This is a genomic window from Paenibacillus lutimineralis (assembly GCF_003991425.1).
GTDB lineage: Bacteria > Bacillota > Bacilli > Paenibacillales > Paenibacillaceae > Fontibacillus > Fontibacillus lutimineralis.
Window position 1 is genome coordinate 3,517,719 of sequence record NZ_CP034346.1, and the last position, 230,686, is coordinate 3,748,404.

At 47.2% G+C, this 230,686-nt stretch carries 208 protein-coding genes, 1 tRNA gene, 10 pseudogenes and 4 riboswitches (2 of these 223 only partly in view); of the genes and pseudogenes, 58 read left to right on the forward strand and 161 right to left on the reverse strand.

Annotated features, from left to right (window positions below; genetic code table 11):
* From EI981_RS15465 to EI981_RS15490, 6 genes are all read right to left on the reverse strand, one after another.
* A protein-coding gene (locus EI981_RS15465) for an extracellular solute-binding protein (RefSeq protein ID WP_126999603.1) crosses the window boundary here: on the reverse strand, nt 1–961 show its 5' portion. Its footprint begins 410 nt before the window's first position; the window shows 961 of its 1,371 coding nt (coding positions 1–961); it begins with the start codon at nt 959–961; the stop codon falls past the left edge of the window.
* Between the two features lie 189 nt (nt 962–1,150).
* Nucleotides 1,151–2,374, reverse strand: coding sequence for an MFS transporter (locus tag EI981_RS15470; protein ID WP_227011449.1), 1,224 nt, complete (start codon nt 2,372–2,374; stop codon nt 1,151–1,153).
* Between the two features lie 23 nt (nt 2,375–2,397).
* Nucleotides 2,398–4,194, reverse strand: coding sequence for an ABC transporter ATP-binding protein (locus tag EI981_RS15475; RefSeq protein WP_126999605.1), 1,797 nt, complete (start codon nt 4,192–4,194; stop codon nt 2,398–2,400).
* A gap of 104 nt (nt 4,195–4,298) precedes the next feature.
* The gene (locus EI981_RS15480) at nt 4,299–4,853 is read right to left on the reverse strand and encodes a MarR family winged helix-turn-helix transcriptional regulator (protein ID WP_126999607.1); all 555 of its coding nucleotides are present in this window, start codon (nt 4,851–4,853) and stop codon (nt 4,299–4,301) included.
* A gap of 214 nt (nt 4,854–5,067) precedes the next feature.
* Nucleotides 5,068–6,792, reverse strand: coding sequence for an assimilatory sulfite reductase (NADPH) hemoprotein subunit (gene cysI / locus EI981_RS15485; RefSeq protein ID WP_126999609.1), 1,725 nt, complete (start codon nt 6,790–6,792; stop codon nt 5,068–5,070).
* A gap of 48 nt (nt 6,793–6,840) precedes the next feature.
* Complete coding sequence (locus EI981_RS15490; protein ID WP_126999611.1) at nt 6,841–8,742, reverse strand: assimilatory sulfite reductase (NADPH) flavoprotein subunit; 1,902 nt, start codon at nt 8,740–8,742, stop codon at nt 6,841–6,843.
* A 322-nt stretch (nt 8,743–9,064) separates the two neighbouring features.
* Between EI981_RS15490 and EI981_RS15495 the strand changes: the two genes are divergently transcribed.
* The gene (locus EI981_RS15495) at nt 9,065–10,294 is read left to right on the forward strand and encodes an aminopeptidase (protein ID WP_126999613.1); all 1,230 of its coding nucleotides are present in this window, start codon (nt 9,065–9,067) and stop codon (nt 10,292–10,294) included.
* Nucleotides 10,295–10,899: 605 nt separating this feature from the next.
* Here EI981_RS15495 and EI981_RS15500 read toward each other — a convergent pair.
* The 3 genes from EI981_RS15500 to EI981_RS15510 all read right to left on the reverse strand — a co-directional run bounded on the left by EI981_RS15500 (nt 10,900) and on the right by EI981_RS15510 (nt 12,971).
* Nucleotides 10,900–11,637 (reverse strand): SDR family oxidoreductase, encoded by a 738-nt coding sequence (locus EI981_RS15500; protein WP_126999615.1) that lies wholly within the window; start codon nt 11,635–11,637, stop codon nt 10,900–10,902.
* A gap of 316 nt (nt 11,638–11,953) precedes the next feature.
* Nucleotides 11,954–12,859 carry a heme o synthase gene (cyoE, locus tag EI981_RS15505; RefSeq protein WP_227011450.1) on the reverse strand — a complete coding sequence of 302 codons (906 nt, stop codon included), beginning with the start codon at nt 12,857–12,859 and terminating at the stop codon, nt 11,954–11,956.
* Nucleotides 12,860–12,897: 38 nt separating this feature from the next.
* Nucleotides 12,898–12,971: transfer RNA gene (locus tag EI981_RS15510), tRNA-Cys, on the reverse strand.
* Nucleotides 12,972–13,376: 405 nt separating this feature from the next.
* On the opposite strand from EI981_RS15510, the gene EI981_RS15515 reads away from it, so the two are divergent.
* Nucleotides 13,377–14,096: an SDR family NAD(P)-dependent oxidoreductase gene (locus EI981_RS15515; protein WP_126999619.1), complete on the forward strand. Its 720-nt coding sequence runs from the start codon at nt 13,377–13,379 to the stop codon at nt 14,094–14,096.
* Between the two features lie 170 nt (nt 14,097–14,266).
* Here the strand turns inward: EI981_RS15515 and EI981_RS15520 are convergent, their stop codons facing one another.
* From EI981_RS15520 to EI981_RS15545, 6 genes and pseudogenes are all read right to left on the reverse strand, one after another.
* Nucleotides 14,267–14,659: a RidA family protein gene (locus EI981_RS15520; RefSeq protein ID WP_126999621.1), complete on the reverse strand. Its 393-nt coding sequence runs from the start codon at nt 14,657–14,659 to the stop codon at nt 14,267–14,269.
* A gap of 83 nt (nt 14,660–14,742) precedes the next feature.
* Nucleotides 14,743–15,753 carry a GTP 3',8-cyclase MoaA gene (gene moaA / locus EI981_RS15525; protein WP_126999623.1) on the reverse strand — a complete coding sequence of 337 codons (1,011 nt, stop codon included), beginning with the start codon at nt 15,751–15,753 and terminating at the stop codon, nt 14,743–14,745.
* A gap of 48 nt (nt 15,754–15,801) precedes the next feature.
* Nucleotides 15,802–16,296 carry a molybdenum cofactor biosynthesis protein MoaE gene (locus tag EI981_RS15530; protein WP_126999625.1) on the reverse strand — a complete coding sequence of 165 codons (495 nt, stop codon included), beginning with the start codon at nt 16,294–16,296 and terminating at the stop codon, nt 15,802–15,804.
* 142 nt (nt 16,297–16,438) lie between these two features.
* A complete protein-coding gene (locus tag EI981_RS15535; protein WP_126999627.1) occupies nt 16,439–16,669 on the reverse strand; it encodes a MoaD/ThiS family protein in 231 nt (76 codons plus the stop codon).
* Nucleotides 16,670–16,681: 12 nt separating this feature from the next.
* Nucleotides 16,682–17,564: pseudogene (locus EI981_RS15540) on the reverse strand (ThiF family adenylyltransferase).
* A gap of 148 nt (nt 17,565–17,712) precedes the next feature.
* Nucleotides 17,713–18,339, reverse strand: a complete 627-nt coding sequence (locus tag EI981_RS15545; RefSeq protein ID WP_126999629.1) for an HAD family hydrolase — start codon at nt 18,337–18,339, stop codon at nt 17,713–17,715.
* 123 nt (nt 18,340–18,462) lie between these two features.
* Here EI981_RS15545 and EI981_RS15550 point away from each other — a divergent pair, with 123 nt between their 5' ends.
* Nucleotides 18,463–19,356 (forward strand): LysR family transcriptional regulator, encoded by an 894-nt coding sequence (locus EI981_RS15550; RefSeq protein WP_126999631.1) that lies wholly within the window; start codon nt 18,463–18,465, stop codon nt 19,354–19,356.
* A 59-nt stretch (nt 19,357–19,415) separates the two neighbouring features.
* Here the strand turns inward: EI981_RS15550 and EI981_RS15555 are convergent, their stop codons facing one another.
* The 9 genes from EI981_RS15555 to EI981_RS15595 form a co-directional block, all read right to left on the reverse strand.
* Nucleotides 19,416–19,601, reverse strand: coding sequence for a thioredoxin domain-containing protein (locus tag EI981_RS15555; protein WP_227011451.1), 186 nt, complete (start codon nt 19,599–19,601; stop codon nt 19,416–19,418).
* A complete protein-coding gene (locus tag EI981_RS15560) occupies nt 19,567–20,334 on the reverse strand; it encodes a type 1 glutamine amidotransferase (protein WP_126999633.1) in 768 nt (255 codons plus the stop codon). Before EI981_RS15560 ends, EI981_RS15555 begins: the two co-directional genes overlap by 35 nt.
* Before the next feature lies 1 nt (nt 20,335).
* Nucleotides 20,336–21,565, reverse strand: a complete 1,230-nt coding sequence (locus EI981_RS15565) for a cysteine desulfurase (protein ID WP_418789005.1) — start codon at nt 21,563–21,565, stop codon at nt 20,336–20,338.
* Nucleotides 21,546–22,877, reverse strand: a complete 1,332-nt coding sequence (gene hemL, locus EI981_RS15570) for a glutamate-1-semialdehyde 2,1-aminomutase (protein WP_126999637.1) — start codon at nt 22,875–22,877, stop codon at nt 21,546–21,548. Before hemL ends, EI981_RS15565 begins: the two co-directional genes overlap by 20 nt.
* 22 nt (nt 22,878–22,899) lie before the next feature.
* Nucleotides 22,900–24,369 carry an aminotransferase class I/II-fold pyridoxal phosphate-dependent enzyme gene (locus EI981_RS15575; RefSeq protein WP_126999639.1) on the reverse strand — a complete coding sequence of 490 codons (1,470 nt, stop codon included), beginning with the start codon at nt 24,367–24,369 and terminating at the stop codon, nt 22,900–22,902.
* 171 nt (nt 24,370–24,540) lie between these two features.
* Nucleotides 24,541–25,155 carry a MarR family winged helix-turn-helix transcriptional regulator gene (locus EI981_RS15580; RefSeq protein WP_126999641.1) on the reverse strand — a complete coding sequence of 205 codons (615 nt, stop codon included), beginning with the start codon at nt 25,153–25,155 and terminating at the stop codon, nt 24,541–24,543.
* A 166-nt stretch (nt 25,156–25,321) separates the two neighbouring features.
* Nucleotides 25,322–25,558 (reverse strand): thioredoxin family protein, encoded by a 237-nt coding sequence (locus EI981_RS15585; protein WP_126999643.1) that lies wholly within the window; start codon nt 25,556–25,558, stop codon nt 25,322–25,324.
* Nucleotides 25,559–25,676: 118 nt separating this feature from the next.
* Nucleotides 25,677–26,762: a 3-phosphoserine/phosphohydroxythreonine transaminase gene (gene serC, locus EI981_RS15590; protein WP_126999645.1), complete on the reverse strand. Its 1,086-nt coding sequence runs from the start codon at nt 26,760–26,762 to the stop codon at nt 25,677–25,679.
* A gap of 6 nt (nt 26,763–26,768) precedes the next feature.
* Nucleotides 26,769–28,016 carry a serine hydroxymethyltransferase gene (locus EI981_RS15595; protein WP_126999647.1) on the reverse strand — a complete coding sequence of 416 codons (1,248 nt, stop codon included), beginning with the start codon at nt 28,014–28,016 and terminating at the stop codon, nt 26,769–26,771.
* A gap of 141 nt (nt 28,017–28,157) precedes the next feature.
* On the opposite strand from EI981_RS15595, the gene pdxR (EI981_RS15600) reads away from it, so the two are divergent.
* Nucleotides 28,158–29,594, forward strand: coding sequence for a MocR-like pyridoxine biosynthesis transcription factor PdxR (pdxR, locus tag EI981_RS15600; RefSeq protein ID WP_126999649.1), 1,437 nt, complete (start codon nt 28,158–28,160; stop codon nt 29,592–29,594).
* Between the two features lie 16 nt (nt 29,595–29,610).
* On the opposite strand, the gene EI981_RS15605 is transcribed toward pdxR (EI981_RS15600), so the two are convergent.
* The 10 genes from EI981_RS15605 to EI981_RS15650 all read right to left on the reverse strand — a co-directional run bounded on the left by EI981_RS15605 (nt 29,611) and on the right by EI981_RS15650 (nt 40,879).
* Entirely contained in the window at nt 29,611–30,828 is a 1,218-nt protein-coding gene (locus EI981_RS15605; protein ID WP_227011452.1) for an acetylornithine transaminase, read from the reverse strand.
* A 2-nt stretch (nt 30,829–30,830) separates the two neighbouring features.
* A complete protein-coding gene (gene pdxS, locus EI981_RS15610; protein ID WP_127004729.1) occupies nt 30,831–31,712 on the reverse strand; it encodes a pyridoxal 5'-phosphate synthase lyase subunit PdxS in 882 nt (293 codons plus the stop codon).
* A 26-nt stretch (nt 31,713–31,738) separates the two neighbouring features.
* On the reverse strand, nt 31,739–32,965 hold the full coding sequence (locus EI981_RS15615) for a benzoate/H(+) symporter BenE family transporter (protein WP_193556376.1): 1,227 nt from the start codon (nt 32,963–32,965) through the stop codon (nt 31,739–31,741).
* Nucleotides 32,966–32,983: 18 nt separating this feature from the next.
* On the reverse strand, nt 32,984–33,727 hold the full coding sequence (locus EI981_RS15620; RefSeq protein WP_126999651.1) for a YggS family pyridoxal phosphate-dependent enzyme: 744 nt from the start codon (nt 33,725–33,727) through the stop codon (nt 32,984–32,986).
* Nucleotides 33,724–35,346, reverse strand: a complete 1,623-nt coding sequence (gene serA, locus EI981_RS15625; RefSeq protein WP_126999653.1) for a phosphoglycerate dehydrogenase — start codon at nt 35,344–35,346, stop codon at nt 33,724–33,726. Before serA ends, EI981_RS15620 begins: the two co-directional genes overlap by 4 nt.
* A 241-nt stretch (nt 35,347–35,587) precedes the next feature.
* Nucleotides 35,588–36,775: a MalY/PatB family protein gene (locus EI981_RS15630; protein ID WP_126999655.1), complete on the reverse strand. Its 1,188-nt coding sequence runs from the start codon at nt 36,773–36,775 to the stop codon at nt 35,588–35,590.
* Nucleotides 36,772–37,953, reverse strand: a complete 1,182-nt coding sequence (locus EI981_RS15635) for a PLP-dependent transferase (protein WP_269467558.1) — start codon at nt 37,951–37,953, stop codon at nt 36,772–36,774. The genes EI981_RS15630 and EI981_RS15635 overlap by 4 nt, the downstream gene beginning before the upstream one ends.
* Nucleotides 37,954–37,998: 45 nt before the next feature.
* Entirely contained in the window at nt 37,999–38,703 is a 705-nt protein-coding gene (locus EI981_RS15640) for a YggS family pyridoxal phosphate-dependent enzyme (protein WP_126999659.1), read from the reverse strand.
* Nucleotides 38,704–38,767: 64 nt separating this feature from the next.
* Nucleotides 38,768–40,081, reverse strand: coding sequence for a glutamate-1-semialdehyde 2,1-aminomutase (locus EI981_RS15645; protein ID WP_127004733.1), 1,314 nt, complete (start codon nt 40,079–40,081; stop codon nt 38,768–38,770).
* Nucleotides 40,082–40,195: 114 nt separating this feature from the next.
* Nucleotides 40,196–40,879 (reverse strand): MOSC domain-containing protein, encoded by a 684-nt coding sequence (locus tag EI981_RS15650; RefSeq protein ID WP_126999661.1) that lies wholly within the window; start codon nt 40,877–40,879, stop codon nt 40,196–40,198.
* 235 nt (nt 40,880–41,114) lie between these two features.
* Between EI981_RS15650 and pdxR (EI981_RS15655) the strand changes: the two genes are divergently transcribed.
* Nucleotides 41,115–42,533 (forward strand): MocR-like pyridoxine biosynthesis transcription factor PdxR, encoded by a 1,419-nt coding sequence (pdxR, locus tag EI981_RS15655; RefSeq protein WP_126999663.1) that lies wholly within the window; start codon nt 41,115–41,117, stop codon nt 42,531–42,533.
* A 41-nt stretch (nt 42,534–42,574) separates the two neighbouring features.
* Here pdxR (EI981_RS15655) and EI981_RS15660 read toward each other — a convergent pair whose 3' ends face one another.
* From EI981_RS15660 to EI981_RS15690, 7 genes are all read right to left on the reverse strand, one after another.
* Nucleotides 42,575–43,159 carry a peroxiredoxin gene (locus EI981_RS15660; protein ID WP_227011453.1) on the reverse strand — a complete coding sequence of 195 codons (585 nt, stop codon included), beginning with the start codon at nt 43,157–43,159 and terminating at the stop codon, nt 42,575–42,577.
* Nucleotides 43,160–43,247: 88 nt separating this feature from the next.
* On the reverse strand, nt 43,248–44,345 hold the full coding sequence (gene hisC, locus EI981_RS15665; RefSeq protein ID WP_126999667.1) for a histidinol-phosphate transaminase: 1,098 nt from the start codon (nt 44,343–44,345) through the stop codon (nt 43,248–43,250).
* A 7-nt stretch (nt 44,346–44,352) separates the two neighbouring features.
* Entirely contained in the window at nt 44,353–44,946 is a 594-nt protein-coding gene (gene pdxT, locus EI981_RS15670) for a pyridoxal 5'-phosphate synthase glutaminase subunit PdxT (protein WP_126999669.1), read from the reverse strand.
* A gap of 342 nt (nt 44,947–45,288) precedes the next feature.
* Nucleotides 45,289–46,998: a proline--tRNA ligase gene (locus EI981_RS15675; RefSeq protein WP_126999671.1), complete on the reverse strand. Its 1,710-nt coding sequence runs from the start codon at nt 46,996–46,998 to the stop codon at nt 45,289–45,291.
* A 478-nt stretch (nt 46,999–47,476) separates the two neighbouring features.
* Nucleotides 47,477–48,862: a protoporphyrinogen oxidase gene (gene hemG, locus EI981_RS15680; protein ID WP_126999673.1), complete on the reverse strand. Its 1,386-nt coding sequence runs from the start codon at nt 48,860–48,862 to the stop codon at nt 47,477–47,479.
* Nucleotides 48,863–48,940: 78 nt separating this feature from the next.
* A complete protein-coding gene (locus tag EI981_RS15685) occupies nt 48,941–49,705 on the reverse strand; it encodes a MerR family transcriptional regulator (protein WP_126999675.1) in 765 nt (254 codons plus the stop codon).
* 163 nt (nt 49,706–49,868) lie between these two features.
* Nucleotides 49,869–50,966: a hypothetical protein gene (locus EI981_RS15690; protein WP_227011454.1), complete on the reverse strand. Its 1,098-nt coding sequence runs from the start codon at nt 50,964–50,966 to the stop codon at nt 49,869–49,871.
* Nucleotides 50,967–51,138: 172 nt separating this feature from the next.
* Here EI981_RS15690 and EI981_RS15695 point away from each other — a divergent pair, with 172 nt between their 5' ends.
* Both EI981_RS15695 and EI981_RS15700 read left to right on the forward strand, forming a co-directional pair.
* Nucleotides 51,139–51,477 (forward strand): helix-turn-helix domain-containing protein, encoded by a 339-nt coding sequence (locus EI981_RS15695; protein ID WP_126999679.1) that lies wholly within the window; start codon nt 51,139–51,141, stop codon nt 51,475–51,477.
* A 92-nt stretch (nt 51,478–51,569) separates the two neighbouring features.
* Nucleotides 51,570–54,884 (forward strand): DEAD/DEAH box helicase, encoded by a 3,315-nt coding sequence (locus EI981_RS15700; protein WP_126999681.1) that lies wholly within the window; start codon nt 51,570–51,572, stop codon nt 54,882–54,884.
* Nucleotides 54,885–55,342: 458 nt separating this feature from the next.
* Here the strand turns inward: EI981_RS15700 and EI981_RS29680 are convergent, their stop codons facing one another.
* Together EI981_RS29680 and EI981_RS15705 are read right to left on the reverse strand one after the other, a co-directional pair.
* A complete protein-coding gene (locus tag EI981_RS29680; protein WP_237172668.1) occupies nt 55,343–55,651 on the reverse strand; it encodes a discoidin domain-containing protein in 309 nt (102 codons plus the stop codon).
* 93 nt (nt 55,652–55,744) lie between these two features.
* Nucleotides 55,745–56,911: pseudogene (locus EI981_RS15705) on the reverse strand (glycosyl hydrolase family 8); the annotation flags it as partial.
* A 382-nt stretch (nt 56,912–57,293) separates the two neighbouring features.
* On the opposite strand from EI981_RS15705, the gene EI981_RS29265 reads away from it, so the two are divergent.
* Nucleotides 57,294–57,470, forward strand: coding sequence for a hypothetical protein (locus tag EI981_RS29265; RefSeq protein WP_193556377.1), 177 nt, complete (start codon nt 57,294–57,296; stop codon nt 57,468–57,470).
* 75 nt (nt 57,471–57,545) lie between these two features.
* On the opposite strand, the gene EI981_RS15710 is transcribed toward EI981_RS29265, so the two are convergent.
* The 4 genes from EI981_RS15710 to EI981_RS15725 form a co-directional block, all read right to left on the reverse strand.
* Nucleotides 57,546–59,360 (reverse strand): CBM96 family carbohydrate-binding protein, encoded by a 1,815-nt coding sequence (locus EI981_RS15710; protein WP_126999685.1) that lies wholly within the window; start codon nt 59,358–59,360, stop codon nt 57,546–57,548.
* A 269-nt stretch (nt 59,361–59,629) separates the two neighbouring features.
* Nucleotides 59,630–60,166, reverse strand: a complete 537-nt coding sequence (locus tag EI981_RS15715; protein WP_126999687.1) for a superoxide dismutase family protein — start codon at nt 60,164–60,166, stop codon at nt 59,630–59,632.
* Nucleotides 60,167–60,277: 111 nt separating this feature from the next.
* Nucleotides 60,278–61,363 carry a Gfo/Idh/MocA family protein gene (locus tag EI981_RS15720; RefSeq protein ID WP_126999689.1) on the reverse strand — a complete coding sequence of 362 codons (1,086 nt, stop codon included), beginning with the start codon at nt 61,361–61,363 and terminating at the stop codon, nt 60,278–60,280.
* Between the two features lie 149 nt (nt 61,364–61,512).
* On the reverse strand, nt 61,513–62,259 hold the full coding sequence (locus tag EI981_RS15725) for a sugar phosphate isomerase/epimerase family protein (RefSeq protein WP_162616191.1): 747 nt from the start codon (nt 62,257–62,259) through the stop codon (nt 61,513–61,515).
* Between the two features lie 158 nt (nt 62,260–62,417).
* Here EI981_RS15725 and EI981_RS15730 point away from each other — a divergent pair, with 158 nt between their 5' ends.
* Nucleotides 62,418–63,308, forward strand: a complete 891-nt coding sequence (locus EI981_RS15730) for a helix-turn-helix transcriptional regulator (protein ID WP_162616192.1) — start codon at nt 62,418–62,420, stop codon at nt 63,306–63,308.
* A gap of 350 nt (nt 63,309–63,658) precedes the next feature.
* Here the strand turns inward: EI981_RS15730 and EI981_RS15735 are convergent, their stop codons facing one another.
* From EI981_RS15735 to EI981_RS15765, 7 genes are all read right to left on the reverse strand, one after another.
* Entirely contained in the window at nt 63,659–64,276 is a 618-nt protein-coding gene (locus EI981_RS15735) for a pyroglutamyl-peptidase I (protein WP_126999695.1), read from the reverse strand.
* Nucleotides 64,277–64,879: 603 nt separating this feature from the next.
* On the reverse strand, nt 64,880–66,418 hold the full coding sequence (locus EI981_RS15740) for an MDR family MFS transporter (RefSeq protein ID WP_126999697.1): 1,539 nt from the start codon (nt 66,416–66,418) through the stop codon (nt 64,880–64,882).
* A gap of 104 nt (nt 66,419–66,522) precedes the next feature.
* Nucleotides 66,523–67,458, reverse strand: coding sequence for a helix-turn-helix transcriptional regulator (locus EI981_RS15745; protein ID WP_126999699.1), 936 nt, complete (start codon nt 67,456–67,458; stop codon nt 66,523–66,525).
* Between the two features lie 29 nt (nt 67,459–67,487).
* Nucleotides 67,488–69,698, reverse strand: a complete 2,211-nt coding sequence (locus EI981_RS15750; RefSeq protein ID WP_126999701.1) for a DEAD/DEAH box helicase — start codon at nt 69,696–69,698, stop codon at nt 67,488–67,490.
* A complete protein-coding gene (locus EI981_RS15755; RefSeq protein WP_126999703.1) occupies nt 69,695–71,038 on the reverse strand; it encodes an ATP-binding protein in 1,344 nt (447 codons plus the stop codon). Before EI981_RS15755 ends, EI981_RS15750 begins: the two co-directional genes overlap by 4 nt.
* Nucleotides 71,035–72,561: a TerB N-terminal domain-containing protein gene (locus EI981_RS15760; RefSeq protein WP_162616193.1), complete on the reverse strand. Its 1,527-nt coding sequence runs from the start codon at nt 72,559–72,561 to the stop codon at nt 71,035–71,037. The genes EI981_RS15755 and EI981_RS15760 overlap by 4 nt, the downstream gene beginning before the upstream one ends.
* 172 nt (nt 72,562–72,733) lie before the next feature.
* Nucleotides 72,734–74,182, reverse strand: a complete 1,449-nt coding sequence (locus tag EI981_RS15765) for a serine hydrolase domain-containing protein (protein ID WP_126999707.1) — start codon at nt 74,180–74,182, stop codon at nt 72,734–72,736.
* A 268-nt stretch (nt 74,183–74,450) separates the two neighbouring features.
* Between EI981_RS15765 and EI981_RS15770 the strand changes: the two genes are divergently transcribed.
* Nucleotides 74,451–75,611 (forward strand): MFS transporter, encoded by a 1,161-nt coding sequence (locus EI981_RS15770; protein ID WP_126999709.1) that lies wholly within the window; start codon nt 74,451–74,453, stop codon nt 75,609–75,611.
* 100 nt (nt 75,612–75,711) lie between these two features.
* On the opposite strand, the gene EI981_RS15775 is transcribed toward EI981_RS15770, so the two are convergent.
* The 3 genes from EI981_RS15775 to EI981_RS15785 form a co-directional block, all read right to left on the reverse strand.
* Complete coding sequence (locus tag EI981_RS15775) at nt 75,712–76,152, reverse strand: Hsp20/alpha crystallin family protein (protein ID WP_126999711.1); 441 nt, start codon at nt 76,150–76,152, stop codon at nt 75,712–75,714.
* A 113-nt stretch (nt 76,153–76,265) separates the two neighbouring features.
* Nucleotides 76,266–77,318, reverse strand: a complete 1,053-nt coding sequence (locus EI981_RS15780) for an ABC transporter permease (RefSeq protein ID WP_126999713.1) — start codon at nt 77,316–77,318, stop codon at nt 76,266–76,268.
* Nucleotides 77,315–78,040, reverse strand: a complete 726-nt coding sequence (locus EI981_RS15785; protein ID WP_126999715.1) for an ABC transporter ATP-binding protein — start codon at nt 78,038–78,040, stop codon at nt 77,315–77,317. The genes EI981_RS15780 and EI981_RS15785 overlap by 4 nt, the downstream gene beginning before the upstream one ends.
* A 154-nt stretch (nt 78,041–78,194) precedes the next feature.
* Between EI981_RS15785 and EI981_RS15790 the strand changes: the two genes are divergently transcribed.
* Genes EI981_RS15790 through EI981_RS15800 form a run of 3 tightly spaced genes read left to right on the forward strand, consistent with a single transcriptional unit; the run spans nt 78,195 to nt 79,997 of the window.
* A complete protein-coding gene (locus EI981_RS15790; protein WP_193556497.1) occupies nt 78,195–78,830 on the forward strand; it encodes a TetR/AcrR family transcriptional regulator in 636 nt (211 codons plus the stop codon).
* Nucleotides 78,831–78,836: 6 nt separating this feature from the next.
* Nucleotides 78,837–79,439, forward strand: a complete 603-nt coding sequence (locus EI981_RS15795; RefSeq protein WP_126999719.1) for a class I SAM-dependent methyltransferase — start codon at nt 78,837–78,839, stop codon at nt 79,437–79,439.
* Nucleotides 79,440–79,475: 36 nt separating this feature from the next.
* On the forward strand, nt 79,476–79,997 hold the full coding sequence (locus tag EI981_RS15800; protein ID WP_126999721.1) for a GNAT family N-acetyltransferase: 522 nt from the start codon (nt 79,476–79,478) through the stop codon (nt 79,995–79,997).
* Between the two features lie 158 nt (nt 79,998–80,155).
* Here the strand turns inward: EI981_RS15800 and EI981_RS15805 are convergent, their stop codons facing one another.
* The 9 genes and pseudogenes from EI981_RS15805 to EI981_RS30265 all read right to left on the reverse strand — a co-directional run bounded on the left by EI981_RS15805 (nt 80,156) and on the right by EI981_RS30265 (nt 87,430).
* Nucleotides 80,156–81,100 (reverse strand): alpha/beta hydrolase, encoded by a 945-nt coding sequence (locus EI981_RS15805; protein WP_126999723.1) that lies wholly within the window; start codon nt 81,098–81,100, stop codon nt 80,156–80,158.
* 103 nt (nt 81,101–81,203) lie between these two features.
* Nucleotides 81,204–82,427: an MFS transporter gene (locus EI981_RS15810; RefSeq protein ID WP_126999725.1), complete on the reverse strand. Its 1,224-nt coding sequence runs from the start codon at nt 82,425–82,427 to the stop codon at nt 81,204–81,206.
* Between the two features lie 21 nt (nt 82,428–82,448).
* Nucleotides 82,449–82,904 carry a MarR family winged helix-turn-helix transcriptional regulator gene (locus tag EI981_RS15815; protein WP_126999727.1) on the reverse strand — a complete coding sequence of 152 codons (456 nt, stop codon included), beginning with the start codon at nt 82,902–82,904 and terminating at the stop codon, nt 82,449–82,451.
* 152 nt (nt 82,905–83,056) lie between these two features.
* Nucleotides 83,057–83,392, reverse strand: coding sequence for an ArsR/SmtB family transcription factor (locus EI981_RS15820; protein WP_127004735.1), 336 nt, complete (start codon nt 83,390–83,392; stop codon nt 83,057–83,059).
* Between the two features lie 2 nt (nt 83,393–83,394).
* A complete protein-coding gene (locus tag EI981_RS15825; RefSeq protein WP_126999729.1) occupies nt 83,395–83,820 on the reverse strand; it encodes an SRPBCC family protein in 426 nt (141 codons plus the stop codon).
* 139 nt (nt 83,821–83,959) lie between these two features.
* Nucleotides 83,960–84,943 carry an aldo/keto reductase gene (locus EI981_RS15830; protein WP_126999731.1) on the reverse strand — a complete coding sequence of 328 codons (984 nt, stop codon included), beginning with the start codon at nt 84,941–84,943 and terminating at the stop codon, nt 83,960–83,962.
* Between the two features lie 594 nt (nt 84,944–85,537).
* Nucleotides 85,538–85,699: a hypothetical protein gene (locus EI981_RS29050; RefSeq protein WP_162616194.1), complete on the reverse strand. Its 162-nt coding sequence runs from the start codon at nt 85,697–85,699 to the stop codon at nt 85,538–85,540.
* A 224-nt stretch (nt 85,700–85,923) separates the two neighbouring features.
* Nucleotides 85,924–86,684: pseudogene (locus EI981_RS15835) on the reverse strand (DUF2935 domain-containing protein).
* Between the two features lie 404 nt (nt 86,685–87,088).
* Nucleotides 87,089–87,430 (reverse strand): alpha/beta fold hydrolase, encoded by a 342-nt coding sequence (locus EI981_RS30265; RefSeq protein ID WP_127004737.1) that lies wholly within the window; start codon nt 87,428–87,430, stop codon nt 87,089–87,091.
* A 408-nt stretch (nt 87,431–87,838) separates the two neighbouring features.
* On the opposite strand from EI981_RS30265, the pseudogene EI981_RS15845 reads away from it, so the two are divergent.
* Both EI981_RS15845 and EI981_RS15850 read left to right on the forward strand, forming a co-directional pair.
* Nucleotides 87,839–87,991: pseudogene (locus tag EI981_RS15845) on the forward strand (IS1595 family transposase); the annotation flags it as partial.
* 161 nt (nt 87,992–88,152) lie between these two features.
* Entirely contained in the window at nt 88,153–88,728 is a 576-nt protein-coding gene (locus EI981_RS15850; protein ID WP_126999733.1) for a dihydrofolate reductase family protein, read from the forward strand.
* Nucleotides 88,729–88,898: 170 nt separating this feature from the next.
* On the opposite strand, the gene EI981_RS29685 is transcribed toward EI981_RS15850, so the two are convergent.
* The 7 genes from EI981_RS29685 to EI981_RS15880 all read right to left on the reverse strand — a co-directional run bounded on the left by EI981_RS29685 (nt 88,899) and on the right by EI981_RS15880 (nt 93,358).
* Nucleotides 88,899–89,096: a hypothetical protein gene (locus tag EI981_RS29685; protein WP_227011455.1), complete on the reverse strand. Its 198-nt coding sequence runs from the start codon at nt 89,094–89,096 to the stop codon at nt 88,899–88,901.
* Nucleotides 89,097–89,154: 58 nt separating this feature from the next.
* Complete coding sequence (locus EI981_RS29690; RefSeq protein ID WP_227011456.1) at nt 89,155–89,379, reverse strand: hypothetical protein; 225 nt, start codon at nt 89,377–89,379, stop codon at nt 89,155–89,157.
* A gap of 321 nt (nt 89,380–89,700) precedes the next feature.
* Complete coding sequence (locus tag EI981_RS15860) at nt 89,701–90,609, reverse strand: DUF4261 domain-containing protein (protein WP_126999735.1); 909 nt, start codon at nt 90,607–90,609, stop codon at nt 89,701–89,703.
* A gap of 58 nt (nt 90,610–90,667) precedes the next feature.
* The gene (locus EI981_RS15865) at nt 90,668–91,168 is read right to left on the reverse strand and encodes a hypothetical protein (RefSeq protein ID WP_126999737.1); all 501 of its coding nucleotides are present in this window, start codon (nt 91,166–91,168) and stop codon (nt 90,668–90,670) included.
* A gap of 150 nt (nt 91,169–91,318) precedes the next feature.
* Nucleotides 91,319–91,870, reverse strand: coding sequence for a GNAT family N-acetyltransferase (locus EI981_RS15870; protein WP_127004739.1), 552 nt, complete (start codon nt 91,868–91,870; stop codon nt 91,319–91,321).
* Nucleotides 91,871–91,901: 31 nt separating this feature from the next.
* Nucleotides 91,902–92,531 (reverse strand): TetR/AcrR family transcriptional regulator, encoded by a 630-nt coding sequence (locus EI981_RS15875; RefSeq protein ID WP_126999739.1) that lies wholly within the window; start codon nt 92,529–92,531, stop codon nt 91,902–91,904.
* A gap of 167 nt (nt 92,532–92,698) precedes the next feature.
* The gene (locus EI981_RS15880) at nt 92,699–93,358 is read right to left on the reverse strand and encodes an ankyrin repeat domain-containing protein (RefSeq protein ID WP_127004741.1); all 660 of its coding nucleotides are present in this window, start codon (nt 93,356–93,358) and stop codon (nt 92,699–92,701) included.
* A gap of 367 nt (nt 93,359–93,725) precedes the next feature.
* Between EI981_RS15880 and cdaS the strand changes: the two genes are divergently transcribed.
* Nucleotides 93,726–94,343 carry a sporulation-specific diadenylate cyclase CdaS gene (gene cdaS, locus EI981_RS15885; protein ID WP_127004743.1) on the forward strand — a complete coding sequence of 206 codons (618 nt, stop codon included), beginning with the start codon at nt 93,726–93,728 and terminating at the stop codon, nt 94,341–94,343.
* Between the two features lie 124 nt (nt 94,344–94,467).
* On the opposite strand, the gene EI981_RS15890 is transcribed toward cdaS, so the two are convergent.
* Together EI981_RS15890 and EI981_RS15895 are read right to left on the reverse strand one after the other, a co-directional pair.
* The gene (locus tag EI981_RS15890; protein WP_227011457.1) at nt 94,468–94,755 is read right to left on the reverse strand and encodes a hypothetical protein; all 288 of its coding nucleotides are present in this window, start codon (nt 94,753–94,755) and stop codon (nt 94,468–94,470) included.
* A 307-nt stretch (nt 94,756–95,062) separates the two neighbouring features.
* A complete protein-coding gene (locus tag EI981_RS15895) occupies nt 95,063–95,599 on the reverse strand; it encodes a DNA topology modulation protein (protein ID WP_126999741.1) in 537 nt (178 codons plus the stop codon).
* Between the two features lie 239 nt (nt 95,600–95,838).
* On the opposite strand from EI981_RS15895, the gene EI981_RS15900 reads away from it, so the two are divergent.
* Nucleotides 95,839–96,597, forward strand: a complete 759-nt coding sequence (locus EI981_RS15900) for a class I SAM-dependent methyltransferase (protein ID WP_126999743.1) — start codon at nt 95,839–95,841, stop codon at nt 96,595–96,597.
* 37 nt (nt 96,598–96,634) lie between these two features.
* On the opposite strand, the gene EI981_RS15905 is transcribed toward EI981_RS15900, so the two are convergent.
* From EI981_RS15905 to EI981_RS15930, 5 genes are all read right to left on the reverse strand, one after another.
* Nucleotides 96,635–97,051: a VOC family protein gene (locus tag EI981_RS15905; RefSeq protein ID WP_126999745.1), complete on the reverse strand. Its 417-nt coding sequence runs from the start codon at nt 97,049–97,051 to the stop codon at nt 96,635–96,637.
* 63 nt (nt 97,052–97,114) lie between these two features.
* Nucleotides 97,115–97,636, reverse strand: coding sequence for a GNAT family N-acetyltransferase (locus EI981_RS15910; RefSeq protein ID WP_126999747.1), 522 nt, complete (start codon nt 97,634–97,636; stop codon nt 97,115–97,117).
* Nucleotides 97,633–97,950, reverse strand: coding sequence for a YobA family protein (locus EI981_RS15915; protein WP_126999749.1), 318 nt, complete (start codon nt 97,948–97,950; stop codon nt 97,633–97,635). The genes EI981_RS15910 and EI981_RS15915 overlap by 4 nt, the downstream gene beginning before the upstream one ends.
* A 10-nt stretch (nt 97,951–97,960) precedes the next feature.
* Nucleotides 97,961–98,509 carry a GNAT family N-acetyltransferase gene (locus EI981_RS15920; RefSeq protein ID WP_227011458.1) on the reverse strand — a complete coding sequence of 183 codons (549 nt, stop codon included), beginning with the start codon at nt 98,507–98,509 and terminating at the stop codon, nt 97,961–97,963.
* Nucleotides 98,510–98,983: 474 nt separating this feature from the next.
* Nucleotides 98,984–99,775: a class I SAM-dependent methyltransferase gene (locus tag EI981_RS15930; RefSeq protein ID WP_227011459.1), complete on the reverse strand. Its 792-nt coding sequence runs from the start codon at nt 99,773–99,775 to the stop codon at nt 98,984–98,986.
* A 314-nt stretch (nt 99,776–100,089) separates the two neighbouring features.
* On the opposite strand from EI981_RS15930, the gene EI981_RS15935 reads away from it, so the two are divergent.
* From EI981_RS15935 to EI981_RS15945, 3 genes are read left to right on the forward strand one after another with little or no spacing between them, the layout of a single operon-like run.
* Nucleotides 100,090–100,653: a PadR family transcriptional regulator gene (locus tag EI981_RS15935; RefSeq protein ID WP_126999753.1), complete on the forward strand. Its 564-nt coding sequence runs from the start codon at nt 100,090–100,092 to the stop codon at nt 100,651–100,653.
* The gene (locus EI981_RS15940; RefSeq protein ID WP_126999755.1) at nt 100,650–101,378 is read left to right on the forward strand and encodes an ABC transporter ATP-binding protein; all 729 of its coding nucleotides are present in this window, start codon (nt 100,650–100,652) and stop codon (nt 101,376–101,378) included. The genes EI981_RS15935 and EI981_RS15940 overlap by 4 nt, the downstream gene beginning before the upstream one ends.
* Entirely contained in the window at nt 101,369–102,118 is a 750-nt protein-coding gene (locus EI981_RS15945; protein ID WP_126999757.1) for an ABC transporter permease, read from the forward strand. The genes EI981_RS15940 and EI981_RS15945 overlap by 10 nt, the downstream gene beginning before the upstream one ends.
* Nucleotides 102,119–102,285: 167 nt before the next feature.
* Here EI981_RS15945 and EI981_RS15950 read toward each other — a convergent pair whose 3' ends face one another.
* From EI981_RS15950 to EI981_RS15975, 6 genes are all read right to left on the reverse strand, one after another.
* Nucleotides 102,286–102,702, reverse strand: coding sequence for a PaaI family thioesterase (locus EI981_RS15950; RefSeq protein WP_227011460.1), 417 nt, complete (start codon nt 102,700–102,702; stop codon nt 102,286–102,288).
* Nucleotides 102,703–102,740: 38 nt separating this feature from the next.
* On the reverse strand, nt 102,741–104,426 hold the full coding sequence (locus EI981_RS15955; RefSeq protein ID WP_126999759.1) for a long-chain-fatty-acid--CoA ligase: 1,686 nt from the start codon (nt 104,424–104,426) through the stop codon (nt 102,741–102,743).
* A 27-nt stretch (nt 104,427–104,453) separates the two neighbouring features.
* Complete coding sequence (locus tag EI981_RS15960; RefSeq protein WP_126999761.1) at nt 104,454–106,238, reverse strand: acyl-CoA dehydrogenase family protein; 1,785 nt, start codon at nt 106,236–106,238, stop codon at nt 104,454–104,456.
* 440 nt (nt 106,239–106,678) lie between these two features.
* Complete coding sequence (locus tag EI981_RS15965; protein ID WP_126999763.1) at nt 106,679–107,860, reverse strand: acetyl-CoA C-acyltransferase; 1,182 nt, start codon at nt 107,858–107,860, stop codon at nt 106,679–106,681.
* An 18-nt stretch (nt 107,861–107,878) separates the two neighbouring features.
* Nucleotides 107,879–110,278, reverse strand: coding sequence for a 3-hydroxyacyl-CoA dehydrogenase/enoyl-CoA hydratase family protein (locus tag EI981_RS15970; RefSeq protein ID WP_126999765.1), 2,400 nt, complete (start codon nt 110,276–110,278; stop codon nt 107,879–107,881).
* Nucleotides 110,279–110,364: 86 nt separating this feature from the next.
* Complete coding sequence (locus EI981_RS15975; RefSeq protein WP_193556498.1) at nt 110,365–112,533, reverse strand: (Fe-S)-binding protein; 2,169 nt, start codon at nt 112,531–112,533, stop codon at nt 110,365–110,367.
* Between the two features lie 175 nt (nt 112,534–112,708).
* Here EI981_RS15975 and EI981_RS15980 point away from each other — a divergent pair, with 175 nt between their 5' ends.
* The 3 genes from EI981_RS15980 (at nt 112,709) to EI981_RS15990 (ending at nt 115,162) form a co-directional block, all read left to right on the forward strand.
* On the forward strand, nt 112,709–113,290 hold the full coding sequence (locus tag EI981_RS15980; protein WP_126999769.1) for a fatty acid metabolism transcriptional regulator FadR: 582 nt from the start codon (nt 112,709–112,711) through the stop codon (nt 113,288–113,290).
* 104 nt (nt 113,291–113,394) lie between these two features.
* The gene (locus tag EI981_RS15985) at nt 113,395–114,162 is read left to right on the forward strand and encodes an electron transfer flavoprotein subunit beta/FixA family protein (protein WP_126999771.1); all 768 of its coding nucleotides are present in this window, start codon (nt 113,395–113,397) and stop codon (nt 114,160–114,162) included.
* Between the two features lie 22 nt (nt 114,163–114,184).
* Nucleotides 114,185–115,162, forward strand: coding sequence for an electron transfer flavoprotein subunit alpha/FixB family protein (locus tag EI981_RS15990; protein WP_126999773.1), 978 nt, complete (start codon nt 114,185–114,187; stop codon nt 115,160–115,162).
* A gap of 88 nt (nt 115,163–115,250) precedes the next feature.
* Here EI981_RS15990 and ptsG read toward each other — a convergent pair whose 3' ends face one another.
* Both ptsG and EI981_RS16000 read right to left on the reverse strand, forming a co-directional pair.
* A complete protein-coding gene (ptsG, locus tag EI981_RS15995) occupies nt 115,251–117,311 on the reverse strand; it encodes a glucose-specific PTS transporter subunit IIBC (RefSeq protein ID WP_126999775.1) in 2,061 nt (686 codons plus the stop codon).
* Nucleotides 117,312–117,484: 173 nt separating this feature from the next.
* Complete coding sequence (locus EI981_RS16000; protein WP_193556378.1) at nt 117,485–118,081, reverse strand: nitroreductase family protein; 597 nt, start codon at nt 118,079–118,081, stop codon at nt 117,485–117,487.
* A gap of 342 nt (nt 118,082–118,423) precedes the next feature.
* Between EI981_RS16000 and EI981_RS16005 the strand changes: the two genes are divergently transcribed.
* The gene (locus EI981_RS16005; protein WP_162616195.1) at nt 118,424–119,581 is read left to right on the forward strand and encodes a DUF4062 domain-containing protein; all 1,158 of its coding nucleotides are present in this window, start codon (nt 118,424–118,426) and stop codon (nt 119,579–119,581) included.
* The gene (locus EI981_RS16010; protein ID WP_126999782.1) at nt 119,574–119,765 is read left to right on the forward strand and encodes a hypothetical protein; all 192 of its coding nucleotides are present in this window, start codon (nt 119,574–119,576) and stop codon (nt 119,763–119,765) included. Before EI981_RS16005 ends, EI981_RS16010 begins: the two co-directional genes overlap by 8 nt.
* A gap of 79 nt (nt 119,766–119,844) precedes the next feature.
* Here the strand turns inward: EI981_RS16010 and EI981_RS16015 are convergent, their stop codons facing one another.
* Nucleotides 119,845–120,432, reverse strand: coding sequence for a TetR/AcrR family transcriptional regulator (locus tag EI981_RS16015; protein WP_162616196.1), 588 nt, complete (start codon nt 120,430–120,432; stop codon nt 119,845–119,847).
* Between the two features lie 208 nt (nt 120,433–120,640).
* On the opposite strand from EI981_RS16015, the gene EI981_RS16020 reads away from it, so the two are divergent.
* The 3 genes from EI981_RS16020 to EI981_RS16030 are packed head-to-tail and all read left to right on the forward strand — an operon-like array spanning nt 120,641 to nt 122,924.
* On the forward strand, nt 120,641–121,495 hold the full coding sequence (locus EI981_RS16020) for an ABC transporter ATP-binding protein (RefSeq protein WP_126999786.1): 855 nt from the start codon (nt 120,641–120,643) through the stop codon (nt 121,493–121,495).
* Entirely contained in the window at nt 121,492–122,199 is a 708-nt protein-coding gene (locus EI981_RS16025) for a fluoroquinolone export ABC transporter permease subunit (RefSeq protein ID WP_126999788.1), read from the forward strand. Before EI981_RS16020 ends, EI981_RS16025 begins: the two co-directional genes overlap by 4 nt.
* A complete protein-coding gene (locus EI981_RS16030; RefSeq protein WP_126999790.1) occupies nt 122,196–122,924 on the forward strand; it encodes a hypothetical protein in 729 nt (242 codons plus the stop codon). Before EI981_RS16025 ends, EI981_RS16030 begins: the two co-directional genes overlap by 4 nt.
* Nucleotides 122,925–123,017: 93 nt before the next feature.
* Here the strand turns inward: EI981_RS16030 and EI981_RS16035 are convergent, their stop codons facing one another.
* The gene (locus tag EI981_RS16035) at nt 123,018–123,332 is read right to left on the reverse strand and encodes a DMT family transporter (RefSeq protein WP_126999792.1); all 315 of its coding nucleotides are present in this window, start codon (nt 123,330–123,332) and stop codon (nt 123,018–123,020) included.
* Nucleotides 123,333–123,334: 2 nt separating this feature from the next.
* Nucleotides 123,335–123,673, reverse strand: a complete 339-nt coding sequence (locus EI981_RS16040) for a DMT family transporter (protein ID WP_126999794.1) — start codon at nt 123,671–123,673, stop codon at nt 123,335–123,337.
* Between the two features lie 125 nt (nt 123,674–123,798).
* Nucleotides 123,799–123,906: riboswitch (guanidine-I (ykkC/yxkD leader) on the reverse strand.
* A gap of 180 nt (nt 123,907–124,086) precedes the next feature.
* Between EI981_RS16040 and namA the strand changes: the two genes are divergently transcribed.
* The 4 genes from namA to EI981_RS16060 all read left to right on the forward strand — a co-directional run bounded on the left by namA (nt 124,087) and on the right by EI981_RS16060 (nt 127,469).
* Nucleotides 124,087–125,100, forward strand: a complete 1,014-nt coding sequence (namA, locus tag EI981_RS16045; protein ID WP_126999796.1) for an NADPH dehydrogenase NamA — start codon at nt 124,087–124,089, stop codon at nt 125,098–125,100.
* An 11-nt stretch (nt 125,101–125,111) separates the two neighbouring features.
* Nucleotides 125,112–125,816 carry a futalosine hydrolase gene (locus EI981_RS16050; protein WP_126999798.1) on the forward strand — a complete coding sequence of 235 codons (705 nt, stop codon included), beginning with the start codon at nt 125,112–125,114 and terminating at the stop codon, nt 125,814–125,816.
* The gene (locus EI981_RS16055; RefSeq protein WP_126999800.1) at nt 125,813–126,655 is read left to right on the forward strand and encodes a 1,4-dihydroxy-6-naphtoate synthase; all 843 of its coding nucleotides are present in this window, start codon (nt 125,813–125,815) and stop codon (nt 126,653–126,655) included. Before EI981_RS16050 ends, EI981_RS16055 begins: the two co-directional genes overlap by 4 nt.
* Nucleotides 126,656–126,818: 163 nt before the next feature.
* On the forward strand, nt 126,819–127,469 hold the full coding sequence (locus tag EI981_RS16060; RefSeq protein ID WP_126999802.1) for a type 1 glutamine amidotransferase family protein: 651 nt from the start codon (nt 126,819–126,821) through the stop codon (nt 127,467–127,469).
* Nucleotides 127,470–127,539: 70 nt separating this feature from the next.
* On the opposite strand, the gene EI981_RS16065 is transcribed toward EI981_RS16060, so the two are convergent.
* From EI981_RS16065 to EI981_RS16085, 5 genes are all read right to left on the reverse strand, one after another.
* Entirely contained in the window at nt 127,540–127,806 is a 267-nt protein-coding gene (locus EI981_RS16065) for a zinc ribbon domain-containing protein (protein WP_126999804.1), read from the reverse strand.
* Nucleotides 127,807–127,839: 33 nt separating this feature from the next.
* Nucleotides 127,840–128,316: a DinB family protein gene (locus EI981_RS16070; RefSeq protein ID WP_126999805.1), complete on the reverse strand. Its 477-nt coding sequence runs from the start codon at nt 128,314–128,316 to the stop codon at nt 127,840–127,842.
* An 89-nt stretch (nt 128,317–128,405) separates the two neighbouring features.
* Nucleotides 128,406–129,317: a helix-turn-helix transcriptional regulator gene (locus EI981_RS16075; protein WP_126999807.1), complete on the reverse strand. Its 912-nt coding sequence runs from the start codon at nt 129,315–129,317 to the stop codon at nt 128,406–128,408.
* Nucleotides 129,318–129,362: 45 nt separating this feature from the next.
* On the reverse strand, nt 129,363–130,241 hold the full coding sequence (locus EI981_RS16080; protein ID WP_126999809.1) for a radical SAM/SPASM domain-containing protein: 879 nt from the start codon (nt 130,239–130,241) through the stop codon (nt 129,363–129,365).
* Nucleotides 130,242–130,465: 224 nt separating this feature from the next.
* Nucleotides 130,466–131,308 carry a DUF4183 domain-containing protein gene (locus EI981_RS16085; RefSeq protein ID WP_227011461.1) on the reverse strand — a complete coding sequence of 281 codons (843 nt, stop codon included), beginning with the start codon at nt 131,306–131,308 and terminating at the stop codon, nt 130,466–130,468.
* Nucleotides 131,309–131,515: 207 nt separating this feature from the next.
* Between EI981_RS16085 and EI981_RS16090 the strand changes: the two genes are divergently transcribed.
* On the forward strand, nt 131,516–131,935 hold the full coding sequence (locus EI981_RS16090; protein WP_126999811.1) for a DUF4183 domain-containing protein: 420 nt from the start codon (nt 131,516–131,518) through the stop codon (nt 131,933–131,935).
* 73 nt (nt 131,936–132,008) lie between these two features.
* Here EI981_RS16090 and EI981_RS16095 read toward each other — a convergent pair.
* Nucleotides 132,009–133,344, reverse strand: a pseudogene (locus EI981_RS16095) (voltage-gated chloride channel family protein).
* Between the two features lie 106 nt (nt 133,345–133,450).
* Nucleotides 133,451–133,511, reverse strand: a riboswitch (Fluoride riboswitch).
* A gap of 159 nt (nt 133,512–133,670) precedes the next feature.
* Between EI981_RS16095 and EI981_RS16100 the strand changes: the two are divergent.
* Nucleotides 133,671–134,759, forward strand: a complete 1,089-nt coding sequence (locus EI981_RS16100) for a chymotrypsin family serine protease (protein WP_126999813.1) — start codon at nt 133,671–133,673, stop codon at nt 134,757–134,759.
* A 108-nt stretch (nt 134,760–134,867) separates the two neighbouring features.
* Here the strand turns inward: EI981_RS16100 and rpoD are convergent.
* The 6 genes and pseudogenes from rpoD to EI981_RS16130 all read right to left on the reverse strand — a co-directional run.
* Nucleotides 134,868–135,725, reverse strand: a pseudogene (gene rpoD, locus EI981_RS16105) (RNA polymerase sigma factor RpoD); the annotation flags it as partial.
* 272 nt (nt 135,726–135,997) lie between these two features.
* Nucleotides 135,998–138,307: a histidine kinase gene (locus EI981_RS16110; RefSeq protein WP_127004755.1), complete on the reverse strand. Its 2,310-nt coding sequence runs from the start codon at nt 138,305–138,307 to the stop codon at nt 135,998–136,000.
* Nucleotides 138,308–138,366: 59 nt separating this feature from the next.
* Nucleotides 138,367–138,993 carry a potassium-transporting ATPase subunit KdpC gene (gene kdpC / locus EI981_RS16115; RefSeq protein ID WP_126999815.1) on the reverse strand — a complete coding sequence of 209 codons (627 nt, stop codon included), beginning with the start codon at nt 138,991–138,993 and terminating at the stop codon, nt 138,367–138,369.
* A 30-nt stretch (nt 138,994–139,023) separates the two neighbouring features.
* On the reverse strand, nt 139,024–141,054 hold the full coding sequence (kdpB, locus tag EI981_RS16120; protein ID WP_126999817.1) for a potassium-transporting ATPase subunit KdpB: 2,031 nt from the start codon (nt 141,052–141,054) through the stop codon (nt 139,024–139,026).
* A 20-nt stretch (nt 141,055–141,074) separates the two neighbouring features.
* Complete coding sequence (kdpA, locus tag EI981_RS16125; protein WP_126999819.1) at nt 141,075–142,754, reverse strand: potassium-transporting ATPase subunit KdpA; 1,680 nt, start codon at nt 142,752–142,754, stop codon at nt 141,075–141,077.
* A 50-nt stretch (nt 142,755–142,804) separates the two neighbouring features.
* Nucleotides 142,805–143,212 (reverse strand): hypothetical protein, encoded by a 408-nt coding sequence (locus tag EI981_RS16130; protein ID WP_126999821.1) that lies wholly within the window; start codon nt 143,210–143,212, stop codon nt 142,805–142,807.
* Between the two features lie 116 nt (nt 143,213–143,328).
* Nucleotides 143,329–143,526, reverse strand: a riboswitch (cyclic di-AMP (ydaO/yuaA leader).
* A gap of 104 nt (nt 143,527–143,630) precedes the next feature.
* A riboswitch (cyclic di-AMP (ydaO/yuaA leader) is annotated at nt 143,631–143,870 on the reverse strand.
* 286 nt (nt 143,871–144,156) lie between these two features.
* Here EI981_RS16130 and EI981_RS16135 point away from each other — a divergent pair.
* The 3 genes from EI981_RS16135 to EI981_RS16145 all read left to right on the forward strand — a co-directional run bounded on the left by EI981_RS16135 (nt 144,157) and on the right by EI981_RS16145 (nt 146,996).
* Nucleotides 144,157–144,972 carry a MerR family transcriptional regulator gene (locus EI981_RS16135; RefSeq protein WP_126999823.1) on the forward strand — a complete coding sequence of 272 codons (816 nt, stop codon included), beginning with the start codon at nt 144,157–144,159 and terminating at the stop codon, nt 144,970–144,972.
* Between the two features lie 32 nt (nt 144,973–145,004).
* Complete coding sequence (locus tag EI981_RS16140) at nt 145,005–146,207, forward strand: MFS transporter (RefSeq protein ID WP_126999825.1); 1,203 nt, start codon at nt 145,005–145,007, stop codon at nt 146,205–146,207.
* Between the two features lie 90 nt (nt 146,208–146,297).
* Entirely contained in the window at nt 146,298–146,996 is a 699-nt protein-coding gene (locus tag EI981_RS16145) for a metal-dependent hydrolase (protein ID WP_126999827.1), read from the forward strand.
* Nucleotides 146,997–147,324: 328 nt separating this feature from the next.
* Here the strand turns inward: EI981_RS16145 and EI981_RS16150 are convergent, their stop codons facing one another.
* The 10 genes from EI981_RS16150 to EI981_RS16195 form a co-directional block, all read right to left on the reverse strand.
* On the reverse strand, nt 147,325–148,548 hold the full coding sequence (locus EI981_RS16150; RefSeq protein ID WP_126999829.1) for an MFS transporter: 1,224 nt from the start codon (nt 148,546–148,548) through the stop codon (nt 147,325–147,327).
* Between the two features lie 57 nt (nt 148,549–148,605).
* Complete coding sequence (locus EI981_RS16155) at nt 148,606–149,214, reverse strand: TVP38/TMEM64 family protein (protein WP_126999831.1); 609 nt, start codon at nt 149,212–149,214, stop codon at nt 148,606–148,608.
* Between the two features lie 78 nt (nt 149,215–149,292).
* Complete coding sequence (locus EI981_RS16160; protein WP_126999833.1) at nt 149,293–149,799, reverse strand: GNAT family N-acetyltransferase; 507 nt, start codon at nt 149,797–149,799, stop codon at nt 149,293–149,295.
* Between the two features lie 37 nt (nt 149,800–149,836).
* Entirely contained in the window at nt 149,837–150,313 is a 477-nt protein-coding gene (locus EI981_RS16165) for a DinB family protein (RefSeq protein ID WP_162616197.1), read from the reverse strand.
* Nucleotides 150,314–150,336: 23 nt separating this feature from the next.
* On the reverse strand, nt 150,337–150,636 hold the full coding sequence (locus EI981_RS16170) for an antibiotic biosynthesis monooxygenase family protein (protein WP_126999837.1): 300 nt from the start codon (nt 150,634–150,636) through the stop codon (nt 150,337–150,339).
* 242 nt (nt 150,637–150,878) lie between these two features.
* Nucleotides 150,879–151,676 (reverse strand): ABC transporter ATP-binding protein, encoded by a 798-nt coding sequence (locus EI981_RS16175; RefSeq protein WP_126999839.1) that lies wholly within the window; start codon nt 151,674–151,676, stop codon nt 150,879–150,881.
* Nucleotides 151,676–152,590 (reverse strand): ABC transporter permease, encoded by a 915-nt coding sequence (locus EI981_RS16180; RefSeq protein WP_126999841.1) that lies wholly within the window; start codon nt 152,588–152,590, stop codon nt 151,676–151,678. Before EI981_RS16180 ends, EI981_RS16175 begins: the two co-directional genes overlap by 1 nt.
* 29 nt (nt 152,591–152,619) lie before the next feature.
* Nucleotides 152,620–153,615, reverse strand: a complete 996-nt coding sequence (locus tag EI981_RS16185; protein WP_126999843.1) for an ABC transporter substrate-binding protein — start codon at nt 153,613–153,615, stop codon at nt 152,620–152,622.
* Nucleotides 153,616–153,916: 301 nt separating this feature from the next.
* Entirely contained in the window at nt 153,917–154,423 is a 507-nt protein-coding gene (locus tag EI981_RS16190) for a metallophosphoesterase family protein (RefSeq protein WP_127004757.1), read from the reverse strand.
* Between the two features lie 2 nt (nt 154,424–154,425).
* A complete protein-coding gene (locus EI981_RS16195; protein WP_126999845.1) occupies nt 154,426–155,355 on the reverse strand; it encodes a DUF7916 family protein in 930 nt (309 codons plus the stop codon).
* Nucleotides 155,356–155,597: 242 nt separating this feature from the next.
* Between EI981_RS16195 and EI981_RS16200 the strand changes: the two genes are divergently transcribed.
* Both EI981_RS16200 and EI981_RS16205 read left to right on the forward strand, forming a co-directional pair.
* On the forward strand, nt 155,598–156,836 hold the full coding sequence (locus tag EI981_RS16200) for a multidrug effflux MFS transporter (RefSeq protein ID WP_126999847.1): 1,239 nt from the start codon (nt 155,598–155,600) through the stop codon (nt 156,834–156,836).
* Nucleotides 156,837–156,895: 59 nt separating this feature from the next.
* Entirely contained in the window at nt 156,896–157,228 is a 333-nt protein-coding gene (locus EI981_RS16205; protein ID WP_126999849.1) for a hypothetical protein, read from the forward strand.
* 109 nt (nt 157,229–157,337) lie between these two features.
* On the opposite strand, the gene EI981_RS16210 is transcribed toward EI981_RS16205, so the two are convergent.
* The 10 genes from EI981_RS16210 to EI981_RS16255 all read right to left on the reverse strand — a co-directional run bounded on the left by EI981_RS16210 (nt 157,338) and on the right by EI981_RS16255 (nt 171,047).
* Nucleotides 157,338–160,118, reverse strand: coding sequence for an endo-beta-N-acetylglucosaminidase (locus EI981_RS16210; RefSeq protein WP_126999851.1), 2,781 nt, complete (start codon nt 160,116–160,118; stop codon nt 157,338–157,340).
* Between the two features lie 107 nt (nt 160,119–160,225).
* Nucleotides 160,226–161,743 (reverse strand): ABC transporter substrate-binding protein, encoded by a 1,518-nt coding sequence (locus EI981_RS16215; RefSeq protein ID WP_126999853.1) that lies wholly within the window; start codon nt 161,741–161,743, stop codon nt 160,226–160,228.
* A gap of 137 nt (nt 161,744–161,880) precedes the next feature.
* Nucleotides 161,881–162,837 carry a carbohydrate ABC transporter permease gene (locus tag EI981_RS16220; protein WP_126999854.1) on the reverse strand — a complete coding sequence of 319 codons (957 nt, stop codon included), beginning with the start codon at nt 162,835–162,837 and terminating at the stop codon, nt 161,881–161,883.
* A gap of 18 nt (nt 162,838–162,855) precedes the next feature.
* Nucleotides 162,856–163,785, reverse strand: coding sequence for an ABC transporter permease (locus tag EI981_RS16225; RefSeq protein ID WP_126999856.1), 930 nt, complete (start codon nt 163,783–163,785; stop codon nt 162,856–162,858).
* 222 nt (nt 163,786–164,007) lie between these two features.
* Nucleotides 164,008–165,558 carry a response regulator transcription factor gene (locus EI981_RS16230; RefSeq protein ID WP_126999858.1) on the reverse strand — a complete coding sequence of 517 codons (1,551 nt, stop codon included), beginning with the start codon at nt 165,556–165,558 and terminating at the stop codon, nt 164,008–164,010.
* Nucleotides 165,558–167,411 carry a cache domain-containing sensor histidine kinase gene (locus EI981_RS16235; RefSeq protein ID WP_227011462.1) on the reverse strand — a complete coding sequence of 618 codons (1,854 nt, stop codon included), beginning with the start codon at nt 167,409–167,411 and terminating at the stop codon, nt 165,558–165,560. Before EI981_RS16235 ends, EI981_RS16230 begins: the two co-directional genes overlap by 1 nt.
* A gap of 178 nt (nt 167,412–167,589) precedes the next feature.
* On the reverse strand, nt 167,590–168,519 hold the full coding sequence (locus tag EI981_RS16240) for a hypothetical protein (RefSeq protein ID WP_126999860.1): 930 nt from the start codon (nt 168,517–168,519) through the stop codon (nt 167,590–167,592).
* Nucleotides 168,520–168,565: 46 nt separating this feature from the next.
* On the reverse strand, nt 168,566–169,138 hold the full coding sequence (locus EI981_RS16245) for a hypothetical protein (protein WP_126999862.1): 573 nt from the start codon (nt 169,136–169,138) through the stop codon (nt 168,566–168,568).
* Entirely contained in the window at nt 169,135–170,106 is a 972-nt protein-coding gene (locus tag EI981_RS16250) for a hypothetical protein (RefSeq protein ID WP_126999864.1), read from the reverse strand. Before EI981_RS16250 ends, EI981_RS16245 begins: the two co-directional genes overlap by 4 nt.
* 29 nt (nt 170,107–170,135) lie before the next feature.
* Nucleotides 170,136–171,047: a Gfo/Idh/MocA family protein gene (locus EI981_RS16255; RefSeq protein WP_126999866.1), complete on the reverse strand. Its 912-nt coding sequence runs from the start codon at nt 171,045–171,047 to the stop codon at nt 170,136–170,138.
* A 204-nt stretch (nt 171,048–171,251) separates the two neighbouring features.
* On the opposite strand from EI981_RS16255, the gene fabV reads away from it, so the two are divergent.
* Nucleotides 171,252–172,442, forward strand: a complete 1,191-nt coding sequence (gene fabV, locus EI981_RS16260) for an enoyl-ACP reductase FabV (protein WP_126999868.1) — start codon at nt 171,252–171,254, stop codon at nt 172,440–172,442.
* A gap of 248 nt (nt 172,443–172,690) precedes the next feature.
* Nucleotides 172,691–174,196, forward strand: a complete 1,506-nt coding sequence (locus EI981_RS16265; RefSeq protein ID WP_126999870.1) for a DEAD/DEAH box helicase — start codon at nt 172,691–172,693, stop codon at nt 174,194–174,196.
* A gap of 177 nt (nt 174,197–174,373) precedes the next feature.
* On the opposite strand, the gene EI981_RS16270 is transcribed toward EI981_RS16265, so the two are convergent.
* Complete coding sequence (locus EI981_RS16270) at nt 174,374–176,170, reverse strand: flavocytochrome c (protein ID WP_126999873.1); 1,797 nt, start codon at nt 176,168–176,170, stop codon at nt 174,374–174,376.
* A 242-nt stretch (nt 176,171–176,412) separates the two neighbouring features.
* Between EI981_RS16270 and EI981_RS16275 the strand changes: the two genes are divergently transcribed.
* Entirely contained in the window at nt 176,413–177,117 is a 705-nt protein-coding gene (locus EI981_RS16275; RefSeq protein WP_126999875.1) for a DUF6199 family natural product biosynthesis protein, read from the forward strand.
* 8 nt (nt 177,118–177,125) lie between these two features.
* Here the strand turns inward: EI981_RS16275 and EI981_RS16280 are convergent, their stop codons facing one another.
* Nucleotides 177,126–177,824: a YjjG family noncanonical pyrimidine nucleotidase gene (locus EI981_RS16280; protein WP_126999877.1), complete on the reverse strand. Its 699-nt coding sequence runs from the start codon at nt 177,822–177,824 to the stop codon at nt 177,126–177,128.
* A gap of 187 nt (nt 177,825–178,011) precedes the next feature.
* Here EI981_RS16280 and EI981_RS16285 point away from each other — a divergent pair, with 187 nt between their 5' ends.
* On the forward strand, nt 178,012–178,839 hold the full coding sequence (locus EI981_RS16285; protein ID WP_126999878.1) for a CAP domain-containing protein: 828 nt from the start codon (nt 178,012–178,014) through the stop codon (nt 178,837–178,839).
* A 335-nt stretch (nt 178,840–179,174) separates the two neighbouring features.
* On the opposite strand, the gene EI981_RS16290 is transcribed toward EI981_RS16285, so the two are convergent.
* The 6 genes and pseudogenes from EI981_RS16290 to EI981_RS16310 form a co-directional block, all read right to left on the reverse strand.
* Nucleotides 179,175–179,936: a sensor histidine kinase gene (locus EI981_RS16290; protein ID WP_237172625.1), complete on the reverse strand. Its 762-nt coding sequence runs from the start codon at nt 179,934–179,936 to the stop codon at nt 179,175–179,177.
* A gap of 39 nt (nt 179,937–179,975) precedes the next feature.
* Nucleotides 179,976–180,023, reverse strand: a pseudogene (locus EI981_RS30270) (hypothetical protein); the annotation flags it as partial.
* A 208-nt stretch (nt 180,024–180,231) separates the two neighbouring features.
* On the reverse strand, nt 180,232–180,930 hold the full coding sequence (locus EI981_RS16295; RefSeq protein WP_418789019.1) for a response regulator: 699 nt from the start codon (nt 180,928–180,930) through the stop codon (nt 180,232–180,234).
* A 90-nt stretch (nt 180,931–181,020) separates the two neighbouring features.
* Nucleotides 181,021–181,680 carry a phosphatase PAP2 family protein gene (locus EI981_RS16300; RefSeq protein WP_127004761.1) on the reverse strand — a complete coding sequence of 220 codons (660 nt, stop codon included), beginning with the start codon at nt 181,678–181,680 and terminating at the stop codon, nt 181,021–181,023.
* Complete coding sequence (locus tag EI981_RS16305) at nt 181,680–182,261, reverse strand: class I SAM-dependent methyltransferase (protein ID WP_418789070.1); 582 nt, start codon at nt 182,259–182,261, stop codon at nt 181,680–181,682. Before EI981_RS16305 ends, EI981_RS16300 begins: the two co-directional genes overlap by 1 nt.
* 200 nt (nt 182,262–182,461) lie before the next feature.
* A complete protein-coding gene (locus EI981_RS16310; protein ID WP_227011463.1) occupies nt 182,462–187,687 on the reverse strand; it encodes a glycosyl hydrolase family 8 in 5,226 nt (1,741 codons plus the stop codon).
* A 457-nt stretch (nt 187,688–188,144) separates the two neighbouring features.
* On the opposite strand from EI981_RS16310, the gene EI981_RS16315 reads away from it, so the two are divergent.
* Nucleotides 188,145–188,996 (forward strand): AraC family transcriptional regulator, encoded by an 852-nt coding sequence (locus EI981_RS16315; RefSeq protein ID WP_162616199.1) that lies wholly within the window; start codon nt 188,145–188,147, stop codon nt 188,994–188,996.
* Between the two features lie 79 nt (nt 188,997–189,075).
* Here EI981_RS16315 and EI981_RS16320 read toward each other — a convergent pair whose 3' ends face one another.
* From EI981_RS16320 to EI981_RS16340, 5 genes are all read right to left on the reverse strand, one after another.
* Nucleotides 189,076–190,497 (reverse strand): erythromycin esterase family protein, encoded by a 1,422-nt coding sequence (locus EI981_RS16320; RefSeq protein WP_227011464.1) that lies wholly within the window; start codon nt 190,495–190,497, stop codon nt 189,076–189,078.
* Between the two features lie 218 nt (nt 190,498–190,715).
* Nucleotides 190,716–190,910, reverse strand: coding sequence for a helix-turn-helix transcriptional regulator (locus EI981_RS16325; RefSeq protein ID WP_068780989.1), 195 nt, complete (start codon nt 190,908–190,910; stop codon nt 190,716–190,718).
* Nucleotides 190,911–190,930: 20 nt separating this feature from the next.
* On the reverse strand, nt 190,931–191,452 hold the full coding sequence (locus tag EI981_RS16330) for a DUF6773 family protein (RefSeq protein WP_126999890.1): 522 nt from the start codon (nt 191,450–191,452) through the stop codon (nt 190,931–190,933).
* A gap of 689 nt (nt 191,453–192,141) precedes the next feature.
* Entirely contained in the window at nt 192,142–192,699 is a 558-nt protein-coding gene (locus tag EI981_RS16335) for a chromate transporter (protein ID WP_126999892.1), read from the reverse strand.
* A complete protein-coding gene (locus EI981_RS16340) occupies nt 192,699–193,265 on the reverse strand; it encodes a chromate transporter (protein ID WP_126999894.1) in 567 nt (188 codons plus the stop codon). Before EI981_RS16340 ends, EI981_RS16335 begins: the two co-directional genes overlap by 1 nt.
* A gap of 106 nt (nt 193,266–193,371) precedes the next feature.
* Between EI981_RS16340 and EI981_RS16345 the strand changes: the two genes are divergently transcribed.
* Complete coding sequence (locus EI981_RS16345; protein WP_227011465.1) at nt 193,372–194,268, forward strand: LysR family transcriptional regulator; 897 nt, start codon at nt 193,372–193,374, stop codon at nt 194,266–194,268.
* A 152-nt stretch (nt 194,269–194,420) separates the two neighbouring features.
* On the opposite strand, the gene EI981_RS16350 is transcribed toward EI981_RS16345, so the two are convergent.
* The 3 genes from EI981_RS16350 to EI981_RS16360 form a co-directional block, all read right to left on the reverse strand.
* Nucleotides 194,421–195,392 (reverse strand): iron-hydroxamate ABC transporter substrate-binding protein, encoded by a 972-nt coding sequence (locus EI981_RS16350; protein WP_126999896.1) that lies wholly within the window; start codon nt 195,390–195,392, stop codon nt 194,421–194,423.
* A gap of 141 nt (nt 195,393–195,533) precedes the next feature.
* Nucleotides 195,534–197,192 (reverse strand): AraC family transcriptional regulator, encoded by a 1,659-nt coding sequence (locus EI981_RS16355; protein ID WP_126999898.1) that lies wholly within the window; start codon nt 197,190–197,192, stop codon nt 195,534–195,536.
* A 53-nt stretch (nt 197,193–197,245) separates the two neighbouring features.
* The gene (locus EI981_RS16360) at nt 197,246–197,602 is read right to left on the reverse strand and encodes a winged helix-turn-helix transcriptional regulator (RefSeq protein ID WP_068780984.1); all 357 of its coding nucleotides are present in this window, start codon (nt 197,600–197,602) and stop codon (nt 197,246–197,248) included.
* Nucleotides 197,603–197,766: 164 nt separating this feature from the next.
* On the opposite strand from EI981_RS16360, the gene EI981_RS16365 reads away from it, so the two are divergent.
* Nucleotides 197,767–198,705 (forward strand): aldo/keto reductase family protein, encoded by a 939-nt coding sequence (locus EI981_RS16365; protein WP_126999900.1) that lies wholly within the window; start codon nt 197,767–197,769, stop codon nt 198,703–198,705.
* Between the two features lie 24 nt (nt 198,706–198,729).
* Nucleotides 198,730–199,016: pseudogene (locus EI981_RS16370) on the forward strand (NAD-dependent epimerase/dehydratase family protein); the annotation flags it as partial.
* 102 nt (nt 199,017–199,118) lie between these two features.
* Here the strand turns inward: EI981_RS16370 and EI981_RS16375 are convergent.
* From EI981_RS16375 to EI981_RS16405, 7 genes are read right to left on the reverse strand one after another with little or no spacing between them, the layout of a single operon-like run.
* Complete coding sequence (locus EI981_RS16375; protein ID WP_126999902.1) at nt 199,119–199,544, reverse strand: GNAT family N-acetyltransferase; 426 nt, start codon at nt 199,542–199,544, stop codon at nt 199,119–199,121.
* A 14-nt stretch (nt 199,545–199,558) separates the two neighbouring features.
* Nucleotides 199,559–200,317, reverse strand: a complete 759-nt coding sequence (locus EI981_RS16380) for an amino acid ABC transporter ATP-binding protein (protein ID WP_126999904.1) — start codon at nt 200,315–200,317, stop codon at nt 199,559–199,561.
* Nucleotides 200,310–201,050, reverse strand: coding sequence for an amino acid ABC transporter permease (locus EI981_RS16385; RefSeq protein ID WP_126999906.1), 741 nt, complete (start codon nt 201,048–201,050; stop codon nt 200,310–200,312). The genes EI981_RS16380 and EI981_RS16385 overlap by 8 nt, the downstream gene beginning before the upstream one ends.
* A gap of 14 nt (nt 201,051–201,064) precedes the next feature.
* Nucleotides 201,065–201,922 carry a transporter substrate-binding domain-containing protein gene (locus EI981_RS16390; protein WP_126999908.1) on the reverse strand — a complete coding sequence of 286 codons (858 nt, stop codon included), beginning with the start codon at nt 201,920–201,922 and terminating at the stop codon, nt 201,065–201,067.
* Nucleotides 201,923–201,943: 21 nt separating this feature from the next.
* Complete coding sequence (locus EI981_RS16395; RefSeq protein WP_126999910.1) at nt 201,944–202,951, reverse strand: glutathione S-transferase C-terminal domain-containing protein; 1,008 nt, start codon at nt 202,949–202,951, stop codon at nt 201,944–201,946.
* 33 nt (nt 202,952–202,984) lie between these two features.
* Entirely contained in the window at nt 202,985–203,962 is a 978-nt protein-coding gene (locus EI981_RS16400; protein WP_193556379.1) for a glutathione S-transferase family protein, read from the reverse strand.
* Between the two features lie 15 nt (nt 203,963–203,977).
* On the reverse strand, nt 203,978–204,412 hold the full coding sequence (locus EI981_RS16405; RefSeq protein ID WP_126999914.1) for a GNAT family N-acetyltransferase: 435 nt from the start codon (nt 204,410–204,412) through the stop codon (nt 203,978–203,980).
* 469 nt (nt 204,413–204,881) lie between these two features.
* On the opposite strand from EI981_RS16405, the gene EI981_RS16410 reads away from it, so the two are divergent.
* Nucleotides 204,882–205,475: a restriction endonuclease gene (locus tag EI981_RS16410; RefSeq protein WP_126999916.1), complete on the forward strand. Its 594-nt coding sequence runs from the start codon at nt 204,882–204,884 to the stop codon at nt 205,473–205,475.
* Between the two features lie 237 nt (nt 205,476–205,712).
* Nucleotides 205,713–206,721: pseudogene (locus EI981_RS16420) on the forward strand (IS3 family transposase); the annotation flags it as partial.
* Here the strand turns inward: EI981_RS16420 and ptsP are convergent.
* The 9 genes from ptsP to EI981_RS16465 form a co-directional block, all read right to left on the reverse strand.
* Nucleotides 206,715–208,478, reverse strand: a complete 1,764-nt coding sequence (gene ptsP, locus EI981_RS16425) for a phosphoenolpyruvate--protein phosphotransferase (RefSeq protein WP_126999922.1) — start codon at nt 208,476–208,478, stop codon at nt 206,715–206,717. The pseudogene EI981_RS16420 and the gene ptsP overlap by 7 nt on opposite strands.
* Complete coding sequence (locus EI981_RS16430) at nt 208,478–208,747, reverse strand: HPr family phosphocarrier protein (RefSeq protein WP_126999924.1); 270 nt, start codon at nt 208,745–208,747, stop codon at nt 208,478–208,480. Before EI981_RS16430 ends, ptsP begins: the two co-directional genes overlap by 1 nt.
* Before the next feature lie 210 nt (nt 208,748–208,957).
* The gene (locus tag EI981_RS16435; protein ID WP_127004767.1) at nt 208,958–209,692 is read right to left on the reverse strand and encodes an SIS domain-containing protein; all 735 of its coding nucleotides are present in this window, start codon (nt 209,690–209,692) and stop codon (nt 208,958–208,960) included.
* A gap of 66 nt (nt 209,693–209,758) precedes the next feature.
* Nucleotides 209,759–210,487, reverse strand: coding sequence for a creatininase family protein (locus tag EI981_RS16440; RefSeq protein WP_127004769.1), 729 nt, complete (start codon nt 210,485–210,487; stop codon nt 209,759–209,761).
* Nucleotides 210,488–210,501: 14 nt separating this feature from the next.
* The gene (locus EI981_RS16445; protein WP_126999926.1) at nt 210,502–211,494 is read right to left on the reverse strand and encodes a phosphotriesterase family protein; all 993 of its coding nucleotides are present in this window, start codon (nt 211,492–211,494) and stop codon (nt 210,502–210,504) included.
* A gap of 161 nt (nt 211,495–211,655) precedes the next feature.
* Complete coding sequence (locus EI981_RS16450; RefSeq protein WP_126999928.1) at nt 211,656–212,951, reverse strand: PTS ascorbate transporter subunit IIC; 1,296 nt, start codon at nt 212,949–212,951, stop codon at nt 211,656–211,658.
* A gap of 23 nt (nt 212,952–212,974) precedes the next feature.
* Complete coding sequence (locus EI981_RS16455) at nt 212,975–213,238, reverse strand: PTS sugar transporter subunit IIB (protein ID WP_126999930.1); 264 nt, start codon at nt 213,236–213,238, stop codon at nt 212,975–212,977.
* Nucleotides 213,235–213,678 (reverse strand): PTS sugar transporter subunit IIA, encoded by a 444-nt coding sequence (locus tag EI981_RS16460; RefSeq protein ID WP_126999932.1) that lies wholly within the window; start codon nt 213,676–213,678, stop codon nt 213,235–213,237. The genes EI981_RS16455 and EI981_RS16460 overlap by 4 nt, the downstream gene beginning before the upstream one ends.
* Before the next feature lie 25 nt (nt 213,679–213,703).
* Nucleotides 213,704–215,800, reverse strand: coding sequence for a BglG family transcription antiterminator (locus EI981_RS16465; RefSeq protein WP_126999934.1), 2,097 nt, complete (start codon nt 215,798–215,800; stop codon nt 213,704–213,706).
* 232 nt (nt 215,801–216,032) lie between these two features.
* Between EI981_RS16465 and EI981_RS16470 the strand changes: the two are divergent.
* From EI981_RS16470 to EI981_RS16490, 5 genes and pseudogenes are all read left to right on the forward strand, one after another.
* A pseudogene (locus tag EI981_RS16470) lies at nt 216,033–216,632 on the forward strand (IS1595 family transposase); the annotation flags it as partial.
* A gap of 140 nt (nt 216,633–216,772) precedes the next feature.
* Nucleotides 216,773–217,282 (forward strand): MepB family protein, encoded by a 510-nt coding sequence (locus EI981_RS16475; protein WP_126999936.1) that lies wholly within the window; start codon nt 216,773–216,775, stop codon nt 217,280–217,282.
* Between the two features lie 543 nt (nt 217,283–217,825).
* Nucleotides 217,826–218,422: a YjgB family protein gene (locus tag EI981_RS16480; RefSeq protein ID WP_126999938.1), complete on the forward strand. Its 597-nt coding sequence runs from the start codon at nt 217,826–217,828 to the stop codon at nt 218,420–218,422.
* A gap of 101 nt (nt 218,423–218,523) precedes the next feature.
* The gene (locus EI981_RS16485; protein WP_126999940.1) at nt 218,524–219,411 is read left to right on the forward strand and encodes a fructose bisphosphate aldolase; all 888 of its coding nucleotides are present in this window, start codon (nt 218,524–218,526) and stop codon (nt 219,409–219,411) included.
* A 280-nt stretch (nt 219,412–219,691) separates the two neighbouring features.
* Nucleotides 219,692–220,720 (forward strand): aromatic acid exporter family protein, encoded by a 1,029-nt coding sequence (locus tag EI981_RS16490; RefSeq protein ID WP_126999942.1) that lies wholly within the window; start codon nt 219,692–219,694, stop codon nt 220,718–220,720.
* On the opposite strand, the gene EI981_RS16495 is transcribed toward EI981_RS16490, so the two are convergent.
* From EI981_RS16495 to EI981_RS16520, 6 genes are all read right to left on the reverse strand, one after another.
* Nucleotides 220,678–221,319, reverse strand: coding sequence for a nucleotidyltransferase family protein (locus tag EI981_RS16495; RefSeq protein WP_126999944.1), 642 nt, complete (start codon nt 221,317–221,319; stop codon nt 220,678–220,680). The genes EI981_RS16490 and EI981_RS16495 overlap by 43 nt on opposite strands.
* Complete coding sequence (locus EI981_RS16500; protein ID WP_227011466.1) at nt 221,309–222,334, reverse strand: XdhC family protein; 1,026 nt, start codon at nt 222,332–222,334, stop codon at nt 221,309–221,311. The genes EI981_RS16495 and EI981_RS16500 overlap by 11 nt, the downstream gene beginning before the upstream one ends.
* 29 nt (nt 222,335–222,363) lie before the next feature.
* Nucleotides 222,364–222,861 (reverse strand): (2Fe-2S)-binding protein, encoded by a 498-nt coding sequence (locus EI981_RS16505; RefSeq protein ID WP_126999948.1) that lies wholly within the window; start codon nt 222,859–222,861, stop codon nt 222,364–222,366.
* A 3-nt stretch (nt 222,862–222,864) separates the two neighbouring features.
* Nucleotides 222,865–223,695 carry an FAD binding domain-containing protein gene (locus tag EI981_RS16510; protein ID WP_126999950.1) on the reverse strand — a complete coding sequence of 277 codons (831 nt, stop codon included), beginning with the start codon at nt 223,693–223,695 and terminating at the stop codon, nt 222,865–222,867.
* Nucleotides 223,682–226,012, reverse strand: a complete 2,331-nt coding sequence (locus tag EI981_RS16515; protein ID WP_126999952.1) for a xanthine dehydrogenase family protein molybdopterin-binding subunit — start codon at nt 226,010–226,012, stop codon at nt 223,682–223,684. The genes EI981_RS16510 and EI981_RS16515 overlap by 14 nt, the downstream gene beginning before the upstream one ends.
* 183 nt (nt 226,013–226,195) lie before the next feature.
* The gene (locus tag EI981_RS16520) at nt 226,196–227,431 is read right to left on the reverse strand and encodes an RICIN domain-containing protein (protein WP_126999954.1); all 1,236 of its coding nucleotides are present in this window, start codon (nt 227,429–227,431) and stop codon (nt 226,196–226,198) included.
* Nucleotides 227,432–227,775: 344 nt separating this feature from the next.
* Between EI981_RS16520 and EI981_RS16525 the strand changes: the two genes are divergently transcribed.
* The 4 genes from EI981_RS16525 to EI981_RS16540 all read left to right on the forward strand — a co-directional run.
* Complete coding sequence (locus EI981_RS16525; protein ID WP_126999956.1) at nt 227,776–228,966, forward strand: MFS transporter; 1,191 nt, start codon at nt 227,776–227,778, stop codon at nt 228,964–228,966.
* Entirely contained in the window at nt 228,963–229,511 is a 549-nt protein-coding gene (locus tag EI981_RS16530) for a TetR/AcrR family transcriptional regulator (RefSeq protein WP_126999958.1), read from the forward strand. Before EI981_RS16525 ends, EI981_RS16530 begins: the two co-directional genes overlap by 4 nt.
* 120 nt (nt 229,512–229,631) lie before the next feature.
* Nucleotides 229,632–230,327, forward strand: a complete 696-nt coding sequence (locus EI981_RS16535; RefSeq protein ID WP_227011467.1) for a DUF421 domain-containing protein — start codon at nt 229,632–229,634, stop codon at nt 230,325–230,327.
* A gap of 148 nt (nt 230,328–230,475) precedes the next feature.
* Nucleotides 230,476–230,686 carry the 5' end (the start) of a polysaccharide deacetylase family protein gene (locus tag EI981_RS16540; protein ID WP_162616200.1) on the forward strand. It continues 674 nt past the right edge of the window, so the window shows 211 of its 885 coding nt (coding positions 1–211); it begins with the start codon at nt 230,476–230,478; the stop codon falls past the right edge of the window.

Genomic DNA, 230,686 nt, shown 5'->3' on the forward strand with positions numbered 1-230,686 from the left:
CACCGACATTCTGATTCTCGTTAGCTGTCGATTCTTCAATCCCCCCCGTAGCCCAGCTGCCCATGAAATACATCGCGGCTTTGCCTGTCTTGAACAAGTTCTCGCCTGCGTTATAGTCGAATGAAGTTGCTCCTTCCTGGAAAGCTCCGGCCTGCACCAGATCTTCAAAGGCATTAACCGCTTCGGTGAACGCCGGATCTTCAAAAGTCTTCTTGCCATCAATCACATCCTGGAGGAAGCCCGGGCCGCCATTCGTGCGGAGCAGAATGTTCATAAACAGGAAGGAACCGGTCCAGGAATCCTTCTCCCCGATCGCCATCGGCTGAATGCCCTTCGCCTTAAGCTGCTTCACCACACCGACCATTTCCTCGAAGGTAGTAGGAACCTTGACTCCGCCTTCTTCGAACATCTTCTTGTTGTAATAGACAATTGCGATATTATTACCGTCCGGAAGCGCATAGAGATTGTTGTCGAAGGTGTAATAATCCAGGATGCCTTCCTGGAATGTTCCCTTCAGTCCATTCTTCTCTACCATCTCGTTGAGCGGTGCAAACAAGCCTGCATCAACAAATGGCTTCATTTGTGCAGCCGGGTTAACGATGGTTATGTCCGGCACTTCCTTGGAAGCTGCCTGAGTCTTCAGCTTCACCTTCTGCTGGTCAGTATTCAGCGAATCCAGCTCGATTTTGACATTTGGATGTTCGGCTTCATAGTTGGCAACAACCGTACGAATCATTTTGTATTTAGGATCGGTCGGGTCCGGATAAATGTTCTGGAAAGTAATCTTGACCTCTTTCTTGCTCGTATCTTCTTTGGTACCGGAGTTCGTCTGACTGTTCGTACTGCCTTCGTTCTTCCTGCCGTTACTGCTAGCGCTTCCATTACTACCGCTGCCGCAAGCAGCTAGGCCCAAAGTCAGTGCACTGGCAAGCAGTGCCATCATCAGTGGCTTGAACTTCATCCCGTAAATCCCCCTTAGCAAATATTTAATTTCTAGCTTCATTATGTTGTAAGCAGGATCATCTCACAATGCGTGATCTTAAGGAGTCATGTTTGTAAAATTAAGATCTTTCCAAAAAAACCGGGTCATCCCGCCTAAGCTGGAGATTCCCCGGTTTTCACATCATCTATTTGAACGGCTTTGAGATGATTACAACCCTAAATCTAAGGGGACCACCGCCTGTTTCACTTCATCGGCCTCCTCCCGATTAATAAGCATAGCGGCCAACAAACCCACGCACAGTATGCAAGCTAGCAGAATAAATGTAATCAGGTAGCTGCCGCTCTTCATGGAATAGAGTGAAATCATCGGACCAAAGCTGGTGCCAGTAAATAAAATGAACGTATAGCCGGATACAGCTATTCCGCGCATCTTCCCTCCCAATTGGCCCACGAGCGAAACAAGTGAAGGTACGGCAATGGCGATGCCTGATACAAAGATGATACTCATGATAACCAACAGCGGCAGATGAGAGATCATCCCCATAGAAGCCAAGCCGATGATTGCCAGCAACAACCCGGCCCGAAGCGTGACGCGTATACCAAGCCGTTTGGATATTCTGCCTGCGAAGGGAGACACAAGCATGCCCAAAATGCCAATCATCCGCACATATAGGATTTCTTGCTTGCTCAGTTCAAAGGGAGCTTGACTTAAATAATTGCCGAGTACCGTATACATGCTTACAAATGACATAAGCAGCACAAATGCCACCAAATAGCACAGCACCAGCTGTTTCTGGACAAATACTTTGCCGATTTGCTTCATAGGTTCCCAGATATTAGCATGAGCTTGCTGGATGCCTCCTTTTGGAAGCAAGAAGAACACCACAACTGCGGTTAATGCGTACACCATTGCAAGGGTATAAAAGACAGCGTTCCATCCGTATTGCTCACTGATCACACTGCTGATCACTTGCCCCACGATTCCTGCTGCCAGGAATCCCGTACTGATAAACCCGATTGTAGTAACCCGTTTTTCCGCAGGATACATTTCTACCGCATAGGCAAGTGAAACCGGGGAGAACGTTGCAGCCGCTGCTCCTTGCAGTCCCCTTAGAACTAAGATCCACACAAATTGATGAACGAATCCAAGCATTAAAGAGATCATCGTCAGAAAAAGCAGTCCCACGAAAATAACGGGTTTCCGTCCGTACTTATCCGATAGAGCGCCATAGATTAAGCACCCGAGGGCAAATCCAATCGAAAAGGTGCTTCCCGCAGCCGCTGCTTGTGTCGCCGGAATACTGAAAAGCTGCGCGAACACGGAAATAAGCGGAATGGTGACATATAAGCTGGACATGACTACGAGTCCGGACCAGCATAGAATGACGGTCATAAGTGAATAGTTTCTTGCTATATTAGTTTGGTTATTCATTGCACACCTCTATTTTAATATAATTAATAAATAGATTTCGCCGGAAATTGCATATCATACAGCGCCTTATATCTTCCCTTTTGCCGCAGCAGTGTCTCATGATTCCCCAGCTCCATGATCTGTCCGTGCTCCAGGACGACGATCTGATCTGCACTTTGAATCGTCGAAAGCCGATGGGCAATAACCAGACAGGTACGCCCTGGCAGAAGTAAGGACAGCGCGCGCTGAATATGCTGTTCCGACTCCGTATCAAGGGCTGCCGTAGCTTCATCCAGAATGAGGATGCGTGGATTGGTCAAGAAGGCTCTAGCAATGGACAGCCTTTGCTTTTGCCCGCCTGAGAGCTTGACCCCCCTTTCCCCAATCGAAGTCTCATACCCTTGCGGAAATGCAGTAATAAATTCATGGGCATTCGCAGCGACTGCTGCCGCCTGAATTTCCTCAGCTGTTGCTTCCGGCTTGCCGTAGGCAATATTTTCACGAATCGTGCCGTTCAATAGGATGACTTCCTGCGACACAATACCCATCTGCTGACGTAGTGACTTCATCGTCACATCCGTTAATGGATGTCCGTCAATATAGATATCGCCTCGCTGAACGTCGTACAGACGGGCAATTAGATAAGCAATCGTTGATTTGCCTGAGCCGGATGAGCCAACAAGAGCCGTCGTCTGATTGCGCCGCAGCCGCAAGTGAAAATTCTCTAGAATAGGTCTTCCCTCTTCATAAGCAAACCCCACATCATCGAACACAATATCCCCTTGAACAGGAGGGAGTACTATCGCGTCTTCCTTATCACAAACCCTTGGGACGACCTCCAGCACTTCTTGAATCCGCTCAAAGGCCGCTGCAGATTGCTGCAGCTTGGTAATTAATCGGCTGAAGGAACGAATTGGTGCTTGCAGCAGGCGCAAGTAGGCCAAGTATGCGATAATCTCACCCACCGTCATACGGTTGTGCATGATCTGCCAGGATCCGAACAGGAGCACCACGGCCATACCTATCAGGTTAAGCCAATTGATAATAGGCGCGAAGATCGCTGACAATCGGGACGCCGATACCGTTGCTGTCCGGTGCTGCTCACTCCATTTCGCGAATTCCACGGCTTCCTTATCCTCACTTGCAAACGACTTGACCATGCGAATGCCTGACAACGTATCTTGAAGCGAATTATTTAATTCCGCGGATATTTGCCGGACTGTTCGATAAGCTCTTTTAATGCGCAGGCTGAAGAATCGTGATGTGACGAATAGAAAAGGCAAAGTAATCAGGGTCAGAAGCGCCAGCTTCCAATCGGTATAAAATAAGTAGCCGACAATCGCCATAAAAGTAATCATGTCCGCGAGGATAGATAGGCTGTCTGCTGAAACCAGCTCTTGCAGTTGATTGACATCGCCCGTCAACCTTGCCATTAGGTCGCCTGTGCGATTTCGGTCGAAAAACGTCAAATCTAAACTTAAGGTATGCTTATACAACTTGTTCCGCAGCTGGAAGATTGCCTTCTGACTGACAAGCGTCATCACGTAACTGCTGCCGAAATTAAACGCCCCTAGCAGCAAGCCCGCCAACACAATAAGTCCTCCCGTTTCCAACAAGGCGTAAAATCTTTTAGCAGGTATAATCCGATCAATAATGTGCTTGGTTAGCTGAGGAATCATAAATTCGAGCACGGAGATGGCGATAACAGAGATCGCGCCGAGCATTAGCAGGCCCCACTGTGACCTGGTGTGCATGAACATCTCCTTTACCATCGTGCGCAGCGTAACCAATTGAGGCGCACGTCCCTTCATTTGAGGCGTAGAACCTTGTGTTTGTCTCATGTTCAATCACGTACTTTCATTTCAAAATCAACATAAATAGTGGATGAAGATAAACTGGATAGTTTTTCATGTAATTAGATTATCTAACTATATGTTCAAAAAAATTATCTTCCTGCCCCTAGCCGATTTTCGATGTTTTTATTTAACTTAGCCAGGACGCTTCTCAACACCTCCTGCTCTTCTTTATTTAATTCTTCTACCATAGATGCGCAGGTCGACCAGAAGGTAGGCAATACTCGTTGCAGCAGCGATCTGCCTTCCGGGCTGATACGAACATGGGTCATGCGGCCGTCCTTGGCATAGGGCTCGCGGATAATCCAATTCCTCTGCTCCAGCCAGATCAGCAATGACGTCACCGAGGAACGGCGTATGCCGAGCCGATCTGCAATCGACGATGGTGTAACCAGCTCTTTATCCGCGTGAAGCGATAATAACACTAGTAGATCCAGTTTGCTCTCTGTTATGTCAAAAGGAGATAGGCCTTCATCCACTAAGTCCAGGACGTTATCCCCCAGCCACAGCATGATCAATCCCAAATGGGCTGCGTTCTGATCCGTCTCGGATGAGGCAGTACGCTCCATAAGCTTCAAATACGGCTCTATTCCCAGTTTAGGCAAATGCTGCTCTGTTGTGTATTCTTTGGCCGGCTTTCTACTCATCTTGCACACCTCCTTGCCCATATAGTTAGATTATCTAATTACATGTAATATAACCTACTTTTTTTATCTTGACAAGTCAGATCAATCGCATTTTCGGATGGTCTTCACTCCGTCAGCCTGGAATCCATCCTCCAGGTCGTTTGGTACATACCTTCCCCGTACGACGAACAGCAGCCCCGGCTTGAAGCCAGAGCTGCTGCCTTACTGTAATATTCTATGTGTGAAAATCAAGCCCAGAGCGGACTTCCTTGACGTAGCCACTGCGGATAACGAAGTCGCCGAAGTGCTCCCCTGTCCGTCTGTCGGCCGCAAAGTGCTTAATGATCGGTGAGAGTGAATCAAGAATTTCCGCTTCGCCGATATTTTCCTGGAACAGCTTGCTTAAGCGGTCACCGGCGAAGCCGCCGCCCAAATACATATTGTATTTGCCAGGCGCTTTGCCGATGAAGGCAATCTCGGCCAATGCCGGTCTGGCACAGCCGTTCGGGCATCCGGTCATGCGGATAACGATATCCTCCTCCGCCAGCCCCACTTCCTGCAGCATCGGCTCGATCTTATCGAGCAAGGAAGGCAGGTAGCGTTCTGATTCGGCCATCGCCAAACCGCAAGTGGGAAAAGCGACACAAGCCATCGAATTTCTGCGCAGGGCTGTGTAATTAGCCCCATCGGATAATCCGTGCTGCTGAATGAGCTCGTTGATTTTTTTCTTCTTGTGGCTCGTTACACTGCCGATCACTAAGTTCTGGTTCGCGGTCAAGCGAAAATCACCCTGATGGATCTTGGCAATCTCCTTAAGACCGGTCTTAAGCAAGTAACCTTCCTCATCCTTAATACGTCCATTCTGAATGAATAATGTATAATGCCATTTGCCATCGCTGCCCTTCACCCAGCCATAACGGTCGCCGTTATGCTCAAAATGGTACGGACGCGCGTCCTCCAACGTCCACCCAAGACGCTTCGTTAGCTCGTCGATGAACCAATCGATACCGCGGTCATCGATCGTGTATTTGAAGCGGGCATGCTTGCGCACCGCACGATCGCCATAATCGCGTTGAATCGTTACCGTCTTCTCCGCCAGATCAACAACCTGCTCCGGACGGCAGAAGCCAATCAACTGCCCCACCTGCGGATAAGTATTAGTATCTCCGTGGGTCATGCCCATGCCTCCGCCAACCGTTACATTGAAGCCCTGCAGCTTGCCATCCTCTACGATCGCGATGAGGCCAAGATCTTGTGAATAGACATCAACATCATTCGAAGGCGGAACAGCGACCCCGATCTTGAATTTCCGTGGCAAATATACCGAGCCATAAATGGGTTCCTGTTCTTGCTCCTTGCTCGGAGTACTCTCCACCTTCTCCCCGTCCAGCCAGATCTCATGGTAGGCAAGCGTTCTTGGCTCAAGATGCTTGCTCAGCTCGCTGGCCCAGGCATAGACCTGCTCATGAATCTCCGACTGATAAGGATTTGGATTGCACATAACGTTCCGGTTTACGTCTCCACAAGCCGCAATCGTCGTCAATAAGGAATCATTGACTTCTTTAATCGTCTGCTTCAAATTCCATTTCAATAGTCCATGCAACTGGAAGGATTGCCGCGTCGTTAAGCGGATCGTGCCATTTCCGTAGCGATCGGACAAGGAATCCATCATCAGCCATTGGTCCGATGTGACAACACCGCCCGCGGCGCGGACGCGAAGCATAAATTGATACGCGGGTTCCAGCTTCTGCTTATTGCGCTCATTGCGCAGGTCACGGTCATCCTGCATATAGCTGCCGTGAAACTTCATTAATCGATTATCGTCCTCTGGGATGGACGCGGTAATGCGATCCTCCAGCGTCTCCTGCAGATTGCCGCGCAGATAATTACTGCTGCGCTTAATATCCTCCACATCACTATGCGGCGCACTGTTCGGCGATAGTAAGTTATTGTCTGACATCCGCCATTCTCCTTTCACAAGCCTTAGAGGTAGTCAATTATGCCTCTCTTAATACACATCTCTTAAGTAACGCTTCTCCTGCTGCATTCCGGCCAAATATTGTGCAGCTTGCTCTGAATTCAAGGCTCCCTCACGTTCAATGATTTGAAGCAGAGTCGTCTGAACGTCATGGGCCATTCTTTTCTCGTCCCCACAGACGTATACGACGGCTCCTTCTTCCAGCCAAGCGAACAGCTCACGGCTGTGCTCCAGCATACGATGCTGCACGTACACCTTCTCGGCTGTATCCCGAGAGAAGGCTACATCCATCCTGGTGAGGACTCCGTCCTTCAACCAGCGCTGCCATTCAATTTGATAGAGGAAATCGGTTATGAAATGCTGATCCCCATAGAAAAGCCATGATTTGCCAGTTGCTCCCGCCTCCTCCCGTTCTCCAAGGAACGCTCTGAACGGAGCTACGCCGGTGCCTGGACCGATCATAATAATCGGCGTATCCGGATTGTCCGGAAGTCGGAACTGATCATTCTGCTGAATATATACCGGTAGGTGCTCGCCTACCTCTGCGCGCTGTGCCAGCTGTGTTGAGCAAACGCCATATCTTTCCCTGCCATAGCTCTCATAGTTCACCGTACGTACGGTAATATGAACCTCCTCCGGATATGCCGTTGGACTGCTGGAGATCGAATACTGGCGGGGGGGTATTTTTCGTAAAATAGATGTAATTTCCTGTGCCGTATGTCCCTTAAGCGAGAAATCTTGTATCAGATCCAGCAAGTCGCGCCTGTTCAGATACGATTTCAGCTCCGCCTCATGCCCTACCTGTATTAGCTGTTGCAGTTGAGCGTGCCCTGTTAAGGCCGCGGCTTGGGTTAACAATGGCTTGGTTAACACCGTAATTTCATAATGGGTCAACAGAGCATCGCGAAGCGACTTCTGCTCGCCGTTCTTGTTGAACGTCACTAGTTGCTCACCTGACCAGCCCATCGCTTCCAGAATATCCTGAACGAGCTGTGGATGATTCTCTGGGTAAATAGCCAAGCAATCGCCTGGTTGATACTGCAAACCTGAGCCTTCCAACGATAACTCAATATGCCGTGTCTCGCGTTCTGATCCGCGTCCGTTGAGGTTTAGATTTTCGAGGATTTCCGCCTTAAAAGGGTTCGTACGAGAGTATGCAGAGGAATCTCCGTCGGCTAGACCTCCCGTAACCTGAGACGAGTTGACCTGAATAGTACCCGCTGCTACCGCATGCCCCACATTTAGCGCAGCCAGAACTTGATTCGTCCACTCCGTCGCTGTCTCATCATAGTCGACATCGCAATCCGCACGTTCGACGATTCGCTTGCCGCCAAGCTCCTCTAGTCTTTGATCGAAATCCTTTCCTGTCTGACAGAAAAATTCATAGGACGTATCGCCAAGCGCCAATACAGAAAACTCCAACCCCTCCAGCTTCGGAGCTCGTTTGCTGTGCAGGAACTCGTAGAATGAGATCGCCGCATCCGGCGGCTCGCCTTCCCCATGCGTGCTGACGAGAAGCACTAGTCTCTCGATCTTCTTCAACTGGTTCGGCTTCAAATCTCCCATCGAGACCGTCGTCACCTTGAGGCCTTCTCCCTCCAGTCTACGTGACAGTTGCTGTGCCAGCCCTTTTGCATTGCCGGTCTGACTGCCGTATAACACCGTCACTTCTTTGGATACTGGTGCCCCTAGCTGCACTGCTGAAGAAAGCTCGCTTGCCGCAGGTATCGCAGAATCCGCCGTACTCACAGTCACTGTCTGACCAGCTGCCGTTGAAGCTATTGGAGCCGCTTCACCCGCGGCAGTTCCCAACAGCGCCGTGAGATAACCGCTCAGCCACAACCGCTGTGAATCGTTCAGGCCCGGTAATAAGCGATTTAGTAGGTCAACCTGTTCTTCATTAAAAGGACTATTCGTAACTTGTAAGACCAATAACTTCACCCCATCCAACGTACATACTTTAGGAAGTTGTTCAAAAAGTCCGCTTTTGATAAGAAAACCGATCTTTTTGAACACACATTTTAAATACCAAGTATTTAGATATGAATTATATAAACTGAAATTAACATAGCATGGATACGAGGTCAATTAGAATGATCTTATGGTATTTATCAATAATATTGATAAAGCGAGTCGAAACCCTCTCTTATATAATCTCATACTCAGAAGATTGCGTTATAATAGAGATCGGGCCTTTAAATGGGCGAGGTATACAATTGCACTTAAGGCAAGCAAGTTTAAGGAGGAATAAGCAGTGGATAACTTCAATCAATTATTAGAAAAATACGCTGAACTGGTAGTAAGAGTAGGCGTTAATATTCAGCCGGGTCAGCTTCTGATCGTACAAGCCCCGATAGAGACGGTAGATTTGACGCGTCTAATCGTCGGCAAAGCCTATGAAGCCGGAGCTAAGCTAGTTCAGGTGGAATGGATCGACGAGATGATCTCGCGGATTAGATATGAGAAAGCGCCGGAGGATTCGTTCAGCTTCTATCCCAAGTGGGAAGCCGACAAGATGGAGCAATTTGCGGAAGCGGGCGGTGCGCTACTATACATTAAAGTTCCTGACCCTGAACTGCTTCGTGGCGTAGATAGCTTGCGGGTGTCTACCGCGGTGAAAGCAGCGGCCATTGCTCGTGAGAAATTCAACACCTACACTCACAACAATATCATCAGTTGGTCGCTGATCAAAGCTCCTACGCTCGCCTGGGCCAATAAAGTATTCGCTGATCTTCCGCAAGACAATCGCATCGATGCGATGTGGGAAGCAGTCTTCGCCATGAACCGGGTCGGCGGTGATGATCCTGTGCTGGCTTGGCAGGAGCATATCAAACAGCTCAAAGAGCGCCAGGAGTTCATGAACAACAAGCGCTACCGCAGCCTGCATTACCGTGCTCCGGGCACTGATCTACGTGTACAGCTGCCTGAAGGCTATCAATGGCTTGGCGGCGGTGACTTGAATGCTTCTGGTACGTATTTTGTCGCCAATATGCCAACCGAGGAGATCTATACGATGCCGCATCGTGCAGGCGTTGACGGTACAGTGCGTAGCACGCTTCCACTCAATTTGAACGGTCAACTGATCGAAGGGATCGAGCTTACATTTGAGAACGGAAAAGTGACCCGCTTCGATGCCAAATCCGGCCGTGAGCATCTGGCCAAACTGCTGGAGACCGACGAAGGTGCCACCCATCTTGGTGAAGTCGCGCTCGTTCCGCATGATTCTCCGATCTCGCGGATGAACCGGGTTTTCTATAACACCGGAGTCGATGAGAATGCGTCCTGCCACTTCGCGCTTGGCAGCGCCTATCCGGTCAATATTGAGGGAGGAACCAAGCTGAGCAAGGAACAGTTGCTAGAACGGGGGGCTAACGTAAGCCTGACTCATGTTGACTTCATGGTTGGTTGCGCAGAGCTGGACATTGATGGCGAGCTTCCTGACGGCACGATTGAACCGGTATTCCGCAAAGGGAACTGGGCGTAAGCATCTTTCGCTTCCATATAGAATTCGTTCTTACTAAAACAGTTCTCACCACAAAATTATGGTGAGAACTGTTTAATCAGAGATCGAATATAACCCTCCTGTGAAAGTCCCGATTTTTTCGCGCTCGCTTGGAGTCATGTGTTTCATCATTGTTCACCCATACCTGAATGCGAATCGCTCGTCTTCTCATCAAGTTCACTTCCCTCTTCAGAGGAAATAGCGAATGAAACGCTAAATAGTTACTGGCGTTTCTGAAAGATACCGATCTTTGTTGAAACCTATATTCTTGATAAAACAGCGTGTTGTTGAGGTAGGGGTATTAAGGGCTTGCCCCTAACAAATCGAATTTAAGAGACCAAATTCAGTGCTTGCTGCAACACGAGACATTCGTCTCGCGTCGCCCTGAAAGGCACCTGCCGGGAAAAAGAGGGGGGGCTACGGGCAAATAAAAAGACGCCGTGCGAACAGCGTCTTCGTGGAACCATCATTTGGTTATGTAGCCACAGCACCTATCTCAATTATCCTTTGACGACCATCGCGGCATGCATCCAGGCTCACCATCGCTAGACAGAATTAACGAACTACATATCAACACCCCTAACTCCTCACCACGGAATCTCACCATGTGCATTGAAAAACTTGCCCGTTGGACCATCATTCGAAAGGGTGGCAAGCTTCACTACAATATCTGCGGCTTCACTCGCTGTACGCTGGCCTCTCCCTTGATTCAAATCTGTTGAGGCAAACCCTGGGCATGCTGCATTTACCTTGACGTTCGTATTCTTAAACTCATGAGCCAAATGAACCGTGAGTTGATTTAATGCTGTTTTGGAGACGTTATACGCCAGTGGCTTATGCGCATAATGAAGAAAACGCGGATTGCTGTTCAACGTGAGCGACCCCATCGCACTGGATACATTGACAATGCGTCCTGCAGGGGATTCCAGCATTAAGGGCAATACAGCCTGGGTTACAGCCATTGCACCAAAGAAATTGGTGTCAAGCGTCTCTCTCATATCTGTCATATTCAATTCTAAGAACTGGTGTCGGTGCGGATCGGTCGAAGCGACAGCCGCATTGTTAATCAGTACATCCAGCTTTCCATACTGTTCCTTAATCCTTTTCCATACTTGATTGATCATGACAGATTGGGTCACATCCAATTGGATAAACAGAGCCCTCAATCCCTCTTGCTGCAAGCGATATTCTGCTTCTCTTCCACGTTCTTCGTCTCGTGCCCCCACCAATACCATATATCCCAATTGCCCTAATTGCCTGGCTGTTTGGAAACCAATTCCCTTATTCGCTCCTGTAATCAGCGCTACCTTCAGATTGATAGACATCCCATGTCCCTTCCTAACTATATTCACCCATATGATCTATCCGTGTTCCGTTTCGTTCATAGTATACTCCAATATGGATTTTGTCGTCATGTCCAATACAGTGGACGAGAGTGGATGTAAGGGACTGCAAACCTAGCGACTGATTCCCAAATCAATCTCACAGAAATCACTGGAGATGCTAAAATGAATCTACATATTATGTCTAACGTAAAGCAACACTTATGCCAATCCTATGATGATAAATCCAATCAATGCGAAGACCACTCTGTAAACTTCCCTTCGATTACGACGTTCTCACGCGAAGCAAGTATCCTCATTAAAGTAGAGCAATCTCAATCATCATCATCAACAAAGAAAATGTCAGGAAATAAAGAGAGAGACGAAAGTTATTTGAAGCCCATCTCGCTTCATTTTTTGTAATCAACCCATGTAAGCATGAGATCAACCATATCATTAACAGCGCACCAGAAACGATCAGATATCCTACACCAACGTAATGATGATCAAATAACAAATAATTAACGAAAAACAAGCTTACAACATAAGGTAGCATCTGTATTTTTGTGCGATATATACCTTTTATAACGGGAAGTAATGGATAACCTGCCGCCTGATAATCTTCTTTTTTTAAAATCCCAAGTGACCAAAAGTGTGGTGGTTGCCATAAAAAAAGAAACAAAAATAAAAGCCATGCGCCGAGTTCCAACTTATTTGAAAAACTGCAGTAGCCGATCATTGGCGGCATAGATCCAGAAATACCTCCGATTGAAGTACTCCAGGTTGATGTCGGTTTTAGCCAAGCCGTGTAGATCACTACGTAAACAAATAGGCCAATGAAACCCAAAACTGCGCTTAGTGGATTGACAAGGATATACAAAGCGGTCAGTCCAACGAACCCTGCTACAATCCCAACGATCAATACGTTCCGAGGCTTCAACCGCCCGCTCGGTAACGGACGAACACGAGTCCTTTCCATTTTTAAGTCTCGTGCACGATCCAAAAAGTTATTTAACATCGAAGCAGTTGCAACAACTAACGTTGTTCCAAACAGCATGAATATCAAAGTTAAGTCGCCAAATTTCCATCTTGAAGCAAGACAGTAACCAGCAAATGCACAAAATAAATTAGAAACCAAAATTCCTGGTTTTATAACAGAAATCCAATCTCTCCAAGGGTGTATATCTATTAACGACTGTCCTGAAGCTCCACTGTTGTTCTGCACTTTGTTCCACCTCATATCTTCCAGAAGAGAATGATTTTTGGAGGAGGTATCTGGATTCGAACCAGAAGTCAGGGTTTTGCAGACCCTTGCCTTACCTTTTGGCTATACCTCCATAGTAGAAGATAAAGTGATTATCTTTGATAATTAAATCTTAGTCGCTTCCTTTCATAGGATCAATTCTAATTATAGGATGATAACGATTAGTTTTTCCTATGATAATGAGTGTTTCTCAATCACAAATGATTGTGCAGACTGAAACTTCAGCAGTAGAAAAGGCTGAAATTTCAGTCTATATGTCTTTTTTCAAGTCTTGTTACGAATCATTCAAGGCCTACAATGCGGAGTTGGTCATCAGGTCGATTCAATCTGTATTTCGCGACAGTGTATTCTGTTTGCTTGACTCCCACATTGCTTTTGCAAAGTCGATTTGAGCCCCGTTCGCGCATATCTTACGGGCAGGATAGTTCCAAAGGTGTGGTATAATAATTGAATCAAAAAATGAAAGGAAACAACGTTTATGAAGAATTTTATTATCATTGGCGCGAGCAAAGGATTAGGTGATGCCTTTGTCAAAAGTTTGCCAGAAATTGGTGATAATGTATGGATAGTTTCTAGGAGTTGTCCTACTAGTTTGAACCTTAACGATGGAGTCAATAAATATTGGATAGAAGCTGATTTATCGAAATCTGATGCATACAATTTGATTGCGAATGCGATAAATGAACACATCATAGACGTATTAATATATAATGCAGGGATATGGGAGAGCAACGGATTTAGAGAAGACTATGATTTTGAAAAAGATGACCCAGATGAAATTTCAAGAATTATAAATGTGAATGTAATTTCCGCAATTACATGTATACAAAAGATTATACCGAATTTAAAAAAGTCGGCTAACGCAAAAATCGTTTTAATTGGTTCTACGGCAGGTCTTGAGAATAATGATTTTACACAAGTTTCATTTGTAGCGTCTAAGTTTGCTTTGCGCGGTATTGCCAATTCCATAAGGGAACATGTAAAAAAGTTTGGAATTGGTGTAACTTGTATAAACCCAGGTGAAATTGCTACCCAAATTCCTTTGGATGATGGAATCGAAAAAGTCCTGTCAGCCTACAATTATACACAAATCCCCCTTCAAGATATCGTTTCATTAGTTAAATGCGTCATAAGTCTTTCCAAAGCTTCTTGTGTAAAAGAAATAAATATTCCAACAATGTTTGATACAAGTGCATAGTTAACTATGTCTAATTAAGCTAACGGGTAACGTTAGTTCAACAAATTAGCTTTTACCACTACTGATCCAAAAAATGAAGCAGCGGCGGACCAAGACTTGATTAATAAAGTCTTAGACTGCCGCTGTTATCATTCAAAACGTGCCCGTTAGCACAATAAGAACTCACAAAGTTATTCACCGCTTACAACAGCCTCTGCTTCTATCTCCACTAAAAGTCTTGGGTCAATAAGTGCTCTAACTTCAACCATTGTGGCAACAGGTTGAATATCTTTGAAAAACTCTCCATGAGCTTTCCCAATCTCTTCCCATTTGGATATGTCAGTTACAAACATTCTTGTTCTCACAACATCTGTTAAATTCGCTCCAACTTGATGAAGTGCTTCTTCTATAGTTTTTAAAATGGTTTTCGTTTGTTCGTAGGCACTTCCTGCTCCAATAACTTCACCATCTTTCATAGCAGTTGTACCTGCTACTTCAACACGATGCCCTACACGAATGGCTCTGCAATATCCAACAACTGGCTCCCAGGGGGACCCAGTAAAAACTCTTGTTCTTTCGGTCATTTTAGAATCTCCTATGCTCATGCGGAATAACGATACTTTTATTCTTTTTCAATGTCGCTCAAGATGAATCATATTGCTAACTCCTATCCTCCGATTTGAGACATTCTGCGAGCCGTGGGTGTATGTGAAATGTCTTGTTCATCTTGCAGAAATTTGGACATTTCATGATTTTCAGGCTTTGTACCGAGCGCATCGAGGAAAAGCTGCCGGATCGCCGCATCATCGCCGATCACGCTTCGTACTTGGAACTGCTCTGTCCAAGCAAGGCAAGGCTTGATATAACCGTCTGCTGTGAGGCGCAGACGATTGCACGTCTGGCAGAAATGCTCGCTTACCGGATGAATCAAGCCAAAGCTGCCTACAGCACCGTGCAGACGATAATTTTCCGAAGGACCATTCCCCCGGATGGTCGTCTCAGCCTCGTACTGCCATTGCTGCTCCGCACACACTTCCTCGACACGATTGAGCGGCAGGTACAAGTTCTTCCACTGTGAATCACTGTGGCCGATTGGCATATATTCGATAAATCGGACATGAATATCGCGGTACTGTGTTAACGTGATAAAATCCGCGATTTCGTCGTCGTTAATTCCTTTCATCAGCACAACGTTCAATTTGATCGGGCTTAAGCCAGCCTTCACGCAGGCATCAATGCTATCGAGCACTTTCCGAACGTCACCGCCGCGCGTAATCGATTTGAACCGATCCGGCCGCAGGGAATCCATACTAATGTTCACGCGTGTAAGTCCAGCTTCCTTCAATCGGGCGGCGCGCGGCGCGAGAAAGATGCCATTCGTCGTTAGCGCAATATCTTCGATGCCTGGGATGCTGGATATCATCGCCACAAGCTTCTCCAACTCTTTGCGAACAAGCGGCTCTCCGCCGGTGAGGCGGATCTTGCGTATGCCCATCTCCGCGACGACGCGTACGACATCGACAATCTCTTCGTAGGTAAGGATATTGTCCGTCGGTTCAAATTCCATGCCTTCCTCAGGCATGCAGTAGATACAGCGCAAATTACAGCGATCCGTCACTGAAATGCGCAAATAATTATGTTGACGTCCGAATGGATCGACTAAGCGAGACATTGTCATCGTTACACACTCCTTACAGATGGAGGATCGGCTCTCCTCACACCTTAGTTATTTATCGCTGTTTACATCTTCTGACGGTATGTCGCTGAGCAGCGGTCGTCCGTCAGGATAGGTCTGTTGGTTCAACTGATCCCCAATCCATTCGGATCCGTCTTCGCCATATTCTTTCTTCCAGATCGGTACGATCTGTTTAATCCGTTCAATGACATATTCATTCGCTTCGTAGGCTGCTTTGCGATGCGGCGAGGAGACGGCGATGACAACAGCGATATCGGAGATTTCAATACGGCCTACACGATGGGTCACCGCAACGACGGTATCCGTCCAACGTTCGCGCGCCTCCTGTCCAATTCGCTCCAATTGCTTCGCTGCCATGGACGGGTAAGCTTCATATTCAAGATATAAGGTGCGTTTGCCATAGGTAATTTCACGGACCGTGCCTAGGAATAACGTAATCGCACCTGCTTCCCGACGCATTACTTTCTCCGACACGACTCCCGGCTTGATTGGTTGATCGGTTATAACATATAGTGAGCCGCTCATACGGGCCTTCCTTCCTCTCCTATTTTGATTACAAGTGCTGACGCTGATAATCGCCGCTCTTCCTACCTTTCTTTTTCCAAATAGGTCAGTCCCAGCACAAAATGCGTCAGTTTCTCAAGATTCATCGTGATCGCTCCCCTCTCTATCCACCGCTGACTGGAGGCAGAAGGACCACTGTATCATGAGGCTCAATCCTATGTGTCTCATCTACGAATTGTTCGTTCACCGCGATCATCACATGATCTAGACGCAAATTAGGATAACGCTGCTTGAATTCTTCTAAGAATGCATCGACAGTCATCGGACCGAGATCGAGCTCCAAACTGGATGCGCCTAACTGTTCACTCACATGGGCAAAACATAATATTTTCAAAAGATCACCTTCCTATATGACATAGCGATGATATAACTTCTTGGCTACCAGCGGTTCGGAAGTGCCATGAACCAGCGCGCGACCATCCTGGAAAATAACGAGGCGATATTCCCCGTCTTGAATTTGCAGCAGATGAGGATTTGCCTTTACGTCCGCATGCAACTGCTCCACATGCCAAGCGACCGCTTGCAGATCGAGCGGCTCTTGGCGCGGATACCGTACCCAAACGGAGGTTCGACCGCACAGCACTTCAGCTTGGATCGCCGACTCGTGCTTCAAATACGGATAGCTTGGATCGTTCCCACACGTAGGGCATGCATGGCGCTTTGCCGATCCATTGAGTCGTATCGCTTGATGCGTATTCGACCACAGATCGAAGACCGTAAACCGATTCGACATCTGATCTCGGTTCCTAGACAGCCACTTGAGCGCTTCGGCCGACTGCATCGATACAACCATCTGTACCGTTGGCGCAATAATGCCTTCCCGATCGCATGATGTGGAGCCAATCGGCATCCGTTCCATCAAGCAATGCAGGCAAGGCGTCGTACCTGGAATAAAGCTGCATACGGCGCCATAACTGCCAGAGCAGGCCCCATAAATCCAAGGAATCTGGTAGCGATAAGCAACATCGTTCAATATATACCGAATCGCAAAATGATCCGTCGCGTCAAGGATCAAATCCACTTTGTTACTCTTCAACATTACTCCACTCTACATAGTCGCGATCGATAATCGTGATCGTGCCAACACCCGAGCGAGCGAGCGTTTACGCATTACCGGAGCCGAGCGCGCCCGCACCTACGATCAACACATGCGCATCCCCCAAGGCCTGTTGGCCAGCAGCACCAATCGACCGGAAATTCTGCTGTCTGCTATACCGATCCTGAGACATCGCTGCTCCCCCCTTCTGTTCATTGATCAAAGCCGCACTGACAACCGCAAAACCGTCCATCCCAGAACGGCGAAAATACAATATTGGCTGTGGTGCGTGAAGTACCACTGCCAATGTTTTGCCGATACTATGCATGAGCGGTAATGAATCATTCAAGACCTACAATGCGGAGTAGATCATCAGGTCGATTCAATCTGTATTTCGCGACAGTGCGTTCTGGTTGCTTGGCTCCCCACATCGCTATGGCGAAACCGATTTGAGCCCCGTTCGCGCATTGCTGATCATATACGGTATCTCCGACATAAAGCGTTGTTGTCGGGTCGATTCTGGTTTGCTCTACATATTTGATTAACGGATCAGGCTCAGGCTTATGCTTGGACGTATCATCTGCACAAATAATGTGCGAGAAGTACTCACTAATACCGTGCGGCATAAAGTCGAATTTGAATTCCTCGCGTGTTTTAGACGTAACAACACCCGTATGGATGCCTTTTCCGGCCAACTTTTTAAGCATATCTTCAATCCCGGGATAGAGGGTCATCAGATGAGTATTCCTTTTTACATAAAGCGTCAGCTTTGCAGCAGCATGCTTTACATCCGGAACCCCCAAGGAGTTCATACTATTCTCACTAGTCATCCCCAATACAGGAATCAATTCTTCACTGGGGTACTCCATGTTCTTTTCTTCTCTTAAAACCTGCTGCAAGGCTAGAATGATCGCTTGGTCCGAATTAAGAAGAGTCCCATCCACGTCAAATATAACGGCATGAATCATATTAAAAACCTCCTTTTTTCTTTCACAATTCCCGCTAAAAACCCATTAGTAATTCAATATCATTTATCGTATAATAATAGGAAATTCCTATCATCATAAAGCAACACATAAGGAGGAAGTCCAGTGGAACTGAAGCAATTGGAATACTTCATGACGTTAAGTCAAGAACTGCATTTTACCCGTGCTGCCGAAAAACTAGGTATTACCCAGCCCTCGCTTAGCCAGCAGATTCGTTTGCTGGAGCATGAGGTCGGCATGCCTCTCTTTGATCGTGTCGGTAAAAAAACAATGCTTACCCAAGCAGGCAAAGAATTACAACATCACGGCTACAATGTGTTTCATGAACTCTCACAAGCGCGTGCAGTAATCAGTGAACTGCAAGGCTTAAAGCGAGGTACATTGAAAATTGGCGCGCTCTTGACCGTTGTCAATTACTTGCTGCCTCCTACGGTGATGGGATTCCATAACAGTTACCCCAATGTAGAGCTTTCTGTGCTTGGGCTGCGAACCGGTGATATCTATAACGGACTGCTGCAAAATGAGCTTGATCTGGGAATTGTTTTCTTGCCAATGGAGCATGAAGATCTTGAAACCATCCCGCTTTATAAGGAAAGTCTTGCCCTTGCGGTAGCTGTAGATCATCCCATCGCCCAAGCAGCGTTTGTGACGCTTGATATTTTAAAGGAAACGCCCTCTGTTCTATTGCCGAATACTTATTTCTTACGGCAAGTCATTAATGAACAGTGCCGATCACTGGCATTCACGCCCCAACCCGTGCTAGAAATGACAACAATGGAATCGATCATAACAATGGTTGGCAAAGGGGTCGGTGTTACTATCTTGCCAAAAGGTTATTTGGATTATATTGACAATCCACATATTTGCACGATTCCGCTTAAAAATCCGGTACTCACTACGCAAATTGGTGTCGTATATCGTAAAAATAAACATTTATGTGCAGCCAGTCGTGTATTTATGGAACAATTAGTTTCAACTGTTAAAAGCAGAAACTTTTAAGCAATTCTACTTCCTGTAACGTAACAGACGTTAAGTGTTTCGCGATGAAAGCCACGCCATCACATCCGAGGCATTCCGCTCTGGTTGAAACCCTGGATAAAACCGGGGAGCGCATCCCATCCTTCCAGAGCGCCGCCGATTGCGGGACTAGTACGCGGATACGCGTAGACAACGGTTAAGCCGCCTTCAGCAAGATCAACAGTAGAACCATCAGTTGCAGCCAGACCGATACTGGGGAGATACATAGCTTTTATAAACCAACTCATTCCCCTTATTAAGAGTCCGATAGTTCAGTTCCAATGTATCGAGCAAATGTGCCAAAATGGTATTTGAATGCGCTAGCAGAGACATCTGATCCATCATTTGATCTGGATGTTGGACATATCTACCTGGTTCGATTTCATCACTACAATATTCAATCAGCTTTTTGATGCTGTCATTGCTGCTCTCCAGATGAAATTGCAGCCCAATCACATGACCTCTATACTCGAATGCCTGATTAGCGCAACCAAGACTGATTGCAGCCGTCTTGACTTCATCAGGTAATTCAAACGTATCTCCATGCCAATGAAAAGGAACATACTCCTTCGGGAATTGTTTGAAAAATACAGAATTCTGAGACTCTTCAGTCATTTTTACAGGATGCCAGCCCATTTCCTTATAGTGATTTCTGTATACTTTTCCGCCAAGCGCTTCAGCAATCAGTTGCGCGCCCAAGCATATGCCGAGTACCATCTTCCGCTGCCGGATCGTTTCTTTAATAAACGCCTTTTCGCGGACAAGCCATGGAAACATCTCCTCATCGTACACCCCCATCGGGCCGCCCAAAATGACGAGCATATCGAACTCCGACTGAAGTGGAAAATGCGTGCTTTCGTACAATAAAGTGCCCGTTAACTTATAGCCTTTGTCCCTAGCCCAATCCGATATTCGTTCAGGCGATTCGAATGGAACATGCTGCAAGTAATGAATTCTCATCTTATTCCACTTCCCTAAAGTATTCTTTCGTTTTGTTCAGTGCAAAAAGAAATTGCTCTACATCCTCTTCCGTATTATATAAATAAAAGCTGGCACGAGCCGTAGCACTGGCTCTAAAATGTCTCATCAACGGTTGACAGCAATGATGCCCGGCACGAATCGCTACGCCGTACGAGTCCAAAACCGTAGCCAGATCATGCGGATGGATCTTGCCCAAATTAAACGTCACCAGTCCAAACCGACCTTCCTCCGGACCATACATCGTTAAATGTTCGATTTGCTTCATTCGTTCTACCGCATAGCTGGTCAATAGCTTGTCATGCGCTTCGATGACATCCAAACCGATTTGCTCAAGAAAATCGATGGCCGCGCCTAAGCCAATTGCGCCTGCGATGATCGGGGTACCCCCTTCGAACTTCCACGGCAGCTCTTTCCAAGATGCATCATGCAGGCCTACATAATCGATCATTTCTCCGCCGAATTCGATCGGCTCCATTTGCTCGAGATACGCCTTTTTTCCATACAACACGCCAATACCAGTCGGCCCGCACATTTTATGTCCCGAGAAGGCATAAAAGTCACAATCCAGCTCTTGCACATCCACCTTGATATGGGGAATGCTCTGCGCTCCGTCTACCATGACGACCGCCCCATGCTTATGGGCGATTGCCGCGATTTGCTTCACTGGATTGGCAACACCCAATACATTGGAAATATGTGAAACAGATACGAGTTTCGTGCGATCTGTGATCGTTTTCTCTGCTTCTTCGATCGAAAATGTCCCATCGGCTTGCAGCGGTATATATTTCAATACTGCCCCCGTCGCCTTTGCTGCTTGCTGCCAAGGAAGAAGATTGCTGTGGTGTTCCATAGCGGAGACAACAATCTCATCGCCCTCTTTACATATCGCTCGTGCATAGCTGCTGGCCACAAGGTTAATAGATGAAGTTGTCCCGCGCGTAAAAATAATTTCCTCAACCCGTTCTGCATGGATAAAACGGGCAACTTTCGCCCGCGCACCTTCATAAGCCTCCGTTGCGCGCGAGCCTAACGTATGAACACCCCGATGGACGTTCGCGTTATCTCGTTCATAAAATTGTTTCAAGGTCTCTATCACCTGAATCGGTTTTTGAGTCGATGCCGCGCTATCCAAATAGACGAGCGGATGACCATTAATTTTTTGACCCAATATAGGGAAAAGTTTTCTTAGGTTAGAAGTATCCAAAACCATCACCCCTATTGCTGATTTTAATCAATGCCTGATAATGAACGCTGATCGTCCTTTCGATATCCTCGTCGGAATGAGCAGCTGACACAAAATTCACTTCATAAGGCGTTGGAGCCGTTAAAATGCCAAGATCCAACATGGCTGCATAATACGCCTTAAATAACTGCATATTCGAACGTTTGGCTGAATCGTAGTCAAAAACCTCCTGCTCCGCAAAAAAAGCCGAGAACATAGAGCCGACCCTGTTTGTTTTTAGCGGTATGCCTGTCAGTTCGGCATTTTGTGTAAAACCTTCTGCCAATCTGGCCGCTTTTCTATCCAACTCCTCATAAAATCCTGGCTCTTCAAGCAATTGCAAGGTTCTATACCCGGCTGCCATGGCGAGCGGATTGCCTGATAATGTGCCCGCCTGATAGATGGATCCAACAGGAGCAACCTGTTCCATAATCTCACGTTTACCGCCGTAAGCGCCGACGGGCAACCCGCCTCCAATGATCTTGCCAAGACAGGTAAGATCCGGATCGATTCCATACAGCCCTTGCGCCCCATGAAAACTTACGCGATATCCTGTCATTACTTCATCAAAAATAAGCAAGCTGCCATACTGCTTCGTAACCTCGCGCAGCCCGTGGAGAAATCCGGGAGCTGGCGGGATGACCCCCATGTTGCCCGCAACAGGCTCGACGATAACAGCAGCAATTTGTTCTCCATATTGTTCAAATAGGAAGCGGACGCTGTCCATGCTATTATAGGGCGCTGTAAGCGTATGGGCAGCAACACTATCGGGTACTCCCGGACTATCCGGCAATCCCAGGGTAGCGACGCCCGAGCCTGACTTGATCAATAGCGCATCGGCATGTCCATGGTACCCGCCTTGAAATTTTACGATTTTTTGCCGCTTTGTATACCCTCTTGCCAATCGCAATGCGCTCATCGAAGCTTCCGTACCGGAATTCACCATACGCACCATTTCAATGGACGGTATACTTTTGCATATCCATTCAGCCATTTTGATTTCAATCTCCGTCGACAAGCCAAAGCTGGTTCCGCGAGACGCTGCTTCCTTGATCGCCTCTACCACTTCAGGATGAGCATGACCAAGGATCAAAGGCCCCCACGATCCTATATAATCTATAAATTCGTTGCCGTCGATATCGAATACGCGCGCCCCTTGACCTCTTGCTGCAAAAACAGGCGTTAAATCGACCGATGAAAATGCGCGAACAGGACTATTGACCCCACCAGGTATCACTTTTTTGGCTTGTTCGAATGCCGCTATGGAACAGGAATCCTTTCTTTTTGCGCTGAGATTCATAGAATAGATGCCCCCCTTTTAACTAAATCGCTCTGGCTTCGATAACTACCTTGATGTTTTTTACAGTTAAATCTTGTGGTCCTCTTACAGGCAAACCGACTTCCAGATGCTCACGAATGTATTGGATATGTTGTTCCGCGATGACTTCCCCAGGCAGTAAAATAGGAATACCCGGGGGATACACATAAACGGACTCTGCCATAATGCGCCCGGCAGATTGCTCAAAAGGAATAAGTTCGACCTCCCCATAAAAGGCATCTCTCGGCGTCAAAGCAAGCAGCGGAATTTCGGGTAATTTGACATCAATGGCTCCAGCTTCCGCTTTTGGGTTTTGATGAGCTTTGGCAAGTTCAGCTAAACCATCCAGCAAGCAAGCTACCGTTTCTGTCGAATCACCTGGTGTGATTAAGCAAAGAATGTTGTACAAATCGCTCAGTTCTACTTCAATATTGAAATGCTTACGCAGCCATTCTTCTGCTGCATATCCGGTAATGCCTAACTTTCGGACATGTACGGTAAGCTTCGTAGGATCGAAGTCAAAGGCCGCATCCGTCCACAGAATCTCCCTGCCAAACGAAGCCAGACCGGGAATTTGGTTGATTTGGCCTCTGGCGTATTCTGCCAGTTGAATCGCTTTTGCTGCCATTTCCGAGCCGTTCATAGCAAGATGTTTCCGTGCTGCGTCTAGGGAAGCCAAAAGAATATAGGAAGTGGATGTTGTTGTCAGCATGCTAAAGATGGTTTGTACTTTTTCACGCTGAATGAGCCCTTTTTTGATATGGAGCAACGAGCTTTGTGTCAACGATCCGCCAAGCTTATGCATGCTTGTTGCAGCCATATCTGCTCCAGCCTGCATGGCAGATAACGGAAGCATGTTATGAAAGTGAAGCAATGCCCCGTGCGCCTCGTCGACAAGTACTGGTATGCCGTAATCATGAGCTAAATCAACAATGGCTTTCAGATCGGTGCATACACCGAAATAGGTTGGATTGATTACCAGCACCGCTTTGGCGTCCGTATGCCTTTCAATCGCTTTCTTCACTGAACGAATAGAGATGCCATGGTCGATCCCCCATCGTTTGTCTCTTTCAGGAGTGACAAATACAGGCTTGGCTCCGGCAAAAATGATTGCAGATAAAATCGACTTATGCAGGTTGCGCGGCACAATAATTTTATCGCCCGGCCCACACACAGACATGATCATCGTTATAATCGCACTGCTCGTTCCTTGCACCGAAAATAATGTATAATCTGCGTCAAAGGCATGAGCAGCCATACGCTGTGCTTCGTCGATCACGCCAGTAGGCTGATGCAAATCATCCAATGGCGCAATATTAATCAAATCGATAGACAAGGCATTTTCACCCAGAAATGTTTTAAACCCGTATTCCATCCCTTCTCCTTTTTTATGGCCTGGTATATGAAAAGGAATCGGGTTTCGACTCGCATGTTCTATCAAAGCAGTAAACAACGGTGTACGACGATGATCCATCCTATTGTTCAATTCCTTTCGAAACGAGATATCAAAATCAATATCATTAATCATAAATTGAGCCGGATCATTGTTCAATCCAATTAATTATATAATAACGATAGGATTTACCTATGATAAAGAAGAAGGAAATCAAGCCAGATGCAAGGATGGCGTTCATCCACTGCCATTCTAGACTTTGAATGAGGAAGTATGTTCGGGGCATTCTTGGAGTGAGGCTTCGTGGGTAAGATACTTTTGGATCATCTTGCAATAATGAGGCGCTGCTATATCGCCGGTATTCGGGAGAAAATGAATGCAACCTAGACAGGGTTCCGATACAATGAGATGCCCCTCCTTTTGCAAGGTAGAAATAATAGAGCCAAGCCCTATCTCGAAATGCGCCAGCAACTCCTCCGGAATAGGCTGGAGCGCATCATCTAGCAGATGTCCCCAATTGTCAAGCTTGTTAACGATCTCCCTTCCCTTTGAAGTTAAAGAGAGCAAGGTCACTCGACGATCTTCGGCTTTTTGCGATTTATTGATCAGTTCTCTTCTCACTAATCCATTGAGTATTTTCACAGCCGTTACATGAGTCGTACCGATCGTATTGGCGAAGTTGCCTACCGTGGCCACATCGCTTCGTGTGTAAGCTGCGAACAGCAGTGCCTGGATTTGTACAGAGGATAATCCCAGGGTATCGCTTTCGGCCTGTGTCACTTTTTTGATCGCCTGGGACATTCGGAACAAGGCCATGCCGATGCGCGCTGAGCGATTATCCTTTCGATGCTGAGGGTCAAATATCATTGCTTGTCGTACCTTCCATATTCATTTTACTTACCTCCGACGGTGCCCCGTAACTGCGGGATAGTTGTCTCTTATATATTACATGCAAAATAAGTCGAATAAAAGCAGATTCAATGAAATGTGTTGACAAAAAAAGGCCCCGCTAGGGGCACCTTTTTTGTGATGTTTAACCTTTTACGTCCTCGAGACTTGCGCCGAAATTGATATGATAGACATTTCCGCCAATCACCAAGGCTGGAACGGATTTAACACCCGCCTTCTCCGCTTCTTCGATCCGGTTTCGCGCTGTACCGAGATGCACAATTTCCGTAGTAATCTTTGATTCGTCAAGATAATTAACCACCACTTGCGCCGCATCTACACAAACGGGACAACCTGCATGATAAAAAACTGCTTGTGCCATTGACATTCGCTCCTTTAACTTTTATGTAGCTTTGCTACTTATTATAAGTATAAAAAAGGATACGAGCATGATCAATCTCAAATTGCTTATCGTTATCATAGGTAAATGTAATGGTTATTCAGCCGTTCCTCTTTTGGAACTCAGTCAGAAAATCCGCCAGCGCTTTGCAATGCTCATAAGGTACCGCATTATAAATGGAAGCTCGGAAATGCCCCGCGTCTCGATGGCCTTTTAATCCCATGAACCCTTCTTGCTCCAGTTCAACCAGCAACTTATTCTCCATCTCTGGACTGGATGCACGAAAGGTAACGTTCATCATCGATCTGCTGTCCTTATAAGCCAATCCTTTATAAAATCCGCCGCTATTGTCGAGCACATGATAAAGCAGCTCCGCTTTCTGCTGGTTGCGGACAGCCATACCTTGTACGCCGCCCTGATTCACAATCCACCGGAGCATAAGGTTCACCATATACACAGAAAAAACGGGCGGTGTACTGTAGAGCGAATGATGGTTGACATGTGTACGATAACTTAATATACCGGGAATCGTTTCCGGAACGCGCTCCAGCAAAGAGCGGCGGACAATGACGATCGTAACGCCTGCAGGTCCCAAATTTTTCTGAGCGCCTGCATATATCAATGAAAATCGGGATGCTTCAATGGGTCGGGACAAAATATCGCTAGACATATCCACGATTAAGGGAACATGTCCGGTATCAGGGAAGCTGCGGCATTGGATGCCGTCAATCGTTTCGTTGGATGTGAGATGGACATACGCCATCTCCTTCGGAATATTCAAGTTGCTTAGATCAGGCATCTGTTTGTAGCTTTGTTTCTCTCCGCTTGCCAACACGAGGGTCTGCCCTATTTTCTGCGCTTCTTGCCACGCTTTTCCCGACCATGTCCCACAGTGTACATACCCCGCTATTTTTCCTTCTGTTAAAAAGTTGATCGGTACCATCGAAAATTGCAGGCTTGCCCCTCCGTAAAGAAATAAAACCTCATAATCTGAAGAGAGCCCCATCATCTCTTTAATCAACTGTTGCGCTTCATAGTGAATGCCTTCGTAAGCTTTGCTTCGATGGGAAATTTCCAGAATGGATGCGCCAATCCCTTGATAATTTCGCAATTCTTCTTGTGCTTCCTGCAATACTTCTGCCGGCAACGCTCCCGGACCGGCATTAAAATTATAGGTATTAGCCATAGCTCATCACTCCTGTAGACCTTCATATAAAGGGAATTGCAACGTGATTTCCTGCACAATTCTTCGTATTTGCTCCTTGATGTCAGAACGCTCTGGATTTTTAAGTGCAAGTCCAATAAGCCGAGCAATTTCTTTCATTTCTTGGGGTCCCAGTCCTCTTGTTGTCATAGCTGGAGTCCCGAAGCGAATGCCGCTCGTCACAAGCGGGCTTGCCGTATCATGAGGAATCGCGTTTTTATTCGCTGTAATCCCCACTTCATCGAGTATGCTTTCAGCTTCTTTCCCGGTTAATCCTATCGGGCGCAGGTCGAGCAAAATAATATGGTTGTCCGTCCCTTCCGATACAACAGTTAACCCTTCATTTAATAATGCCTCAGCCAATACTTTGGCGTTAATCAGCACTTTTTCGATATAAGATTTGAATTCGGGTTGCAACGCTTCGCCGAACGCAACCGCTTTTGCCGCAATGGCATGCATAAGAGGACCGCCTTGCACTGCAGGAAAGATCGCTTTATCAATCGCTTGTGCCCACGGCTTGCGGCACATGATGATGCCGCCTCTTGGACCTCGCAGCGTTTTATGCGTTGTCGTCGTAACAAAGTGCGCGTGCGGAATAGGACTAGGATGCAATCCTGCCGCGACAATTCCCGCAATATGCGCCATATCTACAAAGAAAAGCGCTCCTACTTCGGCTGCGATTTGAGCAAACGGCTCAAAATCGATCGTTCGCGGATAGGCGCTGGCGCCAGCAACGATCATACGCGGGCGGTGCTTATGCGCAAGTTTTCGCACCAACTCAAAGTCAATGCGAGCCGATTTTTCGTCCACGCCATAAGGCAGAAAATTGTAGAATCTTCCGGAAAAATTAACCTGGCTCCCATGTGTAAGATGGCCGCCATGAGATAGATCCATGCCTAAAATTGTAGCCCCAGGTTCAACTGAAGCAAAATAAACCGCCATATTTGCCTGAGCGCCGGAGTGAGGCTGCACATTGACATGATCGGCGTCGAAAAGTTTTTTTGCACGTTGAATAGCTATATCCTCGACCCTATCCACATATTCGCAACCGCCATAGTATCTTCTTCCCGGGTATCCTTCGGCATACTTATTGGTCAATACCGACCCCGTTGCTTCCATAATCGCTCGGCTTACAAAATTCTCCGAAGCAATCAGCTCTATTTTATTCTGTTGCCGAGTAGCCTCTTGCCAAATGGCGTTCGCAATTGTTTTGTCCTGTTGTTCCAATAATTTCATAGACATCTTCCTTTCCACCAACGCGTTGCAATAGCAACGATTTTCATGATAGTATATCAATCAATGGATTATAAATAACTATCCATAAACCATTCATCTGAACAATCCATAATTTCAAAATAAATGTTGGAGGTGAATCCGATGCTCAAAGTGAACCGAGATGACGAACGTCCCATTTGGCAGCAGTTGCTTGACCAAGCGATCCATAATATTACGACCGGAAAATGGCCGCCTGGTGAATTATTGCTCCCATCCCGCGAGCTTGCGCAACTGATTGGGGTTTCCCGTTCAACCATCCAAATTGTGTATGAGGAGCTATTCAGTCGCGGATACACCGTAACCTCTCGCCGCGGCGGAACAAGAGTTAGCGAATGGACATATAAGCCCCACTCTGTAGACGAAGTTCCAGCCCAAGGACCTGTTCTGCCAGAATTGCCGCTATTAAACAACGCCATCGGCCATTTGCATAGCTGGTTCGGAAATAAAGAACATGACAGAGATGAGATCGATTTCAGTCCCCATGAACCGTATTTAGATGAGCACTTTCTAAATAATTGGCGGCAATCCTTTTTACAGGCTTCCACAGAAACAGACCTGGACAGTTGGGCCTACGGCGACGCCTATGGATTCCTGCCGCTGCGAGAACAGATTCAAAGATATTTGTCGCTTGAACGAGGCGTTCATGTGGAGGTCGATCAAATTCTGCTGACCTCAGGCGCACAACATAGCCTTGATTTAATCGCCCAAGTCCTGTTGCATGAAGGAGCCATCGTTTCGGTCGAAGATCCCGGCTTCCCTGCTGCCTGGATGGCGATGAAGTACCGGCGAATGCAAGTTGTATCTGTCCCGGTCGACGAGCATGGGCTATGTGTAGACGGCATTCACCCTGAATCCAGACTTGTGTATGTTACGCCATCGCATCAATGTGCGGTTGGCGTGATTATGTCGGAACCTCGCAGGCAGCAATTGCTGCATTTGGCTGCGGAGCAGCAGTTTTGGATCGTTGAGGATGATTATGACAGCGAATTTCGCTATCGCGGCGACCCGCTTCCCACTTTGCTCAGTCAGCGGCCTCAGAACACGTTATATATGTTGAGTTTTTCCAAAATCATCGCTCCCGGTATTCGGATGTCGGCCCTCGTTGGTCCCAAAGAGGCCATTCGTCAGCTCGCTCGCGTCCATGAACTAACCTATCGTCATCTTCCGATTATGGAGCAATTAACGCTCGCCCATTTTATCGAACACGGTCACTTCATGCGCCATATGAGAAAAGTGCGGAATATATACCGGCGCAGACACGCAGCCATGACGAAAGCCCTCATTTCGACAGGTTTGAGCGAACACTTCACGCTAAGCGGCGCAGAAACAGGGCTGCATATGCTGCTTGAAGCTGAGCCATCGTTTGACGAGGCTGCCGTGACGAACCTGGCGCTGGAAAGAGGAATCCGTATCTATCCGCTCAGCCAGTATGGTTTGGAAAGCACGCGACAAGGCTGGGTGCTGGGTTTCGCTAAAGTTGATGAAGCGACCATTAAAGAAGGGATTGAACGCCTGGCAGAGATCCTTTTAAACAAGTAGCTCTGCCAGCGTTTGATTATAGGGCAGCTCCGTCTGCGCTGCCATCCCGTTCTTCCAACACATTGCTCAGAATGCCGATCGCTTGATCGATCTCATCGCAGGTTACGTATAAGCTCGGCATAAAACGGATGACGTGAGTTCCCCCCGGTAAAACAAGCAGTCCGTTCTGATGCAGTTTCTGAATGATCGGCGCAACAGGTTCTGTAAATTCAATGCCTATCAGCAGTCCTAGCCCTCGAACGGCACGAACGATAGAATAAGCTTCCAAATTTTTTTTTAGTTTGGATAGGGCATATATCCCCATATACTTTGCCCGTTCGCAAACTTCGTCCTCCACTAGCATTTGAATGGTCGCCAGCCCTGCTGCCATGGGAAGAGGTGAACCGCCAAACGTGGAAGCATGACTGCCGGCCGAAAAGGCCTCTCTTAGCTTCTCCTTCCCCATCATCGCCCCGATCGGCAAACCGCTGGCCAATCCCTTCGCTAGTGTAATGATATCCGGCTCGATGCCATACTGCTCATAAGCAAACAGGCTCCCCGTTCTCCCGATTCCGGTTTGCACTTCATCGACGATCAGGAGAATTCCTTCCTCTTCACATAGCTTAGCCAGCTCAAATACGAATTTGGGTTCGGCAAGATGAACGCCGCTCTCCCCCTGCACCAACTCCAGCATAATAGCCGCTGTTTTGGGCGTAATGCTATTTCTTACACTCTCAATATCATTAAAGCGTGCATGCACAAACCCTTCCGGCAACGGTAGGTAACCATCCTTGACCTTCTCTTGTCCGGTAGCTGTCAAAGTAGCCATTGTGCGGCCATGGAACGATTGTTCAAACGTAATAATCTCGTAGCGGTTATTTCCCAGCACACGCTGGTGATACCGGCGAGCGCATTTGATCGCCGCTTCGTTTGCTTCAGCGCCGCTATTGCAGAAAAACACAAGATCCGCACAGCTGATGGTCACAAGCTTCTCGGCAAGCTCTTCTTGAATCGGGATATGAAACAAATTGGACACATGCCATAATTGATCCATTTGCTCTTGAATCCGCGTTTTTACCCGCTCCGGGACGTGACCCAAATTACAAACCGCAAGTCCCGCCATAAAGTCCAAATACGATTTCCCTTCATCATCCCATAAGGTTGTCCGATGCCCTCTCACCAGTGTGAGCGGGAACTTATTATAGGTAGGAAATAAATAACTTTTTTTCAGGTTAACCACCGCTTTCTCATACACTGTTACTTACCGCGTTCCTGCATCCGTTCATGCTCCTGCAAACTGGATATTTCAATTCCTTTCATTGGCGTCCCCAAGTTTTTCGATACACTAGCGATCAACGTATAATCTTCATAGTGTGTCGTGGCTTCAACAATCGCGCGCGCAAACTTCTCAGGGCTATCCGACTTAAAAATACCTGATCCTACAAAGACGCCGTCAGCGCCCAGATGCATCATTAGCGCTGCATCGGCTGGTGTAGCCACCCCACCTGCGGCAAAGTTGACTACCGGCAGCTTGCCGGATTCGTGAACCTGCAGCAGCAAGTCATACGATACGCCGTGCAGTTTCGCTTCGTGGTACAATTCGTCTTTAGACAAACCCTGCACTTTGCGAATTTGACCGTTGATCAAGCGCATGTGACGTACCGCTTCCACTATGTTACCTGTCCCTGGTTCGCCCTTCGTGCGAAGCATGGCGGATCCTTCCTGAATGCGGCGCAGCGCTTCGCCAAGGTCTTTAGCACCACATACAAACGGAACGGTGAATTCATTCTTGCTAATATGGAAAACTTCGTCTGCAGGCGTCAGCACTTCACTCTCGTCGATATAGTCTACGCCTAACGATTCGAGCACTTTGGCTTCTACATAATGGCCGATGCGGGCTTTGGCCATCACCGGTATCGATACAACCTTCATTACCTCTTCCACAATGGTCGGATCAGCCATGCGGGCTACTCCGCCAGCTGCGCGAATATCGGAAGGCACGCGCTCCAGCGCCATAACGGCTGTCGCTCCGGCCGCTTCTGCAATCTTGGCTTGCTCGGCATTCATCACGTCCATGATGACGCCGCCTTTTTGCATTTCCGCCATCCCTCTTTTTACCCGCTCTGTACCTGTGTTCATGTTCGTATTCATGTTCACGCCTCCTGTTATTTTTGTTCGGCTCGTTGTACATCACTGAGCCGGTATTGCTTCTTACGAAACTTCCCATGAATCAATAAATGTGCAGCCAACCCCGCGACAAGTCCCCAAAATGCGCCGCCGACGCCAAGCAAGGTCACATTTGCAGCTGTTGCTAAAAACGTAATCAATGCGGTCTCACGTCCCTTTGGCTCCGTTAAAGCATTAGCGAGACTGCCGCCAATGGTACCCAGCAATGCCAATCCTGCTAATGTAGCGATGAAGGTTGCAGGAAGAATTAAAAACAGCGCAGCCAACGTCACGCCAAAAATACCGACAATCGTGTAGAAAATGCCGCAAGCAATGCCTGCAATATAACGCTTTGACGCATCCTCATGCGCGTCTTTTCCTGTGCAAATCGCTGCTGTAATGGCTGCCACATTAAAAGCATGCGAGCCAAACGGCGCTGTAAGGAGTGAGCCCAAACCCGTTACGGTCAAAATCGGATTCGCGCTTGTCTTGAACCCGTCATTGCGTAATACGAGCATACCGGGCATGTATTGTCCTGTTAAAGTAATCATAAACAGCGGCAAGGCAACACCCAATAAAGCCTGTAATGAAAACTCCGGAGCGACAAATACTGGTGATGCAATGGCCAATTGGATGTTGCTGAAATCTGCTTTTCCCGTCAGGATCAAATAAAGCAGTCCGATAACCAAAATACCCACAATAGCGTAACGGGAAGTAAACCGTTTTAGCACGACATAAGCAACAAACAGCACAACGACAAGCAGCGGATCCACTTTCGCTCCGCCAAAGGCTGAAATGCCAAACTGCAGTAAAATACCTGCCAATAGCCCAGAAGCGATGCCCGGCGGAATAAGCCGGACGAAACGTTCAAACATGCCTGATAAACCTAAAACAACAAAGCCTGCCGCAGAGATCATATAGGCGCCAACGGCTTCCGAATACGGGGTTACTGCTAAAGCCGATACGAGAAATGCCACGCCTGGCGTTGACCAGGCTGTAATGATCGGTTCCCGGTAGCGATAGCTTAGCCAGATCCCAGTTATACCCACGCCAATGGAGATCGACCAAATCCAGGAAGCGGTCATTTCGGGACTTAATCCCGCGACTTTTGCCGCCTGAAACACGAGAATAAATGTTCCGCCGTAGTTGACGATAACAGAGATTAAAGCTGCGATTGTCGGTGATATAAAGTCGCGGCCACGCCGCGCGGTTATTGATGTGTTCATATTATTTCTCACCCCCTTTTACTCGTCCTGACGTGCATTTTCGTCCCAGTAATAGCTGTCCGGCAAATAACGCTCTCCGAATACTTTTGTCCCTACGCGAATGATTGTCGCTCCTTCCTCAATGGCTACCTTGAAATCACCGGACATGCCCATCGAGAGTACGTCCATTTCTACACGGGGGAAGCTTTTTTCCTTAATTTGGGCTTGTATGGATTTCAAAAGCCGGAAGCAATCCCGGGTCTCCTCGTTTGTCGCATTCAGTTTGCCAATCGTCATCAGACCTTTTATATTTAAAGTTTCAAACTGGGACAGTTGTTCTACCAACTCTAGTGCTGTTTCAGGAGAAGCCCCGAATTTACTTTCCTCGTAGGACGTATTGATTTGCACCAAAATATCCATCGTCTTGTTCTCTTTGATGAGCTGCTGGTACAGGGCCTGCCCCAATTTCAAACGGTCCACAGAATGAATGAGCGTCACATATTTGACGACATCCTTTACTTTATTGGTCTGCAAATGCCCAATAAAATGCCACTCCACCCGATTATATTGCTGCATAAGCGGGAATTTGTCCCGAAGCTCCTGGGCTTTGTTTTCCCCAAACAGAACCTCCCCCGCCTGCATCGCCATTTGCAATTTTTCAAGCGTTACCGTTTTGGTCGCTAGCAATAATTTCACGTCCTCGGTTTTACGCCCCGATGCTTGGCAAGCTAATTCCATCTGCTGTCTTACGCTTTTGAGATTCTCTTCAACTAAATTGCTCATGGCTGCGCCCCTCCTTCTTCACCACGCTCGTCAAAAGAAATTTCCCGCACGCGCTTGATTTCCGGTATCGCGAGTAAGGACTCCATTACGTTCCTTGATGCTTTTTTATCGATTTTTAAAATCATGACTGCCGAACCGCCAATTTCGTTTCTCCCCACTTGCATCGTGGCAATATTTATGCCGCTATCTCCAAGTAATGTTCCCACCCGTCCAATGGTGCCGGGCATATCCTGCTGTGAAATCAATAAAACATATCCTTCAAATGGAAGCACAACCGGGTAGGGACCAATTCGGACAAGACGTCCGCCAACGCCGGGCAGTAATGTCCCTGTCACCCATCTCTCCTCGATGGTCGTCTTTAGTCGAAGGGTAATCTCGCAGGACGCGCTCTCGGTGAACAACGATTTTCGTACCGTAAGGTGAATGTCACGCAGCTTCGCCAAGTGAATGGCATTGACGATATTGACCTGTTCCGTACTGAGATGGTGAGATAGTATCCCTTTGAGCACATAAGGGATGAGCGGCGATGTGTCCAAATCCGCAAGTTCGCCTGCGCATTCTACCGTGACTTCTCGGATGGCGCCATCTGTCATCTGGACAAGCGATCTCCCCAATTGTTCACACAAGGTGAACCAGGGCTGTAATTGATTGAGCAGGTCGGATGGAACGGTCGGCATATTGACTGCATTTTTAAACGGTTCTTCTCGCAGGATATGAATCACTTGTTCAGAAACATCAACAGCGACATTCTCTTGCGCTTCCAAAGTGGACGCGCCCAAGTGCGGGGTAACGATGATTTTGGGATGCCTTAGGAATGGGTGATCCGGCGCCGGAGGCTCGTGTTCAAATACATCGAAGGCGGCGCCTGCCACAATCCCTTCATCGAGCGCTTCAACAAGCGCCGACTCGTCAATAATTCCCCCGCGCGCGCAGTTGATAATCCGCATTCCCCGTTTCATGACATCGAATTGCTGCCTCGCAATCATATGATGCGTTTCATCCGTCAGCGGCGTATGCACCGTTATAAAATCAGCTGTCCGTATGATGGTATCTACGGTCGCCAGCTTGATCCCCAGTTTTTCCGCCCTTTCCTCCGATAGAAAAGGATCGTAGCCAATAAGGGTCATGCCAAACGCCGCTGCGAGTTTAGCTACTTCGATCCCGATACGGCCCAGTCCAAGCACGCCAAGCGTCTTGTTTCGCAATTCAACGCCAAGGAATGATTTTCGATCCCACTGCCCAGCAACGGTTTTGGTATAGGCTTGCGGAATATGCCGGGCGAGTGACATCATCATCGCAAAGGTATGCTCGCACGTCGTGACCGTATTGCCGTCGGGTGCATTGACCACGACAATCCCTCGGCTTGTCGCAGCATCCAGATCAATGTTGTCCACCCCAACTCCTGCCCGACCTATGACTTGCAAGCGAACGCCTGCCTCTATGATGCGCTTAGTCACTTTCGTTTGAGAACGGACGAGCAGCGCATCATAGGAATGAATGACAGAAATGAGCTCCTCTTCGCTCAGCCCCGTTATTTTGGCGACCTCCACATCTTCAGCACGCGTCAACTGCTGCAATCCAAAATCACTTATTGGATCTGACACCAGAACTTTAAACATGATCTTCCCTCCCTCTCTATGCGAACACTGTACGATAGTGAATGCGGGCTTGTAGTCTGTATACCCACGTGTTTGAGTAACACAACGTCAGTTTATCAAAGTATGGTTTGTTTCTATATATCCAAAAACGATGTATTTGAGCAATCCATAAAACCCTGTGGATTCTCAAGTCCCATCATCCCAGTCTTGAAGGTAGAAAAAAAAACACAAGAATCACCAGGATTCCTGTGGTCTATTTTTATTATGAACGGGTTGCGTTCTCCTCCTGAATCGCTCCGGCAAACTTATCCAGCGCCTTCAGCAGCAAAGCGCGCGGACATGCCAGATTCACGCGCAAGTAACCGGCTCCTTGTTCGCCGAATACGGAGCCTTCGGTGAAGGCGACGCCCGCCTTGTCGAACATGAGCTGCTTCAGCTCCGCAGGCTTGTCCGAGATCGCCGTACAGTCCAGCCATACCGTATATGTTCCTTCCGGCGACATCGCCTTTATCTGCGGTAAATGCTCCTTCACGTAGGCGAGCAACGCATTGCGATTGCCCTCCAAATAGACGAGCAACTGGTCCAGCCATTCGTCGCCGTGCGCATAGCTTGCTTCGGTCGCAGTTAATCCAAAGTACGACTCTATATGGATGTACAGCGTTTTGAGCGCCGTATTGTATTTATCCCGGATATCCTTGCTCGGTATGACAACAGCCGCCGCTTGTAAGCCCGCCAAGTTGAACGTTTTGCTCGGCGCGATGCAGGTAATGGAGTGCTGCGCGCATACCTCGGACAAGGAGGCATATGGTACGTGCTTATGCCCGGAGAAGACGAGATCTTGATGAATTTCGTCCGCGACGACAAGCAATCCGTGCTTTGTGCAAATTTTCGCCACCCGCTCCAATTCCTCGCGCGTCCACACGCGTCCGCCCGGATTGTGCGGCGTACACAGCAGCAGCACTTTCGCCCCGGCTGCGGCCTGCTTTTCAAGCAGCTCGAAATTCATCTCGTATCGGCCGTCCCGAATGATTAGCGGATTGTTCACGACCTCCCGCCCATTCATTCGAATGACATTGTAGAACGGATAATAAACCGGCGATTGCAAAATAATGCCGTCTCCCGGCTGCGTGAACGTCTGCACCGCCAGACTCAGGGCAGGCATGACTCCTGGGCTGGATGAAAGCCAATCTTGCTCGATTCGCCACCCATGGCGTCGCGACAGCCATCCGACAATCGCATCGTAATAGCTTTGCGATCGCATCGTATACCCGTAAATGCCATGCTCCGCTCGATGTTTAATTGCCTCTACGACTTCCTTCGGGGGTTCGAAGTCCATGTCCGCCACCCACAAAGGCAAAATATCGGAGCGCCCGAACAGCTTCTCGGATTGATCCCACTTGTAAGAGGCTGTCCCCGTCCGGTCGATGCGTTTGTCGAAATCGTATTTCATGCGTTTTCCTCCAATCCGTTTTTCCTGCTGATTTCCTGTTCCGCAGCCTCGATCGCTTGCCGCAGATCCTCCAAAATATCGTCCGCATGCTCGAGTCCGACGGAAAACCGCAGCAGCCGGTCATCCACGCCGACCGCGCGGCGAATTTCTTCCGGAATGTCTGCGTGCGTCTGCACCGCCGGGTATGTCATAAGGGATTCTGTGCCTCCCATGCTTTCCGCAAAAGCGATCAGTTTAATGTGGCGCAGGATCGGCTCGATCGTACGGGCATCCTTCATTCTGAAGGAGAAAATGCCCGTATTGCCGGACGACTGGGCCTTCTGAATCTCATATCCGGGGTGATCTGGCAGCGCCGGATAATAAACCTCTTCCACGGAAGGATGATCCTTAAGCCATTTTGCGACCTTCGTTGCGTTCGCCTGATGACGCTCCATCCGCAGCGCCAGCGTCTTCATGCCGCGTATCAGCAGCCAAGAGTCCTGGGGAGCGAGCACTGCGCCGATCGATTTGTGCAGGAACGCCACATCAGCGGACAGCTTCTCGCCCTTCGTCACGATGAGACCCGCTAGTACGTCGTTATGGCCGCCCAAATATTTGGTTGCGCTGTGAACGACGATATCCGTTCCAAGCTCGATTGGCCGCTGGAAAAACGGTGTCAGCAGCGTATTGTCCACAATCGTGAGCAGACCGCTGCGCTTCGCCCATGCCGCAACCTTGGCAATATCCGTAATTACCATCAATGGGTTGGTGGGCGTCTCGAGCAGCACCGCCTTCGTATTCGGCTTGCGGTGCGATTCAAGCGCATCCAGATCTTTCATATAGACATAGGTCGCCGTCACGCCGAATCTGGACATCACCTGCTCCAGCAGACGGTAGGTTCCCCCGAACAAATCGAGCGACACGAGCAAATGATCTCCGGTACTGAACAAGGAGAAGACGATCTGCAGCGCGGCCATGCCCGAGCTTGTTGCGAAGCCCGCATCCCCGCTTTCCAGATCTGCCGCCGCCGCTTCCAGCACGGCGCGCGTCGGGCTTTTCGAGCGGGAGTAATCGAAGCCTGTGCTCTGCCCAAGGCGGGGATGCCGAAATGCGGTGGACGGATAGATCGGGAAGCTTACCGCTCCGGTCTGAGGATCGTTCTGCGATCCAATTTGAGCCAAGCGACTCTCAATTTTCATCATGACTCATGTGCCTCCTAACGATGAAATCCAATCCTCATCATGTCAAGCTTCCTTCCCCTGAATCGATTCCTTTCCAACTAATACCGATCCAAGCCTTAACCAGGTAGCCCCTTCTTCGATCGCAACTTCGAAATCATTGGACATTCCCATGGAAAGATGTTCCACAGGATAGAAAAAAATATCTCTTGCATTAAGTTCATCGCGTAATCGTTTCAATTCTCTAAAAACCGGTCTAGTCGCTTCAGCATCGAGCTCGTATGGAGCCATCGTCATCAGCCCCACGACTCGAATCTGTTTCATCCGCGCAACTTCCTGCGCAAATGAAAAGAAAGCTTCCGGAGAAAGTCCTTGTTTACTTTCCTCTCCCGAAACGTTAACCTGAATAAAACAATTTACGACGACATTCAAATCAGCAGCCTTCTTCTCTATTTCTTTCATCAAAGATAAGCGGTCTAATGAATGTATATACTCGAATTTACCGATAACATCTTTTACTTTATTGGTTTGCAAATGACCGATAAAATGCCACGTTCCTCGTGGATGAAAGGCCTCCCATTTAGATTGAGCTTCTTGCGTACGGCTTTCGCCGACATGGCCTATACCAGACAACAATACTTGCTCCACGGTTTCCATCGTCGTATATTTCGTCACAGCTATGATCTGGATCTCCTCTTCGCTTCTGCCGCATCGCCCGCAAGCTTCGCGGATGCGATGTTCGACCGTGAACAGACGATCTTGTAGATTCATTGGATCACTCCTCGTATCTTAAGTTCAGATTGCAAAGCCAAAAGCGGCGATCGTACTGTCGTCACTATTTTTTGCCCATTTCGCGAAAGGAGGCTTCGGCCGCCTCAAGCGTGTCGTCGATATCCTGTTCCGTATGGGCCGTCGTCAGAAACCAAGCTTCGTATTTCGACGGTGCCAGATTGACGTTGCGATCGAGCATATGCCGAAAAAAAGCGGCAAATGCTTCGCCGTCCGTATCCTGCGCCTCATCATAATTGGTGACTGGATGATCGCAAAAATGGGTGGACAGCGAGCCGCGAATGCGATTGATCGTCAACGGCACGTCATAGCGATATGCCGAAGCCTGCAATCCTTCCGCGAGCTTAGCCGAAAGGCGATCCATTTCCTCATAAACGCCTTCGCCCTGCAGAACCTCCAGGCAAGCTATGCCGGCTGCTATTGAAGCCGGGTTGCCGGCCATCGTACCCGCTTGGTAAGCGGGGCCGAGCGGTGCGACCTGCTCCATAATTTCCTTACTGCCGCCGTAAGCGCCGATCGGCAGCCCGCCGCCGATGATTTTACCGATCGCGATCAGGTCCGGTTTAATAGCCTCGTGATTGGCAATGTCGGCAAACGTTTGAGTGGAGCCGTAATGGAAGCGGAAAGCGGCGATGATTTCGTCGTAGATGACGAGCGAACCGTTATCATGCGCCATTCGGCAAAGCCCTTCGAGGAAGCCAGGTTTCGGCATAACCATACCGAAATTTCCGACGATCGGCTCGACTATAACGGCAGCGACATTTTCGCCACATGTATCCAGCGCTTTACGCAATCCGTCCAAATCGTTGAACGGAACGGTAATGACTTCCTGCGCGATGCTGAACGGCACACCTGCACTATCCGGCATCCCCAGTGTGGAAGGCCCAGATCCCGCCGCAACGAGCACAAGATCCGAATGGCCGTGGTAGCAGCCAGCAAATTTGATGATTTTACTCCTGCCCGTATAAGCGCGTGCGATGCGGATCGTCGTCATGACCGATTCGGTGCCGGAATTGACGAAACGGACCTTTTCCATGGAAGGGATGGCTTCTTTGAGCATACATGCCATTTTTATTTCGAGCTCGGTAGGTGTGCCGTATAGCAAGCCGTTCTCAGCGACGCGCGTGATCGCCGCTGTGATGTGAGGGTGGGCATGTCCAGTAATGATCGGGCCAAAGGCCGCCAAATAATCGATGTAGCGGTTGCCGTCTTCATCCCAGAAGTAAGCGCCTCTGGCCCTCTTCATAAATACGGGTGCTCCGCCGCCCACCGCCTTAAATGAACGAGACGGGCTGTTGACGCCGCCGACGATATGCTGAAGTGCTTCCCGGTAAAGCTGTTCAGAACGAATACGATTCATTATGGATTCAATTCCTTTCTTCATTGCAGAATACGCGCCATTAGCGACGTGAATAAACGAAGTTTCATGGATGGGTGTTTGGCCAGGGACAGACGACATTGCAGATTCATTGCCTTACGTGTTGCCTGTAAGTCTTTCTCGAGAATCCGTCTCGGTTCCCGCCAAACGTTTTAGAAACGTATTTCTCCAATTCAAGGACAATTCTTCCACTTCGAGGATTTGTCTGATGCCCTCGATATTATCCTTCTCTCGGTGCATAATCCGATTGGCAAATGAAACTGTAATTTCCTTAGGATGACGATGAAGAAGCGATAGTCCGTCGTCTTTAGAGACAACCCCCTCTGCCAGGACGCGGAAGTAAAATCCTGTGTAGCCCGTTTGTTGTACCTTCAAGAGCATATCCGGTACACCGTGCCTAATCGTCAACTTGTAACAAGGCTGTCTCGGCTGACTAACTTGAACGATTGCTTTACCAAGCTCAAAAACGTCCCCAATGCAGACATCGGTTTCCAACAAGCCTCTTATCGTTAAATTTTCCCCTAAGGCGCCATACTCTAACGGTATTTTCAGCTCATTTTCCCAAAATGGGTAGTGCTCGTAAGGATAGGCGCATACAGCCTTCTCCCTGCCTCCATGATGAACGAGATCCCCCTGCCCATCCCCTTCAAAGTTTAGATAAGATAAATACAAAGCTTCGGATATAGCCGTTTTGAATATCCCCGTAGAAACGTCTTTCTTCTGAAACTGGACCTGTGTGGGCATGCCCACATTTAATGAAAGAATTTCAATAGATGCCATTCGAATCACCCCGCTCTAAGATTTTGATCAACAAGTTTGTCAAAGCGACTATAAACCACGTTCCTCGGCTCTTTTGAACATCGACTTTCCTCTATGCGAAAACTGTACGGCATTGCATAGAAGAAGAATACTATGCTAGTATATCAATAAATGGATTGGTTATATCCATCCAAAACTTGCGTTTTTGAACAATCCAAAATCACTAAAGCACTTCAACATATAAGGGGGGATCAAATTGCTGAAAGTAAACCGAGACGATAAAAGACCACTGTGGCAGCAATTGCTCGATCAGGCCATCGATCATATTAACAATGGAGTCTGGAAGCCAGGGCAGCTCTTGACGCCCACTCGAGAGCTCGCTCAGCAGTTGGGAGTGTCCCGCTCCACCATCCAAATTGTGTATGATGAACTGCTAACCCGTGGTTATACGGTAACATCAGGACGCGGGGGGACACGCGTTAATGATTGGATTCAGATCAATGACAAATACGCTCCCTCGCTTGATCCGCCACAGCTTCCTGAACTGCCTTTGCTGGTCGAACAGTCGCAACACTGGTTTAGAAGTAAGGATAACCAGGGATCGGTCATCGATTTTAGTCCCTATCAACCTTTTGTAGATACGCAATTGTTAAAAGCGTGGCGCAAATCGTATTTGAATGCCTCTTCCCAATTCAATGTTTCTTCCTGGTTCTACGGGGATGCTTATGGCTTTGAGCCGTTACGCCGACAGATCCAACGTTATTTATCACTAGAACGTGGGATTCATGTTCAAACGAATCAAATCTTGCTAACATCCGGAGCTCAGCATAGTATTGATCTCATCGCACAAACACTTTTGACCAAGGGTGATACGATAACCGTCGAAGACCCTGGATATCCCGTTGCTTGGATGACGATGAAATACCGGCAAATGAAGGTTGCTCCAGTTCCTGTTGATGAGCACGGTCTTGTAGTAGAGAAGGTACCCTCTGAAGCAAAGCTCATCCTTGTGACCCCTGCTCATCAGTGTGCCGTAGGTGTAATGTTATCAGAACCACGCAGGCAACAGCTTTTGCATAGAGCCGCTCAGCAACGTGCATGGATTGTCGAGGATGATTACGACAGTGAATTCCGGTACCGCGGAGACCCGATGCTCACTTTATTTAGCCAACTTCCACAAAATTGTCTCTATTTAATGAGCTTCTCAAAATTGACTATGCCGGGCATTCGCATATCCGCTATTATCGGACCTGCCGAAGCCATTGCACAGCTGGCTCGCGTGCAAGCATTCACCTATCGCCATCTCCCGATCATGGAACAAGTGTCACTGGCACATTTCATCGAGCACGGGTATTTTATGCGCCATATGCGACGAGCCAGAAATATCTATCGACGCCGTCATGAAATCATGCAGAAGGCGATTATGGCCAGTGGTCTCGGAAACAAGTTCACGTTGCGAGGGATTGAAACCGGCTTGCATGTACTGCTGGAAGCGGATGAATCGTTTGACGAGGATACGATGACCCTCCGAGCGCTTCAGGGCGGAGTACGGGTACACCAACTTCATTCCTATTGCTTGGAGAGTAGACGCAAAGGGTGGGTATTAGGCTTTGCCAAGGTAGACGAAAGGCTTATCGTGGAAGGCATATATCGACTTGCTGAAACGGTCTTGTAGCATTTTCTGGGATACACACATCATTCTTTGATGTAACAGGTTTAGGTTCTTCTCGATGAAAGCCACGCCATTACATCCGAGGCATTTCGCTCCGGTGGAGACACTGGATAGAACACATGCTCAATCCTTCCATTATCGATAATCAAGGTTAGCCTTTTGATGAGTGTCATTCCTCTCACTTCGAAAAGTGGAAGTTCCAGAGCACGAGAAAGAGAGAGTGAACTGTCTGACAACAGAGGGAACGGCAGATGAAGCCGCTCGGCGGCTTCTTTTTGGTAGTCCGTGGATTGAGTCGAAAGACCGAACAGCCGCTCGACGCCCACACCCTTCAGCTCGGCAAAATGATCGCGAAATGCGCATGATTGCGAAGTGCAGCCGCGTGCGCCGGGGATTGCATCCCATCCTTCCAGAGCACCGCCGACTGCGGGGCTTGTACGCGGATACACGTAGACAACGGTTAATCCGCCTTCTGCAAGGTCAACAGTAGTGCCGTCAGTTGCAGCCAGACCGATGCTGGGGATCTGCAAGCCACGAAGATGCGCGACCTTCCCGTCATCTTCCGGCAGGGCAAGATGCCCCGGTCCAAATTCTTTTTCAGCCATCGCAGCTTCTCTTCCCTTCTCCATCTGTCCTTATTTCTTACGTTTAATCATAAAACCGTTCTCTATTTCCGTTTCCTTCCTGCTATGGACAAACTCTACTTTCAGTCATTCTCTATCGTTGAGCAACAATAGCCATTACTTCTCGCAGCGCTCTTAAAAACTTATCGTTCTGTTCAGCTCTTCCAACTGTTACTCTGATGTGGGTTGGAAAACCCAGCGCATGACCTCCCCGTATGATAACGCCTCTCTTAAGCAACTCATCAAACATGGTTTTGGACGGGCGTTGTACATCAACCAAGATAAAGTTGCCGTGCGGTTCGAAATAACGTAATCCCATATTGTCAAATTCTGAACAGAGTTGAATGATCCCTTCCCGATTGTGCATACGGCATCTCTCGACGAATGCCTGATCTTCCAGCGAAGCAAAGGCTGCTGCCTGTGCGAATCGACTCGTATTAAACGGTTCCCTGACCTGATTGATTGTACGGATCACATCAGGGTGTCCGATCCCGTATCCAATTCGCATGGAGGCTAGCCCATATATTTTCGAAAATGTCCGAAGAAGAACAAGATTAGGATAGTCCTTCAACAGACGAAGCCCGTCCGGATAATCTTTATGCGTGACATAATCGGAATAGGCTTCGTCCACCACGACGAGCACATGCGGCGGAATCAGGCGCAGAAAGCGCTCCAATTCAGAATGACTAACGATCGTTCCCGTCGGATTATTGGGATTGCAAATCCAGACAATTTTGGTTCCCTCACTCATTCTTGACAGTATGCCATAGAGATCATGTTTTCCTTCCTTATGCGGGACCTCAATGCAGACTGCGTTTTCTATCTCTGAATTATGTTTGTATTGAGGAAAAGTGTTCATCGACATGATCGTTTCATCCCCGGCAACCAAGTAGGCTCGAGCCAGCATCAGAATCACCTCATCCGACCCTGCGCCCATAATAATCTGATTGAGCTGAACATCGAGCATCTCAGCCAGCTTGAGCCGCAATGCACCAGCTTCGTCGTCCGGATAGTAATGGATGTTTTCTATTTCTGCACGGATTGCCTCAATCGCACTTGGCGAGCAACCAAATGGATTTTCATTAGAGGCTAGCTTGATCACCTCCGTCAAACCCAATTCACGCTTCACTTCTTCAATTGGTTTCCCCGGCTGGTATACAGGCAAATGTAGAACATTCGTTTTCGGTTTCATCCGTCTCTCACCCTTTCACGCTACTTCTTGATTCAAGAACCATTTGTAAAAAATAGGAGTGTAATGAAGTATCATCAGTCAACTCGGGGTGAAAGGAGGTCGCGAGTAAAAGCCCTTGTCTTGCTGCTACAATTCGGTCATGATAGGTTGCTAAAACCTCGATACCAATACCTACCTTTTGGATTAGAGGAGCTCGAATAAATACGGCCCGGACAGGTTGAGGGATACCTTTTATCGATAAAACAGTTTCGAAGCTTTCTTTCTGCCGTCCGAAGGCATTGCGGGATACTCTCATATTCATGAGAGAAAGATGAGCTTCCTCACCACTATCTATTTCATTGGCAAGTACAATCAGACCTGCGCAAGTTCCAAATATAGGTTTTCCAGACATAGCAAACGATCGGATCTCCTCGATTAACCCATATTTCCTCATCATTTTCCCTATTGTTGTGCTTTCACCTCCAGGAATAATGATGCCATCTATACCGGTTAATTGTTCTTTTCGTTTGATGGCAATGCCAACTGCACCAACTTCATGAATCATGTTCATATGCTCTTTCACTGCCCCTTGCAGTGCTAAAACGCCTATTTTCGTTTCCATAATTGCCCTCGTTCCTGCATGCTATTTATTTGCTTAAAATTTGGAAATTTCGACACAAGATCGTAAATTGAGTATAATATCGAATTTATGATAAGACTATTCCGTTAATATTATAAAAACAATAGGTTTTTCCTATGATTCAAGCAAGCCTATCCTTACGATAGGCATATCATAATTGATGCGGCTTGAAACCCTGATTCCTGTTATAAGCTGATTGAAGCATATAAACTGCGTTGATACATCTATTGTTATCTCAGCAGTTTTTACCGAAATAAGTGCATTCCTGCAACTGTTTCAGTCCGTGCAGGAACAACACGTGGTTAACAACCTCCTAGTAGGGTTCTAACCCTTAACCTTTTTCTTAACCTGATTAACGACCTCGTCAATGGAGACAAGCTCACTCTGCCCATTCTTACGAACGGTCAACTCGACTTCCCCCTGCTCAGCGTTCTTGCCTACTGTAATCCGCAGCGGAATGCCAATCAGCTCTGAATCCTTGAATTTAACGCCTGCACTCTCATTCCTGTCATCATACAATACCTCAATCCCTTGTTGTGCAAGCTCCGCATATAGTCTGTCTGCAGCTTGAGTCTGCTGTTCATTCTTGCTGGATATCAGAATCAGATGGACTTGAAATGGAGCCACCGACATGGGCCAGATCATTCCTCGGTCATCATGACGTTGTTCAGCGATAGCAGAGAGAAGTCGCGATACTCCAATACCGTAGCAGCCCATGATCATAGGTTCCTTTTTGCCGGCACTGTTCAAATAATGAGCCTGCAGCTTCTCACTGTATTTCGTGCCAAGCTTAAAAATATGACCCATCTCTATCCCGCGTGAGAACTTCAACCGCCCCTGCTGGCAATTCAGGCAATGATCTCCCTCTACAACGTTTCGGAAGTCGCCAACTTGCTCTAGCTTGAAATCCCGTCCAGGGCGCACATGAATTTCGTGAACATCGGCTTCATTGCCCCCTGCTATACCTTCACTCATACTAGCAACCTCTTGATCCACAAGCACAGGGATATGGATTCCGCAAGGGCCGATAGAACCGGCAGGCGCCAGCCCAAGCTCATGTAAGGCACCCGGATCGACAATCTCGAGACTCTCGGTGTTCAAATATTTCATCACTTTCAGTTCATTAACCTGGTGATCGCCTCTGACTAATACAGCGACAATTTGTTGATCCGCCTTATAAATAAGTGTCTTGATGATTTGCTGAGCTTCCACTTGCAAGCCGTCAATGAGTTCGTCAATGGTACGGATTCCTGGAGTTTGGATTTTCTCGCGCGGTAGCACTTCGGACGAAGGCACAACGGGTTCAGCTCCATCCCTACCAACGGCAGCTTCTATATTTGCTGCATAATCACAGCAAGTACAGGATGCAATCGTATCCTCGCCAATATCGGCCAAAGCCATAAATTCATGGGTCTCCCCTTCGCCGCCAATCGCTCCAGCATCTGCCTCCACCGCTCTGTAATTTAGCTCTATACGCTCAAAAATACGCTCATAAGCCCCGTACATTTTCCGATATGAACGATCTAATCCCTCCCAATCTGTGTCAAAGGAATAAGCATCCTTCATCACAAATTCCCGTCCGCGCAGCAATCCAAATCTCGGACGACGTTCATCTCTAAATTTCGTCTGAATCTGGTACAGCGTAACCGGAAGCTTCCGATATGAATTAATCTCATCCCGCACCAAAGCCGTAATAACTTCCTCATGCGTAGGTCCCAGAACGAACTCCCGTTCATTGCGGTCAGATAGACGCATCAACTCAGGACCATACACACTATGCCGTCCTGACTCCTTCCAGAGATCAGCAGGCTGGAGTGCTGGCATCAGTATTTCCTGGGCTCCGGTCAGTTCCATCTCCTCACGAATAATCTGCTCAATCTTGCGTAATACTCGCCGGCCTAGCGGCAGATATGTATAGATTCCAGCCGCCAATTGCCGGATAAAGCCACCTCTCAGCAACAATTCATGACTCGCCACTTCCGCTTCCGCAGGCGATTCTCGTAACGTGTTCAATAGTAAAGTGCTCTGTCGCATTGTAACAACCTCCTTGTTATAAAAAGCAAAAAGACACATTCGTTAGGGACGAATGTGTCGTGTTACCACCCTATTTCGACAATGACGCTTAGATGATAGTTCAAAAAGTCCGCTTTTGATCACGAAGTAATTCAAGAAGTAAATTCGGCATCGAATCTTGAATTCACCCGGGCCTTCCGGTGCTCACGTACCCACTATGTACGCTTCGCTCCTCAGTCCCTAGCTTCATCCAACCTTCTCGGTGCTGAAAACCGGATTTTTGAACTTATCGCTCATCTGTATCATTGTCCTCTTCTTCGGATAACGGCCGAACCCCGGTAACGGTTATCCCGTTACAGCTCGCAAGTCGGGAAGTACTCCTTCGACGGAAGAATCCTCTCAGCCTGTGGGATTCTCTCTCTGCACCGCGAACTTTGGAACACTTGTCTTGGTCATTGCTTTTTTGAAACTTTATCATGTACTGGTGGGATAGTCAATACTATAGCAGTTCAGCCACTCGAGCTGCGGTTGCTTCACCGTTGGCGATGCAATCCGGGATACCTACGCCGTAATAAGAGCAACCCGCCAGGAACATCCCGGGATACTGCTGCGCAACTTTACGCTCCAACGATTGGACGACCTCATGATGCCGTAAATGATAGTTGGGCATAGAATCCATCCACCGCGTAATTGCATAGGTTGTCGGCTGTGGCAGCTGACCGATGCTCTGCTGCAGATCGGACATCGCTTCCTGCAGCATCTCCTCCTCAGATAAGCCTTGCAGACGCTCATAGTGTGGGCCAGAGCTTTTATAGAATAAGCGAACCAGCAGCTGATGATTTGTCGATGTGTGGGTCCATTTGCGACTGGTCCATGTAGATGCCTGGCATTTCATGCCGCTGCTATCGGCAACGATGAAGCCCGTTCCATTCTCAGGAAGCAATTCATCGCTTACTTCAAAGCCCATATATACACTGATCAGGGAACTGCCGATCAATTCTGCGAAGTCTTCGTTCAGACTCTCGTTGGCAAGCATCAACTGAGCCGCTTGATGCGGCACACTCAGAACAACACTATCCGCCACCAAGCTGCGACCATCCTTCAAATCCAGCGTGTACTGCTCTCCGTCTCGTATTACACGGCTCACTTTGCAGCCTTTCATCCACTCGATATCTGGCAGCGCCTGCTCCATCCGCTCAATGATCGCTGAAGTGCCACCTGCAAAGGAAAGAAACTTCTTCTCCCCTTGCGATTTGAAGGTCTGGCGATTCTCAGCAAGTCCCTTCATAATACTGCCGTATTGATTCTTGTAATCCAACAGATAAGGCAGCGTGGAAGCAATCGTTAATTCATTCAGCTTGCCGGAATATACACCTGATAGTACCGGAGCGATCTGCTTCTCGACTAACTCCTTGCCAAGAAAAGCTTCCAGGAACAGGCCTATCGAATCGTTCTTCGTGAACGTCTCATTCGTCGTATAGAAGTCCTTGAGCGCCTCCACCTTGCCTTCTGCCGAGACCAGCTCGCTCTCCGCCAGAGCCTGGAGACTGAGCGGGATGCCAAATACCGCCTCCTCGGGTATTAACTTCAGCTTACCTTCAGTATGCAGATAGGATTTACCCGTAGCGTTATAGACAACTTCTTCTCGCAGTCCCAGTTCATCGATCAGCGGATCTACATTTCGTTTGCGGGCAACAAGCGAGTCGGCCCCGACCTCCATAATGAAGCCATCCCGCTTCACCGTATGGATCTTCCCACCCAATCGTTCATCCGCTTCAATCAGTACAATCTCCGCAGCAAGCTTTCGTTCTTGAATGATTTTGTGCAAATAATAAGCCGTGGACAATCCTGTAATTCCTCCACCAATTACCGCAACCTTCTTCAATCTATTCCACCTCGATCAAGGGTTATAATTCACTCTCCCCATCATAACCTACTTGTCTCGAAGCGGACAATATTCCTACTACAAAGTTCCATTAATATACACATGAATGGCGTCGCGCAGGAATTGGGCCAACCCAGTCTGATGCTTGTCATAATAGTCACGGAATCGTTCGTCATCGACATACATTTGCGCTATGCCGGCATGGGCTTCTTTATTGTAGGCGTCCCAGTAAAAGGTCAGCCACTCTTTGTGAAGTTCGGCAGCGTGCTGAGCCTTCTCCCCCGCCGGATCACCTGTCTTGTACGCCTCCAGCAAAGCCGCGATCACTTCATCGGCAAGTGCCGTCACTCGTTCATATTGCCCAGCAGTCATATTTTGCAGCTTCCCGTTCGCTTTATCGATCGTATCAGCGCCGTACTTCTCTCGTATCTCGTCCCCATATTGCCGCTCATTCTCAGCGATTAACTGTTCTTTGAATCCGGTGAATTTCTCTTGATCCGTCATCGTTATTCTCCCTTCCGCTTCGGATATCGTATGATCTACATTCGCAATCAGCAAGTCTAGCTGCCGCTTGCGGTCAAGGAGCTGTCTGCGATGCTGCTTCAGCGCTGCAATCCGGTCAAAGGACGGGTCTGTAATCACCTGTTTGATATGATCCAACGGTAATCCGAGCTCGCGAAAAAATAAAATTTGCTGCAACTGGTTAACCTCGGCTGCCCCATAGATCCGATATCCCGATGAGTTGATTCTTGCCGGCTTAAGAATGCCAATCTCATCATAATAGCGTAATGTCCTTGTACTGATTCCAGCTAGCTGACTCAGCTTTTGAATGGTGTATTCCATCTGTTTCCCTCCTGACAAGTTCACTCTACACCTTTACGTAACGTGAAGGTCAACATCTATTTTGTAATTCCTATTTTATAAAAAGTTCTGTAAGTGCTTGTACCAACAGTCAGACTCTCAGCATGGAGAGGGTTGTGATCAACGAAGGACCTATTTGAATGGTCTATAAGAGCATTTGCTTCCAGGGGAAGCGTATCTTAACCTCCTTGGACCGCTCTTCACAGCACTTCATAATATCCGCGCTAATGTTATCCGGAATATGATGGATATGCTTCTCGTACAGTATGAGACAGGCCAGTAGCTGGTGCTGATTCTTGAGGTATAAGTTCAGCTTAATACTGCGAAGCAATTGCGTCGCACCCTGTGTACACTCGCCTCCGTTCAGCCAATATACCGCACATTGATAATACATTCTACTATACCGATCGCGATCTCTAATCTGATTCTCACCGCTCAGCATAAATGCCGGGGAAGAATCCGCAAATCGGTATAGCATGTCCTTTAAGCAGGGATCGAAGGAGAATTCGTATTTATTAGCCGCAACTAACGAGGCTGTTAAGCCATCTACTCTCAGTACCGGATATTCATTCATCAAGTCGACAAGCTGCGGGAGCCGGTCCAATTGACCGTTCTTAAGCTCTAGCCCCAGTAGTCTCCCCTTAGCCAACAATGAGAAGCGCTCCGCCTCCAGTTTGTCATCTGGCAGAGCATCATGAATCTGCGGCAGAGCGAAGCAGCGTTCGAGACATTCCCTTGCTTCAGCGTATGCCTCTTCAGACTCGTACGCTTCAGACATCATCAGCAGACCTTGTCCATAGTAATTCGCTATGGAGCGTCTAAAAGGCAGCCTGCGCCGGAACCAGTTCCCGTTCTGCTTCTTGAACAATGATTCAGCCCGCGTTAGCATTTCAGCGACATATTGCCGAACCTCATCCCAGCGATCAAGCACAGCATAGTTTCGTGCAAGCAAGTAGAGCCCTTCCAAGCCATACTCATCGCGCAGACGATGACGAAAAGGAATGAACCGCAGCATTTCCCCCGTATTGCCGGGCTGAGTCTCGCAAGTCATGTAAAATATCCGGAAATAGCTCATGATGACCTCATCCGTCACCGCTCTATCGTCACTCATGCTTATTATTTTCTCATATAATTCGGTTGCAGGTTGCCACATGCCACAAGCGAACAACGACTCCGCCTTCTCAAATAGCTCTTTATGCGGCACAGATCGTTCCTGACCTGGCGAGACTCTGTGATTAGTCACCATGGGATGATCTCCTTCGAATAGCCAAACATAAATACAATAATTTGGGAGAATATAAATATATAAAGGTTAATTACCTATATATTACTATTGTTAACTTATAAGTTCAATTAAACTTCATATGCATGTTATAGATCAACTAAGGTTGCTACAATTCATGTAGGTGATGAACATGAGCTTCGATTATTCCCTGATCGGCAGACGCATTAAGCATGCCCGAGAAGAACAAGGAATTACGCAAGAAATGCTGGCTGAGAAACTGGACGTCTCCAACGCATATATAAGCAAGATTGAGCGTGGTAAGACCCCTATTAATCTGGACAGGCTATCTCAATTATGCGTAGTGCTTGAGGAATCGCCAGAGTATATTCTGAGCGGTACTAATAAGCTATCCAATGACTATCTGCGTAATGAAATTATAGAAATGCTGGAAGATTGTCCACCGGAGAAGATCAAATTAATCATGCAAGTCATTAAACCGATTGTTGAATTCAAATCGCCAAAAGGCTGACACCCGAACCGTGGTGCCGGCCTTGCTTTATTTTATAGGGGAACTTGTTTATCATTAATGTGATAGATAGTGTAAGAGGATGATGTAAAGCGATGCGACATTTATTAACTCAGACTGCGATACATATGTTCTGTGGCAAAGCGGCCTATGAGGCAGGACAGACTTATTATGAGGCTGGCAAGGTTACCTACACGCTTCAGAACACGGACCAACAAATTTATGAGGCCAATGTATCGGGAACGGATGAATATGAAGTGAATTTGGCGATCTATCCGGACGGTGCATTAACCGCTGATTGTACTTGCCCGGCTTTTGCCGCGAGCGGCAATTACTGCCCGCATATCGCAGCTGTGATGATAGGCGCCTATAAAATACAGAACCATACCGAACAATCGTCTGGCCGCCATGATCTGGCACCGAAACAGATGGGTACTAATTTAGCTGCTCCGTTGAAACGGGATATGCGGCAAGCACCACATCGCAGCACGGCCCAGGATACGCGGCTGATGCGCGATATTATGGGGCTGTTCGGCAAGAGCAAGACCCGCCTGACACGGACTGGATCGTATTTCGATGCCAGAGAGCGTCTGGAGGCTGAATTTATACTGAGGTTGGATTCGTACGGATATGAGAAGCAAATATTCTCGATAGAGATGAAGCTGGGGACGAAGCGTCTATATATTGTAAAAAATATTAAGCAACTCCTGGAGCAAATCAATCTTGGCGGTAAATATACATTTACGCCCAATTTCACCTATGATCCGCAGCTCCACAACTTCCCCGCTGAGGTGTCCGCGATTATACAGAAGCTGATAGACATTCAACGGAACGAGCATTTATTACATGAGATGGCTGATCATTATCATCTTCGTTCCGGATATCCCGAAGAGCGCGGCCTTGTCATACCGCCCTACGCTTGGAATGATCTGCTGGCGCTGCTTCGCTCCTGCCCTTCCGTCAAGCTGGAGGCGGGTGGCATATTGTACAAAGGATTCTTCGAATCAGACAGACCTTTGCCTATCCAATATGCGATCAGGCATTCTGATGAAGATGATTCCTATTCTTTTGAGGTCGAAGGTCTGGATGAGATTACAATTCTCGACTCTTATAATATGGCGCTAATCTATAACGAGCTGATAACACTTGATCCGCAGCAATGCCTACAACTCCATGAACTTAAGAAGTTGTTACGGGTCTACCGCAAAGCTAGGGTCGGCGTGAGTGCGGAGCAGATGTCTCTGTTCATCGAGAAAGCCCTGCCAGGGCTGATGAAGCTTGGTGAAGTGAAGATCGATGATTCCATCACAGATCGGATTGTACGGAAGCCTTTGCAGGCCAGATTGTATCTGGACCGTTTGAAGAACCGCCTGCTGGCGGGGTTGGAATTCCAATATGGAGATGTTGTCATTAACCCGCTTGAGGATCAGGATCTACAGCGGGGAACCGATCTCATCCTTATTCGTGACGAAGACCAGGAGCGGCGAATCCTTGAGCTGATGGATGAGAGTTCTTTTGTGCGAACGGAGAGTGGCTTCTTCCTGGATGATGAAAATGCGGAGTTTGATTTTCTCTACTATACTGTGCCGAGGTTGGAACAGTTCGTTGATATCTTTGCCACAACGGCCGTTAAGGTAAGGATTGAGCGTCCAACTATTCCGCCGAGAATCTCCGCTATTTGGGACGAGCGTACAGATTGGCTTGAATTCAAATTCGAATTGAATGGCATTTCCGATAATGAAATCCGCGAGCTAATCGAGGCGATCGAGGTCAGGCGTAAATACTACAAGCTGCCAAGTGGTTCCCTAATGCCGTTGTCGGACGAGAAATTCAAGCATATGATTCAGTTCGTCCAGGATTCGGGCAAGTTCCAGTTCAACGAAAATGGTGATGGATTCCGAGTGCCGTTGGCCAGTTCATTCCATCTCCTGGATGAGCAGCGTTATCGGGAGCTATTAAAACCAGAGAAGTCGCTGCGCCGTCTTCTGTCGAACCTGAAGAATCCCGACAATCTGGAGTTTGCGCTGCCGCCAAACCTTGCTCCTGTACTGCGTGATTACCAGGTCTTTGGGTATCAGTGGCTGAAGACGCTCGCTACGTATCGCTTCGGCGGTATTCTTGCCGATGATATGGGGCTGGGCAAGACGCTGCAGAGCATCGCCTTCCTCGTCTCGGTACTGCCGGAAATCCGTGAGCATAAGCTGCCAGCGATTATTGTGGCCCCTGCTTCTCTCGTCTACAACTGGCGGAATGAACTGCGAAAATTCGCTCCAGAGATACAGAGTATGATCATTGATGGCAGTAAGAACGAGCGGGTTCGTCAGCTGCAGGAGCAAGATGGATTCGATATTATTATTACCTCTTATCCACTGCTGCGCAGGGATATTGAACAGTATACCGAACAGGCTTATCATACCTTGATTCTGGATGAGGCGCAGAACTTCAAGAATCATACGACACAAACGGCTCATGCCGTCAAGGCGCTGCAAGCTAAGCATAAATTCGCACTAACCGGAACGCCCATCGAAAATTCGCTTGAGGAGCTCTGGTCTATCTTCGACGCGGTCTCCCCTGCCCTGTTCCGGGATCGACAGACCTTTAATGATCTGTCGCGGGAGAGCATCGCTAATCGAATTAAGCCATTCCTGCTGCGCCGACTGAAGACAGATGTCCTAAGTGAACTTCCAGCGAAGATTGAATCGGTGCAAGCTTCGGAACTGTTGCCTGATCAGAAGAAGCTGTATGCAGCTTATCTCGCTCAGCTTCAGCAAGAGACTCTGAAGCATCTTAACGAAGACAGCTTCCAGCAGAATAAGATCCGCATTCTGGCCGGGCTCACTCGGCTGCGTCAATTATGCTGTCATCCTTCCTTATTTATTGAGGATTATGAGGGCAGGTCGGCCAAGTTCGATCAGCTCTTTGAGATTATTGACGAATGCCTTAGCTCTGGGAAGCGAATGCTGATCTTCTCGCAATTTACACAGATGCTCGGTCTAATCGGACGTGAACTTGGATATAGCAGTATTCCTTATTTCTATCTGGACGGACAAACTCCTTCCTCCGAACGGATTGATCTATGTGACAGGTTCAATGAAGGAGAGAAAGACATCTTCTTGATCTCTCTGAAAGCTGGTGGTACTGGACTTAACCTAACGGGGGCAGATACTGTCATTCTGTATGACCTATGGTGGAATCCAGCTGTTGAGCAGCAAGCTGCAGACCGGGCCCATCGTATCGGGCAGACCAAGGTGGTACAAATTATTCGTCTCTTAACTGAAGGAACCGTTGAGGAGAAAATGTATGAATTGCAGCAGAAGAAGAAGGATCTGATCGACGAGATCATTCAGCCAGGACAACAATCAATATCCAGTATGTCTGAGCAAGAGATCCGCGAGATATTGATGATTTGAAGATGATTGTAGAAGAGCAGGTCTGGTTTGAATAGAAGCCAGGCCTGCTCTTTTTTGTGTAGAGTGTTGCTAATGGCAAAGGGATCAATAGTTTAGTTAACATAACTATTATTATGGTAACATAAATCGATCATATACGTCATCATTATGATTCATTTCGAGTGAAATCGACATTAATTTCATTATATTAATCATAACTTTTTTATTATTTAATAACATTAATGAAATATATTATGTATCCATATCTATCTTATATTTTGTGCTGTAAGGATCAGGGGAAGCCTGTCTTTGAGGCCTCCCCCTTTGTTGATAATTAACGATCACATACTGTGCTATAACTTTTAATTATTTTTAATTAATATGATTAATTAATGCGAATCCACTATTGTTTTATACCTAGTCGAATATAGTTTACATAACTAATAATATGTTAATCTATTGCTACACAAGCCTACGTTTCAGTTCGGTGGGTAGACTTCAAACTCATACAGTGAATAACCGTAAGGGGTTCCCCGCTCGGTACCAAACATTTTTACATATCTAGCCGACACATTGTTCAGAGGTATTTCCTGCACTCCCCCGCTGCCATTCGTCTCGGTATATGCGTCCGTCCAGTTCGAACCGTCGTTGGAGACTTGAATTTTAAATTTGACCGCATACGCCTCTTCCCAATGCAGTCTCACACTACCGAGCGCCTTAACAGTACCTAGATCAACGTAGATCCACTGCGGGTCGCTGCCTTCACTGCTGGCCCATCTGGATTGCAAGTTGCCGTCAATGGCCCGGTCCGCTTCAAAGCTGATACCCTCAATGGAGCTAGCTACTGCTGCTGCGTTCAGAGCCAGATTAGGCAGAGCTGGTTGATCGGCTGAGCCGGGCTTCCACCAGTTGCCGGAGATGTACAGCATATTAAGGAGATTATAGCTGTCGCTGAAGTAATCCTCCTTCTTATTCTTCATCCAGTCCCAGCCAGCGTTGACCCAGGCTTGGTTACCGCTATCGGCTGTCGCTGCAGAGATGAAAGGAGACACAAATACCGCCGTTGCATAATCCCCGACCTCTGTCCCATTCAGCTTGTAGCCATTTTTTATTTTCGAAGGAGTATTGTTTGTCTTGCCTTTTATCCAGCCTGTCAGCTTGTCCGAGATCGCCTTACTGCGCGGGTCCCCATACATCGCATAATCCATGACGATTCTGAGCGGAACGCGGCTGGCGTTATAATAATAAATATTTGTCTCTTTGAATTCATCGAGATACCATTCGGGTGCAGGTTTGGGCGGGTTGTTGACGACAAAGTCTGAGATCAAACCTGTTGTAGGAGAGTAGGCATTGCTGAAATCATTATATACAGAATAAAGGTTATCGATCAGTTGGATCCATACCGGATCCTGAGTCACATCATAGAAGGCCCTTAGATGACTGAGCATCCAGTCAGAAGGCCTTGTATTGAGCGCATTCTTCGCATCCCAGTCGCCCAGGTTCAGCCGGTTGTTCGACGTTACATTACTGGCCTTAATACCATTCGTAATCATTTGCTTCGCTTCTTGCAAGTAATTGATCGAACCGTCCGATCCCCATTGCTCATGAGCGAGAATCAAGGAATAAGCGATATCGAGATCTCCATCGGTCGCAGAGCTATAATGTCCTTGGGCATTCTTGTTATCGGCAACGACCCAGCCCATTAGGTTAGGGTTATTAGAGCTCTTATAAGCTCGGGCTGTCTTGAACAATCCATTATAGATTGTCTGCGCATTCGGATCATGTCCGGCCATAAGCACGGTAATGACCATTCCATACCCTTGTCCCTCTGAAGAACCCAAGGCTGCGAAGCCACCCGGATTCCCGGTAATTTCACCTTTGACATAATATCCGCCAGATAGTGAGCTAAGGTCATTCTTCAAGTACTTCCCTTTCCAATAATCATAATACTGGGTGACCGATTGATTCATCGCATTCTGGGTGACATGGTTCGGCTTGATAATGCCAGGGTAACTCACCTGCTGTGGAAAAGGCTTTTTCTCCCCCGCTGCATAGGTGCTCTGTGATGGCGCGATTGATCCTGCACCAGCCAATAAGACGGCAATGACCAGACTGACAAGTGCCTTGTACCTTTTACTCCGTTTTGGACTGGACCCTGTTGTTGAATCAGTTGTTGCTGAAAATTGTGCGTAAACATTGAGCTCTGTTCGGGTGTTAACCCTCGTCCTTGTCTGAAACATCGCAATTCCTCCTTTAAGTGTGTGTGATTCATGTGCCGCTTGTGCCGAATGAACTACAACATGGGAAGATGTGTTATGTCTAAATCAAGGATGTCTCATGCTTGTATAATATTACATTTATTGAAAATAATAAACTAGATTCGAATTCACAAATATCTATGCATGATGCATGTACAGGAGGAACCAGCCTATGACAAGCCACAATCAAGATCATTCCCAGGATGAAGCGAAGCTTCGGAATGAAATGGACCCTTCCGGCGACTCATTACAGGAGAAGCAGAAAATGAAGCAAGGCGTCGATATTGAGCCTGAAGCTGATGAATGGGTCGCAAAACCAGCTGCATTTACCGATACGGATAAGGAATAATCAACAGCTTGACATGAAATCCGCTGCAGCGAAGAAGCTGGGCGGATTTTATCGTTTCTGGTCGCCATCCATAGATCATTTATTGACGTTGTTGTTATACAGGTTGCCGCCGCCAATCCGCACATCATCATGGGCTGTCGTCCCCGTTGCCGCACTGGTGGCATACACGACATAACCAACTGAATCATCCAGATTGATCGTGTTATGTTCAAAAGAATTATTCATCCCGGTCGGATACGCCGTTCCATGAGTTCGAACCTGGAATGCATCTTTGATGTTGGAATTACCGTTGCGATAGCCCTGATTATAGCGAATGATCGTATTCACGCCTTTGACATCAATGAAGCTGTCCGCACTATTCTCTCCACTGATGCCCGTACCATTAAAGGTGCAATACTCAATAATCGTTCCACTTGCCCCTTCTTTGATGTCAATATGTTCCGCTGTGATCCCGCCATCAAACACCGTATGGCTGATCACGTTGTCGTACACCAGATGCTCATAATTGGAGCTGGAATCCGATCCGACATAAGCACCTTCCCCATACCCCGGCTGATATTTGCCCGTATCATAGATCGTGGAATACTCTAATCTGTTATACGAACTGCCATCGCGAAAATGAACACCCTCATCACCGATCTGATGTATCTTAAGGCTATGAAGCAGATTATAGTTGCCATGATCAATGACGATCCCCTTTTGTGCTGTATCGATTTCAATGTTGCGGATTTGCCAATAATCTCCGGTTAAATGGATGCCGTAAGACCCGTCATTCACGCTTACCCCTTTCAGCACAGCTGGCTTGTCCGGGTCACAGCTCGTTAGCAGGATCGGTGCAGCTTCAGTGCCATTTTGACCGGAATAGAACAATCCTTGTCCTCCGGGGTCTCCACTTGTCGCCTTTACTCCCGTATAAGTACCTGGAGCAATCGCAATAATATCGCCGGGGATTGCCGTCCGCATTGCATTCTGAATAGCGACGCTGCTGTTCAGCGCGTTACTACAGATCGGAGTCGAGCCGGAATCAGCCAGCGTTCTAACCATCACCGTGCTACTGGGTGCTGAACGGTTACCTGCACTGTCTCTAGCTATAATGTAGTAGCTGTACATCGTATCCGGACCCAACCCGTTATCCAGGAAAAAGACACCCGCTGTCTCCCCTGCCAGACTCCCATTGCGAAATACTTCATACCCCGCAACTCCGCCGTTAGCCTCGGCCGGACTCCAGCTTAATTGGATCTGCGTTCCTGAAGTCGCAATACCAGTGACATTAGTTGGTGCTGTAGGAGGCTGCTCATTACCACCAGGATGAGTGCTGTTGCCGCTAATGACAAGCTCCGGTCCATTCACGCCCTTTTCCCTGCTGTTCAGTGTTGTGTACTTGCCAGCGTTTTCTTGAAGCATGAAGGAGACAATGCCGTCTCCGGCCGCTTCTGCCGCTACATAGTTGGTCACATCTATTTCATAATAGGCTGCTGTCGTATTCATCGGAACACTGCCAGCTAAGCTTCCCTGGACCGGCTTATTGTTCCAGGTGATCGTCGATTCATTCCAGTTATCCGCAGTCTGATAGGCGGATAGAACCGTATTGTATGATGAGCTTCCGTAAATTCTGAGCTTCGCGCTCGTAACATTTGAAATTCCGGAGAGATTAAATTTTATGAAGGCTTGGCGAGAGCTCGCCGTATCATCCTTAACGTACAAAGATGTGGAGGTTCCATAATTGGAGGAGGAGTTGCCTTGATGCACATAAGAGTCACTGATCGGACTTAGTGTCACAGACGAGGCCATTACCATAGTCTCTGTAAAAGATAAGCCGAGAAGCAGTGCCAGAAGGCATAATCCCAACTTATAGAACAACAATTTTATATTGCGGATACTGCTAGACATACGAATCACTCCTTTTTATTTTCGGTTGATTCTTATGTTTGCGGGTCCACGCTCCGTCAGCTGAAGAACATCTATCCTCCCTTCTAATGAGCTACTGCTGCCAATTAGGCACCTGGTTGTCCCTTCAAGTATAAAACAATCAGAACGGAACATATATGAGCATTTTTACCTATTATTGGAATAAATGCGACTATCAAATCTTCTTGCATGCATTAAAAAAAGCAGCCAAACCGTAAGTTTAGCTGCTTAGTAGGAAGGTGCTCAAAATACTAACGAATTACCGAGCATGCAATCCGTGCTCCAGAATTACCGGACGGATCGGTAACGTAGTCATCAGCTTTTTCATGAATCATCAGTGAAGTGCCACCTGGCTTCAGCAGAGAATTCGGGGCACCCTTCTTGAGTGTCACCGTCTTGCTCTCCAGATCGGTATTTACCGTCCCGTCGGCTTTAACCGTAATGTTAAGCAGATCGCCCGCATGGAATCCTTTCGGATTTTTGAATCCATGCTGCTTACCTTGCGGGTTGAAATGAGCCCCAGCCGTCTTAAAGTCTGGAGGATCGCATTTTCCCGTCTCATGGAAATGGATGCCGTGTTCCCCCGGTGGGAGATTCTTAGCTTCAATATGGATATGGACTGCGTCTGCTTTTTGCGTCAACACGGCTGTGCCAATCTCAGCTCCCTTGGAATCGATGATCACCGTCTTGATTTGCAGTTCCTCTGATTTGGCCCAAGCTGGATTCATAGGTGCAGCTCCGAACATTAGAGAACCAAGGATGCTCAGGCAGATGACTTGTTTTTTCATTGTGCGGATTCTTCCTCCTGTAGATGTTTTCGCTTCTTCCACAGGATGTCCCATTTGGAAGAAAAAGATAACTCCTCGACAAGCACCTCGTTCCTTATTTGCCAACGACGATTAGAAATCCGGTATGTCGATCACGACTTCGCGTCCTGTCTGTGACGAGCGCAAAATTCCGTCCAGAATGGCCTGGTTGCGAACAATTTGTTCTCCCGGAATCGGAGCCGGCCCACCCTCGCGAAGTGCACGCACAAAATCTCTGATTTTCTCAGCGAAGACATCTATCTCATGTTCAATCAAAGGAATAACGCTCTCTGTGTGATGCCTCTGAATATCATGGAACAGTGATACCGCGCCAACATGGCCATCCCATACGCCTCCCCAAGGTCCCTGGCTCTTAGGCAGTACCTTAAGACCTGCGTCCGTGCCAAGGAACATCGTCGCTCCAAGCGAATCCATATGCATAGCCCAAGAGGTCTTGAAATTAAGCACGATATCATTCTCAAAGCGGATCATCGCCACCCCGAAATCCTCGACATCAAATCGATCTGCCTCTGGATGATATTTCGGATTGGTGCCAAAGTGATTCGACGTATAAGCCGACACCGTCAGTGGCTTAGGATATCCTAATGTGTTCAAGGCGAAATCGAGCGAATAGCAGCCGATATCGGCCATCGCGCCCGCACCCGAAATCTCCTGGCGAATGAAGGTTCCTCCCGGCATGCCACGGCGGCGCCCTCCACCGGTCTCTACGTAATATACTTTGCCAAGCTGTCCGCTCTGCACAAGCTCTTTGATGAGACCCATGTTCGGATCATATCGTGGTTGAAAACCGATATTGAGCATTTTGTCAGCTTCTTTCGAAGCTTGAACCATACCCACTGCTTCCTCCAGTGTCACCGACATCGGCTTCTCGACCATGACATGCTTACCAGCATGCAGCGCATCCAGTGTCGTCTTGTAATGTGCGGCATTAGGCGTACAGATACTTACCCCATCCAAGTCCAGCTCCAGCAGCTTACGATGGTCGTCGAATCCTACAGCCTGCTGCAGGCCCCAATTTTCAATAAAATGATCAGCCCGTCCCGGAAAAATATCAGCCACACCTACAATTTCGACATCCTCGATATCTTTGTAGGTACGTGCATGTACTCCCGCGATTCCTCCACTACCTATGATTCCAATTTTGATCGTTCTACCCATGTAGTATTCTCCTCCTACATTCTCTCTTTAAAATATTATATTTCACAATTTTAAGTAATAGTCGCAGCGTATAGCCTCTCGCCGTCCACTGAACCCAACGTTAATCCGTTGGGTCCAATCTAATCAGCGATGATACAGAATAGGATTATTTATAATATTTGTCGCAGATAGCGAAGACTAGCTTCTATTGATTCCAGTTGTGGAATCTCGTATTCCTCCTGTTCGACGGTGTACCATTCGATCCCGAAATGCTTGCCGGCCGCCGTGATTGTCTCGAAATCGAGAATACCCGTGCCGATCTCCGTATTGCGCTGATCCTGCTTGCTCTTCATGTCCTTGATATGGAGAATTCGGCAGCGGTCTGCGAAGGATTCTATCCAGTTCGCAGCGCGGAACCCGGCATATTCTGCCCAGTATGTATCCAGTTCGAAGAACATATGCTCAGGCGAGGTATGTTGGGCCAGCAGCTCCAGGCCTGTCAACCCGTCATGCCTCTGGAATTCAATGCCATGATTGTGATAGCCGAAGCGAATCCCTTGCTCTTTGCAGCGCTCCCCAATCCGATCAAACATCTCCGCGGCCCGCTTATAACTATCCGCATTCTCATGCAGCTCCTCAGGAAGACCAGGACAGATGATATAAGGGCTACCGATGGTTAACGAGTAATCCATCATCTCTTCTAGTCTCTCGGTAAGATCAGGTATACCGATATGACTTCCAGCCGCCCGTAGTCCGAATTCGTTCAGCGACTTCTTAAGCTGCTCCGCTGAAGTGCCGAAATATCCGGCAAACTCAACGCCGTCGTAGCCAATCTCCGCTACTTTTTTTAGGGTACCAAGAAAATCCTCGCTTGTTAGTTCTTTAATGGAATAGAGTTGCAACGCAATATTTTCCATATATAATGCCTCCTTCCAAATCATTGGGTAAAGTAAAGATACCAAAATCATAGAAGAAGTAATACAATGAAGCTACTTAAAAATATCAAATATTTGTTCTTGATGATTCAAAGGTCTGTTTTTGAATACGGAGCAACTCAGTTCGAGGTGATGAGATGATGAACGAGCCTTATTTTGAATCCAACCGAACCCAGGACGGGTCGATCCACTATCCCTATGAGAGTATGATCCACTATGGCAGAGAGCCGCGCTGCATTGTGCCGTCACACTGGCATCTGTATATTGAAATTTTATATTTGCTGTCCGGGACTGCCAAGGTTTATTCGGGAGGCGAAGCATATGTCCTAAGTGAGGGCGACCTAATCCTGATTCATTCCCATGAGACACATTCGATATATTCTCTGGATCAAGAGCTCTCCTATATCGTCGTCAAGTTTGATCCAGAGATCCTATACTCGACTTCCCGGACTTTTTTAGAATCTAAATATATTCTGCCGTTCACCTTGGCTGAGTCTAGCAGTCAGCGTGTTTTCACAGCTTCTGAGATTAGAGATACGCCGATCCCGGACATGATCTGGGAGATTTACAATGAATTCAGCGCCAAGAGCTTTGGCTTTGAGCTTGCCGTACGTACGCTGATTTGCCGCGTCTTCCTGTGGTTTCTACGACAGCCCCGTCAACAGCAGCATTGGAACTGGGAAGTGGTTCATTCCTTGAATGATAGCGACTACCAGATGCTACAGAAGGTGTTCGAATATATCGACTATAACTATAAGAATGATATAAATGCGCAAACCGCAGCCCGTCTGTGCAATATGAGCTACAGCTATTTCTCCCGAAGGTTCAAGGCGATCATGGGCAAGACTTTCACCAACTATCTGAGCTATATCCGCATTACTGAGGCAGAGAAGCTCCTGCTGACGACAGATCAGAGCATGACCGAGATCGCACTGGAGGTCGGCTTCTCAAGCTCAAGCTACTTCATACAGCAGTTCAGACAATACAAGGATATCTCTCCTTACCAATTCCGCAAAAAAGGAAAAGCCTGATACTAGGTAGTATCAGGCTTCATAATATTGATCACCACAAGCAAAGCAGAGTTGGTCGTAGAACCGCATCGTCGAGTCCTATTGAAACTGGGTATCGTTATTTAGCTATAATTGCGTTGCTTCACATTCTAACGAAACTAGGTATCGTTATTTGGTCCGAATTGCCATGTTCAGGCCTTATTTCGGTCAAATAGCGATCTGTAGTTTCGTTAGATTTTTTTACGCCTCAATTATGCTCGAATAGCGTGTCCCAGTTTCGTTAGCGCAGGTTACGTTTCATTTGACGGACGGCAGACACTAAATTTCTGACTTTAATCAGATTCGCCAAGTAGCGCAACGCTGTTAAAGTCTCATTGCAGCAGCGTATGTATCATCACTTTCAAGCCCTTTAGCATCGTCGCTTGCGACAAGGAAGGCATGCTTGGCTTGAGGGCGGCCATCTCTTCCGAAGCCGGAAAATGTACAAATCCGCCAACCATCGGCAACTGGTGAACACGGATGTAATCAAGCAGAGCGTACATCGTGTTGTTGCAAATAAACGTTCCTGCTGAATAAGAGATCGCAGCCGGAATGCCCTGCTCCCTCATGCTGTCCACCATCTTGCGCACGGGCAGCAGACTGAACAAACCGTCGGGGCCGTCCAGGCTGATCCTCTCATCATAGGGACGGCTCCCGTTATTGTCGGCTACGCTGGATTCCTTAGGTACTTCTTTCAAGTTAATGGCGATCTGTTCTGGCGTAATCGAGGTTCGCCCCGATGCCAGCCCACAACAGATGACCGCATCTGGCTGCAGCGCCCGCACTGCCTCAAGCAGCTTGACCGCACATTCATCAAAGACAACCGGAAGCAGCAAGGTGTGGATCTTAGCCCCAGTAATCTGCTCCTTCCCAATGTCTGCAAGCAGCCTCTCCGTCGGATTTATGGAATCATCGCCAAAAGCTTCAAATGCCGTGATCAATATGTTCATGTTCTAATTCCTCCTCCCCATAATTCGTAGCATTTCGTTGACCGTCGCCATACGACGGCCAACATGCTTGTGAGCACGATTCAACTCTAACTTTACTAGTATGAAATCACGCTCTCCTTATGTCACTTCGAACTTCAAAGCTTCTCTCTATTTTAGGCATATGCCACAGCAACTCGCAACAAGTCAGAATAATAGGGACAACTGTAAACCATACACTTATTTCTCCGAATTATTAGCCCCTTATAAGGGCATTTATACTCATAAAAAAACTCATTTCGGATTGCTCCCTCGCTTAAGAGTTATATAAGGTGAAATTGTGTGATAGCCCAACTCAGCGGTTTTTTTGTCGTTACAGTCTGCAGAGTATAAGTGCTTATATGCAACTATATTAGCTCTTCATGCCATGTATAGAGGAAATAGCTGCTTTTATGCATCTATTCGGATGAATTTCCTCTCGATAGCGACTTAAGCAAACAAATAATTGTATATACGCAGCTATTTACTACTTAAAAGAGCATTTTACGAGAATAGTTGTATTTCTACAGTTATTTGTGAAGTGCAGGTATGGAACTGTCTGAGCACTAGATTCAAAGTGTTTACAGCCTACCCCCGTTCCGCATGAGGTGCGAATTCTTCGACAACGGCTTCAGCATCTAGCTTGGACCTCCCCATAAGCAGGGATGCCGCACAAGCCAGAAGAACAGGGATCATTGCCCACACAAAGGTATGCGTAATGGAAGAGGACAAAGCCTCGGAGATAGAGCGAAGGGCCTCCGCTGGTATCCGTGATCTATTCTGTTCTGATAGAAGCATATGCAGATCATCCATTCGCAAAGATTTCGAAAGTGCGCCATCTCCACTGAAAATCTGATTCATCTGCTGCGAGAAGGTATGATTTTGAATCATCCCGAACATCGTAATGCCTAGGGTCATACCGAGCGAACGCAGGAAATTGAAGGTTGAACTGGCTGTTCCACGCTGCCGATAAGTTAGTCCATGAATACAAGCATTGCTGAGCACCGAGAACGAAGCTCCGATCCCAAGCCCCACCAAGATCATGTACAGCGTTAGCTCCAACCGAGTAGACTCCGGACTTAGCGTTGTTAGTAAAAATACGCCGCATAGCAACAGAAGTAGCGTGCTAAACATGATCGACCGATACGAAAAGCGGATCATTAATTGACCGCCCACTGTAGCCGTCAATACTGAACCAACCATCATCGGCAAGAGCACCATGCCGGAATTCGTCGCCGTGCCTCCCATGACGCCTTGGACATAAATCGGTATATACACCGATGCTGTGATAAAGGCAGCCCCACTAAAAAATCCGCACACTACACTAGATGTGTAGATCCGATTTTTAAATAAAGCAAACGTAATAATCGGCTCTTTCGCCTTCGTCTCACAATATAGAAATACAGTTGTAAGTAGTAAAAAGCCACCGAGCAGGCTTAATATCTCAATAGAATCCCAGGCCAACTGTTTTCCGCCCAATTCAAGTGCGAACATTAGACATACAACTGCCCCAAGCAGAGTAATAGCTCCTGTCCAGTCAATCGGCTGCTTGGAATGCTCATGCGATTCCTTGTAGAACATCATGACCATGAGCAACGCGGCCAGACCTAACGGCAAATTGATGTAGAAAATCCACTGCCAAGCAATATAGTCGGTAATGTAGGCGCCGAGCAGCGGACCAAAAATACTGGAAATCCCGAATACCGCTCCAAAGAGACCGCCCAGCTTGCCGCGCTTCTCCAACGGAACTGTATCAAACATGATCGTAAACGCAATCGGAATCAGCGCTCCTCCGCCGATACCTTGAATGGCCCGGTATATAGCCAACTGTGTAATGGATTGAGCCGTACCACACAGCGCTGAACCGATCATGAACAGGATGATCCCGAGCATAAAAAATCTTTTTCTCCCGTACATGTCCGACAGCTTGCCAAAAATCGGCATACCCGCCATTTCCGCGACCATGTAGGCGGAGGTCACCCAGACGAACTTGTCCATCCCCCCGATCTCGCCAACGATATTCCCCATCGCTGTCGCTACAATTGAATTGTCCATCGACGCCATCAGGATACCTAGCAGCAATGCTGCGATTACTAACGTCATCCGACCTTCTTGATGATGCTTCATTGAACTGACCACTCCATTTCTTATTTCTCTCACTCTCAGACCTTGGTTTGGTTCTCTGAGGTTCTACGCTGTTATCATAAAAAAAGAAGTATGACAACAGATTGTCATACTTCTCGATAGTTATCGATCATTTTTTGCAAGGTGGTCTGGACTGCGTCTCTTACTTCTAGCGGCTCCAACACAATGACTCCATCACCAAAGCTAAGCAAAATCGGCAATAGCCATTTCGTCAGATCTCTGTTCCTCTGCTCGAACAAAAGTTCCAGAGAACCGTCTTCATTGAAATGTTTATCCGCTCCCATAAAGAAATCAAGCGCCCGCGCCATGCATGCCGGCGTGAATCGGAGCCTGACATCAAGCGCATCTTGTTCTACACCTGCAAAGGGCGGATGGCTGCGTAGCCCGCGAGGATTCGCCGGTTTCGGCGCATGCTTGCGAGCTTGGAAATGCTCCCCGCTAACGACCAGTGACAAGATCCGCGGCAGCTTGAATTCTCGATATCCGTTCCGTATTCTACAGAAAGCATATAGATACCACGAATCATAGACATACCCCAGATGCAAAGGCTCAACCGTCCGCTTGATCCGCTCCCCCTTGGCGCTCACATACTCAAATTGAATGACCCGTTGTTCGTGAATGGCCTCCCTGATCTCGCGCAAAGTCTCGTTATAAGGTCTCCAGCTGCCAATATCCACCGACAGGCTAGGTTTGCCCGTCTGATAGACCGACTGCAGCTTGTGAATCGTCTCCTCAGCTTTATCATCCTCGAAAATAGCAGACATGCTACGCAGCAGCGTCACGATAGAATTCACGTCATGGGTACCAAGCAAACTGCGGTCCATCTTATACTCTTCCATAATGCCGTAACCGCCGTTAACGCCTTGATAGGATATCACCGGGATGCCCGCTGCACAGAGCGTCTCAATATCTCGATAAATGGTCCGCTGGGACACATTATACTTCTCTGCGAGTGCCGAAGCTGATACAATCTCATGATTCAGCAGCATATAGACCATGGAAATAAGCCTTTCCAGTTTCATATCCTATCTCCTTATTACGAATTTCACTTCTAGCCTTCCCGGTTGTGATGAAGCTTAAGTCCAGTCCTTAGCCCTTCAACATCCAGCCCATCAACAGCAAAAGCTTGACGCACCAACTCCGGTGCGATGAACTCGTCATATTTGCCCAAATAAGGCGCTTCATCAGGTCCAAGCAACATGGACGGATCTGTGCAAGAACCGCATTCGAGCATAATCTGATCCAATAGCGCCTGGCTGTCCGCTTTGCCAGCCACCACGAAATAATACGGCTCCATCGGCACGATGGAACGAAGCGACAGGCGCTGGGAGAGATTATTTTTGAGCAGCCGCTCCAGCGTGCGGAACTGTTTGCTACCAACCCACGGCAAAATGAACAACGAGTCGCCGCCAGCCGGAATGACCGCCGATCTCAGCAGTCCGCTCTCCTTCGCTAGACGACGAGCCCGTTCGAGCCGGTTGACGGCCTGCGGAGATAGATACGGATAAATCGTGCTATCCGCCAACACCTCACGCATTTTCCTTAGGACCAACGTATGAATGTCTCCGCCAGCCCCTAGCCACAACGTATCGACTTTGCCTAAAGCCTCTTTTACGTATACCGCCTTATGCTTGGTATCCACCTCGGTGACCTTCCACAGCTTGCCTGCCAATGAGAAGCAGTAACCAGGCGGCGGCACGGTCGTAATCGAACCAATTTCCTCTGTTCCGTTATATACGGCATGTTCTTCATCATCCTTGAACACGGCGTAGAAACGGAAGTTGTTCACGATCTTCTCACCCGTAAGGCCGATAATCAAAGTTTGCTGCTCGGTCCACTGAATGTGATCCGTCTGCAGCAAGTAATTCAGGAACACTTTGTACGTATCCGGGGAAATCCGACGAAAAGATGGCAGCGATAGCACATCGGATGCCAGCTCGGCAGGCGTCGCTTCGCCTCTACTCTTCAATATACTCATCGTCTGATGGTATAGAAGGCCGATCGGCATTTGCCGAATATCGAGCGGCTCCACCCAGCGGTCGCGGACGTACAGCTCGATGACAGCAATCGCCCGCAGCAGCATCCAGGGCATACGCGCCGGCAGCATCGCATCTTCGTCCTCTTCCTCTGGACAGACGAACAGCATCTCGGAGGCCGCATCTCCGCGCCTCCCAGATCGGCCTAGCCGCTGCACGAAGCTGGAGGCGCTATAAGGTGCGCCTAGTTGAACGACCCGTTCCAGCTCTCCCAAATCGATTCCCAGCTCCAGCGTCACGGTTGCAGCGGCAACAGCCGGGCCAGGCTTATCCTTCAGCGCGGCCTCCGCTTCTTCGCGCAGCATCGCAGAGATGCTGCCATGATGCACGTAGAACACATCCGGCTGATGGCGGTGCGCCGCAACTCTGCGAAGCTCCAGTGTCGTCAATTCCGCATCGGAACGGCTATTGGTGAATACTAACGCCTTCTTCAAATGTGTACTGTCATAGATGAAGTTGTAATAGGCCTTGCGGGCATTCTGCAAATGCTCGGCCTGCTCCTCGTCCCGCGCATCCGGGAACGAGAAATGCTCGACCCGCAGCCGCAGCTTGCGTCCACCAGGCACGGAGACAGCGTCAACCGGCTGCTTGCTTCCCGCACCAAGCCAGGCCTTCGCTGCTTCATAGTCACTTAGCGTTGCGGACAAGCCAACACGTCTTGGTGAGCAGCCCGCCATTCTCTCAATCCGTGTGATCTGGCTCAACACCTGGATGCCCCGATCCACGCCCATAAAGGCATGGACCTCGTCGATAATGATATATCTGAGATCATGGAACAAAGCGGGAATCGCATTGGGCCGATTCATCAGCAGCCCTTCCAGCGATTCCGGCGTGATCTGCAGTACACCCGAGGGGTTACGCATCAGCTTGCTCTTCTCTGTCTGCGAGACATCGCCATGCCAATGCCAGGCGGGAATATTGCCATCCCGAAGCAGCTCTTTGATCCGTTCGAACTGGTCATTGATTAGCGCCTTTAAAGGACCAATATACAAAATACCTACAGATGCGGATGGACGCTCATACAGCTCGGTCAAGGCCGGAAAAAAAGCCGCTTCCGTCTTCCCCGACGCCGTTCCCGCGGCAATCAGCATATGGTGTGACGTATCCATGCAAATTTTAAGCGCTTCAACCTGAGCCGGACGAAGCGTCTCCCATCTTTTTCGGTAAATAAATTCCTGAATAAATGGCGCCAAACGATAAAATAGCTGATTCTCCCCGCCGCTCATAATTCAAACTCCGCCAGAAAATCATCCAATTCGTCCTTCTGCTCCCCAGCACCCGCCGTATGTTCCGTCCTTCGCTCACCAAGCAGTTGGCTGAACGAAGCCTCTGGATTCTGATGCAAGGTATGCAGTAAATCCATGAAATCACGTACGACTTCACGCGGTGTTAGCAGCTCGTCCGCTCCCATTCTACCGACAGCCATCTTCATAAATTGAATTAAATCCGCATCTGTCAAGGTTGGAGTATAACCAAAATGCAAACCATGAATTTGCCGCAGCTTCTGCAGCAGAATCAAAATCTCTTCATGCGAGAGCATCTCCAACTTGAGAATTGGGCCAGTGTAGTTGCGGTAGCCAGCCCCCGCAAAGCGGCCTTCCACCAGACGGGAGCGCAGAGCCTCATAGCTGAATAGACCGCGCCGTTCATCCTCGACAAACTGAGGCGTACCGCCCAGAAAAATGCCAAGATGCTCTGCTTTGCCCTGCATCGTATCGTTAAACATGGTCAATAGCTTTTCATAGTTGCTCGAGCGAGCGATGCTGTTCGAAATTTTATATAAATTAACGCCCTCGTCGATAAATAGCAGCAGTCCTTGATATCCAATCGCCGCCACAAATTCCGACCACAGCTTGATATAGTCATACCAGTTGTCATCATCAATAATGGCACTCACATCCAGCTCTTTCCGCGCTTCGGTCTTGGTCGGGAACTCGCCGCGCAGCCAACGCAGCGCTGCCTGCTTCTGCCCGTCCTCCCCGAGCTTATGCCCGTTCCAATAGGCTGCCAATACGCGGGCGAAGTCAAAGCCGTGCACCAGGTTCTGCATTTGCGCCGTAACTGTGAAAATCCGCTGCTCCACGGCCTCGGTTAATGCCGAATCACCGGGGCGCAAGCCTTCGTCTTTCATGGCCTCCTGCTGAATCGTCGTAATCCACTTCTGCAGGACGGCCTCCAGCGCTCCACCGTCCGGTCGCGTACGCGTCGACAGATGCGTCATTAGTTCGCGGTAGGTGGCCAAGCCTTGCCCTTTCGTACCGACCAGACGGCGTTCGGGCGACAGATCGGCGTCAGCCGTCACGAAGTCGCGGTCGAGCGCATAATTGCGGATGGTTTGCAGTAGGAAGCTCTTACCGCTGCCATAACGCCCGGTGATCAATCTCATGGCTGCTCCGCCAGCGCCGATGTTGTCCATGTCGCGCAAAATAGCCTCGACCTCAGCCTTCCGCCCCACCGCGATATGCTCTAAGCCGATTCTCGGTACTACACCCGCAGTCAATGAATTAATCAGCGCGGTTGTCAGCCGCCTCGGTATTTTGATATCGGTCGTTTTTGATTCCGTCATTCCACTCCACCTCGTCCATTTCGCCCTAATAATGCAAAATAATCTATATAATCTTCGGCGATAGAATCACCCTCCACCACCAAATCTCCAATCGTCTCCATCGCTAGCTCGTTGATTTCATCGAGCAGCAGCGCTGGCATGGTTCCATATTTTTCGGCAATGTCGTTTAGCCGGCCGCTTGTTTCTTGTAACGCATATAAGGCTTCGAGATGGGCCTGTCTAAGCTGTCCCACAAACAGCAGCCAATCTTCATCCAAGCCGGAAGTATTCCAGACGATCTCCTGATCCGAGTCTGTATAGGATGGATCATCTTGCTCATCCACCTGTTCCTGCTCTAGCACTTCTTCCGCTTCTGACTCCATATCCTGCGCTACATCCTCCACTACCAGTTCATCCTCGACGGTCAGCATGCTTCGCACTTCTTCACTATCCTTCTGCAGCGTGGCTAGTCGTTCGGGATCAATAGAGATCACAGGACTGGTAGACTTGATTGCTTCTATATATTCCTTCTCCAGGAAACGCTCGATCAGCATCTGCGTCTCCTTCATGAGAGAAATACCTCGCAGACGCCCTTTGAAGTGCTGAAGCTCCCGCAGTTTATTTTCCGTACAACGGATCAATTGGGTGATGTAATAACGAAGCGGCGGGCATTTCCGCAATTGGAAAATACGAAGCGGCAGTGTGCGCCCATATAACTCTGCATCATAGACGGCATTGCGGAATAAATAACGCTCGATCGTCTTTCCATTACCTTTATAGAAGGTATCGATCAGATTTTTACCGGTTGTCTTCCGCATATAGGAATCAACCAGTGCGACCACCTTTGGCATATAATTCTCCATAAGTGCACGTCCTCCACTTATGTAAAACTTACTGCGCTGCAAGTCATAATCCGAGAAAGTTAATATGTGCTCCAACCGCAGCTTGGAAGGCTCATTCTCCAAAATTCTCTTTAATTCCAGATCGTACAGCTCCCCGGATTTCGCAATAGAGGATCGCATGACAATATCCATTAGTGGCAGGTTCAGCTTATGCAGCAGCACAAAATCACAGACCCATTCCGCTATATAGTTATTCAGCTTCGGATACATCGCTTGGTAAGCGCCCCATAATTCCATAAGCAGATTATAGCCTTGTTCCGGCTCCTTCCAGCCAACGCCCTGAATCAGTTCATATAGATAGACAAAAATATAGGAGAGGTCGGTAAATGGATACCGTCCCTGCCTTAACTCGCTGCGCCAGTAAAAATACCAGCTCTGCTGATCTTCATCCATCTGCTCGAAGGTAGGCCAATAGCTCATGAACGGAAGATAGAGCGACGGCTCTCCTTCCCGCTGCTCCCATTCCTTAGCTTGCTTCACGAATCTACGTTCTCTCGTAAGCTCTTGCACAGACAGAGAGGACCCTTGAACAGGTTGATCCTTCCGCTCAGGTATGATCATCTCCTGCAACGAGCCGCTCTGCTCTTGTGCTTCACTTATATCTATTTCTGCAAAGTTCAACGATTTGTTATATGAATTCATGGAACTCCCATCACCATTCATACCAATTTTGTCCTCGTCTCAAAACTCTCTGATATGATCATAACATTTTTATTGACGCTAGAACACACGTTCTATGAACTAGTATTAAAATTTTCTGGAAAATTAAAGCCCGCCAGAAGCTTATCAGCTTCCAAACGGGCTTACCACTTATTTATTCATCTACTGTTCTTCCATGCACCGTAATAACCTTATCCCAGCCGACATTATATCTCGAATGAATAGTTATGGCATCATCGACAAAATGAACCTCTAGTGTGACACAGAAAGGAGTCTCAATCGCCTGCAGCGTTAATACAAGCTCGTAATAAGATTTCCAAGTGAAGCTTCCAGCGATGCGAGTATCTTTACCCTCTATAGTTATCGTCGATTCAGTTAGCCAATGCTCCCGTCCCAATGTGAGGCTATCTTCACTTTCCAGCTTAAGATTCAGTCGTGCGGAATCTTTATCGAATTCGATACGCAGGTCCTTCAATGGGAACGGAGCTTGCTCCATCTGATCCTGTTCGATTTCGTATCTTTTTCCACTGACTTGAGCTTCCAGCATCGATTCGCTTCTGAGCTGTGGAACCTCAAGTTGCAACTTGGCAAGATATTCGCTCAGCGCGACCGAGCTCTCATCTGCCGCAACTGGATCAGGCAGGAAGCCTGGCAATAGATGATCCCAGACGCTGTTCAATATGACCTGCATGTCACCTGTCCCTGACGTGATAGCAATAACAGCATCCTGCTCTGGTATGACTATACAGAACTGTCCAAAGGCACCATCTCCGCGATAGATCCCATGACGGCAACGCCAGAATTGATACCCGTAGCCTTGCGCCCAGTCACTGTCACCGCCGTCGCCATTGGAGATTTGCTTACTGGTCGCCTCATTGATCCACTCCTCATCAATGATCCGTACACCGTTCCAGAGCCCCTTCTGCAAATATAATTGGCCGAACTTAGCGATATCTTCCGTCGTAACGTTCAGTCCATAACCACCCGTATTTATCCCGCGTGGGCAAATATCCCATGTCGGATCCTGAATCCCAAGCGGTTCGAACAACCGAGGGGTTAAGTAATCAATCAGACTTTGTCCCGATGCCTTCAGCAGAATTGCAGACAGCATATATGTAGCCCCGGTATTATACAGAAAATGAGTCCCCGGCTCATGCGGTACAGGCAGTTCAAGAAAAGCTCTGACCCAATTGCCATCCTCTGCTGCAATCAGAGCATCCATCGTATCTTGATCATGTCCTGTCCCCATCATTAGCAGATGGCGGATTTGCATCGCGGCGAGATGTTCAGAAACGTCCCCCGGCAGATCATCAGGGAAAAATGAAACAACCGCGTCATCCAATGTTATGATGCCTTCGTGAACAGCCATACCTATCGCCGTGGAGGTGAAGCTTTTACTTAATGAGAATAACATATGAGGCAGCTCTGGCGTATAGGGGCCCCACCAGCCTTCAGCGGCCACCTGGCCATGCCGCAGCAGCATGAAGCTGTGCAGTTCGCTCTTATGCAACCTCACATCATCCAGAAAAGCAATGATTTGCTGTGCCACTATTCCCACTTGTTCCGGCGTAGTCCTCGGTAATGATCTCTTCGTCATTTGCATCCGTTCGTCTCTCCTCTTGGGTGTGATTAGCCTAACCCATCAAATGTATGAACCTCATATAATACAGCCAATCATTACCATTATACCTTCTCTTCCTAATCTATCCTATTACAATTCACATCGTGTATTGGCTCCCGGTTCAGGAAAACTTCTATTGAACAGATGCTGCCTGTATAATAAACTGAGCTTAATATCATCGGCCCGAGATTTGATACTCGAAGACTGGGCATAGATATCAAACAGACCTCAAAAGGATAGGATAAAACTTATGAAATCTGCTTACACCGTGAAATCATTTAATTTTCTCTTCTTTGCTCTATTGTCCATGTTCATACCGTTCCTGCCTCTCTATTTCAGCGACCGAGGGCTGAGCGAGACGCAGATCGGCACCATTATCGGCATCGGCGGCTTCATCACCCTGATTGCCCAACCGCTATGGGGCATGATCAGCGACCGATTGCGCACCATCCGTAAAGTCCTGTTGCTGCTTGTAATCTGCTGTACGGTAACTGGCTATTCCCTATACAGTACAGATAACTACCCTCTGATCCTGTTATTCGTCATGCTGACCTATTTCTTTCTGATGCCGATCGATCCGCTGACGGAGAGCTTGAATTTCCGTGTAGCCGAATCCGAAGGAATAAGCTACGGTTCATTACGAACATATGGTGCATTAGGCTATGCGGTGATGTCGCTCGCTGCAGGATTCCTGATGACAGAATACGGTTCACGTAGTCTGGGCATCACCTTCGCAGCGCTTGGACTCATCAGCCTGGTTGTTGCCTTCTTGATGCCGGATGCTCCGGTGTCGGGCAAGCCGCTAACGATCAAAAGCCTGAAAAATTTTCTGAGCAACAAGGAGACGCTACTCTTCCTTATTCTCGTGTTTATAAGCTCCATCCCAGCTAGGATGAATGACACCTATCTGGGGCTGTACATTAAAGATCTAGGCGGAAAACCCGACCTGCTTGGACTGGCATGGTTCCTGGCGGCGGGAAGCGAAATTCTGGTATTCTCGTTAAGCTTCTGGTGGCTGCGCAAGAATAAGGAACTGGCCCTCATCGCTTTTGCCGGGGCGTTCTATTTCATTCGCTTCTTCATCTCCGCCTGGATCAAGGACCCGAACTGGCTCGCGTATATTCAGCTTCTGCAGATATTCACGTTCCCTATATTCTACACCGCCGCGATTCAATATCTATACAGAATCGTGCCTGTAGAGTGGAGGGCAACAGGCCAGACCGTACTGGCACTGCTCTTCTTTGGTGTATCCGGCATTATTGCCTCCTTCGCGGGTGGGGCGCTATACCAAGCTCTTGGCGGTCATACGATGTACCTGACGATTTCCGCGCTGTCGCTAATCGGAATGCTGTTCGGTCTCGTACTCTACCGCAAATACGGCCGAAATAAATCTGAAGAAGCATCTTCATAAACAATAAAGCTACAAAAAAGAGACTAAAAAGACGGGTACTCCCGGTGCATCCGGCAAGTACCCGTCTTTTTATGCTTTACAGTCCTTTCGATAACATCGCCTAATGGAACTCTACATCGACCTTTTTCCGATGATCGCCATCAATCTTGTGCATCCGCACTTCCAATACTCCGTTCTTGTAGGTGGCTTTGACATTCTCAGGGGCTACATTAGCCGGCAGTGTAACCAGACGGTGGAACCGTCCGGAATAACGTTCTCGCCGATGCATATGCTCCTCCTTGACTTCATTCGTCTTGTTCACAGACCCGCTAATGGATAGAACATTCCGATCCACTTCAATCATTACATCTTCTTTCTTCTCCAATCCGGGAATGTCGCAAGCGGCAATGACTTCATCGTCTTTCTCGTAGACATCCACATTCATCTGGCCAAAATGCTGTGGCATCCCCTTCATAGATGGGAAATCGTGGGTGAAGAATTGATCCATCTCGCGGCGTATGTTATCCAAATGGCGGAACGGTTCATATGGCACTAATGGCATCAGATATTTCCTCCTTGGTCTAATTCGGCATTTTCGCCATTATTGTTGCCGAAGTCCCGTAAAATATCCACAAATAGACACCAGTGATTTGAACTCCACTTGGCTGATAAAGGCTAGAGTTTGCGGTATTTTTTCAAAGCTATAATATTTAAAACAATAAACAGAGCCGCGAACAGCACCAGTACCGCTAAATCCACTGCAATGTCTGCGAACCCCAAACCTTTGTACATCACACTCTTCAGGGCGTCAGCTCCGTAATACAGTGGCATAATTCTAGCGAGCACCTGTACCCAGGCATCCATATGCTCCAACGGAAAAATACCAGCAAAGAAGATCTGCGGAATGATGACGAGCGGGATGAACTGTACCATTTGGAACTCCGAGGCAGCGAAGGTGGACAACAGAATTCCCAGCGACAATGCTACAAAGGCCAGCAGCAGGTTGGTCAACAGTACATACCAGATCGATCCGGCCATATTCATGCCAAGAACCATCGTTGAGTATAGAACGACAATCACCGTTTGGGCAAAAGCGAAGATCCCGTAACCTGCCAAATAGCCGGTAATTACTTCTCCCCTTCGTACTGGAGTAGACATTAATCGCTCCAAAGTTCCTGTCGTTCGTTCCCGCAGGAGGCCGATCCCAGAAATCAAGAACACGAAGAAGAAGACAAAAAATCCAATCAGAATGGGACTTAGTGTATCAAAAAAGGTCGTATCTGCGCTGCCGTATACATACTCTATGGTGAGTTCCGGCTTAGCTGCTGGAGCTCCTCCGCCTTGCTGAGCCGCTGCGGTAAGAGCTTCAGTCACCTGGCCGATCTTCATTTGTAACGCTTTAGATTGGGATGGATCGCTATTTCCGAGAATAAGATGAATCCGTCCATTTTGAATTTCAAGGATCGCATCCAGCTTATCTCGGACTAAGGTATCCCGATCCGCTGTATCATAGGTCGTTATCTCAAGTCCCTGCTGCTCCAGAACCGTAGTCCATTGTGAAGGAAGACCGACCGCGCCAATGCTTGCATCAGCGGCATTACCCGTGTGATTGAATAAATAATGCATTAGCGACAGGACGAGCAGTGGTGCCAAGAACAGCAAGGCCAACGTCCGCTTATCCCGCAGCATCTGTTCGCAAATTCTTCTGATCAGCGCCTTGATTCTCATACTGTACCGCCCCCTGCTCGCAAGAATACTTCCTCTAAGTTTGCCACATCATACTGCTGCTTGAGTTGCTCTGGCGTACCGTTAGCCAGTATGGTTCCTTCGCGGACCATCGCCAGCTGATCACACTTATCCGCTTCATCCATCACATGTGTCGTCACAATGATCGTCTTGTGTTCAGAAGTCTTCAGGCGGACAAGCTCCTTCCAGATCGACTGCCTCAGCTCCGGATCAATACCAACCGTTGGTTCATCCAGGATCAGCACGGAAGGATCATGCAGTAATGCAATCGCCAACGATAATCTGCGTTTCATTCCTCCGGAATAGACGGCCACTTTGCTCCCTAATTCATCCGTGAGACCCACCAGATCCGCTGCATAGGCGATTCGCTGCTTCTGTTCAGCCCGAGTCATTTTGAACATAGAGGCAAAGAACCTCAGATTCTCCTCCGCTGTAAGTTCACCATATAAAGCATCCGATTGTGCCATATAACCGATCTGCTGAAGCATTGAGAGACTAGGCATGCTCGTCTCCAGCACTCGAACTTCTCCTTCATCCGGTAGTTCCATACCGACCATCATTTTAACAAGCGTCGTCTTGCCTGCGCCTGAAGGGCCGATCAGCCCGTATATTTGCCCCTTTTCCATCTGAAGATCCACTTTGTTCAGCACGGTCTTTGAGCCGAAGCTCTTGCTGACCTGCTGTACTTTGACGGTAGCCTCCATCTTTTCCGCCTCCCAAATAAATGAACACTGCGTTGATTATCTTCTGCGATTTAATTATAATCAATGCATATTTCAACTACAATAAACAGAATTACCGGAAGTGATCATTATCCGGCAGCTTTAGAATAAATGTTGATTGGAACTGGAGGAATGAATCATGGAATCATCAAGAGACCGACGGGTTCTCCGTACAAAAGCCATCATTCGCTCAGCATTCACTGATCTAATCGAAGAAAAAGGCTTCGATGCGCTGACAGTTAAGGATATTACAACAAGGGCGGAGATTAATCGTGGGACCTTCTATCTGCATTACCGCGATAAATATGATCTTCTGGAGCAAAGCGAGCAAGAACTGATCCAGGGCCTGATCGGGATCCTAAGCACGATGAAGCCTGTCGTTCTGAATGATCTAGTAGATATCGAGCAAATTCTGCCGCAAATTGTGAGAGTATTTGAGTATTTGGGCGAACATGCCGACTTCCTGAAGACGATTCTCGGTCCCAAGGGAGACCCTTCCTTTCATGCACTGCTTAGAAAAATGATGTCCGAGCATTTATTTGAGAAAAATGTGGTTCCGTTCATCCGTAAAGAAAATGCGCTGGTACCGACGAATTATCTGGTCTCTTATATTGCCTCGGCACACTTCGGCATTATTCAGGAATGGTTGATGCAAGGGCGCCAGGAGTCGCCGCAGGAAATCGCATCAATTATGTTCAAGCTGTCCGCTCGCGGCCCTCTATATGCAGCAGGTGTGATCAAAGATTCCAAGCAAGTTACTGATCGGAGGTAAGTCGCGATGAATAAGCAGAAGCTGATCCGAAAATTTGATAAACAGTCGGCATTATATGAGGAAAATACGCGTAAACGGATGCTAAAAGAGTGGCGGCAGCATCTTATTGAGGGTATCTATGGAGACGTGCTGGAGATCGCCGTCGGTACAGGGGCTAACTTTCCGTATTATGATATGACTAGCGTTCGTCTAACCGCGGCGGACTTCAGCCCAATGATGCTTAAGCGTGCAGCCGGAATCGCAGATGAGCTGCAAATGCAGGTTAATTTTATCGAGAGCGATATAGAAAAATTGCAGCTTCCTGGGCAATCCTTCGATGGCATTGTATCTACCCTCTCCTTATGCGGCTATGACGATCCGGTACAGGTTCTCCGCAATATTAAGCGATGGTGCCGGCCTGGCGGGCAGATCCGCCTGATGGAACATGGGCTTGGAAGCAATATCTTGTTGCAATCGGCCCAGCACGTTGTCAATCCAATCGCCCGCAAAATATCCGGCTGCCACTGGAACCGTGACATCGTTCAGATGGTCAAAGATTCTAGCCTACAAATCGAACGAATGGAGCGGCATTGGGGCGGTATGATTCATCTGATTTGGGCGCGAACTTGATGAAGCTATTAATGAATGTAAGGGAGACGAGCTAACTTGGAAATCACAACAGAAAGATTAATAATTAGACCTTTTAAGAGTACTGATTTACAGGATGTATTTGCTATTTATAATAATGATGATACATGTAAGTTCCTATTACATAATAAGTGGACTCATGAAGATATGCATAAAAGATTTAATAAGAAGCTAGCAAACAATGTACTCACTAAAGAATCAATATTAAGCTTGGCAGTTATATACAAGACTAAAGTAGTGGGTGATCTATCCGTATGGTACACAGATATGAAAGACACTGTTGAGATTGGTTATAGTTTTTCAAATGGAGTAGCTGGGAGAGGTTTGGCTACAGAAGCAGTAAGTAGTTTGGTATTTAAATTATTTGATGAATTTAATGTACATCGTATACAAGCTAATCTTGATGCACGTAATACAGCTTCACAAAAATTGTGTGAACGAATAGGCATGAGAAAGGAAGCCCATTTTATACAAGATTTTTGGAATAAAAATGAATGGACAGATAGTATTGTATATGGTATGTTACCCTCCGATTTGTAGTAATGGACTTAGTGATTTTATTATGCTAACGGGTGCGTTAGTTGAATAACAAAGGGCATAACATATTAGGTATATCTAATATGTTATGCCCTTTAATTTACTAACCTTTTTTTAATTTAGGTATTGATAAGCTTACAGACCTGAGCCTTTTGATTATTTTACTTTACAAAACGCCCGATAAAGCGGGCCACTACCATCTCATATTGCTCCTGATTCACGCGGTATGCTTCGGCATGTCCCGCTCCCGGAACGATGTACAGCTCTTTCTCCACCGGACTGTTCTCATAAACGGTATGTACCATCTCGGTTGGAACAAACATGTCATTATCGCCATGAATGAACAGCGTTGGGGTCTGCGAATTCCTTACTTGCTTCAAGGCTGACGCCTCTCCGAAGAAGTATCCGGCCCGCAGCTTCGTTAACAGACTTGTGGCGTGCAGTATTGGAAATGCTGGCAGATGATACATCCGCTTCAATTGGAAAGATAGCTCGTCCTTCACCGACGTATAACCGCAATCCTCCACAACCGCCTTCACATTAGCGGGCAGCTTCTCCCCGCTCGTCATCATCACTGTAGCTCCGCCCATCGATACACCATGCAAGACGATCTGAGTATCCGCTCCATTTACGTCGATAGCACGCTGAATCCATTTCAGATAATCCTTGCGCTCCGGCCAGCCAAAGCCGATATAATGGCCTCCGCTCTGCCCATGCGCTCTGCCATCCGGAAGCAGGATATTATAACCTAGCCGCTCATAGTACAGCTTAGCGAAGCCGCTCATCTCCATAGCACTGCCAGAATAGCCATGCGCGATGATCGCCGTCTTGCCTGAATGCTCGCGGGCTGCCAAATAATAAGCATGTAGGTGAATCCCGTCGTTCGAATCCATTTCCCAGACCTCAAAGCTCTGATTCTTCCACCATTCCCGGTCCTCATTCAGGAACTCGTTGGCGGCTTCTGATAGAACACTCGGCTGCAAGTCCGGACTATCGTTCATGAATTCCTTCGTCGTCCGCGCAATTGCAACACGATAGAAATAGAAGCTTGTGATAGTAAATAGGATCAATAATAGTACAATTATGGCTATAATTACGATAGTCATCCTGTCTTTGAATCGCTCCCTAATTTAAGTAATACGACGAATATGGTCTTCATCGTGGCAACTTAAATATAACAAAGATTATGGGGAGCATTCAATGTTAGCCTCAGCCTTCTAAGTTCGCCGACCGCACGCGCTTCTTCGATCTTAGCCCAAACTGAACCATGCAGTACAACAATAGGAACAAGATCATAAATCCGGCTGAATAGCGGTACATTACGGAATAGTTGCTAAATGAAGCGATAAGACCCAGGATAATGGAGCCAATGGCGACCCCAAAATCCGTTGAATTATAGAACATACTGTTGGCCGTTCCATATTGCTCCGGTGTAGAGGTGCGGATCATCCAAGCCTGAAGCGTCGGTTGAATCGCGCCGAAGCCGAGTCCGTATAACAGCGCGGATACGATCAATAGCGGCAATGACCTTGTATAGGAGAGTACCGTCATACTAGCGACGACAAAAATCGCTGCCGGAATAAGAACTGCCGCATGTCCTCTACGGTCAAAGAGCCGACCTGATATCGGGCGAACAATGACGATGGTAATTACGTTGAACAAGAAGAACAAACCGACCTGTTCCAGATGAATAAACTGACCGAACAATGCGATGAATCCAAGCAGACCGCTATAGGTAATGCATAGAATTGCATTCAGTAGAGCGGGGAACCACATTTTATGATTGAACTTCGGTTTGACTTGCTTGCCACTGGACTGCTTGGCGGCCTTATTCTGACCGTGAACGTGAACAGACGGTTTTGATACTGCACGGGAGAACAGTAAAATGGGCAGGATCAAGACGACGGTAAGTGTAGCTACGATCGTTAACTTACTAAATCCGTATGTTCTCATAACGTTCAATCCTACTATCGGCCCGAATGACATAGCTAAACTGCTCGATAAGCCAAAATACCCGATGCCCTCTCCCATTCGACTGACCGGGATGATCTGCGATGCTAGGGTTGGTAATATCGTACTAGATATTCCGAAGCCCAGACCAAAGCCTACGCGCATCGTTAGCAAGCCACCAAAACTTTCAGCTAGCGAGTAAATGCCGGTCGTTATCGTTGCGATAATGAGCCCAACGTAGAGCAGCTTATCGCGCGGCACACTTTTGATGAGCCCAGCCGTCAGAAACCTCGCAATAATCGCTGATGCAGCAAATACGCTGGTCACCAGACTAACCTGAAAATCTCCAGCATGAAATTCATTTTTTACGTATGCCGGAAAAGTAGACAACAACATCTGCAAGTTCAAAAACATCAAAAAAGAACAAATCGTTAACGAAATAAAGGATTTCGTCCACAATCGTTCCTGATCTTCCAGTAACATGATCTCTCCCACTTTCTCTATTTAAAAATCCTTGTTAACTCCACTGAAGTGATGATCAATACGATCAAGAAGCCCCATCATTAGCTCATACTCCTGTTCAGTTACACATTCCAGAAGTTCACTTCTCATTTCCTGTTCATAGCCTTTACCCGCTTCAATGATTGGCTTAGCCTTCTCTGTGCTGAACACCAGATAGGAACGTCGATCTTGCTTGCCCTTTTGCTTGTAAACAAGCCCCTTGCTCTCCAGTTGATCCAGAATACGTGTCGTCGTAGGATGATCCTTGCTCGTCCGTTCAGCAATCTCCTTCTGTATCAGCCCTTCAGCACTATCAATCTCGAGCAATACCGACCACTGCTCTGGAGTGATATCGAATGGCTTCAAGCGATGCTGCAAGTACATCGATAATTTGCGATAAGTCACGCCCATCGTGAAACCTAAGGTAGGAATAATTTCCCGCTCGGCTTTTGTTGGCATTCCGTTCACCTCATATCAGTTCATATAATTGTCATAACAACTATATGATAAGCAACTATTCTTTGTCAATGGAAGTTATTTTCAGGAAAATAATTCAAAAAACCCGTCGCTTCACAAAAAGCGACGGGCTTAAACTCTCGATATCGGTCTCATTATTGTTCGTCACTCGAGTCCGATTCTACATAATATTTCAATTGGGACAGCTTGTTATCCCAGAAGCGGTCGAAGTACGATAGCCAACGCTTCAACTCGAATAATGGGTCTGTATTCAAGCGATAGCGAGTCTCTCGGCCGACCTTCCGTTCCTGAACCAGCCCCGCATCTGCTAAAACATGCAGATGCTTGGAGACTGCGGTACGGCTCATCGCAAAGTGCCTGGTCAGTTCTTTCAAGGGCAGCTCTTGATCCCCCAAGATGCTAAGTAATTCGCGGCGAGTCGGATCAGCGACGGCCTGAAAGACATCCTGCTTATTCCTGGCCGCTTCCATCATTAATCCTCAAGATGCGTCTTCAGCTTGATAACCAGACCGCTCCAGCCACCATCCATATTGCCACGAATCACGGTATGTGGCTGTCCAAATTCTGTCAACTGGTCCGCACTCCAGCCACTATGAATCACCGTCACTTCCGTCTGCTCTTCTCTGTCAGACAATTCAAAGGTCAGTGTCCAATCCTTGCCCCAATTGAAGGACAGACGATTCGGCTCCTCTACTAAAGTCACTTTGCAAGGAGAAAGTCCGAACGGTCCTGCGTTCAATTGGAACTCATGCCCTACGACCGCTTCAAGATCATTAGGCATGAACCAGGCAGACAGCCCGTCTGCTGTAGAAACGGCACTCCATACTTTGCTGATCGGGGCATTTACCAAAACGGAATGGCGAATATCCGGCAATTTCTGATCCATATTGTTGTCCATATAAAGTGTATAACTCCTTTCAAATTAGGAAACTGTTTGGTTTCTAATTAGCATTATACGAAACCAATAGGTTTCGTGTCAAATTCCAAAAAAAGGCCACATCCTTCATCAGTAGGATACGGCCTTATCAAACAATTTATTAATAAACTCCGCGGATATGCTCCGCTACTTCGTTCTCGTAATACTTACGCAGACGTTCCAGTTCCTCCGGGCTGAATGACGGTACATTCAAAGCGCCCAAATTATCTTCAACCTGCTTCACGTTCTTGAAGCCAGGAATCACGCAGCTGACTTCTTGGTGATCCAGAATCCAACGCATAGAAGCGCGGGCCATGTCCCCCCGTCCTTCAGCGATCCAGGACAAGCCATTCGCAAGCTCTACCCCTTTGGCGAACGGTAAGCCAGCGAAGGTCTCGCCAACGTTAAAAGCCTCGCCATTCGCGTTGAAATTGCGATGGTCATTCGAGCTGAATGTCGTGTCTACCTTGAATTTTCCAGTCAATAATCCGCTTGCGAGCGGAAGGCGTACAAGCAGTCCTACACCCGCTTTATAGGCTGCCGGGAACAATTCCTCTGCCGGTTTTTGACGGAACAGGTTAAAGATGACCTGCAACGCAGACACTCCGGGAACGTCTACACAGAACAGTCCTTCTTCAACCGTCTCCACACTAACACCGTAATGACGGATTTTGCCTTCAGCTTTAAGCTTATCCAATACTTCGAAGACTTGTCCATCTTTAAGAATCGCAAACGGAGGGCAGTGAATTTGATACAGATCAATCCGCTCCCGCTGCAGCCGCTTCAGACTATTCTCACAAAAGCTACGGATCGATACCTCTGAATAGGTGTTCAGGTCATGAATATCGCCAGCACGGCAAAATTTCGTCGCAATATGAATCTCATCTTCTTTGCCCTTCGTCGCTTTGGCAAGCAGTTCTTCGGCATGTCCACCCCCGTATACGTCTGCAGTATCGAAGAAGTTGACTCCTTGCTCCATCGCCGTCTCCAAACCGCGGAGAGCGTCCGAATCATCAGAACTACCCCAGTCTCCTCCGATTCCCCAGGTTCCGAAGCTTACTTCACTGACTTTCAAATCGGTATTGCCCAACTGCCGGTATTTCATCGGTAACCCCTCCCCTGATCTATCGATATCAGAGAGCTTGTCCGTGAACGCGCTCCCACACAGTAATCATATCCAGTGTATATCATAGGTATAGCCTTTGGCTATCGTTGTTGTTCATTTTTATTGAGTTCTTCCTATTAAATAGAAATATGAAATAAAAAATAATCATCTATGATCGCGCATAGCCGCCGAAAATGTGATTTTTTTGTTATGATCTAATCGTATCAAAATGCAGACATAATATCATCTATTCTAATCCACTGCCAACCCCTGGAGCAGTGGCAAGCTTAATCTCTCGCCGATAATTCTGGAAAGTTGTGATAAAACCACTGATCTCGATATCTTCGTATTCACCAAATAACTTTTACGTAACACACTTATGTCCATGAAACGATTCAGACAAAATTCTCTGGATCTGCTCCATTTCCATGATCATCGAGAATGGGGCGCATCTTCCTCTTTACCTCATTAGGAAGGATTTCCCTGCAACTTAACCACCTATTGGTGACTATATGTAGCCCAATTTATTTAGGTCAAGTGTCACTAATCATTCGTAGACATAATATGAATTAGCCAAAAGACGAAAGGAGAAAATCAATGAATCAAGAAAAGTACAGCATTCAAAGGGATACTGATCCCCAATTTTTTCCACATCACGGCCATGAACATATGATGCATCCCCATTTTCATACCTTTGGTCATCATCAACATGTTCAACACCACGTCCACCATCACCACCATTACCATTATCATCATATGATGAGAGATCAAGATACTCCTCAAAGATAGTATTAAAAAAGGATAACTAAAATTTAAGGCGAGAAGAGTTACGCCCGGTTTAACGCTGCATTCATGCAGCCGTGCGTATCATCCCGCCTTTTTCGTTACATCCTATCACTGGAAAACCACAATTCTCAATGCGTCTTACTCCTGCCTAATTGAAATAATACATAAGATGTAAAGGTTTTGTCTCCCTTATATTAATGCATGATTTCTTTCTTATTAACCTTCATGCCAGACAATGACCGATCAAACATGTCAAGAATAAATAAGAATCGTTCGGCTTCACGAAATACGTGATCTGCTAATAAAGGGTGAATGATGCTTTTGATTCGACACTCCTCAATTAAGTCTCGTGCAGTCTTTTTAAAATCGCGCAATGATTTGACTGAAACGCGGTTTTCATCAACAAATTGACTTAGTAATGGATGGGTTTGCGATTGTGGGCGCATGGAACTTAAGTCAATAGCTTGATACATCAGTGTATCAAAATCTTGGCTAAACTCCCTTGCTTGTTCCACTAATTTTCGCTCGGATGGATCAAGTAAATGACCTATAAATTTTGCATGGTCAGCCATGATTTTTAGAAAAAAAACATTTTCATCGATAATCGCATCAGGTAATGGTTCAAGTGTTCCGTTATTGAGTCCTCTAGCCGATTTTTAAAGTATCTTGCTTCTCGGCTAATATGATCTACTAGCAGAGGGAAATTTGTTCCCCCAGGAAGTTGACACCGTAGTATAAGCCCAAGTACCTTTCTCTTAAATGCCCAGATGTGTACAGCGGCATTGTGGACTTCTGAATTAAACTGTCTAATTGTTTGGGGATCAGTATCTGCTTGAAAAGAATATGATCTTCTTTCAATATCTTCAAAGATTGCATTAAATTGATTAGCTTCATTAATTAACTGTGTGTCTTCACACCTAAATCCTAGTCGAAGAAAAAAGGAATGTTCTTTCATAATGCGTGACCAAAAACGTATTTCGTCTAATGATCTGACCACAAAAGGATCCGACAAATCATATCCCACCTTTCAGCACACTAAATAAGACAACTATCAATAGTGGCTTGATATCAGAGTATATGGGGATAACATGTTTCAACATGCTATGTGGAAAATAAAATCAAGATATCTCAAATAAATTCCATCTGAGGTAGGAAAATCATCCCTCTAAAGCTTTGTAATAAACAGAAAAAACGAGAAGAGTTACGCCCCGGTCATTTACCGCATTCTTGCAGCCGTGCGTGTCATTCTCGCCTTTTTCTATGCTTACATACTATCACGGGAAAACCTTCATGTGGTGCTCAAGTTAGAGTCAATTTACGCTCAGGTTGTACTCAATTTACTAGATCGGATACAGGTTATTAGCATACGGGAAAGATAGTTAAAAAACAGGGTATCCGGAAAAATGATCTGATCAGTTTTTGAGGATTATGTTGAAGATTAATATAATTTTTTGTTCCTTGCCACATCATTTTCAAAGGATAAGAATTACCGTTTATGGAGGGTGAAACTAAAATAAGAGCTTTGACTAGATGAGGATAAGTGAGAGTAAAGTCTGTAGCAACGCTGCCACCCATGGAAGAACCCACTAAAGTAACGTTTTGAAGTTTCAAGGAATCAATCAACGCTTTTAAATCATTTACATTGGAGAAGGGAGAGTTTGGTGTGCTGGAAAGACCATATCCCCGTAGATCATATCGAATTAATTTATACTGCGCAGAAAATGAGTCAACTCCTCTATTAGCAGTCGAACATTCGTATTTTCTATACTTATTAGCTTCTTCATTTCATCACCCTACTTTATGATTCCACAGTAATATTTCATAGTCAATTTATGATACCTTAATCAAATGTCTAGATTAGGAATCAGCTCATTCGTTAGTAGCTAATAAATACAGTTAAACCGAGCAATTGAATTACGACATATAGGGCTTGGCGAAAGTTTGAATGATTAAACAAACGAGGAACTTTAGCAGAATAAAAACAACGCGGCAGCCTAACGGAGAACGTTATTTTAATAAAAGCTTTGTTAATCTTAATGTTGATATTTGTTAATTACGAACGAATGTTCTATGATAAAGCTAACAATTCGGTGCGGAGATGATTTGTCTATGGATTTAAAGGAGCTAAAAAAGCTTGCTGATACATTAGACGATAGTGATGAGCAGGAACTAATCTTCTTTTTGCAATCCCGAACCAAGGGTGTGTCGGCTCCCGTTCGAGCAATTGACGAAATCCAAGAGCAGAAGCACAAAGATGGGCTTGGTTCCGTTATATAGACAACAAGGAATATGAGAATACCTCATCGAATAAGAAAAATATGTTGGTCAAATTGTGCTTAGCAATCCATAAGAAACAACCCAAGCTGAGATGTCCTATAATATAGTTAATGTAGATATCCCTCATGAACAAAGGAGAACTTAAAATGAGAAAACTCGTTCTATTTTTACACGCTTCGCTTGACGGTTTTGTTGAAGGGCCAAACGGTGAAATGGACATTGGCTGGGTTTCCTACGATGCTGATTTGGAGAAACACGCGGAAGAAATTCTGAGTACTACCGACACTGTCATTTGGGGACGTGGGACTTATCAGATGATGCACAGTTACTGGCCATCTGTGCCTTCGAACCCATCAGCTTCGCAGCATGAACGGAATCATGCCGAGTGGATCGAAAAGACAGCCAAAATCGTTTTTTCCACGACGCTGGAGAAAGTCGAATGGAACAATTCCAGACTGGTGAAAGAAGATGTCGAGGAAGAGATCAAGAACCTCAAGCAGCAGCCAGGCAAGGATATGGTCATCCTCGGCAGTCCTAGGCTCGCACACCACCTTATGCAGCTTGATTTAATTGATGAGTATAAAATTACGGTTTCTCCCGTTCTGATCGGTAGGGGATTGCCGTTATTCCAAGGTCTCAAGGAGAAGATCAATCTTAAACTAATCGAAAACAAGACCTTTGATTCTGGAGCTATAGGTCTCGTTTACCAGACGGTAAGATGACCTTGTCACTTATAGGTGATTACGCTAACGGGAGACGATAGCTCAATTAACCGCCTTTTCACAAAGGCGGTTTTCTTATGGTCACAAATCAACATTAGAATTTAACATAGCCTTAATAAAAAAGCGGCAGTCTAAGACTATATTTACCATCTTAGTTTGCCGTTTTTTACTTAAAACTCCGCATCATTCTGCTTAAAGAACCCCATCAATTTTAACGTATTTGCCATGCTCTCGGTGCCATCAGCTATCTTCCGGCGAATAGTGCTGTCACTTAGACCATGCCGATAAAACAGCAGCGTTTCCTTGTAAGAGTAACGCTGCATGTACCTGTAATCGACAGCCTTCCTTTCATCATCGTCTTGAATCAAGCTGAATGCCCCTCCGGAGCTGCTGAGTGTAGAATTGGTACCGCTGATATACCCAGTGCTACTTTTCGATCATAATCGTTGCATTTGCCGTCTTATCCGCATGAAGGTCTTCCTGGTCGATGCGGCGTGCCACTTCTCCATCAATGGCCACCTGCTTCAATTCCCGTTCATATCCTTCAAAATCCTGCATAAGCATAGTCATTTCTTTATATTTGCCGAGCAGGAATTTAGTTCGCTGGATCTCCTGCTCAGATGCCTCGGAAAAAGCTCCCCCTGTTCCCATGCCACCGCCATTCCCCTCATTCCCCTTTATGCTATAATGTCAAGAGAAATGGTTGTTGATGAGCATTTCGGAGACCGTCTGAAAGTCGAATATGACATAGAATAGGCTAAGGAGTAAGATTGCTTATGAACATGGGTGTTTGGGTTGCTATCGCTGTTGCACTTGCTGTTGCTTTGGCTTTTTAAGAAGGAAGAAATGAAGGAAATCCAGAGCCAAAAAAGACCATCCGCACAGACCCCCGAGCCCGGCCAGGTTATAGGGGTCTTTCCGTTTCTATCTCTCCTATTTATATAAAAAAACGTTTTCATTCAAGCCAAATAATTATTCTTCTTGGCTGCCCTGTCTACCGGCATAATAAGGCTCTCCTGGATCAAGATCGATCACGACACGGCGAGGTTCTACCAGTGAGTATTGATGCTCACACCGCCAACGCATATCTTCGCTAATCCCAATCGTCTCTCCGTCCTTAATGATATCGCCCTGATTATATAGATAGTAAGCGATATTTCCCAGTTGCTCAGCAACCTCATTTGGTTCCAGATCAAAATAATGACATTGCACGTCGGGAATCCCCAGCGCTGCCAGCCCCACCGAATCCATGAGTCCCTCTGCTCTTCCGCTACCGGTTCCTTCCACATTATAGAACCGGATATTTAACGCGCCATATAGTAAATTGCCTTGCTCTACAGCAGACAGGTATTCGTTAGGCTCAAGCAGCTTATCGCTCTCACGGAAGTATATCGCGTCACAAGGGCAGGCCTCCAGAACCGCACGAAGCGCACCGCTAAACAGCTGCAGCCGTGATTGAGGCTCTAACCCTGCAGCCATCATGTCTACCAATAACAAAGTATGATTGCATTGCTCCAAGGTTTCAGCGGCTTCCTGCCAATGCCAGGACTGCTGCAGCGCTGTGTTGTAATCCTCGGCCGGGCGATGTTCGATATTCATCAAGCTGGTCTGAGCCGGCAGTTCTCCTTCCGTATATTGAACCATATAGTTCAGATGAAAAAAATGTAGCAGCGTTCCCTCATATTCCTCATTAGCCTCCCACACGGCAAGCTCCTCGGCCGCGGATTCTTCCGCTTCCGGCATGCTTGTCCTGCCTGTGTAAAGCTCCATTTTCTTATAAAGTAAATCCCGATCCAGCTTCGGCTCCTGCTTGAACTTTAGTTCAACAGCATAGACACGTGCAAAGCCAAGATCATTCTCTTCATTCAGCATTTCATTCATATCATTCATCCCCTTGTATCACTCATATTTTGAAATATTCTTCGTCCATGTTCGCAGCCTAGCTCCCCGTCACTCCCTCGTCAGATACAGTGCAATGAGCCAGCATGAGCCAGAAATTGTTGTCATCATAGCCTGTAACAGTTCCCTGTACCTGATAGCCTGGATACATCAGCTCCGACTTCGTATGGGTCCTTAACTCTGCGGTATCAGCAATCGCATAGGCTGTATCGCTTAGCTGTATAATCGCTCCTTGTGGATAGAACATCATAATAGAACCGCTAACAACTGTACCGCGTGCGTAATTCTGCTTGACCTGCTCCCAGTCCACCCTATAAGGTGCTACAGACTTGTCCCAAATTTCATTGAACTGCTCCTGAGAGATCTCCTCATCACCTTCGAAGGGTTCGATCTCCTTTTCCGCCAGGAAGAAATCCGGGGCAATTGAGACCCTGTATCGATCATTCATCACTGTAACCTGCCGATAGGCGATCATTTCAGCATCAATTTCAAAATAATAATATTCTTGTTCCTCAATACCTTGAGCTTTAATATACTTCAACCGCGAACCTCCTAACTTTTCCTCCTTCTGCCGAGCATATCAATAATCTCCCTATCAATACCTTTCCATTATATTCAATTTTCCCCTGCAAGTCAGCCGAAAAAAGACGATCCCCGCTGAATAAATCGGATAGATCGCCGTAGTAGTTCCCTATTCTAATCGTTGCTGCATCTCTATATAATCACGCTGAAGCAGACCCATATGGACTATATCATGCCATTTCCCTTCTCTGAATAATACCTCCTTGCTTAAGCCCTCCTGTTGAAAGCCTAAGCTCTTATACAGACGGATTGCCCTGTCGTTGAACGAGAACACTCTAAGTGACAAGCGGTGCATATTCATCTCATAGAAGCAATACCCCAGCAGCAGCTTCATCCCCTCGGAACCGTAGCCCTGGCCCCAATACTTCTTCTCCCCGATATCAATAATGCACTCTGAATTCTGGTTCTTGTAATCGATATTGACCAAGGCCAGAACTCCAATCGGAGTCTCACTTTCTTTCTCAAGTAAAATATAGCTTTTAGAGGACGTGGAGCCCAAAATGACATGCTCAACAAAAGCTTGGGTATCCTGGGGGGAGTATACATCTAAACTAGGGTTCGTCGATCGCATAATCTCCTGATCATTTCTCCAGGTATGGTACAACGCTGTATCGTCAGTGGTCATTTTCCGTAACTTAACACGTGCTGATTCGAATAGCATCATGTCTATCACTCCTCTTCTTTCATCAAAATTATGATCTTAATTCATGAATTGGACGTAGCATTTGCTCCATCGAGAACAAAAGAGCTACTAGCTGCTCCTTAACCTTGGTACTCTCAGGACCTAATTGATAGGTATCCAGCATTAAGCCGTTCATGAAGGAAATAAGAAATCTGGCTATCACATCAGGCTGTAGCTCCGGCCTAAATTCTCCACAATGCATCCCTGCTTCAATAACTCGCTCAATAGCTGCAGCAGTTTCACTATAGCGCTCGGTTATGTAGGGAAAAGAAGCTTTATTCTTCACATATTGGGATGAGAGGAAAAACTCCGACTTCGCCAGAATTAGCGTCTCATGAAGCGATTCAATATAAGCCTGCTGCTCCTCCACCCAGTGCTTGATGTGCATCCATACTGAACCTTCGACCGGAGGAGCAAAAAACTGTATGATCTGTTGATCATCAAATTTCAGAACCTCCATAAATACATGATCGATATTGTCAAAATAGGCGTAAAAGGTCCCTCGTGAAACTCCTGCTTCGTCCATAATATCCTGCATCGAAGTATGGACGAATCCTTTCTTGATAAAAACCCTTTTGGCTGCCTTCAGCAGCTCTCGCTTCCGTTCCTGCTTGTAATCCTCGCTCACTTTCGGAGCCATAAATAGACACCCCCAAAAAAAATATACAATCATGTCGGTTTTATATATTATAACCGACACTGCTGTATAGTTTCAAGTATTAGAAATGTCCTTCCATTACAAAAAAAACGCTCTCCGATCCACCACGGAACTCGGAGAGCATTTTGTCCATTCTGAAGCCTTCCTAATTAAGAAGCACCAGCGTTTGTTAAAGCAGTAATCATCTCACGGTATCCACGGTTCTTGGCATGCTCCAGAGGTGTCACTCCTTTGTTATCGGCCAGATTCACATCGGCTCCACCCGCGATCAGTAGATCCACGATCTGTTGATGATCCTTGCCGCCGTCGCCAAGAATGATCGCCTCCAATAGAGCGGTCCAACCAAGATTGTTGATGTGATTCACATCAACATCCGAATTTGCAAGCAGTTCACGAACGATCTCAACATGCCCGCGATCAGCAGCCGGAATGAGTGCCGTCCCTCCGAACCGATTCGTAATTGTCGTATCAGCTCCTGCAGCGATGGCCGCTTTTAGGAAATCCATCTTCCCTTCCGCTCCCGAATAGAGCAACGGATTGTCCAGCCGATCGTCCCGGATATTAATATTCGCTCCATGCTCAACGAGAAGTTCAAACATTTCAAGTTGATCGGTGTGCACTGCAATCATAGCCGACGTCCGGCCTCCCCGATCTGTAGCATCGATATCGGCCCCCTCGGCAAGCCGTTTTTTCACTGCTTCCTGGTCACCTTCTGTTACAGCTTGTAATAAATCACGGTTCAACTTGTTCATTTCTTGGTTCTCCCCTTGAGTTGCTTGTTGCTCCTCATTAGATAACAAGGAGTTCATATTCGCCTCGCAACCTGTCAGCATAAGCATCAGGATGACAAGGCTCATTCCATACAGAATCGCGGACTTCCCTCCTTGCCGCTTCATGAGTATCACTTGCAAGGACAACAATAATTTGATTCTGATCGACATCTATTCACCTCTTCCCAAATCACATGCCGTATCCATATGCTAACATGAAGATATTCATACGGATAATATTATTAAAATTAAATTTAGTTAGCTTTTTCATATAAGGAATCTTTGAGTCACATGAACTATAAATGTGAATGCTTGAAAGGAATTGCTGGAGGAGGTGGATATACGTTCTGCTTTTGGGCAAAGTAACAACGAATCGCGCATGATTTCCAGAATTGAGGTTTTTGATATGCCTGACAACAATTGCAATGCCTACCCACTCAAGGAGCATTTGGAGAAGCGTCTTGAAGAGATATCTTCATTAGCCCAACAAAATATAGAGCTACTGGAAGATGAAAATGTATGTCTCATCACGGAGTTTGAAAATATGAGAAGTGTCATGACGGATATTGTGACGACTGCGGCGTCCTTTTACTTAAACTGCTACCTATCCCCCTATACAGCGAAATATAGAGACTTAACGATATGTATGCGGAATTTATCCGAACGGAAGCATGGCGCGCTTATTGTCGTGGAACGGAAGGACTCGCTGGATCCGCTGATTTCGTCTAACATCCCGATTGGCGGAACGTTAACCCATGCTTTGCTCGAGTCCATCTTCTATCCTGGTAATCCTCTTCATGACGGCGCTGTACTGATTCGCTCCGATACCGTTGTTTCAGCGGCTAACGTTCTTCCCTTATCGAGCATTCATGTCACAGACAAGAAACTGGGAACAAGACATCGCGCAGCGATCGGCCTGACCGAACGCTGTGATGCCCTGGTCCTCGTCGTATCCGAAGAGACCGGACAGGCTTCATTTGCAATAAGCGGTGTGCTGCATCCGGTTAATGTATCGCCTTTCTAATCTTGAGCGTTCAATCCCCTCAGACGCTGTCGACTGGCAGCATTTGAGGGGATTTTAGAAAATACAATATGCATTTTATTATGAGGATTAAATAGCGCCAAATAACAAGATCCGTTGTTGATGCTCACTTTTTCTTACGGAATAAGGAGATCCCGCCAAAGCCGCTGATTACAGCTAAGTAGTACCCCAGGTCATACCACCATCCCGAATTATTGATTTCATAAATTCTGATGTCATGGTTAAACAGGCCGATAACTAGAGAGATCGGAGCGACCCAGCCATGCCAGATTCCCCAGAAGAAGCCCGCCTGATTTTGTGCGGTATACGTTCCATCGCCAGGTACGCATCCTGATAGAAGTACCATTAGAGCAAGCAATATGGCAACGAGTAAGAAGCACTTTTTTGATTTCATCTTCATCATCCTCCAGAACATTTTCTTTCAAGACAATTTCAAAGTCTATTTAGTACCATTTAACCTTTTCTCAAGCAGCTTCATTTCCTCATTCACTTCTCTAGTTATGACCTTCAATATGATCCCAAGAATTAATGAGATCATAGAGATCATAAAACATATTAACGTATAAATAGACCCTCTTAAATCATTGGTAAAATTGTATTTTATAATTTCCGAAAAGTGGCTGCTCATAAAAAGAATCACCATCAATATGAAAAATAAAACAAAACAGACGAGGCAGAAATTGGAAATTTTATTAGTCCGTTCAAAATACAGCATTCAAGTCAATCCTTCCATTATTTCTTATCTCATTTAATATGGACTCAGCCTGCTTAGAATGTTTAACCATAATCATTTTTTTATCCGTCGAATACTTCTTCAACTTATCCATCACTGCCGGCCTTTTATCTCTTCTGAAATTCCAGCTGTACTTGATGAATGGCCAGTCGATAGACTCGGGACAACCCTCATTTAAATCCGGCCTGGATTTTCCATGATATTGAATTCTCCTCTTGATCACCCGGTAGGTGGTAACCCATGGAGAGAGATCCATGAAGAAGATGACATCCGCTGCCTCCAAGCGAATATCCAGAGTTCTCCCATAATATCCGTCGATGATCCACTGATCTTCTTGAACCAAGTTGCTAATGAACTCGTTCCACTCTTCCGGCGGGGTTTCCTGCCATCCCGGCTTCCAGAAGTAATAATCCAAATGATGAACAGGGATGTTCAAGATTCCTCCAAGCTCACGTGCGAAGGTAGACTTTCCTGACCCGTTTGCTCCTATAATTATGATTTTCATATGAATTTCCTTTTTCTATAAGTATTTTACAATGCCTCAGTATTAGGCATCTCTAACATCATTGCCTGGCAACCTCTTCTATGGTAACATTTGGGGTAACTTTAATGAAAGTAGGCGATTTAAATGACAGTCAGCTCTTTCCAACTCACCACTAAATTAGAGGTACGGAAGGCTTAATATCGGTTAACCCCATATTACAAATCCTATCTTCCGTATCCATAAAACGGAGGAGAAAAGAAATGTTCAGTTATTACAGTAATCTTTGTACGGAAGTTTATGACCTTACCAAGCCTGTCGGGCAATCCATCAGTGGCGATATCGAGTACTATCTAGATAGACTCAAATCCTGTAAAGGACGAATTCTGGAAGCTGCCGTAGGATCCGGTCGTATGCTCATTCCGCTTTTACAAGCTGGACTACTGGTAGATGGAATCGATTATTCTCCTGAAATGCTAGCATCTTGCCGTAAACACTGTGAAGAGAGAGGCTTGAATCCGGTATTATATGAAGGAAAACTGCAAAGTTTCTCACTGCCTCATAAGTATGAAGCGATTATTATTCCTACAGGGTCCTTTTGTCTGGTTGAAGATCGCCAAGACTCGCTCAATGCTCTACAATGCTTCTACGATCATCTTGTACCTGGGGGACGAATTATCATCGACTTGATCCTACCAGATACGATTGAAGCAGGGAAGATGAGTACCTCCACCTATGCCCTTCCATCCGGTGATGCGATTACCCTGGAGAACAAGCTGGTTGAAGTTAATTTGCTCCACAATTTCACGGTCTCCTACCTGAAGTATGAGAAATGGCGCGAAGGGAAGCTTATCCAATCCGAGCTGCAACGTTTTGCGCTGCGCTGGTACGGAATCGAAGAATTCAAGCTTGTATTAGAAAAGACCGGCTTCACAGACATTGTATGCTCCACTGATTATATGTACAACCAAGAGCCGACGAATAGCAATCAGACATTTACGTTTGAAGCTGTTCGGAAATAAAGATTTAAGTCCTGGATGGATTGTCCAGGACTTTTTCTTACGCTTCCCACTCCGGATTCCATACGACTTCCCATAAATGCCCGTCTGGATCTTGAAAATAACCTGAATAACCTCCCCAGAAAGTATCGTGGGCCGAAACGGTTATCGTAGCCCCCGCTTTCTGAGCTTGCTCCATAACCAAATCCACTTCTTCTCTCGATCCTACATTATGACCGAGTGTAAATTCAGTAGGACTAGGCTTTGCTAGACTCAGCTTCGTATCGTATGCAATGTCTGTGCGTTTCCAAATAGCGAGCCTTAATCCAGCTTGCAAATCGAAGAACGCAACGGCACCATGCTCGAATTCAGTCCCTATGATGCCTTCCGTCGGCAAACCAAGTCCATCGCGATAAAACTGCAGTGCTCTTTCCAGATCATCAACACCTATGGTGATTACAGTAATCCTCGGCTTCATAGATAACCTCCTGATTTTGCAAGGAATTTGCCATAACTTAGAACACACTTATACACCTATATGTCACTTTTGCAGATCTTTAACTAGGTAAATTAATAGTTCATCATCTACGACGACAGACCGACCGGGTACAACAGGCACATTCTCATATGTTATACCATTGCCATCCGCAATATAACCACGGGACATGTACATTCTCTGCGCATTTCCGTAGTCCTTATATAACCCAACGCCTAACCCAATATACCTTGAGGTATCGCTGGCGATTTGCTCGAATTCGTCGAATAATCGACTGGCGATTTTCATTCTTCTATACTCTGGAAAGACATTCAGATCGTTGATCTCAGGAATTTGATGATCTCGAAAATAGGGATACTTCGATTCGTATAGCAAATGGCAGCACCCAGCCAAACACTCCTTATAATAAGCTATTAATGTGATCCGTTGGCCTTCCCGATTCTCTTCGAGACAATTGAAGAAATACTCTCCTTCAGTGTACCAAGGATAACGTTCAGCAAATGCTGCATTCAATATTTGAGCTTCTTCTGTAGTCGATAGTTTTGTAATCCGAATTGTGCCGTTCATTTTTTTCCCTCATTTATAATCTTGATATCTTTTGCTTCTGCCTGCGCAGGGTAAGACTCGTCGATCCCACCTCTAATTTGATACTGAACCTTCTGACCTGGCTTCAAGCCTTTCTTCTTCGTACTGAGCCAAATGGCGTCACCAGTATATTCATTCATATCCTTCCAACTCTTCCCGGGGAAATTCTTCTCAATTACTAAAATGCGTTGATCAGCTACTTCCAGAATATATCCTTCCCCCTCAAATTGAGAAGCACCTTGATTACAGCCGATCAGCACCATGAAGACCATGGCCAATATAACAATTTTCTTCATCGCCCTCCTCCTAGACCTCCTTATACATATATACCATCGTCAGGTCCTCATTCACCTCTTCCTCCTTATATATCCGATACCCTAATTTGTGATACAGGGCCAGATTTCTTGTACTTTTATGCCCAGTGAATAGCTCTATTCTCTTTAGATGACCATGAGCTTCCTCTATTGCTTTCATTAATCTTTGGCCGATTCCTTGATTCTGATACTGAGGCTTAACGATAAGCTTCCCTATCAAGCAGACTTCATCTTGGATTTTCGCACGTACAGAACCGACAATTTCCCCGTGAACAGCTGCCTTTAAAATAATCCCTTCCTTGAACTCTTCTTCTAACTCGCCTATAGTCTGCTTGAGCGGAGGAATCATCTCCCCATAAATCTCAGCCTCACTCTGATAGGCTTCATACTGGAGTTCCAGGATGTTGAGCAAATCAGAACTTTCTGCTTTTGCAATATCCAAATCAAGCCCTCCTTTCCGGATAATTCTTGCAGAGTACATACTACTCCCAGTAGGGTGTTCCAATAAAAAGAAAAGATTGACCTTGTAAATAATGGCCAACTCTCTGAATTAACTTGCTAACATGAGTACCCAGCCATTCCAGGGCATCAGGCAGGCCTAGCCAAAAACCCAATGTATCCAATTGGCCGATGATAAAGAAAGTCTCCAGTAGTTGTTCATGATTGGACGGTAGAGGAAATATAGCGGAGTACGAATTTAACAGGCTCTCCCTAAGGGCCGGATGAATATAAGAGAAGGTCCACCCAACATCGAATAAATAGAATCCGTAATCTCCCCTCTTGCATGTATTGCATCAGGGGCGATGCTGCCAAGCAACAAACTAGGTGACGCTTTACCAGAAGTCAGTTCTTCAGACACCCCAAAATGGACCATAGGCCAAGGCAATGAAAATCTCTCCTTTTGCAATTTTATTCGTCGGTCTCTAACGGAACTACTGATCGCTATTGCTGTCAAAATAAGAGTAAATAAAATCGTTAGAATTTTTATCAGCCTAATTTCACGCAAATAACGATACTACGTTTCGTTAGACGCCACGATCGTAAACTCCCAAGGGATGTTTTCATTCTCCCACCCACGGTGCTCTTCGAATCTCTGCAATTGGAAACCCGCAGACAGCACGGAATTGATAATTTCACTCAACGTATATAATCGGATGGAGACATCAGGGAACTCCGACTGCTCCTCTTCAGCAAAAAAGTCCTTGTAAGCTACACTACCGCTTCTTAGTTCCCTATCAAAATAGTCAACATCACCTTGGCTAATAATGCATTTTCTCAGAGGATGGAAGTCACTAAGGATCAAAGTCCCACCATGCTTCAATAATCCAAAGAGAATGGACATAAATCTATCGATATCACTAAAATAGTGCAATATCCCGCCTTCCAAATAAAGCAGGTCAAAATATCCCCCGTATTTCTGCAGGTCAATCTCATAAATATCCGTGACGATATATTCAATGGTCGTATTCGCACTTTCCGCCAATTCCAAAGCGTACCTTCTATTTTCCTCGGAGATGTCGAACACAGTCACTTCTGCCCCTAATAAAGCAATGGGTACAGCTTTTCTTCCATTAGACCCGCAAAGATTGGCTACTCTTTTCCCCGCAACATTTTCAAAATAAGGACTGTGCTTTTTTAAGCACGCTATGGGGTTTGCTACGATTTGGCTAGCTTTCTCTTGGGGGGTACCATCCCTTTTGTGCCAAAATTCATATGCCCGATGCTCCCAAGCCTTCTTATTCTGTAGACTCTGTTCCTGCATTTTACCTATCCCCTCTCCGCTCAGGATATGATACTTCTTCTTCATAATTCAACCCCACAAATCTATCATTCAAAGCAATTACTACCAGTTTAATCAACATGATTGCTGATAACAAGCAAAATGAAAGAGCAGCGCTGGAACCGATCTCCCTGCACTGCTCTCATAATGAGCAGTTGCACTCCGGTATTCTTGTAATGCCAATCTGTCCTGGAGTGAATCTCCAGAACCCTCTAACTTATTAACAAGAGTGTTCTGACTTCATGATCTTGCATCTTTACATCCTAAAAAGAATATGCTATTATAACCAAAAATATAGTCAACATTGACTATACAATGTTGAATTAGATTGGGGTGATAGCATGACTCGGCTCATGGTGTTAGGTTTATTAACTAAGAATCCGATGTCGGGATATGAGATGCAGCAGATTTTGCAGCAATCCAAGACCGACACATGGGCGGGCATTCTGCCGGGATCGATTTATCATGCGTTAAAAACTATGGAGAAAGAGGAGTTGGTTGAAATCGAGTCGGTGGAGCAGACCGGGCATCGTACCAAAGCGGTTTACCGTATTACGGGACAGGGACGCCAGGAATTTGTGAAACTGCTTGAGAAAGCTTTACGACAATCATCCGTCACCTTTCCTACAACAACCTATACCGCCATTACTTTTCTACACGCGCTGCCTATAGATACCGTATTGGACGCATTAGCCGAGCAGCGCAGAATGATCGAACAGCAATACGAAATGATGAAAGCTGGCGAACAACAAAAGGAATCCTACAAAGATTACACCGAGATCGTCCAGTTAACCTTTCAAAACATGTACGATCATTATGAAATTCAATTGAAATTTCTTGCTCAGCTGGAGGAATTGATCCGAAAACATCCTCATTTATTTTCAGAAGGGAGTAAAGTCCAATGAACGAAAGGCGAATTTTGCTTCAAGCGGAGCAGCTGTCGAAAAATTATGGCTCCCGCACCGTTGTTAATCAAATACGGCTTAAGGTTCACGAGGGAGAGCTATTGGCAGTTATCGGGCCTAATGGTGCCGGCAAATCCACCACAATCGAAATGCTGCTTGGCTTACGACGCCCTGATCAAGGGAGCATTACCTACTGGCGTCAGGACTATTTAGCTCAAATAGGGGTTCAATTACAAGCGACCCCATTCTTCCCTAGCTTAAGCTGTATCGAGAATCTACGACTATTTGCAGCCTTTTACAAAACAAAGCTCGATCCTGAAAAAGGAAGATCATTGCTTAGCTTATGCGGTTTGCAGGACGTCGTAGACACCGAAGCCTCCCGTTTATCCGGGGGACAGCAGAAGCGCCTCGCTATTGCTATTGCTACGGTTCACGATCCACAGCTTGTATTTCTTGACGAACCTACCTCCGCACTGGATCCCAGAAGCCGGCAGGAGATTCATACCGTCATCCGCAAGCTGGCCGAAGCAGGAACAGCCGTTGTATTCACCTCTCATGATATGGAAGAGGTTCAGAAGCTGGCTGATCGGGTTACGATGATAAGCAGCGGTTCAATCATAGCTGAAGGAGTCCCCGAAGAGCTCTGCGAACAGTATCAAGTCAGTCATATGAATGAATTGTATTTGAAGCTGACATCGAAGGAGGCTGCGGCTGCATGTTTATGATCATATTCCGCTCCATGATCGTCACATCGTTAAGGGACAGAATTTCTCTTTTCTATTCAATCCTGTTTCCAGCTGCCTTGTTATTCGGACTCGGTTTATATTTCGACTCGCCTGAATACCGGTTTAACCTGCTAACGGGTACTGTCTTATTAAGCACGCTCTTCTGGAGTGTCCAGGGTACCGCCTTTCAAGTACATCAGCAAAGAAACCGAGGAGTCTATAAGCTGCTTAAGGTGACTCCCTTGTCCAACCTATCGTTTGTTCTGAATGTGACTCTAGCCCGTACGGTCCTCGGGTTAATAATTAACGGCATCATTCTGGCTATCGGGATGATCGCTTATGCGATTTCATTCCCAATGGCTAATCTAGCCGTCTTAGGGTTCATTCTGGCTTTAGGAACCTTATGCTTTACAGCCATGGGGTTCTTTGTTTCGAATCTTGCCCAGAACGAAGCCCAAATCAACATGTTCTCGAATCTGATCTATATCCCGATGCTGTTCGGTTCCGAAACCTTTTACAGCCTGCAGCATGCGCCTCAATGGATAAAGACAGCCGGAAATTTGTTCCCGTTAACCTACCTTGTAGAGGGTGTACGAATTTCCTATACCGATATAGGAGAAGTTCTTCCTTATATAGGAATCGTCACCGCATTTACTGTCGCATTAATCTTCCTGGCTGCCCTGACTTTCCGCTTTGATGCCGATCAAACGCTCCTATTCAGAAAATATCCCAAAGTATAGCCAATTTTTTTGCCTATATAGTCAATGTTGTATATACATCATTTAGTAACAAAATAATAAAGTGCAGTACAGAGGTTTGAAACATCTCTGTACTGCTGTCAGGTCCTCACTTTCTATCAACCAGTAAGTTTTTTAGTCGATACTAAGGCTCTCCGAATATTCTCCCTTTAACTTACCCGGAACGTTCCTGTGCCGAAGGCGCACAGATCACCGTTATCCATTCTAGCGAAAGCATGCGCGGTGATCATTGTGCGACTGGAATGGACTAACTCGGCGGTAACAATCATCTTGCCGATGCTTGATTTGGCCACATAATTCATATTCAGATTCGTAGTCACGACATTACAATTCGGTCTGTTTACCATCGCTAGAAGCCCCATTGCAGAATCCAGCAGCGTAGCATGAACACCGCCATGGACAATCCCAATCATATTATGATGATGCGGCTTAATTTCCAGAGTAACAACGACCTGCCGCTCATTGACTGTCTCCACCTGGGAGCCGAGATAATCCCAGAAAGTTCCCTTCGCCAGACGCTCCCATTCCTGCATTTGGGCATCCTTATTACGATTTTCCGCTTCCACCCGGGCTTCTCCTTTCTCTAAACAGCACAAAATGCACACTATTTTTGATCGTTGTTCAATTTGGATTGTTCCTCTTCGATCAGCCTGCGGCGCAACACCTTGCCCGCCATTGTCTTTGGTAGACTATCCCGGAATTCATAGACCTTCGGGACCTTGTATGCAGCCAGCCTTTCTTTACAGAACTTCTTCAACTCCGCTTCATCCAGCCGGGCCCCACTCATCGGCACGATATAAGCCTTCACGGTCTCTCCGCGGTAAGGATCATAAATTCCGGCCACAATCGCTTCCTCTACACCAGGATATTCGAACAAGATCTCCTCAACCTCGCGGGGGTATATGTTATACCCGCCTGCGATAATAATGTCCTTGCGACGGTCCAGAATGTAGAAGAAACCGTCCTCATCCATTTTGCCGAGATCACCGGTAAGCAACCACCCATCACGCAGACACTTGTAAGTCTCTTCCGGCTTGTTCCAATACCCTTTCATCACTTGCGGCCCTTTGACCGCTAGCTCCCCAATCTCACCAAGTGGAACTTCCTCCAATGTATCCGGCTTTACGATCATTGCCTCTGTATCCGGAAAAGGGATACCGATGGAGCCCGTTTTACGCTTCTCCCAAATATTGTTCGCATGCGTCACCGGCGATGCCTCTGTCAAGCCGTATCCTTCAATCAGCTTTCCGCCAGACAACTGCTCAAATCGGGTCTGCACTTCCTGAGGCAGCGAGGCCGCACCGCTAATACAGACCTGGATCGAGGACAAATCGTAACTTCGAACATCAGGATGATTGATGATCGCCACATACATCGTTGGCGCACCTGGAAATACGGTAGGCCGCTTGCGGTCAATCGCCTTCAACACCTGCTCGATCTCGAACCGCGGCATCAGAGTCAAGGTACATCCGAGAGAGACAGCCTGGTTCAGCAGCACCGTCATCCCAAACACATGGAAGAAAGGAAGCGCTGCCAAATATGTCTCCTTTCCGGCCTGAGAGCGATAGAACCACAGCTGCGTCTGAATCGTATTGGCGACCAGATTGCGATGCGTCAACATAACACCTTTGGCAAAGCCGGTCGTCCCCCCGGTGTACTGAATTAGCGCCAGCTCATTCTCGACATCAATCGGAGCTAAATACGGAACAGGCTGCGAATTTTTAAGCAGTTCCTTAAATGATACAATCTGCTCGTTATAGTTGACCTTTACTGCGGTGCCATCTTTTCTGGCCTTTAGTGGATATAGCATGTTTTTGGGAAAAGAAAGCTCATCCTGCACTCTAGCAACGAGAATATAATCAAGCGGGTGCTGCTCCATCGCCTTGTTCACCCGATCCACGAGAATGTCCAGCGTAACGATAACCCTTGCTCCGGAGTCGTTAAGCTGATACTCCAGCTCACGCGGCATATACAGCGGATTGGTCATCACGACCACTCCGCCGATTAATAGCACGCCATAATATGCGATAACCGCCTGTGGACAGTTGGGCAGCATAATCGCCACACGATCTCCCTGCTGCACGCCAAGATTGCGCAGTGCGTTCGCGAAGCGATAGGTTTTATCCAGCAAAGCCCGATAGGTTGTCGTCGCTCCCATGAAATCAAGCGCAATCTGCTCGGGATATTGCTGCGCTGAATCCAGTAGAAATTGTGCCAAATGCTGCTGCGGATAATCATAGGTCGGTGGTACTTCGGCGGGATAATGTTGTAGCCAGGGTTTTGCATTCATCCCTTCCACCTCCGTTTCAAATGGTCATTATGAGACGTAGCCTTCCGACTGAATCACCTGGGCTGCTATTTCCCGCTTTAATGTCACCAGATTGAGAGGAGTTCGTTTGGACCATTTCTTCAAGACGGAGAGCTGTGTCCGCAGCATATCACCGGAAGCGATCGCACTCAGCACTTCTTTGGCCCAGTTCTCTATGCGCCCGAATTCATCCTGAATGTAAGCCGTTGTCAGTAAAATCGCCAGCTTCGATTTCTCTTCAGAGGTCTGGTTGATCCGTTTCTGCGTCCGCAGCAATGCACTCTCCATCGCAAATATCGAGATCATAATATCGGCAAGGTAGCTAAGTACCTCCTGCTCCTGCTCAAGCTTGGCTTGATAGGTCTGCACCGCACCTGCCCCTACGAGCAGAAATATCTTCTTAGCCATCTTCAGTAAATGGGCTTCCTGCTCGAGAACACCATCTCCCTCTGGAGGACTGACTCGCTCCATCATCTCGGCCTGCAGTTCCATCGCTTTCTGCAGCAGCGGCAATTCTCCCTTAAGCGCCCGCTTCATTAGAGTACCGGGGATCAGCAGCCGATTAATCTCATTCGTTCCCTCGAAAATACGGTTAATCCGCGAATCACGGTAAATCCGCTCAATCCGGTACTCCTTTGTATATCCGTAACCACCATGAATCTGCACACCTTCATCGGCCACAAAATCCAGCGTCTCCGAGCCAAACACCTTATTAATCGAGCATTCCAGCTGATACTCAGCGATCGCCTTGGCGGAACGGTAGCCGACATCTGCAGCGCTAAGATCTACTTCCGCTAGCCCCGTATCAAACAATCCGGCCGTCCGGTAGACCATACTCTCCAGCACATATGTGCGGATGTTCATGTCGGCTAGCTTCTGGCCGATCAGCGGGAAGGAGGAGATTTTCTGGCCGAATTGGGTCCGCTCGTTCGCATAATGAGCCGCAAGCTCAAGCGCGTCCTTAGCTGCTCCGACACAGCCTGCGGCCAATTTGAACCGACCGATGTTCAGTATATTAAAAGCGATCAGATGCCCTTTGCCAACTTCCCAAAGCAGGTTCTCTGCCGGAACTTTGACGTCCTCAAGGATAAGCGGACAGGTGGACGATGCCTTGATGCCCATCTTCTTCTCCTCTGGTCCGATGCTGACGCCCTCCATCGTGCGCTCCACGATAAAGGTGCTGAACTGTGTGCCATCTACCTTGGCATAAACGATGAATATGTCCGCAAATCCTGCATTCGTAATAAATTGCTTCGTACCATTGAGCACATAATGGCTTCCATCCTCGGATAATTGGGCCGTCGCCTTGGCGCCCAGCGCATCCGATCCAGACGAAGGCTCTGTCAAGCAATATGCGGCGATCTTCTCCCCGCTGGCCAGACCCGGCAAGTACTTCTGCTTCTGTTCCTCCGTTCCGAAGTAGACGATCGGCAGCGTCCCGATCCCAACATGCGCTCCGAACGACAAAGCGAAGGAGGAAGCTTTGGTCAGCTTCTCATTGATCAGCGTAGTGCTGACCTTATCCAGTCCCATTCCGCCGTATGCCTCCGGCACATCCGCGCCTAACAAACCTAATTCGCCGGCTTCTCGGAGTAATTTTACCGTCAGATCATAATCCAGATTCTCCAGTTGCTCATCATGCGGGGCAATTTCCCCTTGCACAAATTGCTTCGTCATGTCGGCGATCATCCGCTGCTCTTCCGTGAAATCCTCAGGCGTAACCATATTCTGAAAATCCCCGTCTTCGATCACAAAGCTTCCGCCGCGCACTTTCTTCATCGCTTGCTGATTCATCCGATCCTCTCCTTTTGAAATGATCCTTTTGAACTCGTTGCTCTAACGAAACTACAGATCCCTATTACCGCCAAAACAGTTCGTTTTCAGATCTAACGAAACTACATATCGTTATTTGAGCTAAATTCAAGCTTAAAGCTTCCATTTGGGCTAAATAGCGATACCACGTTTCGTTAGAATTTCTAGAGGCTCGTTTTTGGCCAAATAGCGATACCCTGTTTCGTTAGAATTTCCGGCTGCCACCTTTGTTCCGATAGCTACTGATTCCGTTGTAGGCGGCTTCTAATGCGTGCCGGAACTAACTTGCTTGAATAGCTGCACCTGTCCATTAGCTCCTGTGCCACGATTTGTGCTACCCACGTTACGTAAAAATGTTGTTTCAGGGTTCCAGGGAGCAGCCCCCCAAAGTCCCAATGTCTCGTTGTCCTGCCCCGGCAACTCTACCCGTGCACCTCAAACACTCCGGCTGCGCCCATCCCGCCACCGATACACATCGAGACGACGCCATAACCGCCGCCGCGCCTGCGCAGCTCGGAGATCAGCGAGGCACTTAGCTTCGCTCCCGTACAGCCGAGCGGATGGCCGAGCGCAATCGCGCCCCCGTTCACATTCACTTTCTCCTTATCCAGCTCAAGCTCGCGAATAATATGAAGGCATTGCGAAGCAAAGGCTTCATTGATTTCATACAAGGCTACATCCTCGGCCGTAATTCCGGCCATCGCCAGCGCCTTGGGAATCGCTTTGATCGGTCCGACTCCCATCAGCTCCGGTTCAACGCCGGACAGCGCGAAGGATCGGAACGTCGCCAGAGGTTTTAGCTGCAGCTGCTCAGCCTTTTCTCTGCTCATGACGACCAGCGCGGCAGCTCCGTCGCTCATTTGAGATGAATTGCCTGCCGTTACCGTACCGCCGACCTTGAAACTCGGTGACAGCTTGGAGAGAGCACCCAGCGTCGTATCCTCCCGCACGCCTTCATCCGTATCAAAGACCTTAACCCTCGATCTTACTTTTCCTGAATCTTCGACATCCCTGAACTCGGTCTGGATTGGAACGATTTCCTCCGCATACTTTCCAGCGGCAATCGCTGCCGCAGCCCGCTGATGCGAGCGCAGGGCAAAGGCATCCTGATCCTCGCGGCTAATCCCGAACTTCTCCGCCACTCGCTCCGCTGTATGCCCCATTCCGATGTATACCTCTGGGTACTGCTCCACGATCCGCGGGTTCGGCGACACTTTAAAGCCGGTCATCGGCACATGGCTCATGCTTTCTACGCCTCCGGCGATAATAACGTCCGCATGCCCCAGCATGATTCGTTCCGCAGCAAAAGCGATCGACTGCAGCCCCGAAGAGCAAAAACGATTCACTGTAAGCGCCGGAACCGTCACTGGGAATCCAGCATACAGCGCCATAATACGGGCAAAATTCAGTCCTTGTTCCCCTTCCGGCATCGCACAGCCGATGATAATATCTTCAACATCTTCTTTTTGCAGGCCCTTGGCCCGCTCTACAGCCGCTTCAAGCACGGCCTTGCCTAACTCGTCGGCACGGGTTTGAACGAGGCCGCCTTTTTTCGCCTTGCCGACCGCTGTCCGCGCCAACGATACAATGACTGCTTCTCTCATTTTCTCTTCCCTCCCCAGCTAATTCCGCAGCGGCTTGCCTGTCGTCAGCATATGCTTCATGCGCTGCCTCGTCTTTACCTCACCGCACAGGCTCAGGAATGCCTCCCGCTCCAGGTCGAGCATATACCGCTCGCTGACCAAGGTGCCCGCGGGGACATCTCCACCAGAGAGCACATGTGCCAGCTTCTTCGCGATCAAGAGATCATGATCGCTGATATACCCGCTCTCCCTCATACCGATGGCTCCAAGCTGCAGTACGGCTTTGCCTTCGGCGCCAACAACGCGCAGCTTGCTCTCCTGAATCGGCTCATAACCGGAGCCGGCCAGGCGCAGCACCGCCTGCTTCGCTTCATAAATCGCATAGTCCGGGTTGATCACGACCCGGTCGCTCGCTTTCAGATAGCCGAGACGCTTCGCCTCATGTCCGCTGGTAGACACCTTCGCCATGCCGATCGTCTCGAACAGTCGATTGATATACGGCTGCAGATCCGCCTCTGGCAAATGAGCCTGCATACTCGCCCGCAGCGCCAGCTCCTTACAGCCGCCTCCGGCCGGAATCAGGCCAACGCCTGCCTCGACCAGGCCATAGTATGTCTCCGCCGCGGCGATCACCTGGTCTGCGGGCAGGCATACCTCAACTCCTCCGCCAAGGGTCATCCGGTGCGGCGCGGCGACGACTGGCTTCTCAAAATATTTCAATTGATACATCGTGTTCTGGAACAACGCTATAATGTCATCGACCTCATCCCATTCCTCATCCTCCGCTTCCATCATCAGAAGCATCAGATTGGCGCCGACGCAGAAGTTGCGCCCTTGATTGGCAATGACCAGTCCGGCATAACCACGCTTCCTGATCTCTTCCTGGCTCTGCGTGATCATGCTGAGAATATCTTCACCGATCGCATTGTTCGGGGAATGGAACTCCAGACAGGCCACACCGTCGCCCAGATCAAGCAAGCTTGCGCCAGTGTTGCTTCGAAGCACCCGCTTCTGCTCCTTCAAATCGCGCAGCGAGATGATCTCCGGCGGCTGCTCTACCGCTTTGAATTTTCCGCTCAGCACATGGAACAACTGGCCTTCCTCTCTTTTATAGAACGATGTGTTGCCTGCTGCGATCCATTCGCTGACCCACCCTGGAATCTGAAGACCCTCGGCTTCCATTCTTCTCACGGACGGAATCAAGCCAATGGCGTCCCATGTCTCGAACGGCCCCATTTCCCAATTGAAGCCCCATTTCATCGCTTCGTCGATCTCACGGATGTTGTCCGCGATCTCACCGAGCTTGGCTGCGGAATAGAGCAGCACAGGCTTCAACACATTCCAGGCTAGATCGGAATAACGATCTCCTCCGCTGAGCAGCGCTTTTAACTTCGCTTTGGCACCTTTGGCGGCCTTTGCTGCTTGCAGCGATCCGGAGGAGGGTTTCGCTTGCGGCTCATATGTGAAGCTCTTCAGGTTCAGAGCGAGTATCTGGCTCTTGCCCTGTTCTTTGAGCTTGCGATAGAAGCCCTGGCCCGATTTCTCGCCGAGCCAGCCCTGCCCCACCATCTCCTGAAGCGGCTCTGGCACGGTGAACACTTCGATCTCGGCTTCATCCTGCACATTCTCCCGCACATTGTCCGCCACATGGAGGAAGGTATCGAGGCCGACCAGATCGAGTGTACGGAAGGTCGCACTCTTCGGCCGTCCCATGGCCGGACCCGTTACAGCATCGACCTCCTCAACGGTGTATCCTCGCTGCAGCATCTCCCGCAGTGTAACAAGCAATCCGTACGTACCAATACGATTGGCAATAAAATTAGGCGTATCTTTAGCAATCACCACCGTCTTGCCCAGAGCACGCTCCGCAACTTCGCGCAGGCGGTCAACATGTGCAGGCTCTGTATGCTGTCCGGGAATAATCTCCAGCAGCTTCATATAACGCGGAGGGTTAAAAAAATGTGTTCCCATGAAATGCTGACGGAACTCCAAGGATCTGCTCTCGCTCATTGCCTCAATCGAAATCCCTGATGTATTGGTGCTAACCAGAATACCTGGCTTCCAATGCTGCTCAATCTTGGCCAGAAGCTCTTGCTTTACCGCCAGATTTTCTACTACTACCTCGATGACCCAATCCGCATCCTGAATCCAATGCAGGTGGTCTTCCAGATTGCCCGGACGGATGCGGGCCGCGAATGCTTCATCATATAGCGGTGCTGGCTTTCTTTTGACCATACCGGCTATAGCTGCTGCAGCGAAGCGGTTCCTCACCACCGAGTCCGTGAGTGAATATCCCTTGGCCTGCTCCGCTTCCGTCATTTCCGCAGGAACGATATCGAGCAGCGAACAGGCAATCCCTGCATTGGCAAGCTGCGCCGCAATCCCGGAACCCATAATGCCCGAACCGATAACTACTGCTTTGGAAATTGATCTATTCATCTACACCTACCTCCAACCCATGAAATTCACTTTTAGTGCGTTTCAACTATCTTTTAGATCCGCTAGCGCAAGGTAAGCCTGATCAGTTAGGCCAAGGCCTCGCCAAATACCGACAGCTCCACAATCTCCGCAATATCCTTTGTCCTCACGTCAAGCTCCTTCATTTTGACCCCGTCCTCCAGCATCGTTAGACAATACGGGCATCCGCTGCCGATCATCGTTGGAGATACCTCAAGGGCCTGCTCCGTCCGAGCCAAATTAATTCGCTTGCCACCCGTCTCCTCCATCCACATTAGACCGCCGCCGGCTCCGCAGCACATCGCATTCTCACGCGAGCGCTTCATCTCCATCAGCTCCATTCCGGGAACCCGGCGAAGGATTTCCCTCGGCGCATCATAAATGCCGTTATAACGTCCCAGGTAACAGGAATCGTGGTAAGTCATTCTTTCCCGCACCTCATGGCTAAGGGTCAGCTTCCCTTCTTTAATGAGCCGTTCCAGCAATTGGGTATGGTGAATGACCTCAACGTCCTCAAGTCCAAATTCGGGATATTCATTTTTAAAAGTGTTAAAAGCATGCGGATCGGCAGTCACGATCTTCCGTACCCCATACTGCTGGAACAGCGTGATGTTCTCTTGGCAGAGCTGCTGGAACAGGAACTCATTGCCCATCCGCCTTGGTGTATCGCCGGAATTTTTCTCTTCATTGCCGAGAACGGCAAAGTTGATTCCTGCCTCCAGCATGAGTCTAGCGAAGGAACGGGAAATTTTACGGCTGCGCAGATCGTAAGATCCCATTGAGCCGACAAAGAACAAATATTCAAATTGCGGATTATCATGTACCGTTGGTACAGACAACCCCTCCAGGTCAGCGGTCCAATTGAACCGCTCATTTCGGCTGATCCCCCACGGGTTGCCCTGACGCTCGATATTTTGCAGCGCCCGCCTACCTTCCTGTGGAATACTGCCCTGCATCAGTACAAGATGACGGCGCAGATCGATAATCTTGTCGACATGCTCATTGCCGACCGGACATTGATCCTCACAATTCCGGCAGGTTGTGCAGGACCAAATTTCCTCCTCTGTCATCACATCCCCGATCAGCTCCAGTTCTGCGGCACGAGCATCACCCAAATCGCTCTGATCCTGAACTCCCCAGGCGGCAGACTGCCAATCCAGTGTTGGGCGAATGTCCGTAATGTGTGGCAGACTTGAATCCATCCAGGCTACGGCTGAATTTTTCAGCCCTCTTAACTGATGTGTAGCAGTCTGTGAGGATGCGAAGGCATAGGACGGCTGCCATGGCGATTTTCCGGTCTGCTCGGTACCGACATCAGTCAGATGATCACGCAGCTTCGTTATCAGGTGCATAGGTGACAGCGGTTTGCCCGTATTAGAGGCAGGGCATACATTCGTGCAGCGCCCACATTCTACACAGGCGTAGAAGTCGAGCATCTGCTTGCGCGTAAAGTCCGTGATCGCTCCGGCCCCGAAGCTCTCCGCTTCTTCGTCCTCCAGATCGATGCTGGTCAGGCGACCAGGCGGTTCCGTACGGCGCAGCCAAATATTAATCGGTGCTGTAATCAAATGAAAATGCTTCGATTGTGGAATATACACTAGAAAAATTAACAAGATGAGAAGATGCAGCCACCAAAAGAGATAGAAGAGCACTTCAGCAGCAGAGGTGGATAAAGATTGGAGTGCTAGAGATATTAGTGAGGATACTGGTGCATAGAGAGATGGGTCTAATTGGAACCAAATACGCTCCAGGCTTAATGAGAGTAGAACCGTCAACATAATGGACGATATCAAGATGAGAACAAGGCTTGGTTTCCAGCCTTTCTTCAAACGTGGCAATTGTTCACCATATCTGCGGTAGGCCGCATAACCGATTGCGATCAGAATAAGCAGAACCGTCACTTCCTGGCTAAGCCCGAATAGATGGTAACCAGGTAATAGCAGATGCCCCCCTCGAGTCAATCCTTTGACAATCAAGTCGATGGCACCAAACTGCAAAATAATGAATCCGTAAAAAATCACAATATGCATGACCCCGCTGCGCCAGTCCTTCAGTAGTTTCCGCTGTCCGAATACCTGGCTCAGAAATTCGCCCCAGTTGTTCCAGGAGAGCCTGCTTCTTGCTCGAAACTCTACGGGACGCCCAAGGCTCATGTACAGATAACGATGATATACCGCCTTATAAAATAAATAAATGGCATAGCCCGTTACCAGCAGGAACATAATCCATTGCAGCATTTGCCACACGTTTACTTCACCTGCCCCTCCTTTTAGAGGTCTGAAAATCGACCTTTTTGAACACACCTTAAAATCAAAGATTCATCTTGACAACAAAAGCGCTTTCACCTAAGATGAATAAAAAATGAATGAGTGTTCATTCATTCGATTCAAATTTTAACATTGAGGTGTCAGGATGACAAGTAGAAAACAGGAAAAATATGAAATGATTTTGGATGCCGCCGAGAAGGTGATTGCTGAGAATGGATTCCACGGATCACAGGTAGCCAGAATTGCCAAAGAAGCTGGAGTAGCAGACGGTACGATATATCTATATTTCAAAAACAAGGAAGATATCCTCATTTCCCTGTTCCAGAATCGTTTGGGTAGCCTTGTGGAGTCGTTCAAAAACAACATTTCCGAGGAAGACAGCGCCGAGGAAGCTTTGTACAAAATATGCGATATCCACTTCTCCCTTCTTGAGGAGAATATTCATCTGGCCTTTGTGACTCAAATCGAACTGCGCCAGAGCTCCCTTGAGCTACGCAAAGCGATTGGTCAGGCTGTGAAGCCCTATATTCAATTAATCGAGCATATTCTGATAAAGGGCGTCGCAGACGGGAGCTTCCGCAAGAATCTGGACACGAGATTAACGCGTCAGTTAATCTTCGGGGCTATGGATGAGGTCGTCACCTCATGGCTGATCTCGGGACAGAAATACTCCCTGACATCACAAGTAGCAAACACCGTGGATTTCTTCATCCGAGGTTTAAAGTAGTTCTGAAAATCTGAACTACGGATATTCCCTATTTGTGTTCAAAAAGGCCAGTTTTCAGCACCTTTGAACTACCTCTAAAAAAAGATTTGAAAGGAGTATGATTGATGAACATCTTCGTAATCCTGAAACAAACCTTTGACACCGAGGAGAAAATCAGTATTCAAAACGGCAAAATTGCCGAAGATGGCGTCAAGTTTATTATCAATCCTTATGATGAGTATGCTGTTGAAGAGGCGTTACGTCAGAAGGAACAGCTTGGCGGTTCAGTTACCGTAGTATCTGTTGGTCCAGCTAGGGTCGCCGAAGCACTAAGGACAGCGCTGGCCATGGGTGCGGATGAAGCTGTTCTGATCCAGAATGACGATAGCGAGAGTGATGAATTCACTATCTCTTCTCTTCTGGCCGCTTACTTCCGGGATCAAGCCTTCGATCTTATTCTCGGCGGCTATTTCTCGGTTGACAACGGCGCCGGCCAGACGGCGGTTCGATTAGCCAGATTGCTTGATATTCCCCATGCCTCCGCGATTACCCATCTACAAATTACATCCAATCATGCGACAGTTAACCGCGATGCGGAAGGAGATACCGAGACTATTGAAATTCGTCTGCCTGCCCTTTTCACCGCCCAGCAGGGCCTTAATGAACCGCGTTACCCTTCTCTGCCTGGGATTATGAAGGCTAAGAAGAAACCTTTTCTTACCTTGGAGCAGCAGCAGCTTAATGGGATAGAAGCAGAAATCGCCCCGAAAACAGTACGTACCGCCCTCTCCCTGCCCGCTGAACGTAAGAGCGGCCGCATATTACAAGGAACCATTCAAGAACAGACCGTAGAGTTAGTTCACCTGCTTAGGAACGAGGACAAAGTCATTTAATTGAATGAAGGAGGAATTTCCTATGGGGAACACCTATGTCATCGTAGCCGAGACCAAGGGCGGCCGACTTCGCCAGGTCAGTCTTGAGGCGATTCATGCCGCTGCCCTAGCTAGTCATGAGGAGGATAAACGGATCGCTCTGCTGCTTGGTCATCAACTCAAAGAAGCTGCTGACGAGCTGGCACGTTACACAGAAGTCATTCTGATCGATCATCCCGACTTGGCCTCATATCAGGCAGAGATTTATTTCGCTGCACTAACCCAAGCGTTGGACCCGATACAGCCTTACGCTGTAATCTTTGGCCATACTGCCATTGGACGGGATCTTGCACCACAGATTGCTGCTCACCTAAACGCCGGACAAATCTCTGATGTCACTGCTATTTCCGGATCCGGCGATGCTATTGCCTATACTCGTCCCCTCTATGCCGGGAAAGCGTTCGAGAATAGACAATTCAGCAGTTCACCACAAGTCATCACGATTCGCCCCAACAATATTGCACCCGCTCAGCCTGCTAGCACGTCTTCTTCGATCACCGAATTATCCTATACTCCATCAACTTCACTTCGCAGCGTAATTAAAGAAGTTGTTAGCAAATCCGCTGGCAGAATCGATCTCACGGAAGCCAAAGTCGTCGTCTCTGGTGGCCGCGGAGTCAAGAGCAAAGCTGGCTTTCAACCTCTTGAGGAGCTGGCGGAAGTATTGCAGGGTGCTGTCGGTGCTTCACGTGGCGCTTGTGATGCCGGCTACTGTGACTACTCGCTGCAGATTGGCCAGACAGGTAAAGTAGTAACCCCTGAAATATATATCGCCTGTGGCATTAGCGGAGCGATCCAGCATTTGGCTGGCATGAGTCAATCTCGCATCATTATCGCGATTAACAAAGACCCGGAGGCCCCGATCTTCAAAGTGGCGGATTACGGCATCGTCGGCGATCTGTTCGAGGTCGTGCCGATATTAGCAGAGGAATTTAGAAAACTACTATGCGCCCCGAATTAATGATTGTGATAACTAATAACCCCTAATAATTAGGAATAAATATGTAAATAACCCCAGTACCGTTAAGGTGCTGGGATTATATTTATAATCACTTAATCGTCACTATACTTCCTTCACCACTTGACAGTATGCCAGTTTTATTTAGCTTCACTTCTGCTCCTTCCGGTAGGTTGGAGAACACGATTGGAGAAATAATCGAAGGCGCATGCTCCTTCACATAAGACAAATCCACTTCCATGATTGGTTGTCCGGCAGCTACCAAATCACCTTCCTTAACAAGAATGTTGAAGCCCTGACCCTTCAGCTTCACGGTATTTACCCCGATGTGTACAAGCACTTCCTTGCCGCCGTCTGACATGATGCCGATAGCATGCTTACTCGGGAATACGTTAAATACTTTTCCGTAAACAGGGGAAGCGATTAAACCTTCATGCGGTAAAACCGCAAAACCGTCACCTGTCATTCTTTCTGCGAATACCGGGTCAGGAACGCTGGAAATATCCATCAGTTCACCATTTACCGGCATCACGATATCTTCGTTAATGATCGCGTCTCCATCACGAGCCGCCTGCTGTTCGACTTCGGCCGGCTTTACGACTTCAGTCTTCTCAGCCGCTTGCGGAGCTTTGCCGCTCATGATATCAGCGATTTGCGTTTTTATCGTATCGGAACGTGTCCCAAAGATCGCCTGAATATTGTTCCCGACTTCAAGCACGCCGGAAGCTCCCAGCTTCTTGAGTCGGTCCTTGCTCACATTGCCCTTGTCCTTCACTTCTACCCGCAAACGGGTAATACAGGCATCGAGGTGAGTGATGTTTTCCCCGCCACCAAGCGCGGACAAAATATTGTGCGGCAGATCATCCTGCTGAACGGCTCTGCCTTCTTCCGCCCCCTCTTCTATGTTGTCTGGATCTTCCCGGCCTGGTGTTTTAAGATTGAATTTGCGGATAACAAAGCGGAATCCGAAGTAGTAAATGACCGCAAGAATCAAACCAACGATGATAACGTACCACCATGGGGTCCGGTTTGGGATTACCCCAAAGATGAGGTAGTCGATCAAGCCTCCCGAAAAGGTCATCCCGATTTTGACACCAAGCAGATGCATCGTCATAAAGGATAACCCTGCGAAAATCGTATGCACAGCGAACAGAATGGGAGCGACGAACAGGAAGGAGAATTCGAGCGGTTCCGTAATCCCTGTCAGGAACGATGTTAACGCGGCTGAACCCATAATCCCGGCCACGTATTTTTTGTTCTCAGGTCGGGCTTCGTGGTAGATCGCCAGCGCCGCGGCGGGTAACCCAAACATCATGAACGGGAATTTACCGGTCATAAAGGTACCTGCCGTAAACGGCACCCCATCTCTGAGCTGCGCCATGAAAATTTGCTGGTCCCCACGAACCAACTGTCCGGCTTTATTGACGTATTCTCCAAATTCAAACCAGAATGGCGAATAGAAAATATGATGCAAACCAAATGGAATCAGCGCACGTTCCACGATACCAAAAATCAATGCGGACAAGGTTCGGTTTTGTTCCAGCATGAAGTAGGAAGCAGAGTTTAATCCACTCTGAATTGGCGGCCAAATGACAACCATCAACAAACCGAGCAGCACTGAGGTTGCTGCCGTCATGATGGGAACGAATCGTTTTCCAGCAAAAAAGCCGAGGTAGGACGGAAGCTCGATTTTAAAGAAGCGGCTGTACATCGTAGAGGCCAATATACCAACAATAATCCCACCAAACACGCCGGTAGCCAGTGTTGGAATGCCCAGCACATTGGCGTAAGCCGGATCTGTACCGACCATCGCCGTCGTTACGCCGATGACCGTGCCCATGGTTACATTCATAACGAGATAACCAATGATCGCAGCCAGCCCAGCTACGCCCTCCCCTCCGGACAAACCGACAGCAACACCAACGGCGAACAGCAAGGCTAGGTTCGTAAACACAATCTGCCCGGCATTCATCATAACCGTGGCCACCGCATGGACGACGCTGTTATCTAGAGCTGGAACGAGACTTAGAAACTCTGGACTAATCAGCATGTTGCCGATACCGAGCAGCAACCCTGCGGCAGGAAGCAGCGCGACCGGCAGCATCAGCGCTTTACCGACTCTTTGCAATATACCGAACAAACGCTTGAACATTTACATCCTCCTGAATACAAAATTGTTTAATCACAACAAAAAAAGCATAAGCCAATAAAAGTCCTTATCATGCATGTCATCGTATAGGGATAGATTACCCCGTAAATGGACAATACAATCAAAACCTTTTATAACTCATGCTTTTTCGAACAATTTTCTCTTAAGCCTTAAACTTATTTAGATACTTTCACACGATCTTCAGCTGGAGCGAATTGCTTCTCACCCGGTTGTACAGTTGGTTTACCAAATGGCATTTGACCGATCAATTTCCAGGAAGCCGGAATATTCCATTCGGCCTTCACGGCATCGTCAATCAACGGATTGTAGTGTTGAAGCGTTGCACCAATACCTTCATTCGCAAGCGCAGTCCAGACAACCAATTGCAGCATACCATTGGATTGGTTAGACCATACTGGGAAATTGTCCTTGTAAAGCTCAAATTGTTGTTGCAAGCCTTCAACTACAGCTTGATCCTCGAAGAACAGCACTGTACCATAACCAGCGCGGAAAGCGCCCATCTTCTCAGCGGTAGGCCCGAAGCTTTCAGCAGGAACAACCTTCTTCAAAGTATCCTCTGTAATATTCCACAGCTTATCATGCTGCTCATTCAGCACGACCAACACACGGGAAGATTGCGAGTTGAAAGATGAAGGAGTATGAAGAACCGCTTCTTTTACGATTTCTTCAATCTTCTCATCAGAGATGACAGTCTCCTTGCTAATTCCATACACACTACGTCTGTTCTTCAACAAATCGATAAATTGACTCATTATTATTCAATCTCCTATCCATTTTCATATTATTTTGGCCTAAAAACTGTGAACCATTCAGCAATTTTTGGCCTATTCTCTAAAACAAAAGTTTGATACTAACTATTACTTAGCAACTTATATAAATATATTACACAAGTGATTAGCCTATTGCAAGTATTTTTTTATAAAAAGTTATCTACATTCAAAAAGTAAGCGAATTTATTCGTAGTTATCATCCACTCGCAATCTAAAGACATGAATTAAGTGTCTAAATGGCAAATAAGCATGACCAACGTTATATATCCATCCATGCCTACATGGGTTATACTGGAAAAAACGATTATAGGAGTGTTACATACCTTGGCAAGAACGAAAATCTTCATAAGTTCTGTGAACGAGGATGGGCTGAAGCCGCTCCGCAAAAGCGTGTATCAGGAACTTCACGCCCTTGGCCATGAGCCGGTGATGTGGGAGGAGAATATCGGACCGTGGCTAGCCAGCGCTGATCCCGTTACACTCTGTCTGCAAGCTGTCGAGCAATGCGATATTTATCTGTTGTTCATCGGCAGCAAGGCCGGCACCTATGATAAGGCGGCGGAAAGAACAATCACTCACCTGGAATTCATCAAAGCGCAGGAACAGGAAATTACAATCCTGGTGTTTGCTGATGTCGAGGTTAAGCGGATCTTCTTCAGTACAGTCAAACCGCTGCTCGACCAATATATCGATCAATATATTAGTAAAGAGGAACGTTTCCCTTCCCCGCTTCATATGATGGATGCACTTCGAAAGCATAAGCAAGTTCCAGGGTATATCGATCCCTATGTATGGTATTTCCTCTACGATATGATTTTGCGCAACGTGTATGTAGATGATTTATCATTGGGGGTACCCATCGACTGGAGAAGCTATTTCAGTGATCTACTGCGCAGAGGCTCCCTCCTGCTTCCGCTTGAGGAATCCATCCAGCTTAGCGGTAACCGACTGGAGCAGTTGGACGAAGCTTTTGATCTGATTACCGGTTTAATACCACAAATGCAGATCAGCGGTTTTCGTGATGCGGAGAAATTTCTGAGTCTGATTAAGGACCGAGCTTGCGGCGGTATGATTGAACACGGCTATGGGAAATATATGACGGAGAGTGTCGGAAGCTATGGAGATTGCTCTGCGATAACCCTGTATGTGAGCCAGGAAGATCAACTCCATCTAGTCGCCAAGTGTGGAAAGGCACAAGGTCCCCCATACTATAAGCTGGACAATAAGAGCTCCTACGCCGTTCTGACTTACCAAATGGGTGATCAGCGTGAACAGGTCTTCTTCACCGCAGCCAAGAATATGTTCTACTATTGTATCCGTTCCGGGCCTTATGTCATCACTTTACATTATCCAGCTGAACCAGATTGGGATTATAGGAAGTTTATCCGCTATAAAGAAAGTGTAAACCATGCTATAATAAGTAAAAATCCTGTTATTATTGAATTCATCAAACTAAGTCTAGGAGGGATGCAGCGTGGGTAGCGGTGTATTCGTATCCAAGAATGGACGGGTAAGCAAAGCAATTGGAATTCAACCCAAGGAAGCATTATTATTTGCCCCTCCTAAGAAGAATTCGTCGCAAATATTAGAAGAACAGCGAATCGCTGTGAAACGTAATAGTAAACAAATCAAGGATCGGTTCGCCCAAGCAACCAAACGGGCATGAATTAATTGCATCCTGATTTAAGTTAATGAGTAAGGCCTGAGGCTGGTTTTTATACCGGCACAGGCCTTTTCTATTTTTACTATAGCAAAATCTGTAATCCTGAGAACCATATGGTTACGTATTCTCGGGCAGCTTGAACGATCTGGTCTTCATCGCTATAGAGGCGAATGATCTCAAAATATCCTTCCAGGAACGCAATCGCTAGCGGCCGCGCCGCATCTGAGTTAAGCTGCTTCATTGCTGCCGTCTTTTGATTATAATCTGCAAAATGCATCTTGACATGACCTACAAAGCGATCAAAGAATTCATTTCTAATATTCTCTTGCCGTGTTCCCTTACTCTCGTACAATAAAATCAGCAAACTCTGCCGATATTCGCGCAGAAACTCCGCTAGCAGGCTCTCCAACTGATCCAAGATGATCGGCATACGGTTCGCAGAAATGTCCTCACTATTCTCCATAAGCTCAAGCAGTCGTTCATACGCCGGCATCGTGACAGCCTCCAACAAGGCTTCTTTATTAGGAAAATAACGATACAAGTTGCCGACAGACACCCCCACTTTAGCTGCGATATCCTTCATGGATGTCTTCTCATAACCGGGATCCAGGAACATATTTTGGGCAACCTTCAGCATAGCATGCCGCAACTCATCTTTTAAAACCTGCATAAGCGTGAACCTCCATTCGCTTTTAAATATAGGCATGACCGAACTGAGTTGTCAACGAGCTTCTATAGGGGATGAAATTATCTTGACTTTATAAATGGATCAGCGTATTTTAAAAGTGAATTATAATTCATTATTGAAAACGAGTAATAACGCGCGAACGGATCTGGACGATACTACACAATCTTATAGAAAGGAGCTGCAGGGATTTATGATCGAAGTACATGATTTGAAATATAGGTATCCCGGAAGCAAGGAGCAGGTTCTTCATGGTCTTCATTTTTCTATTCCGAAGGGTGAAATATTTGGCTTTCTGGGTCCCTCAGGTGCCGGCAAAAGCACGGCTCAGAAAATCCTCATCGGCATCCTGAAGCAATACGAAGGGCAAGTCACCGTTTTGGGGAGAAATGTCTGTGATGCTAAGCCTGATTATTACGAGAGAATTGGTGTAGCCTTTGAGTTTCCTAATTTTTATGGTCGTTTTACCGCATTGGAGAATCTCCGTCTGTTTCGTTCCCTCTATAAAGGATCAACGAGCAAACCTGAGGAGCTGCTGGAAAAGGTTGGGCTGGCGAAATACGGCCATACAAAGGTTGAGAACTTCTCCAAAGGAATGAAAATGAGGCTTAACCTGTGCCGTGCGTTGCTAAATCAACCTGATATTTTATTTCTGGATGAGCCTACCTCTGGACTGGACCCGGTTAATGCCCGGTTAGTCAAGGAGATCATTCTACAAATGAAGGCCAATGGGAAAACGGTACTGATTACAACGCACAATATGCATACGGCAGAAGAGATTTGCGATCGGATCGCTTTTATAGTCGACGGACGAATCGTTCTCATTGACACCCCACGTGAATTAAAAGTACAGCACGGTAAAAGGCGCGTCCGGGTGGAGTATAGGAAAGATAAGCAAGTAAAACAAGAACATTTCGCATTAAGTGGAATCGGGACTAATCCAGAGTTCACGGGACTGCTGCTTCGGGAAGAGATTGAAACGATTCATACAGAGGAAGCAACTCTAGAGGACATTTTTATTAAGGTGACGGGGAGGAATCTGGAATGAGAATGGCGGGCGCCATCGCATACGATATAAAACTACAGCATAGACACGGATTTTATTACGCTTACCTGGTGATCAGCCTATTCTATATCATGTTATTGCGCCTTTTGCCTGCTTCCTCCCGTGAAATGGCCGATGTTTTGCTGACGTTTACCGATCCAAGCATGCTTGGCTTTTTCTTTATCGGTGGCCTGGTGCTACTGGAGAAAGGTCATGATATTCATAACACATTATTTGTGACGCCTTATAAACCTGAGGAGTACATGATGTCAAAGACGCTATCCCTTACTTTGTTATCTATGATCAGCAGTTATTTGATTCATGTCAGCCAATTCGGATTCAGTACGAATCCGTTACTGTTTATGACCGGAGTGTTCCTGACGTCTGTATTCTTCACTTTGGCGGGCATGGGGGTAGCCTTTCGTTGCCGCTCATTAAATGGTTTCTTTTTTCTATCTACCCTAGTGACGTTTGTATTTATGCTACCGATTATGGATTTTCTTCATATTTGGTCTACGCCCATTTATTATATATTGCCGACTCAGGGTTCGTTCTTGCTGCTCCGTTCGGCCTTCGAGCCCGTTCCTTGGTTGCAAATCTTATATGCGGTTCTGCTGCTTGCAGGCTGGATCGGTCTTGCTTTCCTCTGGGTACGGTATTCATTCCGGAAGTTTATTATGCTGAGGTTGGGAGGGGATGGATCATGATTCCTGCACTGCGTCTGCTCCGTAGCGATATGAAGCTCGTTGGCCGGGATTCCATGTTATTCTTCTATCTCCTTGCCCCACTACTTCTTATGTCAGCTTTAAAATTTGGGGTGCCGGCTGCTAACGAAGTACTTGCGATTTACTTCCATTTCAACTTATCTGAATATTACGGTCTTATTACCGCTGTAGCTCTTCTCCTGGTTAGCCTGATTCTCGGCTGTATGTGCGGATTTATGATGCTGGATGAGCGGGATGATCATTTGATTCAATATTATGCGGTGACGCCACTATCTCGCAGCGGCTATCTGATTTGCCGCCTTATCACGGCGGTTGTTCTGTCAATTATTTATGATGCGATCCTGCTCTTGCTTGCGGCCCCAGAGTCAGTGACAACATCTCAGGTATTGTACCTGCTACCGATGGCTGCGCTTGAAGCGCCTATTATCGCATTGTTTTTGGTTGCTTTTGCCGCTAATAAAGTGGAGGGTCTTGCTCTATCCAAAGGAGCGAGTCTGATCGTGGCCATTCTAGCGGCAGCCTGGTTCATACACTCTCCTTTAAAATATGGATTGGGCATCTTTCCCCCATTCTGGATTTACGAGGTACTACACAGCGGGTATGAAGGAAGGCCGTGGAAGACTCTCCTGCTCACATTGATTGGCGTAGGCGTTCATCTGCTGGCCGTGTATGTGATGCTTCGTAAATTTCTGCAAAGACAGGATTAACCTGATCGGATGCATGCGCATTATCTTCTAAATACGCCCCCCAATGTCAAAGATACTGACGTTAGGGGGCGTTACTTATTTTTACTTAGTCGCTTAAGCGATCAGCTTCAACCCGACAGCTGCGGACAGAACCATAGCGATGAACAGTATCCTTCTCCATTCTCTGGATTCCCCGTAGAGGATCATTCCGACAAGCGCGCTGCCCACCGTACCAATTCCGGTCCAGATCGCGTAAGCAGTCCCCATGGAGATCGACTCCATCGCAATAGACAGGAGCACAAAACTAAGAATAAAACCGCCGAACAAAAGGGAGAAGGATACGATGTCCTTACGCTGATTCAGCTTATTGATGCCAGCTACTCCCAACACTTCTCCGAACCCGGCCAATATAAGCAAGATCCAGGCCATGCTTATCCCTCCTCCTTCATTTCATGCTCTTTCGTAATCGTCTTCAAACCAACTACGCCGGCTAACAGCAGCAGAATCAATAAAATTTTCGCCAGCTTGACCGGTTCATTGAAGATGAGCATCTCCGTCAATACGGTACCCGCAGTTCCGATACCTGTAAATACAGCATACGCCGTTCCTACCGGCAGCTTCCTTGTCGACAGAATTAACAGATACATACTAAACACGATCGAGAACGCAGTTCCAATCCATTCCAGAGCAGTTCCTGCATGCTTCAGTCCGATGACCCAGCTAATCTCGAGCAATCCAGCAATAAATACCAATGACCAGTTACGGCTCATTTCCTCACTCCTCTCTCTAGCGATGTCCAGATGGATACGGTCTTGAAGGATTCAATCCCACTGCCTCTCTCTTCTCCGAACCTCGTAAAGACAAAAAAAAGCCGGAGAAGATATCCTCTCTGATATCCTCCCGGGCTTTTATCCCTCCGTGTCCACAGACTCTTGAGCCTGTGCGTTCTCTCTCGGACCAGTCCAGCGTCAAGCCGCGCTGCGGAACCCTAGAGAACAAAATGTAACCCTATCATAAGGGAAACGAAAGCTCGGGTCAACTATGTTAATCCAATCATGGGGATCGATGTCACCGGAAATATGCCCCCGCTTGTAACCTGCTTCCCAATGTTTTAACATAATAATTGCGGAATATTGTTATTATTTACAATCAAATAGATATATAAAAAGGAGTGTAGATGAATATGGACAGAAAGCTGTTCTCCACTTTTACGATCAAGAATACGACATTTAGAAATCGGGTCGTGATGTCCCCCATGTGCATGTACTCTTCACCGAATAAGGACGGTAAGGTCGCTGATTGGCATCTCGTCCACTACCCGACCCGTGCGGTTGGCGGCGTTGGTCTGATTATTGTCGAAGCTACCGCTGTATCGCCAGAAGGCCGCATCTCTTATAGAGACCTCGGCATCTGGGATGACGAGCATATCGAAGGGCTGCAAAGACTTGTATCCCTGATTCAGCAGAACGGGGCCAAAGCCGGAATCCAGCTTGCCCATGCAGGCCGTAAGGCTGATCTTGAGGAGACTATTCTTGCTCCATCAGCAATTCCGTTCGCTACAATGAAGACGCCAAAGGCCGCTGATCTCGAAGAGATTCAGGGGATCGTGCATAAATTCCGGGAGGCGGCTCGCCGTGCTAAAGAGGCTGGGTTCGATGTCATCGAAATTCACGCAGCTCATGGGTATTTGCTGAATGAATTCCTATCGCCTCTCTCCAATCACCGCGAGGACGAATACGGGGGTAATGCTGACAACCGTTATCGTCTACTCGGGGAAGTTATCGAAGCCATAAAACAGGAATGGAATGGCCCTCTATTCGTGCGCATCTCCGCCGAGGAATATGCTGAAGGCGGCAATCACCTTGAGGACTACGTCAGTTATGTCCGTAAAATGAAGGAACAAGGCGTTGATCTGATCGATTGCAGCTCAGGTGCCCTTGTACCAGCTCATATAGATATTTTCCCTGGCTATCAGGTGCATCTGTCGGAACAAATTCGTCATCAAGCCGATATCTCAACCGGCGCGGTAGGACTTATTACATGCCCGCAGCACGCAGAGGAGATTATCGGCAACGGCAGAGCCGATCTGGTCTTGCTTGGACGCGAACTGCTGAAGGACCCATATTGGACCTTACATGCAGCCAAAGAGCTAGGCGTTGAGATTCAGCCTCCGAAGCAGTATGATCGGGCGTTCTAATGATGAACGATATGGATAGAACTCAAACCGTGCTCAACTACAGGCACATCTTAATTATGACCGCAGTAGAGGCCGAGCGTGAGGCCGTACTGCGTGGCATTGCCAAGGCTGCGAGTGAGCAAAGTCCTTCAGGACAAGTAAAGTTTGATGTGCAGTTATGCGGGGTCGGCCCCATATCAGCGGCAGCAGAGACCGCCGCCTATTTGGCCGCCAATCCGAATTATGATCTCGTTCTTAGCGCCGGCATCGGCGGTGGCTTCACAGAACGCGCCGAGATCGGTTCGATCGCCATCGCCGATAGTATCATTGCTGCCGATCTGGGAGCCGAGACGGGGGATGGCTTCTCCAGTGTGGACAAGCTTGGCTTCGGTTCGTCAAGCATTCCGGTGGCTTCTGATCTCACTGAAGAGTTGACCAAGTCGATCCAGAATGCCGGGTGGGCGGTCTGCAGCGGGCCTATTCTAACCCTTTCCACTGTGACCGGAACTCAGGAAACTACCGATGATCTGAAGCGAAGAATTCCCGGAGCTGTGGCAGAAGCCATGGAAGGCTATGGTGCGGCATTTGCTGCTCACCGCCTGAACATCCCCGTCATGGAGATCCGGACGATATCCAATGCTGTAGGCCCGCGTAATCGTGAGCTATGGCGAATTGGCGACGCCCTGCAGGCACTTGAACAGGCCTGCTATATTTTATCGGAGGTATTGCAACGATGAGAATTGCATTTTCACCCTGTCCTAATGATACTTTTATATTCCATGCCCTAGTACATGGCTTGATCCTGGGAACACCTGAATTTGAAGTAACCTATGCCGATATCGATCGAACGAACGGATGGGCGGCTGACGGGAATGGCGGAGATATTATGAAGATATCGTTCGCCGCTCTGCCCTGGGTACTCGACAAATACGCCCTGCTTCCATGTGGAGGGGCGCTTGGACGCGGCTGTGGACCGCTTGTATTGACCAAGGGGGATTCCGAGCAGCTTGGCGATCCCGCATCCCTCTCTGGCCGACGCGTTGCAGTACCTAGCGAACGCTCTACAGCATATCTGCTGTTCCGGCTTTGGGCTGCACAACATGTACCGGGAGGCGTTGGGGAGATTATCGTCATGCCATTTGATAAGATCATGCCTGCGGTCCAGAATGGCTCCATCGATGCCGGACTGGTCATTCATGAAGCACGTTTTACTTATAAAAACTACGGTTTACAGCTGATGGCCGATCTTGGCAATTGGTGGGAAGAAGATACGGGCTTGCCGATTCCGTTAGGTGCGATCATTGCTGATCGTTCGCTCGATCTTGCTTCTATCAGCAACTGGATCAAGCAATCTGTAGAATATGCCTGGGCTCATCCAGAAGCATCAGAAGAATATGTGCTCAGTCATGCCCAAGAGATGTCCCCTGAGGTTACGCAAGCACATATTAATCTCTATGTGAACAAATACTCAGCGGATCTGGGCGATGACGGCTATGCTGCGATATCAGCCCTACTGAACCGTGCCGCCGATGAAGGCCTGGTTCCGGCCATCGATCCTTCGGCATTGCGAGTATAAGAACTCCATACCGTTTATAGACACTCTTTCGTCTTAAACAAAGGCTAATTGAAGTTCTTTCAGAGTTAATTGAATTTCATCAAGGATGATGACTTCCCTGACGCTAGCTGTCAGGGAAGTTGTTTTATAATAAGCTCAATTAATGATGACAGGAGTGTTATTGATGCCAGCAAACAATGCTTATCTTTATGTATTTGATACAATGTCAGATTGGGAATATGGGTATTTAGTTGCCGAACTAAACTCAGGAAGATTCTTCAGAAGCGAATTAGCCCCTTTAAAAGTAGTTACAGTAGGTGCTACTAAAGATATCATTACTACAATGGGAGGACTGAAAATAAAACCGGATATCCCCCTGGTTGATTGTACTCTAGAGAGTAAAGATCTTATCATTTTACCTGGTGGGAATACTTGGGGAGAAAAAATCCATCAACCTATCTTAAAAAAAATTGGCAAGGCTATTGATAACGGTACTGTTGTCGCTGCAATTTGTGGGGCAACTGAGGGGCTCGCGAATAGCGGATACCTGAACTCAAGAAAGCATACAAGCAATAACCTAGAGTATCTGAAAATGGTCTGTCCAACTTATAAAGGGGAAGATTTTTATGAACTGGGGCCCGCGGTATCTGATAATAATTTGGTTACTTCATCAGGAGTAGCTCCTCTGGAATTTGCTATGGAGGTTCTAAAAGTTTTAGATGTATTTGCACCAGAGACACTCCATGCATGGTATAACCTTAATAAAACTCATCAAGCAGAGTATTTTTTTCAGTTAATGGACTCGATTAATAATGAGCCTAACGAAAAGAAATGAATAATAAAAAGCTGTAGCTAGACGTTAATAACGGCTTTAGCTACAGCTTCTTACTTTATTTATCACAGTCTTACTGCCAGCGCTTCAACGTAGGAAGCAGGCCCTGTAGCATAGAACGTGCCGTCTCCTCACTCATTCCTCCCGGCTCATCCGACACCATATGGGGAACACATATCTCGATCATTTCATCCATTGTCACATCCGCCGTGAAGTTTCCTTCCTTATAGCAATAATGACAATAGTCCTCGCTCTTAGAGCCATCTGCTTCCGTCCCGTACTCAGCTTCAGGCTGGTTCATCGGCATAGCGCAGCTCTGGCATAGCTTCATATCATTCATCTCAAATTCCTCCATTCAAATTTTCATCTTGACTCAATCCAATGATTTGATAAAGCTCTGTATTTGCTTCTTATGTTTCTTATCATGCGGAATAAATCCACGTAAATAACCGTTAATGCTGAATTTCTTACCGTCTCCATCCATATAACTTCGCAAATACTCCTCTTCCTGTAAACCGGAAATAGTACGGATAATCTTCGAGCGATATTCTATGAATTGATCATAGATTTCCAGCTTCGTCCTGGATTTCGCGTACTGGATCGCATGGGCATTGAACTGGTTGAAGTCCTGATGCTTAACAGTCAGGGGTTCTCCCAGCTTGATCTTCTCAATAGCGTCCTCGTAGAAATACTTATCCCAGAGCATGATATGACACAGCATGTCCTTCACCGTCCATTTCCCTTCTGCAATCGGAGTATCCCAATACCTATCCTCCAACTCACAGATTGAAGCAATGAACGGAATAAACCCATTGTACTCCTCCACCATTTGCGTACTTGTCTTTGCCACTCGTCCCCTCCTCCCTACTAATCATTAACTGTCATTTCGTTGGATCTATTTTCATTATATAGGCGTTTAACTGACAGCTTTGTGTCATATTAAGTATACCTTCCGATCATATTTTTCAATTTACTTTTAATAATTTCACGGATATGTGTGGGTTCAAGCACCTCAGCCATATCGCCAAAAGATAGGATATAGCCATACACCCAGTCATCCTCCGGATAAGATGCTGTCACAATGAAACTTCCATCCTCACAGCGAGCAATTTGCTCCTCTTCGAACTCATCATAAATCCGGTATAATAACGTATCCTTTATTTTTAGCTTAAATGTAACCATCGTCTGGGCTGCCCAGCCCGTCTGTTCTTGCTCTTCATGGATGGCATCCAGATTACTCCGGCTACAGTTCTCTTCAAGGACAATCAGATCTTTCATCCTTGACAGCTTGAACACACGCATCGCCTGTCTGTCCAGGCAATACGCCCTCAAATACCAGGTTCTCCCTTTAAACCAGAGCTGCAGTGGTTCCACCACCCGTGTTGTTTTCTCATATGAGCTTGTACCATAATAGTCGAAAGAAAGCCGGTGTCGTTCCAGTATAGCGGTCTTAATGAGCTGGAAACGCTCCTGCTTCTCATCGCCCCAATGAGTAAAATCAACCTCAATCCAGTTTGCCTGCTGGAACCCAAACATACCACTCATTTTCGTGAGAATCTGATTCACTTCAGGATAATGAGTTGCTTTCATGCCCTGTAGGACGGAGAGGATGTCCCTCTGCTCCTGCTCAGATAGCAGTGATTTGTTCAGAACATAGCTCTCGAGCAGACTGATTCCGCCGCCCTTTCCTTTGTTCGTGTAGATCGGTATGTTAGCCTCGCTAAGGATATCGAGATCTCGATAGATCGTTCGCGGTGACACCTCAAAATGATCTGCAAGCTCCTTTGCGGTGACCATCCGCTTATCCAGTAAAATATAAACAATTTCAAACAAACGCGAAATTTTTGACATGTGTCCTCCTGCATCGCTTCTAGCGATACATTCTCTTAACTCCCCTTATTTCCCGAATCTACGGCGATACCCGCACTTGCGGCATAGCTCCTCGACGGCTTCCCTGCGCGAGAATCCTTCGTATAAGCGATTCGCTCTCTCTCCCTCAATAATCTCAGAGAATGGCCTATCGTACACATTGCCTAAGTTAATAACTCCCTCTCCATCTAGGCAACAAGGGATCACTGTACCATCGACTAGAATTCCCGCCTGATTGCGCAGCGCATGGCAGAATCCACGTCCATCGTCCTCTTCCGCTTTCAGATCAGGCCAATCGAACTCCACATCCTGATTCAAATAAATCCGTTCGGCAATTTTAACACCGCTGCCAGGAACTACCTTCTCCTCAATCCGATAATCAAGTCCAAACTCCTCTTCGATCAAGCCAAGGGTAGCTCTATTGCGGCTGCGTATGTGGTTCTCGACATTATCTCTCGTTAGATTCCAGAGTCGGAAGGACACAATCAAATCCGATAGTGCCGTCGCTTCGCGCACGAAGGTGAAGATCTCTCGCAAATAGCCTTCGCGATTCTCCGAGCCGGCATGTCCATCGAAGCTGTGTAGGGAGAAATTCATTTGCCTTAGCGCAGGCTTGCCGAGCAGCTTGGAAGCTGCCTTATGAATCAACGTTCCATTTGTTGTAATATTCACTTTGAAGCCTTTTTCATAGCTCAGATCAAGCAATTGATCAATTTTGGGGTGAAGCAGCGGTTCGCCTTTAACATGAAAATATATATAATCCGTATGCGGCTTAATATCATCCAGGATTTTGCTGAAATCCTCCACTTTAATAAAACGGGCTTGTCTCTCCGTTGGTGGGCAGAAACTACAGGCCAAATTGCAAATGCTCGTCGTCTCAATATAAAATTTCTTGAATTTCTTCATATACGTTCTCTCTTCTCCAATCCTCAAGCACTTGCTAGAGATGATCTATCAGACCCATCCTCATAATTTTGTCCAATCTACTTCCTATTCTAACTGATATGTCCTAAAAGTCACGGTAATTCCACAGTAATATCTGACTGTTCATCCACGGACCGCCGCGCCATGCCGGATTCTCCATACATAAGCTTAAGCTTCTTCCGACCTAACGTTGCGGTCCGTCCTCATTATCCGCTGCTTCGTAAGCTGATTTTTACTTGTTCTAGGATAATCGGCGTACCGGCAAACACGGTATCATCCCCCAGTTCAAGTATCAAAGAATCGGTGGTGACCTCATATATTTGTCCTTCCTGCAAAAGACCGTTAATATACAAATTCGTGTAATTCCTAGGGTCCGGACCAAGAAACTGAGTTGCATTGTTTCCATCATCATCATGGAATTGCTCTACGGGTATGGCAACAGAAGATTGCAGATCTGAGTCAGGAAAATAGAAATAGCGGAAGGGCAATACGATGACGCTTAGATTACTATCACCCGATGGTCCAGGAGGTCCTTGTGGTCCCACAGGTCCAGGAGGTCCCGACTGACCTTGATTCCCTTGAGAACCGGTGAATCCCCGCAATCCTTGGATTCCTGCTGGTCCGGGTGGACCCTGTTCCCCCGGTGGACCTTGAATCCCTTTTGGCCCCATAGGTCCGGGCATCCCTGGCGAACCTTGCGGTCCTTGAGGGCCTTGAAGTCCTTCTAGTCCTTGTAGTCCCTGTTTACCTTCTGGACCTCGTGAACCTGGCATACTTACGCCAGGGGGATCGTTCAATCTTATGTGGCTATCCGGGGGCAGATGCGGCGGTTTATTAGGTGGTGGAGCACAATGTGGAAGTTGGACTACTCCCCCATGAGGTGTCGTCCAACGTCGTCTATTCCTCTTGAAGTGATGCATTTTATTGAAATGTCTCTTTCTTTTGCGCCATTTAGCTAATTTCACATGATGCCTCATCTTCCCCAGTCTGAATGCATATGAATGTCTGCTCTGCTTTGCTCTTCGTCTGTTAAGACTGCGTAAAAGCATCAATCCACCTCCTCAATCCATGATTCTTGACTATGTTATCTTATGTTGAAACCGTGGCGAAGAAATGGACAGATTACCTAAATTCGGGCAGAAGTTTGAAAATAATCCATTTGTAGAAACGCCGTCGCCATTCTATAAAAAAATCATTATATATTATGAATCGAGAATCTCTCGATCTAGTCATATATTTATAAGGAGTGAGAATCTATGGCCGTTATTAAACCGGTATTTACAGCTACTGCAAGTGCACCCGTTGCCAGCGGCGGTGCAGTAACAACGACGTTGAACCCTGATACAACCCGATACTTTGCCACACTGACCGCAGGCATGCTAGGAGCTACAAATACTACAATTCCAGCTGGAAGCTTCGTAGACGACTCGGATACTGCTATCACTGCACTGCCAGCACTAACCGCTAATGACTATTTCAACGTCTATATTAACGGAGTTCTTCAGCAGCAATCACTATCCACACTGGCAACGGATAGTCTTGTATTGGGCGCGACGACTCCGGATCTTTCCGCCGGTACACCAATCCAACTGGAGATCGTCAGCTTCGCCAACGTATCATCGACCCTGTCAACACCACCCAATATTTCCGCACCAGTCATTACGATTACTTCCTGAACCAATCGCATGTACCAAATTGGAGGCTACTCATATATTGAGTAGCCTCCAATACTGCCTTACGTATTAAATGTTATTTATTGCTCGATTGTGTTGCTTTTTTCTTCGTCTTCTTCCAATCCTCAAGCGAGGAGCCAGTATCCACCTGCAGTAATCCGCTTTTGGACATGCCGATTTGCTGGGAAGAATATATTCCCGTGTGCCCCGAGAACACATAGCTTACGATACACGCAATGAACATATAGATCGCCCCTTCGGAACCGAAAAATTTCAATCCCCATAATGAAGCAGGCTATGGGTGTACTCGTTGCACCAGAGAAGACAGCGATAAAACCAAGCGCAGCCAGGAATGGGCCGTATATATGCAGTAGACCTGCCAGGGAATGCCCAAGGGTCGAACCAATAACGAATAAAGGCGTAACCTCTCCTCCCTGAAATCCGGAGCCAAGCGTAATTGAAGTGAATAGAAGCTTCCATAAGAAAGCGAATGGAGAAACTCCTTCCGTCAACGAAGAGGTGATCAGAGGTATACCCAACCCCAAATAATCACGGCTGCCGACGATATACACAAGCGCAATGATTATTACACCACCAATGGCGGATTTCAATATTGGATTCTTAAACAGCCTAGAGAAAGTTTTCTTAAGAAAATGAGTAAGTTCGCTGAAGCAGAGACTCGCCAAACCGAAAATGACTGAAGCCAGCAGTACTTTCAACAATACCACAACAGACAATGCTGGAATTAAATCAACGGAATAGCTTGTATGATGTACGCCCCATACATGTGTCGCTACTATATCTCCAATGAAGCTGGCTGCAAAGCACGGAATAAGCGCGCGATAACTCATCAAGCCAATCGCAACAACTTCAAGGCCAAAGACCGTTCCAGCAAGCGGTGTTCCGAACACCGAACCGAAGCCGCCGCTAATACCGCACATGAGTAAAATCCGACGATCCATCGCATCGATTTTAATCATTTTACCGAACCACTCTGCCAGACTTCCTCCCATCTGCACTGCTGTTCCCTCACGTCCGGCCGAGCCGCCAAATAAATGCGTAATCAGCGTTCCCAGCAGGACTAGCGGGGCCATTCTCAGTGGAATAGTCTCTCCTCCATTCTGAATACCTTCCAGAATCAAGTTATTCCCTCTTGAACTACTCCCGCCGAACTTCATATACATATAGCTGACCAGCACTCCGCCAACAGGTAGCAGGAATAACAGCCAAGGATGGGATAGACGCTGCTGCGTCACGTAATCCAGACTATCCAAGAATAAGGCCGAGGCACTCCCGGCGAGAATTCCAACAATTCCACCGAGAACAAGCCATTTCAAAAAAGAGCCCAAATAAGCAATATGCGGGAAACCATACAATAGCCGTTCCCGCTTCTCCCCATTTTGTTCGTTCATCACATAATTCCTCTTCTCTAACCTATTGTTACTACTGCCGCGTGAAAGGCTATATGATCTGTTTCTCCAATCATTGAAAAAAAACAGACTCCTACCAGGATATCCATACCTGGTAGGAGTCATTAGCCTTCACGGCGGTTATGGCGAACTCCATCGCCTATATTATTCAAATCACTATGTGAAATTATATTACATTAGCAGAGCTGCGTCAATTCAATTTCGATCCAGGATGCCAATGCAATGCCAAGCCACTTAAGCTTGGGCAGGCAGATGCCATGCCCCCTGCATAGAATGGAACAAAAAGCGCAGAGAAAGGTGAATGCCAATTGACCAGTTTTCGTAAAGCGTACTTATTGAAACAGCGCATCGCTAGAACCATGCTTAAGAAGCGGGGAATCCACGGGATTGGCGTCGGCTTGAAGGAACCGGGCAAGCCGGGCAAGGGTGCAGCCGTCATCGTCTATGCTACTCCCGCAGCGGCAACCGCTAGCCCCCGTAAGCGAAAAACCTCGCACTCCCGGCAGCCTTCGACGAATATTGCCAAGAAGATATCCGGCGTCCCTGTACGGGTCGTTCGTTCCAAAGGCTTCAAAAGGAATGCAGACAGCGGTAAGTTTATGAAGCGCATACGTCCGGTGATCGCCGGATACAGTATCGGCAGGGCTGATGAATCAGGCACCGCCGGACTGATTGTAAGTACTGATCCTCAGGGCTCAAATCGATATATCCTTAGTAATAACCATGTCCTCGTTGACAACAATTCGAGTCGTACTTCAGCGACGATTCAGCCCGGCGGCGCCGATGGCGGAACGCTCAAGAAGGATCTTGTCGGTTACATGAGCAAATATGTCAAGCTGCACAAGAAGAAAAATAATTATATAGATGCTGCGATCTCTCGCCCGCTCCGGAGAAGTCTAGTGAAGCCGAAATACGCCGTATATGGGAACGTTCCCGGATATATCACAAGCTACAAAGTAGGCGATAAGTTCAAGAAGGTGGGTAGAACAAGCGGGGTTGTTACAGGTACAGTGGAATCTATCCATACGGATATCCAGGTGAATTACGGCGATTATGGGAATCTGGGTACGATCAATTTCAAGAATCAGAGTATCATACGTGGGAAGGGCCCGGTCTCTTTACCTGGAGACTCTGGCTCCGTCTGGCTGACGAAGAAAGGCAACAAAGCCGCAGCGGTCAATTTCGCTGGCTCTGATAACGGCCTACTCTCCATCTCTTACCCGATCGACTGGTTCATGAAGGTGTTCGGTGCAAGGGTAGCAAGAAGCGGTAAACATGCTCTTTCCTTACCGAACCGTGGCAAACAGAAACGCTATGTATATACACATCCATTATCCGTCAAGACTTTAAAGTCTATCTCCTGCCGTACATGCAAGTCACATCACAAGTCGAAATGACCTCATGGATAAACAAACGTTGACCAGAGATTGAGAACTTCAGATAAACAGTGAACAGGACCTAACTATCCGTCAGGTCCTGTTCAGAGATATAATAAGATGATGTGGTTATTCCATGAAATCCTTCAGGCGTTTGCTGCGGCTTGGATGTCTTAGCTTGCGCAGTGCCTTGGCTTCAATCTGACGAATCCGTTCCCGTGTAACACCGAATTCCTTGCCCACTTCCTCCAGCGTACGGGAGCGACCATCGTCCATCCCGAAGCGCAGTCGAAGCACATTCTCCTCACGCTCTGTAAGTGTATCCAGCACTTCTTCGAGCTGCTCACGCAGAAGTTCGAAGGCGGCTGCATCCGCTGGTGCCAGCGCTTCATGATCCTCAATGAAATCGCCCAGATTGGAGTCATTCTCCTCACCGATTGGCGTCTCGAGAGAGACCGGCTCTTGGGCAATCTTCATAATCTCGCGGACCTTCTCCGGTGAAATCTCCATCTCAGCAGCAATCTCTTCCGGCGTTGGTTCGCGGCCAATTTCCTGAAGCAATTGTCTCGATACGCGGATCAGCTTATTAATCGTCTCAACCATATGCACCGGGATACGGATCGTCCGGGCTTGGTCTGCAATCGCTCTCGTGATAGCCTGACGTATCCACCATGTTGCATACGTACTGAATTTAAATCCTTTGGAATAATCAAATTTCTCTACCGCCTTGATCAGGCCCATGTTGCCTTCCTGGATCAAATCGAGAAATACCATACCCCGGCCGACATAGCGTCGTGCGATACTTACAACAAGACGCAGATTCGCTTCCGCCAAACGGCGTTTCGCTTCTTCATCACCTTGTTCTACCCTTTGTGCCAGCTCAATTTCTTCTTCAGCCGACAACAGAGGAACGCGTCCAATTTCTTTAAGATACATTCTGACCGGATCATCGATTTTAACCCCAGGAGGTAACGATAGGTCATCTGTCAAGTATGATTCAGTATGTTTTAAATCCTCTGCCATCAGTCAGACCCCCACCCTAAAAATAAAAAACAAATAACTCCCGCTTTCAATATTTCTACCAGCAGTGTGCCTATTTGACAATTTAGTGCGTTTATGCTAATATAAATTTAAATATTGCATTGAAACGCCTGTGTTTTGGCTATCCGTCATTTTAACATAGTTTTTTAATAATTACAAGTCTAATTCACAAACAGATACGCAGATCCTTACGGATCTGCGTTTTTATGTTTCTCGGGCTAATATTCTTCTCTTGAGACTATGAGCACATCCCGCATTGCAGAACTGCGAAGCAGATGCATAAATAGTGCTTCACTAGTTAGCAAGTGGAGCTTCTTCGGCTTCGCTTGCCCGATAATAATCTGTGATGCGCCCAATTCCTCCGCCCTAGCCAGCAACGCCGCTGTTGTCTCCTTATGCCGCCTCATCTGTAGCAACTCAAACTGGCCGCCTAATTGCTGAGTTAAGTTTCTGATCTTCACCAGCTCTGGAGAATCATTTCTTATATTATTATTCCCCACATAGACCACATGCCATTCTGCTTTAAGTCGATAAGCCAGCCGGAAGCCGCGACGGATGATTCGTTCAGCTCCTGCGCTATGAGTAATACATACAAAGATGAACTCTTTCTTACGCCACGGTCCCCGCATAGATGTTCTTCTCTCCCATGACTCCAAGCGTTCATCCACGTCGTCGGCCAGTTCACGAAGTGCCAATTCTCTTAGTGCAATCAAATTCCCCATCTTGAAGAAGGAGTTTAGCGATTGCTCCACCTTCGCCGGGGCGTAAATCTTCCCTTCACGCAGCCGCTGCTGTAGCATCTGCGGAGTTACATCAATCAGCTCAACCTCATCCGCCATTTGTAGAAGCGCATCGGGAACCCGCTCCCGAACCCGGATTCCGGTCAGACGTTCCACTGCATCATTTAAACTCTCAAGATGCTGCACATTGACCGTCGTAATAACGGAAATACCTGCTTCGAGAATTAGCTGTATATCCTCATATCGCTTCTTGAACCTGCTTCCTGGAACATTGGAGTGTGCCAATTCATCGATCAGAACAACCTCTGGATTACGATGCAAGATCGCTTCTGTATCCATCTCTTCCAATTCAGTCTGCCGATACTGCCATTTTCTCCGCGGAATCAACTCCAGCGTTCCGACCTGCTCCTGTGTTTCCTGTCTGCCGTGAGTCTCAAGCATTCCAAGGATAATGTCAATTCCTTTTGCCTTAAGATGATTACCTTCCCGCAGCATGGTATAGGTTTTACCCACGCCTGGAGCGGCCCCGATATATACCTTCAGCGAACCCTTATGAAGATTCTTTGTCTGCTGGTTGGCTTCCTCCCAGCTTGCCCGGCGAAACGAAGCGCCCATATCATGATTGAGCTTGGCAGGACGCATGGCCATGATCCGCTCGCCCTCGCTCTCGGCGCGATCAGCCATCAGGAATAAATCCGTACTTCGCAGCTTGCGCAGCAAGCCTTTAATAACCGAGCCTTTTCTTAATTCCTGCCATATGCTCATTTTGGAGTGGCCCATTACGATCCGTGTTATTTTACGCTCCAACGACAGTTCGGCAAGCTGGCCTGCCAGTCTCCTTCGTCCTTGTAAAGGTAGCTCGATGAACTCGGCATCGATCTTATCGCATAGTTGCTGAATCGAGCTCTTGAAGGCCCTCTGCTCTGGCGTCAGCTTCACGCCCGGCTTCATATATACGACGACAATAAGCTCCCCATTCAACCGCTTGGCGATCTGCTGCCCACGTCTGATATAGATTGAGCCGTTCCAATGATATTGGACGGACACTAGAATTCGCTCCGCGGTTCCCGAAGGACCGACAAGCCCTTCTGACATGCGATGCTTATCCAGCATATCGTTTACCCCATTGGCCATCAACCTAAGAGACAGCTCTCGAAGTACAGCTACATTGTCCCTACGGCAAATAGCTGGATGAACCTTATGACCGAGTAATCCGTCTTCAACCCGCTTCAGCAAAGTCTCAGGTGATACATCGATTAATCTGACCTCATCGGCCATATCCAAGGTTTCCGGCGGTACGGTATTCTCTGCGCGAATTCCTGTATAATGCCTGGCAATGATGTCTGCGCCGGACAATTCGTATACATTGATTGTCGTAATAACACTGATCCCTTGTTCCAGCAGAAATGAGATATCCTCGAGACGAGTTGCGAAGCGCGCCCCTTCCCGATTGCGGTGAGCCAGATTGTCAACGAGCACTACTTCCGGATTGCGCAGCAAGATTTGATCCAGAGGAAGATCCTTCTTCTCTACTCCCTCCTTCATCCAGTGAATACTCGGCATTCGTTCGATTCCGTGCAGCTGCTCCACCGTCTCTTGGCGCTGGGAAGTTGTGACCGCACAAGCAATCACATCGATTCCCTGCGATTTCAGAAGCTGTCCCTCGCGCAGCATATGATAAGTTTTGCCCGCGCCGCTAGTTGCGCCAATCAGAACCTTAAGTTTGCCACGCCGCATCCGTTCCATATATTGCAATATTTCTTCAGGCGTCTTCCTTCGATAGGTCATTGACATTTTCACCCCCCGCCCATTATTCCGCCAGAACAAGTTAACCAGATTGGATCAAACTAAGAGTTACCTCTTGCGATTTGCTCCTGCAGCTCCATATTAAGCCGCAGCACATTTATTCTTGGTTGACCGAAGAGACCCAGATCCCGTCCGCTCGTTGCATCCTGTACCAACAATTCCAATATATCCACCGAAATACCTGTCAGCTTGCTGATTCGCGGAATCTGTGATTCCGCCGCTTGCGGCGTAATATGAGGGTCAAGTCCAGAGCCCGAATTCGTAATTAAATCGATGGGAAGCTTGCTTAACGGCATATCTAGATTGTCCTTCTTCCATGCTTCTAGCGACGACTCCATCCGCTGCATTAGCTTCGGGTTGGAAGACGCGTAATTGCTAGAGCCTGAGCCTGCTCCATTGTAATCGATACTGGATATTCGTCCATGGAACAGCTTCGGATCCGTGAAGGACTGACCGATCAACTCGGAACCAATGACATCCCCCTGGCTATCCTTAACTAAACTTCCGTTCGCCTGCCATGGGAATAGTATCTGTGCCAGACCTGTACTTGCCAAAGGATAAATAATACCGCAGAGAACGATAAAAATGATACTGAAGCGGAGAGCAGCCCATAACGCCGAGCCTGAAGCAGACAACCACGATTGCTTACCTGATTTAATAACAGCCATCTTTGATTACTTCCTTTCTGAGCGCCTGATTTAGACCCATAAATGTACGAACAAATCAATCAGTTTAATTCCGATGAACGGGGCAACAACACCACCCAAACCAAAGATTAGCAAATTTCTGCTTAGCAGACGCTGCGAGCTCATTGGCCGATACTTGACTCCACGCATAGCAATTGGGATCAAGAGCGGAATAATCACCGCATTGAAGATTAAGGCGGACAGGATGGCCGAGAGCGGCGAACCAAGCTTCATAATGTTAAGTGCACCCATCTCCGGGATTGCCAGCATGAACATCGCTGGTATAATTGCAAAATATTTGGCGATATCATTAGCAATACTAAACGTAGTTAACGCTCCGCGAGTCATCAAGAGCTGCTTGCCAATCCCTACGACCTCGATCAGCTTGGAGGGATCTGAATCGAGATCCACCATATTCGCCGCTTCCTTGGCGGATACCGTCCCGCTGTTCATCGCCAGGCCTACATCCGCTTGGGCTAATGCGGGAGCATCATTCGTCCCGTCACCCGTCATCGCAACTAGCTTCCCTTGTGCCTGCTCACGACGAATGACATCGATCTTATCCTCTGGCTTGCACTCAGCGATGTAATCATCCACTCCAGCTTCTCTTGCAATCGTAGCAGCAGTCAGTGGATTATCACCCGTGCACATAATCGTTCGAATCCCCATTTTCCGTAACTGCTCGAATCGTTCTTTCATGCCTGGTTTAACCGTGTCCTTGAGATGAATAATGCCATAGATCATTTCATCAACCGCAACCGCCAACGGCGTTCCACCCGCAGTAGCCACTTGATTAGTAATTGCCTCCAGGTCAGCCGGAATATGTCCGCCTTGGCTGCTGACCCATTTTATAATCGCATCAACAGCCCCCTTGCGTACTCTTCTGCCATCCTGCAGGTCGACGCCGCTCATACGCGTCTCGGCTTTGAACTCAATGCTCTCCCCGGCAGCGGCCAGGGATTCGTCATATTCGAGCCCTTGTCTGCGAAGCAATTCAAGCACCGAGCGACCTTCTGGCGTCTCGTCAAATCTTGAAGATACCGCAGCCCAACGGGCAAGTTCGTCTTCAGCCCTACCATCAACGGGGAGAAATTCAGCTGCCATTCGGTTCCCAAATGTAATCGTACCCGTCTTATCGAGGATCATTGTATTCACATCTCCGGCAGCTTCTACGGCCTTACCGGACATCGCCAGAACATTGTATTGAGTTACCCGGTCCATTCCGGCAATTCCGATCGCGGACAGCAGCCCCCCGATCGTCGTCGGAATTAGGCAGACAAGCAGCGATACTAGCACGGTGATCTCCAGATGAATATTCAAATAATCGGCAATCGGCTTTAAGGTAATGACCACAATCAGGAAAATAACCGTTAATACGGTAAGCAAAGTTCCTAAAGCAATCTCATTCGGTGTCTTCTGACGTTCGGCACCTTCAACTAATGAAATCATTCGGTCGATAAATGACTGTCCAGGATCACTCGTAATACGAACAACAATCCTATCACTAACCACCAGAGTTCCGCCTGTAACTGAACTGAAGTCGCCACCAGCTTCTTTTATAACTGGAGCCGATTCACCCGTAATCGCAGATTCATCAACCGAAGCCAGCCCCTCGATAATTTCACCGTCTGCCGGGATCATCTCCCCTTGCGATACAACAACAACATCGCCTTTGCACAGCTCAGAGGAAGGTACGCTTCTCGTACTACCGCCTATTAGTTTGTTAGCCATAACTTGCTGCTTCGTCTTCTTCAAGCTGTCCGCCTGGGCCTTCCCTCTTCCTTCCGCAAGAGCTTCAGCAAAATTCGCGAACCATATCGTAATTAACAGGATCAAGAAGATGGCCACGTTGACTCCCGTATTGTGATCTTTACCAAGCAATCCAGGGAACAAAATTTGTAGGAGTACGAGGAAAGCTCCGACTTCTACGACGAACATGACCGGATTCTTGATCATCCATATCGGATTCAGCTTCTTGAAGCTGTCCAGTACGGCTCCTTGCATCATTTTTCCGGATAACATCGATTTATGCCTAGTGCTCATGTTTAGCACACCTCTTTGATTTATTTTAGCGTCAAATATTCAGCAACAGGACCTGCGGCAAGAACCGGCAGAAAAGTAAGAGCTCCGATAAGCAATACCGTCCCTACGAGAATTCCAGCGAATAATTTATTGTCTGTCCGCAGCGTGCCGATGGTCTCCATGACGGGTTCTTTCTGCATTAAGGATCCTGCAGCAGCTAACAAGGCAATCATAGAAACATAACGGCCCAGGAGCATGACCAATCCGGTCATGATATTCCAGAACGCTGTATTATCCGCGAGACCCTCGAAGCCGGAGCCGTTATTTGCTGCAGAGGATGCATATTCATACAGTATTTGCGACAGTCCATGATACCCTGGATTCGTAACTGCGCCATACCCTAAGCCAGTCATAGCACTGATTGCCGTCGGTGCAAGCACAATTAAGGGATGAACAAGAATCGCAATAGCGATCAGCTTCATCTCCCTAGCTTCAATCTTCTTGCTGAGGAATTCAGGCGTTCTGCCGACCATTAATCCACAAATAAATACACCGAGTATGGCGTACATCACCATGTTCATAAGTCCGACGCCCTTCCCACCGAAGACAACGTTCAACATCATCTGGGATAGAGCTGCCAAGCCGCCGAGCGGAGTAAGCGAATCATGCATATTGTTGACGCTCCCCGTAGTCGCGGCGGTGGTAATCGCCGTAAAAAGTGCCGAGCCCGTAACCCCGAAACGAACCTCTTTGCCCTCCATATTTCCTTGCGTGACGTCTATCCCAAGCGTATGAAAGAGCGGGTTCCCGGCCTTCTCGCTGAAATAGACCAAAGACAGAAATGCAAGGAACAAGACCATCATCGCTGAGAAAATAACCCAACCCTGCTTCTTATTGCGCGCGAATAAACCGAATGTATAAGGTAATGACGCGCTGATCACCCACATTGACCACATCTCAATTGCATTCGTCAACCCGCTTGGGTTCTCGAACGGATGGGATGAATTGGCTCCAAAGAATCCACCACCGTTCGTGCCCAAATGCTTAATGGATTCCAGCGAGGCCACCGGTCCAAGCGAGATTCGCTGTACAGTCCCTTCCAGCGTGTTCACTGCCGTGGTAGGCTGCAAGGTCTGCGGAACCTGGAGCGCGACCAGTAGCAGCGTCACGATCAGAGAAGCAGGCAGAAGAATACGGACAATCGCCTTCACAAAATCCTCAAAGAAATTCCCCAGCAGTTGGCCTCTTCCTGTAATTCCGCGGATAAAAGCGATAGCGGCGCATAACCCCGTAGCGGCTGATGTGAACATCATCATTGTGATTACAGCCATTTGCGAGAAATAGCTAAGCCCTGTCTCCCCGCTATAATGCTGCAGATTCGTGTTGGTCATGAAGCTGATTACCGTATTGAATGCCAGTGTCGGCTCCATGCTGCCGCTTCCTTCGGGATTCCATGGGAACCACTGCTGCAGACTGAGAAGTAGAAAACTGATTGTCATCAATACCACATTCGTTGCCAGCAGACTGATCACATATTTCTTCCAATCCATCCCTTCGCGCCGCCTATAGCCGGCTATGTTGAAAATAAACCGCTCCATTGCTCCGAAGATGCGATCACTTCGATTCGGTACATTTGAGAAAACATGATATATATAAGTTCCAACCGGCTTCACCAGCAACAATATGACGCCAATCACAATGAACATTTGTAAATAATCCATAACACACTCACCCCATCTGGAATCCTACTTAATGATTTTTTAGCTCTAGCTTATTGCTCAAGCTTTGCTGCAAGCAGAAATCCAACCTCTCCGCTTACGGAATGAATGACATAAGAAGCTCCTAACCCTTTGTAAATCATGCGCGGATTTCTATTCGGAGTGATAATGAAAATCTGATCACGCGTCCATCTCCGACAGATTTGCAAATAGCGACAGGTTAATGTCATGCTCATTTCAAAAATATAACAGCGTCCGATCGGAAACGGCGGGACGATCCAGCTCTGCTCGTCATCCGTCTTGATGCGCAGTACATGTCTTACGCCCAGTTTATGAAGGACTTCTTCCTCCTTCTTGTTGTTCACCAGGACCGCAAAATTACGCTTCGCCGCGATCAGCAGCAAAATAAACTTCAGTCCAACCGGATTCGGTGCTGCTACTAGAACAAACTCTTCCTCCACTTGAGAACACCCTCCTCGAATTTGCAGAGGACAACACAAAAGAAGCCGCAGGAAAGATAGTAACCTTCCCCGCGGCTTAATGAGTGGTCTTAGACCCACTACCCGACCTTTGGTGGTTGCCTCTTCCTAGACGCTTACGAGGTTAGCTGACGGATTCGGGCGCGGAAGTCGCCCTACCTTGGAGAATACGTTTATCCTCCAAGCGATTCACCCCATGGAACTAAGGTTTAGAAGCCCGCAGATCGGGCATCACTCAGTACCGTTGGTTCCCCCGCTGCTGTCATATTCACGACAGCATTCAGCGAATTTTAATTGATGTTGCATTGTATTTTAGTTCATTTTTCAAATTAGAGCGCAAAAAACCACAGAGGCAAACGGTCCTCTGTGGCCGAATTCGTTGCGGCTCGCAGTCACCTTTCCTCTCTCATACCCACGCTGACGAAGTTAGCTGACGGATTCGGGCGGTGAGAGTCGCCCTACCTGAGAAGAGTCCATGGTCTCTTCCTCAGGATTCACCCCTGTCCGAATGGCCTGTGTTGGCTCTCACACCAGCCCTGGCCATTCAGACGATGAGCAAGCTGCGTTGATCATCACACAGCAAGCTCTTGTTGGTTCCCCCGTTCTCTGGAACATCCCAGAGATTAAGCGATCGGAATTGCTTAATATTGATTATGGATTGAATCATACCGCTGCAAGGTTTGACTGTAAAGCCAACTTCCCGGCAAAAAAGGCGATTAATTTAAAGGAATACGAAAATATACCGCTTACATTGATGCAACACTCTCTAATTTTCGCTATAGCTCATTTCTACTCTTGATTTTAAATTCTTTTATAAGGCTCCCACAGATTATAGTAACCGACCTCTTGACTCTCCCCTTTACTGGAACGTTATACTCGGTAAGCAAGTGCAAGCCTATTTAAATTACCTGCAGGGATGTGTAGCCATGTTCAAAATCAGTGAATTCTCAAAAATCAGCCAAGTATCCGTCAAGACGCTTCGTTACTACGATCAGTTGAATCTACTCAAGCCGGACTTCACGGACAAACATACGGGTTATCGGTATTATTCAGCGGATCAAATGCTCCAATTGAATCGGATTTTGGCATATAAAGAGCTTGGCTTCTCATTGGATCAAATCCGTCAAATGCTAGACGAGCAAATTCCGATCGAACAAATCAGAGGCATGTTCCGGGTGAAGCAGAATGAGATTCTGTCTATTCTGGACAGAGAACAAGCCCGGCTTGCTCGGATCAAAGATCGGCTCAGCTTCATTGAGAATGAAGGCACAAACTTGACCAGACACGATGTTATTTTAAAAGAAGTCGAGCCTCAGCTCGTGATGTCTTACCGTCAGAGAGCTTCGCTAAGCCAGATTCCCGAACTGTTCAGGCAGCTTGATTCCCAGCTTTCCAGTTCCGCTCCGTCTTCTTTAACGCAGATGGTACTCTGGCACGGCTGTGATGAATGTGATGACGATATTGATATTGAAGTCGCACGCGTGCTCCCGCAGGAACTGACGAGTCGTCCTCCATTTATCGTAAAGCAGCTTCCCCAAGTTCTGCTAATGGCTACGCTTGTACATCATTGCCGCACAACAGCACCTTGCACAGCCAGTACGGAATTGGCTCTATGGATCGAACGTAATGGATACCGGATGATAGAAAATGAGCCTCGGCGAGAGATCTGTCTTCCTCATGACAAATCAATCGACCCGGAAGCCTATATAGCTGAAGTTCAAATTGCCGTCGTTAAAGCTTGAAATCGAAAGAAGCTTATCAGAAAGGGGTTCATATGACAAAGTATCATAAACGTTTGGTTTTGAATTTATTTGTACTTACCTTCGTATTGGGAACGAGTGAATTTGTTATTGTCGGACTGTTGAGCGAAGTAGCTGCGGGGCTCCATATCGGGATTTCAACCGCAGGAAGCTTAGTATCGGTCTTTGCGATCACTTTTGCGATCGGTACGCCAATCCTGACGGCCGTGTTCAGCAGGTTTGCTAAATACCCGCTTATGTTATCCTTGATTACCATCTTTATTGCCGGAAATATAATGACAGCACTTGCCGACTCTTACGAGCTTCTCCTAGTGTCCAGAATGATCACTGCGCTTGTAACCGGGGTGCTGATCGCCCTTGCCATGTCAGTGGCCAGCGAGAGCGTACCGTTGGAGAAGAGAGGATCCGCTGTCGCTATCATTTTTGCCGGATTTACCATCGCAAGCGTCGTTGGGGTGCCCCTTGGCACTTTAATCGGACAACAATACGGCTGGCATATGGTCTTTTGGTTCACCGCTTTATTAGGCGTCATATCATTGATCGCAAGCTCTGCAACGATTCCCAAAGCACTCCAAGGAAATCGTAGTTCATTGCAAAAACAACTCGGTCTATTTGCTAATTCTCGCATTATCATTGCGTTTTTTATTCCGGCTTGCAGCATCGCAGCTACTTATACTGTATACACCTACCTGACCCCGATTTTACAGGATGTAATGGCTGTTCCTACACCATATATTAGTCTGGTATTTTTGCTCTACGGCGTGGTATCCATTTTCAGCACGTTCATCGGCGGTAAGTTGGCGGCAAACAATGGCATCAGTAAGCTGCGGTTCGTATTTCTGGCACAGGCCATCATTCTTGCTTCACTCTATCTGTCTTCCCGTTCGCTCGTGGCAGGTTTAATCAGCATTTCTTTGATAGCTTTGCTGGTATACACGATGAATTCCACCATGCAGCTGTATTTCATCGATCTGGCCGATAGGCACTCACCAACTGCCAGAGATTTGGCTTCGTCGTTAACGCCTGTGTCCGTCAATGTAGGCATCGCCCTCGGTTCGACCCTCGGCGGCTTCGTTACCACAAGCAGTCGATTGATCGATGTGTCTTGGACCGGCGGACTAGTGGCGATTGCCGCAGCCGTTTTGGCCGGGATTAGCTACCGCCTGGATCATAATAGCTCACAGTTATGCAATGATCCAGCAGGTGCAAAATGTTAAAACTACAGCTGATAACCTAAAAAATTTTACTCATGTCTCTCCTTCGTTATAATAGAGTTAGTTCATTATTCTGCCAAAGGAGCGATATTCGTGAAACTAACGTATCTCGGACATTCATGCGTATATTTAGATACTGGCGATTACCGTCTGATCATTGACCCATTCTTGACCGGAAATCCTAAAGCAGCTGCTGTGGCTGAAGATATCGATGTCGATTATATCCTGCTTACCCATGGGCACTCGGACCATATTGGGGATGCTGAGGCGATAGCCAGAAGAACTGGAGCCACCATCGTAGCTATCGTTGAACTGGCTGACTTCTTTGAGCAGAGAGGGCTTAAGGCGACAGGAATGAATCTGGGAGGTTCGTACAACTTCCCGTTTGGCAAGCTGACCTTCACTCCGGCTCTCCACAGTTCTTCCGTTGAAGTGAACGGAACGAATGTCTACCTGGGGGTTGCCGCAGGCATTGTACTTAACATCAACGGTTTCACCGTATATCATTGCGGCGATACCGCATTGTTCAGCGATATGAAGCTAATCGGAAGCAAGCATAAGATCGATCTCGCTTTCATCCCAATCGGCGATTTCTTCACAATGGGACCGGAAGATGCCCTGCTCGCTGCCGAATGGATCGGTGCCAAGCATGTGGTCCCCGTTCACTACGATACATTTGGCATCATCAAGCAGGACGGAACACAATTCGCCCACCAATTGCAAAAGCTTGGCATATCCGGCCATGCCCTGCTGCCAGGCGAAAGCCTCGATAAAACGCAGTTGGAGCGTTAATTGGCCTATCTCGTCTCACTAACCGACCGCTCAAAGCGGGCAAAATAAAAAAGCTGCCTATAAGCAGCTTTTTTATTTCTAACGAAACTACAGACCGTTATTTTCTCGAAAAAAAACCGGTAAATTATATCTAACGAAACAGCATATCGTTATTTGGGCGAAATGCTGCCTAAAAGGGTTGATTTGGGTTCAATAGCGATACCCCGTTTCGTTAAAAATCTCAGCGACCTAAATTGAAGCAAATAACGATACCACGTTTCGTTAGGATTCCCAAAATAGCGGAATCACGCGTTTCGTTAGCGCTCCCTTGGACAGACACAGGTACTTGCTAGTCCAAAAGTTCCTTTCCTTTCGTCTCGGTACCAAGCCATAGAACGGCAATCGCGCCGATCAGAACGGTGACAAAGAACAGCCAGAAGATCGAGCTGATCGGTACTTCTCGGGCTACGAGCCAGCCAACCAGGAACGGAGCGATCACCCCGCCAACTCGGCCGAAGGAAGCAGCGAAGCCAACACCTGTCGACCGAACCTTCGTCGGATACAGCTCCGGCGTATAGGCATACATACCTCCCCACGCCCCCAAGTTAAAGAAGGATAAGCAAATTCCCGAGGCAATCAGCATCCCTTCCGTCGTAGCGCTACCGAACCAGGCTGCGCTTGCAGCAGTAAGTACCAGATACAAGACTAATACAAACTTCCTACCGAACTTCTCTATGAAGTAAGCAGCTGTGAAATAACCCGGCAATTGAGCCAGTGTCATAATTAACACATATTCAAAGCTCTTGACGAGACTGAAGCCCTTCAGAACCATGACCGAAGGCAGCCACAGGAACATCCCATAATATGAGAAGACTACAGTAAACCATAGGATCCAGAGCATGATCGTCGAGCGTCGATGAGGAGCTGACCATACAGATTGCAGCTTCTCTCTTACTGAAAATCTCTGTCTCATTGTATTAGATTGCGCGACAAACCGCGGCGGGTCCTCAATGGACCGACGTAAATATAGGGCGTACAAGACCGGTACACCACTAATGACAAAAGCCGTCCGCCATCCGTAATCCGGGATAACATAATAAGCGATCAGCGCTGACAGAATCCAGCCGATGGCCCAGAAGCTCTCAAGCAGAACTACTGCCCGCCCCCGATCCTTGGCTGGAACAGATTCCGATACCAAAGTTGATGCTACAGGCAACTCACCGCCAAGTCCAAAGCCTGCGATAAAGCGAAGCACGCACAGCATGGCAAATCCAGTGGCAGCGGCGGACAAACCGCTCGCCACAGCAAAGATGACCAGCGTCCAGAGCAGAACTGCTTTACGGCCGAATTTGTCGGCCATCAGGCCAGCCAGAGCGGCACCGAACACCATTCCGATCGAGTTAATACTTGTAAACAAGCCTGTTTGCTGCGGGGTCAGTCCCCAGTCCACCGCCAAAGCAGCGGCGATAAATGATATAATCCCGACATCCATCGCGTCGAACATCCAACTGAAGCCGGCGCTAAATAACAGCTTCCTCGTCTTCGGCTTCGCCGCCATATTCGTTACACTCATTGTGCCACCCCATTCTCCACTCATATCTCTATTTTATTTTTATATTTCTACATGCGGTTATGCCGTCATGCTGCGGTCGTGCTTGATCATATTCCGGTTTCTGAACCAGAAGATGACGGTAAGGGCAACCAGAAAAATAATATAACTGAATATTAACTTACGAAGATCTGTGTCCGGAAATACGACCGATGCGCTTAATATTCCATACAGCCATATCCCGGACAGATTACCGACCATATTTGACCATGTATACGATGATAGCTTCATATTAGATATAGCCGACATGAACGAGATCAAATTGTTAGGCATAATCGGCAGGGTACGCAGAAATATTACTGCCCATACACCATACCGTTCCAGGCCTCTTTGCCATTTCTCATATTTTTGTAGCTTATGCAGCCATTTGCGGTTGAACCAGTCAGCGAATAAATAGCCGCATAGTAAATATACGATCATCCCAGCTGCCGTTCCGGCGATCCAGCTGGCGATAAGTCCATCTGCGATCCCCAATACGGAGATATGCAGCATGACAATAGTCGCAAACGGGAATATGCCAATCGTTCCTTGTAGAAGCGCCAGCGGAATCGTAATGATCAGTATAGAAAAACCGCCCAGCTGTGTGGCATCAATCAGCCAACTCGTCCATTGTTCTATCCATTCACTCAAGCGATTTCTTCTCCATTCTCACTCCTCGGGCCAAGAAGCGTAATAATATCACTCTACGGTGAGAATTCTCTTATAGCCCTAGTGTTCAATTCTTCTTCCTAAAATAACAAGATCGCGCTCAATCCCATCCAGATTAGCAACACGCGGCAGGCAAGCCCACTGCTCGAACCCAAACTTCCCTAACAGGGAGAGACTCGGCGTGTTATGAGCAAATACAAAACCAAGCAGCGTATTAACCGCAATTTGCGGACAGAAATCGATCGCCCGCTTAAGCAGCAAACTGCCTAGGCCCTTACCACGACATTCTGCTGAAATATAGATACTGATCTCCGCTGTCGCCAGATAAGCTGGTCGACCATAGAAAGATTGGAGGCTAAGCCATGCGACGATTCTTCTCCCATCCTTGAGCACCCATAGCGGTCTAAAGTCTGGGCCATGCTCTTCAAACCATGATAGACGGCTAGCTACAGTGATCGGCTCCAAATCAGCCGTGACCATCCGTCCAGCAATCGTCTCATTATATATTTCTACAATACGGTCCAGATCTTCAAGGACTGCATCTTCAATTACATATTGTTCATGCATCTGAGTACCTCTCCTAGTTCTGCAAGTCTGGCTGTAATCAACCTTGTACCGTCTTCTTGAACTGTTTAATGATGCCGAAGTGCATCCCTTCATGGTACAGACTGAAGCTTAGCAAGGATCCGATGCGATCCATCGTGAAGCCTGAGCTAGTCGTGAAAGGCTGTATCGTAGGTTCATTTAAGCGCCCAGTCAATAATCTTCTGATCTCTAACGGCTGCTCGCCTGCGATTCGACACACCTCCGCGAAATCAGGTCCTTGACCCGTCCATTCCAGCGGCGATGTACCGTTAGCGAACCATTTCGGATATTGTTCCGGAAGTCCCGAGGGAAGTCCTGCCAGGAGAAAGGCAAAGCGGTCCTGTACGAAGGCAATATGCCCCAGATTCCACAGAATATGATTGCGGAACCCTTCAGGGATCGTCCGCACTTCTTCCTCTGTTAACCCCTGTACCATTTTTAGAGTTTGGCTTCTTATAAATTCAATCTGATCAAAAATGACTTCATTCGAACTCATGCTCATTACCTCCATCGATGTCTTCACATCTCTAATTTAATCTGAACGTAGTGCTCAACCAATGGAAAGGGGTCATAGTAATGGTGCAGTAATTCCTTCCACTCTTCGTATTGAGGAGATTGTCTGAACCCAACCTCATGATCGGTAATCGAACGCCACTTAACGAGTAAAATGTACTTATTTTCGGTCTCTACGCATTTATGTAGCTCATGTCCCAAATATCCACGCATTTGAGAAATGATCTTCGATGCCTGCCGGAAGCTGCTCTCAAAGTCATTAATCGTGCCCGGTTTCACCTGCAGATGGGCTACTTCAAGTATCATTGTTACCATCCCCTCCGTTTTCCTGATTATAGCATGGCATCCTGGCATAATGAATCGGATTTTTCCAATTGCCCTATTATAAGAAAACCTCTAACCCGTTCAATCAAGAACAGCTACTTCACTTATTAATTCCTATATCTAGAAAGGGAAAAGGACCCGCAGACCCGCTTCAATAGCGGAACTGAAGGTCCTTATAACATATATACTTTTCCCTTGCACAGGTCTACGGATTGCCCTATCCTCTAGGAGCTGAGTACGACCCGATCATCGCTCAGCTTATGACCGCTAATCTGTTCGAACTCTCCAAGCAGGCCCTCGATCGTCAGTTGCTGCTTCTCCTGCTCGTGAATATCGAGGATGATGCGGCCCCCATCCATCATAATTAGCCGATTGCCAAGGCGAATCGCCTGTTCCATGTTGTGCGTGACCATCAGGGTGGTGAGCTTCAGCTCGCTGACGATATTCTGCGTGAGCTGGGTTACCAGCTCTGCCCGTGCTGGGTCCAATGCCGCGGTATGCTCGTCAAGCAGCAGGATCTGCGGCTCAGTAAATGTAGCCATGAGCAGACTGAGCGCCTGACGTTCACCACCGGACAGCGTTCCTACCTTGGCGCGCAGTCGATTCTCTAGACCGATGCCAAGCTTACGAAGCTGCTCTTTGAACAGTTCTCTTCGCCCGGAGTTAATCCCAATCGATAGCCCACGACGCTTGCCGCGCGAGTATGCCATCGCCAGATTCTCCTCGATTGTCATATGCGGAGCAGTCCCGGCCATCGGGTCCTGGAAGACGCGGCCGACCCAACGGCTGCGCTTATGTTCGGACAAATCCGTAATGTCATTGCCGTCAATATGAACCGTACCGGAATCCGGCTTTAGCGTACCCGAGATCATGTTCATCAACGTTGATTTGCCGGCGCCGTTACTGCCGATCACGGTCACGAAATCCCCTGGCTTCAGCTGCAGATTCACGTTAATTAGCGCGATCTTCTCATCGACGGAACCTGGATGGAATAGTTTGGATAATTGTGTAATCTGCAGCATTATAGTCCACCTCCCAAACTTCTCTGCTCAGCGTCGGAGACAAGTTCCAACGAGCGCTTACGCGCGAGTGCCTTCTGCTTCCATGATCTGCGTACCGTCGGTAGAACCAAGGCGATGATGACGATCAATGCCGTGATCACCTTCAGATCGGTCTGCTCCAGCCACTCGATCCGCAGCGCTAGAGCGACAACCAGACGATAGACAATGGAGCCAAGCACGACGGCCAGCGTGGCAAAGAACACACTACGAGCTCCGAATATCGCTTCTCCGATAATTACGGAGGCCAGCCCGATAACAATCATTCCGATTCCGGCGGAGATATCAGCAAATTGCGACTGCTGGGCAATTAACGCACCAGACAATGCAACAAGTCCATTCGATAAGCTAAGTCCCAAAATAATCGTATTGTCGGTATTCGCGCCAAAGCTTCTAATCATCCTCTGATTATCTCCTGTCGCCCGTAGCGCGAGCCCAAGTTCAGTACGGAAGAACAGATCGAGCAGAAGCTTAATAGCGATGACTACAAAAGGCATCAGCAATAGCGGTGATATAGAGCTGAATATCGTCTTCTCACCGAGTAGTCCGACATTCGGCTTCCCCATAATTCGCATGTTAATGGAATATAATGCGATCATCATCAGAATTCCGGATAAGAGGCCATTTATACGACCTTTGGTATGAATAAGCCCTGTAATCATACCGGCTAACAGTCCGCCGCCCAAGGCGCAGATTGTGGACACCCAGGGGGATACACCATTCGTAATCATTATGGCTGCTATGGCTCCGCCGGTTGTAAAGCTTCCGTCCACCGTTAAGTCTGGAAAGTCCAGGATACGAAAGGTGATGTAAACGCCAAGCGCCATCAATGCATATAGCAATCCGGATTCTAGGGCTCCGAGTAATGAGTTCATCATGGTGATACTACCTCCTAATTATGGAACACCTATTCGAGAATATTGGTCTCCTTATCCTTAACCTGCTCCTTCATTGCATCCGTAACGGTGATCCCTTGTTCTGCCGCAGCTTTCAGATTAAGAATGAGATCGAGCTTCTCTGGCACTGTAACCTTCAAATCACCGATCTTCTTGCCCTCCTTGAGAACTTGCAGCGCCATTTGACCTGCTTGATAGCCATGATCATAGTATTTGAAGCCTACCGTAGCAAATGCACCTTTCTCAACGGAATCACGGTCGCTAGAAAAGAATGGGATATCATTGTCATTAGCCACTTGAATAACCGTGCTAACTGCCTCCACCACTGTGTTATCGAGCGTAATATAGATTGCGTCGGCTCGACCTACTAAGGATTCCGCAGCCTGCTTCACTTCCGAGGTGTTCGTAACTGAAGCTTTTACGATCTTAATTCCGTGCTTCTCCAGTGCCTTTTCTGCCAAATTAGTCATGACTACAGCATTTGGCTCGCCTTGGTTGAGCACGACGCCCACGGTCTTCACATCAGGGAAATTACCGGCGATAAAGTCCATCAACTGAGAAATAGCCTCGGGGTTCGTATCAGAAGCGCCTGATACATTGCCGCCCGGCTTCTCCAGATTGTCTATCAATTTAGCATCGAGCGGATCCGTAACCGCTGCGAACATGACTGGCGAATTCTTCACCTGACTAGCCAGCGCCTGTGCTGGAAGTGTAGCGATGCCTAGAACCAGGTCATATTTCTCACCAGCTATTTTCTGAGCAATCGTCATATTGTTATTTGGGTCACCTTGCGCATTATTGTAATCCAGCTTCAGGTTATCTCCTTCTACAATCCCCGCGTCCTTCAGAGCTGCCAGAAAGCCTTCACGAGTCGCATCCAGCGACGGATGCTCCACGATTTGTGAGATGGCAATCTTGTACTGCTTCCCAGAGCCCGAGCTTCCACAGCCAACTACAGTTACCAGCATGATCGAGATGACTAATAATAGACCTAATTTCTTCCTCATTTTCAAAAGACCCCCTCAATTAATTTACCACATTAATGATTCACTTGGTCGATGCGAAATCCGGTTAACGCTTCTATCCATAAAAGTGTCAAAGCGCAAAAATGTGATCTTTCCCACGTTTCCGGAAGATTATATTATTCTCATATTAAATGGCGGTCAATTTCTAGTCAATCCAAAATCTACTATTTGGTTAAATTTGGATCATTGGGGCATAGAAAATAAGAGACTGGCCAGAATTCTGACCTGCCTCTTGTCTACTCCTTCTTATTAGCTCCTCTCTATTTTCTGATATTTCTTACATTTATCGCTTCCGCTCCAAATAAATATGCTTCGCCTTTATCATCTCACCTGAAATTTGCAGCAAGCCGAAAGAATACTTTGGTTCACGCCGTTTGTCTGTAGGGGAACCGGGATTAAACAGAAGCAGCCCATTCTCCCTCTTTAATAAGGGCTTATGAGAATGGCCGAACAAAATGGCCTTAACCTCCTGCCCCTGGAAGATCTTCATCGCCTTCTCCCGTGCATTTCCGCGGCCTTCAGGCAGAAATCCGTGGGTAAGTCCAACCTTATGTGAACCAAGCTGGATGATCTTGTGATAACCAAACCGCTGGATAATCTCTTCAGGATCATTATTGCCGGCCACCCCTTCAACCGGAGCAAGTGCAGACAACTGCCTGTAGACCTCCATATTGGTCCAGTCCCCTAAATGGATAATCAGATCAACATTGCGGAATTGAGAGACCAGCGCAGGCGGCAGTACTGAGGCTCTTTTCGGCATATGAGTATCCGATACAACTCCGATCTTCATCATTAGCGCAGAGGAGAAGCCGCCATACGAATATACGTATGCCTGCGGCCTCGTATTGCGATGGACAGAGCCATAATATTGTCCGGAATCGCAATTCCGGTGTATCCTGCATCACCGATATGAAACACATCGGCTCCCGCCCTTTTGGCACTTAATGCAATCGCCTTGACTGTCTCTGTATCGGCACCCTCCTGACTCGTACCGATCGCGGCCAGAGCTAGTGCTCCCTTCTCCTTCACCTCAGTGATGATCGCAGCAAGTTCCTCCTCGCGCAGTCCAGGGACTGTGCCCGGGGCAGGCAGAAGAATAATATCTGCTCCTGCCTCCGTAAAGGCAAGTGCCGCTTCCCGATCAATCACTTTGCCACGTGTTCCTGCACCATGCATTTTCCCAGCGATAATCAGTCCGCCAAAATGCTCATTCGCAAGGCGGATCGCCTGTGCAATCTGCTCATTGGTAACCCCTGTCTTCGGATTGCCTGTCAGGCATACGAAGTCGGCCCCTAATTCCTTGGCTTTTACTAGACTTGAGGCTGTCGCTCTGCGTCCCTCAGGCAATGGATTCAGTTGTTCGAGCGCTTCCGCAGAATCATCCACAGGCTCCAGATTAATCCCGATCGGCAGCCCTGTTAACCGCTTCGCTTCGGCGATCGGATTCTGGATCTGCTGCTCCTCACCGGTAGGGTGGAACACATCAAGCGGGGCCAGTCCGCGGACTACAGGGTTAAATACATCGAACACATTGAGCAGAATCATATCTGCGCCGAACGCTTTGGCCAGCTCAGCATTACTGATCTCTGGCAGCATTGGTTGAGAGACGGACACCGTCTCCGCGATGACCGTTCTCCCCTCGGCAGCGAGTATCGCGCCCTTCAATTGTTCTCGCCCCATACTTTGGAAGTCAGATGCGCGGCAATCTAAAATTCTCTTCATCGGCTCACCTCATTTTGAGTTATGACCAACATCCAAGCCTATTGCTTCAGTTCGTTCTACCTACGCTATATAACACTATAAACCATCCTACCATGAAGTATAACACCTCCAGTTAATTAATTCCCGACGTTCAGAAAAACTACTCCCTAGTCATCAACCCTGTAGTATAATGTTAAAATGCTGAAAAAATTAGGTTTCCGGTCCAGTAACGGTGCCTATGAAATGGAAAGGAAGAAATCATTATGAGTCTTACAGCAGATGGACCATCTGTCTCTACACAACAACCTCAAACTCGATCGCGCCGTCTGCAAGCGGTGTTGATTCTAGGCTGTTTATCAGCCTTCGGCCCATTTTCCTTAGATATGTATTTGCCAGCATTACCATCCCTGGCGAAAGATCTAAATACGACCGCTTCGATGGCACAGCTCAGCCTTACCTCTTGCCTGCTTGGTCTGGCGATTGGGCAGCTCATCGTTGGTCCATTGAGCGATATGCGCGGCAGAAGGATGCCGCTAATCATCTCGCTGACGATGTACGCAATCAGCTCTTTGCTATGCGTATTCGCTCCAACAGCAGGCTTGCTGAATGTACTTCGCTTCATTCAAGGTCTGTCTGGTTCAGCTGGCATCGTGCTATCCCGTGCCGTCGTGCGTGATATGTACTCCGGTACTGAACTGACCAAGTTCTTCTCGATGCTCATGCTAGTGAACGGGGCAGCTCCAATCCTGGCGCCGATCTTCGGCGGTCAGCTGTTGGCCTACGTCTCCTGGCGCGGCGTATTCGTCGTATTGTCCCTCATCGGCGTTGTTATGATGCTGTCGGTTCTACTTGGCCTGCCAGAAACACTGCCGAAGGAGAAACGTCAATCTGGCGGATTAGGGGTTACACTTCGCACCTTCCGCAAGCTGCTCGCGGATCGCTTATTTATCGGATATTGCTTGTCTCAAGGATTAATTACTGCTGCTATGTTCGCTTATATATCTGGCTCTTCTTTCGTTTTGCAAAATATTTACAGCGTATCAGAACAGACCTACAGTTTAATCTTTGCTATGAACGGAGCCGGCATCATTATCGCGAGCCAACTTACCGGACGCCTGGTGAATCGATTTAAAGAGACTAGACTGCTTCGCTTCGGGCTAGCCCTGGCTGCGATATCATCCGTTGCCCTGCTAATCGCAATTATTCTTCATGGAAACTTGCTTTCGATCCTGATTCCACTGTTCTTCGTCGTCTCCTGTGTCGGGATCGTCGGAACCGCCAGCTTCACCCTGGCAATGCAGGATCAAGGCGAATCAGCAGGCAGTGCATCCGCCTTGCTCGGTCTGCTACCTTATATTCTTGGTGCCGCTGTAGCACCGCTAGTCGGTCTTGGCGGAGACATGAACGCCCTGCCGATGGGGATCGTCATCGCCGTTGCGGATATCGGTGCTGTCATCTGTTATCTTCTCATCGTACAGAGAAAAAACTATAATCTGAAGTAACAAATAAATCAGTCAATGCTTATTATGAAAATGCTTGTAATGAGGAGGTTTCTGCCAAGATGGCTAAGCTGCTATACAGCGTCGGCGGCGTTCTCATCCTTGCCGGATTATTATCGGGTTTCCTCTATTACGGATGGGGAGAGCATGCCTGGGGCGCTGCATTTACTATCATCGGATCAGGATTTCTGTCTGGAATTATCTTTATAGCGCTGGGTGCGATCATCGAACGTCTCGATATGAACGCCTATTATTTAGAAGAGCTTCTGGACAGGACACCACCGCCGCCAGAGAGCAATAAGCCTCGCCCGGTTAAGCATTCATACCTTAAGGGCAATCATTCGAAAACCCCGCTTGAGGCTCTGAAGGGCTACAAAATGAACGCTAAAGACTAGATAGGTATCATACCATCTTATGACCTTGCTTCATGTACAGTAAAAGACAGCATCTCCCACAGACGATCCAGATCGATCTTCTGCATTGGAGATGCTGTCTTTTTTTATATTACTTCAATCCCTTAACCTCGAATCCGTAGATTCGTGCTGCTGTATCTCCACCCTGTGTCGGCTTCTCAACGATCAGCTTGGCATAGCGGGCCGAAGTCAGCGCAATCGCATGCTTGCTGACTCCTTTCGTATTGTCATTGACATCTACGGCATCCGTCCAGTTCTCCCCATCCAGGCTAAGCTGAATTTTGAAGACTCTCGTATTGAAGGCTGCTGGCTCGCCACCTGCTTCGGCATGCTTAATGACAAATTCGCTGACCTTATGCTCGCCGCCGAGATCAACGGTCAGCGTATGCGGCGCATCGCCAACTGCACACCATTTCGTACGGTCATCGCCATCCACGGCAAACTTTGGTGCTTCCTTCTCATTAACGAAGCTGGATGCAGTCGCCTTCTGGTTCAGGGCAAGATCTGCAACACCGCCAGCCGCTTCCTTCGTTACCGTAATCATCTGACGACTGACCACATCTTCGCCTTCACTATTCTTGGCTGTGAGCGTAACCTCATAGGTTCCTTCTTCTTTATAAGTAACTACCGGATTTTGCTCCGTACTGGTGGAAGGTTCTCCACCCGGGAAGCTCCAATTCCAGCTCTCCGTAACTTCAGATGATTTGTCCGTAAATTTCACGCTATCTCCAGGAGCGATTAGAGTCTGATCCGCTTCAAATGCGGCCACCGGTTTCGGATAGGCCGGCCACTCAAAAGCTGCTCCAGCTGGCTTGCCTGCTTCATAGTGACGATTCATCGGAACGACAACCAGTTTCGTCTCCGCTTCCTTCTCAAGCCGTCTCATTTCCGGTATATAGTATACCGTATTTCCAGTCAACCCCATCAGTTCATATTTGCCATCCGGCTTCACACGATAAACTTGGTAGTACAGCACATCCTCCTGGTTCTTAGGAGCACTCCATGACAATCTAGCGTCACCGTATATGCCATCGCGGAAGTCATTCTCCGTTACTTTGAGATCTGTAACCGCCTTTGGCGTCTTGGCCTTATCATTCACATTTGTTACAGCCAACTGGCCGATATTCGCTTGATAATCCTTAATCGCGTTATTGCTCTCAAATTCTAGTGATAAGCCAACGATCGTCCGTCCCTTATATTGATTCAGGCGCACCTGACCTTGCAGCCAGTCCTGACTGTCTCCAGCCTGCGTCCATTTCTTAGGTTCGAAGAAAGTATACTTATCCGGAGCATCTGAGAAAGCAACGCCGATCTTCACCTTGCCAGCCTCTGAATTCGATTGATAGATCACCGATAATTCTGTTGTTGCTTCAACTGGCATATTCGCCTTATACAGCTTCAGATGCGTCGGATTTGCAGGTGACAGATCACCTTCCAGCTTCAAAGAACTGCCTCCATTATAAGCTGTGCTGAAGTCAAAGCTCGGAGCGAGCGGAGTAGCGCCATCCTTCGTCTCGGCGATCCAGCGCCAAGTCGGTAGAATATCCTGTAGACTGCGGTTGCTCCAATCCTTCTCACGCATCACCTTGCCGTTAAGCGCATAGAAATGTCCGTTGCCGGTATTGAAATGAGTGATAAATTCTGTGCCATCAATGACACTCTTGTCGACAATATCATGCGCAATGCCTCTCCAGGAGTACGGATTGTCCGCCTCGGCTGATCCGGTATCTTGCGGATTTTTATTGTGGCCAACCCAGAAGATCTCTTCCTTCTCCATGTATTCCTCTTGCGTTTTCGAGCTGTTAAATGTCCAGTCCGGACGATAGATGCCAAGTGAGGTGGTGGCCTCTTTGCCATCCGGGAAGAGAATTGGCCAATTATACTCCCCATTGTATCCGTTCGCTTCCACATCGATGCCAGCGAACAGATCATACGGGCTGCGGCCGAGCTCTGCCGCTTTTTGAGGCGAATTCAGATAAGGTGTCACATAGTCGTACTTGCCGTTCACTTCGTCCTTGTACTGCCAGCGGAAATCCAGGAACATCTGGTCGGAGACACGAGTCTTGTCATCCTGGAAGAATATCTTGTTCTTATCGGTCAGAGCACCCTGCCATTTAATCTGCCCTTCGTCGATCATGGAATCATACCAGACGACCTCCATCTTAGGTCCCTTGATCTGCTGCATGTACTTAAGGAACTGCTGCATCTTCGCTGCATCTTCCTTGTTGGCTCCTTGAGTCTCTTGGTTAATAAACCAACCGTCAAAGCCATAATAGTTAGCTACTTCAATCAGCTTATCAGCTACCGGGAAGGTTCCATCCTGGCGCTGCTGTAGCATATCCTTCATCCAATCGATCTTCCCGCCATGTTCAGTCTGCGGCAGGAACACCGTACCGAGCACTGGTACACCATTCTTATGAGCGGCATCGATCACATCAGCACTCGGTGGCACGATTAGGCCTTCACCGGCTGATCCGCCCCACATGACTAGCTTATCGATATACTGCCAGAAGCTGAACGTGTATGAATGGAAGTTCTCCGAACCTTGAGATGGAGCACCACTTGTACTTGGATACATTGAGGAAAGCGCTATCACTTTGGGCTGAACTTTAGAGGTAGCATTGGTCTTCAAACCCTGGAAGCGTCCCTCCTTCAACTCCACTGTACCCCGATTAAATGGCGCATCTTTATCCTTCGCCGCGGACCATTCCAAGAGTGTATTCGGATACCAATAGGAGGAATGAGGCTGCGCAGCTTTGGCCTGGCCGCTGAAGCCGAACAAGGTCATGGCAAGCACTGCACTCCCTGCCATCATGGCAATCTGATGCTTCCTCTTCGATCTCATCAAGTAATTATCTTTGGCTCGTTTCATTAAATTGCCTCCTTTGTCTGATTAAAATCTATTGAAGTAGAACTATTTAGAAAGAGAGAAACGGTTAAACACTCAACCGTTTCTCTAATTACTACCTTATGAATCGATTATTTTTGCTCCGCTTTCCAAGCGTCGAATTGCTTTTGAGCTTCAGCAATTACTTTGTCAATCCCCGCATCTTTAAACTTCTGGATTGCCTTTGGCAAATATTCGTCTGGATCAACGGAACCCGTGTACAGCGAAGGAATGAATTCCTTAGCTACGTTCGTTACCGAAGCCACTTCTGTCTTAACAGGAGCCGTATCGAAGTTGAAGCCAAAGGTTGGTGCTACGATCGCCGAGGAGTTGAATTTCTCAAATGCATCCCATTTATCCTTCGGTTCACCATCATGCAGATAAGTCAGGAACATATTACCGAGCGCAAAGCCTGGCATAGCGTAGCTATCTTGCATGGCAGGAAGGTCTTCAATATACGGATCTTCCAATTTCTTATAGTGCACATCTTCAATACCGTATTGAATCAAATTACGCAGATAAGTGTCCGTGTTAAGAAGGTTCAGGAACATCATCGAACGCTCAGGATTTTTCGAGTAAGAGGAAATCGCGAGCATGGAACCAGCAGCAGAGCTAGTGTAGATTACTGGAGTATGCATTGGTCTGGAGATGATGTCATAACCAGCGCTTCTCGACCAGCCAAGTTCTGCGTATGGTTGGATAATCTCACGGTCTACCAGCCATTTGCCTGTCTTCATATTATCGATGCCGTCCAGAGTAGCTACATCTTCGCGTACATAGCCGGCTTTGTAGTAGTTGCGCATCGTATTCAAATTAGCTTTCAATTCAGGTGTTTCTAGCAGGTTTGTGAATTTGAAATCCTTCGAATCCAGATACATACCGATCGGAATTTCGTCGCCAAGTAGGAAATCTACCGGCAAGTATGGCTTAAAGCCCTTAGGTACTGCCAACGGAGTAATATCAGCAGGCTCGTTCTCTTTGATGGTCTTCAGCAATGGCTCAAGATCCTCAAGAGTCGTCACGTTGGAAATATCGAGATTGTACTTATCAACATATTTCTTGTTGAAGCGCCATACCCATTGTTGAGCCAATTCCTTGTTGGCAGGGATACCGTAGTTAACGCCATTTACTTTCGTACCTTCTAGGAAGCGAGGATCAAGTACTTCCTTGATTCCTTTGCCATATTGATCAAGAAGATCATTCAATGGCATGAATGCGCCTTTTGCCGCGTTTGGCAGGTAGTCGAATGCCCAGGAGCTTGTAAATGCGATATCGTAATCTTCACCGGAGCTGGTGATAACCTGCATGCGCTGGCTGTAGTCGCCCCAGTCAATCATCGTAATATCTACTTTAGCGTTGATCTTCTCAGTTACATATTTATTGATCTCTTCCTGTACCTTAGGCAGATCCTTCTGGTTAGGTCCGATCAAATACAGCTTCAAGGCTACTGGGTCCAGCTTGGAAGCATCTATCGTGCCGTCATTTTGTACGGCATTCTGCTCCTTGCCGGATGATGCGTTGTTCTCTTTCTTGTCTCCGCATCCGGCAAGCACTACGGACAGCAGCATAACCAGTGCTAGTGACAACAATGATAACTTCTTCTTGGTCATTTTCTTTCCCCCTGACTAAATTTTGTGTTGCATTTATTGAAACCGCTTAACAATTCGCCCGGATAACCGGCCGAACAAATGTCCGGCCAATTTCTGATTCTAAATAGTTAATGCGGTGACAACCATGGGTTAGGTGTTTATCCCTTAACGGAGCCCACCGTTAGGCCCTGTACAAAATAACGCTGGAAGAACGGATAAGCTAGCACGATCGGAGTGGTTGCGAGAACAACCATCGCCATCCTTACAGTCTCTTGTGGCATAGTCGCGGCAAAATCAACCGCAGAACCGATATTTTGTGCATTCTGAATCAAGAAGTCCATATTCTTCTCAATTTTCATCAACAAGAACTGCATCGGAGGTGTAACCTTCGGGCTATTGAAATACAAGAGCGCGTTGAACCAATCGTTCCAATAACCGAGCGAGCTGAACAACCCGATCGTTGCGATCCCTGGTAGCGATACCGGTAATACGATTCTGGCGAAGGTCAGAAACTCCCCTGCTCCATCGATTTTCGCAGATTCAATAATTTCCTCTGGAATCGTAGTCTGGAAGAACGTCCGCATGACGATGATGAAGAATGCGTTCATCGACAATGGGAAGATCAAGGCCCAGATCGTGTTCTGCAAGTGCAAGAACTGTGTCATCACGATGTAACCCGGAACCATACCGCCTGAGAATAACATCGTGAAAAACGCTAGAAAGCTGAAAAATCCACGGAATTCAAAGCTTCTTCTGGATAGCGCATAAGCGTAGGTCGTAACTAGCGTTAAGCTAAGCAAGGTACCCAACACCGTGACGAGTAGCGTTACCCCGAATGATCCAAGCAGCTCGCTGCCTGATTTGAAAATATATTCGTAAGCCTGTGTGCTTAATTTGCTTGGAAACAAGCTAAATCCATTAAGCGCCAGTGTCTGTTCGTCCGTAAACGATATGACAATGACATAGATGAACGGAAAGATGCAAGAGAATGTAAACAATCCGATGATGACATTAAATAATGCGTTCCAGAAAGGCGATATAGCGTTATAATCGCGCTTCTTCTTTCTTCTTCCCGCTTCTAACTGTCCGGCGGGCTGAGTCGTAGCTTGTGGCATAATAGCACCTCCGTTAAATTAGAAGATCGCATGATCTCTTTCGATTTTTCTGACGATGTAGTTAGCGAGCAAGATCAGCACCAAACCAACGAGTGATTGATACAGACCGGCTGCCGTACTCATCCCGATATCGCCCATATTGATCAAGCCGCGATATACGAAGGTATCGATAACGTTGGTCACTGGATACAGTGCGCCCGAATCCTTAGGCAATTGATAGAATAGACCAAAGTCTGAACGGAAAATTCCGCCGATTGCCAGAATCGTCAAAATAATCATTAATGGTTTAAGCAGAGGTATCGTTATGTAACGAATTTGCTTCCACTTCGTCGCCCCATCAATTACCGCTGCTTCATAGTAGGATTTATCAATCCCTGTAAGAGAAGCGAGATAGACAACGCTGTTATAGCCGACCCCTTTCCAGATCCCGACAAGTACAAGGATGAACGGCCAATACTTCGGTTCGGAATACCAGCTTATTTTGTCTCCACCGAAGAGTGTAATAATGTGGTTCAGCGTTCCCTTATCCATGCTCAGGAAGGTAAAGGCGAAATAACTGATAATAACCCAGGATAGAAAGTGCGGCAGGAACATCCCTGTCTGATACACCTTCGCCATCTTCTTGTTCACCAATTCATTCAGCATAATCGCAAAGGCCACTGCGATGATAAGCCCCAAGAATATGAAGAATAGATTATACAAGATCGTATTTCTGGTAATGATGTAAGCGTCATTTGTTGAAAATAAATACTCGAAATTTTTGAACCCAACCCACTCACTGTTAATCACGCTGGCAAAGAAGCCATCGCGGCTAATTCGGAAATCCTTAAATGCAAGAACCGTACCGAACATAGGCAAGTAAGCAAAAATTAAAAACCAAATTGTTCCCGGCAAAATCATGATCAGCAACGCCCTGTTTCTAATCACTTTCTTTAAAAATGCTGCCATGATTCTCTCCCCCCTTTACTGCTGTCATCCTCTGGTGCCTGAAAAGCCCTCTTGGATGGAATATGGAAACTAGCATCTTCTAACTGCTTCTATTTTCCCAAGAAAGCGCTACCCGCAACAAGTTGAAAAATGCTCGAATCATATGTACAAATTAAAGATATATGTACAAAATTAAAGAACCGCCCGCATATACGGACGATCCTCAGCGCATTGCAAAGATATTTACTTCGTGTACATATGCCTTAGTTCTGTCGGAGAAACACCCGCATATTTCTTGAATTGCCGATAGAAATAAGACGTATCGGTATAGCCCACACTGACTGCAATCTCCGCTGTCTTCTGATCCGTATGAATTAACAATTGCGTCGCTTTCTCAATCCGATATTGGTTCACATAATCGGAGAAGCTGAGGCCAACCTCCTGCTGGAACAACTGGCCTAAATAGTTTGGATGCATATCCAGCTTCTGACTCAACGTTTTGAGCGATAATTCCTCAGCATAGTGCTCCTTCACCTGCTCGAGCAGCATGGCCACATGTCCACTATACTCTTGCTGAACCGTATCTCTGTTGCCCAAGCTTCGCTGTACAACCGAAATGACATGCCGAATCAATCCCTGAATCGTGTTCATTCTGGCAAGTGCTGCGAATACCTCGCTATAATCGGGGCGATCCTCCATATCCTTTGCGCTCAGCATAAGCTGAATCGCCATATTCATACACTCGCTTCTTGGGATGATATCATTCTCGAACTGTCCGAGGAGCATCGACTCGATGAATTCGATAATGGGCTCTTGCTTCCCATCGATCAGTAGTCTTACATACTGTTCCTGATCCCATATTACTGAATGAGACTCTTCCACTTTGGTTAGCGGTCCATTCATATATACTGTTCTGTCCTGACACGAGATGAGACATTGCTGGAACACCTGCTTGGCCTGCTTGTAGCTATCTTGAACACCATAGAAATCGCTGCTGACAGCGCTACTTACCGCCCATACCGGCAGTCCGGTCATCTCAGAGATTCTCCTCGCCGTGGCTGGAGCGTTCTCCAATATGGACTGATGATGCTCGGGATCATCAGAGACATAGAGCATCACCAGGTCTTCGTCCGCATCCGGGAAGCAGATCACCTCATCCTCACTATCGATAGTTTCCCGCGCAATAACACCGCACTCCTCACTCAATCCGTGCAGCCGATACAACCGGGAGATGGGCTTCTCTTCCGAGATAACGCGGAACACCAAAGCCTGAACATATTTATAATTCAGCGGAATTCCTAGCAATTCAGCACGATGCTTGAACTCCTGACCTTCGATCTCGCCCAGAACCCAGCGCTGCAGAATATTGCTGCGCAGCACTCTCCAATCTTCCTCATAACGGAACAGATTAAGCTCTTCCCGCTCCCAATCTCCGCGAATATGTCTGATTGTTGATTCCAATTCATCAATGTTAATTGGCTTCAATATGTAATTCTCAATTCCGAGCGTAATTCCCACTTTTACGTACTCGAATTCCTCATAGCCACTCAAGACTATAAAGCGCGTGCGTGGATGAATCTGCTTCACCCTGCGGATCAATTCCAGTCCGTTCATACGGGGCATCATAATGTCCGTAATCAATAAATCGACCGGTTCTTCCTTAATTTGTTGCAAGGCGGTCTCTCCATCATTTGCAGATCCGGCTATTTCAATGCCGTACTGCAGCCAATCCGTAATCGAGCTCAGACCTTGAGCGATCAAGGGTTCATCATCTACAAAAAATACCTTTTTCATTAAAGTATCCCTTCTTTCAGCATAGGTATTTCCATCCGAACCTCCGTACCTTTTCCAGGCTCACTGGACACGCTCAGACCGTATTCCTCTCCATAGTTCATCCGGATTCTATCATGCACATTGATCAGTCCGATCGAAGGATTGCTCTTCTCCATGAGATTGGAGGACAGCTGATAAGATCCTGACAACATCTTGTCGATCTCCTGCATGCGCTCAGCCGGAATCCCGTTCCCGTTGTCCTGTACTGTAATGATGATCCGTTCCCCTTCCCGTAACGCGCTAATCCTCACCCGATTATCTTCATCTAGGGAGCGAAAGCCGTGCACCATATAGTTCTCAACAATCGGCTGCACAAGCAATTTAATGATACTACAACCATTTACAGCGGGTTCTACCTCGATAGCCACTTCTATCCGGCCCTCATAGCGAATTTGTAGCAGATCAAGATAGATTGAACACATCTCAATCTCTTCCTTGATTGTAATAACCGTGTCCTTCTTCACCATACCTTTGAACATGACGGAGAGACTGTACACCATCTTGCCGACATCGCGGGCTCCCTCTGAGTAGGCCTTCATTCGAATCGACTCAAGCGTATTGTAGAGAAAATGAGGGTTAATCTGAGATTGCAGAGCCACTAGCTCAGCATGCTTCTGTTTAATCTCGGAGGTGTACATTTTATCAATATATTGCTCCAACCTCTCACACATATCATTGAATCTTTGCGAAATTTGTTGCAGTTCATCTTCGCCCGGCATTTGGATTCGCGTTGATAAGTCCCCTTCACCGATGCGACTCATGGACACGATGATTCTGCGGATCTTCTTGGAATATTTCCTCATCACGGTAGAAGTCAGCACGAAGCTGGCAACAAAGAACAATAATGTAATGAGTATCAATGTATTGCGAAGGCTGCCGGTGCTAGCCTCAATCGTCGATTTGGACACGACACCTATGACGGTCAGCCCGGCATTCCCGGTATCAAGCACATTTATCTTGGAGGGTTCATCCAAGTCGATCCATTTACCTGCCGTGTTCAATTCATAGCGATAAGGATAGTCCTGCCCAACATATTCCCCCGTTGAATCGTATAGAACCTTGCCTTGTGAAGTCATGACTAGCATCTGTCCATGCGTAGCAGGTACCCGGCTGCTTAACCAACTCGCAAGCTGCTTGCTGTCAAAATCAACGACCAGCATGCCAATTCTGTCTAGCGTCCATGGATCTTGGAGCTCACGTCTATACGAGTACATCGGGATAGAAGACGATTTTTCCGTTGTATCGGCTTCCGGACTATTGCCCACCGTATCCCAAGTATAGGCTCGGCGCGTCATCAGCCAGTTGTTCCATGATCCATCGGAATCGCTTTCATATTGGAGCTGTTGTTTCTCTTTCTCTCTTTCGAAACTCATGCCGAATTTTCGCGGGTAGCTGTAAATGGACACCCTCTTTGCCCCAGGCTCCTGCTCCATATAATTTTTAACTAAGGTGCTGTAGGATCGCAGCCTTTGCTCATTCGTCTTCGTAAATTGATTCAGACGGTAACCCAGGTAGTTCTCATAGGGATTATTGAGGAAATAGACCAGATCATCGCTAAGTGTTGCATCCCCATATATCTGCTGAATCGTGTTCTGAATATTCTCATACTGCCTGTTAAGATAAATGCTGAGAACCTGTGCCGTCTTCATATTGGCATCCGTCTCCTCGCGGATAATCCGCTGCAGTTGATATTGATAGACTAGAACCGCCGCCGTTACGAACAGCACCATCATGACCGCCGAATACAACAGAATAATCTTGTTGAACATTTTCCGCTTCAGATGATTGAGATAAAATCTGCGAATCTTTGACACGAAGGAACACTCCTGTTCATTGATATACTGTCCGCGTTACAGTGTAACATTGGTTCTTCAAATCGGGCAAACTGATTTTCTGTGAAGGTTACTTCTGTAAGAAGTTATCCATTTAATAAAAAGAGACCGCAGACGTATTTACTTCATACGTTCGCAGTCTCTATTCCACCATGGGCTACTAATGATAAGTCTCAACCATCTGTACATATTGCCTGTGCAATACTTCAAATTGTTGTTCGGCTTGACGCTTTGATCTAGACAAGTGATCCATGAGTTCATCCACTTGGGATGCCTTGGTGATAACCTGATTCAATATCTCATTGATCCTTCCCTGAACAAACCAGTCCGTGATCAAATTGTCAAAGAAGTAGTCGGTGAAGGTGAGAAATCCGTCGATCTTCATATCTACAGATAAGGTATCGCCTACATCGCGCAATTCCTTACCAAATCGCTGCAAATTGTTCTCCGCCCTATACACATGCTCCATCGCCCCATCAATACGGCTGTGCTTGATATGAGTCGAGATCATACCCCCACCCAGCATATCATAAGTGCCCCAATTCCTGGCCGAATTCAGACTCTCTTCCGCCAGTCTTAAATCTTCCTGTACACTTATTCCCGCATCCAAAGCTTCTTGCAGCTCTTTATTCTGTACCATAAGTTCAGCGAGACGATCCGCAAGCTCCCTTAGCTCTTGGTTACTGTCAAGAATACGTCGTTCCTTCTCTTGAAATAAAAGCTCATAGTCCGCTTCCGAATTGCGAACCTCCCGAATCCGCTGCTGTACTTGATCAATCTGCTGCTGCACATCCTGAACCGCTCGTTCGGCATGCTCATACTTAATCTTTGCCTCCAGCGCTTCACGCTGCTCCTGGTCAAGCTTCTCTAGCTTCTTGCCGAGTATAAAGTAGATGAAGGCGGATAGCGACGCACCGCTTAAGCGTTCAACATCCTTCTCTTCAGCAGCCAGTCTTCTGCGTGATTGATTCCTTGTACGCTCCAGCTCGACAAGCTCTTCCTGCAACTGATGAAGTCTTGCCTCCCACTTCTCCATCCCGCGTGCCTTTTCCTTCACAGCAGCAAGCCGTTCGTTCAAATCCTCAAACATCCGCATCCCTGCTTTCAGAATATTTATCCCTAGTCCATATTAACGATCAAACTTCCAGCCCCAGAGGTTTGGATAGCTCTCGTCCGATCGAACGGAACGAAAGAATAAGCATAATTATGCTGATAAGAGCTGCGACCAAACCCACCAATAAAGCGCTAAAAATATCTATGTTCAAAGCAAATGGATAGACAATCAGTAAGTACACCGAACAGATGAAATAGAATACCCAGCGCGCCGTAAGTGAACTGGCCAAATCATGGAGTCCTCTCATAATCAATAGATGATAGGTCCCTTTGCAGATCGAGGTCAGTATGAACAGCTGTAGCAAACCATGAACCAGTACAACGGCAAGCTCTCCGTTCGTGGTCATGCCTAGATCCACCTCGTTAAGACGGAGTCCGATCGGATGAAGTATTTGCGGCAGAGATAGCAGGCTTAATACTCCCGCTGCCCACATCCCGTTACGGAAGCCGGGTGCTTGCTGGCGCAGACTCCATAAGGCCGACATGATGATCAGATATCCGATGAAATTAGGAAGTAGATCTAAATTAGAAAGAAACCGAATATCGAATATGACGAAAAGGAGACCATAACCAATCCGGTAAAATAAAGATCTCATTCTCCGTCCCCCCTGGCAGCTGCTACTATCCTCTTTACATCACGCTCGGACAAGTCCCAATTTTGAGAAATCATAAATGAATAGACGGCACTCTTCCCATTTTCCGGCTCAAAAGTAAGTTGAATCAACAACTGATATATATCTGCGGAACCAGAGGACGCATCTATTAATGGTTGGTTTAAATGATATTTAAGAGATACTTCATCGCCTTCATGGATGGAAATCGGATATTCAGCAGCATTCAACGGAGTCTCGGCGACGGATTGATAAGAGGGCATGCCGCTCCCTGTTGGCAGCTTGCGTCCGATATCTATGAGTAATGAAAAGGAATCTCCGAGCTCATTTAGGTAGGCCGTTGAAATTCCGGTAATCTGTAATTTTTTCAAAACTAGAAAATTGTAAAGTCCCGTCCCATCCGAGGAGGCACTTGACCAATTGCTCGCAATTGTATTCTCGTGATTATCCGCAGGTAGTGTATATAACCGGATTTCGCCGATGTCCATATTATCCATGGAACCATCTGAGAAATATCCTTGTACCGTGCGAATGATCAGCGGTTCCGTGCCACCAGTCTGTTCTTCCGATGTATCCAGATCCGTTATCTGAACCATCATGGAGCCCATCGTTTGATGAGTATAGCGATTCCGTTCAGGCATTGGAGTAATCATGGCATTCGGCAGTTCAGGAATGATAATCCGGTTCAGCTTCCGCTTCTCGTGCTTATTTTCCAGATAAAATAATTCGAAGCTATACCCTGGAGCCCGAACCTCTTCAATATGATGCTTCAAAAAAATCGCCTTCGGCAATTGTGAATGATGATAATAGACGAGATTGCCTACCCAGCTTGCAGCGATTAACACTATTGCAGCAACAGCAGCAATATAGATTAGACGCTTCATCCGATGATCCTTCCAGAACATATTTTGATTCTTGATTGTTATAACGTATAGAATCCAAATTGGTTTCATGCATCAAGTATCTTAGTTGGATTCCCAGATTAAAGCCCTAGCCTTTCTACCTCCTGTACTGCCAACTCACAAATTCGATGACTCTCCAGCGCATCGCTGATCGAAATTTGAGGCTGCTTCCCCTCGCGAACACAACTTAGGAAGTGGTCTGTCATATCAACAAATCCTCTCCGGTATAAAACTGGATCCCAATCCTTGAATTTTAGAAGCTTCTCCTCACCATTAGCAAAATGAACGGTAGTATTCAAGCCATCAATTACCCATTTATTACCGGGATTCATCACCTCAAGTATTTCTTCATTTGTCCCAGAGTCGCGGTTCATCACTCCGATACATGTAAATCCATCACCTTCTAGCTGTAGCGTAATGTGATAGAGTTGTCCTTCAAGAATATAAGGTGAGACCTTCACCTGCTTCACTTCACCTGGAGCCAAATAACGCAGCGTATCAACCACATGGATAAAGTCGTCAAAAATAAACCGCCGTGCCACGTCAGGCAAGGCAATTCGATTCTTCTGCAGCACGATCATTCGCGGAGCCGCCTCACTTTTCAATGAAGCGACCATCGGTGCAAAACGCCGGTTGAAGCCTACCATGAGTAGCACTTGCTTCTCCTCCGCCAGCTTGGCAATTCTCTCGCATTCCGCATATTGATAAGAAATAGGCTTATCCACAAACACATGAATTCCGTGAGTGATCAATTGTTCAGCGATCTGGGCATGCGATTCTGTCGCTGTATGTATGAAAGCCGCCTGAATTCCGGCCGTGATTAACTGCTCCACACTTCCCGCCGTCTCGGCGATCCGATATTTAGCCTGTAGATGCTCCAAAGTCTGGGCATTTCTCGTACACAACACTAGTTCGATATCTTCTCGATCCGTCAATACCGGCAAATATGCCTTTCTGGCGATATCGCCAAGTCCAATAATGCCAATCCGCATTTTTATTTCCTCCCTCATAGGTTCTCCTATTCTATGTCTCCACTATATTCTAGGTTTTTATAGAAATCAAAGCTTGAGTCTCCTTCGTAGAAACCAGCAAGTTTTACGGCAGGCCTTTTTCATTTTGAAATATACGGGTACAATAGTATAGATTAAAGTAATTTTAAACTATAAGATTTGAAATGAAAGGAAAGACACAATTTCATGATTATTAAACCTAGGACTCGCGGATTCATCTGTACGACCGCTCATCCCGTTGGATGTGCCAAGCAGGTACAGCATCAAATTGATTATGTCTCCAAGCAACCCACCATAGATGGACCGAAAAATGTACTTGTGATCGGAGCTTCTACCGGTTATGGTTTAGCTTCGCGTGTGGTAGCAGCTTTTGGAGCCGGGGCAAACACCATAGGCGTGTATCGCCCAAGTGCGGCAACGGCTACGCGGACCGCTTCCGCAGGCTGGTACAATTCCGCGGCTTTTGAACAGGCAGCTGAAGCAGCTGGCCTGAAATCCTTCAGCGTGACAGGCGATGCCTTCACAGATGAGATCAAAGCTAAGACGGCCAAAGTCATTGCCGAGAAGCTGGGCAAAGTTGACATGGTCATTTACAGTGTTGCAACGGCACGTCGCACAGATCCACGGACTGGCGAAACCTTCAACTCCACGTTGAAGCCCATCGGTCAACCGTATACGAACAAGACGGTTAACTTCCACACAGGCGAAATCAGCTCGGTGACGTTGGAACCTGCGACAGAGCAAGAAATCGCTGATACGGTTGCTGTCATGGGCGGTGATGATTGGAAGCTGTGGATCGACACACTGGCAGAAGCTGGAGTCCTCGCTGACAATGCGGTTACGATCGCCTTCTCTTATATTGGATCCGATATCACTCAGCCCATCTACCGTGATGGTACGATTGGGCAAGCGAAGGATGATTTAGAACGTACAGCCCATGAATTGGATCAGCGCTTGAACAACATCGGAGGACATGCTTATGTCATCGTCAGCAAGGCGCTTGTGACTCAATCAAGTTCTGCAATTCCGGTTGTTCCACTCTACATGTCCACCTTATATAAAGTGATGAAGGAGAAAGGAATACACGAAGGAACGATCGAACAGATGTATCGTTTGTTCTCCGAACGGCTGTACGGCCCGGATATCGTCCCTGTTGATGAAGTAGGGCGAATCCGTATTGATGATTGGGAAATGCGCGATGATGTACAAGAAGAGGTTACGAAGCTATGGGATCTGATGAGTACTGACAACGTCTTCGATCTATCCGATCTCTCCGGCTACCGCAAGGAATTCTTCCAGCTATTCGGCTTCGAGGTAGATGGTATCAACTATGAAGCAGATGTTGATCCAGCCGTTTCTGTTCCTCATATGGAGTAGACGCATAATATAATCAGACGATGTACACAAATAGAACTAGGGTATGGATGCTTGATTTATTATTTCCGTCCTTTAGTTCTATTATTTTTATTAGGGCGGTTCCATACATTTCCGTTATAATTAGACTCAGCGGATTTGCCGCACAATATTCAATGCAGCTCCCCTGCTGCTCTTGTATCACACGCCGCTCATGTTACAATAGCTAAAGGTATTAGACGCAATTTATAATAAGGAGCTTAACAAATTACATGACGAAATCATTCCAGAAGCTGGGCATTCGTGCCGAGCTGGTACAGCAATTGCAAGAACTGGGGATCACAACACCAACTCCAATCCAGGCGGAAGCGATCCCTTATATACAAGCCGGACATGATATTATTGGCGAGGCACAGACCGGCACCGGCAAGACGCTGGCATTCATTCTGCCGATGCTTGAGTGTATCAATGTGAATAGTCCAGAGGTTCAGGGGCTGATTCTAACCCCTACCCGGGAGCTTGCCATTCAAATTACTAGTGAGCTGAAGAAGCTTGCATCTGTGGTTGGGGCACGTGTTCTTGCCGCTTATGGCGGCCAAGATGTGGAACGGCAGCTGCGTAAGCTTGAGGGCGCAATCCATATCGTTGTCGCTACACCTGGCCGATTGCTGGATCATCTGCGGCGCGGCTCGATCCATTTCGGCAAATTGAAAATGCTCGTCCTTGACGAAGCGGATCAAATGCTGCACATGGGCTTCCTTCCCGAAGTCCAGAATATTGTGGAGCAAACCCCTGTACGCCGTCAGACTCTGCTCTTCTCTGCGACGATGCCACACCAGGTTCGACAGCTAGCACAGGCTTACATGCAGAAGCCAGAGGAAGTGAAAATTCCGACCCAACAGATAACGCTCACGGAAATTTCGCAGATCGCTGTCCAAGTCACAGACCGCTCTAAATTCAAGGATCTCTGTACCCTCATCGAACAACAGCATCCTTATCTTGCAGTCGTCTTCTGCCGTACCAAACGGCGGGCCAGCAAATTGAATCAGGAGCTACAGGAGCAAGGCTACGCTTCAGACGAACTGCATGGTGATTTGTCGCAAGCGAAGCGTGAACAGGTCATGAAGAAATTCCGGGAAGCGAAGCTGCAAATACTGGTCGCTACCGATATGGCTGCACGTGGGCTTGATATTGAAGGCGTGACACATGTATTCAACTATGACATACCTGCTGATGCCGAATATTACATTCACCGCATCGGACGGACAGGCCGTGCCGGAAACACCGGGGTGGCGATCACATTTGTAACGGCCCATGATCGCGGGTCCCTGGAAGCGATCGAACGTGGCATTAAGATGACTATACCGAAGCGGCAGCTTGCCGAATCAGGACTGAGACGTATTGAAGGGTCCGCGACTACGACAGCTAGAGATTCTCGCAAGAGAAACAACGGTGCCGATAGCGCACGTTCCGGCAGAAATGCCAGTACGGGTGAATATGGTGCTGGACGCAGTGCAAAACGCGGACAATCGAGAGATGAGCGTGGCTCCAACGCCGGACGCTCAGGACGATCAAGCGAACGCGACTATTCGCGCAGCAGCCGTAGTTCTAGTCCTGGAGGCCGGGAGCCAGGACGCGCTAGCCGTGGCGAACGTCAGGATTCGGGACGCCAAGGACGCCGTGGTACTGACGGACGCAATAGCGGACAAGGCAACAGGCAAGGTAGCGGCCGCCAGAATCCGTCAGGCGGCAATCGCGGCGGCAGAGGCAGACGATAGAAGCCAAGCCCTGAACAACAACTGATGTTCTAATAATAAAAAACCGTTCCATTTGTAGATGGTCAAGCAATCTCCCATCAACGAGTGGAACGGTTTTTTTAAAATATAAAAAGGGGCTAGCCCGCTATTATCAAACAGCTAGGTTAGCCCCTTCGAAGGGTTCAGCCCAATCAACTATTATTTAGCTACTTCTTGTCCAGCGATACGTCCGAATGTAATGGCATCAGCAATCGCATTGCCGCCTAGACGGTTCGTACCATGAATGACACCTGTAACCTCACCAGCTGCGAACAAACCTGGAATCGGCTCACCTTTCTCATTCATGACTTGAGTTGTCTTGTTGATGACAAGCCCGCCCATCGTATGGTGAACGGAAGGTACAGCTTTTTCAATGTAGTAAGGACCTTTGCTCATATCATGCAAGCCTTGACGATGGTGGAAGTCTTCATCATTGCCTGCTTTAGCAAATTTATTGACGCGATCGATCGTTTCCTGCAGCGCCTTCGGATCGATTTTGAAGAATTCGGCTGCTTCTTTCAGGGTATCTGCTTTGTACAGAACGCCTTCCTTAACGAGCGCATCATATTCGTCTTTATGCACATCTACCGTCTTACTGATGTCTCCGATTTCTTGATTCCACAATTGATAAGCATAGCCGCCTTCTTGAGCCAAAATCGCTCTAGAAATAACGTCGCGACGTTCCAGCTCTTCAACAAAGCGTTTGCCGCTCTGGTTAACGAGAATCGCTCCATCAAAACGGCTGTCTGCTACGAGTGAAATAACACCTGTCACAGGGTCACAAACCGGATAAGTCTGGATGCTCTCCATATTGGTCAAGGCTGCGCCAATGTCTTGCGCCATTACGATCCCATCACCAGTCGAACCCGGTGCATCTGTAGTCATATATTTCTCATCGAACTCTGGATTGTATTGCTTTCTCATCTCAACGTTGGATCCAAAACCACCGGATGCGATGACAACGCCTTTGTTCGCATGGAATGTAATCTTATTGCCATTTGCACCTGTAGCTTCAACACCGACCACTTTGCCGCTATCATCTGTGAGTAATTTATCAGCCTTCGTGTTTGTTTTTAGATCAATTTTCATTTCGTCCAGCTTCGTTTTCAGCTTGGTAATCAGTTCTGCACCAGTATGTCCTTCTGGAATAAGCGCACGCTTCACAGAGTGACCACCAAATTGGAACAAGTTATCTTCAAGGAAATTAACCTTGATATCATTCTTCAACCATTCTGCGGCAGCCGTTGCGTTCTCTGCGAGTACGCGAACCATTTCCGGATCGCCGACATTGTCTCCGCCTTTCAGCGTATCTTCAGCGAACAGATCAACACTATCCTTGATTCCTAATTTTTCCTGAACCCATGTGTTGGCAGCGTTCATCTCACCACCAGAGATCAATGTGTTGCCGCCCACGCTTGGCATCTTCTCCAGCAGAACTACGGAAGCTCCAGCTTGCTTGGCCTCCAGCGCCGCACTGAATCCAGCGCCACCAGCCCCGATAATAACTACATCGTAAGTTTGCTCCGCTGGCTCGTCTGTCTCACTCTTCCCAGCTGCTTGCTTCGCAACCAGTGTCAGTCCGGACTTCGCGATCGCATCTTTAACTGCGTCGATATAACCCGTGCTCGTTACTGTTGAACCGCTGATAGCGTCTACCTCTGCACTGTTGGAGGCGATGATCGTATCACCGAGTTCTTTAAATACAGGTTCAGCCAGAACTTCATTTTCCTTCTGCTCGAGAACCTTAATATTCTTAATTTCATTGTTCTCAAAGGTAACCTCTACCTTAATCGTGCCATGTTTACCATCGCCTTCACCGATAGAAGTGACGATGCCATTTTGGCCAGCTCCGTTATCGGCCTCCTTGCCCTTGTTGTTCCCGCTTCCGCATGCTGCCAGCATCACGACTAAGCTAAGGATAAGAATAAGGCTCCCAATCCTCTTCATCTTCATCATTTTCTGCATTTTCCCCTTGTCTTCGCATGTTGTTAGTTGTTGGTTATTCACTTGCAGCGTTACAGTACTGTGCACTACAAAAACAAAGGATAGCACAATATTCCACATCAGTTTGTGAATGTTATCACTTTCACATACTTTGTTCACAAATTGAAGACCATGTATCTATTTCAACCTATCGCAACCAACTTCACGGTTTGGCGTATTAAATGTATAAAACTGAAAGGAAGAGGTTGATCGATATGGCGGCGAAGCTCAACAAAATCATGTCCCCCACCTTTATTTTCTTTACGTGTGTTATAGTCCTGTCCGTTGTCGTCGCTGTACTGTCAAGACCTTACTTCACAGAGCCTATCTTCTACATCAACGAGAACAAGTACAAGTTCGCGAGCGAGCAAGGCAACCAGGTCTCTTATCACAGTAAAACGGCTGCTCCCATTCAGGTCAGCATTGACGGTCATGAGCGTACGGTAATTATCAATCACAAGGAATATTACATAACGAAATACAATTCTAACTACAATACAACGTATAACGTAATGTATCCGAACGGTCGTAATTACGAAGTAAGAGATCAATCCGGTTATTTATTGAGTTTCGATGAAAATGGCGATTTCGTCGTCGAGGCCTTCGCTTATGTGAACAACCAAAGAGTCATTCGAGAAGGCGAGGAGGAATTTACCCCAGCGATGCTTGTAACGGCCTCTTACCCAGAATATCATGATACTCCTGGGGCATCTGGATTTCTTTTTCTAGCATTAGCTATACTCATTTATGGATGGTGCGCCTATCGATATGAGAAATTTCAGGACATTATGTTTAACCTCTCACCTCAAAGACTTTGGGTGAACAACCCTGAACCTAGTGACTTTTATTATTTCATGTGCAAAGTTGGCGGAATTTTCTGCATGGCCTTTGCCGTCTGGGTTGCCCTCCAAGCATTCTGATCTGAGACTTATGAACGTTCTAATAAATCTATGATTTGCATTAAACTAGATACCGTATATGTGCTTTTAGGTAAATCTGGTTCAGGTATGCTTCCCTTAGGATTAAACCACACGCTATCGATTCCGACGTTATTGGCTCCCTGAATATCCGATGTTAATCGATCACCTATCATTAGGAATTCTTCCGTCCGGCTTGTCTGCAAAGCATCGAAAATATGGTTAAAGAAATAAGGGCTCGGTTTTTCATAACCAATCTCTTCGGAAATAAATAGTTGTTCAAAATATCCGTGCAGCTTGGCATCTTCTAATCTTTTTCTTTGGGTCTTTCCTACACCGTTTGTTCCAACATATAACTTACAATCTAGCTTACTGAGGCTATTGAGCAATTCCTCTGCTTGAGCAATGGTCTTATGTCCTTCATTTAAATGCTCACGGTACATTGCTTCAACCTTTGCGCCATTTTCATCTATAGAGAACTCCTGCAAAAAAAGTGAAAAACGCGTTGTCAGCACCTCATCCCGAGAGATCAGGCCTTCCTCTAATTGATGCCACAATCCATCATTAATGCGCTTGTAACATGCAATGGTTTGTTCGTTATAAGGTAATTTGAATTGCGTAATAATTTGTTTTAATGCCTTTTCCTCTGAATCTTGAAAATCAAGAATCGTATCATCTAAGTCAAAAATTATATGTTTGTATTTGTTCATGATCTATACACCCCTTGGTAGTAATATATCCAAATTAAGAGAGAATCGCCCATCCATAACTTACCTGCCCTATTCTCCTTCCAGACATGTTAGAATGAAATTGCGAAAAGTTACAACATTGTAACCGGGATGTCATTTTTGAATTCCGTCGCGAACTCAATACGATAACTTGGAGGGAATCAAGAATATGACCCATAAGAATCTGAAAACTCTATTCACAGGAAGTATGGCAGTAGCTGTTATTGCTGCTGGAGTAATTTTACCACAAGGAGGAAAAGCGGAAGCAGCCTCTGCTTCTAATATAGATTGCAATCAACCAACACAGCAGGTTCAAAAGGTTCAGCAAAAATGGGTGCAATTGAACTGGAATGGTAACTTGGACGATTTGAAATCTCTACTATCTCAGCTTCCTAATCTTGATCTGTCTAACCTGCCGGAGATTCAAAAACCAACAACTCCGAGCGAGAAACCAAGTAACCCAGAACAAAAGCCATCGACAGGATCGGACTCATCTAATAACAATAATAACGAAACGCCAACAAAACCGACTACACCTACAACACCAACAAAGCCGACAACGCCAACAACACCTACAAAACCAACAGCACCAAGCGATAATAACAATGGCACATCCGGTCAAACGGACAATGCTTCCTTCGCACAGCAAGTGGTGAATCTGGTCAATCAGGAGCGCAGCAAAGCCGGTCTTAAGCCGCTTACAGTTCAAGATAATCTGACTAAAGTAGCTGCAGCGAAAGCAGCGGATATGCGCCAGAACAATTATTTTGACCACCAATCGCCAACCTACGGTTCTCCATTCGATATGATGAAGCAGTTTGGAGTAAGCTATAGCTACGCAGGTGAGAATATCGCGAAAGGTCAACGTACCCCTGCTGAAGTCATGAACGCTTGGATGAACAGTGAAGGCCACCGTCAAAATATTATGAGTCCAAACTTCACCAAGATTGGTGTGGCTTATGATAACGGCTACTGGGTTCAAGAATTTATCGGCTAGTAAAGGTAATTCAAAAAGTCCGCTTTTGATCACGAAGTGAATCAAGAAGTGGCATCGGCATCGAATCTTGAATTCAGCCGGGTCTAAGCAGATGCTTACGAAGTTATGTTTCCTACGGAAACATCTCAGGTGCTCACGTACAAACTACGTACGCTCTGCTCCTCAGACCCTAGCTTCATCCAACTGAAGCGTTTCGAAGAAACGCACATCGGAAGCATAAGCTTCGGTTCTGAAAACCGGAGTTTTGAATCTACTAATGATAAAAAGCTACACGCATAAATTCAGAAATACTACAAATCCTAGGTACCAAGAAGGTGCCTAGGATTTGTATTTATCTACTCCTCTTGTTGTTCTGAGCTTGTATACATCGACCTCTTCATCTCAATACAGAATCGGTAATCTCCTTGCTGATGATCCAGCCAAATCCGGCCACCATGCAGTTCGACAATATTTCTCGCGATCGATAAGCCTAGTCCATAGCCGGGTGGCATATACATATCATTCTGCTTAGGCTCCATCCTGTAGAACCGTTGAAATAGCAGTTCTTCCTGCTCTTTAGTAATCGGTTGACCTTGATTCTCTACCGATAGCTGTACATACTTCTCACCTGTAACCAGGCTGATCTTCACTTCGCCAGGCACCAGTGAGAACTTCGTGGCATTCATTAGCAGATTATCTATGGCTCGGACCATTTGCTCGACATCCATACTCATTATGACTGGATCGGGGCTTAGCTCCTGAATCAAAGTAATTCCTTGTTCTCTCGCAACCGGTTCAAATTCCGAGACCATTTGCTCAATTAGACTATGAAAGTCTACCTCCTGGAGATTCAACTGAACATCGCCATGGGATAGACGTGTATATTCAAACAGATCATCAATCAACTTCTTGAGCTGCTGGGTTTTGTTGAACGCATTGTTAATATAGCGCGCCTCTTCCTGCTCATCCTGAAACGCCTGCTTCTTGAGCAAATCCAGATATCCAATAATACTAGTCAACGGAGTTCTCAAATCATGCGATACACTTGTAATTAAATCCATCCGTGAGATCTCCAGCTGCCGTTCACGTTCTACTTGCTCTTGTAATTGCTGAGCCATATGATTTACGTTCTGGGAGACGATTCCCAATTCATCCTGCCTCGATACGGGAAGCCTGTAATTCAAATCCCCGCTTGCTATGACCATCAATCCATTCGCGACTTGCCAGATGGATCTAACGATAGAACGAGTGAGGATAGTAAAGCAAACGATAAATATAACTATAAATAATATAAGACTTGTTAAGGTATTCGGGAATAGGGATATCACAAATGTTGTGACAATGAAGCTCAGAAAAATCGCCCAAATCAATTGGGTACGAATACTTTTCTTACCGCTGACAACCACCCAAATTTTATTTATCAATACGATACCCCACTCCCCATACCGTTTTAATATATTGAGGATTTCTTGGGTTGGCTTCAATCTTCTCGCGAAGGTTGCGGATATGGACCATAACTGTATTTTGGGAGTAATACGCGTGTTGCTCTTTCCACACCTTCTGATAAATCTTATCGATGTTAAACACTTGCCCGCGATGGCTAGCGAGCAGTTCCAGGATCGCGAACTCAATCGGCGTTAGGGATATCTCTCTGCCTTTGACCGTAACGCGATAATAATCCTTGTTGATCACGAGGTCATCAATACAAATCTCGCCCTCATCAACTGCCTGGTTAGACACAGCGATATAATTTTGCCGCCTTAACTGCACTTTGATTCTAGCTATTAACTCCAAAGGATTGAATGGCTTGGTCATGTAATCATCCCCGCCCATGGAGAGGCCGGTGATTTTGTCAAGGTCCTCTCCTTTTGCGGATAGCATAATAATAGGAACTCCCGAGCTCTCCCTAATTTTCAAGCAAGCCGAAATGCCATCCAAATTTGGCATCATAATATCCAGAATAATCAAATGAATCTGCTCTTGCTGCAAGAGCTCCAATGCCTTCTTCCCATCTTCAGCCTGAACTACATGGTAACCTTCATTGCGGAGATAAATATGCAAAATATCGCGAATCTCCGGATCATCGTCAACAACTAAAATATTTACACTCATCATAGACCCCCCAAGGGTTACTTCAAGCCGTTGCATCATAGATGACAACGTCAGTTTATTATTCTATCCAGAATTCAGCAAGCACCGATTTTATGGATTAGTCTGCTTGTTTATGACTTTTCCCGATTTCAAGCTAACCTCCAAGCATTTTCCTGTAATGAAATAGAGTACTTCCGCAATGAAAATTGCCGCTGCAATATCTAATACATAGTGCTGTTTAACAAACAAGGTTGAAAGTACGATAGCCACAAACATGAAACTGGTAAAGAGGCGCATGAGTTTAGATAAGCCATTGCAATCCAGTGCTCCCCTCCAAATCAAGTAAGTCGTCAACACATGGATACTGGGAAAGCAATTAAAAGGATTATCTGTGAGATAAGTAAATCGCACCAGTGAATATAAAATCCCCTGCTCCGTAATCGGCGGACGAGGCACTGTCGTCTGGTAAAAGTAATATATGATATAGCAGACTATAAGTCCAAGACATAAGGCAATTAAAGTCCGATAATATGTCTTCCTGTTGTTCACTAAGATAACAATTAACATGATAATGATAAATGGGTACCAGGACAGATAAGGAATAATAAACGCAGGAACAAACGGAATCTGTGCATCAAGATCGGTCATCAGATTATTTACACGCGTACCGTCATGGTTTAAGACCATATAAAAGATGTTCAATATGGGAATTAACAGAATCCATAATAGAGGACGATACTTTATAAATTTGGAGGAAAAGGCTGGTGACATCATTGTCCCCCCCTTTTTCTGCATACATAGACAAAAGCCGGCGGAACATTAAGAGGGACAAACTTGATCTCTTCAATATCGAATCGCCCAGCCAGCTGCTTCTTCATTTGGCGAGAATATTGAAAAGCGATGAACAGTCCCCCATCCTTGAGAGAAGCTATAATCTCATCAAGCAGATGGTCCCGCGTGGTCTGTGGAAAGTTAAAAAAGGGCAGCCCGCTGATGACGCAATCAAGCTGTTCTATCTTCTCCTGATTCATGACGTATTGTAACCGACAGGCGTCCCTGTAACATCCGTATTGTGCATATTGAAATCTTAGTTCTCTGTATAGAACGGGGTCCTTCTCAAATAGCAGCACACGTGTGTCCGCTTTCACCACCGTTCGAATATACTTCGTTATAGCACCTGTTCCAGCTCCAAGTTCAGCCACACTGTTAACTTCATCCCAGGAAACCGGCTCAACCATGGCTCTAGCCAGAAATTTTGAGCTAGGCGTCACACTGCCAATCTGTCCAGGTGATCGTAGAAATTTATAGAAAAACAACGCTTTTTCTTGAATTAATTCACCAACACTTGAAATCATTTATCGTCTCCCCTTCACCATTTTTCATCATCATAACGAAAACTTCTTCAGATCAAGCTAGGAAAAATCTGAATTAATTCTGAAGATGTGGAAGGTAAGGCGGTGGCCTGCCTGCTAAGTGTACGGAACGTGAACAGAAACAGAAACAGAAAGAACCCGAAGATCGGAATCTCGGGTTCTGTTCATATAAGCTATTACTATCTTGTATAGATACGATGGATCATAACTGCAACCTCTGCTCTAGTTGCCGACTCTAGCGGATGAATCGCTCGGCCGTCACCTAGAATAATACCTGCCTTGGCCAGTGAGGCCACACTCTCTACTGCATACTCAGTGAGCTTGGAGCTATCCCTGAATTTACTCAGATCAGCAGCGCTGCCTGCTTCGTTCATTTTACCGACCAGTTTGAGCGCTCTTGCCGTCAGCACCATCATATCCTGTCTCGATATTACCGCCTTCGGTTCGAACTTATTCCCGCCAATTCCCGTAGCAATTCCGAGCTGCTTGGCGATTCCGAGCGCCTCGTAATAATATGCGCCTGAAGCAACATCCGTGAAGTTAGCGTCGAAGTCGGCCTCCAGTCCAAGAGCTCGAACTAACAGTACTATAAAGTCTGCTCGCGAAATGTACTTACCCGGCTCAAAGGTGAACTCCGTCGTTCCCTTAATGATACCAGCACCAGCAAGTTCTTCAATCGCGTCCTTCGCCCACGAATATTTCTTCCCTACATCGCTGAAGCTCTTCTTCGCCGGTGCCGGGGTCTCAGGTTTCTTATCCGGTTCTGGCGTTACATCCGTGCCCGACCCTGGGGCTGTTGTCTTCGGCGGAGAGATCGTACCGCCGTCGTTGTTTCCTCCCGTGCTGCCACTAGGGCCTCCGCCCGACGATTGCAGCGTCATAACATATCTGATATTGCTCATCTTCGACAAATTGCCTGCGGCATCAAAAGCAACGACAAAGTATTTATAGGTTGTGCCCGCAGATAGGCCCGTGTCTCTATATTCCGTCTTTGTTGTCGTGCTTATGACTTGATCATTACGGTATACTTTGTAGCCTGTTACTCCTAAGTTATCGCTGGATGGTGTCCATTTCAAATCCACCACCGTACTGGACACCGCCTCCGCTCTTTCGATCGTCGGCTCCGTAGGTGCTTCGGTATCTACAATGGTCGGTGTCCACCAATTGCCGGATACTACTATCATGCTAAGCAAGCGCAGATTGTTGCCGAAATAGACGTCATCTTCGGTCCGCACCGCCGCATTATGATCCCACAGCTTATTTAGCCATTCCTGGTTGGAGGAATCGATCATCGCACTAACCATAAGCGGAGCAGAGAATGTGATATCTCCATATTCCTCAAGTGCCTGGGAACCATCCAGTTTGTAACCGGCCAGGATCTGATCAGGATCGCCGTTTGTCACTCCACGAATCCAACGGTTAAGTGTGTTAAGCTGGTCCTTTGCCCGCGCATCTCCTGTTACAAGATAATCGGTGCCAATCCGCCACGGCGTACGTGAAGAATTATAGCTATAATCTCCATCGTATTCCGATTCGAGGAAGTTCGGCTCTGCAGGAACGAACTTACCGTCGGATTTCAATACAAAATCAGGAAGCAAGCCAGCATCTGGACTATAGCCAGAATACAATTCATTAATCATTCCATATGTCGTATCTACGACACGATCCCATTTGCTATCGCCCGTTACATTACGGTAATCCTTCATATGCTGCAGCATGAAATCGGAAGGACGTGTGGCGGCAGCCCACTTCCCACTCGTAGCCCAATCTGCAATTCTGAGCATCCAGTCGGTCTGGTTCACTTCGTAGTCCATAATGGCGTTGATCACTTTTTTGGCCTCGACCAAGTAATTGATCTCTCCTGAACTGCCCCATTGGCTATCAGCCAGCAATAACGCATAGGCAATATCCATATCGCCATCCGTTGCCGAATCAACACCATCGACATCAACGATCGCTGTCCCCGTATCGCCTTGTTTCCAAGCCATCAGATTCGGGTTTATTTCGCTCGGATGCGCTTTGAAGTAGCGGAACAAGCCGTCGAAGTACTTCTTCGCATCCGGATCATGCCCGCCCATCAGAGCGGTGATCAGCATTCCGTAGCCATGCGCTTCCGATACCGTGGTAGCCATATAGTTCACGCCGAGCTCCTCGTCGTACTCCTCCTCAAACCAATCCCCGTCGGCATACCATACATAATATTGAGCAGGATCAGATTTTTGGAGATAAGGATGCTTTTTCAAATATTTGGCCTTCCATTCGTCATACAAGCGCTCTACCGTCTGATCCATCTGCCCTTGTGTCACATGATTCGGCTTGATCGAGCCTTGCACATAACTCGTATGCTGCGGGAAGGCTTTGTGAGGTCCCTCCCCTTCTGAAGCTTGCTTCGTCTTTACAACGATCTCATTGCTGGCCAGCGATTCAATGCCTTCGGCGTTAAAGGCCTTAACGATATAACGATAAGACGTGTCCGCCTTAAGGCCTATATCGTTATAGGATGTCGCTTCCGTCGTTCCCGCGAGCGATCCATCGCGATAGATATGGTAGCCCAACGGACTAACTGTGCCTGGAGAAGCATTCCACGTCAGATTAATCTGGAACGCCGATGCTCCTGTGCCTTCCAAACTGCTTGGCGCGGAAGGCGGCTCCTGCTCGACTGGCCCTCCTAGCGTGCTGACCTCGACTGGAGCAGAATTATCCCTTCTGCCTACGGATTTGATGATAAAATCATAATTTTTCCCCGGATTAATGCCTTCTACTGTGTAACTGTAGTCCGTCTGTCCCTCTTTAATCGTTATATACTTGCTCCAATACGTCTTGATTTTATCGTTCTTCTCGTAGATTCTGAATCCTCTAACGGGTTCCTTGCTGTTCTTAGGAGCTGTCCAGGTAAGCACTGCGTTGTTCCCCTTCAATGTAACCTTGGCTGCTTCCACCTGGTTCGGTTTGCTATCTGTCCTCTTGATCCCGTAGTGGTCGTAATCGATTAATCCGTTTCCGACGGCTTCAGCTTTCCCTTCATCTTCCACCGCTGCCGTATATGCTGTAAATTTCATCACCTGATCGGAAATCGAGACATCGGTGAACATTTTCTTCTCCGGCTGTTCGTCGACCGCGGCAAAATAATCATCATACCAGATCGGATCCCCGTTCTCATCATAGATTAACTGCGGTTCCCAATTCTCATCTAACTCGTACTGATAATTTTTATAATAGAATTTATTCCCGAAGGCATTCGACATGAGATAGACCGTGCCCTGCGGGTTGATGACATTGCCTTCCCCGTCCTTATCGAGGCTGGTCGGATCAATAATCTGATCGCCGTACATTTGGAAGGACCGCATGTACATATGATCATGTGCTTCGAACACCATATCGATGCCCAGTTCATCAAAGACCGGGATCAAATTTTTCTTGTAAAATTCAATGCGCTCGCCTTCCCATTGGGCTGAATTATCGCCTGCCGCATAAGGGGATTTATGGAAAGTAACGAACTTCCACTTCTTATCCGACTTCGCGACCGTATTTCTCATCCAGTCTACTTGGTTCCAGAACTGCTCATGCTGGTCGTCGTCCCAATTCACTGATCCATCATCATTAAGCTTGCCATCAAATTGCGAATTATAGACCATATAGAGCGCATCCCCATATTCGAAGGCATAGACAGAACCGTCATGCGTCGCTGCGACCACTTTCCGCGGCAGATTGAAATGATTGTAGAAGTTATTGTTAGGTGTCGTCTCATCCCCATCATAGTCCTGAATCTCATGACCACCGAGAACCGGTACGAACGGCACATTCAGCAGTTCATCCTGAGCTACGCCGAGCATCCACTGCCACTGTTCCTCGAGGTCGCCGTTATCGACCAAATCCCCCGCATTAATCAGAAATTTCGGATCCCCGATTAAGTCACGGGCCTTTTTGAACGTATCCGCCCATGGCTCGAAATCTTCCTTACTGGAAGCCTGCGAATCCGACCCAACGATGAAGCGGTAAGGCTGATGCTGTTCCGTATCGGTCGTGAAGGACCCAATTCCACTCCATTCCTGCCCGTTACCGACACGGAAGCGATACTTGGTACCCGGCTTCAAGTGATTAGCGGCTGCTTTGTGGCTGATGAACTTCGCTTTATGTCCTGTCGAGCGGTCGGCCTTGGACATAAATGTCTCGATCTCTTCCCCGGTACCTGTGAACTCCATCGCCTCTTGTTCTGGAAATACTCCCCCCGTCATCCTGGAAGCTTCAACGACCTGTACTTTCGTATCCGTCATGATATCTGTGTACCATGCAAAAGCGATTCCCGTCCTCGGATCAGTATTAAAGGTCATATTGATCAACTTCGGAATAAGTGGAGAATCCTGTGTCGTGAAGCTCCAGGATATATCTCTAACGAGAGGGACTCCATCTTCGGCAATGATCACTTGTCTCGGAATGGACACGGTATATGTAGCCCCATAGGTGAATTCCGGATGGTTAATGTGCAGCGTATTACCGCCGACTGCAGCTGTCGCTTCAATTCTAATGCCATTCCCGTCGATAATACTTACGGACGACTCGCTGCGGATTGAAATATTCTTATTAAACTTGACGGTTAATGGCGCATCCGCTGCAACGCTCTCTTCACCATGCTTAGGGAGGTGTGAGAGATCAATCGTAGGAATGACCGGAGTCTTCCCTGCGATCGGATCGCCAGTTACGTAAATATTTCGGATTCTACTAGAGCCTCCACCACCGATGCCTGAAGGATTATCCACCGTATTCGTTGGCAGGTTAGAATTGACAATCCAGCGGATGTATAGCAATTCTTTATCGTCCGCGCCAGCAAGCGGGAGATCCTTCAACTTGCAGGTATCATTCGGACAGTTGTAGCTGGAGCTTGTATTCATCTGGATGATGCCGTTCTCCACATCTGTCCATGTTGCTTGATCCGTACTCATCTGCAGCTTGAAATCATTAGGTCCAGAACCAGATGAGTTCTGCTCAGATGATACAGCGATATTTTCAAATCCAGCAGTAGACAACGTCAGTAGCCAATACTTCTTGCCATTGCCCTGATCCCAACCCTGGTAGCTGATCTCCTGCTTACTGCCACTATAGTTCTCGAATACACCGCCAACATGGGTCAGAATGGAGGCCGACTGATACTTCCCGCCTGTAGCAACAAACGTGCCGTTATCCCCTTCATTCTGAAAGACCCACTGCGCAATAACCTCCTGGCCGAGAGACTGGGCAACATATACAGCATCAGTCGCATTCGGTACGGAATCCAGTATTGGGACTGCGGTGACTTCACCTATTAACTCCCCAGTGTTGTCCACGATATATCCCGGTGCGACTCCCTGTGCATGGTCTACTGGCGGCCCGTCAGCAGATACGATCCCTGCCATCTGGAACAGCAGCATAAAGATTAGTAATAGAGATAGGGACCGTCGCCATTTTGGCTTGACTAGGTTCTTCATTAGCAACTCATTACCTCACTCTCCTAAAAATTAAAGCGCTTTAACTTTTGGGGCAGAAAGTATTCTTCTGATTGTGCGACTACGAGAAAACCTGCCCTTCTATTGCCCTGCCTCCCCCCTTCATCAGACATTCGCAAGTCGGCCATCGCTTATTCGCCGGATCTTGAGTTTACTATAGCGTAAGCGCTCACAAACATTCTCTACGTATTTTCTCAAAAACTTCGGTTTTCAACGTTTTCTGCTAAAATCATGAACCGCTTGCGATCTCTTATTATCCATCATGAATGTAAGCTCAAGATCATTGGCAAGTAAAATTGTGTAAAGGTTATTCAAACCAGACTCTGGCATGCTATGATCAATGTAAGCGCATTCCGTCTTTAGACATATGGAGGGATTGGAAATGGAAATAAACTTTTACGAATCAGAACTATTCTACATTAGCCGTGAAAAAAAGATCCATTCCAGCATTCCTTCCCATCATTATCATGATGCTTATGAAATTTTGTATATCATTTCTGGTGAGCTGTATTATTTCATCGGGGACCGTACCTATCAGGTTGTTAGTGGGGTCCTTCTATTGATCAATATGAATGAGGTGCATCGATTAATCAATTCCAACGGGGCCGAGTATGAGAGGGTCACCTTATTGTTCAAGAAAGAAGCTCTTCAGTCTCTGTTGCCGGAAGCGGAAGACCTTGATCTGTTTAACTACTTCCGCTCTGACTCGAATGCAGTGAAGCTACGGGGTCATGAGCAAAATTTTGTTGAAGATCTATTTGATAAAATAATCCGCGAAGATACGAGTAACTCCACGAATAAGTCTGCTTCATCAGAGCTCTATGTGAGACTAATGCTGATGGAACTGCTGATCTTCATTCAACGGAAATTCGTTAACGGGCATAACGACTATTTTATCGAATCCAACCGCACCTATCGGCAAATCTCGCAAATTATTCATCATATTCATGAAAACTATAATCAGCGCCTGACATTAGAGGATATTTCAAAAAAGTTCTACCTAAGCCTGTCCCATTTAAGTCGTACCTTCAAGGAATCAACCGGTTTCACCTTTATTGAATACGTCAACAATGTCCGGGTGAAGGAAGCCTGCACCCTGCTGAAAAGTAGCAAACTCACTGTCTCAGAAATCGCCGAGCTTGTCGGCTTCGAAAGCCAAACTCACTTCGGTCGCATCTTCAAGTCCATCGTAGGTGTTCCACCGTTAAAGTATCGGAAGATGAACTATAGTTAATAAATCTTAAAGAAGTAGACCGCCCCTATTAAGGTGTGCGATCTACTTCATTATTTGCCAGCTTGCGGCTGAACAATTCTTATTTATTCCCACGCATATATTGCGGCGGATGAACATCATCGATCAAGAGCAGACCGTCATATTGATCTCTAGCGACAAGACTCTCTGGAATCCGACCCCAGCTGTAGGTGTACCTTGGTTCGAACATCCATGAATTGCCGCGCTCATTATTGCGATACTTAAGATCAATAAATGTATAAGGTGATTGGCTGGCTTTGGACACGATCGATTCGATAGAGCCCTCTTCCAATGGAAGAACATCGTGGATCGCACCTGTATTATCTGCCGTCCGTCCGCTCACGGGATACAAGCCCAGAACATAGCTGTATTTCTTCCACTCTTCAGGCAGAAGTTCCCCCATCTGTTTCACTGGATAATAGGTTCCCATCACTTCACTATGTGCCTTCTGAATATGATCGTTATGCCCCCATACGATAAATTTCTCGTTCGGATACACTTCGGTCGCAAGCCAGATCAAGTTATCCAACATCGCTTGATCCCGCCATTCCATCGACTTCAGCAGATGTTCGGCGTAACCAGCATAATCTCCTTCTTCTAAGCTGCGATTCGATTTAATAGATATTTCTATATATTCATCGGCTACTCGAATGCGGTCCTGAAGGCTCCGCTCCAGCTGCTTCATGAGCATGGGATTAGACGGATAGAAAGCTTTGATGTGCTCCTCAGTACCTTTCGCCTTAAGTATACGAAGAGCTCCATTGTAGACGCCCATCAAGTGGTTTTTATCTTTCTGATACGCTTCCAGATCAGTTCCTCCCGCATAGGCAGCAAGCTTCTCTTCCGTCTGCTTCAATCGTTCAGCCTGTTTCGCATCTGTAAGCCACTTACCATCCATGAGCGGAAATTGTGTCTGAATATCAAAGCCTGTCAGCATAAGCGGATTCTCGCTCGTCTGCGTATCTTTTAAATAGTCAAACAATGGGAGAATCTCCTTGCTCCACCACACGCCGAAGATTGAATCCTTCATCGTCCGTTCTGCGCTCTGACTACCTGCGTTCCCGTAAGCAATAGAAGCATTGTTCAATCCACTCTCGAAGGCTAGCACATTATAACCCATTTCTTCATGAAGATACTGAATCAGTCTTGTCTTGGCCTGATTAAACTCTGCTACGCCATGCGAGCTCTCGCCGAGGAATACAATCCGCTTATCGTGAAGAAGCGGCTTAAGCATCTCAAGATCCTTGAAGCTTCCTGGCTCGATCTTTCCTTCCACCGGCTTGATTGTCTCCAAGCGATAAACATGGTCCTTGGTCCAAGCTTCCCAATCAGCCAGCGTCTCCTGGTTAGTCCGTGCTACCTGCTGCGACACGGCCTCACCCACAGGGTTCGTCTCTTGTGCATACACCGGAACTGCGCTTGCCCATAATTGTGTGCTTAATACAGTCGCTGCAATAACCCCTGCTACCTTACGTTTATTCATCTGTATCATATGAATCATCCCCTTGCGTTTATGTAATGTCCTCTGTACTTCTGTTTCTCCATTACCGTAGATCCTCTTTGCTCTTAGAAAGCACTATTTTCCATACTCGTTAGTTACATAGCCAGTTAGTCACTCCATTCTCGCCAGTCACCTAATCACTCTAGTTGCAACAGTTACGCCAGAAAATATCCTAGAAGCATTGCTCTTAACTCAGCAAACTACCCTTCCCAAAAAAGATCGTCCAGTGTACGCCCTAGTGCTTTGCATATAGAAACACAAAGGCTTAGAGATGGATTATATTTGCCAAGCTCTATCAGCCCTATCGTCTGTCTCGACACACCCACAATCTGCGCTAGTTCATCTTGGGACAGATCCTTCTCGACTCGCGCCATTTTCATTTTTAAATTTTTCATGGTGTCTGTCCTTCACGCCCCTATTCAATAAGATCGCTATCATCAAGATCGTTGGCTGAACGGCGCTTACTCAGCTTATTCATCACAAGATGGCTAACCGCTGTCAGCATGACAAAGAAAGGAATATACATGATCAGACTGGCGGCAAAGACACTAAGGAAGTATTTCACTTGGAGCGCGCCATCTCCATCCGCAAAAAGATATGCACTGCGGAATCCAAAGAACAAAGCTAGAAATAAGCCTGAAGCAAGGCCGGTCACGAGCTGCTTCTTGGTCACGGAGAAACGATGCGTCTGATCATGTACCTCTACCTCATCAGAGTATACCCCTGAGCTGACACTCCGTATCATAGAGTAGAGCCCCGTTACGATAAGAATGGCAAGTTCCACCCATACCGACTGTTTCTCCATGAAGAAGAACGTCTTCACAATCACCGATATACTGCAGATAATCAACGTCAGTATCCATGCTTCCTTCGCAATCTGATTTTTCAGATTCACAATCCGCTCATCCTGCACGGACTTCCGCTTAAACCAACTCATATCCCATACCACCCTCATAATAATTTCCTCTTTCTGATTTTGATTATAACGATATATCGGACATTTTGCAATATATATATGTCATTTGGTTTTATATATTATTCTTAATGACATATTATATGTGCGTTGAGCTATTGCGTAGGGAAATATGATGAGGGCGAAATAGATGATGGAAAACTATGGAAACATATCATTCAAACATGGCGATCGACCGATCAACGACCACCGCTACATTTCGAAATCCCAGCCGCGTGGCTTCGTCTAGTTCCGCTTTCCTCGCCATGATAGAACACAAGTGAATCAAAGAGAGTCCTCCTTATCTTTAAAAAAAAGATAAAGAAAGACTCTTTTCGGGTTTGTCATATTCGCGATGGTTAAGCTTTGTTCATACATGACCCCTGACAGCGTCGCTAACAATTCTAACGAAACGTGGTATCGCTATTTGCACCAAAAAAGCCTACTAAAAACTCTAACGAAACAGGGTATCGTTATTTGGCCAAATTGGCGACTTTAAGCCCGCATTTAACCCGAATAGCGATATGTAGTTTCGTTAGAATTTATTTACCTCAAAATGTAGGGCAATAGCGTTATGTAGTTTCGTTAGAGCTAAGCTATAAAGCTTGCATCAGCGGTTTTCTGCACTGCGGACGAAAAGATGCTTTTTTGTACCTTCTTATAACAGTAGGATGTTATTGAATTACAATCCCCCCCAGAATTCCCGTCAGAACCATGAGAAGAACCGGGTTCATCTTCCATTTTCTTAATACATACAAAGATACCGCAAAAAAAGCTACGGCAATCCAATCCACTTTGGCAGCCATGCTTATTTCTGAAATCCCAAGTAACGTTAATAGCAATATTGTTGTAGCAGCAGAAATAATAAGCCCCAGCGAGACTGCTCTCAAGACATTTAAGGTTTCAAATACATAGACAGATTTATTGTATCTTTGGATAAAGCGATACAGCAAAATAGAAATACCGACACCTGAAATCACGCAACCGAAAGTTGCAATCATTGCGCCAGGTATCCCTGCTATCCGTAGCCCTACAAACGTAGAAGTGTTTACAGCTAATGGACCAGGTGTCATCTGCGAAATGGTAATGATATCGGTGAAAACTTGCTGCGATATCCAGGCATATTTTTCAACCGCCAGTTCCTGAATGAAAGGAATGATTACGTAGCCACCCCCGATGCTGAACAAACCGATCTGTAAAAAGGCCAGTAACAGCTGCCATAATTCCCCCATTATTTCTGCCGCCTTTCGTTAAGCCACACTCGTACAAAGCATAAGAAGCAGCTCGCTATAAGAATAATAGCCACATTGATCTCAAAGATGAAATTTGCCAAAAATGCAGTCGGGATCAACAAAGTAAGGAATAAAGAACGTTCCTTGATCAACAACATGCTCATATCAACAACGAAATCAACGATAAGGGCGGCTACACCTGCCTGCATTCCTCTCAATACTGAAATGACTAATGGATTCGCCGAAAAATCAGCATAGAACATAGAGATGAATATCAATATGACGAAGGATGGTAGGACAGCAGCAATACAACTGATTACAGCTCCAGCCATTCCCGCTAACCGAAATCCTACGAGAGTTGACAAGTTGATTGCGATAGCCCCTGGTGAAGACTGTGCAATTGCAGCCATATCGACAAGCTCAGCTTCGCTGAACAGTTTTTTTCTAGATACAAAATACTTCCTTATCATTGGAACAACAACATACCCGCCTCCAAATGTAAATGTGCTGATAAACAAATTGATGCCTAGAAGCCAGATATATAGTTTGGTTCTTTGGCTTATCATCTGACCACCTCCTGTCATCCTGCTATTATGGAGGTTGTTAATCGATTAGTAAAATGATAATATTTTGCGATAACGATTAGTTTAACTCATGAGAGGAGAAGCAGCTATGATGACGCTTCGACATTTTGAAATCTTGCGGACAGTAGCGGAAACGGGAAACTTTACAAGGGCTGCGGAAAAGCTATATATCACGCAATCAGCGGTTTCCCATGCCATACGAGAGTTGGAAGATAAGACAGGTACAGCCTTATTTGACCGACTATCTAAAAGCGTGCAGCTTACAAGAAGCGGCGGACTTTTGCTGGAGGAAATCATTCCGATCCTATCTTCGTGCGAGGCTCTAGAATCACGTATCAACGGTCTGGAACATCGAGCACCCCTTCACATTGTTTCCAGTATTACAATTGCAGCATTCTGGTTACCCAAAATATTGACAGCCTTTCAAAAAGATTGGCCTGATATACCAATCCATGTTGATGTGGTTAGTGCGGCAAATGCGATTGAAATCTTGCGGAACGGCAAAGCTGACATTGCTTTGGTTGAAGGTACGGCTCCCCAAGGGCCTTTTAAATGTACACCTCTTGCTTCCTATCCATTAAATATTGTGTGCGCTCCTGACTATCCCAGCACGAACAAGGAGTTGACTCTGCAAGAATTTTGCTCTGAAAAACTATTACTGCGTGAAAAAGGTAGTGCGATCCGCGATACTTTAGACAGCGTTCTCTATTTGTCCGGGCATACTGTACAACCCGTCTGGACAAGCGTAAATTCCCTAGCATTAATAGAAGCTGCCAAGGCCGGATTAGGCATAACGATTTTGCCGGATGTTCTTGTAAGTGAGTCTCTATCACAGGGGAAATTGATTTCAATTTCTGTTCAAGAGCTTGTGTTGAATAATGAATTGATTGCAGTTCACCATCGAGATAAATATCTGACATCTCCGTTGAGGACCCTTCTTTCGTATATAGAATCAACAATGTCTTTAGGGGCTCAAAACGCATGAGATACTAATTTGGAATTACCCGTTTTAATTACACCAGATCACGATTTCGCAATGCTATCAACTTTCATAAGATGCCTCTAGTGTAACTGCCTCGTGCCCAGCCAAAAAACAGAAAAACCCACGTCACATAGACGTGAGTTTCTCTCTGTTATTTACTCCCCAAGAAAGCTCTTGATGAAGAAGTCCAGTTGGTACTCCATGCTGAGCGGGTCGTTGAAGTAGAACGCTTTGGCGTCGGCTTCATAGACGTGGTTGTTCTTGACTGCTGGGAGGTTCTTATAGGTTTCTGTGTTTTGGAATGAGTTGTCCTCATCCGAGTTTTTGCTGAAAATAACGTAGTCGCCAAGATAGTCCTTGAGCACTTCCGTCGAGAGGGCCAAGTAACCATCCTTCTCTGTAGCTTCCTTGACCTTCTCTGTCATAGAGAGACCAAACGCTTGATAGAGGATCTCTGTACCGCGGCCAAAGTTATCGCCATAGACATAGAGCTGCTTATTGAATGTCTCTATGACTGACACAGTTGCATTCTCGCCGATCTTGGCTTTGATCTCTTCGCCGGCCTTCTTCGTCCGAGCTTGGAAATCATCGACCCATGCTTGGGCTTCCTTCTCCTTGTTCAACAGCTTACCCATTTCAAGCTCCTGGGCAAGATAATCCAGCTTGCCGTAAGTATAAGTCACCGTTGGTGCGATTTGCTTCAATTTATCAATATTCTGAATATTAGACTCCCCGATGATCAGATCCGGATTCAGTTCAATAATTTTCTCCAGGCTCTCATCGCTAACCGTCTCTACATCCTTCAACTTATCTTTAAAATTCGGGTTCTCTTTGGACATTTCATCCACACCAACCAGAGGTACGCCGAGCAACATCACATTGCCTGTTAGAAGTCTTGTGATCACGACGACCCGCTGCGGATTCTTCGGAACCTCGACAGGGCCATTTTCAGATTGGTAAGTAAATGTGCCGGATTCTCCGCTCGCTTCATTCGCACCATTCGTTGCATTCGTAGCTGGTGTCTCCGCTTGATTTCCTTTATTGCCGGTATCGTTCGCCTGCTTCCCGCCACAAGCGCTAAGTGCAAGGACCAGCACAAGGGCAATCGGAATAAACAGCTTCTTCATATGATGACTCTCCCCTTTAATGAATACTATGTGATGAATGATTCAATCTATGATTATGAAAATCATTCTCAATTACATAGGTTTATTATATGGAGACGTCCACCGTCGAACCATGCCTTTTTGTTGGAAAAGTAGCTTGCACTATTGATAGCTTGTCAATAAATCGACCGCACGTTGAAGTTGAAGACGCACCGATACCGGGTTGTATGGTACCCAATCATCCACATTGAGTACGTCCACTCTCTTCTGCTTAACGGCAGGCAGGCTGCTCCAGTAGGAAGACTCAAAGATCCGCTCAGAATGGACGGTGTTCCCCTTCTCATCAGGATACACAATGACCAGAATACGCGAACCCGAACCCGCATATAGTTCCAATTCAGATAGTTCAACGGGAATGGAGTGAAATTGATCTCCATGCTTGCGAATCTCCGCTTCAATAAGCGCCGGTGGCCGTAAGTCTAATGATCGATAGAAGACGTAACCGACATTACGCGCACCATAGACGAACACTCCTTCAGGTTTAATAACAAAGATCGAAATGATCTCTTCACCAGCTGAGCCGTTCTTGATTTGCTCCCTCGCTAACTGCTCCTCCTGCTCGAACTCGGCAAGCCACTGCTCTGCCCGTTCGCTTCGCTGAACCGCCCTGGCAATCAATCGGAAATGCTCCTTCCATCCCATCTCCATCCAGGCTATCTCAACAACTGGGGCAACCACACGCAATTGCTCAGCGTTAAGCCCATACTCCCGAAGATGCTCCGTTGCTGCAATGATCAGCTCAACATGGTGGCTTATTAACACCGTCTTCATCTGCTCGGCAGAACTACGAATATCAATGAAGTTCATCATCTGTGGATGTAATTCAACAGTATGGACATATTCACTAGTCTCCGTAATCGTCACGGTCGGCGCAAGTCCCAGCAGCAACAAATGGCTGGCATATGGAGCGAGCAGCACAGCAACCTGTTGAACTCCGCCCTTAGTAAAATCGGAAGGCGAAATGCCCGTATGCTGCTTAAAGCGACGGCTAAGGTAGAATTCATCTTTATAGCCTACCTTAAGTGCGATTTCCCGGAGTGTACTAGATCCGTTGATTAACAACTCCTTCGCCCGGTGCACACGCAGTCGCGACAAATACTCACTCGGTGAGAAGCCTGTGTGCTGCTTGAACAGAACCGAAAAATGAGAGGTGCTAACACCCGCCGCCTTGGCCAGTTGTTCTCGCTTTATTTTCTCCGTAAAGTGGTGTTCGAGATAAACAATGCTCCGCTCCATCGATGGTTGCTCGTCGTTCTCCAGCCCAGCATTCTGACGCTCTAATAACCGATGAATTAATTGATGGAAAATAATCTGATTCTGCACATGACGTATCTCACTTACGGGCAGACGATGCGTGTACAGTTCTTCTAAGTCAGCAACGATGCCCGGTTCATCCTCATAGATATGTACAGCCGTATTGGAAGCAATCTCGCTGTTTCGCATCATTGCTACTGCAGCCGAACCCGAATTCTGCTTGATTCCTCGAATCGCCAGCTTGTATGCATGGAGCGGGTGCGGCAGCTCTGCAACGAGAACAGCATCAGAGTGCGCTGGCAGGAGAATAATACTTCCTTCCTCCAGCTTATACGCCTGATCATCGATGCACAGCGTCCCCTTCCCTGCCGCAATAGCAACCAGCACGGTCAGCTCATCAACGATCTTATGCTCCGACAGATTTGAAGTGCAATATAGCGAATGAATACTGCTGACAGCATATAATGGGAAGCGGGACTCTACCCACTCTGGAACTACTTTATCCACTCCAAGGCCTCCATTATGATAAAAATACAACGACATCAGATTAGATTCATCCATCAGGTCCAGCGAGCTGCCCATAACTTCATCTCATGGCAAATCACATGAAGATCTTGTCCCTTCGGAGTCAACGAATATTCTACAGTCACGGGAACCGTCGGATAGACTTTCCGTTCCAGGACTCCCTGCTCCTCCAAATGCCGCAATGTACTGGTCAATGCCCGCGGGCTGACACTTGGAATCTTACGCTGTAGCTCGCCGAATCGAAGAGTACCACAGAACAGCTCACGAATAACAAGGAAGGCCCATTTCCCCCCTAACACATCCAATGTTTTTTCGATATTGCACTCGATATGCTCCGGTGTCTTTGGAATATAGCTGCTTGCTTTTTTGGCCGTGCTTTTTGTTGTGGTCACCGTCTCACCTTCCTAATATATTAACTATACATTTTATAGTATCTATAGCTGATATAATTAAGTGAAAAACATTTCACTTCTTCAAATTGTATATGAAATTCTATAGAATGAGAAGTGTTGGAATATTTACTAAAAATGAGTGTTTAAAAAAGGAGGCCTTTGCAATGAAATACAGAAGATTAGGTGGAACTGGTCTGAAAGTCAGTGAGATCAGCTTGGGAAGTTGGCTTACATATGGCGGTTATGTTGAACGCGAAAATGCGGTGAACTCTATTAAAACAGCATACGATCTCGGCATAAACTTCTTTGATACGGCCAATGTATACGAGAGAGGCGCTGCCGAAGAACTCGTTGGGAAAGCGCTTAAAGAGTATCCTCGCGAATCTTATGTTCTGGCTACCAAGGCTTTCTGGCCTATGGGCGACGGACCAAATGACCGAGGCTTGTCCCGCAAGCATGTGATCGAGCAGGCAAATGCCAGCTTGAAACGGCTCGGCCATGATTATGTCGATATTTTCTATTGCCATCGTCATGATCCGGAAACACCACTGTATGAGACTCTTCGTGCCATCGACGATCTTGTCCGTCAGGGCAAAGTGCTGTATGTCGGCGTAAGTGAATGGCAGGCTTCGCAAATTGCTGAGGCGCTTGGCGTAGCAGACCAACACTTGCTAGATCGCATCGTTGTAAACCAACCGATCTACAATATGTTCGAGCGCTATATAGAGAAAGAGATTATCCCGCTCAGTGAACGTCATGGTATCGGTCAGGTCGTATTCTCGCCGCTGGCACAAGGCCTGCTGACTGGTAAATATACATCGGCTTCCGACATTCCTGAAGACAGCCGTGCAGCTAAGCTCGATTGGGTTCGCAAGGGCATCACCGAAGAGAAGATCGCCAAGGTGAAGCAGCTTGAAGGCATCGCTGCAGAGCTAGGCATCTCCGTAGGCAACCTTGCGCTGGCTTGGATTCTGCGTCAGAGCAATGTAGCAAGCGCGCTTGTCGGTGCAAGCCGTCCTGAGCAAGTAACCGAGAATGCCAAAGCATCCGGTATCGAGCTGAGTGAAGACGTTCTGAACCGCATTGAAGAGATCTTGAAGTAATCCTCTTACAAGGAGAATTCATATATGAAAAAGGTAGTCGTTACAGGCGGAAGCGGCATGCTCGGACGCTGGGTTGTACGTCATTTCGTGGAGCAAGGATATGAGGTATTGAACGTCGACACACGTCCTCCGGAGGAAGCACTGTGCCCGACGCTCACCGCCGATCTGGAGAATCTCGGCGAGATCTATAGTGTGCTGAACGGCGCCGATGCGGTCGTTCATCTGGCCGCGACCCGGCAATGAATATTCGTACGCCAGATGTTACATTCCGCAACAACGTCATGTCGACTTATAACGTGCTGGAGGCTGCTGCTGAACGACTTATCGAGTCATAATCAAAGCCGCCCCCGAAGCAAGCTAATTGCTTAAGGGGGCGGCTTTTCTCTGTATATGAAAGGGACCCTCTAGCGTTACTAGATAAAATCCATTCTGATTAATTCCTCTATACTCGAAGGATGGTACAGGGCCATGCCCGTCTTCATTCTTCGGAAGCCCTGCTGTTCGTACCATGATACCGTATTCGGATGCGTGTAGAGCACGACATTGCAGCTAGAGGTTTCCTCCAAAATCAGCGAGATAATCTTCTTGCCCAGCCCTTGATGATGATAGGATTCCTCCACAGCAATATTGTATATCGCTGCCTGGGAGATACCGTCAGACAACGCTCTGCCGCAGCCGACCACCTTGCTTCCGTCCAGGATGAATACGTTCACCGCACTGTTCTCGAACGCGGTTCGAGTCTGTTCTGGTGTGAAATCCGTCAGACCGAAGCCGTTCAAAATATTCGTTACTTGTACCCAGTCTATATTTTCTCGGTTCTTCTGAAAAGTATATGCCATAGGAACCCTCTCTTTTATATCGCAAATTCTGGCTCTTGATCCCGGTAATAGTTCGCCAGGAATTGCTTTGTCCTCTCCGATTTCGGGTGGGAGAATACCTCCTGCGGCGTACCGTCCTCTACGATCAAGCCTTGATCGAGGAACAGCACCCGTGTAGCGACCTTGCGCACAAAGTTCATCTCGTGAGATACGATCAGCATCGTGTTCCCTTCTTCCGCCGCCTGCTTGATCGTATCAAGAACTTCTCCGACCAGCTCAGGATCAAGCGCCGAGGTCGGTTCATCGAACAGTAGAATCTTCGGCTGCATCGCCAGAGCCCTGGCGATAGCTACACGCTGCTGCTGGCCGCCGGAGAGCTGTTTAGGATAATGATGAACTCTCTCGGTCAAGCCAACCTTAGCCAACTGAGACTCCGCTTTTTTTCGCGCTTCCTCCTTCGCTATCTTCTTGACGACAATAAGGCCTTCCATCACATTCTCCAGAGCCGTCTTCTGACGGAACAGATTGAACTGCTGGAACACCATCGCCGTGCTCTTCCGTAGTTCCAGTACTTCCTTCTTCGTCTTCCTAGCTGTATCTACGCGAAGTTCATCAATCTTGATCGTCCCCGCGTCGGGCGTCTCAAGCAGATTAATCGATCTCAGCAGGGTGGATTTCCCCGCGCCAGAAGAACCTATGACCGCAACGACATCGCCTCTCTGAATCGTCAGATCGATCTGATCTAGGACGGTATTTCCATGAAAAGACTTCGTTAATCCACGGATCTCAATCAAGGATGACCTCTCCCTTCCGCTTCCTCAAACTCTTGAAATCGATATCCAGCCGTCTCTCCAGAAGCGCGATCGCCCGTTCGATCAGAATCGTCATGCCCCAATAGATTAAGGCCAGGGCACAGTAGGATTCGAAGAATCTCAAGTTATTCCCGGCTAGAATTCTGGACTGCGCGGTGATCTCCACAACGGAGCAGACAAATGCCAGAGAAGTACCCTTCATCAGGCCAATCAACGCGTTACCGAGTGTCGGAAGCGCCACGATAAAGGCTTCAGGTAGAATGATCCGCCTCAATACCTGGCCATAGGTCATCCCTAAGGAGTGGGCCGCTTCGATCTGCCCTTTGTCTACCGATAGCAGCGCAGCACGGATAATTTCTGAATTATATGCAGCTTCATTTAAGGATAAGGCCAGCAGCACATAGAAGATCGAAGGAATCGAATTCACGTTATAGCTCGTGTCATGATAGAAATTATAATATTTCAGCAGCAGCGGAATCCCCGCATACGACAAGTATAATTGCACCAGAATCGGCGTCCCGCGGATAAAAGAGATAAATACGACGCTTATCTGGTACAGTACCGGAATCTTCTTGATTCGGATAATGGCCAGCAGGAGTCCAAGCAGGAGTCCTGCTAGCATTGCTATCGCGGTCAACTCGATCGTAACCGGCAAATACTTCAGCAGCTTGGGGATGAGCGTAAATACTAGCTCAACGTCAAATATGTTCGGCATAAGGCAAGCATCCCCTATTGTACATCTGGTGCAAAGTCACCGTTCAGGTATTTTTCACTAATTTTCGAAATCGTTCCATCTTGAATCAAGGCCTTGATCCGCTCGTTGACATCCTTCGTTAATTGCTCGCTGTTCTTCCCTTTGCTTAGAATCAGGTAACTGTATGGCACACCGATTCGGTCTGAGTCCTCCTGCGAGAGCGGAATAGCCTTCAGCTTCAAGCCATATTCCTTAATATAGAGCTGCAGCATGGCGGCATCTATCAAGTTGAAATCATCCGCCCCGCTCTCCGCGTTCTGCAAGACAGTGACCAGCTCAGCTTCAGAATAATTCAGGATCACCGGTGTTTTTGCATGATCCTTGTTATAATTTTCTAGGGCGACGGTGTAATTCACGCTTGGGCTTACCGTCGTCTTCTTACCCTCCAGATCCGCGAAGGTCTTAATATCATCACGGTTCTCCGCAACAGCGATCACGAATTGATTTTTGAAGATCGGATCGGAATAAATGTATTTCTCTTTCCTTTCTGCATTGCTGGCGAAGTTATTGGCGCCAATTTGATAGCGGTCCGAGTCCAGTCCCGCGAAGATCGACGGGAACTCCGTCTTCTCAATGTTAATTTTGTACTGCGGCAAGCCTTCGAAGATCGCTTTGACAATCTGAATATCGTACCCATCAATCTCATTGTTGTCATTTACATAAGAGAACGGTCTTGGTGAACCGCCTGTCGCAATATTTACAGTAATTTGATCTTTACCGGCAGCATTGCTCCCCCCATCATTGGAGGATGAGTTCCCTTTGCCGCAAGCTACGAGCCCCAAGAGTAGAACTATCGCCGCCAAACTTAATCCCCATTTTCTCCATGTCGCCATCTACGTTTCCCCCTATTTGCCCTAAACAATTTTGAATTTGTTCTCCGGATCGGAGCTTTTTTCTTTGCGGTTATGCGGCTGTGACCAGAGCCCTTCATAGTCAATCTGATTCCAGAACCGCGTATTATAATCGATAAAGATCGTATCTTTATTGCCATTTGATTTGGCTAAATCCCGTAGATAAGTATTATTCTTGAAAGCAGGAATCTCGTATAAATCACGTGCATACCCCCAAATATTGTTGAAATCTACGATTCGATTACGAATTGGGCCAAGATTCTTGAAATAATAGGTATCGAAGCGAGCCAGAGTTACAAAGAGCCGCACATCGGAATCCGTCACATAATCTCCGAACAGGAAGCGATTCGTCTCCAGCCGTTCCTCAATAGAATCAAGGGCTGCGTAGAGATGCTCGAATGCGTCATTATAGGCTTCTATCGATTGACCAAACATCGCTTTGTACACACCGTTGTTGACGTTATCGAACAAGAAGTCATTGTACTTGTCGATCTCCGCCCTAAGCAGAGCGGGATACAAATCAGGAGCGCCTTCTTTGTGAAAAGGAGCGAATTCATTCTCCAAATAATTCGTCAGCCAGACGTAATCATTATTCACGACTTGCTTGGTGGTAATATCGATGACTGCAGGTACAGTTGGACGGCCTTGGTAATTCGGGTCGCTGTTCGCATACAATTCGCTCAGAAACTGCACACCTAGCACGGGGTCTGTATTGTTCTCGTCATAGATAAATTCCCAGCCCAGATTCTGCTCATGCTGCCCGCGGCCAACCAGATTAATGCTAATGGCTTCCTCCAGTCCTAACAGCTCCCTAACGATCGAGGCCCGGTTGGACCAATGGCAGCCCTTCGCCCAGATCAGCCGATAACGCCCGGCTTCAACAGGCAGCCTCCCTTCCCCGTCTCCAAACGGCGTCGTAAATCGATTCTTCTGCCGTACAAAATAACCCTTTTCATCGATTTCATGTTCGGTCTCTTTAGGTCTGACTCGTACATCTGCTCCTTGGCTCATTTGTTCTCCCTCCAAATCTATTATTTGCTCGTCTTATTTGAACTTCTCTGCTCTGTCATGAGCCTTGTTCCAGACCGATAAATCCGGGCCTTTGGCCAGAATCTGATAAGGATTGTCTGCATGATTGCCAAGCTGGTAGCCTCTCTTGATCGCATCAAAATCCGTTGTGTCCCCGAAGCCCGGCGTTTGGTATAAATCCTTGGCATAGTTCCATATGTTCGGAAAATCGATAATCCGATTGCGATTGGTTCTGAATACGGAATAATAGGCGGCATCAAATCGAACTAGAGTGACATAAAAACGGACATCGGAATCCGTAATCCGATCACCAAATAAATATCTGCTCCTCGACAATCTGTCCTCCAATTGGTCTAATCTAGCGAATAACGCATCATAGGCTTGCTCATAAGCCGCCTGCGACTGTGCAAATCCTGCTTTGTAGACCCCGTTGTTCACGTCGTGAAATAATATGTCGTTAAATTCGTCGATCTCTGCTCTTAATTCGGCTGGATATAGATCCAGAGCACCTTCTTTATGGAACGGCTTAAATGCTGTCTCAAAATAGTTCGTCAGCCGGAAATAATCATTGTTGACTACCTTTCTCGTCGTCACATCCACGACTGTCGGAACGGTTGCTCTTCCCGTATATTCCGGATCAGTCTCGGCATAGATCTCAGGCAAATAGCGAATTCCCAGTACCGGATCAACTCCACCTTCGTCCAGAGAGAATTCCCAACCGTTCTTAGTCCGAACCGGACTTGTTGTACCAAGGCTAATTACATCCTGCAAGCCTAGCAATTCTCGTACAATGACGGCACGGTGCGCCCAGGGGCAAATTCTTGCCCACAGCAGACGATAGCGTCCCACTTCCACTGGCAGTTCCCCCGGCTGACTGCCAAAAGTTGTAGTGAAGCGGTTATTTTGGCGATTGAAAGCACCCTCCTTAGTAATTTCGTTGGCGATTTCATGATTGGCAATGCGTGTGTCTAGTGCTGTAGTCTTCTCTGACATATGGATCTCCTCTTTTCAATCAAATTGTTTGTCGGTGTAGACGATCGGGATCGTAGACTCCAACTTAATTTCAGGTCTAGCAATATAGCCCAAGCTTTCATAGAACCCCACCGCTTGTTGCTGACTTGTAATCACGATTTTGCTAAATCCAAGCTCTCTGATCCAATTCTCAGCCGCTTCAATCACGAGCCTTCCATAACCTTTATTCTGAAATTCCGGGATGACGGCGACTCTTTCGATCTTGGCGTAGTCAGCGTGATTCGTATTAATGCGGGCCGTAGCAACAGCTGTGTGGTCCTGCTCAAGCAAAATATAACAGTACGCCTGACCATACGTTTCATCGAATTCGAGTTCTTTAGGTATTCCTTGCCCGTTCACGAAAGTCTTCGTTCGTACTTCATAGACTCCGGCGAGCTGCCACACTGTATCCACTCTGTAGATCTCTGCCATCTTTTACCCCCTTTCTTTGCCGCCAATTCTTCAGTCATTTACATCCAGTATTTTTATATAATTTATATTTCTTATCCGATTACTCGGATATGTATTTTCATCATATTATCTGCATTGTAATTTGTTGTCAACAATATTTTTTGAAGTCTAGACGCAAAAAAACGACCGTCCCACAGCTCTATAAGCTTGCAGACGGTCGATTATGTTTTATTTCTAAATATTTTCAGGTATATCATGAATGTCAGAGCTGCTTCCCTTCATTGTCTTGCTCTTCCTATGCTTCGGCCGCGGCTATGTCACTGGCTTTCTATATCCGGAAAAGCGATTCGATTAAACCTATCTTCGATTCTCCCGTGTAGTTATTTGTCATGTACAGGCAATGAAAGCGGGGAATGACAAGGTCTTCCGTAACTAAGCTCAGTCTGGTATAGTAATAAGAACATACATTCGAATAGTGAGGTATGCCGCAATGCCAATTTCTTGGAATACAACAACGATATTAACCGCTGCGATCCTCGCTTTGCTCTTTATTCTGATCGTCATTCGTCTGGTCAGTAACAGGCGACGTCGTATCCGCCGTGAAGCCAATCCGCGTAAAATTACGCTTAAGGACATTGATCTTATGGCCGACGGATCGGAATTTGAGCTATACCTATTCCATTTGTTCCACGAGCTTGGCTATGATGAAGTTTATCAGACGACAGGCAGCCGTGATTTCGGAGCTGACCTAGTATTCAGAGGACTTGACGGAAGAAGGAACGTACTGCAAGCCAAGCGTTATGGGCAGAGTAATCCGGTTGGACTGGGTGCCGTTCAAGAGATCTATGCTTCTATGCGGTATTACGAGGCGGATCGAGCCCTAGTGCTGACATCAGGTCGCTATACCGAGGGTTCCCGTACTCTTGCCGCAGTGAACGGTGTCAAGCTGCTGGACAGAGAGGACCTTGAGGATATCATTCATTTATTCAAAAGCCGCCGGTTTGATGAGGCGATCGCAATCATTGAGGAGCCTGCCGAACTACAGGAGTCTCCTTGGAAGCCAAAAGTGAAGAAAGCTACATAAACACCGGGGCGATCGGCTGTAACGGACAACGTTCATAGCAACGGACATAAATGACCACTAACGTAATAAAATCCTCTGTTGACGATCGTTGTCAGCCTCTAAGAGATAGTGTCCATTAAAAGGGGGAACATCGTGTTTTCTGCTCTAAAGGTCAATAACGTGAAACAACTCAAAACACCTTCAAGAGAATCAAACCATGTCGTAAGATATGGAGATAACCTTGGAGGTGTTTTTGCGTTGGCAACTAGAGTGAGTTATCCAATAGAAATAAAGATGAAAGCCATAGAAATGAGACTGGCAGTAGTTCCGGTCAGAGAAGTTATGGAACATCTGGGAATATGGAATATGACACAGCTAAAGACATGGATGAGATGGTATCGGAAGGGCGAAGTACACCGTTTGGAGCAGCCCGTGGGTAAACAATACAGCTATGGAAAAGGTCCAGAATACTCTTCGGAGCTCTAAAGGTAAAAGCAGAAAACCGATTTCTGAGACAGCAATTGGAATTGCTAAAAAAGTACAAGGAATTGGGAAAGAGGTGGAGCCAAAGGTCGTCATTGCCTAGATCGAGTCCAATCGAGAAGAAGTAACGGTATCTAAGGCTTGTGCGTGGCTTGGGATCGCAAGAGCTACCTATTATCGCTGGAAAGCAGTCGTGAAGGAAGAATATACAGATATAACCGTGGAGAAAATCCGAGAGCTTTGCGTCCGTCATAAATTCCGTTATGGTTACCGAAAAATTACTGCACTCCTTCGGGCAGAGGAGAACTTGAATCACAAACGAGTTCAGCGGATTATGCAACGTGAAGGGCTGCAATGCCGCGTGAGGACGAAAAAACGAAAGAGCATCGGACAACCTGCACATTCAGCAGACAACTTGCTTCAGCGGCAATTCCATACAGAGGCGCCCTTGCAAAAGCTAATCACGGACATCACTTATTTACCGTTTGGAGGCAAAATGTTATATCTCTCAAGTATTCTGGATCTGTATAATGGTGAAATTGTAGCTTACAGTATAGCGGACAAGCAAGATACGTCTTTAGTTTTGAATACACTGAATCAACTTCCAGATCAGGCAAATATGTTGCTTCACAGCGACCAAGGGAGCGTATACACGTCTCAGGCTTATCAGGCTGCAATAAAAGGAAAAGGCATTACCATGAGCATGTCCCGTAAAGGAACGCCCGGTGATAATGCCCCCATTGAATCGTTTCATTCCACGCTAAAGTCTGAAACGTTTTATCTCGAAGGTCCCTGGGTGTTGAGAAATTCCTCCAGCGCCTGGCGAACGGCTTGAGGTGTATCGAGGCACAAAATGCGCTTTGCCAGCTCACGGCATTCCTGACGATCCAGGCTAGCGAGTCTTTCCTTCATCCCGCCGAGACGGCTTGCCTCCAAACTCCACTCGTCAAGCCCCAGACCGAGCAAGAGCGGTGCAGCCAAGGGGTCACCTGCCATACTGCCGCACATGCCAGTCCATTTGCCGACTGCGTGGGAAGCCTCAATAACCCTATGGATCAAGTGCAGCACGGCCGGATGGAAATAATCGTACAGATGCGCGACGTGCTCATTCATTCGGTCTGCTGCAACCGTGTACTGAACGAGATCGTTGGTGCCGATGCTGAAGAAATCGACCTCGCTCGCAAACATTTCTGCCAACACAGCGGTGGATGGAATCTCCACCATGATGCCAACCTCCATATTCTTGTCATACGACACGCCATCCTGGCTCAGCTCAGCCTGCACTTCCGTAAGGATGGCTTTAGCCTGCCTCCATTCTTGCAGGCCAGAGATCATCGGGAACATCACCTTCACCGTTCCGAAGGCGCTGGCCCGCAGTACCGCCCTCAGTTGGGTACGCAGGAGCTCCTGGCGATCAAGCCCTATCCGTATCGCTCGATAACCCAGAAAGGGGTTCATTTCCTTTGGCAGCTGCAGATACGGAAGCTCCTTGTCACCGCCGATGTCCATCGTGCGGATGATCACAGAGCGGCCCCCCATGCTCCGGGCCGCCTCCCGGTACGCACGGAACTGTTCCTCCTCGCCCGGCATCGCCTGGGCGTTCATGAACAGGAACTCCGTGCGGAACAACCCCACGCCGTCCGCGCCCTGCCGGACGGCGTTCTCGGCCTCCGCGGCGCTGCCGATGTTCGCCGCGAGCTCCACACGCGTGCCGTCAGCCGTCACGGCTGGGCGTGCCGCGTACTCCTCGAGCGAGCGATTGCGCTCGAGTTCCTGCCGCATGCGGAGCCGGTAACGCTCCGCTTCCGGTTCTTCCGGCCGGACGATGCAGAGTCCGGCTGCCCCGTCGAGGACGAGTGTATCACCGTCCTCAATCCCGCCTACGCCGTCACCGGCACCGACGACAGCGGCAATACCGAGTGAACGCGCAAGAATGGCGGTATGCGAGGTAGCTCCTCCGGTACGGGTGATAAAGCCGATAACAAGGGCAGGGTCCAACTGCACCGTATCCGACGGCGCCAGATCATCCGCAACCAGTATCACCGGACCTTCGATTTCGGCCAGTCCCCCGGTTTGCCCGGGTGACAGACAGGCAAGAAGACGACTGCCGATATCGCGAATATCCGCCGCGCGCTCCTTCATGTAATTATTATTTATGCCTTCCAGCATGGAAACAACCTGGCGAACTATTTCGGCAACGGCCCGCGGCGCAGGCTCCAACTGCTCTCTGACCCTGGCTTCCATCTTCGGATAAAAGGCGGGATCATCCAGAAGTTTCCGTTGTCCCGCCAGAATGCCGGCTTGCTCTTCGCCTACGGCTTCCTTAGCTTTCTTGATCAGCTTTCCCAATTGCTCCACGCAGTCGGTTTTAGCCTTCCGAAGCTTATGAAGCTCGGCTTCAACAGCAGAAGGATTGTCCGGGATACAATCTTCCGAGCGCACGCCCTCGCCTATAACTGCCTGTACAGGCTTGTAAATGTGTGCCTTTGCGATGCGGATTCCCTCCGAAACACCGAGTCCTTGTATGTGCAGTCTCTTCATCACCCTTCACCGAACTTGCTTTCGATAAGCTGCACCAAAGCCTTGACAACTTCTTGTTCCCCATCCCCGCTGGCTTCGATGGTCACGACGGCCCCTTGTTCAATGCCGAGTGTCATCAGCTCCAGCATGCTTTTGCAATCCACCGCGCATCCTTCGCCTGTCTTTAGACGCACCTCTGCTTCAAACGCTCCTGCTTTTTCTGAGAAGAGCTGAGCCGGACGAACATGAAAGCCCTGCTCATTCTGTATGGTAACGGTTTGTGCGAACATGTCTTTCCTCCTCATCCTGTTACCGCCCCGGCGGAGAATAAGATCACTTGCAGCTTGCAGCAATCATAAAATCTCAAGGCTTCTCGCTGCAGCTTTCCTCCCGGATGTCATCCATCCTTGCCAGGCCGGCTTCTTTTATTTATTGTTGGAGATCATGCTCCATAATCATTCGGATATCATTAACGGATTGTTACCCGCCGCAAATTCTGATCAGGCCAATAAAGCAATCCGTTCTTTATAAGCATCAATTAATGCCTGGTTGTGTTTATCGGAGCCATCGATGTTGCCGCTAAGAAACACGGGAGGATTGAAGCCTTGCTCAATCATCATCTCAATGGATTCCGCGAACAGAGCATTTAAAATCAGGGCGCCGATAACCGTTGAGCTGGGTGTGAACGGCACCTGGAGGTCCGGATGGCTCAATACTGCATCTCCTTTGACCGAGAAGTTATCGATGACCAAATCAACGGCATCTGCCAGATGTTTGCCGCTGCTGTGCCGGGACGGTTGACTCCTTGAATATTCCAGGGAGGTAATCCCTATTGTGAAGGCTCCCTTCTCCTTCGCCATCAGAGCAACATCCACTGGAACGGGATTGCGACCCGAGGTGGATAGAACAAATACGACCTCGCCCTTGCGGATATCCTGCTGCTTCATAAATTCGGCAGCGAGGTTGTTCTGTCTTTCCAGTTCAGACGAGCGCACCGCACCTTCATGAAGCATCAGCTTCTCTATAAGAATCGGGCGAATCGGCACAAGTCCGCCTGCACGATAGAAGACTTCTTCGGTCAATATATGCGAATGCCCGCAGCCGAACAAATGGATGATACCGCCCTGCTGAATGCAGGCTGCTACTTTCTCTGCCGCTTCACGAATCGACTCGGCTTGCTCGTTTCGGACTTTTTCAAACAATCCGTCAATAACATCAAAATAGGTATTCATCATCATTTCTTTCACCTCGTTGTTCTTGAGTAGACTTTCCAATCCGTTATTTTCCGGCCGAGTGCATAGTTATAATGAGCTTTTCGCCCGAAGAACGATCTCGGACATAACCTCCAGGCTTCGTTCGATTATAGTCTCCCCCTTCTCCCTCGTGGCCAGCGTTGCATTCCCGAGTACGGCGGAAGATGTCATTTCCTCCCACGGCGTAGGTGTGAAATCGGCTTCGATCGGGATCTGCGGAGCACCATCAATCGCCTTGGTCATATCCACATATTCGTCCGCAAGGTAGAGCATATAGGATGTCTCGATTTCATCGGCGTGCATGTAGGTGCTGTGAGCAGCCGAAGCTTCCCGTACCTGCGCGGTGATTTCCTTAGTACCCGGATAAAAGAAATAAAACACCTTCAGCTCGGGTACCCGTTCGTATAGCATTCTTGCAACTTCCTTCAGCGCAACCGCATTGCCCAGATGGCCGTTCAGCATGATGAAAATGCGAAATCCCTGCTGATACAAACTTTCGCCGATATCGGCAAGCAGCCGGATGAGCGCTTCGTTGGAGACGTTGATGCTGCCCGGAAAATTGCGCAGGCTCCATACCTGACCGTATGAGAAGGGCGGCAGCACGAAACTTTCCGTCCGCTCCGCCAATTTATCTGCCAACCGGGTTGCAAGCAGATTATCCGTGCCCAGCGGAAGATGAGGACCATGCGCTTCAACGGCCCCAATAGGAAGTATGGCAGCGCGGAAGCTGCGGATTTTATCCTTCACCTCAACCGAATTTTCAAGCTCGAATTTCATCATGCATACACCCCTTACTTCTTAAATGAGAAACAGTTGGCCGGATTGTTTACAAAAAACTTCTCCACCAGCTTCCGTCCGTCATAGCCGCTGCGGTTCGCTTCATCCTCAAAGCGCGGGACCCATTTGGATATAATGTACTCCAGCCCCAGGCCGTGATCGTAATGCTTATAATAGGTTTTCCGAGCTGTATCTCCACTGATCAGGATTTGGTCTTCATACCCTTTGCCGACAAGCTCCAGAATAAGCGAGATGCGGGTACTCTCCGGTGCATACTTGATTTTGCCGATGCCGTCAAAGCTCAGGTAGGCTCCCGTGGCTGCAATCTGTTCATGGTAGTACGGATCGGGATTCCGGTCCATATGACCCAAACTCAAATAGGACAGGTCTACCCCTTCGCTTCTCAGTAGCTCAATTTGCTCCAGCGCCATCGTGCCAACCTCGGTGTGGGAATGGATGGGAGCTTTTGTCTCGTGATGGGCGCGGGCAACTGCACGCAGCGTCTTCTCCTCCAGGGGCGTAATGCGGTTATAGCCTGTCCCGAATTTAACCTGGCCCGCTTTGAAAGGCGTGCCCTCCAGTCCTTCTTCCACCTCCCGGATGACAAAATCCGCCAGCTCGTTAATGCTTTTCGCTTCGATCCACTGCATATAGCTTCCATAATCGCCAATCAGCGGCTTAAGCTCCTCCTTTATTGGGGCATCCCACAGAAAGCTTTTATTAAAACCCGCTGTCCCAATGATGTGAATCCCGGTTTCTACCGCGATCTCCTGAACCGCTTGAACATCCCGTCCGTAATCAACAGCTGTGGCATCCACGATTGTGCGCCCGCCGTGCTGCTTGAAATCAAGAACGTCCTGCTTGGATTTCGCTTTGTCGTCCAGCAGTAAATCGTCCACTCCCCGTTCCTGCCAATACGCCGGGCGGCATACGATATGCTCGTGGGAATACGTAAAACCCAGATCCTCTTTGCTGATATCTCCATGTAAAGTACGGATAAAACCCATATCGTTTCTCCCTCCACTCATTGTTAGACAAGCAACCGAAGGAATTGACAGCGTTTAGCGAAAATTGATCTTGCGGCTGCAATTCCTCCAGCTCCTTTGTATCTGTAATCTTCAGACAAACAAATCGATAAGGCCTCCCATTGGATTTTGCAATAAGATGGTCAAAAGAACAGTTTGGCCAGGAAGTGCAGAATCGGCCCAATGATGAACATATCGGAATCGGCGGCCCACATGGCCGTATCCGGCACTGTGGAGGCGATAAAGAACCGGACCATCAGAAACTGTCCCCAGGCAACAATCGTCGAAGTGATGAAACCGCCGATGACGGCCCCGCGAACACCGCCTGTCGAATTCCCGAATACCCCTGCTGTCGCTCCGTGGAAGAATAATACAATCATCGTTGGCACAAAAATGTAAGCAACGGTGTTGCCAAGCACTAGCAGCCAGATAATCGCACCCGCAAAAGCTCCCAAGAAACCGAGAACAACCGCATTTGGCGCATAAGGATAAACAACCGGCGCATCCAGTGCCGGTTTGGCACCTGGTACTAGCTTGGTAGCTATACCGTTAAAGGCCGGCACCAGTTCGCCTACGAACATCCGGACTCCCATCAGAACGATTGCGATTCCGCCTGCGAAAGTGAACGATTGGATGATGGAGTAAATTATAAAGTTCTGGTCACCGGATTGTTGCATCAGTGCCGCAGCGGCTGGCGTGCCCTTCATCGATAAAATAATGGCCCCGATGAGGAATAAAACTCCCATGCTGAGCGCAGTGATGACGTTGGAATCGCGAAGAAATTCGAGGCCTTTCGGCACTTTGATTTTCTCGGAATCGTTGTTTTTGTTGCCAAACCATTTGCCGAACAAAGCTGCCAACAGTGCAACCGAGGCTGAGGTGTGACCCAGCGCAATACTATCGTTGCCCGTAATTTTACGTAGGAACGGCTGAACAAGCGCCGGCTGGAACGTCCAGTACACGCCAAGGACAACAGCGATCATCAGAACCAGCTTCCAGATGGATATACCGCTGGCGGCATGAACGACAACGCCGGCAAAGATGGTCGACGTCCAGAACATCATGTGCCCGGTAAGATAAATGAATTTAAACCGGGTGAAGCGTGCCAGCAAGACATTGATCAGAAAGCCGATAAGCATCGCAAGCGTAACCGCGCTGCCGAATTTGGCATTGAACGCTTCCTGCCCTATGAAGGTGCCCAGGGTGCCGCTCTCCAAGCCGAACACTTCTTTCCACATCGGCTCGAATACGTTCAAGGCTTTCACGATGACATCAGAACCGGCCCCGATGATGAGGAAACCGATAATCGCTTTAAAGGTACCGCTTACAAGCTGGCTCGTTGATTTCTTCTGGAGCAGCAGCCCGATCAGAACGATAAATCCGAGCAGAATGGCAGGCGTTCCAAAAATGTTGGTGGCAATCCAAAAGAGTACGTCCATAAGCCCTCTCCCTTTCTAATGGTTTACAGCAATTCTTCCAATTTCCGTTTGATTTCGTCATTGTCGAAATAGTTGTTGACAATAAAGATCTTGGCTGCATGCCCTTGAAGCCCTTGCGCCAATTCATTGCTTGTCAGGATATAGTCGGCAGCGGTTCCCGATGCTGTTGAGACGTCCGTATGCTCAACATCGGCATGAATTCCCATGCCCCTCAGCACATTCTCTACATTCATTCTCAGAATCAAACTTGTTCCTTGTCCCAGACCGCACACGCATAAAATTTTCATGATTCGCTCCTCCTAATTAGTTGTTGGATCGTTTCCACATCAGCTGCATGCTTGAATTGTTCAACATTATCCGGACTGCTAAGCAAAGTCGTCAGCTTGCGCAGCATGGCGATATGCTCCGAACTTGAGGAGCCGCCGAGCGCGAAGACAAGCTGTACCGGATCGTTGGCGGCATGGCCAAAAACAACGGGCTTCCTCAAGCGAAGCAGCGAGACCGACGCTTCCTTCACCCCGTCCTCCGCGCGGGCATGCGGAAGCGCGATATGTGGTGCAAGCACAAAGTACGGACCTTTGTCACGGTAAGATTCCACCATGGCATCGGCATAACGTTCTTCCGCTGCTCCCGCTTTCGCCAGCAGCCCGCCTGCCAAGCGGATCGCTTCCTCGGCCGTTTCGGCCTCAACATCCAAGGCAATGAGTGACGGTTCCAAAAATTTCATTCTCATCTCTCCCGAATCCGGTATTCTAATTGGTGCTATGACCGGTTTGTATTTGTTTCAGTATCTGTTCTGTGGTCTTGGCCTCTTGCAATCGGATCAAATTCTTCTCCACTCTGAGCAGGCCCGTCAGCTCCGCCAGTGCTTTCAGGTGGGATTCGCCATCAATCGCCGCCAGTACCAGAACGACCCGGACCTGGTGGCGGGCTTCCCCCGAGAAAGCAACGGGGCGTTCCAGCCGCAGCAGGCTGATGCCCAGCCGTTTGACCCCATCCTGCGGCTTTCCATGCGCAATCGCAATGCCTGGAGCAATGACGATGTAGGGACCCAGTGCCTCCACTTTAGAGACCATTGCATCGATGTAAGTTTCATCGATGTACCCGTCTTTCAGCAGCGGATCAGAGGCTTCACGTATGGCGCTCCGCCAGTCCTCCGTTTCTTGTCTCAAAGTGATCATCCGCTCTGTGAGCAGGTCTGATAGAGCGGGTTTGCGCGCTTCGCTAAGCCATGTTTTCCCTGCGGACAAGTAGTGGCTTAGCTCCTCTGCAAGCCCCGATTCATCCTTCACATCAGCGTATTTATGGACAATGTCCAGCAGCGCTTGTACCGTGTGGACCTGAGTCCTGGATTTACTGCCGGAAACCATGTTGATCCGGTTCAGCAGATGCTCCTTATCCTTATCGCTAAGAATCGGATTCACCAAGAGAACCGGCACTTTGCTGTCCGGCAGTGGTACCGTTGAGAAAATAAAATCCACATCTTCCTCGGAGAACGATTCGAATTGTCGCAGCGACATAACCGCCGTGATATCCACTGACGAGAACAGGTTCTCCAATTGCGATTCCAGCATCCGCGAGGCGGAAATACCGTTAACGCAGACGATGGCTGCTTGCCGCCTTACGGCCGGCTTCGTATTCTCTCTGCGCAGCCAGCCGCCGAAATGCATGGCGAGGTAGCCGATTTCGTTATCGTCAAGCTTTCGTCCCACCAGCTGCTCGAACGGTGCCGCTGATCGGCGGGTCAGCTCGAATACTTCTCTGTACTTGGACAGAATATTTTGAACAAGCGGATTCTCCAGGCCAAGCCCGTACAAGATCCGATAATAAGCCGGTTTCAAATGGACAAGCAGATTCTCCTCCATCACTTCCCGATTCGGTAAAAACACGCAGGCATACCGTTGGAAATCATCCGTCATCTGCCTAGTTACGTTCCGAAGCTGCTTCAGCACTTCTTCGGAGCCGGTCAACTGGTCCATCCGATTGACCCTTGCTCCGAGCAGATGCATCGTAAAGTAGCAGACTTCCTCATCCGGAATCGAAACGCCGAACATTTGGCCGAGCGCTTCTGCCATATGGACAGCTGCTTCATACTCAGGCGTCCTCCGAAGCACGCTTCGTTCATCCTCGTCTATCGAAATCAACTGCTGGGTCTGAATCCGCCGGATATACAACAGGAAGCGTGCCGTCAAATGCAGCAGCATCTCGTCCGTCAAATCAGCTCCGAGCGTTGTCTCGCTATCGGAGATCAAGAGATAGACCCGCTTCAGATATCCGGCTTTCATTGGCGGAAACAGGATCGGGACAAGATCAGGGCTCCCTGATTCCTGGTTCAGGCTAAACGACTGCTCCCAGTCAGCATTATCGAACATTTGCCCGAAGTGATAACCCAAGCTCTTCCGCTTGTCCCGCTCTGCCCCGTGAATGCCATATCCCCGCTTGCGGTCATAGGTTACCTCGAGTTTCGCAGCATGCATCTCCGATCGGACCCTGTTCAAATCCTTCAGTGCGGTTCCTCGGCTCACCTGCAACAAATCGGTCAGATGATGAACGAAGATCGGTCCCTCTGCAGCCAACAGATATAGCGATGTCCAGGCCAGTCTTTCTCGCGGGGACAAATAGTACTGCTGCGCTTGGGGTTTAGCCGTCAGCTGCGGAAGATCGGCCCGACTTTCATCAGGCAAATAGTAGCCTGCTGTCCTGACATATTTGACAGGTGGAAGATGAACCGCTTTCAACCAATCGTTTATTTTTTCCATATCATAGTAAACGGTTCGCCTGGAAATACCGAGCTTCTGCATCAGTTCTTCCAGCGATACATAATCGGCTGCCTCATGAAGCAGTGTCAAAATCTTGGTGCTGCGTTCGTCCAGAATACGGCATCAACTCCTTTGCCGTTTAGTGTCGTGCTTATTGCAACTTGATTATACCTAGAGGCAATGAAGGAAGGACAGTTCAATTGATGGAGACCCTTTTGTGCAAAAGTGGACGCAAGTGTTTAATACTCCCCAGTAACAGCACTCTTGGCCTTGGCAGGATTCTTGGCTGCCATCCTTGGGAATGTCGAGCTGCGACTGAAGACGGTCGCTTGGTCATCAGAAACTTTTAGGCATAGTTGAAAGCGACGAAACATTTTTCTTGGAGAGTGATAAAGGTAAGAAGAACCTTACTCACCGAAAACCTCGCAAAAGAGGAGGTTCTGCCTCTAAAAGAGGCATATCTAAAGAACAAGTATGTGTGGTCGTCGCCCACGATAGAAACGGTCAAATCCTTTCAGAAGTTGCTGGTAAAGGGCGTATAACTGCACTTGATATAGATGCTGTACTAGGAGATTATTTAGATGATTCTGCTTTGCTGTGTACAGATACGGCAACTAACTATAAAAAGTTTGCGGCTATGAAAGGATTAAAACACGAAGCTATTAATGCACGTAAAAAGGAATATGTTCGACAAAAAATTTATCACGTTCAGCACGTTAATAGTTATCATCGACGATTAAAAGATTGGATGGAACGATTTAACGGTGTAGCAACTAAATATCTAAACGGTTATTTGATTTGGCATCGCTTCTTAGAATTACATAAAAAACTTGCCTCTAAAGAAAATACGAGCGAAATGTTATTGAACGCCTGCAAAAAAGCAAATTTCACAACAGTAATCGATATTAGAAATTTTAACTGATGTATTTTACTTATATGGATTATTTCACTATCGGTGCAGTTTAGTTCAAGAGCTTTATGGTGGTATTGCATTCAAATTAAGATAATATTGATTTGAAAGGCGGTAGAATTAGTAGTATACATAATAAGGGGTGCAAAGCAGTGAATGAATTTTATAATGCGTTAACATATGTAAATAAAATGTTTTATGAACCCAATCACTTAACCATAAAAGCTGTCCGAGAAGAAGCTCAAAATTCAGATTATGGGGCTGGTATATTTCAGCTAAATTCAAAATCGATTAGATTTAGAGTCGCAAAAATAACGCCTACCAAGATAGGACAGTTTGTTGCTTTTTGGGAAAAAGATGGGGATAATAAAAACCAAGCCTTTTCATATGAAAAAGCTACTGATTTATTGGTTATCAATACTTTTACTAGAAATAATAATTTTGGACAATTCGTTTTTCCAAAGGAAGTGCTTGTAAAACAAAATATCCTTAAAACAGCCACTACAAAAGGAAAAATGGCAATTAGAGTTTACCCTAGCTGGGAAAATCCCACTAGCAAACAAGCTATCGAAACACAGAAATGGCAGTTGGAATATTTTGTTAGGATGGACAATACAAATAGTTTACCAATACAAGAACTGTTAAAGCTATACTCTAACTAAAATTGGATAGCCCTAAGCTGGCAAATAGTTGTGAAATTATACACTTGATCTATCAGATGCATTAGTAAAATAGAGGAGACAGCAAAACAAGGTTGTCTCTCATTTATTAAACTGTTAGCACCAATGTTTACGAACAGAGCCTTTTAATAAGACCAAGAGCGAATTATTTTCTGTGTTCCTTGAATTACTTCTTGGACATAGGTAAACCATAGGACTCCATACTGTAAACGTGGCACAATTCTCACAAGAAGACGATTGACGGACCTGCCATAATTGTTGACATGGCTCCCCGCGAAAGACTCATATCTTGGCGACGCAGATGTGTTAATTATCTTTCGTAAATAGCCAAACACCACAGGCGTACAATATCTGTCAGATTGAAAATATGGAACCATAAGAAGCCACTTCAAGGCTCATATGTCAAAAATGACATCTCAATTTTAGAGAAAAGTAACACAATTGTTCGCCAATGTGACTATGATGTAGACTATGAATTGACATAAAAATACATGTATCTTACATGGCTTAAGGAGTGGATCTACAATGAACTTGAATTTTTCAGCAAAAAAAGCATGGGCCTCTATCGCTATCGCAGGTGTTATCGGCATAGGTACTACTATGGTAAGTGGCCTGGTTCCTCCAGTACATGTGGCACATGCCGCTGCGGCGGCAAGTCATAACAATGAAGATGCTGCTCAAGCCCTCAAAGCATTGAACAGCTTCTATAAGCCTGCCTTGAAAGGCCAATTCCCCGGATCTGTAAGCGATCTGACGGTGGGCAAGAGCACGCGGAAAGATGTTATTAAAGCGATCGGTGAGCCTTCGGAAGAGCGCAAAAATGCCAGCGGCTATGACATTTACAGTGCGGAAATGGGACACCCCGGTTATGCCTTCTCCTATAAATCCGATAAAATCCGCGAGATCCGTTATTTTGGTACCAACGTAGAGCGGCAAACAAATATCGGCGGCATTACAATGAGCATGCTCAAAAAGAATTGGTTCGCCCCTAATTCCACGACGACCATCAAGAATGGCAAGACGAAGCAAACGAAGCTCACTTATATCCGTGGCGAATACAAATTGGAATTTATTTTTAACAGCAGCACTGATTTGGATCACATCAATCTATTGGCCAAGTGAGCGATCCTATAGGCAAAATGTATTTCGACCCTGAATAAGTGCTATAATATAGGCGTTCAAGATAACTTCCAAATTTCACTACCGGGAAAGGAGAGGTATTCATGAATACCAAACAATTTGAGAGAGTTCATTCCGGGAAAGGCTTCATTGCAGCCTTGGATCAGAGCGGCGGCAGCACGCCCAAGGCCCTTCTGCAGTACGGAGTTCAGGAAGATAGCTATTCCAATGAGGAAGAAATGTTCGTGTTAGTTCACGAGATGAGAACACGGATCATTAAGAGCCCTGCCTTCAGCTCAGAGCATATTCTAGGTGCTATTCTGTTCGAAAATACGATGGATCGTACGATAGACGGGATGCACACAGCTGACTATCTCTGGGAGAAGAAAGGCATTGTACCTTTTCTGAAGATCGATAAAGGACTGGCTGAGCAAGAGAACGGCGTTCAGCTTATGAAACCGATGCCTGAGCTGGACGAACTGCTGAAGCGGGCGGTTCAACGCAACATCTTCGGGACGAAGATGCGCTCTGTAATTCAAGAAGCTAATGCTGGCGGAATCAAGAAGGTAGTAGAGCAACAATTCGCCGTTGGCAAACAGATTATTAAGGCGGGATTAGTACCTATTATCGAACCGGAAGTGGATATCCATAGCAAGGATAAGGAATTGTCTGAACAAATATTGAAGGAAGAGATCTTGACGCAATTGTCCAAGCTCGATCCTGATGACAAGATTATGCTGAAGCTCTCTATTCCAACGCAAAATAATTTCTACAGCGACTTAATGTCCGATCCGCATGTCGTAAGAGTCGTTGCCCTATCCGGCGGCTATTCCCAAGCTGAGGCTAACGACAAGCTGGCCCATAACCATGGACTGATCGCCAGCTTCTCCCGCGCCCTGTCCCAGGGGTTGACTGCACAGCAGAGCGATGATGAATTCAATGCTATGCTAGCCAAATCGGTTCAGGACATTTACGATGCTTCTATTCAATAAATGACACCTATCGAAAATACTATCATATAGCCTCAATCCAAAGGCCCGGTACACCTCTTATAGGTGCACCGGGCCTTTGCTCGTCTGTAGGCTCTATTCGGTTGATTAGTAACCTAGAATACTCGCATGAATACCTAGGGTCTATATACAATACCCATTTTAGTAATAAATCAAGCCCTGTTTGGCATACTACATGGGAAAATCAATATGACTACGCGAGAGGTCAGTACAACAATAGATTGAACCACCTAAATTGATAATAAAATGGGGTTAGCATCTAGTGAACAGCAAAATTATGAACTTCATCAATAATAATGCGGTTGTATGGAAAATGCCTATTGCTGCAGCTTTATCATGGGAATTAGCGAAATGGGTAGGATCTACTCATCCTTATCTGGCTCCGCTTACGGTTATATTGTCTATGCAAATGACGGTCAGTAAATCGATGAAATTTGCTTGGCAGCGTGTCCTTGGTACGATTGCTGGTGTCCTTTTTACTGTTACTATTGCACCCTATCTTGGCTTAAGTGGTTGGAGTATTGGGCTGCTGCTCTTTATGGGGGCCGTCGTTGTCCAACGTCTGAAATTGGATCATGAGATTATGGTCCAGGTTGCGCTTAGTATTTTATTGGTTATGTACTTTCAAAGCAAGATGCCCAGCTATCCGTTTGACCGCCTTCGCGATACGGTGATCGGAGCTGTCGTTGCAGTACTAATCCAGACGCTGGTATTCCCTCCGGACTCCATCAATACCGCCAAGACAAAAATGGTTCATTTCGCTGATCATTTTATTAAGCATTTAGTTAACACTGCTCAATGGATAGAACGTGGCTGCTCATCAAGTGAAGCTCAAAGGATGTCCTCACAATTACAGACTTTATTTCAGGAGCTTCATCAAGCGACAACCGAATTGGACAAGGCGAACCAAAGCTTGAATTACAACCCGCTCGCTCAAAAGAAACGCCATGCTCTCAACCAGTTGAATAGGCAAATGGAGCAGCTCAGGTCAGGGTTCGCGAACTTATCTGACATGTTGCGAGTTTTCACAGCGTGGTCTGAAAGTGGCAATTTCGTTATAGAAGATAGGCGGATTTGGACCGATCACTTGAATAAAATAGCGTTGCTAGTAACGGAGTGGAAAAAAACACTGGAGGCCCCGGCGCCATCCCTTAATCCAAATGCTGTTGCCCTGCAAATCGATGCGCCCTCTCACTTGCAGCACTACCAGTATCCGCTAGCAATATATATGAATGCCGGGCAAATCCTTCAAGATTTCAAGATGCCAGTCTTGGCCAATAAAAATCTGTAATCTTCTTCTGTATCTACATCCATGAATAAGTCCGGGTCATCGAACTCGAGGCAAATCCCTTGAATGCCCTGTCGAATCAAATATCTTGCTCCTTGATCACCTTGTAACCTTAATAGATCTGGATACATCCGCTGCCCAAAGATTACCGGGGGCCTAGGAAGACCATCGGAGGCCGATGCCACGTAATTAACGCTACGATCGTATGCCGATTCCTTATCATAGCGTTGAAGCAGTTCATTGATCATTTCGCTAGTGACTAAAGGCTGATCCGCCAAAAAGATCATTACGGCTGCAGTTTCCATAGAAATTGCAGCCTCTATACCACAACGGAGTGAGTAAGCCTGCCCCTTACTGGCTTCAGGACAGTAAATAGCCGACCATTTACGCTTCATCGGTTCTTCAAAAAATGAGCTATCTATCCAATCTGCCCCAGCATCGCCCGCTATGACCCACACATAATCTAAATTGGAATTTATGGCCGCATGCAAAGCATAACTTCCCAAACTCATATCCCCCAACCTAAGCTTGAGTTTATTCACTCCCATCCGAGAACTTTGGCCAGCCGCTAAATAGATCCCATGGACTCTGTTATGTAGCATAGTTGATTGTTGTCCGCCTCCTATTCTTACGATAAGTATCTATTAACTCTGCAAGGATACTCACTGCGATTTCTACAGGTCCTTCAGCACCAATCGCGATTCCTATGGGAGAGCGTAAATTCGTCTGAGCTGGATCGCCGTTCAGCAATCGTTCCATTCTATGCTTCGGCCCCAGGACACCAAGATAGCTTAGTTTCCGCTCAGAAAGCATACGAATCAGCTGTTGATCTCTCCTGAAATTATGGGTCATTATGACCGCGTAATCATTAGATGTTGACTGAATCTTATCCAATGTTTCCTCTGGAAAGCCGACAAGAAGAGCATCTACATCCGGGAAATAGCTGCGATTGCACAATGCAGGTCTCCAATCGGAAACAGTGACGGAGAAATCGGTAGCAGCAGCGAATGCGGCAAGTGGCCTGGCATCCGGCCCCGCCCCAAAGATCATTAAACGCGGTTTGGGATAATAGGTATGGACAAAATATCCCTCGGACACCGCCAACTCCATCAAATTTTGCGGAAATCCTCCCCGCCAATCTCCGAAGAAACGCTCCCTTTCGGCCACAAAAGCATAATCGGATACTGATCGGTCCGGGCCGATTTTTTTGATAATCATGACCTCTGTATGTTGATCCAGACAATCCTTGAGAGTACGCAGATGTTCCAAAAGCACGCCATTTACTGGTTCCATCGTGACATGAATAACGCCTCCGCAGCCTGTCTCCTCCCCCCACGATAGCTGATCCGATGACTGCATGTCGAAAACAAAACCGCAAGAAACGCCCGCCGCCAAAATTTCCGGCACACGAGCCGCCAGATCCGTCTCGAGGCAACCAGCGCTTAGCACTCCTATTTGTGAACCATCTTCAAAAACCAGCATAGACGCCCCTGCTTTACGATAAGCACTTCCTTCTACATGAGTAATCGTCGCTAGTACGCTTCGTTGGCCGCTATCCTGGATGGCTTCCAGAATACGATGGAGATCTTCCAAGTCTATACCCTCCTTCATTTTCATAAAGGTTATTCAAAAAAGCTCGCTTCTTATCATGAGGCTCCATCAGCGCTATGCGCCGCAAAAACAGACTTCACCGCTTCACGAATTTCTTCATAGGACGTGCACCTGCAAATATTGGATTCCAGCCATATTCGGATCGTCTCCTCATTCGCATCGGGGTGAATATTTAATAAACCGTGACAGTTAACGATAAATCCGGGAGTACAATAGCCGCATTGGAAGGCTTGTTTTTCAGCAAAGGTCTGCAGCACCGGCGAATTAGCTAACCCTTCAATCGTTGTTATCTGCTGTCCATCCGCCTCTACCGCCAACATGATGCATGATTTGATAGGCAGCCCGTTAACCAAAATCGTACAAGTTCCGCAATCACCGTTATCACAACCGGATTTGCTCCCCGTTAACCCTAAACCTTCCCGTAGAGCATCTAAGAGCGTATCCGCTGCCCTGACCCTGACTTTCCTCCATTCGCTGTTAACCTGGAATTGTATAGAATAAGTGGCGGAATCGAAGAGTTCAATAGGTGGCATGCCTCACCCTCCTAACTTGCTTAATGCTTCGAATATCGTTTGCTTGAGCACAAATTTCCGATAACCAGCGGAGCCTTCCGTATCATTTAGAACCGGAGCCGGAAGTTTATCGATGGCCTGTTCAGCTCTTTCCGTTGGAGTTAGCGCCTTGTCATTTAATACTTGCTCGATTTCTAGGGACCTGAAAGGGAATGCACAAACGCCGCTGAACGCTGCACGAACCTGGTTATCTTTCTTAAGCGCAGCCAGCGTTACGAGCGGATAGCCGACGTTGCCGATTTGCCGTCTCTTAAAATGAACGAATGGCAATGATAAATATTCACGATCTGTAATAACCTGTACAATAAATTCCCCCTCCGCCAATCTCATCTGCTCTAAGAAAACATCATGAACCGGAACCCCCCTGATCCCCTGCTGCCCAGCTATAACCATCCGGCTATCAGCCAATAACAGAGGGAGAACAGCCTCCCTAAAATGGATTCTGCCGCAAATGTTCCCTCCCAGCGTAATTTTGTTCCGGGCCGTTTGATCTGCGGCTCCTGTCGCGGATTCGCTAAGCAACGGAAATGGATTGACCATGGATAAAGCTGATAATGTAACGCAAGATCCTATTACCAGGGTGTTCTCTGCGAAATCCATAACGTTGCACTCTGGAATGAGCTTTATGTCGATAACGGCACCAGGATGAATGGCATTCGTCCGTGCCCATGTGATGATTTCCGTTCCACCGGCATAGTACATCGGGTTCTTCTTGCGTTTATTCAAATACTGAAAGGATTCTACAGCTTCTGAAATAGAGGCAGGCCGGTAATATTCAAAGTCAATCGGAATCATGGATGGTCCTCCAGATCATTTCCGGCGTCAAAGGCAGATGATTTAGAGCATGACCGATAGCGGTCGACAAGCTGTTCGCTAATGCTGCCGGCATGCCAATCAATCCATGCTCACCGATCCCACGTAAACCGTAAGGAGCTTCCAGGTCGGGTGTCTCGATGAAATCAACTAGGTACTCCGGCTGCTCCCCATACCGGATCAATTTATAGGTTCGAAATTGTGGATTTAATATTTTACCTTCATGATCGAACTGAAATATCTCTCGGCTCGCAAGACTCAAGCCCATACTCATGCCGCCCGTAATTTGGCTGCGAGCCATTTGCGGATTAATCACCCGGCCGGCATCAATTACCGACGCTGCTTGAATGATTTTGTACGTATAATCGTTCGTATTCAGCTCCACTTCAACCGCCTGTGCGCCTACCAGCCATTCTGGTCCGGTTGTACCGCGACCCGTTTCGTAATCCAGCAAGGTTAAATCGCGCATTGTGTAACTACCGCGCCCGATCACTTGACTTCCGACCGTATTTCCGTTCGGATATCTATAACCACTAGCAATACGTTCCACACCTATGCCGATATCAGGCCTTTTGCGGAAATAAACTCTTTCGCCCCCAACCTCCAGCTCGGCAGGCGGATATCCCAGTACAATTGACGCTGTAATCTTGAGCTGCTCGATAGCATCATCGGCAGCCCTCAGAACCGCATTGCCGACTAAAAAAGTGCTACGGCTCGCCACGGTTTTCCAATGCTGTGGATCCTTTTCCGTATTCACGTCCGTAGAGATATGGATCCTGTGGACATCCATACGTAACCGTTCAGCCAGCAATTGGGTCAGTGCCGTCCTGGTTCCTTGCCCGATCTCGACTGCACCACAGAGCAAATTAACGCTGCCATCGGGATTATATATGACAACAGCTCCAGCCCCAGCGTTTGTTGGTGTATTCGAATTTTTCCAGAAGCAGCAGACTCCCTTTGCTCTGATAAGATGGTCATCGATTTCTATAGAGGATGGGTTGCTTCCCCAGTTTATTAATGTTCGCAGCCTGGCGATGCATGTGGGCAAATCGCCTATATTGCTTCGATTCAGTGGTGTTTGCGTCGGAGACGTATCCCCAGGCCCAATCGCATTATAGTACCGGAACTCCAAGGGATCCATTTGCACTTCATTGGCTAATAAATCGATTGCTCTTTCAATGGCAAAGGTCAATTCCGGATGGCCGAATCCCCGATATGAAGTAGAGTAAGGATGATTTGTATACATGCATAATGAATCACAATGAACATGATCGATCCGGTAAGGACCGGTGCAATCGGTAGCTCCTGCCCGACTCATAACTACCCCTCGATCCGAATAGGCTCCGCCATCGAATAAATGCAGAATTTCCACAGCTGTAATTTTTCCCTCACGGGTACAGCCGAGTTTGATGGTAGCATCTAACCCGATATGAACCGGAGAGGAGATCATATCATGTTCCCTGGAATTAACAAATGTTACAGCCCTCCCACCAACGGCCCTGGAAGCCAGTAAAGCAAGAAATTCCGGTTGAATCGCGGATTTTCCGCCAAAGCTGCCTCCAACAAGAGGGGTATGAACGATAATTTGATGAAGCGGAATTTGAAAAGCGTCACTGATAGCCAGACGGATAACAAAGGGGGATTGCGAAGCGGAATGGATGATCACATTGCCGTCGGGCAAGATCTCCGCTTTACTGCACCTTAATTCTATCGCCGCATGATCCGACTGAGGCAGAGTAACACGGACATCAATGATATGATCGCTATTACCCCATCCTTCCTCCATATTCCCTTTACGTATTTTAGTCCGGTTAGCGATGTTTGTTCCCGGTTCCGGATAAACCTCCTCATGCCGCTTGTATTCAGCGAGATGTTCGTGAATGATCGGGGCATTTGACTGATAGGCCTCTATAGGAGAATGGACAACGGGTAAGCGTTCATATTCCACCTTAATCCGGAGAGCCGCCCTCTCTGCAATATATTCTTGATCCGCAACAACAAGGGCGACGGGTTCACCGTAATATCTCACCTTATCAATGGCAATCGGAGGCCGATCAGCTAGTGGAGAACCAGTTAACACCGGAAAATCTTGTCCAGTGACCACCGCTTTTACCCCAGGTATGCTCCAAGCTTCTGACGAATCAATCGAAATGATCCTGGCATGAGCATGCGGACTTACAGCTAGCTTGGCATACAGCATTCCCGATCTAGAGGAATCATCCACATATTTGGCAGCGCCAGTTACTTTCTCCCAAGTCTCATTCCTTGGCACGCTTTTACCTACCGCTACACCGCTCATGGTTCCTCCTTTTTTGTTCGAACAGTTCTTCGGCATTTTATACCTATATATATCCGGTACTTTTTGTCCTTTATTATCAAAAATATATGGCTATAAGTAATAAGAAAAACCCGAGTCTGAAGACTCGGGCCTTTCTGGTGCTCTAAGCGGATATTCATCTATGAATTAATTTGCTTAGCCTGTTTAATTTACCTTAGTAAATGCCCATTTCTGCGCATCCGTTCCATTATCGGTCCATTGTTGAACGGCAGCTCCATCAGCAGTTGAGGATCCCGATACGTCCATAACAAGCCCGCTAGCCTTGGACACTAGCTTGTAATAGCCTCCGCCGACATCAACCAGCTTCCACCGCTGTGCACTAGTGCCGTTATCATTCCATTGCTGTAGCTGCACGCCGCTTGCGTTGCTTGAATTAGGCACATCTAACACCTTGCCGCTATGGACTGCCGTGAGTTTATAATAACCATCCCCTGTGCTCTCCACCTTGAAGCGTTGGTTGCTGGCGCTATAATTCGTCCATTGCTGCATTTTTGCACCATCAGCCAGGGAGACATCGGTTACGTCTAGTACCTTGCCGCTTGCTTTAGAAGCGAGAGTATAAATACCGCCGCTTATAATGTTCGATGAATTCGCCACTTGATATACCCTTACATAATCAACGAGCATCTGTGACGGGAAAGGCGTCGAACCATTCGGACTGCCTGGCCAGTTGCCGCCGACTGCCATATTCAACAGAATGAAGAACGGTTTCTGAAATTCCTCTGTATTTCCCGTTCCGTTCTGAATATAAATTTCGTTATACTTGTTACCATCTACAAACCAACGGATGTAGTTGGCATCCCATTCTATGCTGTACGTATGAAATTGCGAGAAGTCCAGATTGCCTGAAATATTCCCGTAACTTGCATAGCCGTTCGCATCCCAGTGTACAGTTCCGTTCACATAAGGATTGTTGTTAACCCGCTCCATGATATCGATCTCACCGCTTGCCGGCCAGCCGACAGAAGTAATGTTCGAGCCAAGCATCCAAAAGGCGGGCCATAACCCTTGACCGGAAGGAAGCTTGATTCGCGCCTCCACCTTGCCATACTTAAAATTCTGCAGGCCTTGCGTTTTGATTCTTGCAGAGGTATAGTTCATCCCTCCATACGATTCCTTCTGCGCAGTAATAACTAGATTACCACCCGTTACCTGCAAATTTTGCGGCCGGCTTGTATAATACTGCAGCTCATTATTTCCCCAACCACCACTGCCGGTTCCAATTTCAGCCGTCCAGTTGGCAGAATTCAAGGATGAGCCGTTAAATTCATCGCTCCAAACCAGGTTCCAATCAGCTGCACTTGTCTTCATCGTAGGCACAAAAGCAATCAGGAGAGTAAACACCAGAAATAAACACAGTTTTTTCCCATGTCTTAACATTCACACTCGCTCCTTTATTTGGAAGATTGCCTTGCTCTTCTACACACGCCCGCGCAGCGTGCTTTGGATCTAAACCGGTTTCGAATTATGCTAAATGATAGCGCTATCTTTTTTGTTATTACCATTATAAGGGTATCTCCAATGTTATTTCAACTTATTTTTTATATTTTCTACCAAAATTGAGAAAATTAAAGACGGAAATCCACCTCATTTTCTTTGTATTCTATTTTTCAAATTACCATAGGTTTCAACGGAGTCTTGACTGCCCTTAATTAAAGATGTAAAATTTGTTTCGGAAACTTATTATACTAAAAAAGTTTCCGCATTTCCCTGGAGGGTTGAACATGAAAAACGTCAAGTCAGTCTCTGCTATGCTGCCGGTTGTTATGCTCAGTCTTGCATTAGCTCTTCGGCAAATGTCCATGACTATCGTAATGCCTTTTATTTCTACGTACTGTAAAGATCTTGTTGGATACACACCTTTATTGGCCGGACTTGCCGTCGGAATCTTCGGACTAACACAAGCTATATTTCAAATTCCCTATGGAGTACTTAGCGATAAATACGGGAACAAGCGAATGATCCTGATTGGGCTGGTGCTTGTCGTCATTGGGCTTGTCCTCGCTTTTTTCTCTAACAGTATAGCTCTGTTGATCGTTTCACGTGCATTACAGGGCAGCGGTGCTATCATTGGGGTTGCCTATTCTTGGAGTATTGGCATGGTGAACGAAAAAGATAGAACGAAAGCGATGAGTATTCTTGGAGCCTTTATTTCCGTTGCAGCGGCTCTCGCCTTCGCGGTCGGTCCATTACTGCGCGAGATCATGTCCGTAAGATGGATGTTTATGACCTGTGCCATACTGCTTACCCTGAACTTACTCTATATATTGTTTTTCTTGAAGGACAGCAAGCAGCAGACTAAGGCACAAGCTGCTCCGAAAGGAACTTTTCGGCTCTTGCTTCAAAACAGGACTTTTGTAACACTGAATCTGGCAGCCTTCCTCAACAACTTCATGATGGTCTCCGTATTCTATGCACTGCCTCTCGATTTGAGTAAAATAACAGGAGAAACCGGAATGTGGAAAATTTTCGTACCAGCTATTATTGCAGCTGTAATATTTATGAAAGCCGCAGTCACTTGGGCTGAGAAGAGTATTAACAACAATTATTATGTTCTGATTGCTTCCTTCGTGATTTCAGCCGTGAGCATTATTTTTTATTTTAATAAGACGTCATTCGTTTCCTTGCTTGCTGGTACAACTTTATTTATGTGTGCGTACATTTCCCTGACCACCCTTGTGGCGGCCAATGTGAACAACATCGCAGAGGACAGTTATCGGGGGACAGCGAATGGAATTTTTAATTCTTTCCAATTCATAGGTAATTTTATCGGTGCCCTGATCACCGGATTTCTGTGGGGAATTTCAGAGAGCCTAACCTGGCTAACGATGATTGTCATAGGAATGGCAGGGATTATTTTGATTGCTTTCGGAGGAATTCCGAGAGAACATCGTACTAGGAGGATTCGTATATGAAGAAGAATATCGTTAGTGTCGCTGCTGGACTCATTGAAAAATATGGACTTAGGAAGTTCACGATCGATGAAATTGCAAAGGACTTAAAAATCAGCAAAAAAACAATTTATCAACACTTTCACAGTAAAGATGAAATTATCCGGGAGTTCTTTATTACAACACTGGACAGCGATCGAAACAGCGTGATTAGCGCACTCAACAGCGACCTGAACTTTTGGGATAAAATCCATTCGATCATTTATTCCAACCACACATACAGAATTCCCCTCGCCCTCTTAACTGAAGCTAAACAGTTTTATCCTGAAGAATGGTCCAGAATCGAGGAATTAAAGCACTTCAAGACACGCTCTATACAAAAATTGCTGGAGCAAGCTCAGGCGGATGGCATCCTCAAGTCGGAGGTTCATTTCGGGGTTTTATCCAAAATGCTGGAGGAAATCAGCGATATCTTTATCGACTACGATTTTCTACTGGAGAACAAGTTGACAACGTCCGAAGCCATCGATGAAGCATTGAAGATTGTGATTCAAGGAGTTATGAAATAGCGCTGACAGTTCATCGGTCGCGACGCATCATACTACCTTCAGCAGAATAGCTAACGTATAATAAACATCCATCCAATCATACTAAACCATAGAAATTCCTGCAAAAAGGATGTGGATGATGTGAACGGATTTATACAATTCAATTTTTGGGAAATGATTTTAAGGACGACTATCACTTTCTTCGCCCTTCTCACACTTGCCAGGCTCCTAGGCGAAAAACAGCTCGGACACCTTACCTTTTTCGATTATGTTACCGGGATTACGATCGGCTCTATAGCAGCGGAAATTGTCGTTAGAAGAGATACTCCTTTTTTTAACGGCATAATAAGCTTAATATGGTGGGCAATCCTGGCGATTCTGATAAGCTATCTAAGCTTAAAATCAAGTAAAGCCCGAATTATGATGGATGGGCAACCCAAGATTATTATTAAACAAGGGAAGATTATGAGGGAAACATTAAAATCGACCCGTTTAAACTTGGATGATTTATGTATGATGCTGCGGGAAAAGGATATATTCAGTATACAGGACGTTCACTATGCAATCCTGGAACCCGATGGGAAAATAAGCGTGCTTAGAAAGGAATTCAAACAACCCGCCACTAAAGGAGACTTACATATTCCTACTCCCATTTTCACTTATTTACCGTCCGAGATCATTTCGGATGGGAAAATAGTCAAAAAGAACTTAAAGGAATTAAACCTGGATGAAACTTGGCTGCATCAAGAGTTACAGAAAAAAGGAATCCATTCTGCCGATGAAGTATTCTATGCTGAAGTGCAGAGTGATGGATCCCTATTTATTGATAAATATTAAGAATCCTCTTTACTTTCGCCATTTCCAGTGTATAATGCGTGTATCAAGTTCAATATTACATTTTAGGGACGTCGTTTACGATAATTCGTAGACAACGTCCCTTTATTTTGTGTATGGAGGTGTAACAATAGTGGGACATCCAAGGCTTATGCCTAATGATCGAGCTATTATTATCAACGCAGACGACTTTGGAATAACACATAGTGCAAATCAAGCCATAGTAGAATTGTTCGAGAACGATTCGATCACATCCTCTTCGCTCATGGTACCGTGTACCGCAGCAATAGAGGTACCTAAATTATGTTCCATGAATCATAAGATCAAAGTCGGAATACATTTGACGCTAACAAGTACAGAGA

What these genes read in the sequence shown, in the direction of transcription:
- EI981_RS15470 (WP_227011449.1), bottom strand. Translation starts at nt 2,374, where the DNA reads ATGAATAACCAAACTAATATAGCAAGAAACTATTCACTTATGACCGTC.
- EI981_RS15475 (WP_126999605.1), bottom strand. Translation starts at nt 4,194, where the DNA reads ATGAGACAAACACAAGGTTCTACGCCTCAAATGAAGGGACGTGCGCCT.
- EI981_RS15480 (WP_126999607.1), bottom strand. Translation starts at nt 4,853, where the DNA reads ATGAGTAGAAAGCCGGCCAAAGAATACACAACAGAGCAGCATTTGCCT.
- cysI (WP_126999609.1), bottom strand. Translation starts at nt 6,792, where the DNA reads ATGTCAGACAATAACTTACTATCGCCGAACAGTGCGCCGCATAGTGAT.
- EI981_RS15500 (WP_126999615.1), bottom strand. Translation starts at nt 11,637, where the DNA reads ATGTCTATCAATCTGAAGGTAGCGCTGATTACAGGAGCGAATAAGGGA.
- EI981_RS15515 (WP_126999619.1), top strand. Translation starts at nt 13,377, where the DNA reads ATGAAGAATTTTATTATCATTGGCGCGAGCAAAGGATTAGGTGATGCC.
- EI981_RS15520 (WP_126999621.1), bottom strand. Translation starts at nt 14,659, where the DNA reads ATGACCGAAAGAACAAGAGTTTTTACTGGGTCCCCCTGGGAGCCAGTT.
- moaA (WP_126999623.1), bottom strand. Translation starts at nt 15,753, where the DNA reads ATGACAATGTCTCGCTTAGTCGATCCATTCGGACGTCAACATAATTAT.
- EI981_RS15530 (WP_126999625.1), bottom strand. Translation starts at nt 16,296, where the DNA reads ATGAGCGGCTCACTATATGTTATAACCGATCAACCAATCAAGCCGGGA.
- EI981_RS15545 (WP_126999629.1), bottom strand. Translation starts at nt 18,339, where the DNA reads ATGATTCATGCCGTTATATTTGACGTGGATGGGACTCTTCTTAATTCG.
- EI981_RS15555 (WP_227011451.1), bottom strand. Translation starts at nt 19,601, where the DNA reads ATGTATCTCCCCAGTATCGGTCTGGCTGCAACTGATGGTTCTACTGTT.
- EI981_RS15560 (WP_126999633.1), bottom strand. Translation starts at nt 20,334, where the DNA reads ATGAGAATTCATTACTTGCAGCATGTTCCATTCGAATCGCCTGAACGA.
- EI981_RS15565 (WP_418789005.1), bottom strand. Translation starts at nt 21,565, where the DNA reads ATGGTTTTGGATACTTCTAACCTAAGAAAACTTTTCCCTATATTGGGT.
- hemL (WP_126999637.1), bottom strand. Translation starts at nt 22,877, where the DNA reads ATGAATCTCAGCGCAAAAAGAAAGGATTCCTGTTCCATAGCGGCATTC.
- EI981_RS15575 (WP_126999639.1), bottom strand. Translation starts at nt 24,369, where the DNA reads ATGGATCATCGTCGTACACCGTTGTTTACTGCTTTGATAGAACATGCG.
- EI981_RS15580 (WP_126999641.1), bottom strand. Translation starts at nt 25,155, where the DNA reads ATGATATTTGACCCTCAGCATCGAAAGGATAATCGCTCAGCGCGCATC.
- EI981_RS15585 (WP_126999643.1), bottom strand. Translation starts at nt 25,558, where the DNA reads ATGGCACAAGCAGTTTTTTATCATGCAGGTTGTCCCGTTTGTGTAGAT.
- serC (WP_126999645.1), bottom strand. Translation starts at nt 26,762, where the DNA reads ATGGCTAATACCTATAATTTTAATGCCGGTCCGGGAGCGTTGCCGGCA.
- EI981_RS15595 (WP_126999647.1), bottom strand. Translation starts at nt 28,016, where the DNA reads ATGAAATTATTGGAACAACAGGACAAAACAATTGCGAACGCCATTTGG.
- pdxR (WP_126999649.1), top strand. Translation starts at nt 28,158, where the DNA reads ATGCTCAAAGTGAACCGAGATGACGAACGTCCCATTTGGCAGCAGTTG.
- pdxS (WP_127004729.1), bottom strand. Translation starts at nt 31,712, where the DNA reads ATGAACACAGGTACAGAGCGGGTAAAAAGAGGGATGGCGGAAATGCAA.
- EI981_RS15615 (WP_193556376.1), bottom strand. Translation starts at nt 32,965, where the DNA reads ATGAACACATCAATAACCGCGCGGCGTGGCCGCGACTTTATATCACCG.
- EI981_RS15620 (WP_126999651.1), bottom strand. Translation starts at nt 33,727, where the DNA reads ATGAGCAATTTAGTTGAAGAGAATCTCAAAAGCGTAAGACAGCAGATG.
- serA (WP_126999653.1), bottom strand. Translation starts at nt 35,346, where the DNA reads ATGTTTAAAGTTCTGGTGTCAGATCCAATAAGTGATTTTGGATTGCAG.
- EI981_RS15630 (WP_126999655.1), bottom strand. Translation starts at nt 36,775, where the DNA reads ATGAAATACGATTTCGACAAACGCATCGACCGGACGGGGACAGCCTCT.
- EI981_RS15635 (WP_269467558.1), bottom strand. Translation starts at nt 37,953, where the DNA reads ATGAAAATTGAGAGTCGCTTGGCTCAAATTGGATCGCAGAACGATCCT.
- EI981_RS15640 (WP_126999659.1), bottom strand. Translation starts at nt 38,703, where the DNA reads ATGAATCTACAAGATCGTCTGTTCACGGTCGAACATCGCATCCGCGAA.
- EI981_RS15645 (WP_127004733.1), bottom strand. Translation starts at nt 40,081, where the DNA reads ATGAATCGTATTCGTTCTGAACAGCTTTACCGGGAAGCACTTCAGCAT.
- EI981_RS15650 (WP_126999661.1), bottom strand. Translation starts at nt 40,879, where the DNA reads ATGGCATCTATTGAAATTCTTTCATTAAATGTGGGCATGCCCACACAG.
- EI981_RS15660 (WP_227011453.1), bottom strand. Translation starts at nt 43,159, where the DNA reads ATGGAGAAGGGAAGAGAAGCTGCGATGGCTGAAAAAGAATTTGGACCG.
- hisC (WP_126999667.1), bottom strand. Translation starts at nt 44,345, where the DNA reads ATGAAACCGAAAACGAATGTTCTACATTTGCCTGTATACCAGCCGGGG.
- pdxT (WP_126999669.1), bottom strand. Translation starts at nt 44,946, where the DNA reads ATGGAAACGAAAATAGGCGTTTTAGCACTGCAAGGGGCAGTGAAAGAG.
- EI981_RS15675 (WP_126999671.1), bottom strand. Translation starts at nt 46,998, where the DNA reads ATGCGACAGAGCACTTTACTATTGAACACGTTACGAGAATCGCCTGCG.
- EI981_RS15685 (WP_126999675.1), bottom strand. Translation starts at nt 49,705, where the DNA reads ATGGAATACACCATTCAAAAGCTGAGTCAGCTAGCTGGAATCAGTACA.
- EI981_RS15695 (WP_126999679.1), top strand. Translation starts at nt 51,139, where the DNA reads ATGAGCTTCGATTATTCCCTGATCGGCAGACGCATTAAGCATGCCCGA.
- EI981_RS15700 (WP_126999681.1), top strand. Translation starts at nt 51,570, where the DNA reads ATGCGACATTTATTAACTCAGACTGCGATACATATGTTCTGTGGCAAA.
- EI981_RS29265 (WP_193556377.1), top strand. Translation starts at nt 57,294, where the DNA reads ATGACAAGCCACAATCAAGATCATTCCCAGGATGAAGCGAAGCTTCGG.
- EI981_RS15710 (WP_126999685.1), bottom strand. Translation starts at nt 59,360, where the DNA reads ATGTCTAGCAGTATCCGCAATATAAAATTGTTGTTCTATAAGTTGGGA.
- EI981_RS15715 (WP_126999687.1), bottom strand. Translation starts at nt 60,166, where the DNA reads ATGAAAAAACAAGTCATCTGCCTGAGCATCCTTGGTTCTCTAATGTTC.
- EI981_RS15720 (WP_126999689.1), bottom strand. Translation starts at nt 61,363, where the DNA reads ATGGGTAGAACGATCAAAATTGGAATCATAGGTAGTGGAGGAATCGCG.
- EI981_RS15725 (WP_162616191.1), bottom strand. Translation starts at nt 62,259, where the DNA reads ATGGAAAATATTGCGTTGCAACTCTATTCCATTAAAGAACTAACAAGC.
- EI981_RS15730 (WP_162616192.1), top strand. Translation starts at nt 62,418, where the DNA reads ATGAACGAGCCTTATTTTGAATCCAACCGAACCCAGGACGGGTCGATC.
- EI981_RS15735 (WP_126999695.1), bottom strand. Translation starts at nt 64,276, where the DNA reads ATGAACATATTGATCACGGCATTTGAAGCTTTTGGCGATGATTCCATA.
- EI981_RS15740 (WP_126999697.1), bottom strand. Translation starts at nt 66,418, where the DNA reads ATGAAGCATCATCAAGAAGGTCGGATGACGTTAGTAATCGCAGCATTG.
- EI981_RS15745 (WP_126999699.1), bottom strand. Translation starts at nt 67,458, where the DNA reads ATGAAACTGGAAAGGCTTATTTCCATGGTCTATATGCTGCTGAATCAT.
- EI981_RS15750 (WP_126999701.1), bottom strand. Translation starts at nt 69,698, where the DNA reads ATGAGCGGCGGGGAGAATCAGCTATTTTATCGTTTGGCGCCATTTATT.
- EI981_RS15755 (WP_126999703.1), bottom strand. Translation starts at nt 71,038, where the DNA reads ATGACGGAATCAAAAACGACCGATATCAAAATACCGAGGCGGCTGACA.
- EI981_RS15760 (WP_162616193.1), bottom strand. Translation starts at nt 72,561, where the DNA reads ATGAATTCATATAACAAATCGTTGAACTTTGCAGAAATAGATATAAGT.
- EI981_RS15765 (WP_126999707.1), bottom strand. Translation starts at nt 74,182, where the DNA reads ATGCAAATGACGAAGAGATCATTACCGAGGACTACGCCGGAACAAGTG.
- EI981_RS15770 (WP_126999709.1), top strand. Translation starts at nt 74,451, where the DNA reads ATGAAATCTGCTTACACCGTGAAATCATTTAATTTTCTCTTCTTTGCT.
- EI981_RS15775 (WP_126999711.1), bottom strand. Translation starts at nt 76,152, where the DNA reads ATGCCATTAGTGCCATATGAACCGTTCCGCCATTTGGATAACATACGC.
- EI981_RS15780 (WP_126999713.1), bottom strand. Translation starts at nt 77,318, where the DNA reads ATGAGAATCAAGGCGCTGATCAGAAGAATTTGCGAACAGATGCTGCGG.
- EI981_RS15785 (WP_126999715.1), bottom strand. Translation starts at nt 78,040, where the DNA reads ATGGAGGCTACCGTCAAAGTACAGCAGGTCAGCAAGAGCTTCGGCTCA.
- EI981_RS15795 (WP_126999719.1), top strand. Translation starts at nt 78,837, where the DNA reads ATGAATAAGCAGAAGCTGATCCGAAAATTTGATAAACAGTCGGCATTA.
- EI981_RS15805 (WP_126999723.1), bottom strand. Translation starts at nt 81,100, where the DNA reads ATGACTATCGTAATTATAGCCATAATTGTACTATTATTGATCCTATTT.
- EI981_RS15810 (WP_126999725.1), bottom strand. Translation starts at nt 82,427, where the DNA reads ATGTTACTGGAAGATCAGGAACGATTGTGGACGAAATCCTTTATTTCG.
- EI981_RS15815 (WP_126999727.1), bottom strand. Translation starts at nt 82,904, where the DNA reads ATGCCAACAAAAGCCGAGCGGGAAATTATTCCTACCTTAGGTTTCACG.
- EI981_RS15820 (WP_127004735.1), bottom strand. Translation starts at nt 83,392, where the DNA reads ATGGAAGCGGCCAGGAATAAGCAGGATGTCTTTCAGGCCGTCGCTGAT.
- EI981_RS15825 (WP_126999729.1), bottom strand. Translation starts at nt 83,820, where the DNA reads ATGGACAACAATATGGATCAGAAATTGCCGGATATTCGCCATTCCGTT.
- EI981_RS15830 (WP_126999731.1), bottom strand. Translation starts at nt 84,943, where the DNA reads ATGAAATACCGGCAGTTGGGCAATACCGATTTGAAAGTCAGTGAAGTA.
- EI981_RS29050 (WP_162616194.1), bottom strand. Translation starts at nt 85,699, where the DNA reads ATGATGATAATGGTAATGGTGGTGATGGTGGACGTGGTGTTGAACATG.
- EI981_RS15850 (WP_126999733.1), top strand. Translation starts at nt 88,153, where the DNA reads ATGAGAAAACTCGTTCTATTTTTACACGCTTCGCTTGACGGTTTTGTT.
- EI981_RS29690 (WP_227011456.1), bottom strand. Translation starts at nt 89,379, where the DNA reads ATGGGAACAGGGGGAGCTTTTTCCGAGGCATCTGAGCAGGAGATCCAG.
- EI981_RS15860 (WP_126999735.1), bottom strand. Translation starts at nt 90,609, where the DNA reads ATGAATGAAATGCTGAATGAAGAGAATGATCTTGGCTTTGCACGTGTC.
- EI981_RS15870 (WP_127004739.1), bottom strand. Translation starts at nt 91,870, where the DNA reads ATGCTATTCGAATCAGCACGTGTTAAGTTACGGAAAATGACCACTGAC.
- EI981_RS15875 (WP_126999739.1), bottom strand. Translation starts at nt 92,531, where the DNA reads ATGGCTCCGAAAGTGAGCGAGGATTACAAGCAGGAACGGAAGCGAGAG.
- EI981_RS15880 (WP_127004741.1), bottom strand. Translation starts at nt 93,358, where the DNA reads ATGAACTCCTTGTTATCTAATGAGGAGCAACAAGCAACTCAAGGGGAG.
- cdaS (WP_127004743.1), top strand. Translation starts at nt 93,726, where the DNA reads ATGCCTGACAACAATTGCAATGCCTACCCACTCAAGGAGCATTTGGAG.
- EI981_RS15890 (WP_227011457.1), bottom strand. Translation starts at nt 94,755, where the DNA reads ATGAAATCAAAAAAGTGCTTCTTACTCGTTGCCATATTGCTTGCTCTA.
- EI981_RS15895 (WP_126999741.1), bottom strand. Translation starts at nt 95,599, where the DNA reads ATGAAAATCATAATTATAGGAGCAAACGGGTCAGGAAAGTCTACCTTC.
- EI981_RS15900 (WP_126999743.1), top strand. Translation starts at nt 95,839, where the DNA reads ATGTTCAGTTATTACAGTAATCTTTGTACGGAAGTTTATGACCTTACC.
- EI981_RS15905 (WP_126999745.1), bottom strand. Translation starts at nt 97,051, where the DNA reads ATGAAGCCGAGGATTACTGTAATCACCATAGGTGTTGATGATCTGGAA.
- EI981_RS15910 (WP_126999747.1), bottom strand. Translation starts at nt 97,636, where the DNA reads ATGAACGGCACAATTCGGATTACAAAACTATCGACTACAGAAGAAGCT.
- EI981_RS15915 (WP_126999749.1), bottom strand. Translation starts at nt 97,950, where the DNA reads ATGAAGAAAATTGTTATATTGGCCATGGTCTTCATGGTGCTGATCGGC.
- EI981_RS15930 (WP_227011459.1), bottom strand. Translation starts at nt 99,775, where the DNA reads ATGAAGAAGAAGTATCATATCCTGAGCGGAGAGGGGATAGGTAAAATG.
- EI981_RS15935 (WP_126999753.1), top strand. Translation starts at nt 100,090, where the DNA reads ATGACTCGGCTCATGGTGTTAGGTTTATTAACTAAGAATCCGATGTCG.
- EI981_RS15940 (WP_126999755.1), top strand. Translation starts at nt 100,650, where the DNA reads ATGAACGAAAGGCGAATTTTGCTTCAAGCGGAGCAGCTGTCGAAAAAT.
- EI981_RS15945 (WP_126999757.1), top strand. Translation starts at nt 101,369, where the DNA reads ATGTTTATGATCATATTCCGCTCCATGATCGTCACATCGTTAAGGGAC.
- EI981_RS15955 (WP_126999759.1), bottom strand. Translation starts at nt 104,426, where the DNA reads ATGAATGCAAAACCCTGGCTACAACATTATCCCGCCGAAGTACCACCG.
- EI981_RS15960 (WP_126999761.1), bottom strand. Translation starts at nt 106,238, where the DNA reads ATGAATCAGCAAGCGATGAAGAAAGTGCGCGGCGGAAGCTTTGTGATC.
- EI981_RS15965 (WP_126999763.1), bottom strand. Translation starts at nt 107,860, where the DNA reads ATGAGAGAAGCAGTCATTGTATCGTTGGCGCGGACAGCGGTCGGCAAG.
- EI981_RS15970 (WP_126999765.1), bottom strand. Translation starts at nt 110,278, where the DNA reads ATGAATAGATCAATTTCCAAAGCAGTAGTTATCGGTTCGGGCATTATG.
- EI981_RS15975 (WP_193556498.1), bottom strand. Translation starts at nt 112,533, where the DNA reads ATGCTGCAATGGATTATGTTCCTGCTGGTAACGGGCTATGCCATTTAT.
- EI981_RS15980 (WP_126999769.1), top strand. Translation starts at nt 112,709, where the DNA reads ATGACAAGTAGAAAACAGGAAAAATATGAAATGATTTTGGATGCCGCC.
- EI981_RS15985 (WP_126999771.1), top strand. Translation starts at nt 113,395, where the DNA reads ATGAACATCTTCGTAATCCTGAAACAAACCTTTGACACCGAGGAGAAA.
- EI981_RS15990 (WP_126999773.1), top strand. Translation starts at nt 114,185, where the DNA reads ATGGGGAACACCTATGTCATCGTAGCCGAGACCAAGGGCGGCCGACTT.
- ptsG (WP_126999775.1), bottom strand. Translation starts at nt 117,311, where the DNA reads ATGTTCAAGCGTTTGTTCGGTATATTGCAAAGAGTCGGTAAAGCGCTG.
- EI981_RS16000 (WP_193556378.1), bottom strand. Translation starts at nt 118,081, where the DNA reads ATGAGTCAATTTATCGATTTGTTGAAGAACAGACGTAGTGTGTATGGA.
- EI981_RS16015 (WP_162616196.1), bottom strand. Translation starts at nt 120,432, where the DNA reads ATGCAGGTTTTAAAAGATGAGTTGCGGCATGCTATGCTGAAGGTTGCC.
- EI981_RS16020 (WP_126999786.1), top strand. Translation starts at nt 120,641, where the DNA reads ATGATCGAAGTACATGATTTGAAATATAGGTATCCCGGAAGCAAGGAG.
- EI981_RS16025 (WP_126999788.1), top strand. Translation starts at nt 121,492, where the DNA reads ATGAGAATGGCGGGCGCCATCGCATACGATATAAAACTACAGCATAGA.
- EI981_RS16030 (WP_126999790.1), top strand. Translation starts at nt 122,196, where the DNA reads ATGATTCCTGCACTGCGTCTGCTCCGTAGCGATATGAAGCTCGTTGGC.
- EI981_RS16035 (WP_126999792.1), bottom strand. Translation starts at nt 123,332, where the DNA reads ATGGCCTGGATCTTGCTTATATTGGCCGGGTTCGGAGAAGTGTTGGGA.
- EI981_RS16040 (WP_126999794.1), bottom strand. Translation starts at nt 123,673, where the DNA reads ATGAGCCGTAACTGGTCATTGGTATTTATTGCTGGATTGCTCGAGATT.
- namA (WP_126999796.1), top strand. Translation starts at nt 124,087, where the DNA reads ATGGACAGAAAGCTGTTCTCCACTTTTACGATCAAGAATACGACATTT.
- EI981_RS16050 (WP_126999798.1), top strand. Translation starts at nt 125,112, where the DNA reads ATGGATAGAACTCAAACCGTGCTCAACTACAGGCACATCTTAATTATG.
- EI981_RS16055 (WP_126999800.1), top strand. Translation starts at nt 125,813, where the DNA reads ATGAGAATTGCATTTTCACCCTGTCCTAATGATACTTTTATATTCCAT.
- EI981_RS16060 (WP_126999802.1), top strand. Translation starts at nt 126,819, where the DNA reads ATGCCAGCAAACAATGCTTATCTTTATGTATTTGATACAATGTCAGAT.
- EI981_RS16065 (WP_126999804.1), bottom strand. Translation starts at nt 127,806, where the DNA reads ATGAATGATATGAAGCTATGCCAGAGCTGCGCTATGCCGATGAACCAG.
- EI981_RS16075 (WP_126999807.1), bottom strand. Translation starts at nt 129,317, where the DNA reads ATGTCAAAAATTTCGCGTTTGTTTGAAATTGTTTATATTTTACTGGAT.
- EI981_RS16080 (WP_126999809.1), bottom strand. Translation starts at nt 130,241, where the DNA reads ATGAAGAAATTCAAGAAATTTTATATTGAGACGACGAGCATTTGCAAT.
- EI981_RS16085 (WP_227011461.1), bottom strand. Translation starts at nt 131,308, where the DNA reads ATGCTTTTACGCAGTCTTAACAGACGAAGAGCAAAGCAGAGCAGACAT.
- EI981_RS16090 (WP_126999811.1), top strand. Translation starts at nt 131,516, where the DNA reads ATGGCCGTTATTAAACCGGTATTTACAGCTACTGCAAGTGCACCCGTT.
- EI981_RS16110 (WP_127004755.1), bottom strand. Translation starts at nt 138,307, where the DNA reads ATGACCTATCGAAGGAAGACGCCTGAAGAAATATTGCAATATATGGAA.
- kdpC (WP_126999815.1), bottom strand. Translation starts at nt 138,993, where the DNA reads ATGGCTGTTATTAAATCAGGTAAGCAATCGTGGTTGTCTGCTTCAGGC.
- kdpB (WP_126999817.1), bottom strand. Translation starts at nt 141,054, where the DNA reads ATGAGCACTAGGCATAAATCGATGTTATCCGGAAAAATGATGCAAGGA.
- kdpA (WP_126999819.1), bottom strand. Translation starts at nt 142,754, where the DNA reads ATGGATTATTTACAAATGTTCATTGTGATTGGCGTCATATTGTTGCTG.
- EI981_RS16135 (WP_126999823.1), top strand. Translation starts at nt 144,157, where the DNA reads ATGTTCAAAATCAGTGAATTCTCAAAAATCAGCCAAGTATCCGTCAAG.
- EI981_RS16140 (WP_126999825.1), top strand. Translation starts at nt 145,005, where the DNA reads ATGACAAAGTATCATAAACGTTTGGTTTTGAATTTATTTGTACTTACC.
- EI981_RS16150 (WP_126999829.1), bottom strand. Translation starts at nt 148,548, where the DNA reads ATGAGTGTAACGAATATGGCGGCGAAGCCGAAGACGAGGAAGCTGTTA.
- EI981_RS16160 (WP_126999833.1), bottom strand. Translation starts at nt 149,799, where the DNA reads ATGCATGAACAATATGTAATTGAAGATGCAGTCCTTGAAGATCTGGAC.
- EI981_RS16165 (WP_162616197.1), bottom strand. Translation starts at nt 150,313, where the DNA reads ATGAGTTCGAATGAAGTCATTTTTGATCAGATTGAATTTATAAGAAGC.
- EI981_RS16170 (WP_126999837.1), bottom strand. Translation starts at nt 150,636, where the DNA reads ATGATACTTGAAGTAGCCCATCTGCAGGTGAAACCGGGCACGATTAAT.
- EI981_RS16175 (WP_126999839.1), bottom strand. Translation starts at nt 151,676, where the DNA reads ATGCTGCAGATTACACAATTATCCAAACTATTCCATCCAGGTTCCGTC.
- EI981_RS16180 (WP_126999841.1), bottom strand. Translation starts at nt 152,590, where the DNA reads ATGATGAACTCATTACTCGGAGCCCTAGAATCCGGATTGCTATATGCA.
- EI981_RS16185 (WP_126999843.1), bottom strand. Translation starts at nt 153,615, where the DNA reads ATGAGGAAGAAATTAGGTCTATTATTAGTCATCTCGATCATGCTGGTA.
- EI981_RS16190 (WP_127004757.1), bottom strand. Translation starts at nt 154,423, where the DNA reads ATGAAGATCGGAGTTGTATCGGATACTCATATGCCGAAAAGAGCCTCA.
- EI981_RS16195 (WP_126999845.1), bottom strand. Translation starts at nt 155,355, where the DNA reads ATGAAGAGAATTTTAGATTGCCGCGCATCTGACTTCCAAAGTATGGGG.
- EI981_RS16200 (WP_126999847.1), top strand. Translation starts at nt 155,598, where the DNA reads ATGAGTCTTACAGCAGATGGACCATCTGTCTCTACACAACAACCTCAA.
- EI981_RS16205 (WP_126999849.1), top strand. Translation starts at nt 156,896, where the DNA reads ATGGCTAAGCTGCTATACAGCGTCGGCGGCGTTCTCATCCTTGCCGGA.
- EI981_RS16210 (WP_126999851.1), bottom strand. Translation starts at nt 160,118, where the DNA reads ATGAAACGAGCCAAAGATAATTACTTGATGAGATCGAAGAGGAAGCAT.
- EI981_RS16215 (WP_126999853.1), bottom strand. Translation starts at nt 161,743, where the DNA reads ATGACCAAGAAGAAGTTATCATTGTTGTCACTAGCACTGGTTATGCTG.
- EI981_RS16220 (WP_126999854.1), bottom strand. Translation starts at nt 162,837, where the DNA reads ATGCCACAAGCTACGACTCAGCCCGCCGGACAGTTAGAAGCGGGAAGA.
- EI981_RS16225 (WP_126999856.1), bottom strand. Translation starts at nt 163,785, where the DNA reads ATGGCAGCATTTTTAAAGAAAGTGATTAGAAACAGGGCGTTGCTGATC.
- EI981_RS16230 (WP_126999858.1), bottom strand. Translation starts at nt 165,558, where the DNA reads ATGAAAAAGGTATTTTTTGTAGATGATGAACCCTTGATCGCTCAAGGT.
- EI981_RS16240 (WP_126999860.1), bottom strand. Translation starts at nt 168,519, where the DNA reads ATGTTTGAGGATTTGAACGAACGGCTTGCTGCTGTGAAGGAAAAGGCA.
- EI981_RS16245 (WP_126999862.1), bottom strand. Translation starts at nt 169,138, where the DNA reads ATGAGATCTTTATTTTACCGGATTGGTTATGGTCTCCTTTTCGTCATA.
- EI981_RS16250 (WP_126999864.1), bottom strand. Translation starts at nt 170,106, where the DNA reads ATGAAACCAATTTGGATTCTATACGTTATAACAATCAAGAATCAAAAT.
- EI981_RS16255 (WP_126999866.1), bottom strand. Translation starts at nt 171,047, where the DNA reads ATGCGGATTGGCATTATTGGACTTGGCGATATCGCCAGAAAGGCATAT.
- fabV (WP_126999868.1), top strand. Translation starts at nt 171,252, where the DNA reads ATGATTATTAAACCTAGGACTCGCGGATTCATCTGTACGACCGCTCAT.
- EI981_RS16265 (WP_126999870.1), top strand. Translation starts at nt 172,691, where the DNA reads ATGACGAAATCATTCCAGAAGCTGGGCATTCGTGCCGAGCTGGTACAG.
- EI981_RS16270 (WP_126999873.1), bottom strand. Translation starts at nt 176,170, where the DNA reads ATGATGAAGATGAAGAGGATTGGGAGCCTTATTCTTATCCTTAGCTTA.
- EI981_RS16275 (WP_126999875.1), top strand. Translation starts at nt 176,413, where the DNA reads ATGGCGGCGAAGCTCAACAAAATCATGTCCCCCACCTTTATTTTCTTT.
- EI981_RS16280 (WP_126999877.1), bottom strand. Translation starts at nt 177,824, where the DNA reads ATGAACAAATACAAACATATAATTTTTGACTTAGATGATACGATTCTT.
- EI981_RS16285 (WP_126999878.1), top strand. Translation starts at nt 178,012, where the DNA reads ATGACCCATAAGAATCTGAAAACTCTATTCACAGGAAGTATGGCAGTA.
- EI981_RS16290 (WP_237172625.1), bottom strand. Translation starts at nt 179,936, where the DNA reads ATGGCTCAGCAATTACAAGAGCAAGTAGAACGTGAACGGCAGCTGGAG.
- EI981_RS16295 (WP_418789019.1), bottom strand. Translation starts at nt 180,930, where the DNA reads ATGAGTGTAAATATTTTAGTTGTTGACGATGATCCGGAGATTCGCGAT.
- EI981_RS16300 (WP_127004761.1), bottom strand. Translation starts at nt 181,680, where the DNA reads ATGTCACCAGCCTTTTCCTCCAAATTTATAAAGTATCGTCCTCTATTA.
- EI981_RS16310 (WP_227011463.1), bottom strand. Translation starts at nt 187,687, where the DNA reads ATGCTGCTGTTCCAGATGGCAGGGATCGTATCTGCTGACGGGCCGCCA.
- EI981_RS16315 (WP_162616199.1), top strand. Translation starts at nt 188,145, where the DNA reads ATGGAAATAAACTTTTACGAATCAGAACTATTCTACATTAGCCGTGAA.
- EI981_RS16320 (WP_227011464.1), bottom strand. Translation starts at nt 190,497, where the DNA reads ATGAATAAACGTAAGGTAGCAGGGGTTATTGCAGCGACTGTATTAAGC.
- EI981_RS16325 (WP_068780989.1), bottom strand. Translation starts at nt 190,910, where the DNA reads ATGAAAAATTTAAAAATGAAAATGGCGCGAGTCGAGAAGGATCTGTCC.
- EI981_RS16330 (WP_126999890.1), bottom strand. Translation starts at nt 191,452, where the DNA reads ATGAGTTGGTTTAAGCGGAAGTCCGTGCAGGATGAGCGGATTGTGAAT.
- EI981_RS16335 (WP_126999892.1), bottom strand. Translation starts at nt 192,699, where the DNA reads ATGGGGGAATTATGGCAGCTGTTACTGGCCTTTTTACAGATCGGTTTG.
- EI981_RS16340 (WP_126999894.1), bottom strand. Translation starts at nt 193,265, where the DNA reads ATGATAAGCCAAAGAACCAAACTATATATCTGGCTTCTAGGCATCAAT.
- EI981_RS16345 (WP_227011465.1), top strand. Translation starts at nt 193,372, where the DNA reads ATGATGACGCTTCGACATTTTGAAATCTTGCGGACAGTAGCGGAAACG.
- EI981_RS16350 (WP_126999896.1), bottom strand. Translation starts at nt 195,392, where the DNA reads ATGAAGAAGCTGTTTATTCCGATTGCCCTTGTGCTGGTCCTTGCACTT.
- EI981_RS16365 (WP_126999900.1), top strand. Translation starts at nt 197,767, where the DNA reads ATGAAATACAGAAGATTAGGTGGAACTGGTCTGAAAGTCAGTGAGATC.
- EI981_RS16375 (WP_126999902.1), bottom strand. Translation starts at nt 199,544, where the DNA reads ATGGCATATACTTTTCAGAAGAACCGAGAAAATATAGACTGGGTACAA.
- EI981_RS16385 (WP_126999906.1), bottom strand. Translation starts at nt 201,050, where the DNA reads ATGCCGAACATATTTGACGTTGAGCTAGTATTTACGCTCATCCCCAAG.
- EI981_RS16390 (WP_126999908.1), bottom strand. Translation starts at nt 201,922, where the DNA reads ATGGCGACATGGAGAAAATGGGGATTAAGTTTGGCGGCGATAGTTCTA.
- EI981_RS16395 (WP_126999910.1), bottom strand. Translation starts at nt 202,951, where the DNA reads ATGAGCCAAGGAGCAGATGTACGAGTCAGACCTAAAGAGACCGAACAT.
- EI981_RS16400 (WP_193556379.1), bottom strand. Translation starts at nt 203,962, where the DNA reads ATGTCAGAGAAGACTACAGCACTAGACACACGCATTGCCAATCATGAA.
- EI981_RS16405 (WP_126999914.1), bottom strand. Translation starts at nt 204,412, where the DNA reads ATGGCAGAGATCTACAGAGTGGATACAGTGTGGCAGCTCGCCGGAGTC.
- EI981_RS16410 (WP_126999916.1), top strand. Translation starts at nt 204,882, where the DNA reads ATGCCAATTTCTTGGAATACAACAACGATATTAACCGCTGCGATCCTC.
- ptsP (WP_126999922.1), bottom strand. Translation starts at nt 208,478, where the DNA reads ATGAAGAGACTGCACATACAAGGACTCGGTGTTTCGGAGGGAATCCGC.
- EI981_RS16430 (WP_126999924.1), bottom strand. Translation starts at nt 208,747, where the DNA reads ATGTTCGCACAAACCGTTACCATACAGAATGAGCAGGGCTTTCATGTT.
- EI981_RS16435 (WP_127004767.1), bottom strand. Translation starts at nt 209,692, where the DNA reads ATGATGAATACCTATTTTGATGTTATTGACGGATTGTTTGAAAAAGTC.
- EI981_RS16440 (WP_127004769.1), bottom strand. Translation starts at nt 210,487, where the DNA reads ATGAAATTCGAGCTTGAAAATTCGGTTGAGGTGAAGGATAAAATCCGC.
- EI981_RS16445 (WP_126999926.1), bottom strand. Translation starts at nt 211,494, where the DNA reads ATGGGTTTTATCCGTACTTTACATGGAGATATCAGCAAAGAGGATCTG.
- EI981_RS16450 (WP_126999928.1), bottom strand. Translation starts at nt 212,951, where the DNA reads ATGGACGTACTCTTTTGGATTGCCACCAACATTTTTGGAACGCCTGCC.
- EI981_RS16455 (WP_126999930.1), bottom strand. Translation starts at nt 213,238, where the DNA reads ATGAAAATTTTATGCGTGTGCGGTCTGGGACAAGGAACAAGTTTGATT.
- EI981_RS16460 (WP_126999932.1), bottom strand. Translation starts at nt 213,678, where the DNA reads ATGAAATTTTTGGAACCGTCACTCATTGCCTTGGATGTTGAGGCCGAA.
- EI981_RS16480 (WP_126999938.1), top strand. Translation starts at nt 217,826, where the DNA reads ATGAACTTGAATTTTTCAGCAAAAAAAGCATGGGCCTCTATCGCTATC.
- EI981_RS16485 (WP_126999940.1), top strand. Translation starts at nt 218,524, where the DNA reads ATGAATACCAAACAATTTGAGAGAGTTCATTCCGGGAAAGGCTTCATT.
- EI981_RS16495 (WP_126999944.1), bottom strand. Translation starts at nt 221,319, where the DNA reads ATGCTACATAACAGAGTCCATGGGATCTATTTAGCGGCTGGCCAAAGT.
- EI981_RS16500 (WP_227011466.1), bottom strand. Translation starts at nt 222,334, where the DNA reads ATGAAAATGAAGGAGGGTATAGACTTGGAAGATCTCCATCGTATTCTG.
- EI981_RS16505 (WP_126999948.1), bottom strand. Translation starts at nt 222,861, where the DNA reads ATGCCACCTATTGAACTCTTCGATTCCGCCACTTATTCTATACAATTC.
- EI981_RS16510 (WP_126999950.1), bottom strand. Translation starts at nt 223,695, where the DNA reads ATGATTCCGATTGACTTTGAATATTACCGGCCTGCCTCTATTTCAGAA.
- EI981_RS16515 (WP_126999952.1), bottom strand. Translation starts at nt 226,012, where the DNA reads ATGAGCGGTGTAGCGGTAGGTAAAAGCGTGCCAAGGAATGAGACTTGG.
- EI981_RS16520 (WP_126999954.1), bottom strand. Translation starts at nt 227,431, where the DNA reads ATGTTAAGACATGGGAAAAAACTGTGTTTATTTCTGGTGTTTACTCTC.
- EI981_RS16525 (WP_126999956.1), top strand. Translation starts at nt 227,776, where the DNA reads ATGAAAAACGTCAAGTCAGTCTCTGCTATGCTGCCGGTTGTTATGCTC.
- EI981_RS16530 (WP_126999958.1), top strand. Translation starts at nt 228,963, where the DNA reads ATGAAGAAGAATATCGTTAGTGTCGCTGCTGGACTCATTGAAAAATAT.